Annotated in this window: 208 protein-coding genes, 17 tRNA genes, 1 other RNA gene and 1 pseudogene (2 of these 227 cut by a window edge); 76 read left to right on the top strand and 151 right to left on the bottom strand. The window is 66.6% G+C overall.

Annotation, left to right across the window (positions count from 1 at the left end; genetic code table 11):
* Both K5L94_RS04460 and K5L94_RS04455 read right to left on the bottom strand, forming a co-directional pair.
* Positions 1–7,664: pseudogene (locus K5L94_RS04460) on the bottom strand (autotransporter-associated beta strand repeat-containing protein) (it extends 3,246 nt beyond the left edge of the window).
* A 366-nt stretch (positions 7,665–8,030) separates the two neighbouring features.
* Positions 8,031–8,348 (bottom strand): DMT family transporter, encoded by a 318-nt coding sequence (locus K5L94_RS04455; protein ID WP_049456890.1) that lies wholly within the window; start codon positions 8,346–8,348, stop codon positions 8,031–8,033.
* Positions 8,349–8,648: 300 nt separating this feature from the next.
* Here K5L94_RS04455 and ffs point away from each other — a divergent pair.
* An RNA gene (gene ffs, locus K5L94_RS04450) (signal recognition particle sRNA small type) lies at positions 8,649–8,745 on the top strand.
* Positions 8,746–8,823: 78 nt separating this feature from the next.
* On the opposite strand, the gene K5L94_RS04445 is transcribed toward ffs, so the two are convergent.
* Genes K5L94_RS04445 through K5L94_RS04435 form a run of 3 tightly spaced genes read right to left on the bottom strand, consistent with a single transcriptional unit; the run spans position 8,824 to position 10,726 of the window.
* Positions 8,824–9,213, bottom strand: coding sequence for a nuclear transport factor 2 family protein (locus K5L94_RS04445; protein WP_053448928.1), 390 nt, complete (start codon positions 9,211–9,213; stop codon positions 8,824–8,826).
* Positions 9,210–9,977: an MBL fold metallo-hydrolase gene (locus K5L94_RS04440; protein WP_053448927.1), complete on the bottom strand. Its 768-nt coding sequence runs from the start codon at positions 9,975–9,977 to the stop codon at positions 9,210–9,212. Before K5L94_RS04440 ends, K5L94_RS04445 begins: the two co-directional genes overlap by 4 nt.
* Positions 9,977–10,726, bottom strand: coding sequence for a 3-deoxy-D-manno-octulosonic acid kinase (locus K5L94_RS04435; protein ID WP_053448926.1), 750 nt, complete (start codon positions 10,724–10,726; stop codon positions 9,977–9,979). The genes K5L94_RS04440 and K5L94_RS04435 overlap by 1 nt, the downstream gene beginning before the upstream one ends.
* 20 nt (positions 10,727–10,746) lie before the next feature.
* Here K5L94_RS04435 and K5L94_RS04430 point away from each other — a divergent pair, with 20 nt between their 5' ends.
* Positions 10,747–11,793 (top strand): glycosyltransferase family 9 protein, encoded by a 1,047-nt coding sequence (locus K5L94_RS04430; protein ID WP_053448925.1) that lies wholly within the window; start codon positions 10,747–10,749, stop codon positions 11,791–11,793.
* Between the two features lie 48 nt (positions 11,794–11,841).
* Here K5L94_RS04430 and K5L94_RS04425 read toward each other — a convergent pair whose 3' ends face one another.
* The gene (locus K5L94_RS04425) at positions 11,842–12,246 is read right to left on the bottom strand and encodes a DUF6165 family protein (RefSeq protein ID WP_053448924.1); all 405 of its coding nucleotides are present in this window, start codon (positions 12,244–12,246) and stop codon (positions 11,842–11,844) included.
* A gap of 306 nt (positions 12,247–12,552) precedes the next feature.
* Positions 12,553–12,643, bottom strand: a tRNA-Ser gene (locus tag K5L94_RS04420).
* A gap of 165 nt (positions 12,644–12,808) precedes the next feature.
* Here K5L94_RS04420 and K5L94_RS04415 point away from each other — a divergent pair.
* Positions 12,809–13,513 carry a PP2C family protein-serine/threonine phosphatase gene (locus K5L94_RS04415; RefSeq protein WP_008268107.1) on the top strand — a complete coding sequence of 235 codons (705 nt, stop codon included), beginning with the start codon at positions 12,809–12,811 and terminating at the stop codon, positions 13,511–13,513.
* Positions 13,514–13,623: 110 nt separating this feature from the next.
* On the opposite strand, the gene dnaQ is transcribed toward K5L94_RS04415, so the two are convergent.
* The 3 genes from dnaQ to K5L94_RS04400 are packed head-to-tail and all read right to left on the bottom strand — an operon-like array spanning position 13,624 to position 15,469.
* A complete protein-coding gene (gene dnaQ, locus K5L94_RS04410; RefSeq protein WP_053512062.1) occupies positions 13,624–14,355 on the bottom strand; it encodes a DNA polymerase III subunit epsilon in 732 nt (243 codons plus the stop codon).
* A gap of 4 nt (positions 14,356–14,359) precedes the next feature.
* Positions 14,360–14,812 carry a ribonuclease HI gene (gene rnhA / locus K5L94_RS04405; RefSeq protein ID WP_014036151.1) on the bottom strand — a complete coding sequence of 151 codons (453 nt, stop codon included), beginning with the start codon at positions 14,810–14,812 and terminating at the stop codon, positions 14,360–14,362.
* 12 nt (positions 14,813–14,824) lie between these two features.
* The gene (locus K5L94_RS04400; RefSeq protein WP_053448922.1) at positions 14,825–15,469 is read right to left on the bottom strand and encodes a class I SAM-dependent methyltransferase; all 645 of its coding nucleotides are present in this window, start codon (positions 15,467–15,469) and stop codon (positions 14,825–14,827) included.
* An 11-nt stretch (positions 15,470–15,480) separates the two neighbouring features.
* On the opposite strand from K5L94_RS04400, the gene gloB reads away from it, so the two are divergent.
* Together gloB and K5L94_RS04390 are read left to right on the top strand one after the other, a co-directional pair.
* The gene (gloB, locus tag K5L94_RS04395; protein WP_180880822.1) at positions 15,481–16,245 is read left to right on the top strand and encodes a hydroxyacylglutathione hydrolase; all 765 of its coding nucleotides are present in this window, start codon (positions 15,481–15,483) and stop codon (positions 16,243–16,245) included.
* A complete protein-coding gene (locus tag K5L94_RS04390) occupies positions 16,242–17,441 on the top strand; it encodes a lytic transglycosylase domain-containing protein (RefSeq protein ID WP_164086060.1) in 1,200 nt (399 codons plus the stop codon). The genes gloB and K5L94_RS04390 overlap by 4 nt, the downstream gene beginning before the upstream one ends.
* Positions 17,442–17,685: 244 nt before the next feature.
* Here K5L94_RS04390 and K5L94_RS04385 read toward each other — a convergent pair whose 3' ends face one another.
* The 18 genes from K5L94_RS04385 to K5L94_RS04300 form a co-directional block, all read right to left on the bottom strand.
* Entirely contained in the window at positions 17,686–19,641 is a 1,956-nt protein-coding gene (locus K5L94_RS04385) for a peptidyl-prolyl cis-trans isomerase (protein WP_053448919.1), read from the bottom strand.
* A 147-nt stretch (positions 19,642–19,788) separates the two neighbouring features.
* Positions 19,789–19,865: transfer RNA gene (locus tag K5L94_RS04380), tRNA-Asp, on the bottom strand.
* Positions 19,866–19,971: 106 nt separating this feature from the next.
* Positions 19,972–20,048, bottom strand: a tRNA-Asp gene (locus tag K5L94_RS04375).
* 87 nt (positions 20,049–20,135) lie between these two features.
* A tRNA-Asp gene (locus tag K5L94_RS04370) sits at positions 20,136–20,212 on the bottom strand.
* Between the two features lie 84 nt (positions 20,213–20,296).
* Positions 20,297–20,373: transfer RNA gene (locus K5L94_RS04365), tRNA-Asp, on the bottom strand.
* A gap of 26 nt (positions 20,374–20,399) precedes the next feature.
* A tRNA-Val gene (locus tag K5L94_RS04360) sits at positions 20,400–20,474 on the bottom strand.
* Positions 20,475–20,485: 11 nt separating this feature from the next.
* On the bottom strand, positions 20,486–20,758 hold the full coding sequence (locus K5L94_RS04355; protein WP_004146343.1) for an HU family DNA-binding protein: 273 nt from the start codon (positions 20,756–20,758) through the stop codon (positions 20,486–20,488).
* A 217-nt stretch (positions 20,759–20,975) separates the two neighbouring features.
* The gene (gene lon / locus K5L94_RS04350) at positions 20,976–23,423 is read right to left on the bottom strand and encodes an endopeptidase La (protein ID WP_053512047.1); all 2,448 of its coding nucleotides are present in this window, start codon (positions 23,421–23,423) and stop codon (positions 20,976–20,978) included.
* 142 nt (positions 23,424–23,565) lie between these two features.
* Positions 23,566–24,855, bottom strand: coding sequence for an ATP-dependent Clp protease ATP-binding subunit ClpX (gene clpX / locus K5L94_RS04345; protein WP_004154600.1), 1,290 nt, complete (start codon positions 24,853–24,855; stop codon positions 23,566–23,568).
* 126 nt (positions 24,856–24,981) lie between these two features.
* On the bottom strand, positions 24,982–25,608 hold the full coding sequence (gene clpP / locus K5L94_RS04340) for an ATP-dependent Clp endopeptidase proteolytic subunit ClpP (protein ID WP_004146318.1): 627 nt from the start codon (positions 25,606–25,608) through the stop codon (positions 24,982–24,984).
* Positions 25,609–25,684: 76 nt separating this feature from the next.
* Positions 25,685–26,980 carry a trigger factor gene (gene tig / locus K5L94_RS04335; protein WP_008268226.1) on the bottom strand — a complete coding sequence of 432 codons (1,296 nt, stop codon included), beginning with the start codon at positions 26,978–26,980 and terminating at the stop codon, positions 25,685–25,687.
* Between the two features lie 189 nt (positions 26,981–27,169).
* Positions 27,170–27,254 (bottom strand) — tRNA-Leu (locus K5L94_RS04330).
* A 138-nt stretch (positions 27,255–27,392) separates the two neighbouring features.
* Positions 27,393–27,761 carry a hypothetical protein gene (locus K5L94_RS04325; RefSeq protein ID WP_053448916.1) on the bottom strand — a complete coding sequence of 123 codons (369 nt, stop codon included), beginning with the start codon at positions 27,759–27,761 and terminating at the stop codon, positions 27,393–27,395.
* Positions 27,762–28,009: 248 nt separating this feature from the next.
* Positions 28,010–28,085, bottom strand: a tRNA-Lys gene (locus K5L94_RS04320).
* 196 nt (positions 28,086–28,281) lie between these two features.
* Positions 28,282–28,357 (bottom strand) — tRNA-Lys (locus K5L94_RS04315).
* 79 nt (positions 28,358–28,436) lie between these two features.
* Positions 28,437–28,513 (bottom strand) — tRNA-His (locus K5L94_RS04310).
* A gap of 173 nt (positions 28,514–28,686) precedes the next feature.
* Positions 28,687–28,763 (bottom strand) — tRNA-Arg (locus tag K5L94_RS04305).
* 39 nt (positions 28,764–28,802) lie between these two features.
* Positions 28,803–28,879 (bottom strand) — tRNA-Pro (locus K5L94_RS04300).
* Between the two features lie 180 nt (positions 28,880–29,059).
* Between K5L94_RS04300 and K5L94_RS04295 the strand changes: the two genes are divergently transcribed.
* Positions 29,060–29,818 (top strand): Bax inhibitor-1/YccA family protein, encoded by a 759-nt coding sequence (locus K5L94_RS04295; protein ID WP_164086056.1) that lies wholly within the window; start codon positions 29,060–29,062, stop codon positions 29,816–29,818.
* Between the two features lie 59 nt (positions 29,819–29,877).
* Here the strand turns inward: K5L94_RS04295 and K5L94_RS04290 are convergent, their stop codons facing one another.
* The 6 genes from K5L94_RS04290 to grxC form a co-directional block, all read right to left on the bottom strand.
* Positions 29,878–30,627, bottom strand: coding sequence for a sulfite exporter TauE/SafE family protein (locus K5L94_RS04290; RefSeq protein ID WP_053511813.1), 750 nt, complete (start codon positions 30,625–30,627; stop codon positions 29,878–29,880).
* A 25-nt stretch (positions 30,628–30,652) separates the two neighbouring features.
* On the bottom strand, positions 30,653–31,561 hold the full coding sequence (locus K5L94_RS04285; RefSeq protein WP_274512033.1) for a LysR family transcriptional regulator: 909 nt from the start codon (positions 31,559–31,561) through the stop codon (positions 30,653–30,655).
* Between the two features lie 53 nt (positions 31,562–31,614).
* Positions 31,615–32,358, bottom strand: coding sequence for a cysteine hydrolase family protein (locus tag K5L94_RS04280; protein ID WP_053448910.1), 744 nt, complete (start codon positions 32,356–32,358; stop codon positions 31,615–31,617).
* Between the two features lie 259 nt (positions 32,359–32,617).
* Positions 32,618–33,622, bottom strand: a complete 1,005-nt coding sequence (locus K5L94_RS04275; protein ID WP_014036138.1) for an isocitrate dehydrogenase — start codon at positions 33,620–33,622, stop codon at positions 32,618–32,620.
* A 322-nt stretch (positions 33,623–33,944) separates the two neighbouring features.
* The gene (locus tag K5L94_RS04270; protein ID WP_005408260.1) at positions 33,945–34,337 is read right to left on the bottom strand and encodes a carboxymuconolactone decarboxylase family protein; all 393 of its coding nucleotides are present in this window, start codon (positions 34,335–34,337) and stop codon (positions 33,945–33,947) included.
* Positions 34,334–34,624, bottom strand: coding sequence for a glutaredoxin 3 (gene grxC / locus K5L94_RS04265; protein WP_004154541.1), 291 nt, complete (start codon positions 34,622–34,624; stop codon positions 34,334–34,336). Before grxC ends, K5L94_RS04270 begins: the two co-directional genes overlap by 4 nt.
* Before the next feature lie 142 nt (positions 34,625–34,766).
* Here grxC and K5L94_RS04260 point away from each other — a divergent pair, with 142 nt between their 5' ends.
* From K5L94_RS04260 to lpxH, 9 genes are all read left to right on the top strand, one after another.
* On the top strand, positions 34,767–36,413 hold the full coding sequence (locus tag K5L94_RS04260; RefSeq protein WP_053448908.1) for a M48 family metalloprotease: 1,647 nt from the start codon (positions 34,767–34,769) through the stop codon (positions 36,411–36,413).
* Positions 36,414–36,529: 116 nt separating this feature from the next.
* Positions 36,530–37,219 carry a phosphate regulon transcriptional regulator PhoB gene (gene phoB, locus K5L94_RS04255; protein WP_005408258.1) on the top strand — a complete coding sequence of 230 codons (690 nt, stop codon included), beginning with the start codon at positions 36,530–36,532 and terminating at the stop codon, positions 37,217–37,219.
* A 106-nt stretch (positions 37,220–37,325) separates the two neighbouring features.
* Positions 37,326–38,657 carry a phosphate regulon sensor histidine kinase PhoR gene (gene phoR / locus K5L94_RS04250; RefSeq protein WP_008267063.1) on the top strand — a complete coding sequence of 444 codons (1,332 nt, stop codon included), beginning with the start codon at positions 37,326–37,328 and terminating at the stop codon, positions 38,655–38,657.
* A 4-nt stretch (positions 38,658–38,661) separates the two neighbouring features.
* Positions 38,662–40,749, top strand: coding sequence for a polyphosphate kinase 1 (gene ppk1, locus K5L94_RS04245; RefSeq protein WP_274512032.1), 2,088 nt, complete (start codon positions 38,662–38,664; stop codon positions 40,747–40,749).
* A gap of 316 nt (positions 40,750–41,065) precedes the next feature.
* The gene (gene ppx / locus K5L94_RS04240; RefSeq protein WP_004154536.1) at positions 41,066–42,592 is read left to right on the top strand and encodes an exopolyphosphatase; all 1,527 of its coding nucleotides are present in this window, start codon (positions 41,066–41,068) and stop codon (positions 42,590–42,592) included.
* Between the two features lie 266 nt (positions 42,593–42,858).
* Positions 42,859–45,825, top strand: coding sequence for a TonB-dependent receptor domain-containing protein (locus K5L94_RS04235; protein WP_164086119.1), 2,967 nt, complete (start codon positions 42,859–42,861; stop codon positions 45,823–45,825).
* Positions 45,826–45,982: 157 nt separating this feature from the next.
* Complete coding sequence (locus K5L94_RS04230) at positions 45,983–47,128, top strand: glycosyltransferase family 4 protein (protein WP_053448905.1); 1,146 nt, start codon at positions 45,983–45,985, stop codon at positions 47,126–47,128.
* A complete protein-coding gene (locus K5L94_RS04225) occupies positions 47,109–47,648 on the top strand; it encodes a phosphatase PAP2 family protein (protein WP_004154533.1) in 540 nt (179 codons plus the stop codon). The genes K5L94_RS04230 and K5L94_RS04225 overlap by 20 nt, the downstream gene beginning before the upstream one ends.
* A gap of 56 nt (positions 47,649–47,704) precedes the next feature.
* Entirely contained in the window at positions 47,705–48,451 is a 747-nt protein-coding gene (gene lpxH, locus K5L94_RS04220; protein ID WP_053448904.1) for a UDP-2,3-diacylglucosamine diphosphatase, read from the top strand.
* An 87-nt stretch (positions 48,452–48,538) separates the two neighbouring features.
* On the opposite strand, the gene K5L94_RS04215 is transcribed toward lpxH, so the two are convergent.
* Positions 48,539–49,792 (bottom strand): M12 family metallo-peptidase, encoded by a 1,254-nt coding sequence (locus K5L94_RS04215; RefSeq protein ID WP_274512031.1) that lies wholly within the window; start codon positions 49,790–49,792, stop codon positions 48,539–48,541.
* A 225-nt stretch (positions 49,793–50,017) separates the two neighbouring features.
* Between K5L94_RS04215 and K5L94_RS04210 the strand changes: the two genes are divergently transcribed.
* A complete protein-coding gene (locus K5L94_RS04210; protein ID WP_274512030.1) occupies positions 50,018–51,475 on the top strand; it encodes a phospholipase effector Tle1 domain-containing protein in 1,458 nt (485 codons plus the stop codon).
* 67 nt (positions 51,476–51,542) lie between these two features.
* Here K5L94_RS04210 and K5L94_RS04205 read toward each other — a convergent pair whose 3' ends face one another.
* The 7 genes from K5L94_RS04205 to K5L94_RS04175 form a co-directional block, all read right to left on the bottom strand.
* Positions 51,543–52,364 carry a ferritin-like domain-containing protein gene (locus K5L94_RS04205; RefSeq protein ID WP_204303699.1) on the bottom strand — a complete coding sequence of 274 codons (822 nt, stop codon included), beginning with the start codon at positions 52,362–52,364 and terminating at the stop codon, positions 51,543–51,545.
* A 12-nt stretch (positions 52,365–52,376) separates the two neighbouring features.
* Positions 52,377–53,843, bottom strand: a complete 1,467-nt coding sequence (gene purF, locus K5L94_RS04200) for an amidophosphoribosyltransferase (RefSeq protein ID WP_008265108.1) — start codon at positions 53,841–53,843, stop codon at positions 52,377–52,379.
* A 30-nt stretch (positions 53,844–53,873) separates the two neighbouring features.
* Positions 53,874–54,635 carry a CvpA family protein gene (locus tag K5L94_RS04195; RefSeq protein WP_053448900.1) on the bottom strand — a complete coding sequence of 254 codons (762 nt, stop codon included), beginning with the start codon at positions 54,633–54,635 and terminating at the stop codon, positions 53,874–53,876.
* Between the two features lie 43 nt (positions 54,636–54,678).
* Positions 54,679–55,734: an SPOR domain-containing protein gene (locus K5L94_RS04190; protein ID WP_053448899.1), complete on the bottom strand. Its 1,056-nt coding sequence runs from the start codon at positions 55,732–55,734 to the stop codon at positions 54,679–54,681.
* Positions 55,735–55,815: 81 nt separating this feature from the next.
* Positions 55,816–57,087 carry a bifunctional tetrahydrofolate synthase/dihydrofolate synthase gene (gene folC / locus K5L94_RS04185; protein WP_274512029.1) on the bottom strand — a complete coding sequence of 424 codons (1,272 nt, stop codon included), beginning with the start codon at positions 57,085–57,087 and terminating at the stop codon, positions 55,816–55,818.
* Positions 57,088–57,128: 41 nt separating this feature from the next.
* Positions 57,129–57,773 carry a histidine phosphatase family protein gene (locus K5L94_RS04180; protein ID WP_008268389.1) on the bottom strand — a complete coding sequence of 215 codons (645 nt, stop codon included), beginning with the start codon at positions 57,771–57,773 and terminating at the stop codon, positions 57,129–57,131.
* Positions 57,774–57,952: 179 nt separating this feature from the next.
* The gene (locus K5L94_RS04175) at positions 57,953–60,118 is read right to left on the bottom strand and encodes a S46 family peptidase (RefSeq protein ID WP_053448897.1); all 2,166 of its coding nucleotides are present in this window, start codon (positions 60,116–60,118) and stop codon (positions 57,953–57,955) included.
* Between the two features lie 292 nt (positions 60,119–60,410).
* Here K5L94_RS04175 and tdh point away from each other — a divergent pair, with 292 nt between their 5' ends.
* A complete protein-coding gene (gene tdh, locus K5L94_RS04170; protein ID WP_008267065.1) occupies positions 60,411–61,433 on the top strand; it encodes an L-threonine 3-dehydrogenase in 1,023 nt (340 codons plus the stop codon).
* Positions 61,434–61,631: 198 nt separating this feature from the next.
* Here the strand turns inward: tdh and K5L94_RS04165 are convergent, their stop codons facing one another.
* Positions 61,632–62,324 (bottom strand): TorF family putative porin, encoded by a 693-nt coding sequence (locus tag K5L94_RS04165; RefSeq protein ID WP_053448896.1) that lies wholly within the window; start codon positions 62,322–62,324, stop codon positions 61,632–61,634.
* A gap of 198 nt (positions 62,325–62,522) precedes the next feature.
* On the opposite strand from K5L94_RS04165, the gene kbl reads away from it, so the two are divergent.
* Positions 62,523–63,731, top strand: coding sequence for a glycine C-acetyltransferase (kbl, locus tag K5L94_RS04160; protein ID WP_164088092.1), 1,209 nt, complete (start codon positions 62,523–62,525; stop codon positions 63,729–63,731).
* A gap of 122 nt (positions 63,732–63,853) precedes the next feature.
* Here kbl and K5L94_RS04155 read toward each other — a convergent pair whose 3' ends face one another.
* The 4 genes from K5L94_RS04155 to K5L94_RS04140 form a co-directional block, all read right to left on the bottom strand.
* On the bottom strand, positions 63,854–64,189 hold the full coding sequence (locus tag K5L94_RS04155; protein WP_053448895.1) for a hypothetical protein: 336 nt from the start codon (positions 64,187–64,189) through the stop codon (positions 63,854–63,856).
* A gap of 85 nt (positions 64,190–64,274) precedes the next feature.
* Positions 64,275–65,084: a pseudouridine synthase gene (locus K5L94_RS04150; protein WP_274512028.1), complete on the bottom strand. Its 810-nt coding sequence runs from the start codon at positions 65,082–65,084 to the stop codon at positions 64,275–64,277.
* Between the two features lie 20 nt (positions 65,085–65,104).
* Positions 65,105–65,611 (bottom strand): hypothetical protein, encoded by a 507-nt coding sequence (locus tag K5L94_RS04145; RefSeq protein WP_053448893.1) that lies wholly within the window; start codon positions 65,609–65,611, stop codon positions 65,105–65,107.
* 219 nt (positions 65,612–65,830) lie between these two features.
* Positions 65,831–66,919: an OmpA family protein gene (locus tag K5L94_RS04140; protein ID WP_053448892.1), complete on the bottom strand. Its 1,089-nt coding sequence runs from the start codon at positions 66,917–66,919 to the stop codon at positions 65,831–65,833.
* Between the two features lie 357 nt (positions 66,920–67,276).
* Between K5L94_RS04140 and K5L94_RS04135 the strand changes: the two genes are divergently transcribed.
* From K5L94_RS04135 to K5L94_RS04115, 5 genes are all read left to right on the top strand, one after another.
* Positions 67,277–68,296, top strand: coding sequence for a zinc-binding alcohol dehydrogenase family protein (locus tag K5L94_RS04135; protein ID WP_164088039.1), 1,020 nt, complete (start codon positions 67,277–67,279; stop codon positions 68,294–68,296).
* Between the two features lie 111 nt (positions 68,297–68,407).
* Positions 68,408–69,040, top strand: coding sequence for a membrane protein YczE (gene yczE / locus K5L94_RS04130; protein WP_053448890.1), 633 nt, complete (start codon positions 68,408–68,410; stop codon positions 69,038–69,040).
* A 379-nt stretch (positions 69,041–69,419) separates the two neighbouring features.
* Positions 69,420–71,450: an NADPH-dependent 2,4-dienoyl-CoA reductase gene (locus K5L94_RS04125; protein WP_274512027.1), complete on the top strand. Its 2,031-nt coding sequence runs from the start codon at positions 69,420–69,422 to the stop codon at positions 71,448–71,450.
* 296 nt (positions 71,451–71,746) lie between these two features.
* Positions 71,747–72,205 (top strand): cell wall hydrolase, encoded by a 459-nt coding sequence (locus K5L94_RS04120; protein WP_004154513.1) that lies wholly within the window; start codon positions 71,747–71,749, stop codon positions 72,203–72,205.
* An 84-nt stretch (positions 72,206–72,289) separates the two neighbouring features.
* A complete protein-coding gene (locus K5L94_RS04115; protein WP_004154511.1) occupies positions 72,290–72,901 on the top strand; it encodes a glutathione S-transferase N-terminal domain-containing protein in 612 nt (203 codons plus the stop codon).
* Between the two features lie 66 nt (positions 72,902–72,967).
* On the opposite strand, the gene K5L94_RS04110 is transcribed toward K5L94_RS04115, so the two are convergent.
* From K5L94_RS04110 to K5L94_RS04085, 6 genes are all read right to left on the bottom strand, one after another.
* Positions 72,968–74,023 (bottom strand): suppressor of fused domain protein, encoded by a 1,056-nt coding sequence (locus K5L94_RS04110; protein WP_053512107.1) that lies wholly within the window; start codon positions 74,021–74,023, stop codon positions 72,968–72,970.
* 46 nt (positions 74,024–74,069) lie between these two features.
* Positions 74,070–74,573: a hypothetical protein gene (locus tag K5L94_RS04105; RefSeq protein ID WP_053448887.1), complete on the bottom strand. Its 504-nt coding sequence runs from the start codon at positions 74,571–74,573 to the stop codon at positions 74,070–74,072.
* A gap of 221 nt (positions 74,574–74,794) precedes the next feature.
* On the bottom strand, positions 74,795–76,675 hold the full coding sequence (gene prpE, locus K5L94_RS04100; protein ID WP_053448886.1) for a propionate--CoA ligase: 1,881 nt from the start codon (positions 76,673–76,675) through the stop codon (positions 74,795–74,797).
* A gap of 629 nt (positions 76,676–77,304) precedes the next feature.
* Positions 77,305–77,919 (bottom strand): RluA family pseudouridine synthase, encoded by a 615-nt coding sequence (locus K5L94_RS04095; protein ID WP_274512026.1) that lies wholly within the window; start codon positions 77,917–77,919, stop codon positions 77,305–77,307.
* A gap of 85 nt (positions 77,920–78,004) precedes the next feature.
* Positions 78,005–78,991, bottom strand: a complete 987-nt coding sequence (locus K5L94_RS04090) for a malate dehydrogenase (protein ID WP_004153634.1) — start codon at positions 78,989–78,991, stop codon at positions 78,005–78,007.
* Positions 78,992–79,109: 118 nt separating this feature from the next.
* Complete coding sequence (locus K5L94_RS04085) at positions 79,110–79,601, bottom strand: peptidylprolyl isomerase (protein WP_004153629.1); 492 nt, start codon at positions 79,599–79,601, stop codon at positions 79,110–79,112.
* 272 nt (positions 79,602–79,873) lie between these two features.
* Between K5L94_RS04085 and typA the strand changes: the two genes are divergently transcribed.
* Genes typA through K5L94_RS04070 form a run of 3 tightly spaced genes read left to right on the top strand, consistent with a single transcriptional unit; the run spans position 79,874 to position 83,864 of the window.
* Entirely contained in the window at positions 79,874–81,721 is a 1,848-nt protein-coding gene (typA, locus tag K5L94_RS04080; RefSeq protein ID WP_049456418.1) for a translational GTPase TypA, read from the top strand.
* Between the two features lie 11 nt (positions 81,722–81,732).
* Complete coding sequence (locus K5L94_RS04075) at positions 81,733–82,200, top strand: DUF2127 domain-containing protein (protein ID WP_005415426.1); 468 nt, start codon at positions 81,733–81,735, stop codon at positions 82,198–82,200.
* 41 nt (positions 82,201–82,241) lie between these two features.
* Entirely contained in the window at positions 82,242–83,864 is a 1,623-nt protein-coding gene (locus tag K5L94_RS04070) for an amidase (protein ID WP_053448884.1), read from the top strand.
* Positions 83,865–83,927: 63 nt separating this feature from the next.
* Here K5L94_RS04070 and K5L94_RS04065 read toward each other — a convergent pair whose 3' ends face one another.
* Both K5L94_RS04065 and K5L94_RS04060 read right to left on the bottom strand, forming a co-directional pair.
* Positions 83,928–85,067, bottom strand: a complete 1,140-nt coding sequence (locus tag K5L94_RS04065) for a mechanosensitive ion channel family protein (protein ID WP_053451248.1) — start codon at positions 85,065–85,067, stop codon at positions 83,928–83,930.
* A gap of 576 nt (positions 85,068–85,643) precedes the next feature.
* Positions 85,644–87,035 (bottom strand): class II 3-deoxy-7-phosphoheptulonate synthase, encoded by a 1,392-nt coding sequence (locus K5L94_RS04060; protein ID WP_008265113.1) that lies wholly within the window; start codon positions 87,033–87,035, stop codon positions 85,644–85,646.
* 220 nt (positions 87,036–87,255) lie between these two features.
* On the opposite strand from K5L94_RS04060, the gene K5L94_RS04055 reads away from it, so the two are divergent.
* A complete protein-coding gene (locus tag K5L94_RS04055) occupies positions 87,256–89,382 on the top strand; it encodes a TonB-dependent receptor (RefSeq protein WP_274512025.1) in 2,127 nt (708 codons plus the stop codon).
* Between the two features lie 45 nt (positions 89,383–89,427).
* Here the strand turns inward: K5L94_RS04055 and K5L94_RS04050 are convergent, their stop codons facing one another.
* The 47 genes from K5L94_RS04050 to K5L94_RS03820 form a co-directional block, all read right to left on the bottom strand.
* Positions 89,428–89,934, bottom strand: coding sequence for a disulfide bond formation protein B (locus K5L94_RS04050; RefSeq protein ID WP_004154504.1), 507 nt, complete (start codon positions 89,932–89,934; stop codon positions 89,428–89,430).
* 174 nt (positions 89,935–90,108) lie between these two features.
* On the bottom strand, positions 90,109–90,492 hold the full coding sequence (gene rplQ / locus K5L94_RS04045; RefSeq protein WP_005408217.1) for a 50S ribosomal protein L17: 384 nt from the start codon (positions 90,490–90,492) through the stop codon (positions 90,109–90,111).
* A gap of 191 nt (positions 90,493–90,683) precedes the next feature.
* Complete coding sequence (locus tag K5L94_RS04040) at positions 90,684–91,682, bottom strand: DNA-directed RNA polymerase subunit alpha (protein ID WP_004145453.1); 999 nt, start codon at positions 91,680–91,682, stop codon at positions 90,684–90,686.
* 56 nt (positions 91,683–91,738) lie between these two features.
* Positions 91,739–92,368 carry a 30S ribosomal protein S4 gene (gene rpsD, locus K5L94_RS04035; protein WP_004145446.1) on the bottom strand — a complete coding sequence of 210 codons (630 nt, stop codon included), beginning with the start codon at positions 92,366–92,368 and terminating at the stop codon, positions 91,739–91,741.
* Positions 92,369–92,383: 15 nt separating this feature from the next.
* Positions 92,384–92,773: a 30S ribosomal protein S11 gene (gene rpsK, locus K5L94_RS04030; protein WP_004145443.1), complete on the bottom strand. Its 390-nt coding sequence runs from the start codon at positions 92,771–92,773 to the stop codon at positions 92,384–92,386.
* 11 nt (positions 92,774–92,784) lie between these two features.
* Positions 92,785–93,141 carry a 30S ribosomal protein S13 gene (gene rpsM, locus K5L94_RS04025; protein ID WP_004154500.1) on the bottom strand — a complete coding sequence of 119 codons (357 nt, stop codon included), beginning with the start codon at positions 93,139–93,141 and terminating at the stop codon, positions 92,785–92,787.
* Positions 93,142–93,488: 347 nt separating this feature from the next.
* A complete protein-coding gene (secY, locus tag K5L94_RS04020) occupies positions 93,489–94,856 on the bottom strand; it encodes a preprotein translocase subunit SecY (RefSeq protein ID WP_004154499.1) in 1,368 nt (455 codons plus the stop codon).
* A 7-nt stretch (positions 94,857–94,863) separates the two neighbouring features.
* Positions 94,864–95,307 carry a 50S ribosomal protein L15 gene (rplO, locus tag K5L94_RS04015; RefSeq protein ID WP_004154498.1) on the bottom strand — a complete coding sequence of 148 codons (444 nt, stop codon included), beginning with the start codon at positions 95,305–95,307 and terminating at the stop codon, positions 94,864–94,866.
* A 6-nt stretch (positions 95,308–95,313) separates the two neighbouring features.
* The gene (rpmD, locus tag K5L94_RS04010) at positions 95,314–95,505 is read right to left on the bottom strand and encodes a 50S ribosomal protein L30 (protein WP_004154497.1); all 192 of its coding nucleotides are present in this window, start codon (positions 95,503–95,505) and stop codon (positions 95,314–95,316) included.
* Positions 95,498–96,040, bottom strand: a complete 543-nt coding sequence (gene rpsE, locus K5L94_RS04005) for a 30S ribosomal protein S5 (protein WP_053448882.1) — start codon at positions 96,038–96,040, stop codon at positions 95,498–95,500. Before rpsE ends, rpmD begins: the two co-directional genes overlap by 8 nt.
* 161 nt (positions 96,041–96,201) lie before the next feature.
* Positions 96,202–96,561, bottom strand: coding sequence for a 50S ribosomal protein L18 (rplR, locus tag K5L94_RS04000; RefSeq protein ID WP_024957318.1), 360 nt, complete (start codon positions 96,559–96,561; stop codon positions 96,202–96,204).
* Positions 96,562–96,641: 80 nt separating this feature from the next.
* A complete protein-coding gene (rplF, locus tag K5L94_RS03995; RefSeq protein ID WP_008266090.1) occupies positions 96,642–97,166 on the bottom strand; it encodes a 50S ribosomal protein L6 in 525 nt (174 codons plus the stop codon).
* Between the two features lie 18 nt (positions 97,167–97,184).
* Positions 97,185–97,583 carry a 30S ribosomal protein S8 gene (gene rpsH, locus K5L94_RS03990; protein ID WP_005408210.1) on the bottom strand — a complete coding sequence of 133 codons (399 nt, stop codon included), beginning with the start codon at positions 97,581–97,583 and terminating at the stop codon, positions 97,185–97,187.
* 259 nt (positions 97,584–97,842) lie between these two features.
* Positions 97,843–98,148 (bottom strand): 30S ribosomal protein S14, encoded by a 306-nt coding sequence (rpsN, locus tag K5L94_RS03985; RefSeq protein ID WP_005408209.1) that lies wholly within the window; start codon positions 98,146–98,148, stop codon positions 97,843–97,845.
* Between the two features lie 18 nt (positions 98,149–98,166).
* A complete protein-coding gene (gene rplE, locus K5L94_RS03980; protein ID WP_004154491.1) occupies positions 98,167–98,709 on the bottom strand; it encodes a 50S ribosomal protein L5 in 543 nt (180 codons plus the stop codon).
* Positions 98,710–98,720: 11 nt separating this feature from the next.
* Positions 98,721–99,038 (bottom strand): 50S ribosomal protein L24, encoded by a 318-nt coding sequence (gene rplX, locus K5L94_RS03975; protein ID WP_004154490.1) that lies wholly within the window; start codon positions 99,036–99,038, stop codon positions 98,721–98,723.
* Between the two features lie 16 nt (positions 99,039–99,054).
* The gene (rplN, locus tag K5L94_RS03970) at positions 99,055–99,423 is read right to left on the bottom strand and encodes a 50S ribosomal protein L14 (protein ID WP_004145357.1); all 369 of its coding nucleotides are present in this window, start codon (positions 99,421–99,423) and stop codon (positions 99,055–99,057) included.
* A 12-nt stretch (positions 99,424–99,435) separates the two neighbouring features.
* Complete coding sequence (rpsQ, locus tag K5L94_RS03965) at positions 99,436–99,705, bottom strand: 30S ribosomal protein S17 (protein WP_004154489.1); 270 nt, start codon at positions 99,703–99,705, stop codon at positions 99,436–99,438.
* Between the two features lie 11 nt (positions 99,706–99,716).
* Entirely contained in the window at positions 99,717–99,902 is a 186-nt protein-coding gene (gene rpmC, locus K5L94_RS03960; protein WP_004154487.1) for a 50S ribosomal protein L29, read from the bottom strand.
* Entirely contained in the window at positions 99,902–100,315 is a 414-nt protein-coding gene (gene rplP, locus K5L94_RS03955) for a 50S ribosomal protein L16 (protein ID WP_004154486.1), read from the bottom strand. The genes rpmC and rplP overlap by 1 nt, the downstream gene beginning before the upstream one ends.
* A 5-nt stretch (positions 100,316–100,320) precedes the next feature.
* On the bottom strand, positions 100,321–101,055 hold the full coding sequence (gene rpsC / locus K5L94_RS03950; RefSeq protein ID WP_004145350.1) for a 30S ribosomal protein S3: 735 nt from the start codon (positions 101,053–101,055) through the stop codon (positions 100,321–100,323).
* A gap of 18 nt (positions 101,056–101,073) precedes the next feature.
* Positions 101,074–101,409 (bottom strand): 50S ribosomal protein L22, encoded by a 336-nt coding sequence (gene rplV / locus K5L94_RS03945; protein WP_004145348.1) that lies wholly within the window; start codon positions 101,407–101,409, stop codon positions 101,074–101,076.
* 12 nt (positions 101,410–101,421) lie between these two features.
* Positions 101,422–101,691 carry a 30S ribosomal protein S19 gene (gene rpsS, locus K5L94_RS03940; protein ID WP_004154485.1) on the bottom strand — a complete coding sequence of 90 codons (270 nt, stop codon included), beginning with the start codon at positions 101,689–101,691 and terminating at the stop codon, positions 101,422–101,424.
* Positions 101,692–101,697: 6 nt separating this feature from the next.
* Positions 101,698–102,525 carry a 50S ribosomal protein L2 gene (gene rplB, locus K5L94_RS03935; protein ID WP_004154484.1) on the bottom strand — a complete coding sequence of 276 codons (828 nt, stop codon included), beginning with the start codon at positions 102,523–102,525 and terminating at the stop codon, positions 101,698–101,700.
* 10 nt (positions 102,526–102,535) lie between these two features.
* Entirely contained in the window at positions 102,536–102,835 is a 300-nt protein-coding gene (rplW, locus tag K5L94_RS03930; RefSeq protein ID WP_004145338.1) for a 50S ribosomal protein L23, read from the bottom strand.
* Complete coding sequence (rplD, locus tag K5L94_RS03925; protein ID WP_004145337.1) at positions 102,832–103,437, bottom strand: 50S ribosomal protein L4; 606 nt, start codon at positions 103,435–103,437, stop codon at positions 102,832–102,834. Before rplD ends, rplW begins: the two co-directional genes overlap by 4 nt.
* A gap of 12 nt (positions 103,438–103,449) precedes the next feature.
* A complete protein-coding gene (gene rplC / locus K5L94_RS03920; RefSeq protein ID WP_004145336.1) occupies positions 103,450–104,100 on the bottom strand; it encodes a 50S ribosomal protein L3 in 651 nt (216 codons plus the stop codon).
* 11 nt (positions 104,101–104,111) lie between these two features.
* Positions 104,112–104,423: a 30S ribosomal protein S10 gene (gene rpsJ / locus K5L94_RS03915; protein WP_005408208.1), complete on the bottom strand. Its 312-nt coding sequence runs from the start codon at positions 104,421–104,423 to the stop codon at positions 104,112–104,114.
* Positions 104,424–104,755: 332 nt separating this feature from the next.
* On the bottom strand, positions 104,756–105,946 hold the full coding sequence (tuf, locus tag K5L94_RS03910) for an elongation factor Tu (protein ID WP_004154360.1): 1,191 nt from the start codon (positions 105,944–105,946) through the stop codon (positions 104,756–104,758).
* 51 nt (positions 105,947–105,997) lie between these two features.
* The gene (gene fusA / locus K5L94_RS03905) at positions 105,998–108,139 is read right to left on the bottom strand and encodes an elongation factor G (RefSeq protein ID WP_004154359.1); all 2,142 of its coding nucleotides are present in this window, start codon (positions 108,137–108,139) and stop codon (positions 105,998–106,000) included.
* A 141-nt stretch (positions 108,140–108,280) separates the two neighbouring features.
* On the bottom strand, positions 108,281–108,754 hold the full coding sequence (gene rpsG / locus K5L94_RS03900) for a 30S ribosomal protein S7 (RefSeq protein ID WP_004145321.1): 474 nt from the start codon (positions 108,752–108,754) through the stop codon (positions 108,281–108,283).
* Between the two features lie 12 nt (positions 108,755–108,766).
* Positions 108,767–109,141, bottom strand: coding sequence for a 30S ribosomal protein S12 (gene rpsL / locus K5L94_RS03895; protein WP_004145320.1), 375 nt, complete (start codon positions 109,139–109,141; stop codon positions 108,767–108,769).
* A gap of 284 nt (positions 109,142–109,425) precedes the next feature.
* The gene (gene rpoC, locus K5L94_RS03890; protein ID WP_004154358.1) at positions 109,426–113,649 is read right to left on the bottom strand and encodes a DNA-directed RNA polymerase subunit beta'; all 4,224 of its coding nucleotides are present in this window, start codon (positions 113,647–113,649) and stop codon (positions 109,426–109,428) included.
* Positions 113,650–113,736: 87 nt separating this feature from the next.
* Entirely contained in the window at positions 113,737–117,891 is a 4,155-nt protein-coding gene (rpoB, locus tag K5L94_RS03885; protein ID WP_004154354.1) for a DNA-directed RNA polymerase subunit beta, read from the bottom strand.
* Positions 117,892–118,199: 308 nt separating this feature from the next.
* Positions 118,200–118,568 (bottom strand): 50S ribosomal protein L7/L12, encoded by a 369-nt coding sequence (rplL, locus tag K5L94_RS03880; RefSeq protein ID WP_004154353.1) that lies wholly within the window; start codon positions 118,566–118,568, stop codon positions 118,200–118,202.
* 63 nt (positions 118,569–118,631) lie between these two features.
* The gene (rplJ, locus tag K5L94_RS03875; RefSeq protein WP_005408203.1) at positions 118,632–119,168 is read right to left on the bottom strand and encodes a 50S ribosomal protein L10; all 537 of its coding nucleotides are present in this window, start codon (positions 119,166–119,168) and stop codon (positions 118,632–118,634) included.
* Positions 119,169–119,553: 385 nt separating this feature from the next.
* Positions 119,554–120,252, bottom strand: a complete 699-nt coding sequence (gene rplA / locus K5L94_RS03870; RefSeq protein WP_004154350.1) for a 50S ribosomal protein L1 — start codon at positions 120,250–120,252, stop codon at positions 119,554–119,556.
* A gap of 4 nt (positions 120,253–120,256) precedes the next feature.
* Positions 120,257–120,685, bottom strand: coding sequence for a 50S ribosomal protein L11 (gene rplK, locus K5L94_RS03865; protein ID WP_004145248.1), 429 nt, complete (start codon positions 120,683–120,685; stop codon positions 120,257–120,259).
* Positions 120,686–120,969: 284 nt separating this feature from the next.
* Positions 120,970–121,530: a transcription termination/antitermination protein NusG gene (gene nusG / locus K5L94_RS03860; RefSeq protein ID WP_004154362.1), complete on the bottom strand. Its 561-nt coding sequence runs from the start codon at positions 121,528–121,530 to the stop codon at positions 120,970–120,972.
* Positions 121,531–121,540: 10 nt separating this feature from the next.
* Complete coding sequence (gene secE / locus K5L94_RS03855) at positions 121,541–121,954, bottom strand: preprotein translocase subunit SecE (protein WP_053448881.1); 414 nt, start codon at positions 121,952–121,954, stop codon at positions 121,541–121,543.
* A gap of 49 nt (positions 121,955–122,003) precedes the next feature.
* Positions 122,004–122,079 (bottom strand) — tRNA-Trp (locus K5L94_RS03850).
* Between the two features lie 102 nt (positions 122,080–122,181).
* A complete protein-coding gene (gene tuf, locus K5L94_RS03845; RefSeq protein WP_004154360.1) occupies positions 122,182–123,372 on the bottom strand; it encodes an elongation factor Tu in 1,191 nt (396 codons plus the stop codon).
* A gap of 41 nt (positions 123,373–123,413) precedes the next feature.
* Positions 123,414–123,489: transfer RNA gene (locus K5L94_RS03840), tRNA-Thr, on the bottom strand.
* Between the two features lie 49 nt (positions 123,490–123,538).
* Positions 123,539–123,612 (bottom strand) — tRNA-Gly (locus K5L94_RS03835).
* A 24-nt stretch (positions 123,613–123,636) separates the two neighbouring features.
* A tRNA-Tyr gene (locus tag K5L94_RS03830) sits at positions 123,637–123,722 on the bottom strand.
* A 137-nt stretch (positions 123,723–123,859) separates the two neighbouring features.
* On the bottom strand, positions 123,860–124,876 hold the full coding sequence (locus K5L94_RS03825) for an isoaspartyl peptidase/L-asparaginase family protein (RefSeq protein WP_053448880.1): 1,017 nt from the start codon (positions 124,874–124,876) through the stop codon (positions 123,860–123,862).
* A 79-nt stretch (positions 124,877–124,955) separates the two neighbouring features.
* The gene (locus tag K5L94_RS03820) at positions 124,956–125,975 is read right to left on the bottom strand and encodes a cyanophycinase (RefSeq protein ID WP_274512024.1); all 1,020 of its coding nucleotides are present in this window, start codon (positions 125,973–125,975) and stop codon (positions 124,956–124,958) included.
* Between the two features lie 170 nt (positions 125,976–126,145).
* Here K5L94_RS03820 and K5L94_RS03815 point away from each other — a divergent pair, with 170 nt between their 5' ends.
* Positions 126,146–128,884, top strand: a complete 2,739-nt coding sequence (locus K5L94_RS03815; RefSeq protein ID WP_274512023.1) for a TonB-dependent receptor plug domain-containing protein — start codon at positions 126,146–126,148, stop codon at positions 128,882–128,884.
* Positions 128,885–129,390: 506 nt separating this feature from the next.
* On the opposite strand, the gene ychF is transcribed toward K5L94_RS03815, so the two are convergent.
* From ychF to K5L94_RS03775, 8 genes are all read right to left on the bottom strand, one after another.
* A complete protein-coding gene (gene ychF, locus K5L94_RS03810; RefSeq protein ID WP_274512022.1) occupies positions 129,391–130,482 on the bottom strand; it encodes a redox-regulated ATPase YchF in 1,092 nt (363 codons plus the stop codon).
* A 151-nt stretch (positions 130,483–130,633) separates the two neighbouring features.
* A complete protein-coding gene (gene pth / locus K5L94_RS03805; protein ID WP_008268208.1) occupies positions 130,634–131,212 on the bottom strand; it encodes an aminoacyl-tRNA hydrolase in 579 nt (192 codons plus the stop codon).
* A 48-nt stretch (positions 131,213–131,260) separates the two neighbouring features.
* Positions 131,261–131,878, bottom strand: coding sequence for a 50S ribosomal protein L25/general stress protein Ctc (locus K5L94_RS03800; protein ID WP_008268775.1), 618 nt, complete (start codon positions 131,876–131,878; stop codon positions 131,261–131,263).
* Positions 131,879–131,987: 109 nt separating this feature from the next.
* Positions 131,988–132,947 (bottom strand): ribose-phosphate diphosphokinase, encoded by a 960-nt coding sequence (locus K5L94_RS03795; protein WP_005415400.1) that lies wholly within the window; start codon positions 132,945–132,947, stop codon positions 131,988–131,990.
* Between the two features lie 140 nt (positions 132,948–133,087).
* A tRNA-Gln gene (locus K5L94_RS03790) sits at positions 133,088–133,164 on the bottom strand.
* A gap of 11 nt (positions 133,165–133,175) precedes the next feature.
* Positions 133,176–134,045 (bottom strand): 4-(cytidine 5'-diphospho)-2-C-methyl-D-erythritol kinase, encoded by an 870-nt coding sequence (gene ispE / locus K5L94_RS03785; RefSeq protein ID WP_274512021.1) that lies wholly within the window; start codon positions 134,043–134,045, stop codon positions 133,176–133,178.
* A complete protein-coding gene (lolB, locus tag K5L94_RS03780; RefSeq protein WP_053511510.1) occupies positions 134,042–134,701 on the bottom strand; it encodes a lipoprotein insertase outer membrane protein LolB in 660 nt (219 codons plus the stop codon). Before lolB ends, ispE begins: the two co-directional genes overlap by 4 nt.
* Positions 134,698–136,383: a tetratricopeptide repeat protein gene (locus K5L94_RS03775; RefSeq protein WP_187299798.1), complete on the bottom strand. Its 1,686-nt coding sequence runs from the start codon at positions 136,381–136,383 to the stop codon at positions 134,698–134,700. Before K5L94_RS03775 ends, lolB begins: the two co-directional genes overlap by 4 nt.
* Before the next feature lie 63 nt (positions 136,384–136,446).
* Between K5L94_RS03775 and hemA the strand changes: the two genes are divergently transcribed.
* From hemA to ppk2, 4 genes are read left to right on the top strand one after another with little or no spacing between them, the layout of a single operon-like run.
* Positions 136,447–137,730 carry a glutamyl-tRNA reductase gene (gene hemA, locus K5L94_RS03770; RefSeq protein WP_053448874.1) on the top strand — a complete coding sequence of 428 codons (1,284 nt, stop codon included), beginning with the start codon at positions 136,447–136,449 and terminating at the stop codon, positions 137,728–137,730.
* Positions 137,708–138,790, top strand: a complete 1,083-nt coding sequence (gene prfA / locus K5L94_RS03765; RefSeq protein WP_274512020.1) for a peptide chain release factor 1 — start codon at positions 137,708–137,710, stop codon at positions 138,788–138,790. The genes hemA and prfA overlap by 23 nt, the downstream gene beginning before the upstream one ends.
* A gap of 5 nt (positions 138,791–138,795) precedes the next feature.
* A complete protein-coding gene (locus K5L94_RS03760) occupies positions 138,796–140,502 on the top strand; it encodes an O-linked N-acetylglucosamine transferase, SPINDLY family protein (protein WP_274512019.1) in 1,707 nt (568 codons plus the stop codon).
* A gap of 46 nt (positions 140,503–140,548) precedes the next feature.
* Positions 140,549–141,331 (top strand): polyphosphate kinase 2, encoded by a 783-nt coding sequence (gene ppk2 / locus K5L94_RS03755; RefSeq protein ID WP_049455893.1) that lies wholly within the window; start codon positions 140,549–140,551, stop codon positions 141,329–141,331.
* Between the two features lie 517 nt (positions 141,332–141,848).
* Here the strand turns inward: ppk2 and K5L94_RS03750 are convergent.
* Together K5L94_RS03750 and K5L94_RS03745 are read right to left on the bottom strand one after the other, a co-directional pair.
* Positions 141,849–142,421, bottom strand: a complete 573-nt coding sequence (locus K5L94_RS03750) for a TlpA family protein disulfide reductase (RefSeq protein ID WP_053448871.1) — start codon at positions 142,419–142,421, stop codon at positions 141,849–141,851.
* The gene (locus K5L94_RS03745; protein ID WP_004154462.1) at positions 142,418–143,692 is read right to left on the bottom strand and encodes a YihY family inner membrane protein; all 1,275 of its coding nucleotides are present in this window, start codon (positions 143,690–143,692) and stop codon (positions 142,418–142,420) included. Before K5L94_RS03745 ends, K5L94_RS03750 begins: the two co-directional genes overlap by 4 nt.
* Positions 143,693–143,769: 77 nt before the next feature.
* Here K5L94_RS03745 and wrbA point away from each other — a divergent pair, with 77 nt between their 5' ends.
* The 3 genes from wrbA (at position 143,770) to K5L94_RS03730 (ending at position 145,260) form a co-directional block, all read left to right on the top strand.
* A complete protein-coding gene (gene wrbA, locus K5L94_RS03740; RefSeq protein ID WP_053448870.1) occupies positions 143,770–144,363 on the top strand; it encodes an NAD(P)H:quinone oxidoreductase in 594 nt (197 codons plus the stop codon).
* Entirely contained in the window at positions 144,360–144,695 is a 336-nt protein-coding gene (locus K5L94_RS03735) for a DUF2069 domain-containing protein (RefSeq protein WP_032130425.1), read from the top strand. Before wrbA ends, K5L94_RS03735 begins: the two co-directional genes overlap by 4 nt.
* Positions 144,696–144,774: 79 nt before the next feature.
* Positions 144,775–145,260, top strand: a complete 486-nt coding sequence (locus K5L94_RS03730) for an asparaginase domain-containing protein (RefSeq protein ID WP_274512018.1) — start codon at positions 144,775–144,777, stop codon at positions 145,258–145,260.
* 191 nt (positions 145,261–145,451) lie between these two features.
* Here K5L94_RS03730 and K5L94_RS03725 read toward each other — a convergent pair whose 3' ends face one another.
* The 6 genes from K5L94_RS03725 to sufT all read right to left on the bottom strand — a co-directional run bounded on the left by K5L94_RS03725 (position 145,452) and on the right by sufT (position 151,457).
* Entirely contained in the window at positions 145,452–147,191 is a 1,740-nt protein-coding gene (locus K5L94_RS03725; RefSeq protein ID WP_053448869.1) for a S8 family peptidase, read from the bottom strand.
* A gap of 377 nt (positions 147,192–147,568) precedes the next feature.
* Positions 147,569–148,591, bottom strand: a complete 1,023-nt coding sequence (locus K5L94_RS03720; RefSeq protein WP_053448868.1) for a M23 family metallopeptidase — start codon at positions 148,589–148,591, stop codon at positions 147,569–147,571.
* A gap of 1 nt (position 148,592) precedes the next feature.
* Positions 148,593–148,928, bottom strand: coding sequence for a transcriptional regulator (locus K5L94_RS03715; protein WP_004154344.1), 336 nt, complete (start codon positions 148,926–148,928; stop codon positions 148,593–148,595).
* Complete coding sequence (locus K5L94_RS03710) at positions 148,925–149,581, bottom strand: hypothetical protein (protein WP_053448866.1); 657 nt, start codon at positions 149,579–149,581, stop codon at positions 148,925–148,927. Before K5L94_RS03710 ends, K5L94_RS03715 begins: the two co-directional genes overlap by 4 nt.
* A gap of 170 nt (positions 149,582–149,751) precedes the next feature.
* The gene (locus K5L94_RS03705; RefSeq protein ID WP_004154341.1) at positions 149,752–150,846 is read right to left on the bottom strand and encodes a branched-chain amino acid aminotransferase; all 1,095 of its coding nucleotides are present in this window, start codon (positions 150,844–150,846) and stop codon (positions 149,752–149,754) included.
* A gap of 59 nt (positions 150,847–150,905) precedes the next feature.
* Positions 150,906–151,457 (bottom strand): putative Fe-S cluster assembly protein SufT, encoded by a 552-nt coding sequence (sufT, locus tag K5L94_RS03700; RefSeq protein WP_004144911.1) that lies wholly within the window; start codon positions 151,455–151,457, stop codon positions 150,906–150,908.
* Positions 151,458–151,579: 122 nt separating this feature from the next.
* Between sufT and K5L94_RS03695 the strand changes: the two genes are divergently transcribed.
* Positions 151,580–151,999, top strand: a complete 420-nt coding sequence (locus tag K5L94_RS03695) for a hypothetical protein (RefSeq protein ID WP_049457537.1) — start codon at positions 151,580–151,582, stop codon at positions 151,997–151,999.
* Between the two features lie 191 nt (positions 152,000–152,190).
* Here the strand turns inward: K5L94_RS03695 and K5L94_RS03690 are convergent, their stop codons facing one another.
* Together K5L94_RS03690 and K5L94_RS03685 are read right to left on the bottom strand one after the other, a co-directional pair.
* On the bottom strand, positions 152,191–153,651 hold the full coding sequence (locus K5L94_RS03690) for an NAD(P)(+) transhydrogenase (Re/Si-specific) subunit beta (RefSeq protein WP_049457538.1): 1,461 nt from the start codon (positions 153,649–153,651) through the stop codon (positions 152,191–152,193).
* The gene (locus K5L94_RS03685; RefSeq protein WP_049457539.1) at positions 153,648–153,968 is read right to left on the bottom strand and encodes an NAD(P) transhydrogenase subunit alpha part 2; all 321 of its coding nucleotides are present in this window, start codon (positions 153,966–153,968) and stop codon (positions 153,648–153,650) included. Before K5L94_RS03685 ends, K5L94_RS03690 begins: the two co-directional genes overlap by 4 nt.
* A 98-nt stretch (positions 153,969–154,066) precedes the next feature.
* Between K5L94_RS03685 and K5L94_RS03680 the strand changes: the two genes are divergently transcribed.
* Genes K5L94_RS03680 through K5L94_RS03670 form a run of 3 tightly spaced genes read left to right on the top strand, consistent with a single transcriptional unit; the run spans position 154,067 to position 155,440 of the window.
* Positions 154,067–154,651: an RNA polymerase sigma factor gene (locus K5L94_RS03680; protein WP_080357282.1), complete on the top strand. Its 585-nt coding sequence runs from the start codon at positions 154,067–154,069 to the stop codon at positions 154,649–154,651.
* Positions 154,648–154,974: a hypothetical protein gene (locus tag K5L94_RS03675; RefSeq protein ID WP_049457541.1), complete on the top strand. Its 327-nt coding sequence runs from the start codon at positions 154,648–154,650 to the stop codon at positions 154,972–154,974. Before K5L94_RS03680 ends, K5L94_RS03675 begins: the two co-directional genes overlap by 4 nt.
* A gap of 4 nt (positions 154,975–154,978) precedes the next feature.
* On the top strand, positions 154,979–155,440 hold the full coding sequence (locus tag K5L94_RS03670) for a DUF3106 domain-containing protein (RefSeq protein ID WP_053448864.1): 462 nt from the start codon (positions 154,979–154,981) through the stop codon (positions 155,438–155,440).
* A 63-nt stretch (positions 155,441–155,503) separates the two neighbouring features.
* Here K5L94_RS03670 and K5L94_RS03665 read toward each other — a convergent pair whose 3' ends face one another.
* Both K5L94_RS03665 and K5L94_RS03660 read right to left on the bottom strand, forming a co-directional pair.
* Entirely contained in the window at positions 155,504–156,583 is a 1,080-nt protein-coding gene (locus tag K5L94_RS03665; RefSeq protein ID WP_053448863.1) for an NAD(P) transhydrogenase subunit alpha, read from the bottom strand.
* Between the two features lie 51 nt (positions 156,584–156,634).
* Positions 156,635–158,956, bottom strand: a complete 2,322-nt coding sequence (locus K5L94_RS03660) for a DUF1631 domain-containing protein (protein ID WP_053448862.1) — start codon at positions 158,954–158,956, stop codon at positions 156,635–156,637.
* Positions 158,957–159,287: 331 nt separating this feature from the next.
* Between K5L94_RS03660 and K5L94_RS03655 the strand changes: the two genes are divergently transcribed.
* The 4 genes from K5L94_RS03655 to K5L94_RS03640 are packed head-to-tail and all read left to right on the top strand — an operon-like array spanning position 159,288 to position 162,142.
* Positions 159,288–159,869 (top strand): nitroreductase family protein, encoded by a 582-nt coding sequence (locus K5L94_RS03655; protein ID WP_053451246.1) that lies wholly within the window; start codon positions 159,288–159,290, stop codon positions 159,867–159,869.
* Complete coding sequence (locus tag K5L94_RS03650; protein WP_049457964.1) at positions 159,866–160,801, top strand: 5'-3' exonuclease; 936 nt, start codon at positions 159,866–159,868, stop codon at positions 160,799–160,801. Before K5L94_RS03655 ends, K5L94_RS03650 begins: the two co-directional genes overlap by 4 nt.
* Positions 160,798–161,352 carry an NUDIX hydrolase gene (locus K5L94_RS03645; RefSeq protein WP_049457965.1) on the top strand — a complete coding sequence of 185 codons (555 nt, stop codon included), beginning with the start codon at positions 160,798–160,800 and terminating at the stop codon, positions 161,350–161,352. The genes K5L94_RS03650 and K5L94_RS03645 overlap by 4 nt, the downstream gene beginning before the upstream one ends.
* Entirely contained in the window at positions 161,345–162,142 is a 798-nt protein-coding gene (locus K5L94_RS03640) for an N-formylglutamate amidohydrolase (protein ID WP_053448861.1), read from the top strand. Before K5L94_RS03645 ends, K5L94_RS03640 begins: the two co-directional genes overlap by 8 nt.
* A gap of 77 nt (positions 162,143–162,219) precedes the next feature.
* Here the strand turns inward: K5L94_RS03640 and K5L94_RS03635 are convergent, their stop codons facing one another.
* Entirely contained in the window at positions 162,220–163,635 is a 1,416-nt protein-coding gene (locus K5L94_RS03635) for an MFS transporter (RefSeq protein WP_053448860.1), read from the bottom strand.
* 105 nt (positions 163,636–163,740) lie between these two features.
* Here K5L94_RS03635 and K5L94_RS03630 point away from each other — a divergent pair, with 105 nt between their 5' ends.
* Complete coding sequence (locus K5L94_RS03630; protein ID WP_053451245.1) at positions 163,741–164,625, top strand: LysR family transcriptional regulator; 885 nt, start codon at positions 163,741–163,743, stop codon at positions 164,623–164,625.
* A gap of 72 nt (positions 164,626–164,697) precedes the next feature.
* Here the strand turns inward: K5L94_RS03630 and pip are convergent, their stop codons facing one another.
* Positions 164,698–165,639 carry a prolyl aminopeptidase gene (gene pip, locus K5L94_RS03625; RefSeq protein ID WP_053448859.1) on the bottom strand — a complete coding sequence of 314 codons (942 nt, stop codon included), beginning with the start codon at positions 165,637–165,639 and terminating at the stop codon, positions 164,698–164,700.
* A 48-nt stretch (positions 165,640–165,687) separates the two neighbouring features.
* Positions 165,688–166,545, bottom strand: coding sequence for a peptide chain release factor N(5)-glutamine methyltransferase (prmC, locus tag K5L94_RS03620; RefSeq protein WP_274512017.1), 858 nt, complete (start codon positions 166,543–166,545; stop codon positions 165,688–165,690).
* Positions 166,546–166,867: 322 nt separating this feature from the next.
* Between prmC and ahpC the strand changes: the two genes are divergently transcribed.
* From ahpC to K5L94_RS03595, 5 genes are all read left to right on the top strand, one after another.
* The gene (ahpC, locus tag K5L94_RS03615) at positions 166,868–167,431 is read left to right on the top strand and encodes an alkyl hydroperoxide reductase subunit C (protein ID WP_004144811.1); all 564 of its coding nucleotides are present in this window, start codon (positions 166,868–166,870) and stop codon (positions 167,429–167,431) included.
* Between the two features lie 225 nt (positions 167,432–167,656).
* Positions 167,657–169,249: an alkyl hydroperoxide reductase subunit F gene (gene ahpF, locus K5L94_RS03610; protein WP_053448857.1), complete on the top strand. Its 1,593-nt coding sequence runs from the start codon at positions 167,657–167,659 to the stop codon at positions 169,247–169,249.
* A gap of 85 nt (positions 169,250–169,334) precedes the next feature.
* Positions 169,335–170,300, top strand: coding sequence for a LysR substrate-binding domain-containing protein (locus tag K5L94_RS03605; RefSeq protein WP_008268420.1), 966 nt, complete (start codon positions 169,335–169,337; stop codon positions 170,298–170,300).
* 123 nt (positions 170,301–170,423) lie between these two features.
* Complete coding sequence (gene rnk / locus K5L94_RS03600) at positions 170,424–170,828, top strand: nucleoside diphosphate kinase regulator (protein WP_004154317.1); 405 nt, start codon at positions 170,424–170,426, stop codon at positions 170,826–170,828.
* 50 nt (positions 170,829–170,878) lie between these two features.
* Entirely contained in the window at positions 170,879–171,835 is a 957-nt protein-coding gene (locus K5L94_RS03595) for a transaldolase (protein WP_053448856.1), read from the top strand.
* A 570-nt stretch (positions 171,836–172,405) separates the two neighbouring features.
* Here K5L94_RS03595 and msrA read toward each other — a convergent pair.
* Both msrA and K5L94_RS03585 read right to left on the bottom strand, forming a co-directional pair.
* The gene (gene msrA / locus K5L94_RS03590) at positions 172,406–173,071 is read right to left on the bottom strand and encodes a peptide-methionine (S)-S-oxide reductase MsrA (RefSeq protein ID WP_053451244.1); all 666 of its coding nucleotides are present in this window, start codon (positions 173,069–173,071) and stop codon (positions 172,406–172,408) included.
* Positions 173,072–173,101: 30 nt separating this feature from the next.
* Entirely contained in the window at positions 173,102–173,365 is a 264-nt protein-coding gene (locus K5L94_RS03585) for a putative signal transducing protein (RefSeq protein ID WP_004154314.1), read from the bottom strand.
* Between the two features lie 192 nt (positions 173,366–173,557).
* On the opposite strand from K5L94_RS03585, the gene K5L94_RS03580 reads away from it, so the two are divergent.
* The 6 genes from K5L94_RS03580 (at position 173,558) to K5L94_RS03555 (ending at position 178,930) form a co-directional block, all read left to right on the top strand.
* Entirely contained in the window at positions 173,558–175,306 is a 1,749-nt protein-coding gene (locus K5L94_RS03580) for a glutamine--tRNA ligase/YqeY domain fusion protein (RefSeq protein WP_111112387.1), read from the top strand.
* Positions 175,307–175,341: 35 nt separating this feature from the next.
* On the top strand, positions 175,342–176,004 hold the full coding sequence (locus tag K5L94_RS03575) for a hypothetical protein (RefSeq protein WP_053448854.1): 663 nt from the start codon (positions 175,342–175,344) through the stop codon (positions 176,002–176,004).
* A gap of 49 nt (positions 176,005–176,053) precedes the next feature.
* A complete protein-coding gene (locus K5L94_RS03570) occupies positions 176,054–176,776 on the top strand; it encodes a DUF6348 family protein (protein ID WP_053448853.1) in 723 nt (240 codons plus the stop codon).
* Positions 176,777–176,873: 97 nt separating this feature from the next.
* Entirely contained in the window at positions 176,874–177,434 is a 561-nt protein-coding gene (locus K5L94_RS03565) for a nucleoside deaminase (RefSeq protein WP_004154307.1), read from the top strand.
* A complete protein-coding gene (rlmM, locus tag K5L94_RS03560) occupies positions 177,418–178,485 on the top strand; it encodes a 23S rRNA (cytidine(2498)-2'-O)-methyltransferase RlmM (RefSeq protein ID WP_053448852.1) in 1,068 nt (355 codons plus the stop codon). Before K5L94_RS03565 ends, rlmM begins: the two co-directional genes overlap by 17 nt.
* A 49-nt stretch (positions 178,486–178,534) precedes the next feature.
* Complete coding sequence (locus K5L94_RS03555) at positions 178,535–178,930, top strand: EF-hand domain-containing protein (protein ID WP_180878970.1); 396 nt, start codon at positions 178,535–178,537, stop codon at positions 178,928–178,930.
* 148 nt (positions 178,931–179,078) lie between these two features.
* Here K5L94_RS03555 and K5L94_RS03550 read toward each other — a convergent pair whose 3' ends face one another.
* A complete protein-coding gene (locus K5L94_RS03550; protein WP_274512016.1) occupies positions 179,079–180,260 on the bottom strand; it encodes a UbiH/UbiF family hydroxylase in 1,182 nt (393 codons plus the stop codon).
* Positions 180,257–181,465, bottom strand: coding sequence for a 2-octaprenyl-6-methoxyphenyl hydroxylase (gene ubiH / locus K5L94_RS03545; RefSeq protein WP_053448849.1), 1,209 nt, complete (start codon positions 181,463–181,465; stop codon positions 180,257–180,259). Before ubiH ends, K5L94_RS03550 begins: the two co-directional genes overlap by 4 nt.
* A gap of 107 nt (positions 181,466–181,572) precedes the next feature.
* On the opposite strand from ubiH, the gene K5L94_RS03540 reads away from it, so the two are divergent.
* The 10 genes from K5L94_RS03540 to K5L94_RS03495 all read left to right on the top strand — a co-directional run bounded on the left by K5L94_RS03540 (position 181,573) and on the right by K5L94_RS03495 (position 191,468).
* Positions 181,573–182,157 (top strand): hypothetical protein, encoded by a 585-nt coding sequence (locus K5L94_RS03540; RefSeq protein ID WP_053448848.1) that lies wholly within the window; start codon positions 181,573–181,575, stop codon positions 182,155–182,157.
* An 8-nt stretch (positions 182,158–182,165) separates the two neighbouring features.
* Positions 182,166–182,720 (top strand): cob(I)yrinic acid a,c-diamide adenosyltransferase, encoded by a 555-nt coding sequence (locus K5L94_RS03535; protein WP_049457330.1) that lies wholly within the window; start codon positions 182,166–182,168, stop codon positions 182,718–182,720.
* 9 nt (positions 182,721–182,729) lie between these two features.
* Positions 182,730–183,668, top strand: a complete 939-nt coding sequence (locus K5L94_RS03530; RefSeq protein WP_053448847.1) for a histone deacetylase family protein — start codon at positions 182,730–182,732, stop codon at positions 183,666–183,668.
* Between the two features lie 89 nt (positions 183,669–183,757).
* A complete protein-coding gene (gene lptD / locus K5L94_RS03525; protein ID WP_274512015.1) occupies positions 183,758–186,256 on the top strand; it encodes an LPS-assembly protein LptD in 2,499 nt (832 codons plus the stop codon).
* Positions 186,253–187,596 (top strand): peptidylprolyl isomerase, encoded by a 1,344-nt coding sequence (locus K5L94_RS03520; RefSeq protein WP_053448845.1) that lies wholly within the window; start codon positions 186,253–186,255, stop codon positions 187,594–187,596. The genes lptD and K5L94_RS03520 overlap by 4 nt, the downstream gene beginning before the upstream one ends.
* Before the next feature lie 3 nt (positions 187,597–187,599).
* Entirely contained in the window at positions 187,600–188,580 is a 981-nt protein-coding gene (gene pdxA, locus K5L94_RS03515) for a 4-hydroxythreonine-4-phosphate dehydrogenase PdxA (RefSeq protein ID WP_274512014.1), read from the top strand.
* Positions 188,577–189,380, top strand: coding sequence for a 16S rRNA (adenine(1518)-N(6)/adenine(1519)-N(6))-dimethyltransferase RsmA (gene rsmA / locus K5L94_RS03510; RefSeq protein ID WP_133933859.1), 804 nt, complete (start codon positions 188,577–188,579; stop codon positions 189,378–189,380). The genes pdxA and rsmA overlap by 4 nt, the downstream gene beginning before the upstream one ends.
* A 13-nt stretch (positions 189,381–189,393) precedes the next feature.
* On the top strand, positions 189,394–189,777 hold the full coding sequence (apaG, locus tag K5L94_RS03505; protein ID WP_008268668.1) for a Co2+/Mg2+ efflux protein ApaG: 384 nt from the start codon (positions 189,394–189,396) through the stop codon (positions 189,775–189,777).
* A gap of 15 nt (positions 189,778–189,792) precedes the next feature.
* Positions 189,793–190,818, top strand: a complete 1,026-nt coding sequence (locus K5L94_RS03500) for a symmetrical bis(5'-nucleosyl)-tetraphosphatase (protein WP_053448842.1) — start codon at positions 189,793–189,795, stop codon at positions 190,816–190,818.
* Complete coding sequence (locus tag K5L94_RS03495; RefSeq protein WP_053448841.1) at positions 190,815–191,468, top strand: DUF1287 domain-containing protein; 654 nt, start codon at positions 190,815–190,817, stop codon at positions 191,466–191,468. The genes K5L94_RS03500 and K5L94_RS03495 overlap by 4 nt, the downstream gene beginning before the upstream one ends.
* 77 nt (positions 191,469–191,545) lie before the next feature.
* Here the strand turns inward: K5L94_RS03495 and K5L94_RS03490 are convergent, their stop codons facing one another.
* The 9 genes from K5L94_RS03490 to K5L94_RS03450 all read right to left on the bottom strand — a co-directional run bounded on the left by K5L94_RS03490 (position 191,546) and on the right by K5L94_RS03450 (position 198,870).
* A complete protein-coding gene (locus K5L94_RS03490) occupies positions 191,546–192,037 on the bottom strand; it encodes a dihydrofolate reductase (protein WP_053448840.1) in 492 nt (163 codons plus the stop codon).
* A gap of 5 nt (positions 192,038–192,042) precedes the next feature.
* Positions 192,043–192,837, bottom strand: coding sequence for a thymidylate synthase (locus tag K5L94_RS03485; protein WP_133933855.1), 795 nt, complete (start codon positions 192,835–192,837; stop codon positions 192,043–192,045).
* Positions 192,834–193,721 (bottom strand): prolipoprotein diacylglyceryl transferase, encoded by an 888-nt coding sequence (gene lgt, locus K5L94_RS03480; RefSeq protein ID WP_274512013.1) that lies wholly within the window; start codon positions 193,719–193,721, stop codon positions 192,834–192,836. Before lgt ends, K5L94_RS03485 begins: the two co-directional genes overlap by 4 nt.
* Positions 193,722–193,772: 51 nt before the next feature.
* Positions 193,773–194,267, bottom strand: a complete 495-nt coding sequence (locus tag K5L94_RS03475; RefSeq protein WP_053448837.1) for a TPM domain-containing protein — start codon at positions 194,265–194,267, stop codon at positions 193,773–193,775.
* Positions 194,267–195,151, bottom strand: a complete 885-nt coding sequence (locus K5L94_RS03470) for a TPM domain-containing protein (RefSeq protein ID WP_274512012.1) — start codon at positions 195,149–195,151, stop codon at positions 194,267–194,269. The genes K5L94_RS03475 and K5L94_RS03470 overlap by 1 nt, the downstream gene beginning before the upstream one ends.
* A 3-nt stretch (positions 195,152–195,154) precedes the next feature.
* A complete protein-coding gene (locus tag K5L94_RS03465; protein WP_053448835.1) occupies positions 195,155–195,775 on the bottom strand; it encodes a LemA family protein in 621 nt (206 codons plus the stop codon).
* A gap of 565 nt (positions 195,776–196,340) precedes the next feature.
* Complete coding sequence (locus tag K5L94_RS03460; RefSeq protein ID WP_053448834.1) at positions 196,341–197,501, bottom strand: MFS transporter; 1,161 nt, start codon at positions 197,499–197,501, stop codon at positions 196,341–196,343.
* 190 nt (positions 197,502–197,691) lie between these two features.
* Entirely contained in the window at positions 197,692–198,441 is a 750-nt protein-coding gene (locus K5L94_RS03455; RefSeq protein ID WP_004154280.1) for a TerC family protein, read from the bottom strand.
* 33 nt (positions 198,442–198,474) lie between these two features.
* Positions 198,475–198,870: a diacylglycerol kinase gene (locus tag K5L94_RS03450; RefSeq protein WP_008268574.1), complete on the bottom strand. Its 396-nt coding sequence runs from the start codon at positions 198,868–198,870 to the stop codon at positions 198,475–198,477.
* Positions 198,871–199,083: 213 nt separating this feature from the next.
* On the opposite strand from K5L94_RS03450, the gene K5L94_RS03445 reads away from it, so the two are divergent.
* A complete protein-coding gene (locus K5L94_RS03445; protein WP_274512011.1) occupies positions 199,084–199,785 on the top strand; it encodes an SGNH/GDSL hydrolase family protein in 702 nt (233 codons plus the stop codon).
* 134 nt (positions 199,786–199,919) lie between these two features.
* On the opposite strand, the gene K5L94_RS03440 is transcribed toward K5L94_RS03445, so the two are convergent.
* The 3 genes from K5L94_RS03440 to K5L94_RS03430 all read right to left on the bottom strand — a co-directional run bounded on the left by K5L94_RS03440 (position 199,920) and on the right by K5L94_RS03430 (position 202,808).
* Positions 199,920–201,191: a sensor histidine kinase gene (locus tag K5L94_RS03440; RefSeq protein ID WP_004154275.1), complete on the bottom strand. Its 1,272-nt coding sequence runs from the start codon at positions 201,189–201,191 to the stop codon at positions 199,920–199,922.
* A 156-nt stretch (positions 201,192–201,347) separates the two neighbouring features.
* Positions 201,348–202,061 (bottom strand): response regulator transcription factor, encoded by a 714-nt coding sequence (locus tag K5L94_RS03435; RefSeq protein ID WP_002811889.1) that lies wholly within the window; start codon positions 202,059–202,061, stop codon positions 201,348–201,350.
* Between the two features lie 87 nt (positions 202,062–202,148).
* On the bottom strand, positions 202,149–202,808 hold the full coding sequence (locus K5L94_RS03430) for an arylesterase (protein ID WP_193391336.1): 660 nt from the start codon (positions 202,806–202,808) through the stop codon (positions 202,149–202,151).
* A 61-nt stretch (positions 202,809–202,869) separates the two neighbouring features.
* On the opposite strand from K5L94_RS03430, the gene K5L94_RS03425 reads away from it, so the two are divergent.
* Together K5L94_RS03425 and K5L94_RS03420 are read left to right on the top strand one after the other, a co-directional pair.
* On the top strand, positions 202,870–203,517 hold the full coding sequence (locus tag K5L94_RS03425) for an ABC transporter ATP-binding protein (RefSeq protein WP_337999992.1): 648 nt from the start codon (positions 202,870–202,872) through the stop codon (positions 203,515–203,517).
* On the top strand, positions 203,514–206,030 hold the full coding sequence (locus K5L94_RS03420) for an ABC transporter permease (RefSeq protein ID WP_274512009.1): 2,517 nt from the start codon (positions 203,514–203,516) through the stop codon (positions 206,028–206,030). The genes K5L94_RS03425 and K5L94_RS03420 overlap by 4 nt, the downstream gene beginning before the upstream one ends.
* Before the next feature lie 202 nt (positions 206,031–206,232).
* On the opposite strand, the gene K5L94_RS03415 is transcribed toward K5L94_RS03420, so the two are convergent.
* From K5L94_RS03415 to K5L94_RS03395, 5 genes are all read right to left on the bottom strand, one after another.
* Positions 206,233–207,168 (bottom strand): DUF6607 family protein, encoded by a 936-nt coding sequence (locus K5L94_RS03415; protein WP_274512008.1) that lies wholly within the window; start codon positions 207,166–207,168, stop codon positions 206,233–206,235.
* 68 nt (positions 207,169–207,236) lie between these two features.
* On the bottom strand, positions 207,237–207,836 hold the full coding sequence (locus tag K5L94_RS03410; RefSeq protein WP_053448828.1) for a ChuX/HutX family heme-like substrate-binding protein: 600 nt from the start codon (positions 207,834–207,836) through the stop codon (positions 207,237–207,239).
* A gap of 4 nt (positions 207,837–207,840) precedes the next feature.
* Positions 207,841–210,033, bottom strand: a complete 2,193-nt coding sequence (locus K5L94_RS03405) for a TonB-dependent hemoglobin/transferrin/lactoferrin family receptor (protein WP_414553777.1) — start codon at positions 210,031–210,033, stop codon at positions 207,841–207,843.
* A gap of 153 nt (positions 210,034–210,186) precedes the next feature.
* Positions 210,187–210,381 carry a hemin uptake protein HemP gene (gene hemP, locus K5L94_RS03400; RefSeq protein WP_005412278.1) on the bottom strand — a complete coding sequence of 65 codons (195 nt, stop codon included), beginning with the start codon at positions 210,379–210,381 and terminating at the stop codon, positions 210,187–210,189.
* Positions 210,382–210,598: 217 nt separating this feature from the next.
* Complete coding sequence (locus K5L94_RS03395) at positions 210,599–211,570, bottom strand: aldo/keto reductase (RefSeq protein WP_180878994.1); 972 nt, start codon at positions 211,568–211,570, stop codon at positions 210,599–210,601.
* Positions 211,571–211,763: 193 nt separating this feature from the next.
* Between K5L94_RS03395 and K5L94_RS03390 the strand changes: the two genes are divergently transcribed.
* Entirely contained in the window at positions 211,764–213,062 is a 1,299-nt protein-coding gene (locus K5L94_RS03390; RefSeq protein ID WP_004154263.1) for a NupC/NupG family nucleoside CNT transporter, read from the top strand.
* 25 nt (positions 213,063–213,087) lie between these two features.
* Positions 213,088–214,053, top strand: coding sequence for a ribokinase (locus K5L94_RS03385; protein ID WP_049456910.1), 966 nt, complete (start codon positions 213,088–213,090; stop codon positions 214,051–214,053).
* A gap of 53 nt (positions 214,054–214,106) precedes the next feature.
* Here K5L94_RS03385 and K5L94_RS03380 read toward each other — a convergent pair whose 3' ends face one another.
* Positions 214,107–215,273 (bottom strand): MFS transporter, encoded by a 1,167-nt coding sequence (locus tag K5L94_RS03380; protein ID WP_238581851.1) that lies wholly within the window; start codon positions 215,271–215,273, stop codon positions 214,107–214,109.
* 115 nt (positions 215,274–215,388) lie between these two features.
* Between K5L94_RS03380 and K5L94_RS03375 the strand changes: the two genes are divergently transcribed.
* From K5L94_RS03375 to K5L94_RS03360, 4 genes are all read left to right on the top strand, one after another.
* Positions 215,389–216,306, top strand: a complete 918-nt coding sequence (locus K5L94_RS03375; RefSeq protein ID WP_053448824.1) for a LysR family transcriptional regulator — start codon at positions 215,389–215,391, stop codon at positions 216,304–216,306.
* A gap of 80 nt (positions 216,307–216,386) precedes the next feature.
* Positions 216,387–216,818 carry a hypothetical protein gene (locus K5L94_RS03370; protein ID WP_180879000.1) on the top strand — a complete coding sequence of 144 codons (432 nt, stop codon included), beginning with the start codon at positions 216,387–216,389 and terminating at the stop codon, positions 216,816–216,818.
* A gap of 147 nt (positions 216,819–216,965) precedes the next feature.
* Positions 216,966–217,961, top strand: coding sequence for a tRNA dihydrouridine synthase DusB (dusB, locus tag K5L94_RS03365; RefSeq protein WP_053451243.1), 996 nt, complete (start codon positions 216,966–216,968; stop codon positions 217,959–217,961).
* Positions 217,962–218,070: 109 nt separating this feature from the next.
* Entirely contained in the window at positions 218,071–218,898 is an 828-nt protein-coding gene (locus tag K5L94_RS03360; protein WP_049456913.1) for a methyltransferase domain-containing protein, read from the top strand.
* 96 nt (positions 218,899–218,994) lie between these two features.
* Here K5L94_RS03360 and K5L94_RS03355 read toward each other — a convergent pair whose 3' ends face one another.
* The 3 genes from K5L94_RS03355 to olsF form a co-directional block, all read right to left on the bottom strand.
* Positions 218,995–220,062 (bottom strand): metal-dependent hydrolase, encoded by a 1,068-nt coding sequence (locus K5L94_RS03355; protein ID WP_053448822.1) that lies wholly within the window; start codon positions 220,060–220,062, stop codon positions 218,995–218,997.
* A 228-nt stretch (positions 220,063–220,290) separates the two neighbouring features.
* On the bottom strand, positions 220,291–221,091 hold the full coding sequence (locus tag K5L94_RS03350) for a UDP-2,3-diacylglucosamine diphosphatase (protein WP_053511963.1): 801 nt from the start codon (positions 221,089–221,091) through the stop codon (positions 220,291–220,293).
* Positions 221,088–222,803 (bottom strand): bifunctional ornithine lipid synthase OlsF, encoded by a 1,716-nt coding sequence (olsF, locus tag K5L94_RS03345; RefSeq protein WP_053448820.1) that lies wholly within the window; start codon positions 222,801–222,803, stop codon positions 221,088–221,090. The genes K5L94_RS03350 and olsF overlap by 4 nt, the downstream gene beginning before the upstream one ends.
* Before the next feature lie 325 nt (positions 222,804–223,128).
* On the opposite strand from olsF, the gene metK reads away from it, so the two are divergent.
* Both metK and K5L94_RS03335 read left to right on the top strand, forming a co-directional pair.
* Positions 223,129–224,340 carry a methionine adenosyltransferase gene (gene metK, locus K5L94_RS03340; RefSeq protein WP_004154246.1) on the top strand — a complete coding sequence of 404 codons (1,212 nt, stop codon included), beginning with the start codon at positions 223,129–223,131 and terminating at the stop codon, positions 224,338–224,340.
* A 140-nt stretch (positions 224,341–224,480) separates the two neighbouring features.
* The gene (locus tag K5L94_RS03335) at positions 224,481–224,987 is read left to right on the top strand and encodes an acyl-CoA thioesterase (protein ID WP_053448819.1); all 507 of its coding nucleotides are present in this window, start codon (positions 224,481–224,483) and stop codon (positions 224,985–224,987) included.
* A gap of 30 nt (positions 224,988–225,017) precedes the next feature.
* Here K5L94_RS03335 and K5L94_RS03330 read toward each other — a convergent pair whose 3' ends face one another.
* Positions 225,018–225,341, bottom strand: partial view of a hypothetical protein gene (locus K5L94_RS03330; protein WP_274512007.1) — the 3' portion only. Its footprint extends 144 nt past the window's final position; only the last 324 of its 468 coding nucleotides appear in the window; the start codon falls outside the window, past its right edge; its stop codon occupies positions 225,018–225,020.

Below are 225,341 nucleotides of genomic sequence, written 5' to 3'. Positions count from 1 at the left end.
GTAGGTATTGCTGCCGGTCAGGGTAAGCGTGCCGGTACCGCCCTGCACCAGGCCGCCAGTACCACTGAGCACACCGCCGAACGTGGTGTTGCCGTTGTTGCCGCCGGTGCTCAGGGTTGCGCCACCCAGCAGCACGCTGGACCCGGTCACGCCGGCCAGGCCACCGATGCTCTGGTTGCCGCCGGCGCTGATATCCAATGTCCCGGTACCGGCCAGGTTGACCGTGCTGGCACCGGACAGGCTGCCACCGGCCGCCACCGCCAGCGTTCCGCTGTTGATGGTGGTGGTGCCGGTATAGGTGCTGGCACCGCCCAGGGTGACCGTCGAGGCACCATCCTTGAGCAGGCCGCCGGCACCGCCGATCGCACCATTCAGGGTCAGCGCGTTGCTGCCAGGCAAGGTCAGCGCGTTGCTGCCAGGCAAGGTCAGCGTGCCGCTGGCCAGCTGTATGCCATTGGCCAGGGTCAATGCCGTGGTACCGTCCAGCGTGGTGTTTCCGCCCACCGTCAGCGTGCCGGTTCCCAGCGCGTTGTTGTTGCCCAGGGCAAGGCCACCGGCGTTGAGCGCCACGCCACCGCTGAAGGTATTGCTGCCGCTGAGCGTCTGCACGCCGGCACCGTTCTTGACCAGGCCGCCGGTACCGGTGATGTCACCAGCGAACGTGGTGTTGCCCACGCCACCGAGGGTCAGCGTGCTGCCACCCAGCGACACCGTGCTGCCGGCCACGCCGGCCAGCGAGCCGATGGTCTGCGCGCCCCCTGCACTGATGTCGAAGGCGGTACCGGCATTGGCCAGGGTCACCGCGCCGGTTGCGGCCAGGCTGCCGCCCGCGCCGATCGCCAGCGTGCCGGCATTGATGGTGGTGCCACCGGTGAAGGTGTTGGTGCCGGTCAGGGTCTCGGTGCCGCTGCCTTCCTTGACCAGGCCACCGGTGCCGCCGATCGAACCGCTGAACGTGCCGTTGCTGGCATCACCGATCGTCAGCGTATTGGCACCCAGGTTCACCGTACCGTTGCCGATCAGGGTGCCGAAGGTCTGCGTGCCATTGCCTGCCGACAGATCGAAGGTCGCGCCCGAGGCCAGGTTGACGACGCCACCGGCGTGCAGGCTGGCGCCTGCGCCCAGCGCCAGCGTACCGGCATTGATGAAGGTCCCGCCGGTGTAGCTGTTGGTGCCGTTCAAGGTCAGCGTCGCGGCGCCTTCCTTGGTCAGCGAGCCGGCGCCACTCAGGTTGCCGTTGAAGGTGAGGTTGTTGCTGCCCAGGACGGTCAGCCCGCTGTTGAGGATGACGTTGTTGGCCAGCGTCACTGCGGTGTTCGAATCGAGCGTGGCATTGCCACCCACCGTTACCGCGCCGGTGCCCAGCGCAGCGTCGTTGCCGAGCACCAGACCGCCGGCATTGAGCGTTACGCCACCATTGAAGGTGCTCGCGCCATTGAGCGTCTGCACGCCTGCACCGTTCTTGATCAGGCCACCGTTGCCGCTGATCGCGCCGTTGAAGGTGCTGTCCACCGTGCCGCCCAGGCTCAGCGTGCTGCCACCGAGTGCCACCGTGCTGCCTGCCACGCCGGCCAGCGAACCGATGGTCTGGTTGCCCGCCGATACGTCCAGCGTGCCGGTACCGGCAAGATTCACCGCGCCGGTCGACGCCAGGCTGCCACCAGCACCGATGGCCAGCGTGCCGCTGTTGATGGTGGTGCCTCCGGTGTAGGTATTCGCACCAGTCAGGGTCACGGTCGCCGCACCGTTCTTGATCAGGCCGCCGCTACCGGAAATCACACCGCCCAGCGTCAGCGCGTTGCTGCCCAGCAGATCCAGATTGACACCCGCGGCGAGCCCGATGTTGTTGGCCAGGTTGACGCCTGTCGATGCATCCAGCGTCGCGTTGCCGCCCACGGTCAGCGCGCCGCTGCCGAGCGCAGCGTTGTTGCCGACCACCAGCCCACCGCCATTGAGTGCAATGCCACCACTGAACAGATTGGTGCCGCCCAGGCTCAGGACGCCAGCTCCGTTCTTGACCAGGCCGCCGGTACCTGAAATCGCACCGTCGAACACGCTGTTGGCCACCCCGCCGAGGATCAGCGACTGCGCGCCCAGGCTCACGCTGGAGCCCGCTACCCCGGCCAGCGAACCAATGGTCTGGTCGGCGCCGGATGTCGAGATATCGAAGCCGGTCCCCGGTGCGGCAAGCGTCACTGCACCGGTCGCGGACAGGCTGCCACCCGGGCCGATCGCCAGCGTACCGGCATTGATCAGCGTGCCGCCGGTATAGGTGTTGGTTCCGGTCAGGGTTTCAGTGCCGGCACCGACCTTGGTCAGGCCGCCGGTACCGGTGATCGAACCGCTGAAGGTGCCATTGGCCGCCCCGCCCACCTCGATCGCATTGGCGCCGAGGTTGATCGTGCCGTTGCCGATCAGGGTGCCGAACTGCTGCGTGCCGTTGCCCGCAGACAGATCCAGCGTGGCGCCGGTGGCGAGGTTGACCGTACCGGTTGCCGACAGGCTGGCATTGGCGCCCAGCGCCAGCGTACCGGCGTTGATGTTGGTGCCGCCGGTGTAGGTGTTGGCGCCGTTCAAGGTCAGCGTCGCGCCGCCCTCCTTGGTCAGGCTGCCCGCACCGGACAGAACGCCATTGAGGGTCAACGCGTTGGTACCGAGCACGGTCAGCCCGGCATTGAGCGCGATGTTGTTGGCCAGCGTGGCCAGCCCGGTGGTGTCCAGCGTCGACGCACCGCCGACAGTGAGCGTACCGGTACCCAGCGCGGCGTCGTTGCCCAGCACCAGGCCACCGGCATTGAGTGTCACGCCGCCACCGAAGGTGTTGGCACCGGACAGGGTCTGTACGCCCGCACCCACCTTCACCAGGCCGCCGCTGCCACTGATCACGCCACCGAAGGCGGCGTTGCTGGCGGTGCCGAAGGTCAGCGAATTACCACCCAGCGCCAGCGTGGTTCCACCCACGCCATTGAGCGCGCCGATGGTCTGGCTGCCGCCCGCACCGGAGATATCGAAAGCGGCGCCGGCGCTGCCCAGGGTGACATCCCCCGCCGCGGCAAGGCTGCCACCCAGGCCCAGTGCCAGCGTGCCGTCATTGATGGTGGTACCGCCGGTATAGGTGTTGGCAGCGGACAGCGTCAGCGTGGTGGCACCGTTCTTGATCAGGCTGCCGTTGCCATCGATCACCCCCGACAATGTCAGCGTGTTGCTGCCCGGCAGGGTCAGCGCAACACCCGAGGCCAGGTTGATCGCATTGCCCAGGCTGACGCCGGCACCTGCATCCAGCGTGGTGCTGGCATTCACCGCCAGCGCGCCACCGCCCAGTGCGCCGTTGGCGCCGACCACCAGCCCACCACCGTTCAAGGTCAGGCCACCGCCGAAGGTATTGGTGTTGTTGAGGGTAAGCAGGCCGGCGCCGTTCTTGACCAGGCTGCCGTTGCCCGCCACGACACCGCCCAGGGTGACGTCATTGCTGCCGCCCAGCGTCAGCTGCGTGCCGTTGCCGAAGTTCACTGCATTGGCCAGGTTCACCGCCACCGTGTTGTCCAGCGTGGTGGTGCCTCCAATCGCCAGCGCCCCGGCTCCCAGCGCCCCCGCGTTGCCAAGAACCAGGCCACCGGCATTCAGTGCGACACCGCCGCCGAAGGTATTCGCGCCGGACAGCGTCTGCACGCCGGTGCCGGTCTTGACCAGTCCGCCGCTGCCATCGATGACGCCGGCAAAGCTGCCATTGCTGGCGCCGCCGAAGGTGAGTGACTGCGTACCCAGCGCAACCTGGCTGCCGGCCACGCCGTTCAACGCGCCGATGGTCTGGTTGGCGCCCGCCGCGGAGATATCCAGGGTTGCACCCGCACCGGCAAGATCCACGGCGCCGCCTGCGGCGAGGCTGCCGCCGGCACCGAGTGCGAGCGTACCGGCGTTGACCGTGGCGCCGCCCACGAAGGTGTTGGCTCCGGACAGCGTCAGCGTCGAGGCACCGTTCTTGATCAGGCCACCGGTCCCGCCCACCACACCGGTCAGAGTCAGGTTGTTGCTGCCCGGCAGGGTCAGCGTGTTGGCGCCCAGGTTCACTGCATTGGCCAACGTCACCGCAGCGCCGGCATCCAGCGAAACGTTGCCGCCGATGTTCAACGCTCCCGTGCCGAGCGCGCCGTTGGCGCCGACCGACAGGCCACCGGCATTCAACGCAAGGCCACCGCTGAAGAGATTGCTGTTGTTCAACGAGAGCACGCCGCTACCGGTCTTGATCAGGCCGCCGGTGCCCGTGATCAGGCCGCCCAGGGCCGTGTTCTGGTTGCTGGTCAGGCTCAACTGCGCGCCGGCATCGAGATCGATTGCATTGGCCAGGTTCAAGGCCACCGAGCTGTCCAGCGTGGCATTCGCGCCCACGCCGAGCAGGCCGCTTCCGAGCGCTCCGGCATTGCCCAGCATCAGGCCGCCGCCATTGAGCGTCAGGCCACCGGCGAAGGTGTTGGCACCATTGAGGGTGAGCGTGCTGGCACCGTTCTTGACCAGGCCGCCCGCACCGGACACCACCCCGCCCAGCGTGATCGCCTGCGAACCCGGCAGCGACAACACCGCCCCGCTGCCGAGGGCCACGTTGTTGGCCAGGTTCAGCGCCGCGCTGCTGTCCAGCGACGCGCTGCCTCCCACATTCAACACGCCACTGCCAAGTGCGCCACTGTTGCCGAGCAGCAGGCTGCCGGCGTTGAGCGTCAGGCCACCGCTGAAGGTGTTGGTGCCATTCAAGGTCAGCAGCGAGGCGCCGTTCTTGGTCAGGCTGCCGGTGCCGGTGATGTTGCCGCCCAACGTGAGGTTCTGGCTGCCCGGCAGGGTCAGCGCCGCACCCAGGTTGATGGCGTTGCCGAGGTTCAGTGCGGCCGAGCCATCGAGCGTACCGTTTCCGCTGACGGTCAACGCGCCACTGCCGATTGCACTGTTGTTGCCCAGCAGCAGGCCGCCCGCGGCCAGGTTCAGGCCACCACTGAACGTATTGGCGCCGCTCAGCGTCTGCGTGCCGGTTCCCTGCTTGACCAGTCCGCCGGTGCCACCGATCACCCCGGCGAACGTCTGGTTGGTGGCATCACCGAAGGTGAGCGTGCTGCCGCCCAGGGTCACGGTGCTGCCGGCAATGCCGGACAACGCACCGATGGTCTGGTTGCCTCCGGCCGAGATATCCAGGTCCGCGCCGGCACCGGCCAGGCTGACCGCACCGCCGGCGGCCAGGCTTCCGCCGCTGCCCACCGCCACCTTGCCCGCGTTGATCGCCAGGCCACCGGTGAAGGTATTCGCACCACCCAGCGTCAGCGTGGCCGCCCCGTTCTTGACCAGGCTGCCGGTACCACCGATGGCACCGCCCAGGGTCAGCGCATTGCTGCCCAGCACATTCAGCAGCCCGCCCACGCCAAGGTTGATGCCATTGCCCACGCTCAGCGCAGACCCAGCATCCAGCGTCACCGCACCGCCGACGTTCAGGGCGCCGGTTCCGAGCGCGCCGGCATTGCCGAGCACCAGGCCACCGGCAGCAAGTGACAGCCCCCCACTGAAGGTGTTGGCGTTGTTGAGGGTCAGGGTGGTGGCACCATTCTTGACCAGGCTGCCGGTCCCACCGATCACGCCGTTGAACGTCAGCGCCTGGTTGCCGGTCAGGTTGAGGATGCTGCCCGCCCCCAGATTGACCGTGTTGGCGAGCGCAAGCGCGCCCGTGGTGCCATCCAGCGTCACGTTGCCGCCGACGCTGAGCGCACCGCTGCCCAGCGCAGCCGCGTTGCCCAGCAACAGGCCACCGGCGTTGAGCGCCACGCCGCCACTGAGGTTGTTGACGCCTGACAGGGTCTGCACGCCGGAGCCGAGCTTGACCAGGCCACCCGTGCCTGCGGCGAAGGTGCCGCTGTAGCTGGTATTGCCCAGCCCACCGAGCGTGAGCGTGCGGCTGCCGAGGTTGACCGAGCCGCCGAGCCCAGCCAGCGAACCGATGGTCTGGTTGCCCGCTGCAGACAGGTCAAGGCTGGTGCCGACGCCGACCGTGATCGCGCCGGTGGGCGACAGGGAGCCGCCCGCGCCCAGTGCCAACGCGCCTCCGGCCAGGTTGAAATTGCCGGTCAGCGAATTGGCGCCGTTCAAGGTCAGGGTGCCGGCACCGTTCTTGGTCAGATTGCCGGCACCGGAGATCGAGCCGTTCAATGACAACGCATTGCTGCCCAGCAGGTTCAGCGCGCCGCCACCATTGATCACCAGGTTGTTGGCCAGGTTGAAGCCGGCCGTCGTATCCAGCGAGGCGCTGCCACCGACGGTCAGGCTGCCGCTGCCGAGCGCGCCGGCATTGCCCAGCACCAGGCCGCCGGCATTGAGGTTGACGCCACCGCTGAACAGGTTCGCGGCGCCCAGGGTGACGATGCCGGTGTTGTTGACCGTCAGCCCGCCGGTACCGGACAACAGCCCCCCAGGCCGAAGCCCTGGGCACCGCCCAGGGTCAGCCCGCCATTGAGGGTGAAATTGTTGCCCAGCGACAGCCCCGCACCGCTCGCCGCAATCGAACCACCAGTGACGGTGAACAGGCCGGTACCGAATGAGGTGTTGCTGTTGAAGTTCACCACGCCACCGCCGAGGGTGATCGCGCCCGTGCCCGACCACGGTCCCTGCAGGTTCCAGGTGCCGCTGTTGACGGTCAGCTTCTGGAATCCGATGTAGTTGGTCCAGCCTATGCTCGACGCAGGCCCGTTGTTGCTGGCGTTGTCCTGCAGCACCAGGGTGTTGTTGGCGGCACCGGTGCCGATGCCTGCGTCAACCGTGCCCGCCGCTGCGACCTTGACCCCGGTTACGCCAGCGAGCACGCCGGCAGGGGCGCTGCCGCCACCGGTAACCACGCTGGACCCTGCCACGGCAGTGAAGGTATTGCCGCCGGTGGAATCGCCCAGATGCACACTGCCGGTGATCGTGCCCGCATTGGTGAACGTATTGCCTGTCGAAGCACCGAGGCCGACACGGCCGGTGATGCTGCCACGGTTGGTCACGTTGGCCTGTGCCCCGCCATAGGTCACCACCGACGTCGCATCCGCAAGCTGCCCTACCCCCAGCAGCGACATTCCAATCGCACCATCATTGACCAGCGTGGTGGTCCCACCTGCGGCATTCTGCGCGGTTATCGCCTGGCCGCCGAAGCCCAGCAAAGTACCGATGTTGAAGATGCCCTTGATCTGGCCGCCGGTCTGGTTGTTGACCGTGATCGCGCTGCCACCGGCGGTGTTGTTGCCGACCACCAGGCCGGCCGCGGCCAGGCTGAGCCCACCGGTCAGGAACGGATCGATCGTGCCGGCGTTGTTGACCGTGGTGTTGCTGCCGCTCAACGTCACCGCATTGCCGCCCAACAGCAGAGGCACGCTGAACACCGCGCCGCTGGCGATGTTCAACGTCAGGCCGCTGCTCGGGTTGGCGTAGTTGTTGATGTTGGTGGAGCTGTCGCAGTTGACGATCGTGGTGCCTGTGCACGCTGCGAAGGCCGAACCGCTGGCCAGCGTGGCCACCAGTGCGACCGCCAGCTGATGCGCCCGCAGTCGTGGTGGCCGCTTCGCGGTAACCGCACTTCCGCCGGGATTCTGAGCGACCTCCGATGCAACCTGCATTACGCCAAGGGCGCGATTGAAAACCAGACGGTAAATGCGGTTCATCGGTAAATCTCCATGAAAAGACCAGATGGCACTGCGGGCAGGTTTTTTGAAGACGATGCGGCGCATCCCGGCTCCCGATGGGGGAACAAGGCCTGGCGGCATTAACTTCTGAAAATCTTCACATCTTCACGCGGGCGCGCAGCGAAGACGACGCGTCAGCGTATCCGTCGGAGCGAAAACTCCCCGATTCCGCTCGACGAATGGCGGCACTGTGCGACGGGCGCCGACAGTGCCGCGTGAATCACCCACATTATTTTCATGACGTGCGTCAAATAAAATACGTGAATGAATTTATTTTGCCGAAAATGCACATTCCCTATTCACGGCAAACACCCTGAGCGCGCATATAACCGCCCGGATAAACTCTCAGCTACTGGAGAGTTTCATCAAAACCAGGCCAGAAACGATAAGCACCGCCGCGCCGATCCGCATCGGGCTGACCTGTTCGCCAAGAAACACGATGCCGACCACGAACGCACCGACCGCACCGATGCCGGTCCAGATCGTATAAGCGGTGCCCAGCGGCAGGCTGCGCATGGCGATCGCCAGCAGCCAGAAACTGGCGATCATGCCGACGATCGTGACCACAGTCGGGGTGAGCCGGGTGAAGCCTTCGGATTGCTTCATGGACACGGCCCAGACGATTTCCAGCAGGCCGGCGAACAACAGATAGATCCAGGCCATGACGGCCCTCCTCTTGGTAGGGCCAGGCCGTCCTGGTCATTGGGTCCCGATGTGGGGGAGGTCGTTCCTCCTGGCCGGCATTCTAGCAACGGGGGTGCGCCCCGGCCGCCGTTGCCGGGAACGGGTTACAGCCGATTCAGTGCGTGAAGCTGGCGCCGATGGGCCTGCCTGCGCTAGAATGCGCGTCTGCCATCAGCCAGCTGATGTGCAGTCCGGCTGTGGTCTCCGGCGCATCGCGCGCTGCTTCCCCTGATCCGTGAACTGGCCGCCCACCGGGCGGCCAACGTCTCTATGGTGGCCCCGTCGGCCCCTCGCGACGCTAGGTCGAAAACTCCGCCAGGGCCGGAAGGCAGCAACGGTATCGATCGACGCGGGCGCCGAGGTCAGCCGGCGGGGCCATCGCCTTTTCGGGCGATGCCCCCGCTCTGGTAGCTGCCAACCTTGGTTGGCGCCGTTCGCCGGGCACGACCCGGCACTACCGTGCCTCCGGCGTCCCCTGGTGGAACACCATCCGCCATCCCTGCCCGTGCCGGCGCCACAGTGAACTGCGCAGTACCCAGCGCTGCGCCTGGCCATCCACGTGATAACGGCAGCGGTAGCGCACCTGGGCCAGATCCTTGGCCAACAGCCACACCGCATACTGTTCCGACTCGATCAACACCTGCTCACGCTCCAGCGGGATCTCCTGCAACGCCGCATCACGGCCGTAGCATTGCCCGGAACTGCCGATCTCGCTGAAATCCTCGTCCAGCAGGGCCGCAAGGGACTCGCGATCGCCTCGCACCTGCGGCGCATGCAGCGCGCGCTCCAGCGCCTCCAGTTCGGCAGCCAGCGCCGCATCGGCGGGCTGGCCGGCACCGCTCACGGCGGGTCCTGGGCCAGCACGTGCGGCGCAGTGGGATTGGCCAGCGGCACGCACTGCCCCGGCTGCGCCACGCGGTGCCCGCGCGCGGCCAGCGCCTGGCCATCGGCCACGCTGGCGTAGTGGTAGAGCATCATCCGCGCCTGAAGTTCCGCGCTGTACTCGCGCTCCAGGTCGTCCACGCCGGTATGCGACGGATTGCCGTGCAGGCCGCAGTCGTGGGCGATCAGTTCGTTGTCATTGGCGTAGCGGGCCAGCATCTCCGGAATCGGCCGGGTATCGCCACTCCAGGTCAGCGCGCCCTGCAGGCGCAGGCCATAGGCCGTCTCCGGCCAGTGGTGGCGCACCGGGAACGCCTCTAGGCGCACGCCTTCGTGCCAGAACGCCTCACCCACCACGACCAGCTGGAAGGCATCCCAGAAGTTGGCACCGCCCTCGGCCAGCACGTTCGGGTAGTCGCCGATGCGTTTGTGCAGCAGCGGCACCACCGTGGCGGGCACATACAGGCGCACCTTGCCGCGCCGGTGCGCGTTGAAGAAGGTGTCCACGAACAACCGTTCGAAGCCGGCCACGTGGTCCAGGTGCACATGGGTGACGAACAGTGCCTGCGGCATGTGCCCGTAGTGCGCCTTGAACGCGGTCAGGCCTTCACCGCCGCAATCGATGGTCAGCCACGGACGGCCATCGCGCTCGATCACCGACATCGGCGACCCCAGCTCGACCGCCGACGCATTGCCGACGCCAAGGAAACGCAACGACCAGTCCATCAGGTGCCCCGGTTCCAGGCCATGTCATAGGCGCGGCGCAGCCGCGCGTAATCCTTCTGCACGTCTTCCACGCTGCGCTCGCCGCGCAGCTTGATCAGCGAGCGCAGCAGTCGCTTGAGATTGCGTTCACGCCAGGCAGTGGCCGGGATGCGGATCACCCCGCGGTCGAAGTCGATCAACCAGCCGTGCCCGCTGCCATCGAACAGGATGTTGTGCGCGTTGAGGTCGGCATGGTCCAGGCCGGCACGGTGGAAGCGGGCGATCAGCCGCCCGGTCTCCTCCCACGGTGCGCCCCGGCCGGCGACCAGCGCGCGGTCGGCCAGCGAGCGGACGCCCTCGATCCGCTCCATCAGGATCGCGGCCCGGTAGCGCAGGCCCTCACGCATGTAGAAGGCCGCCAGTGGCCGGGGCACCGGCAGCTTCTTCTCGCGCAGCGCGCGCATCAGCCGGAACTCGGCAAAGCTGCGGGTGCGGTCCGCGCCGCGCCAGAGGTACTGGTCGTGGCTGATCCGGGCCGCCATGCCGCCGCGCAGGTAGTGGCGCAGCACGCTGGCGCCGAACGGCGCATCGATGAACCAGGCGCTGCCACGACCGCCTTCACCCACCGGGCGGGCCCTGCTGCCCCAATGCTGGGGCGAGAACAGGCCGATCTCGGCTTGCCGCAGCCGCTCGCGGTCGAACAGAATGGCCCCGATGCCGCGACCCTCGCGGCATGGCGTCAGCGCTTCATTGGCGTCGAATGCGACCATTTCATTGAGTCTAACAACACATGGCATCAGCGTCCTCCTCCTTGTGCCTCCTGCGCCTGTCCGCACTCGGCGATGTCACCCACGTGGTGCCCTTGGTGCGCACGCTGCAGGCTGCGCGTCCGGACACGCCGATTCACTGGATCATCGACAAGGTCGGCCAGAAGCTGCTTGATGGCCTGCCCGGCGTCACCTTCCATGCCTACGACAAGAAGAGCGGCATGGCCGGCGTCAAGGAACTGCGCAGGCAACTGCCGCCAGGACGCTTCGAAGCGCTGCTGCAGATGCAGGTCGCGTTCCGGGCCAACCTGCTGTCGGCCTTCATTCCCGCCGAACGCCGCATCGGCTACGACCGCAGCCGTTCCAAGGATCTGCATGGGCTCTTCATCAACGAGCGCATCCCCGACCGTCCTGGCATCCACGTGCTCGATGCCATCGGCAGCTTCTGCGAGCCGCTGGGCCTGCGCCAGACCGAGGTCAGCTGGGACCTGGCCGTGCCACCGTCTGCCCATGAGTGGGCCGCTGCGCAGTGGCAGGACGATGGCCGCCCGGTGCTGATGATCTCGCCGTGTTCCAGCCACGTGCGCCGCAACTGGTATGCCGATCGCTACGCTGCGGTAGCCAACCATGCGACGCAGCGCGGCTGGCAGGTGGTGCTGTGCGGAGGCCGCAGCGAGCTGGAGCGCAGCATGGCCGACGCGATCCAGGCGCAGCTGCACACACCGGCACTGGACCTGGTCGGCAAGGACACGCTCAAGCAGTTGCCCGCCCTGCTCGCCCGCGCCAACCTGGTGATGACGCCGGATTCGGGCCCCATGCACATCGCCAACGCGATGGGCGCGAAGGTGCTGGGCCTGCACGCGGCCAGCAACCCGAACCGCAGCGGCCCGTACTCGGACCGCCGCTACTGCGTGGATCGCTACGACGACGCTGCGCGCAAGTACCTCGCCAAGCAGGCCGCCGATCTGAAGTGGGGCACCAAGATCGAGTTCGATGATGTGATGGAACTGATCACCGTCGAAGACGGCATCGCCGCCTTCGAGCGCTACGTCGCCGACCACCTGGGGTGAGTGGCAGGCCCATCCACGCATGGCGTGGATCTGCCCCCTTGGCCGGGATTACGCGCGCTGCGCGTAATCCTGGTAGGACTTCTCTTCCACGTAGGCCGAACCGAGCGCCAGGTTGATCGCCTTCTTGATGCGCGCGCGCTCGTCGTTGCGCAGGTAGACGCTGCGCGCCAGGTCGATGAAGCCCTGGTCGAACGCCTGCGCCTTCTCCTTCAGCCGGATGTCGTCCTCGATGTCCCACAGCTGCTCGTTGACCTCCTTCAGGTCGGCGCGCAGCTTGGCGACGTCCTTCACCGCCGCCGGGTGTGCCATCCAGGTCTTCTCCAGCGCCGACAGCTCCTTGCGCACATTGGCCAGCTTGGCCTCGTCGCCAATGCGCTCGGACTTGATCTGCAGGATCGAGATCTTGTCCAGCAGCTCGCCAAAGGAAACGGGCACGAGGATTTCAGCGGTCATGGGGAAAGCTCCAGCAGTTGATGCAGGCAGTTTAACCCGCAGCTCGCGACGGAATGGGTAGATCCACGCCATGCGTGGATGGTTCAGCTCGGCAGGAACAGCCTCCACGCATGGCGTGGATCTACCGATGCATCTGGAGGAACAAGCCCCTCTGTTGAGGGGCTGCCCCGACAGGGGCGGGGAGAGGCCGGCAAAGGGAGGGGCCCACAGGTTGCGCAGCAACGTGTGGGGCGACGCGCAGAGCGCGGCGCGTCCCACGCCAGATAAAGAAAAAGGGCTGCCTTTCGGCAGCCCTTTTTCTTTATCTGGCGGAGAGGGGGGGATTCGAACCCCCGAGGCGCTATAAACGCCTGCCTGATTTCGAGTCAGGTACATTCAACCACTCTGCCACCTCTCCGGGTGGTCCCCGGCGGACCGGGGACGCGCATCATACGAGGAAGTGAGGCCGACGACAAGTCATTGCGGCCAATGAAGTGAAAATTTCCTGAGCGCACGCCTTGCCGGATGCCTGCAGCCGCCCGATGATGCCCGTCTCCCCAGCATTACCCCGCCCCTGCCCACCATGATCGAATTCGGACACCTCACCCACCCCGGCATGCGCCGCGAGCTCAACGAGGACACCTACTACGGTGACACTGAGCTGGCCCTGTGGCTGGTGGCCGATGGCATGGGCGGGCATGCCTGCGGTGAAGTAGCCAGTGCGCTGGCGCGCGAAACCATCGTGCGCGAAATCCGCCGCGGCGCGCCGCTGGTTCAGGCCATCCGCACCGCCGACGAAGAAATCATCCGCGCCTCGCGGCGGCGCAACGACACCCTGCCGATGGGTACCACCGTCGTTGCCGCGCGCGTGCAGGGCAACCGCTATGAAGTGGCGTGGGTGGGCGACAGCCGTGCCTACCTGTGGCGCGATGGCCAGCTGGCCCAGCTCAGCCAGGATCACAGCGTGGTGCAGGAACTGGTCGCGCAGGGCAACCTGACCGCCGAACAGGCGCGCGCGCATCCGCATCGCAACGTGGTCACCCAGGCCTTGGGCGTGACCGATCCGGCGCATCTGAACGTGGCCACCACCAGCGGTGAGCTTCGCCCGGGCATGCAGCTGCTGCTGTGCAGTGACGGCCTCACCGAGGAAGTGGACGACCGCGGCATCGCCCGCACCCTGGCGTTCGAGGACGCCAGCGCGCAGGAATGCGTGGACACGCTGGTCGCCGCCGCGCTCGATGGCGGCGGCCGCGACAACATCAGCGTGATCCTGGTGCGCTGCCATTAGCCCGTAGATCCACGCCATGCGTGGATGCGGTAGTGCCGGCCGCTGGCCGGCTCACCGGGAAACCGCGTATCACGCAGATGCCAGCCAGCGGCCGGCACTACCGCCGCGCGTTAAGCGCTGGCGGGTTCCTCCACCTTCGGGCCATCCCACAGCGCGTGGCCGGCCTTCTTGCGCAGCCGCTCCAGCCGCGCAGCGTGCGCCTCCAGTTCCGATGGCGTCGCCATCACCCGCGGGCGCGGCAGCAGTTTGCTGGTATCGAACGCCTGCAGCGCTGCACCTGCGCCACCGCCGTCCTCATCGCCCAGGCCGAAGCCGATCTCTTCCTGGCCCGAGGTCAGCGCAATGTAGACATCGCCCAGGATCTGCGCATCGAGCAGGCCGCCGTGCAATGCACGGTGCGAGTTGTCCACGCCCAGCCGCTTGCACAGTGCATCCAGCGAGTTGCGCTGGCCGGGGAAGCGCTCGCGCGCCATCACCAGGGTATCGATCACCGTGCAGCGGTCGGTGATCTTCCCGTACTGCGGCCCCAGCAGCGACAGCTCGTTGTCGAGGAAGCCCAGGTCGAATGCCGCGTTGTGGATGATCAGCTCGGCGCCATCGATGAAGGCCAGGAACTCGTCGGCGATCTGCGCGAAACCGGGCTTGTCGTCGAGGAACTCCAGGGTCAGCCCGGTGACTTCCTGCGCGCCCTGTTCGAACTCGCAGTCCGGCTTGATGTACTGGTGATAGTTGTTGCCGGTCGGACGGCGCTTGAACAGCTCCACGCAGCCGATTTCGACGATGCGGTTGCCCTTCTTCCACTCCAGGCCGGTGGTTTCGGTATCGAGGATGATCTGACGCATGGGCTCAGTTTACCGGGCTGGAGTCGCGGATCTGGATCGCCGCGTTGCGTGCCAGGGTATCCACCCGCTCATTGTCCGGATCGCCGGAGTGGCCTTTCACCCAGCGCCAGTCGATCTGGTGCCGCAGCGTGGCCGCATGCAGTCGCTCCCACAGCTCGCGGTTCTTCACCGGGTCGCCGCCAGCGGTCTTCCAGTTCTTGCGGATCCAGCCCGGCATCCACTGGGTCAGGCCCTGCCGCACGTACTGCGAGTCGGTGTAGAGCACGATGTTGCAGGGCTCGGTCAGCGTCTCCAGCCCGGAAATGGCCGCCATCAGCTCCATCCGGTTGTTGGTGGTATGCGCTTCGCCGCCACTCAGTTCGCGCTCATGGCCCTTGTAGCGCAGCAGCGCGGCCCAGCCGCCAGGACCTGGATTGCCGAGGCAGGATCCGTCGGTGTGGATTTCGATGGTTTTCAATACAACTCCAGATCAGGTAGCAACGGTGCCGTGCCAACGCACCGGCAACGGTTTCGGCCCGGGCAGGGCCAGCGTGCGTTTTTCCGCATGGAACAGGCAGGCCGCGCGCAGCGGCGCCCAACCGCCCGGGCGGCGGCTGCCGGCGCCGCGCCAGAGCGGGCCGAGGTAACGCATATCGTCGCATTCCAGCCCATGCCGGCCGAGCAGCAGGCGGATCCGCTGCGGCGTACGCACCACCAGCCCATGCTGGCGCCAGCGCGTGCGGTACGGGCTGAACGGATTGAGGCTGCTCAGCCACAGGTGGCCGCCCGGCATCAGCACGCGCTCGCACTCGTCGAGCAGCAGGTCGGCATCGGCGGCGGTGACATGCTGCAGCACGATCGCATTGACGCTCTCGTTGGCCAGCGGCAGCGGCAACGCGCAGCGGGTATCGCCGGCATAGCCGTGGCCGTGCCGGTGCAGTCGCAGGCCGCGCCCCCCCAGCTGTGCGTCGTCCAGCCAGGCCGCACTCGGCGCGATCCACAACCAGGGCTGGGACGGCAACACCGACAGCTGCGGCAGCAGCAATTGCCGCTCCAGCACGCGCAACGCCGCCGCCGGTTCACTGTCGAACCACGGGGTCTGGCTCGCTTGACGGGTGCTCTGCAGCGCGGGCATGGTCCAATTCTATGCGACTGACTGCCCTGCCCGCATTTGCGGATAACTACATCTGGACGCTGATCGACGACGATGGCGCCGCCGTGGTCGTCGACCCCGGCGATGCTGCGCCGGTGCTCGCGCTGGCCGATCAGGGCCTGCGCGTGGACACGATCCTGCTCACCCACCACCACGACGACCACATTGGTGGCGTGCCCGCGCTGCAGGCCCGTTTTCCCGGCGTGCGGGTGATCGCCCCCGTCGAGGAGCGCATCCCCACGGCCACCGAACGGGTCGGCGAAGGTGAACGCGTTCAGGCACTGGGCCGGATGTTCCACGTACTATCCGTGCCCGGGCATACCCGCAGCCACATCGCGTTTCACACTGCTGAACATCTTTTCAGCGGAGATTCGTTGTTCAGCCTGGGCTGTGGACGTCTGTTCGAAGGTACGCCGTCCCAGCTTCTGGCATCGATGCGCAAGCTGGGTGCCTTGCCCGCGCAACTGCTGCTTTGTTGCGCTCATGAGTACACCGTGTCAAATGCCGTCTTCGCGCGGCATGTCGACCCCGCCAACGCTGCCCTGTGGCAGCGCCAAGAGGAGGCTTTGGCCATGCGCCGCGATGACCGTTCCACCCTGCCGGTAACCCTGGCCAACGAATTCGACTGCAATCCTTTCCTGCGTGTGCACACGGCGCCGATTCGTGCGTCGGTATCGGCACACCTGGGCCGTGACGTCGTGGACGACGTCGACGTGATGGCCGGTCTCCGGCATTGGAAAGACGGCTTCCGCGCATGATGCGCCGAAGTCTGCCGCTGGCCCTGGGCCTTGCCCTGGGGCTGGCCGGAACCGCGGGCGCGCAGTCGCTGGGCGCCGGCATCAGCCAGAACCTGACCGCTGCCGCTGCGCTGCCGCTGGATCCCTCCACGCTGCCGGCCGCCTCGGTACGCAATGGCCAGGAGATCTTCACCAGCTTCCGCGACGGCCTGGCCGAACCCAGCTGTGACGCCGAGGCCACCAGCCCGCGCTGGCAGAAGCAGTTCGCCCACGCCCCGTCGCGCCTGGCCAACCAGGATGACGATGCGCTGGTGCTGTTCGGCTACGTGGTCGAAGAGCTGCGCAAGGCCAACCTGCCTACCGAATTCGCACTGATTCCGTTCGTGGAAAGCGGCTATCGGCCCAACGCCCGCAACGGCAGCGGCCCGACCGGCCTGTGGCAGTTCATCGCCACCACCGCGCGCAACCATCGCGTGCCGATGGCCAACGGCTATGACGGCCGCCTGTCGGCAGTCGATTCGACCCAGGCCGCGGTGCGCTACCTGAAGACCCTGCACGGCATGTTCGGCGGCGACTGGCGCCTGGCCACCATGGCCTACAACGCCGGCGAGTACCGCGTGCTGCAGTCCATGCGCAAGGCCGGCATGAATGCGCAGAACGCCAAGCCCTCGGCATTGCCGGGCCTGTCCCCGGTCACCCATGCCTACGTCGAGAAGCTGCATGCCCTGGCCTGCGTGCTGGAAGATGTGGAAGACCAGCCCGGCGTGATGGCCTCGCTGGACCGCACCGTGCCGGTGCTGAAGGACCACACCCTGCCGGCCGGCACCAGCGTCCAGCAGTGGGCCGCACAGCGCGCCCTGGACCCGGCGAAGATCGCCCGGCTCAACCCCGCGCTGGCATCGGGCGGCCGCGCTTCCGGCACGACCCGCGTGCTGGCTCCTGTCTCGGCCGCCAATGCGACGGTCACGGAGGCGGCGACCGCGCTGGTCGCCAGCGCGGTCCCGGCGGCCACTGCTGTGCCCACGCCGACGGTCGCCAAGACCGTTGCCGCAATCGCCGACCGCCCGCGCAGCCGTCGCCACACTGTGCGTGATGGCGAGTCGGCCTGGACCATCGCCCGCCGCTACGGCATGCCGGTGAAGGCCCTGCTCTCGCTCAACGGCCTGAGCGGCAGCAGCGTGCTGAAGCCCGGTGCGGTGCTGCGCGTCGAAGACTGACGCGCCAGCCAGGCACTGCCCTTGGAGCCGGGCCCATGCTCGGCTTTTTTCTTGCCCTCGAAACATCGCCCGTAGAGTCGAGCTTGCTCGACTGAGCTCCCCGTAGAGCTTGCTCGACTGTTTTTGTGTATCCAGTCGAGCAAGCTCGACTCTACAAAAGGCGGTCGAGCAAGTTCGGCGCCAACCGGCTCCACAAAAAAGGCCCGGCAATGCCGGGCCTTTTCGTTCCTGCTCGCCGCGGGGCTTACAGGTTGGCTTCGGTGGTCTGGACCACGAACTTCTTGCGCATGGCCTCGACGTAGGCCTTGGCTGCCGCCATGCCATCGATCTGGCTCAGCTGGTCCTTCAGCTGCTTCTGCTGCTCGGCGGTCACTTCCTTGATGTCGCCCGGGTTGATCTTGTTCACCGCGAACAGCAGCGCGTGGCCGTTCACGTCAACCTTGCCGTAGCTCGGCTTGCCATTGACCGGCGCCGGCGCACTGAAGATCGCGCGGTGGATGTCCGGGGTCGGCACCGGCTGGCTGCGCGGCAGGCCCGGCATCGGGCTCAGCTGCAGCTTCTCGCTGGCCGCCAGCGACTGCAGGGTGGCGCCGCCCTTCAGCTTGGCCAGCACGGCGTCAGCAGCCTTGTCGCTGGCCTGGCGCTGGCGATCGGCGCGGATCGCGGCAATCACCTGCTCGCGGGCCTTGTCCAGCGGCATCGCCTGTTCCGGCGTATGCGCGGAGACGCGGATGACCACACTGTGGTTGGTGGCGCCGCCCAGGGCGATCGGGTCGCTGGCGGTGCCGTCCTGTACCAGCACGTCGGAGAACGCAGCGCGCAGCACTGCCGGATCAGCGGCGATGCCGCTGGCGGTAGCGCGGGTGATCGGGCCCAGGGTCTGCAGCGGCAGCTTCACTTCCTTGGCTGCAGCCGCCAGATCGCTCGGGCTCTTGTTGATGGCGTCGACCAGGCGGCCAGCCAGCTCGTTGAAGCCGCGCTCACCATCGGCCTTCAGCTGCTCGGCGGCCAGCGTGTCACGCACTTCCTCGAACGACTTGCCCTGGCCACCGCGCACAGCGGCCACCTTGATGATGTGGTAGCCGAAGTCGGTCTTGACCGGGCCGATCACGTCGCCGGCCTTGGCGGCGAACAGGGCGTCTTCGAACGGCTTGACCATCGCACCACGCTCGACCCAACCCAGGTCACCGCCCTGCGCCTTCGAGCCCGGATCTTCCGAGTTGGCCTTGGCCAGCGCGGCGAAGTCGGCGCCGGCGGCCTTGGCTTCGGCGGCAATCTTGTTGGCCTTGGCTTCGGCACCGTCGCCGGTGATCAGGATGTGGGCGGCCTGGCGCTGCTCCGGCGAGGTGAACTTCGCCTTCTCGTCTTCATAGCGCTTGCGCAGGGTCGCTTCGTCGGCCGCGGCCGGTGCCGGCAGGTTGCCGCCGTTGATCTCGACATACTCCAGCGACACGCTCTCGGCCTGGCGGAAATCCTTGCCGTGGCTGTCATACCACTGCTTGATCTGCGCATCGGTGACCGGCGCGGTATCGGCCGGCACTTCCGGCAGCGCGGCCAGCTCGACGTCACGGGTCTCGCCCAGCAGCTTCAGCAGGCGCTCGGTCTCGGACTGGGTGACGAAACCGGAGTTCTGCAGGCCCGACGGAATCACCGACTGCTGCAGGCTCTCACGCACCAGTTCCTGGAACTGGGTCGGGGTACGCGGCGGATTGCCACCGGCCAGCGCCAAGCGGTAGTTGTTCTCGTTGAACTTGCCGTTCGAATCGAGGAAGGCCGGGATGGTGGCGATGTACTCGCGCACGGCACCATCGCCGATCACGACGCCGGCCTGCTCACCCACCAGGCGCACGACCTGCTCGTCGATCAGCTGGTCGAGCACGGCCAGCTTGTTTTCGGTGCTTTCGAACGCGCGCGGGTCGAAGTTCTCGCCCTGCTGCTGGCGCTCGCGCATGCGTTCCTGTTCGAAACGGGTGCGGAAATCCTGCGCGCTGATCTCGTGGTGCTGCCACAGCATGCGCACCGGCCACCACGACGGCGCCGAACGCCACCAGGTCGGAGGTGCGGAAACCTTGGCCACGTTCTGAGCGCCAACGCCACCAAGGTAGCTGTTGTCGATCACGAACAGGAACGGAATCATCAGCAGCCCCAGGATCACGGTGACGATCCAGCCTGAGGTCTTGTCGCGGAGTTTCTGCAGCATGGTGAGGAATCACAAGGCCTGATTGGCGAGCCCGGCAGTGTAACCCGCTTCGCCGCAGGGACCAAAAGCAGCACCGGCGCGGCCTGCGCGCCTCTTCGCGAGCGCACAAAGAAAAAGCCCCCGGCGTGTGCCGAGGGCTTTTAGAGTTGGCGGAGCGGACGGGACTCGAACCCGCGACCTCCGGCGTGACAGGCCAGCATTCTAACCAGCTGAACTACCGCTCCGCGCTGAAACTTTGCAGGCGCCCAGTATATCCGAAGACTCCCTGGAAACCCAGCCCGATGAACACTTTTTTCAAAGTTTTTTCACAGGGACTTAAGAATTCTGCAATGGCGGAGCGGACGGGACTCGAACCCGCGACCTCCGGCGTGACAGGCCAGCATTCTAACCAGCTGAACTACCGCTCCGTTCTTGCAAAAACCTTTTCGCCTTCTTCCCGAACCTTCCGGGGAGAAGACAAGGCCCCCGGCTTCAGACCGGGGGCCTCGATGTAATGGCGGAGCGGACGGGACTCGAACCCGCGACCTCCGGCGTGACAGGCCAGCATTCTAACCAGCTGAACTACCGCTCCGCGTTGTTACCGTTTTTTGTTTTCCGCCGGCCTGGGCCGGGAAGAAAACAAAGCCTCCAGCTTTTGGCCGGAGGCCTCGTTGAATGGCGGAGCGGACGGGACTCGAACCCGCGACCTCCGGCGTGACAGGCCAGCATTCTAACCAGCTGAACTACCGCTCCACACTCAAACTTTTACCGCGGTGCTGTGGTGGGTGCTGAGGGTTTCGAACCCCCGACCCTCTCCGTGTAAAGGAGACGCTCTACCGCTGAGCTAAGCACCCCAGCGAGCCGCTTAGTTTACAGCATCCTTCAGGGCCTTGCCAGCCTTGAACGACGGATTCTTCGAAGCAGCGATTTTGATGGTGTCGCCGGTCTTCGGGTTGCGGCCGGTGCGGGCAGCACGGTCGCGGACCTGGAAGGTACCGAAGCCAACCAGGGTGACCGCATCGCCGTCCTTCAGCGCCTTGGTGACGGCAGCAACGACGGCATCGACAGCGCGGCTGGACTCGGCCTTGGTCAGGTCCGCAGCTTCAGCAACGGCATCGATCAATTCGGTCTTGTTCATTCTCTACAACTCCTTTGGCGGTGGGTTCCGCGGATTCGACAGGGAAGCAACCGCACGCCTTCTGCATGCGGCCGCCATGTGGAAACGGTTCGCCGATTCAGTGATCGCTGACAGCGATCACTCATTCGCGAGTGCTGCTTTTATACCAGCGGCCCTACCCCCACGCAAGCTGGAAAGCCAGTAACGACGCGGGTTTCGGGCCATTGGACAGCGCGCGTCAATGCTTGACGCGCGCGTTTCCACTCGGTTTGGCCTTGCTCCGCACCGTGACACGTTGCGCACTCTTGCGCGCCTTCTTCGGTGCCAACGGACGCTCCAGTGCCAGGTCCAGCACTTCTTCGATGTACTTCACCGGCACGATCTTCAGATCGCGGGTGACGTTGGCCGGGATGTCAGCCAGGTCCTTGCGGTTCTCTTCCGGAATGATGACCGTGCGGATGCCGCCGCGCAGCGCAGCCAGCAGCTTTTCCTTCAGGCCACCAATGGCGGTGACGCGACCGCGCAGGGTGATCTCGCCGGTCATCGCCACGTCGGCACGCACCGGCACCTTGGTCAGCATCGACACCAGCGAGGTGACCATCGCCGCACCGGCACTGGGGCCGTCCTTCGGCGTGGCACCGTCCGGCACGTGCAGGTGCACGTCGTGCTTCTGCAGGAAGTCGCTGTCGATGCCGAAGCCGACCGCGCGCGAGCGCACCACCGACAACGCCGCCGACGCCGATTCCTTCATCACGTTGCCGAGCTGGCCGGTCAGGATCAGCTGGCCCTTGCCCGGCACCAGCGTCGATTCGATCTGCAGCAGATCGCCACCGACTTCGGTCCAGGCCAGGCCGGTGACCAGGCCGATCTCGTTCTCTTCCTCGGCACGGCCGAAGTCGAAGCGACGCACGCCCAGGTACTTGTCCAGGTTCTTGCTGGACACGCTCACCAGCGCCTTCTTCTTGGCACCCTTCTTTGCCTTCACCGGCTGCGGGCCGGCCAGCGCGATCTCCTTCACCACCTTGCGGCAGATCTTGGCGATCTCGCGTTCCAGGTTGCGCACGCCCGATTCACGCGTGTAGTAGCGCACGATGTCCTGGATGGCATCGCTGCCGATCTCCAGTTCTTCCGGCTGCAGGCCGTTGGCCTTGATCTGCTTGGGCACCAGGTAGCGGGTGGCGATGTTGAGCTTCTCATCCTCGGTATAGCCGGGGATGCGGATCACTTCCATGCGGTCCAGCAGCGGGCCCGGGATGTTCAGCGAGTTCGAGGTGGCCACGAACATCACTTCGGACAGGTCCAGGTCCACTTCCAGGTAGTGGTCGTTGAACGCGTTGTTCTGCTCCGGGTCGAGCACTTCCAGCAGCGCCGACGACGGGTCGCCGCGGAAGTCCATCGACATCTTGTCGATTTCGTCGAGCACGAACAGCGGGTTCTTGCTGCCGACCTTGTTGAGGTTCTGCACGATGCGGCCCGGCATCGAACCCACATAGGTACGGCGATGGCCACGGATCTCGGCTTCATCGCGCACGCCGCCCAGTGACATGCGCACGAACTTGCGGTTGGTGGCCTTGGCGATGGACTGGCCCAGCGAGGTCTTGCCCACGCCCGGCGGCCCGACCAGGCACAGGATCGGGCCCTTCATCTGCTTCACGCGCGACTGCACCGCCAGGTACTCAAGGATGCGTTCCTTGACCTTCTCCAGCCCGTAGTGATCGGCGTCGAGGGTGTCCTGCGCGGCCTTCAGGTCCTTGCGCACCTTGCTGCGCTTCTTCCACGGCACGCCCAGCAGCCACTCCAGGTAGTTGCGCACGACCGCTGCTTCAGCCGACATCGGCGACATCTGCTTGAGCTTGTTCAGTTCGTTGCGCGCCTTGGCTTCAACGGCCTTCGGCATGCCGGCTTCGGCGATCTTGCGGGCCAGCTCTTCCAGCTCGCCCGGCGCGTCGTCCAGGTCACCCAGTTCCTTCTGGATGGCCTTCATCTGTTCGTTGAGGTAATACTCGCGCTGGCTCTTCTCCATCTGCGACTTCACGCGGCCGCGGATGCGCTTCTCCATCTGCTGCACGTCGATCTCGCCGTCGACCAGGCCGACCAGCATCTCCAGGCGGTCACCCACGGCCAGCGTTTCCAGCAGGCGCTGCTTGTCGGCCAGGCGCACGCTGATGTGCGCGGCGATGGTGTCGGCCAGGCGCGCCGGCTCATCGATGCCCGACAGCGTCTGCAGCAGTTCCGGCGGCAGCTTGCGGTTGGTCTTCACGTACTGCTCGAACAGCGACATCAGCGAGCGGGCGATCGCCTCGACCTCGCGGGCTTCGCGCTCGTCGGTGGCATCGATCTCCACGGCCTGGCCGTGCAGCGAGCCGTTGCGCTCGTCGACGTGGGTGACCTGCACGCGCGACAGGCCTTCAACCAGCACCTTGATGGTGCCGTCGGGCAGCTTCAGCAGCTGCAGCACCTGCGCCAGCGTGCCGACCTGGTAGAGGTCGGCCGCGTGCGGGTCATCGGTCTCGGCCGACTTCTGCGCCAGCAGCAGGATGCGCTTGTCCGATTCCATTGCCTGTTCAAGCGCGTGCATGGACTTGTCACGGCCGACGAACAGCGGGATGACCATGTGCGGGAACACCACTACGTCGCGCAGCGGCAGGACCGGCAGGTCGAGGGTTTCACTTGGGGAACGGGCCATGGGGGCTCCAGGGAAGGGGAAAACCGCCTCCGGGAGGGCATCTTCCGGAGACAAAAAAAGCCGATGGCCCCGTTATGGGGCCATCGGCTTTCAGATGCAAGGCATTCCTTGAAAATCCTTTCCAATCAACAACCTGGAAGGATCACTCGGCGCCTGCGGCCTTCTGTTCAGGGGCCGCGGGGGTCTGGTAGATCAGGTACGGCTCGGACTTGTGCTCGATCACCGACTCGTCCACCACCACCTTGCTGACGTTTTCCTGCGACGGCAGGTCGTACATGGTGTCCAGCAGGACCGATTCGACGATGGTGCGCAGGCCGCGGGCGCCGGTCTTGCGCTTGAGCGCCTTCCTGGCGATGGCCGACAGCGCGTCCGGACGGAACTCCAGCTCGACATTCTCCATCTCGAACAGCTTCTTGAACTGCTTGGTGATGGCGTTCTTCGGCTCGGTCAGGATCTTGATCAGGGCCGGCTCGTCCAGCTCTTCCAGGGTCGCCACCACCGGCAGGCGGCCGACGAACTCGGGAATCAGGCCGAACTTGATCAGGTCTTCCGGCTCGACTTCGGCCAGCACCTTGCCCACTTCCTGCTTGCGCTCGCTGCTCTTGACCTTGGCGCCGAAGCCGATGCTGCCGACGTCGGTGGAACGGGCCTGGATCACCTTGTCCAGCCCGGCGAACGCGCCGCCGCAGATGAACAGGATGTTCTTGGTGTCCACCTGCAGGAATTCCTGCTGCGGATGCTTGCGCCCGCCCTGCGGCGGAACGCTGGCCACGGTGCCTTCGATCAGCTTCAGCAGGGCCTGCTGCACGCCTTCGCCGGACACATCGCGGGTGATCGACGGGTTCTCGCTCTTGCGCGAGATCTTGTCGATCTCATCGATGTAGACGATGCCCTGCTGCGCCTTCTCGACGTCGTAGTCGCACTTCTGCAGCAGCTTCTGGATGATGTTCTCCACGTCCTCGCCCACGTAACCGGCTTCGGTCAGCGTGGTGGCGTCGGCCATGGTGAACGGCACGTTGAGCAGGCGGGCCAGGGTCTCGGCCAGCAGCGTCTTGCCCGAACCGGTCGGGCCGACCAGCAGGATGTTCGACTTCGCCAGTTCGACGTCGTCGTTCTTCTGCCGGCTCTCGATGCGCTTGTAGTGGTTGTACACGGCCACGGCCAGGGTGCGCTTGGCACGGTTCTGGCCGATCACGTACTGGTCGAGAACCTCGAGGATCTCGCGCGGCTTGGGCAGCGAACTGCGCGCCGACTGCGCCTTTTCCTCGAGTTCCTCACGGATGATGTCGTTGCACAGCTCCACGCACTCATCGCAGATGAATACGCTCGGACCCGCAATCAGCTTGCGCACTTCATGCTGGCTCTTGCCGCAGAAAGAGCAGTAGAGGATCTTGCCGGTGTCCGTGGAACGACCTTGGCGGTCTTCGCTCATGCTTCGCTTACCCAGTTACCCCACCCGCTGAACGGGGGTTCGATTCGAGAATAGCACAGGGCCGAGGGGACACCAGTCCCGCCCGACCCTGCAGGAACGGGGCCTGCCGGGCCCCGTGAAGGCCGGTCAACCGGCCTGGATCGACTCATCCGGACGACGCTCCAGGACCTGGTCGACCAGACCATAGGCCTGCGCTTCGAAAGCGCTCTTGAAGTTGTCGCGCTCGGTGTCACGGGCGATCGTCTCCAGCGACTGGCCGGTGTGCTTGGCCAGCACCTCGTTCAGGCGCGAACGCAGGGTCAGGATCTCACGCGCGTGGATGTCGATGTCGGTGGCCTGGCCCTGGTAGCCGCCCAGCGGCTGGTGGATCATCACGCGCGAATTCGGCAGCGCGTAGCGCTTGCCGGCTTCACCGGCGGCCAGCAGCAGGGCGCCCATCGAGGCCGCCTGGCCGATGCAGGTGGTGCTCACATTCGGCTTGATGTACTGCATGGTGTCGTAGATCGCCATGCCGGCGGTGACCACGCCACCCGGCGAGTTGATGTAGATGTTGATGTCCTTTTCCGGATTTTCCGATTCCAGGAACAGCAACTGCGCCACCACCACGTTGGCCATGTGATCGTCGATCGGGCCCACGAGGAAGATCAGGCGCTCCTTCAACAGGCGCGAATAGATGTCGTAGGCACGCTCGCCGCGGCTGGTCTGCTCGACCACCATCGGAACCAGGTTCAGGGCTTTGGTTCGGTTGTCCATTACGTGAGGTACCTATCTTGGGGGGAAACAACCCCGCGCCGGCAAAGGCGCGGGGCATTCGATGATCCGCCCGGGCTTACTGGCGGATCGCGTCCTGGAACGACAGCTTTTCTTCGGTGTGCTGGGCACGCTCGGCGATCCAGTCGATCACCTGCTCTTCCATCACGCGGTTCTGCAGGCCAGACATCAGCTGGGGGTCGTTGCGGTACATCTCAATGACCTGCTCCGGCTCTTCGTAGGTCGAAGCGATCAGGCGCATCGTTTCGTTCAGGCGCTTGGCTTCCAGGCGCAGGTCGTTGGTACGGGCCACTTCACCGACCAGCAGGCCGACCAGCACGCGCTTGGCGGCAGCGTCCTTGAAGCCTTCATGGGCATCGGCCGGGATCTCACCGACGTTCTGGCCGTTGCGGCGGATCTGCTCCACCTGCTGGGCCAGCATGGCGCGGGCTTCGTTCTCGACCAGGCGCGGCGGCATTTCCACCGAAGCGTAGGCGGCGATCAGCTGCTCGCCCACTTCACGACGCAGGCGGTTCATCAGGGCGCCCTTCAGCTCGCGCTCCAGGTTGGCACGGATGTCGCTGCGGAACTGCTCGACGTCACCGCCCTTCACGCCGAAGCTCTTGATGAAGGCTTCGTCGACCGCCGGCACGACCGGCTCGGATACTTCGGCAACCTTGACGGTGACCTGCACGGTCTTGCCGGCCAACACCGGCACGCGCCAGTCAGCCGGGAACTCGACGTCCAGGGTCTTCTCTTCACCCTTGGCCAAGCCGACCAGGCCCTTCTCGATGGTGTCGAACATCATGCCCTGGCCGAGCACGATCGAACCCTTCTCGGTGCCTTCGGCCGGCAGGCGCTCTTCGCCAGCCTGCGACCAGGTTTCCACTGCGACCAGGTCGCCGTCCTGCGCGCCACGGCTGACCGGGGCCCAGGTACGACGCTGGTTCTGCAGGTTCTCGATCATCTGGTCGATGTCGGCGTCGGTGATTTCGGCGCTGTGGCGCACGACGGTCAGCTTGCTGACGTCGATGTCGCCGAAGTCCGGCACCACTTCCACGGTGGCCACGAACGAGAACTCACCCTCGTCGCCCTTGTCGATGCGCGGGCTGCCGACGATGCGCAGGTCGTGCTCACGCACGGCGGCATCGAAGGTTTCGCGCAGCAGGCCGTCCAGCGCTTCGCCACGGACCTGCGCGCCGAAGCGCTGCTCGATCACCTTGGCCGGCACCTTGCCCGGACGGAAACCCTTGATGCGGGTGGTACGGGCGATTTCGCCCAGGCGGCCGACGATGTGGCTCTGCAGACGGTCTTCCGGCAGCGAGAAGCTCAGGCGGCGTTCCAGGTTGCCGGTGGATTCGATCGAAGCTTGCATGTTGACTCCTGCCACCGGTGGCCCAGGCCCCCGGCTCGATGATTGGGATGAAACGGTTGTAAGGACACGGCGTCTGGGACGCGCCTGCTTGCCGCAGCCCTTTAGTTTCGCCCAATTCGGCCTGCACTGCCAGCGCGTGCCGGGTCAAGGGGCGCAGAGGGCCCGATCAGGGCGGGGACAGGCCGGCACTGGTGCGAAAGGGGGGACTCGAACCCCCACGCCTTGCGGCACTGGAACCTAAATCCAGGGCGTCTACCAATTCCGCCACTTTCGCGTGGCCGGCACAGGCGTTCATTGTCGCAGGCGATGATGGGAAGCGGAAGGCCTGCACAAAACTGAATATGAAGACTTGCGTACAGCCCGCGCGTCCGGACCGCCCCGGCGAGCGCCAGCTCATCCGGGGCGGCGGGATTCAGGGCTGCGACCCGGCCTTGGCCGGCGCCGAATCGGCACCCTGCTCGGCCGCAGCATCCACCCTGCGGATCTCCACGCCCCCGTCGTCGGTGCGCCGCAGGGCCACCGACTCCGGCGTGGCCTTGCGCACATCCACCGAACCATCCGCATTGCGCTGCACGTCCACCGCGTCGGGCAGGGCCTCCCCTTCCGCAGGCTGAGCCGGCTGCATCTGCATGGCCTCACCGACCGGGTGCGCCGGAGTGCTGTCCGTGCCAGCATCGCGTTCGACGGTCTGCGCGGGATCATTGGCCGGCGCGCAGGCAGCCAGCGCCATCAACGCGAAGGGAACCCACAGCGTGCGGTGCAATCGATTGATATCAGCCATCAACATCTTCCTTCGTGCATGCGCCATCGGCGCGGAAGATGCATTGGGTGCGATACAGGGCGCGATGCGGTGAGAAGCAGCGCACAGCATTGATAACACTGATGACGCGTATGCCCCTGATTTCAGCATCGCTTCAGTGGATCCACGCCATGCCTGGATGACGTGCGGCCGGGCGTGCAGGCATTCGCATGCTCAACCCGGCACACAGGCAAGAAAAAAGCCACTTGGCGAACCAAGTGGCTTTCGTCTGGTGGGCTGTCAAGGATTCGAACCTTGGACCTATTGATTAAGAGTCAACTGCTCTACCAACTGAGCTAACAGCCCGAAATCGGGGCGCGAATTATGACCCGATCCGCTCGGTGGGTGCAAGCGCTTTCTTCAACATCGTTGAAACCAGCACCGCGATCCCGCTTCTGCCGCACGCCCCTGAAAGAAGGGCTCTGCTGCACGTGATCCATCAAAACGAAGGAGTCACACTAATAAGAAAAAAGCCACCTGGCGTACCAGGTGGCTTCCGTCTTGGTGGGCCGTCAAGGATTCGAACCTTGGACCTATTGATTAAGAGTCAACTGCTCTACCAACTGAGCTAACGGCCCGTGAAACTCAGACGCACATTGTAGCGTGCTTTCTGTTTATTGCAATACCGTTTCGGCTGCGCCGATGCGGTTGAATCAGTGGGGTGGCTGAGGGGATTCGAACCCCCGACCACCGGAATCACAATCCGGTACTCTAACCAACTGAGCTACAGCCACCACTGAAACTTTTGCTCCCTCGCCGATACCACTGACGCTGGAACTCAAACCTTTGCCTGGAGACTGTCACCGAAGTTCCGGTCCGCCGAAGCGAGTCCGATATTCTGGTGGAGTCTGTGGGCTTTTGCAAGCACTTCTTCACATCTGCCGATACGACCCCGGTGCCTCGCCAATGGCGCGCCCGACAGGAATCGAACCTGTAACCGCCGGCTTAGAAGGCCGGTGCTCTATCCAGTTGAGCTACGGGCGCCCGAACCGGAACGATGTCCAATCCGACGTGGCGTGGGATTGGTCGGGGTAGAGGGATTCGAACCCCCGACATCCTGCTCCCAAAGCAGGCGCGCTACCAGACTGCGCTATACCCCGGTCTTGCAATCCCCTCGGGCCAGGCCCGGGGAGTCGTTCATTGTCGCCAAGCGCATCGCGAACTGTCAACGCAGGCGCGACCGATCATGAACCCGCCACGGCGCCCTGCATGTCCATCGGCTATGCTCGTGGACATCGGCCGGATGGCCGTCCCGACCCTCATTCGCACGGAGAACACGCATGCGCAGCGGCAACCCGGCTCTTTCCGAGTCGACCTTCCTCGACCTCGCCAGCGGTTCGGTGGTGACCAGCCCCGGCCAGGTGATGACCCTCAACGGCACCGCCAACAAGACCGGCATCCTGCTGCTGTTGACCGTGCTGACCGCGGCCTTCGCCTGGAACCAGTCCGTCAACGAGTACGGCGAGGTCATGGGCGCAGCCAAGCTGTATGCCATGGGCGGCGCGATCGGCGGGCTGGTGCTGGCGCTGATCACCATCTTCAAGAAGGAATGGTCGCCGGTCACCGCACCGATGTATGCGCTGGTCGAGGGCCTGTTCCTGGGCGCCGTGTCGGCGCTGTTCAACATGAAGTACCCGGGCATCGTCTTCCAGGCCGTGCTGCTGACCTTCGGCACGCTGGCCGCGCTGCTGTTCGCGTACCGCAGCGGCGTGATCAAGGCCACCGAGAACTTCAAGATGGGCGTGGTGGCTGCCACCGGCGGCATCGCCCTGCTCTACCTGGCCTCGTTCGTACTGGGCTTCTTCAACATCAACGTCCCGGTGATCCACGACTCCAGCTGGCTGGGCATCGCCTTCAGCCTGTTCGTGGTGGTGGTCGCAGCACTGAACCTGGTGCTGGACTTCGACTTCATCGAGACGGGCGTGGCCCAGCGCGCGCCGAAGTACATGGAGTGGTATGGCGCATTCGGCCTGATGGTGACCCTGGTCTGGCTGTACATCGAATTCCTGCGCCTGCTGTCGAAGATCCAGCAGCGCTGAGCCACGCCATGCCGTAAACGACAAAGGGCGCCCGGGTGGCGCCCTTTTCCTTTGACGCATCAGCGCGCCAGCAGCGCCGGAAGCGACGAGGCCAGCAGCGCGATGCCCGACGCGGTCAGCAGGCTCAGCACGAGCTGGCGGAAGCGCGCCTCGCTGATGCCGATGTAGACCCGCGCGCCGAGCAGGGCCGGCAGCAGCATGGCCGGCGCCACGATGGCGAAATACGGCAGCATCTGCCGGTTCACCAGGCCACTGCCGACATAGGTGGCCATGGTCACCGCCAGCATCGCCAGGTTGAAGTTCTGGATGACCGCGCGCTGCTCATCCTTGCCGAAACCACGCAGCGTGCTCCACAACGTCGGCACGGGCCCGGCGAATCCACCGATGCCGCTGAGCACACCACCGGCCATGCCGGCGATCGCGTCACCCAGGCGACCGCCGACGCGGATCGGCGGCAACGACCGCGCCATCAGCATCACCGGGCACCACAGCGCCAGGAAGCCCCCCAGCAGCGCCTTGAACCACTCCATGTCCAGCTGCGGCAGCACCATCACGCCCAGCGGGATGCCCGCCAGACCGCCCAGCACGAATGGCAGCAGCAGACGCAGGTTGAATCCGCGGCGCACGGTGAACACCGCGACCAGCTGGCCGACCAGCGCGCCGAATACCGACAGCGTTGCCGCCAGTCGCGGCTCCAGGCCCCATGCCCAGAACGACATCGCCACCATGCCGAACGCGAAACCCGACAGGCCCTGCACGAATCCGGCGACGATCGCGCCGAGCGCGACCAGCAGATAGACCGACTCCATCACCACCTCGGTTGCGGTTGCACGGCTACCCAGCCGCGCCACTCTGCGCAGCGTAGTGCTCTGCGAGATGCTCGACCAGCGCACGCACCTTCGGCGCCAGTGCACGCGCATGCGGATACAGCGCGAAGTAGCGGCGCTGTCCGGCGTGCCAGGCCGGCAGCACCCGGATCAAACGACCGGCGCGCAGGTCCTCCTGCACGGTCAGCGCAGTGAACAGACTGATGCCCATGCCGCCCAGCGCGGCGGCGTACAGCGCCGGCGTGGCATCCACGCGCAGGCGCTGCCCGGCCTCGATGCTCGCGGTGGCACCGCGCGGCCCGTGCAGTTGCCAGGGCGGCAACGCCGGTGTGGGACTGAAACCCAGCAACAGGTGCTGCGCGAGATCCGACGCCTGCCGAGGCAGTCCGTGGCGCGCCAGATAGCCAGGCGCGGCCACCAGGATGCGCGGGCAGCTGGCCAACTCGCGTGCAACCAGCTGGCTGTCCGGCAATGACGGTGCGATACGCAGCGCAAGATCGAAACCACCGCCCACCACATCGACCAGCTGATCATCGGCGGAAAGATCCAGCGCCACCTGCGGGTAGCGCTGCAGGAACGACGGCAGCCAATGCGGCAGCTCCTGGCTGGCCACCACCTGCGGCACGCTGATCCGCACGATGCCACTGGGTTGAGCCTGTCCGGCACGTGCCTGGTCATCCGCTTCCTGCAGGCGATCGAGCAATGATGCCGCCTGGCGGTAGTAGCCACGTCCGGCTTCGGTCAGTGACAGCCGGCGGCTGTTGCGGTCCAGCAGGCGTACCTGCAGGTGTTCTTCCAGCTGCCGCAGTTGCCGCGACATGGCCGAATGGGTCGTCCCCAATCGCTCGGCGGCAGCGGTGAAGCTGCCCGCATCGACGATGGCACGCAGCGCGCGCAGGGCGGCGAATTGATCCATCAGCGGGCGGCTCCGGTTGGCAGGACCCGCGATGTGCGGGCCCTGCCAGCTTATCAAGCGCCGCCGCCGGCCTTGCGCACCGGCAGCGCCAGGATCGCGTCAGTGGTCATGACATCGCCGAATGTGTCCTCGATCTGGGCCAGCGCGGCCTCGTGCAGCGCGCGATGGCCGATGTGCTGGCCACCAGCCAGGTCCAGGTCGCGGCTGGCCGTTGCATCGGACGACACGATCACCCGGTAGCCACGCGGTGCCGCGGCGGCATCGCGGGCGGCGCCGGCCACGCAGGCATGGGTCTGCAGGCCGGTGACGATCAGGGTGTCGATGCCCGCCTGCTTCAGCACGGTGTCGATCACTGCCGCAGAGCCGCCAGCGAACACGCTGACGTTGTCCTTCTGCACCACGGTCTCGCCGGCCCGCGGCTGCATGTCGCGATGGAAGGCGGCATTGGCACTGCCCTGCGCGAACAGCGGCGCACCTGCTGGCAGCACATGCTGCACGTGGATGACGCGGATGCCATTGGCATCGGCGAAGTCGATCAGGCGGCGGGTCTGGCGCAGCGCGGCCACGCCATCGGGGATGACCATGCGGCCACCGGCAAAGCCAGGCGCGGCCTTGGCATCGAAGTACTCGTTCTGGAAATCGATCACCAGCACGGCGGTCTTGGCCGCATCCAGCGAAGCGGCGACCGGGGCGCCAGCCATGTGGCGGATGGTGGGATGGGCCGGCTCGGCGGCGACGACCGGGGCGGTGGCGGCCATGCCGATCAGGCTGGCCAGGCCAAAGGCGGTGAGGTTCATCGGACGACTCCTGTGCGGTGGAAAGTGGGCACAGGATGCGGAGCGGATGGCGCACGAACCAGCCGCTCACAAGCACATGATCTGTGCGCCTGGTGCACAGATAACTTTCGTAGAGTCGAGCCATGCTCGACTGCTCTTCGCGTGAGCCCCATAAGAAAGCAAAAGCCGTCGAGCATGGCTCGACGCTACAGAAGCGCAGAAACGCAACGGGGCGCCCGAAGGCGCCCCGCTGTGGGTCCAACCGAGGCTGGCCGACCGCTTACAGGCGGCTGGCGATGGCCTGGGCGAAGCTCATGGTGGTACCGGTGCCACCCAGGTCGCCGGTCAGCGAGTCCTTGGCTTCCATGGTGGCCACGATGGCCTTGCGCAGGCGCTCGGCATTTTCCGGCTGGCCGACGTGGTCCAGCATCTGCGCGGCTGCCAGCAGCAGCGCGCACGGATTGGCCTTGCCCTGGCCGGCGATGTCCGGTGCAGTACCGTGCACGGCTTCGAAGATCGCCGCGTCCTTGCCGATGTTGGCACCCGGGGCCAGGCCCAGGCCGCCGACCAGGCCCGCGCACAGGTCGGAGATGATGTCGCCGAACAGGTTGGTGGTGACGATCACGTCGAACTGTTCCGGACGCATCACCAGCTGCATGCAGCAGTTGTCGACGATCATTTCCTGGAACTCGATCTCCGGGTACTGCGCGGCCACTTCGCGGGCGACGTTCAGGAACAGGCCCGAGGTCGACTTGATGATGTTGGCCTTGTGCACGGCGGTGACCTTCTTGCGGCCGGTGCTCTTGGCCAGCTCGAAGGCGTAGCGCACGATGCGCTCGGAGCCCTTGCGGGTGATGCGGGTGCCGGAGAAGGCGGTCTCGCCATCGGCCGACACTTCCTGGCCTTCGGCCAGGTACGCACCTTCGGTGTTCTCGCGAACGGTGATCAGGTCAACGTTGTCGAAACGCGACTTGGTGTTCGGGAAGGTGTGCGCCGGACGCACGTTGGCGTACAGGTCGAAGTGGCGGCGCAGGCTGACGTTGATCGAGGTGAAGCCACCACCGACCGGGGTGGTCAGCGGGCTCTTCAGCGCCACCTTGTTGCGCGCGATCGATTCCAGGGTCACCGCCGGCATCAGGTCGCCGTGCTTTTCCAGGGCCACCAGGCCGGCGTCGGCGTCTTCGTACTCCAGGCCAGTCTTGAGCTGGTCGAGCACGAACAGGGTGGCATCCATGATTTCCGGGCCAATGCCGTCGCCGCGGATGACCGTAATTTTCTGCGTCATTGATCGATGTTCCGAACAGGGGGAAAAACGCCGTCCGGACGTGCCCGGAAACGCCGGCGCAAAGGAAGTTTCACCGGCAATTATGCCTGAGCCGGGGCCAAGGTCCCAAATAGACCATGGTCCCAATGCACGGCTCAGGCAGAATTGCCCGCGCATCCCACCTTATCCCCGCGCCTGTCGGCGCGCCCCCTTGAACAACAAGGGGGCTCCTGGGCTGTTGGATCGCGGGGAAGGCCCCCCGCGCGCTCGGTAGTGCCGGCCGCTGGCCGGCAACCCCGGCCATGCCGGGTTCAGGCGATGCCGGCCAAGGCCGGCACTTCCTTCAGTGTTCGTGCGCTGCCGGGGCGGCGGCGCCGCCTTCGAGCTGGTCGAGGAAATCGACCGCGCGGCGCAGGTGCGGGATCACGATCGAGCCGCCGACCACCAGGCCGACCGAGAAGGTCTCGAAGAACTCTTCACGGGTCACCCCGGCGTCCTTGCACTGGGCCACGTGGTAGCTGATGCAGTCGTCGCAGCGCAGCACCATCGAGGCCACCAGGCCCAGCAGTTCCTTGGTCTTCACGTCCAGCGCGCCGGCCTGGTAGGTCTGCGTATCCAGCGCGAAGAAGCGGCGCACCACCTGGTTCGGTTCGCCCAGGATGCGCTCGTTCATGCGCTTGCGGAAGTCGGTGAACTCGGCGATGCGGTCCTTGCTGCCGTCGTCGGCCGCGCTCATGCCTGGCCCTGCCCGGCCAGCAGCGGCTCGAGCTTGCCTTCACGGTGCAGGGCCATCATGTCGTCGTAACCGCCGACATGGACGTCGCCGACAAAAATCTGCGGCACGCTGGTGCGGCGGGTCAGCGCCATCATCTTCTCGCGCTCGGCCGGGTCCAGGTCGATGCGGACCTCGGTCCACTGCTGGCCCTTGCTCTTCAGGAAGTTCTTGGCGGCCACGCAGTACGGGCAGACGGCGGTGGAATAGATGGTGATGGCGGGGGCACCGCCGGCGGTCTGGGCTGTCACGGGAAACTCCACGATGGATCGACGGTCCATATATGGTACCGGTGCGCTGGAATTTCCACGCCACGGCCGCAACACTGTGGATTAACGAATGGTTGCCCCCTGCCCTGCCACGCTGGGCGCGCCCTGCCCGAGGACCTCCTGCTTGCGAGCCCTGCTGCTGACTACCGCCATCACCCTGGCCCTGGCCATGCCGCTGGCCCAGGCCCAGGAGAAGCTGCCCGACATCGGCTCCTCGGCCGGCGAACTGCTGACCCCGGCGCGCCAGGCCGAGTATGGCGCGATGATGCTGCGCGAGCTGCGCAACTACGGTTATCTGCTCGACGATCCGCTGGTCAACGACTGGCTGCAGACCATGGGTACCCGGCTTGGCTCCAACAGCGACCAGCCGCGGCAGCCGTACACGTTCTTCGTGATGAAGGATCGCCAGATCAACGCCTTCGCCACGCTGGGCGGCTACATCGGGGTCAACGCCGGCCTGGTATTGACCGCCGAGCGCGAGGACGAGGTAGCGGCAGTGCTGTCGCATGAAATCGCCCACGTCACCCAGCAGCACGTACTGCGTGGGGTCGAGCGCGCCCAGCGCGACCAGATCCCGATCCTGCTGGGCATGCTGGCCGCGGTGGTGGCCGCGCAGGCCAGCAACAGCACCTCCTCCGGCAACGCGACCATGGCCGCGATCAGCTCGGGCATGGGCCTGATGCAGCAGCGGCAGATCAACTACACCCGGTCCAACGAATCCGAGGCCGACCGCCTTGGCATCCGCACCCTGGCCCGCAGCGGCTACGACGTGGACGCCATGGCCGGCTTCTTCGAGCGGATGGCGGCGGCGATGCGCGGCAACGAAGGCGGCTACAGCGTGCCGGAGTTCCTGCGCACCCACCCGGTCAACATCACCCGCATCAGCGAAGCCAAGGCCCGTGCCGAGCAGATGAAGAAGGACACGGTGCTGCTGACCACCAGCACCCCCAGCGGCGAACGCAGGGAGCGGGTGGACCCGGCCGACCCCAGCCTGGCCGAACCGCTGCTGCGCGGCAACAATCCGCTGCTGCCCAGCAGCGTGCTGCGCATCCCGATCGGCCAGCTCAGCCGCGGTGCCAGCGGCGACTTCGACTGGGCACGCGAGCGCCTGCGGGTGCTCAGCGCCGACTCCACCGCCGAACTGGAGCGCGAATACGCCGACATGGCCAAGCGCCAGAAGGATGGCCTGAACGACGCCCAGCGCTATGGCCAGGCCCTGGCCGTCATGCGCGGCGGCCGCGCCGGTGCCGGGCAGGCCCGGCAGACCCTGGCCACCCTGCTGCAGACCCGCCCGGACAACCTGTGGCTGGCGCTGGGGCTGGGCGAGGCCGAATCGCGCGCCGGCCAGGCCGCCCAGGCCAACAGCCGCTTCGAACAGCTGCTGCGCGAGCACCCCAACAGCCGCCCGGTGGCCCTGACCTATGCCGAGATCCTGAACGAACAGGGCAGCCGCGAGGCCGGCCAGCGCGCGCAGGCCATGCTGCGGCCGCTGTTGTCGCAAAGCGGTAACGATCCGGTCTTCCAGCAGCGATACGCCCGCGCCAGCGAACTGGCCGGTGACAGCGTGCGCGCCAGCGAGGCCTATGCCGAGGCCGCCTTCCTCAGCGGTCGTCCGGAGCAGTCGCTGATCCAGTTGCAGGCGCTCAAGCGCAACCCGGCGCTGGATTATGTCGGGCGGGCACGGGTGGACGCGCGCATCGAAGCGATCACCCCCACCGTGCTGGAACTGCGCCGCCAGGGCGTGCAGGACCCCGACCTCGACCGCCGCTGAGCGCCGCATGACCGACCGATGGCAATCCAGGCCGGTTCCGGCCAGGTAGTCACAAACATGTCATCAAACCGTAGTCTACTGGCACCACTCCAGTAACCGAGCCCTACGGTGTCCTCGTGCAGAAACGCATCCTGATCGTCGATGACGAGCCCGCGATCCGTGAAATGGTCGCCTTCGCCCTGCGCAAGGGCGACTACGAACCTGTCCACGCCGGCGATGCCCGCGAGGCGCAGACCGCGATCGCCGACCGCGTGCCCGACCTGATCCTGCTGGACTGGATGCTGCCCGGTACCAGTGGCCTGGACCTGGCCCGCCGCTGGCGCAAGGAAACGCTGACCCGCGAAGTGCCGATCATCATGCTGACCGCCCGCGGCGAAGAGAACGATCGCGTCGGCGGGCTTGAAGCCGGCGTCGACGACTACGTGGTCAAGCCGTTCTCGGCGCGCGAACTGCTGGCCCGCATCCGTGCGGTGATGCGCCGCGCGCGCGAGGACGACGAGGACGGCAGCGTGGCGGTCGGCCCGATCCGCATCGATGGCGCCGCCCATCGCGTGTTCGCCAACGACCAGCCGGTGCCGATCGGCCCGACCGAATACCGCCTGCTGCACTTCTTCATGACCCACCCCGAGCGCGTCTACACCCGCGCCCAGCTGCTGGACCATGTCTGGGGTGGCAGCGTGTACGTGGAGGAGCGCACCATCGACGTGCATATCCGCCGCCTGCGCAAGACGCTGGAACCGTTCAACGCCGAGAACATGGTGCAGACCGTGCGCGGCGCCGGCTACCGCTTCTCTACTGCAACCTGAGCCTCGTCGTGCCGGCACCGCGCACCCGCGGGTGCCGGTGCCGGCAACTCTGCTATAACCCTCGGTTCACCCCAGTGAACCGCCGCACCTCAACGACGAGATCGCAATGCCCCGCCACATCCGCTCTGCCTGGTTGAAGACCCTGGCCACCGTCGCCGCGGTACTGCTGTTCGCCGGACTGGTGGGGTGGTTCTCGGGCCATCTGTGGCTGTGCATCGCACTGGGCGCGCTGGCTACCCTGGCCTGGCATTACTGGCGCCTGCGCAGCGTGCTGCGCCGCCTGACCGCGCGCCAGCGCTGGGACACCGCCGACGAAGGCACCGGCGTCTGGAACGAACTGGACCGCCTGCTGTACCGGAACCAGGTGGAAATGCGCGTGCGCAAGCGCCGCCTGCTGGACATGCTGCGCAGCTACCGCGCGGCAGCCGCCGCACTGCCCGATGCGGTGGTGGTGCTGGACCGCAACAGCCAGCGCGTGCAGTGGTTCAACGAAGCGGCCACCGCCCTGCTCGGCCTGCACCATCCGGGTGACCTCGGCGAGGCGCTGGTCGAACGCCTGCAGCCGATGCCGCTTGCCCACTGGCTGGCCGGTGGCCGCAATGCCGAACCGATCCTGGACGTGCCCTCGCCGGTTGATCCGGCGATCCGCCTCAACCTGCGCCTGATTCCCTATTCGTCGGACTACTGGCTGCTGATCGCCCGCGACGTCAGCAAGCTGCTGCGCCTGGAACAGGTCCGCCGTGACTTCGTGGCCAACGTTTCGCACGAACTGCGCACACCGCTCACCGTGGTCCACGGCTACCTGGACATGATGGACCCGGACGATTTCCCCGGCACCGGGCCGATGCTGGAGGAAATGCGCAAGCAGAGCCAGCGCATGGCCCAGCTGGTGGAAGACCTGCTGACCCTGTCGCGGCTGGAATCGCAGGAGCACAGCGAGGACGAGACCGTGGCCATGCAGCCGATGCTGGCCACCCTGCGCCGCGAAGCCGAAGCACACAGCCAGGGCCGCCACCAGATCAGCATCGACGACCTGGCTGGCGTGGACCTGCAGGGCTCGACCAAGGAACTGCACAGCGCGTTTTCCAACCTGGTCACCAATGCGGTGCGCTATACCCCGGCCGGCGGCCGCATCGCCGTCGAGTTCCGCCGCGAAGGCGATGGCGCGGTGTTGGCCGTGCGTGATTCCGGCTACGGCATCCCGGCCACGCATCTGCCGCGCCTGACCGAACGTTTCTACCGCGTCTCCAGCAGCCGTTCCCGCGAAAGCGGCGGAACCGGCCTGGGCCTGTCCATCGTCAAGCACATCCTCGGCCTGCACCACGCGCGGCTGGAGATTGAAAGCGAGGTCGGCAAGGGCTCGGTGTTCTCCTGCCATTTCGATGCCGACCACGTGCGCCCGCGCGAGTCCGCCCCCCTGACTTCCATCGAAGAATGACGCCATGAGCAGCCTCGGATCCCTCCCCCTCCCCGTGAGCCCGGACAATGATCCGCTGCGTGATCCGGCGCTCTACATCAACCGCGAACTGTCGCAGCTGGATTTCAACTTCCGCGTGCTGGCGCAGGCCATGGACCCGCAGGTACCGCTGCTGGAGCGCCTGCGCTTCATGTGCATCTCCTGCACCAACCTTGATGAATTCTTCGAGATCCGCGCCGCCGCCGTGCGCCACGCGCAGGAGTTCGGCCTGCCACCGGCGCCGGACGGCATGAGCCCGCAGACCATCCTCACCGCCATCCATGACCGCGCCGCCGAGCTGGTGGACCAGCAGTACCGCTGCTGGAACGAGACCCTGCGCCCGGCGCTGGCGGAGGCCGGCATCGGCGTGCTCGGCCGCCAGTCCTGGAACCACCGCCAGAAGCGCTGGCTGCGCGCGTACTTCCGCAACGAGATCATGCCGGTGCTGTCGCCGCTGGGCCTGGACCCGGTGCATCCGTTCCCGAAGATCCTCAACAAATCGCTGAACATCGTGGTGGTGCTGAAGGGCACCGATGCGTTCGGCCGCGCCGGCCACCTGGCCATCGTGCGCGCGCCACGCTCGCTGCCGCGCATCATCCAGCTGCCCGAAAAGCTTGGCGGCCCGCAGAACTTCGTGTTCCTGTCTTCGGTGCTGTCGACCTTCGTCGATGAACTGTTCCCGGGCATGGAAGTCCTGGGCGCCTACCAGTTCCGCGTCACCCGCAATTCCGAGCTGGTGGTGGACGAGGAAGAAGTGGAGAACCTGGCGCTGGCACTGCGTGACGAGCTGGTCGATCGCGGCTACCGGCCGGCGGTGCGCCTGGAGATCGCCCATGACATGCCGCGCGACATCGTGCGCACCCTGCTGCAGAATTTCGGCCTGACCGAGAACGCGGTGTACCGCATCGACGGCCCGGTCAATCTCAACCGCATCATCCAGCTGTACGACCTGATCGCACAGCCGGACCTGAAGTACCCGCCGATGACCCCGCGCACGCTGCGCGACAGCGATGGCATCTTCGAGACCGTTGCGCGACATGACCTGCTGCTGCATCACCCCTTCGATGCCTTCACCGCAGTGCTGGACCTGATCCGGCAGGCGGCGGTTGATCCGAACGTGCTGGCGATCAAGCAGACCCTGTACCGCACCGGCAAGGATTCGCTGATCGTCGACGCATTGATCCAGGCCGCGCGCAACGGCAAGGATGTGACCGTGGTGGTCGAGCTGCGTGCGCGCTTCGACGAAGAGGCCAACCTGGGCCTGGCCGATCGCCTGCAGGAAGCCGGCGTGCAGGTGGTGTACGGCGTGGTCGGCTACAAGACCCACGCCAAGATGCTGCTGATCGTTCGCCGCGAGGGCCGCAAGCTGCGCCGCTATGTGCACCTGGGCACCGGCAACTACCACAGCGGCACCGCCCGTGCTTACACCGACATCAGCCTGATCACCGCCGATGCGGACATCGGCAACGATGTGCACCTGCTGTTCCAGCAGCTGTCCGGCCTGGCGTCGAATATGAAGCTCAAGCGCCTGCTGCAGTCGCCCTTCACCCTGCACACCGGCATCCTCGGCCGCATCGAGCGCGAAACCCGCATCGCCGCCACGGGCCGTCCGGCGCGGATCATCGCCAAGATGAACGCACTGAACGAACCGCAGGTGGTGCGCGCGCTGTATGCCGCCTCGCAGGCCGGCGTGCAGATCGACCTGATCATCCGTGGCGCCTGCACCCTGCGCCCGGGCGTGCCGGGTATCTCGGACAACATCCGGGTGCGCTCGATCGTCGGTCGATTCCTCGAGCACAGCCGCGTCTACTGGTTCGGCAACGATGGTGCGCCGGAAATGTACTGCGCCAGCGCCGACTGGCTTGAGCGCAACCTGCTGCGCCGGGTCGAGACCTGCTTCCCGATCCTCGATCCGGAACTGGCCAAGCGGGTGTACCGCGAGGTCCTGCAGAACTACCTGGATGACAACCTCAATGCCTGGGAACTGGACGCCGAGGGCATCTACCACAAACGTGCCCCGGCCCACGACGAAGCCCCGCATTCTGCGCAGATGGCATTGATGCAGGGGCTGTAACCCGGTGTGTCGACCCAGGTCGACACCCACCAACAGCCGCACGGAACGCCGTCCCGGCAGATCGCAGAAATCTGTCGAAGGCGGGGTGGGTCCGGTTGCGGGGGCGTGAGCGCCATGGATGGCGCGACCGAGGCTACATGGACGTACTTGCGCCGTCCCCCGCAGCCGGACCCACCCCGCCATCCCACGGATAGCCCGCTTTTGCCGTTGCCGTTGATTCGGCAGGTGCAGGGCGCAGCCCTGCCGCACTCTCCTCTTCCAAAATGTGAAGGCCGCGCGGTGACGAGCACACCGCTCCTTCGGCTAACATTCGTCCATGCCGCATACCACCACGACTCCGCCCGCATTGCAGGATGGCGACCTGCTGGCCGCCATCGACCTTGGCTCCAATAGTTTCCACATGGTCATCGCGCGCTACACGCTCGGCCAGCTGCGGGTGATCGACCGCCTGCGCGAGACGGTGCGGATGGCCGACGGGCTGGATGGCAAGGGCGGACTCTCCGCGGCGGCCCGCCAACGCGCGCTGGAGTGCCTGGCCCGCTTCGGCCAGCGCATCCGCAACGTGCCACCGCACCGGGTGCGCGCACTGGCCACCAACACCGTGCGCCAGCTGCGCTCGCCGCAGTCGTTCCTGGTCCCGGCCGAGACCGCTTTGGGGCACGCCATCGAAGTGGTCAGCGGTCGCGAAGAAGCGCGCCTGATCTACCTCGGTGTCGCCCATGCACAACCGCCCAAGCCCGGCCAGCGCCGGCTGGTGATCGACATCGGCGGCGGCTCCACCGAATTCATCATCGGCATGGGCATGCAGACCCTCGAGCGCGAAAGCCTGCAGGCCGGCTGCATCGCCAGCACCCGCCGATTCTTCCCGGGCGGCAAGCTGAGCAAGAAGCGCTGGAAGGACGCGCTGGCCGAGATCGGCCGCGAGTTCCAGCCCTTCGCCAGCAAGTACCGTGCGCTGGGCTGGCAGGAAGCACTGGGTTCTTCGGGCACGCACAAGGCGATCAGCGAGATCTGCGCGACGATGAAGCTGAGCAAGGGCGCGATCACCGCCGAAGCCCTGCCACAGCTGCGCGACGAACTGCTGAAAGCCAAGAAGATCGACGACATCCAGTTGCCGGGCCTGTCCAGCGACCGACGTCCGATCATCGCCGGCGGCATCCTGGTGCTGGAAGCGGCCTTCCAGGCTCTGGGCCTGCAGAAGCTGCTGGTCAGCAAGGCGGCGATGCGCGAAGGCATCCTGTATGACATCGTCGGCCGTGCCGGCGAGAACGACCTGCGTGACGAATCGGTGGCCGCGCTCAGCCAGCGCTATGGCATCGACATGACGCAGGCCGACCGCGTGCAGGAGACCGCACTGTCACTGCTGGAGCAGGTGCAGGAACACTGGAAACTGGATGCCGACGATGCCCGCATGCTGGGTTGGGCTGCACGCCTGCACGAGCTGGGCCTGATGATCGCGCACAGCGGCTACCACGTGCACGGCAGCTACGTGCTGGAACACTCGGACATCGCTGGTTTCTCGCGGCAGGAACAGCAGATGCTGGCCGCGCTCGTGCGCAGCCACCGCCGCAGCATCACCAAGACCGCCTTCGATGCCCTGCCCGAGCGCCTGCTGCTGACCGCACGTCGGCTGGCCGCCCTGTTGCGCCTGGCGGTGCTGCTCAACCGCGCGCACGAGGACGCCCCGCTGCCAGCGCTGGAACTGACCGCCGACGACAACCGGCTGTCGCTGATCGTGCCGCAGGCATTCATCGATGCCCGCCCGTTGCTGCGCGCCGACCTGATCGGCGAGACCGACGGCATCGCCGGGCTGGGCATCCAGTTCCGTCCGTTCGTGGCCTGATCCTGCCGGGACGACGCCCGTCCCACGCGCCAATTTGCGCTGCGCCGCAACATCACCTTCCCAGGTGCGACGGGCAGTTCCGTCGCAAGTTCCCGTTTTTCCTCACATATCCATCACGTCGATGACATGGGAGGAAATATTTCGACATAAGCTCTTTACAACCTCTTAACTACCGAGACTAGTATCGGAGCACCGGCGCAGTTCGGCTGGGCCATTGGATGCCTTCCTTGGGCATCTCCGTACGTCTTTGAGAGAGAGAGAACGTAATGACTTCACGTACCGTGTTGGGCAAGGCGATTGCCCACGCCCTGGTGACGACCACCGCCCTGGCCGTCGTGCCGGCGTTCGCCCAGGATGCTGGCGGCGCCTCGCCGACCAATCTGGATCGCATCGAGATCACCGGTTCGCGCATCCGCCAGGTCGATGTGGAAACCTCCCAGCCGGTGCTGGCGCTGACCCGCGTCGAGATCGAGCGCCAGGGCTTCAGCTCGGTGGCCGACATCCTGCAGAACGTCACCGCGATGGGCAGCCCGGCCATCAGCCGCGCCAACGCGCTGAGCGCGGGCGAGAACACCGGCGGCACCTACATCGACATGCGCAACCTGGGCGCACAGCGCACCCTGGTGCTGGTCAACGGCAAGCGCCTGGGCATCAGCACCTCCGGCTACCAGGACGTGTCGTCGCTGCCGGTGTCGGCAGTGGAGCGCATCGAAGTGCTGAAGGATGGCGCTTCGGCCATCTACGGTTCCGACGCGATGGCCGGCGTGATCAACATCATCACCCGTTCCAACGTCAACGGCGTGACCGCCAACGTCTACCACGGCCAGTACAGCGAAGGCGATGGCGCCCGTGACCGCTTCGACGTGGTCGGCGGCTGGAGCAATGACCGCGTGTCGCTGACCCTGGCACTGGAACACTCCGAGGAAAAGAGCGTCTGGGCCAAGGACCGCTGGTTCAGCAAGTACGGCGTGAGCGACCGCCACCCGAACGATCCCTCCAACTGGACCACGCTGAGCCAGTGGGGCCAGTTCACCGGCCTGAAGGGTGGCCCGGGCTGCACCAACACCAGCCAGGGTTGCGGCTACTCGCTCAACCGCGGCGCTGACCCGACCAACCCGGCCAATTACCATCTGACCGACGCGACGCCGTTCACTGGCGACGTCAGCAACGCCAACGAGCAGATGCACGTGATGTATCCGCTCAAGCGTGATTCGGTGTACTTCGACGGCCGCTTCAAGATCACCGACCAGGTCAACCTGCGCACCGAATTCGGCTACAACAAGCGTTCGGCCGAGCGCCAGATCGCAGGCTACCCCCTGCAGTCCAGCTCGGTGTCGATCTCGGGTGACCCGACCGCCACCGGCCTGATGTCCAAGGACAGCTACTTCAACCCGTTCGGCAACCAGCACGGCTATGCCCGGCCGACCGACATCGCGTGGAACCGCCGTACCTGGGAAATTCCGCGTGTAAGCACCAGCGAACTGAAGACCTACCGTGCGGTCGTGTCGCTGGATGGCACCTTCGAGATCGGCCAGCGCTACTTCGACTGGGATGTGGGCTACCAGTACAACCGCAACGAGCTGACCGCCACCGCTACCGGCAACCTGCACAAGAAGCGCGTGCGTGACGCCGTGGGTCCGTCGTTCCTGGATCCGGCCACCGGCAAGGTGATGTGCGGCCGCCCGGGTGCGGTGATCGACGGCTGCAAGCCGTGGAATCCGCTGGTGCCCTACGGCAGGAACGATCCGAACGGGCTGACCGGCAATGAAGAACTGATGGCGTGGCTGTTCCCGGCCGAGCGGACCACCGGCCGGACCACCACCAAGAACGCGTTCGCCAACCTGTCCGGCAGCATCATGACCCTGCCGGCCGGCGACCTGGGCTTCGCCTTCGGCGTGGAAAGCCGCAAGGAAGACGGGCGCTACACCCCCGATGCCCTGGCCCAGACCGGCGCCACCACCAACCTGGCCGCCGGCCCGACCGGTGGCAGCTACAACGTGAAGGAAGCCTACCTGGAGCTCAACGTACCGGTGCTGGCCGACCTGCCCGGCGCGCGCGAACTGAGCTTCAATGCCGCCACCCGCTTCTCCAAGTACAACACCTTCGGCAATACCCTCAACAGCAAGTTCGGCTTCAAGTGGAAGCCGATCGACCAGCTGCTGGTCCGCGGTACCTGGGCCGAAGGCTTCCGCGCCCCGACCATCAACGACCTGTACGGTGGCGGTTCGGAAACCTTCGCGCAGTTCAGCGATCCGTGCGACACGCAGTTCGGCTCGTCCAAGAGCAGTGCCGAAGTCCGCGCCCGCTGTGCACGTGACATCGCTGATGCCGCCAACTTCCGCCAGCTGAAGCAGGGCAATGTCCCGGTGACCACGGCGCAGGATGCAACCCCGACGCCGTTCGTGTCCGGTTCCAATCCGCTGCTGGTTCCGGAAACCTCCACCAGCAAGACGCTGGGCGTGGTGTGGAGCCCGACCTTCATCAGCAACTTCAACGTCGCGCTGGACTGGTGGAAGATCCGCATCGACAACACCATCGTCGGTGACAGCCCGAACCAGATCCTGAAGGATTGCTACGAGCAGGGCATCGAAGCACGCTGCAGCCGCTTCAGCCGCGACCCGTCCACCGGCATCGTCACCGGCCTGAAGTTCGGCAACCGCAACGCCGGCTTCGCCGAGACCGAAGGTTACGACCTGGATGTCAGCTACCGCGTCGACACCAGCTACGGCAAGCTGAGCGCAGGCTGGACCAGTACCTATGTGAGCAAGAACGTCTATCGCTCCACCAACGATGTCCGCGATGCGATCACGCCAATCAACGGCGTTGCCAACACCATCGGCACCGCCACCAGCCTCGCGTTCCGCGTGCGCTCGAACCTGGTGCTGGGCTGGGATGTGGGCGACTTCGGCGTCAGCTGGACAGCGCGCTACTACTCCGGCGTGAAGGAGCGTTGCGCCAATGCCAGCCTGTATCCGGACGAGTGCTCCGATCCGACCTTCCTGGCGCCGTGGCTGAAGGCGCCGACCGCCTACAACGAGCGCGGTGCAGTGACCTTCCACGACGTGCAGTTCCGCTACAACCTGCCGTGGGACGCCACCGTGTCGGTGGGCGCCAACAATGTGTTCGGCAAGGAAGCCCCGGTGATGTACAGCAAGCCGAACTCGTCGTTCTCCTACTACGGTGGCTACGACATCGGACGCTTCATGTACATGAAGTACCAGCAGCGCTTCTGATCCATCGCGCTGTCATCTGCAACAGGAACCACGGCCCCTCGGGGCCGTGGTTTTTTCTTGCCCACGGTGGCCGGCACCTGCGTCATCTGGCGGTCGCAAAGCCGTCATGTCCACTACATCGCCATAGCCGAGCATGCCGGAAACCCGGAGGCCCGCCATGCGCTATGCCATCGTCACCGAGACCTATCCGCCGGAAGTGAACGGCGTTGCCCTCACCGTGCAGGGCCTGGAGCAGGGACTGCGTGATTCCGGCCATGAAGTCGACCTGGTCCGACCGCGCCAGGCCAGCGAAGCACTGGACTCGGCACCGGGCACGCTGCTGGTTCCCGGCGCCGCGCTGCCCCGCTACCCCGGCCTGCGCTTCGGCCTGCCGGCGCCGATCCGGCTGGGCCGCCATTGGCAGCAACAGCGCCCAGACGCCGTCTACGTCGCCACCGAAGGCCCCCTGGGCTGGTCTGCACTGCGTACCGCACGCCGTCTCGGCATCCCGGTTGCCAGTGGCTTCCACACCCGCTTCGACGAGTACCTGCCCGACTACGGCGTGGCCTGGCTGCAGGCTGCCGCGATGCGCTGGATGCGCCGCTTCCACAACCAGGCCGATGCCACCCTGGTGCCCACCCGCGAGCTGCAGCAGTTCCTTGGCGAACAGGGTTTCGAGCGTGTGCGCCTGCTGGCACGCGCGGTCGACAGCCAGCAGTTCGATCCGGGCAGGCGCGACCCGGCGCTGCGCGAGGAATGGGGCGTGGACGGCAACGGCCTGGTGGCGATCTACGTTGGCCGCATCGCCGCGGAAAAGAACCTTGGCCTGGCTGTAAAAGCGTTCCGCAAGCTGCAGCAGATCCGCCCCAAGGCGCGCTTCGTGTGGGTGGGCGATGGTCCTGCACGCGAAAAGCTGGCGCACGAGAATCCTGACTTCATCTTCTGCGGCATCCAGCGCGGCGAAGCGCTTGCACGGCATTTCGCCAGCGGTGACCTGTTCCTGTTCCCCAGCCGCAGCGAGACCTTCGGCAACGTGACTCTGGAAAGCATGGCCAGCGGTGTAGCCACCGTCGCCTTCGATTATGGCGCCGCGCGCGAGTACCTGCGCAACGGCGAGAATGGCGCAGCAGTGGACAATGATGAGCAGTTCGTCGAGGCCGCCGTGCGGCTGGCTGCCGATGATGCGCAACGCCACCTGCTGGGCAGCAACGCCGCGCGCGCGATGAAGCGCCTGCATCCACAGCAGGTGGTCGCCGAATTCGATGCCCTGCTGGCCGAGCTGGCCCACTCGCGGAGGAGCGGCCATGCGCACCACGCGGCTTGAATTGCTGGCCGACCGCGAAGCGCGCCTGTGCAGGCGCGCCAACCACTACTGCCGGCGTCGCCGCGTGCGTCGCCTGTTCTCGGTCATCAGCCGGCTCGGCGATGGCGTGTTCTGGTACGTGCTGATGGGCGCGCTGGTGCTGCTGGATGGCTTCGACGGCCTGCGCGCCTCGGTGCACATGGCAGCCACCGGCCTGGCCGCACTGCTGCTGTACAAGGGCCTCAAGCGCTGGACCCGGCGCCCGCGCCCGTACGCGGCCGACCTGCGCATCCGCGCCTGGGTGGCACCGCTGGACGAGTTCAGCTTCCCCTCCGGCCACACCCTGCACGCGGTGTCGTTCACCATTGTCGCGCTGGCTTACTACCCGTGGCTGGCGCCGCTGCTGGTGCCGTTCACCGCTGGCGTTGCGCTGTCGCGGGTGGTGCTCGGCCTGCATTACCCCAGCGACGTGCTGGCCGCGACCGGCATCGCGGTGCTGCTGGCCTCGGCCAGCCTGGCCTGGTTGCCGCTGCCGGTGTGACGGCCGCCGGGCATGGCCCGGCGCTACCGTCATCGTGGATGGCCTAGAATGCAGGCATGACCACGCTGTTCATTTCCGACCTGCATCTGGACCCCAGCCGTCCGGAAATCACCGACCTGTTCCTGCGCTTCCTGCGCGAGCAGGCGCCCGGCGCTGATGCCCTGTACATCCTCGGCGACCTGTTCGAAGCCTGGATCGGCGACGACACGCCCTCGCCTGCCGCCGACGCGGTGGCCAATGCGCTGAAGGTGCTGTCCGACAGCGGCGTGCCGGTGTACTTCATCCGCGGCAACCGCGACTTCCTGCTCGGCGAGGACTACGCACGCCGTGCCGGCCTGCGCATCCTGCCCGACCCGTGCATGATCGAGCTGTACGGCCGCCCGGTGCTGCTGCAGCACGGTGACCTGCTGTGCACCGATGACATCCCCTACCAGCAGTTCCGTGCGCAGACGCGCGACCCGGCGTTCCAGGCGCAGTTCCTGTCACAGCCGCTGGCGGCACGCATCGCTTTCGCACAGAAGGCCCGCGACGCCAGCCAGGCGCGCCAGTCCGAGATGAAGCAGGAAGACCGTGCGCAGTTCGAGTCGGTGACCGACGTGGCCCCTGCCGAAGTCGAGGCCACCTTCGTCCGCCACGGGGTGGACACCATGATCCATGGCCATACCCACCGCCCGGCAATCCACTCGCTGCAGGCCGGTGGACGCGGCTGTACCCGCATCGTTCTGGGTGACTGGTACGAACAGGGTTCGGTGCTGCGCGTGGATGCCAGCGGCTGGTCGCTGGATACGCTGGCCCGCGAATGATCGATCGCAGGTTGCCAACCAAGGTTGGCATCTACCGGAGCAGGTAAACGCGCCCGGGTAGACGCCGACCTTGGTCGGCGCCTGGACTCAGCGGAAGGCCGCGATGGTGGCCTTGGTGTTGACTAGCACGCGCTGGTTGTCGGCGGTGCTGGCATTGCCCATCGGGATACCGTTGTAACTGATGTTGGGGTTGGACCAGTAGTTCAGGCGCGGGCAGCTGCGGGTGCAGTTGTAGGCCATGATCGTGCGCCAGCCAGTGCCCGTCGACGGCTCATAGCGATAGCCATGGCCATAGGCATAGGGCGAGGTGCTCGAATCGGTGGCGATGTCATGCCGCGCGCTCTGCAGGTGACCGATCTCGTGTGCGAACGAGTAGTAGCCGGTCGCGCAATCCCAGTACACCGCCGCGAACGCGGTCGATGCCGTCGAGCCGATACCCGAGGCCAGGCCGCAGTAGGCGGTGTTGTTGATCAGCAGCACGCCCACATCGGCGGCGGTGGTGTTGCGACTGGTATGGATGCTGTCCATGTGGCCATCGCTGGTGCCACGGAAGCGCGCCAGGTCGGTATCGAAGCTGCCCGACTCGGTGTAGCTGGTGGTCTCGTAACCGGCCAGCTGCATGGTGATGCCGACGTTGCTGTTGACGTAGCCCTGGTTGGACTCGGCCACCGCCAGCTGCACCAGCGACTGCATGTTGCCGCCGTAGGCCGCCACCGCGGCATTGGTCGCCACCACCAGCACACGGATGGTCGCGGGGGTGCCGGACGAGGCCTGTGCGATGCCGATGCGATCGTTGTCGCCCATCGGGATCTTCGGCAGCTGGTTGTAATCGGCCGGATGGTCGGCCGGCATCCGCGACTCATCCACCTCCACCAGCACATGGCGGTTGCCCAGCGGGCGCAGCCGGTACAGCTTGCCGTCCTTGCGGATGGAACCGGTGATGGTGTTGCCCGAGCGCACCAGGATCAGCGAGTTGCCGGGATCGTCCTGTCCGTTGGAGGTTGCCGCGGTCAGCTTGTCCGAAGGCGAGCGGAACTGGCCGTACCAGATGCTGCCACCCTCGGGCAGCGCCTCGAGTTTGCTGCGCACTGCCTGCACGCGCTGGCCAAGCAGCTCGAACTCCAGTTGTGGCTGCGCAGTGGCCGCTGCGTCGACCCGGACTTCCTGCACCGTCGCAGTAGACGGGGTGGCCAGCAGCTTGCCCAGCGCGGGCTCACTGTTTGCCGATGCCCGGCTGATGACCGTCACCGGCTCGAACAACGGTGCCGCATGCGCGGCCGCTGCCACCGACAAACCCAACACCAGGCCACCTGCCGCTTTGCCAATCGATCTGGACAACATTGCGTCGCTCCTTGAATGATGTGAACAGCGTTGATGCAGCACGCCCGGGTTTGCCGGGTTTGGCCATATGGCCTGCGCGGGTCGTGTGAATTCAATAGTTGATGCGAATGAAAATCAGGAATTGTGATCAACCGCATCTGCGTTCAGTCAGGTCAAAAGCGTCACTACACATCGCAAATACACATTTTTCGCGCTACTTTGACGCGGCCACGACGAGGAATGCACATGGCACGATCGCAGGACACGGACGAAGATGTCGGCTTGCTGCGGATCGGCCTGTTCTTCGATGGCACCCGCAACAACGCCCACAACCTGGCCCGCGGTCGCCCGCAGCAGCCGCATCCACGCCCGGTGCAGCTGCGCGCGGATGATGACTCGACCTACCAGAGCCGGCTGACCAGCAGCTACGACAACGGTGAGACCAACATCGCCCGGCTGCAGCAGCTGTATCCGGACAGCCGCCGCGATGCCGTGGCCACGCCCTCGCTGTCGATCTATGTGGAAGGGGTCGGCACCCGCGATGATGCCGACGACGATCTGATCGGACTGGCCTTCGGTATCGGTGCCAGCGGCGTGCGTGCGAAGGTGCAGCGCGCGCTGCAGGTGCTGCTGCCGGCTGCGCTTGCCGGGCTGGCCGCGCGCTGGCGACAGCCGCTGCGCCGCGTGCAGCTGGATCTGTTCGGCTTTTCGCGGGGCGCTGCCGCGGCGCGTGATATCGCCAACCAGCTGCAGGGCTGGGACGGTTCACGCTGGCGCCAGCTGCTGCAGGGGGCGGGCCTGGCCTGTGCCGCCGACTTCGCCCCCGCGGTGCCGGTCGTGCGCTTCATCGGCCTGTTCGACACCGTGGTTGCGGTCAGTGGCGGCCGCGCCGATGAACAGCCACACCTCGCTCTGCGCAGTGACATCGCCGCGCACGTCGTGCAGCTCACCGCGCGCGACGAACATCGCCAGCACTACCCGCTGACCAGCGTGGCACCGCCGTTCACCGAGATCGCCCTGCCCGGGGTGCATGCCAACATCGGGGGCGGTTACAACCAGCTCGAGGAAGGCCCCAAGCTGCTCAGCCGACCACGGCGGCAGCAGCTGCGTCGCCCCGCCGTTGCTGACTACCAGATACCGCCGCTGGCGATGCTGCAGGCCACCACCGCCTACGCTGAAACGCAGGCCGATGCGGAGCGCTGGCGGCAGCAGCTGGGCGTCGGCGACAAGGAAATCTGGGTGGATGTCTGGCACCAATGGCAGCAGCAGCGCCGGGCCGGCAGCCGCAGCGTGCTGTTGTCACCCGTGTTGTACGTCACCGCCGCGGTCGTGCTGCGCAGGCGCATCGACTGGCGCTACCAGCTGATCGCCCTGCAGGTGATGCAGCAGCATGCGATCGATGCTGGCGTGCAATGGCGTGCGCAGGCCGCCGGGGTCCAGGGCTGGGAACTTCCATCCGCCCTACAGCCGATCGCCCGTCGCCTGGTCGCCGGGCAGGCACTGACCCAGACCCAGGAAGCGCTGCTGCGCCGTCGCTACCTGATGCAGTCGGCACACTGGAATTTCGATGCCCTGGGCGATACCGCACTGACCTACGCCGCCGACGCAGGCGTCAGCGAGCTGCCGTATCGACCGGGGCCCGGCCTGTTCTACATCAACCGGCCGACCGTGGATGGCAAGCGCGTGGTGCTGCCGAACGCATGAAAAAGGGGACGGAGGGAATTAAGTCGTTTGTGCCATAAGCGACTTAATTACCTCCGTCCCCTTTTTCTCAGCCGGCCTGCTCGACCAGGTTGGCGAGCTCGTCGGCATCGAAGCCGGCCAGCAGGCGCGCTTCGATGTTGAACGGCCCATGCAGGTAGCCGCCGGCGTACTCCAGCAGCAGCTCCTTGAAACGCGCGCGCGGCTCGACACCGTCGCGGTCGCAGTACCAGCGGTACCAGCGCGATCCGGCCGCGACATGCGCGACTTCCTCGCGCAGGATCACTTCCAGCACATCGGCGGTATCGCCATCGCCGACATTACGCAGCTTCTCGATCATGCCCGGGGTCACGTCCAGGCCACGCGCTTCCAGCACGCGCGGCACCAGCGCCATGCGTGCCAGGCCGTCATGCGCGGTCTTCTCGCACATTTCCCACAGGCCGTTGTGCGCAGGGAAATCAGCGTAATCGTGACCGTGCACCTGCAGGCGCTCGCGCAGCAGCATGAAGTGCCGCGATTCGTCGTCGGCACAGCTGACCCAGTCGGCGTGGAACGCCGGCGGCAGGCCGCGGAAGCGGTACACCGCATCCCAGGCCAGGTCGATCGCGTTGAGTTCGATGTGGGCAATGGCGTGGATGAAGGCGGCACGCCCCTCCACGCCGCCCAGTCCGCGCCGCGGCACTTCACGCGGATGCACCAGCCGCAGCTGCGCTGGCCGGCCCGGCATGCGGATCGGCTCCGGCGGCGGTGCATCAGCGGCCACCTTCAGGCGGCCGGCACGGAACGCGGCGGCGCAGGCCTGGGTCAGCGCGACCTTGCGCAGCGGATCGGCTTCGGCCAGGCACCGCTGCGCGGCGCGCAGCAGGTCGCCTCCAACCTCGGGCACGTCCATCACGCCTGGGCCTCAGGCGCGGCGCTTGTGCTTGGCGTCGTCCGAACGCAGCTGCTGGATGCGCTCGAAATAGCCCGGTTCGATGCCGGTCGGGTAATGGCCGTTGAAGCAGGACGAATCGAAGTTGCGCAGTGCCGGGTTGCCTTCGCTCACCGCCGCTTCCATGTCTTCCAGATCCTGGTAGATCAGCCAGTCGCAGCCCAGGTGGGCTTCGATTTCTTCCACCGTGCGGTTGTGCGCCACCAGTTCTTCGGCGGCCGGCATGTCGATGCCGTAGATGTTCGGGAAGCGCACCGGCGGCGCCGCGCTGGCCAGGTAGACCTTGCGTGCACCCGCATCGCGGGCCATCTGCACGATCTGCTGGCTGGTGGTGCCGCGCACGATCGAGTCGTCCACCAGCAGCACTACGCGGTTGCGGAACTCCAGGTGGATCGGGTTGAGTTTGCGACGCACCGACTTCACCCGCTCGCCCTGCCCCGGCATGATGAAGGTACGGCCGATGTAGCGGTTCTTGATGAAGCCTTCGCGGTACTTCACCCCGAGCACGTTGGAGATCTCCAGCGCCGCATCGCGCGAGGTATCCGGGATCGGGATGATGGTGTCGATGTCGTGGTCCGGGCGCAGGCGCAGGATCTTCTCGCCCAGCTTGATGCCCATGCGCATGCGCGCCTTGTGCACCGAGACGTTGTCGATCATCGAATCCGGACGCGCGAAATACACGTATTCGAAGATGCACGGGGTGTGCTCGGCCGGCTCGGCACAGATCTCCGAGAACAGCTCGCCGCGCGCGGTGATCACCAGCGCTTCGCCCGGCTGCACGTCACGCACGCGCTGGAAGCCCAGCACGTCCAGCGCCGCCGACTCGGAGGCGACGATGTACTCATCGCCCTCGGCGTGGCTGCGCTTGCCCAGCACCAGCGGGCGGATGCCATGCGGGTCACGGAAGGCGACCAGGCCCAGGCCGAGCACCACGCTGACCACCGCGTAGCCGCCCTTGCAGCGGCGGTGCACGCCGGCGACCGCGCGGATCGCGGCTTCCGGGCTGAGCTGGCGCTGTGCGTCCAATTCGAACGCAAACACGTTCAGCAGCACTTCGCTGTCCGAATCGGTGTTGACGTTGCGGCGGTCCTGCTCGAACACCTGCTGGCGCAGCGCCTCGGTATTGATCAGGTTGCCGTTGTGGGCCAGCGCAATGCCGTAGGGCGAATTGACGTAGAACGGCTGTGCCTCGTCCATGCCTTCCGAACCAGCGGTGGGATAACGCACATGGGCGATGCCGACACTGCCTTCCAGGGTCGACATGGTGCGCGCATCGAATACATCGCGGACCAGGCCGGTGGCCTTCTGCACGCGCAGGCGGCTGCCGCTGGCGGTGGCGATACCCGCCGCGTCCTGGCCACGGTGCTGGAGGACGGTCAAGCCGTCATACAACTGCCCGGCGACGTTCTGGTTGCCGACGATTCCGACGATGCCACACATGGTGCGAGGTCTCCGCTGGGCTGTGCCCAGTTACAGGGAAGGTGGCCGTACCTGGCCTGGGGGGGCGCCCGCAGCAGGCGCGGGCCGCGCCGGACGCGCAGGCGCCGGCTCGATGTTGCTGGGCAGTGTGGGGGCCGGCCGGGGCTCCCGCTCCACGTCCACGGGCTGCGGCCATCCGCCACCCGCCACTACCGCGTTGAGGACACCATTATCGCCTGTCGCCGTCGGCTTGCCCAACACCTGCGGTGTAGATGGGGCATTCTCGGCCAGGGGCAAGGGCAGCTGCACAGGCAACAGGCCGTCCAGTGGCAGGGCCTGCGGCAACAGTTCGTCCAGTTGCGGCAGCTGGGCCTGCATCCAGGCCACGGCCGGCTGCAGCACGGGCCGCAGCTGCGACTGCTGCCAGGCCGGTTCGCCCGGCAGCGCCGTGAAACCGGCCAACAGCAACAGGACACTGGACAGGAACAGCCCGCGGACCAGGCCCAGGGTACCGCCGAGCAGGCGGTCGACGCCGCCGAGCAGGGTCAGCTTGATGGCGGCCTTCAGCAGCAGGCCGATCAGCCCCACCACCACCACGGTCACAACGAACACGCCCAGGTATCCGGCCAGATAGTGGCCGGTACCCGGTGCCTGGGGGGCCGCCCACCAGTGCGAGGCTTGATTGCCGAAGGTGAAGGCCATCCAGCCGGCCAGCAACCATGACACCAGCGCGACCACCGTGCCGACAAAGCCGCGGATGAAACCGAACAGTACGGAGGCGCCGATCAGCACGCCCAGCACGATATCGATCACGCCGCCCGCTCCTGCCGGTGGCTGCAGCGGGCGACGCGCGCGGTCACGGGTGCGGTCGGACCATGCCGGCCACGCCGACCTTGGCGGCGACCTGGGCCTTGAGCTGCTCCGCATCGGCGCGGTTGGCCACCGGCCCGACGCGGACGCGGTGCAGGGTGCCCTTTTCGGTGCGCACCTGCTCGACGAAGGCACTGAAGCCGGCGGCGCGGACCTTGTCACGCAGCGCGTTGGCATCGTTGGCCTGGCCGAACGCGCCCAGCTGCACGGCAAAGCCGACGCCGCTGGCGGCCGGTGCCGCCGGCGTCGCCGGGGCCGTCGCCGGCTTGCTGGCCGTCGCATCGGGCTTCGGCTCGGGTTTGGCTTCCGGCTTCGCCGCCTCGGGCTTCGGCGCCGGCTTCGGCGGTTCCGGCCTGGTTGCCGGAGTGGTGGTGGCCGTCGGCGTGCTCGGCGGCAGGCTTTCGCTGCGCACCGGATTGCTACTGGCCGACGGTGCAGTGGCTGCAGCCGGTGTGCTGGCGCTGGATGCAGCCGGGGCCGTAGTCGCGGCAACGGCGGCACTGTTGGCCGCAGGCGCATCCAGGGCAATGACTTCGGCCTTCACGTCGGCGCGGATCTTCACCGCCTGCAGGCGCGCGGCCTCGGCCTGGGCACGGTCCGCATACGGCCCGACGCGCACGCGCCACGCCTGGCGGCCGTTGATGGTGGCCGTCTCGGCGAAGCCCGGCAGCTGCGAGCGCTTCAGGTAGGCAATCACCGCATCGGCGTCGGCCTTGCTGCCGTAAGCGCCGAAGGTGACCGCATAGTTGCCGGCGGCAACCGCCGGCGAGGTGTCCACGGTCGGCGGTGAGGCAGGCGTTGCAGCCTCCTGCACCGGCCTGGCCTGGCCGGTCTGCAGCCCGGTGGCGCCGCCTGCCGGCGCGACCAGCGGCAGCTCGCGGGTTTCGAACTGGCCATCGGCCGGCGCATTGGGTGCGGCGATCGGCACATTGGCGACACCACTGTCAGGTGCCGGCCCCTTGACCAGCATCGGCAGGAAAATCACGGCCAGCGCCACCAGCACGATGGCACCAATCAGACGCTGTTTCAGGGGCGTATCCACGTGAGGCAGGCAACTGTCCGGAGGTTGCCATCGATTATACGGGTGCCGGACCGGACGGCGTCGGCGTTGGCTGAACGCAGATCAGGCTTCGCCGCTCAACCAGTGCAGGGCGGCCGCAGCGGTATGGAACGAGCCGAACACCAGCACGCGGTCGCCGCGCCCGGCCTGCGCCAGCACCTGTGCCAGCGCCTGCTCGACGCTGCCGGCCAGTGCTGCCGAGGCGGCCACGGTACCGGCCAGGCGTGCCTGCAGCTGGGTAGCATCCTGCCCACGCGGGCCATCGAGCCCGGCCAGGGTCCACTCGCCCACCACGTCCTGCAGGGCCTGCACCACGCCCACTGCGTCCTTGTCCTGCAGCGCGGCGTATACCGCCAGGGTGCGCCCGGGCACCACTTCGGCCTTCAATGCGCGCGCCAGCTGGCCCGCGGCCTGCGGGTTGTGGCCGACATCGACCCGGATCTGCACGCCATCACGCTCGAACGCCTGCATCCGGCCCGCGATGCGCGCCGCGGCGATACCGGCGGCCCAGGCGGCACGTGGCACCGGCTTGTCCAGCGCGCGCAGCGCGGCGATGGCGGCACCGGCATTGGCAAGCTGGATCGGGCCGGCCAGGGCCGGGGTCGGCAGTTCCATGCGCATGCCGACATCACGCCAGCGCCAGCGCTGGGCATCGATCGGCTCGTAGAAGTAGTCGCTGCCGCCGCGGATTGCATTGGCACCGACCAGATAGGCACGTGCGAGCACGCTCGACGGCGGGTCGGTCTCGCCCAGGATCACCGGCTTCCAACCGCGGATGATGCCGGCCTTCTCGGTGCCGATCGCTTCGCGATCCTCGCCCAGCCACTCGGCATGGTCGATGTCGACGGTGGTGATCACCGCGACATCGGCATCGACGATGTTGACCGCATCGAGACGGCCACCCAGGCCCACTTCCAGCACCGCCAGATCCAGTCCGGCATCGGCGAACAGCCGCAGTGCGGCCAGCGTGCCGTACTCGAAATAGGTCAGCGTGATGTCGCCGCGCGCCGCTTCAATGGCGTTGAACGCGGCGACCAGCGCCGCATCGTCCACGTCCTGGCCGTCGATGCGCACGCGCTCGTTGTAGCGCAGCAGGTGCGGCGAGGTGTACGCGCCGACCTTCCAGCCGGCGGCACGCGCGATGGCTTCGATGAAGGCCACGGTGGAACCCTTGCCATTGGTGCCACCGACCACGATGGTGCGCTTGGCCGGCGCATCCAGTCCCATCGCCGTGGCCACGGCGCGCACGCGCTCCAGGCCCATGTCGATGGTCGCCGGGTGCTGGCGTTCAATGTAGTCCAGCCAGTCGGCCAGGGTGGTCGGGGTGTTCGTCACGGCAGCAGTTCCAGCAGAAGCAGTTGATGCGAAAGGGCGGATCAGAGGGCGCGGTGCTTGGCTTCGCCGAAGAACGGCGTGTGATGGGCGCAGTCGTTCAGGCGCACCACTTCCAGGCTGTCCAGATCGGCGCCTTCGAGCAGGTTGAGCGTGGTCGGGGCCTGGCGGAAGGTCCACAGGCGGGAGATCGGCAGGCCCAGCACCTTGCACAGGATCACCCGGTTGACTGCGTCATGGGCGACCACCAGCAGGGTGTCGTGCTCACCGAGACCTTCGGTGGCACGGGCCAGGCCACGCCAGCTGCGTTCCAGCACCAGCCGCAGCGATTCGCCGCCGGGCATCAGCACGGTGTCCGGCTCCTCGCGCCAGGCCTGCAGGCGCGACGGGTCCTTCTCGTGGATCTCGCTGGCCAGCAGCCCTTCCCATTCGCCGTGGGCGATTTCCTGCAGCTCCGGCTCGGTCAGCAGCATGTCGGCGCGGGCAGCGCCAAGCGCCAGCTGCGCGGTGCGCTGCGCGCGCGACAGCGGCGAGGCGACGGCACGGGTAATGTCCACCGAGGCCAGGCGGGCACCCAGTGCCTGGGCCTGGGCTTCACCGATCGGCGAAAGCGGGATGTCGATCTGGCCCTGGTAGCGGCCTTCGGCGTTCCACGGCGTTTCGCCGTGGCGGGCAAGCAGGATGCGCATGCGTGCAAGGGGTCCTGGGGGGAGGAGGTTCCGCGTTTCGTTCACATCCTGTGAAGTACGCGGAACACGGATGATACCCGTTCGGCGCACCGGGCCGGGCCGGGCATGAAAAAACCCCGCGACGTGGGTCGCGGGGCTTTGGGATTTGCCGGCCAGCGGCCGGCACTACCGCAACCGGCTTACTTCGCCAGGTTCAGTTCCTTCAGCAGCTCCGGTGCCGGCGCCACTTCCTGCATGATCCACTGCATGTAGCGGCTGTCGACCGCGATCATGCGGGTCATCACCGGATCGAACACCCAGTTGGAGCTGACCGATTCCCAGTTGCCGTCGAAGGCCAGGCCGACCAGCTTGCCATTCGCATCCAGCACCGGCGAGCCGGAGTTGCCGCCGGTGATGTCCAGGTTGGACAGGAAGTTCACCGGCACCGAGCCGACGCGCTTGTCTTCCAGGCCGCCGTAGCGCTTGGCCTTGACCGCGTCGAGCAGGGCCTTGGGCGCATCAAACGGATCCACGCCGGTGTCCTTGGCGACGATGCCCTCCAGCGTGGTGAACGGGGTGTAGGCCACGCCGTCCTTGGGCTCATAGCCCATCACGTTGCCGAAGGTGATGCGCAGCGACAGGTTGGCATCCGGGTACACGAACTCGCCCTGGCTCTTCTTGTAGTCGGCCAGTGCCTGCAGGTACAGCGGGCGCGCGGTCAACGACTCGCCTTCGCGGATCTTCTTCTGCTCTTCCTGCTTCAGCAGCGACGGCATGATCGCCACCGCGTACTGGATGGCCGGATCGGTGCTGGCTTCAAACGCGGCGCGGTCGGCCTTGAACCACTTCAGGCGCGCGTCCAGGCTGCCCAGCTCGGTGCCCGACAGCTTGCCCACCAGCGCCTTGACTGCGTTGGCATCGCTGCCGCCCAGCCAGGTGTTCAGCACATCGTTGTTGCGCTGCGCGGCCGGCAGGGCGACGTACTGGTCCAGCCAGTAGGTCTGCAGCTGCTGGTCCATCTTCGCCACATAGCGGCGATCCATCTGCTTCAGGCCACCTTCCAGGGTCGGCAGGTCGCGCTGCTGGTAGCCGACTTCACGCTCGGCATCCGGCTTGGTGCGCTCGATCGACAGGCGGTACAGGCCGATGGCGGCGCTGACCGCCGAGGTGTTGTTGAACTGGCCGACGAACAGGTCACGCTCGCGGGTCGCCTTGCTGGCGTCCAGGTGCTTGATCAGCTGCGCGTGTGCGGCCAGGGCCGGCTTGCCGGCGGCGCCCTGCTTCTTCAGCCAGGCCAGCACAGCGGCTTCTTCAGCCTGCTTCTGGCCAGCGGCGTCGATGCGCTTGAAGCCTTCCAGCTGGCCGGCATAGTTCTTGGCCACGTTGTTCATGCTGGCCGCGGTGGCGGCGTACTTCACCTTGACGTCGGCGTCGGCCTTGCCGGCCTCGTCGATCATCTTCAGCACCGCGTTGTAGTGCCTGGCGATGGTCGGGTAGGTCCAGCTGGCGGTTTCGTTGAACTCACCGGCCAGCGCGTAGCGATTGGTGCGGCCCGGATAGCCGGCCACCATCACGAAGTCGCCGGCGCCCAGCGGCTGGTCGGTGAACTTCAGGAAGTGCTTGGGCTGGTACGGCACGTTGTCGGCCGAGAACGCCGCCGGCTTGCCGTCCTTGCCGACGTAGGCGCGGTAGAACGAGAAGTCGCCGGTGTGGCGCGGCCACATCCAGTTGTCGACGTCGCCGCCGTACTTGCCGACGCTGCCCGGGGGTGCGTAGACCAGGCGCACGTCCTTGATTTCCATGTTGCGGAACAGGCGGTAGGTGTTGCCGCCGGAGAAGGTGTACAGGCGGCAGCGGAAGCCTTCCTCGGCTTCACAGGCGGCGACCTGGGCCTTGTCGAAGGCGTCCAGCGCGCGGCTGCGGGCCAGCGGATCGTTGCCGGCAGCGGCAATGGCGGCCTTCGCCTGGGCGGTGACGTCGGTGATCTGGTCGAGCACGTAGACACGGGCGTTCGGGCCGGCACTCAGCTCATCGCTGTGCTTCGGGGCGTTGAAGCCGTCCTTGATCAGGTTCTTCTCGGCGGTCGAATTCAGCTGGATCGCGCCGTAGGCACAGTGGTGGTTGGTGACCACCAGGCCCTGCGGCGAAACGAAGCTGGCGGTGCAGCCGCCAAGCGCGACCACGGCGCCCATCGGGTCGCCGGTGAGGTTGGACAGCTGCTCCGGGGACAGCTTCAGGCCGGCCTTCTGCAGCGGGCCGGCGATTTCCGGCAGCTGCTGCGGTACCCACATGCCTTCAGCGGCATGGGCGACCTGGACCAGCCCAAGGCTGGCGACGATGGAGAATGCAAGCAGGTTCGAGCGCATGGAGCGACCCCTGGTAGTGGAACCCTTGATTGTAGCCCGCCACCCTGCCCCGCCCCGAACCCCGGAAGTCATGGCCCGGGCGCACCGACGCCCCGGTAGCAGCCAACCTTGGTCGGCACTCACGCATCCGCCGGGCCATGCCCGCCGAGCACAGCGTCCATGTTCGAAATGCCCCCCGGCGCACGCCTTTCGTTCCGCCACTGCACCCGCAGCGCAACATGGGAAATCCGCGCGGCGCCCTATAATCCGCGCTTTCCCCCTGACGAGTTCCACCCCGATGGCGCAGCAAACGATGAAGGCCCTGGTCAAGCGCGAAGCGGCCAAGGGCATCTGGCTGGAAGAGGTTCCGGTGCCGACCCCGGGCCCGAACGAGGTCCTGATCAAGCTGGAGAAGACCGCGATCTGCGGTACCGACCTGCACATCTACCTGTGGGACGAGTGGAGCCAGCGCACCATCAAGCCGGGCCTGACCATCGGCCACGAGTTCGTCGGCCGCATCGCCGCGCTCGGCTCGGCGGTGACCGGCTATGAGATCGGCCAGCGCGTCTCGGCCGAAGGCCACATCGTCTGCGGCCACTGCCGCAACTGCCGTGGCGGCCGTCCGCACCTGTGCCCGAACACCGTCGGCATCGGCGTCAACGTCAACGGCGCCTTCGCCGAATACATGGTGATGCCGGCCAGCAACCTGTGGCCGATCCCCGACCAGATCCCGTCGGAACTGGCCGCGTTCTTCGACCCTTACGGCAACGCCGCGCACTGCGCACTGGAATTCAACGTGATCGGCGAGGACGTGCTGATCACCGGCGCAGGCCCGATCGGCATCATCGCCGCCGGCATCTGCAAGCACATCGGTGCACGCAACGTGGTGGTGACCGACGTCAATGACTTCCGCCTGAAGCTGGCCGCCGACATGGGCGCGACGCGCGTGGTCAACGTCGCCAACCAGTCGCTGAAGGACGTGATGAAGGAGCTGCACATGGAGGGCTTCGACGTGGGCCTGGAAATGAGCGGCAATCCGCGTGCGTTCAACGACATGCTCGACTGCATGTACCACGGCGGCAAGATCGCCATGCTCGGCATCATGCCCAAGGGCGCCGGCTGCGACTGGGACAAGATCATCTTCAAGGGCCTGACCGTGCAGGGCATCTACGGCCGCAAGATGTACGAGACCTGGTACAAGATGACCCAGCTGGTGCTGTCCGGCTTCCCGCTCGGCAAGGTGATGACCCACCAGCTGCCGATCGATGACTTCCAGAAGGGCTTCGACCTGATGGAACAAGGCAAGGCCGGCAAGGTCGTGCTCAGCTGGAACTGATCCATCGTGCCTTCGGCACGTTGAATCAGTCCGCGCATGTTTCCTTATCCCCGCGCCGTTGGCGCGCCCCCTTGAACAACAAGGGGGCTCCCCCCAGCCGGGATCAGGAACACTGCGGAATTGAAAAAGGCGCCCGATGGGCGCCTTTTTCGCAAAGCGTGCCAGGCAAGCCTGGCACCTGCCGTAACGCCTGCGGCGTTACTTGCCGATGGCCACGGTCAGCAGCACGCGGCTGTGTGCGAGCTTGCCGGAGTTGTCGCGTCCATTGCCGTCGGTGCCGTAGTAGCCCAGGCCGACATCGAACAGGCCGAACTTGCGGCTGACGCCGACGTTCCAGTCGGTGTAGTCCTTGGCCAGGCCCTTCTCGAAGCTGCTGCGGCCGACATTGGCGTTCAGCGTGAAGTCCTGCGGCAGGCCCCACTGGCCGCCGACGCCGTAGTACCAGCCGTCGGTACCGCTGTTCCACTGGTCGTTGGTGTAGGCCACGATCAGCTTGTAGGTCTCGTCCAGCGTGGTGGTGGTGACCAGCTCGTTGTAGTTCTGGCTGCTGGCGCCGAGGTAGGTGTAGCGGTTCAGCAGCACGTCGAAGTTGACGCGCGGGGTGACGTCCACGCCGTAGCCGATCTGGTAGTCGATCTCGGTGTTCGGGTCGCCCGGTCCGAAGTCCACGCCCGAGCCCCAGACACCGGCGTACAGGCCGACCGGCGAGGTGTAGGTGAAGCCCGCCTGCAGGGTCGGCTTTTCGTCGGTCTGCGACACGCCGCGGAACAGGTAGTCCGACACCGCAGTGACATTCCAGCTGTAAGGCGATTCGTTGTCCTGGGCGCTGGCGGCGAACGGCGCGAGGGTCAGGGCGGCGGCAATGGCGAGGCAGGCACGGGCGTGCTTCATGGGCGTCTCCGAGGGTGGCGGGGGCGGGAAGGGGGAGCGGGCAACCGGCGCCAGACAGGCGTGGTTCACGAATTTTTAACCCGTTTGCTATTGCGATGCAACATGTGCCGGCCATGGCGGTGCCCCGCCCGGCCCGGTCGATGGCCATCGTTGCCCGGTAGAATCAGCGGTTTCCCCGTGCTGAGCCGTGCCCACGCCATGACCGACGCCTCCTCCGCCCTGACCCGCCACTACGCCGAGGAACTGGACGCCATCCGCGCCCAGGGCCTGTTCAAGTCCGAGCGGATCATCACCAGCCCGCAGTCGGCCGAGATCACCCTCGACGACGGCCGCAAGGTGCTGAACTTCTGTGCCAACAACTACCTGGGCCTGGCCGACCATCCGGACCTGATCCAGGCCGCCAAAGACGCATTGGATACCCACGGCTTCGGCATGGCCTCGGTGCGCTTCATCTGTGGCACCCAGGATCTGCACAAGCAGCTGGAGAATCAGATCGCCGACTTCTTCGGCAAGCAGGACACGATCCTCTATGCCGCCTGCTTCGACGCCAACGGTGGCCTGTTCGAACCGCTGCTGGGCGAGAACGACGCGATCATCTCCGACGCGCTGAACCATGCTTCGATCATCGACGGCGTGCGCCTGTGCAAGGCCAAGCGCTTCCGTTACGCCAACTGTGACATGGCCGACCTGGAAGCCCAGCTGCAGGCCGCCGATGCCGCCGGCTGCAAGACCAAGCTGATCACCACCGATGGCGTGTTCTCGATGGACGGCTTCATCGCGCCGCTGGACGAGATCACCGCGCTGGCGAAGAAGTACAACGCGCTGGTACACATCGACGAATGCCACGCCACCGGCTTCCTCGGCGCCACCGGCCGCGGCTCGGCCGAAGTAAAGGGCGTGCTGGAGAAGATCGACATCATCACCGGCACCCTGGGCAAGGCCATGGGCGGCGCACTGGGCGGCTTCACCTGCGCCAGCGCCGAGGTGATCGAACTGCTGCGCCAGCGCTCGCGCCCCTACCTGTTCTCCAATTCGCTGCCACCGCACGTGGTCGCCGCCGGCATCAAGGCGTTCGAGATGCTGGCCGCCGCTGACGACCTGCGCGGCACGCTGGCCGAGAACACCGCCTACTTCCGCGAGAAGATGACCGCCGCCGGTTTCGACGTGAAGCCGGGCGTGCATCCGATCAGCCCGGTGATGCTGTACGACGCGCCGCTGGCGCAGAAGTTCGCCGAGCGCCTGCTCGAAGAAGGCATCTATGCGATCGGCTTCTTCTTCCCGGTGGTGCCCAAGGGCCAGGCCCGCATCCGCACCCAGATCAGTGCGGCACACAGCCGCGAGCACCTGGACCGCGCGATCGATGCCTTCACCCGCATCGGCGTCGAGCTGGGCGTGATCAAGGGCTGATCATGGCCGGGGGCGGATCCCTTTCCTGCGGAAAGGGTTCCGCCCCAATCAGAGCGTGCCGACCAGGGTCGGCACCCACCGGGGCTTGAGGGCGTGCCGACCGTGGCCGGCAGCCATAGGCGTCACTTCTTTTTCTTCTTGTCCTTGGGCTGATCCTTGCTGGCCACCACCACCGGCTTGGCGGCGGCGTCCTGGCCATTGCCCTTGGCAACGCGGATGCCGTTGGCCTTCATCCAGGCATCGAACTCGTCGGCGGTCATCTTCCTGTCGCCGTCGCTCATCAGGAAGCGGTAGCTGCCGCGGCCATCCAGCTCCGGGGTCTTCACTTCCACCACCGGGGTCTCGGCCGGCGTTTCCGCCTTGGCCACCTTCTTGTGGCCACCACAGGCGGTCAGCAGCACCATCGGCAGCAGCAGGCCTGCGCAGCGCAGGGTTTGGTTGAGGGTCGGGTGGTACATGGGCAGGCTCCGTTCGGGAAATTCAACAACCAGGCGCCCCCTACGCCTGGAACGGTGGCCGGCAACCGCCGGCCGCGGGCGATGGTCAGCCCGGTGCAGCGGCCCCCAGCCGCTGCTGGTCGCTGACCTCCAGAACCCGCCACTGGCCCTTGCCGAGATCGCCGAGCAGCAGCCCACCGATCGCGACCCGGACCAGGCGCAGCACCTGCAGGTCGAAGGCCGCCAACAGGCGGCGGATATGACGGTTGCGGCCCTCGTCGAGGACCACCTCCAGCCATGCGGTCTTGTCGCCACTGCGCAGCACGCGCACGGCCTGGGCAACGAGGAACTCGCCCTCGTCCTCCACGCCGGCCTGCAGTGCCGCCAGGGTGGCGTCATCGGGCAGGCCATCCACCTGCACGTGGTAGGTCTTGATCGGCCCGGTCTGCGGATCGGTCAGGCGCGCGGCCCACTGCGGATCATTGCTGAACAGCAGCAGCCCTTCGCTGGCCTTGTCCAACCGCCCGACCGGTGCGATCCACGGCAGGCCGGCACCATCAAAGCAGCGATACACGGTGTCGCGACCGCGCTCATCCTGCACGGTGGTCACCACTCCGCGCGGCTTGTTGAGCATCAGGTACAGGCGTTGTGGCGCTGCCAGCGGCTGGCCGTCGACCTCGATCGGCGGCGCCGGCTGGCCAATCGGAAACTCCGGATCGCGGACGATGCGCCCGGACACCCGAACGCGGCCTTCGGCGATCCAGCGCGCGGCCTCGCTGCGCGAGCACACGCCGGCCTTGGACAGCACGCGCGCCAGGCCATGACGGACACCGGTGGCGGTGGCAGCGGGCGTCGCACGCCCACGCGGTGCGCGGGAGCGGGCGGCGGGGGCGGCAGGTGGGCGGCGCGTGCGCAAGCCTCTGCTCCCCGCGGCGTTTACTTCTTGTCGACCGGCTTGGTCTCAGCCGGTGCTTCGGCCGCAGCCGGGGTGGCAGCCGGAGCCGGACGCGCCTTGACCACGCGCACGCCGCGCGCCTTCATCCAGGCGTCGAATTCTTCGGCGGTCATGCGCTTGCCGTTCTGGCTCATGTCGAAGCGCCACGGCGTGTTGTCGAACTCGGTCTGCGGCTTGTAGGCGGCCGGATCGTTCGGCTTCACCGCCGGCGCGCTCGGAATGGCCTTGGCGATGTTCTGGCAGCCATCGATGCGCAGTCGCTGCAGCACCTGGTCCAGCGACTGCGACGGATCGTAGTTGCCGCTCAGCACGCCGGCGGGCATGCCCAGCTGGTTGCCGCGGATGTACAGCTCATCGGCCACCGGCGCGATGGTCGTGGCCGGCAACGGCAGCGGCGCGGCGCTGGTGTTGACCGAGCAATCGACCGCAGCGTGGGCGGCGGGAACCAGGGCCAGTGCCAGGACGGCGGCCGATGCAGAGCGCAGCATGAGGACATCCACGGAAGGAAGTGACGCGGCGAGTTTAGCAATGCCACGTCATCTTTCAAGCGCCACTTTCAATGAATACGGCAACTCATTGGTTTTACGAACAAAATACCGACGAACGGTCGCGTCATACCGTTGGAAACGCCGAATTCCGGGCCGCAGAAACAACAAGACCCGGCCGAAGCCGGGTCCTGCTGTGTCCTACTGGCAGAGCGTCAGAACTTAGTTCTGGACGTTCAGCTCGGTACGACGGTTCTTGGCGCGACCTTCCGGGTTGTCCGAACCATCCGGGTTGGTGTTCGGAGCAATCGGACGGCTCTCGCCGTAGCCGATCGGGCCGACCAGGCGACCGGCGTCAACGCCGTTCTTGGTCAGGTAGTTGTACACGGCGGTGGCGCGACGCTCCGACAGCTTCTGGTTGTAAGCGTCGGTACCCTTCGAGTCGGTGTGACCGGCAACTTCAACGCGCAGATCCGGGTAACGCTTCAGGATCTCGGTGGCTTCGCTCAGGATCGCCACGGCGTCCGGACGCAGGTTCGACTTGTCGAAGTCGAAGTTGACGCCCTTCAGGTCGATGGAGACCGGCACCGGGCAACCGTCCGGACCGATGGTCTGACCCGGCTGCGAGTTCGGGCACTTGTCGTCGCAGTTGTTGACGCCGTCACCGTCGTCGTCCAGGTCGGCGCAGCTCGGGGCAACCGGAGCCGGAGCCGGAGCAGCCGCGACCGGAGCCGGGCCCAGCGGGATCACGACGCCGACCGAAGCCAGCACGTCGCCGAACCAGCTTTCGTCGCGTGCAGCGATGCTCTGGTCGTCGAAGTCAGCGCGGTAGGCCACTTCGGCGCGCACGGCAACGCGCTTCTCGAAGGTGGTCTGCAGGCCGACGCCGACCTTGGCGGCGAGGTTGCCGTCCTTGCGCTTGCCCGGGCCAGCGGCGCTCAGCGGGTAGGTCTCTTCCGACTTCTGGTAGCCCAGGCCACCCAGGATGTACGGGTTCCAGCCACGGCCTTCCTTGATGAAGTGGCGACGCATGTCCAGCGAGACGCCGTACTGCGACCAGTTCTGGTCCTTGTTCGAATCGAAGTTCGGGTTCTGATAGTTCAGCTCACCGTCCAGCGACCAGTTCGGGCTGATGAACTTACCCAGGCCCAGGGTCACGAACGGAGCGTCATTGGTCAGACGGTCGTTGTCCTGGAAGTTGAAGCCGGCCGAACCGGTCAGGTACCAGCGGTCATCGAACTCCTGCGCCGACGCAGCCTGGGCGAAAGCCAGACCACCCAGCAGCGCGGCAGTAAGGATCTTCTTGTTCATTGAGTACAGCTCCTATTTCGGGGGTATGAAACCGGTAGAGGCATGGGCCAGCACTAGTGCGTCGATGTTCGACAGCCGATTCAGCACGCCACCGCCGCGAACATTATGCTCAGGCGGGTGAAGGTCATGTTAACAGTCCCGTAACATGTGAAATATCGCGCCCGACCCTCCACCGGTCCGACGTTGAAACCCTATACAGGATGATGAAAATCCGCAAGACCCGCGCGCTGCAAGGGTTTGACGGGGTTTAAGTGGCGAAAACGACATGCTGCGCAACCCGATGCTCCACAGCCTTCAGCGCACTTGCGGAAAGGTGAGGAACCTTATGATGGGATCACGAACCCAGCCGGAGCCGAGATGAAAGCCGTCGCCCTGAGTCGTGAATCCGCCCCTTCCCTGTGCGATGTCCGCCTGCCACCACCGCTGCCTCCGAGTGGCCGCGATCTGCTGGTCCGGGTCGAAGCGGTCTCGGTCAACCCTGTCGACGGCAAGCAGCGTGCCGCCACCGATCCGGCCACGCTCGCAACGCCCCGTGTACTGGGCTGGGATGCCGCTGGCGTGGTCGAGGCGATCGGTGACGAGGCCAGCCTGTTCGCCTCCGGTGACGAGGTCTACTACGCAGGCGATGTCACTCGCCCGGGCTGCAACGCCCAGTACCAGTGGGTGGATGAACGCCTGGTCGCACGCAAACCGACCACGCTGGATTTCGCCGAAGCCGCGGCCCTGCCACTGACCACGCTCACCGCCTGGGAGTTGCTGTTCCAGCGCATGCCATTGCAGTTGGATGACCGCCGTCATGCCGGCCAGCACCTGCTGGTAATCGGCGGCGCAGGCGGCGTCGGCTCGATGGCGATCCAGCTGGCCCGCCACGCAGGCTTCGAGGTGATCGCCACAGCGTCCCGCGAAACCTCGGTTGACTGGTGCCGGCAGATGGGAGCCCAGCATGTGATCGACCATCGGCATGCGCTGCTCCCGCAGTTGCAGGCGCTGGGCATCGATGCGGTACAGGTCGCGCTCAACCTGGCCGACACCGACCACTACTGGGATGAGCTGGGCCAGCTGCTGGCACCGCAGGGCCATGTCGGCCTGATCGTCGAACCGCGCGGTGCGCTGCGCATCGGCGATCCCTACAAGGCCAAGTGCATCGGCATCCACTGGGAATTCATGTTCGCGCGCTCGCGCTTCGGCACTGCCGACCGCATCGAACAGCACCGGATTCTCAGCCGCGCGGCCAGCATGATCGACGCCGGCCAGCTGCGCGGCACCCTCAGCGAAACGCTGGGCAGGATAAATGCAGCCAACCTGGACAGCGCGCATCAACGCCTGGCCAGCGGCCGCACGGTGGGCAAGCTGGCGCTGGCAGGCTGGGACGACTGACGCCGGCGCGGCGCATCCACCTGTGCGGTCGGATTGGCCGCCATCTGTATCTATGGAAGCGACTAAATCGAGCTTACGGTGGGAACAGATCCTCCCTCCCCGAGCCCCGTCATGCCCACCGCCCTGCCCCTGCGCCTGCTGCAACTGATTGTCGGCCTGTTCCTGTACGGCTTCGGCGCCTCATTGATGATCCGTGCCGCGATCGGAGTCGCGCCATGGGACGTGCTGTCACAGGGTATCGCCGCACAGACCCCACTTTCGTTTGGCCTCGCCACCAACGTGATCGGTGCTCTGGTGCTGCTGCTGTGGTGGCCACTGCGGCAGAAGCCGGGCGTCGGCACCGTGCTCAACGTGCTGCTGATCGGCCCGTCCGCGCAGTTCGGGCTGTGGCTGCTGCCGCCTGCCGTCGGCCTCGGCTGGCAGCTGGCGATGTTCTGCGCCGGCATGCTGCTGGTCGCCCTGGCCACCGGCCTGTACATCGGCGCCAAGCTCGGCCCGGGCCCGCGCGATGGCCTGATGACCGGCCTGCACGCCCGCACCGGCTGGCCGATCTGGAAGGTGCGCAGCCTGATCGAGGGCAGCGTGCTGCTGCTGGGCTGGTGGCTGGGCGGCAACGTCGGCCTCGGCACCCTGGCCTTCGCCCTGCTGATCGGTCCGCTGTGCGGAGTAACGCTGGGCTGGTTCGGCATCGGCCGGCCCGCCCCGGTCGTGCCGACCGCTGGCCGGCAACCGCAATCGCCCTGAGCTGATCGGGATGCCGGCCAGCGGCCGGCACTACCGCCCCCGGAGTTCGGGGGCAGCGCCGCAGGCGCGGGGGCGTGGAGGCCGATAAGTGGGGCCCGCGGTTCGCGCAGCGAATTGCGGGAGCGACAGCACGCATGTGCCGAGCGTACCCGGCCAGCGGCCGGCACTACCGCCCCCGGAGTTCGGGGGCAGCGCCGCAGGCGCGGGGGCGTGGAGGCCGGTAAGTGGGGCCCGCGGTTCGCGCAGCGAATTGCGGGAGCGACAGCACGCATGTGCCGAGCGTTCCCGGCCAGCGGCCGGCACGACCCAGCGAAGCAACCCTTGCCCCGGCCGCCGTTTCGCGGCACGCTGCGCGCTTCCGTACGCAAGCGTATCGACAATGTCGCCAGCCAACGAAAGCGCCTATCCCCACCTGTTCACCCCGCTGGACCTGGGCTTCACCCAGCTGCGCAACCGCGTACTGATGGGTTCGATGCACACCGGCCTGGAGGATCGCGCGCGCGACTTCCCGCGGCTGGCGGCCTACTTCGCCGAGCGCGCCGAGGGCGGCGTCGGCCTGATCGTCACCGGCGGCTTCGCACCGAACGTGGTCGGCTGGCTGAAGCCGTTCGGCGGCAAGCTGTCCTGGCCCTGGGAAGTGCGCCCGCATCGGCAGCTCACCGCCGCCGCGCACCAGCACGGCGCGAAGATCTGCCTGCAGCTGCTGCACGCCGGCCGTTATGCCTACCACCCGTTGTCAGTGGCACCGTCGAAGCTGAAGGCACCGATCAACCCGTTCACGCCGCGCGCACTGTCGGCCAGCGGCGTCGAACGGCATATCAGCGACTACGCGCGCAGCGCGAAGCTGGCCCGCGAGGCCGGCTACGACGGCGTGGAAGTGATGGGCTCGGAGGGCTACCTCATCAACGAGTTCATCGCGCCGCGCACCAACAAGCGCAGCGACCGCTGGGGCGGCGACGCCAGCCAGCGCATGCGCTTCGCGGTGGAGATCGTGCGCCGCATCCGTGAAGCCTGCGGTCCGGACTTCATCATCATCTACCGCCTGTCGCTGGTGGACCTGGTCGAGGACGGCAGCAACTGGCAGGAGATCGTGCAGCAGGCACAGGCCGTCGAGGCCGCAGGCGCGACGATCATCAATTCCGGCATCGGCTGGCATGAAGCGCGCATTCCAACCATTGCCACTTCGGTGCCGCGTGCGGCCTTTGCCGGCGTCACCGCCAAGCTCAAGCCGCACGTGACGCTGCCGCTGGTGGCCACCAACCGCATCAACATGCCCGAAGTGGCCGAACGCATCCTGGCCGATGGCGGTGCGGACATGGTGTCGCTGGCGCGCCCACTGCTGGCCGACCCGCACTGGGCCAACAAGGCCCGCGCCGGCCGCGCCGAGGCGATCAACACCTGCATCGCCTGCAACCAGGCCTGCCTGGACCACGTGTTCGAGAACAAGCTGGCCAGCTGCCTGGTCAACCCGCGTGCGGCCCACGAGACCGAGCTGGTCTACCGCCCGACCACCACGCCGAAGAAGGTGGCCGTGGTCGGTGCTGGCCCGGCCGGGCTGGCCTGTGCCACCGTCGCCGCCGAACGCGGCCATCAGGTCACCCTGTTCGATGCCCACGAGGAGATCGGCGGCCAGTTCAACGTGGCCAAGCGTATTCCGGGCAAGGAAGAGTTCTACGAGACCCTGCGCTACTTCCGGCACAAACTGACCGAAACCGGGGTGCAGCTGCGCCTGGGCACCCGTGCCGACGCTGCGCAGCTGGCCGGCTTCGACGAGGTGGTGCTGGCCACCGGCATCACCCCGCGCAAGGTCGATTTCCCCGGTGCCGACCACGCCAAGGTGGTCAGCTACCTGGACGTGCTGCTGGGCCGGGTCGAGGTAGGTGCCAACGCGGCGATCATCGGCGCCGGCGGCATCGGCTTCGATGTCGGCGAGTTCCTCAGCCACGCCGGTGAATCGCCGTCGCTGGACCCGCAGCGCTGGATGGCCGAGTGGGGCGTGGATGCCACCTTCGAGGCCCGCGGCGCGTTGGCCCGGCCGCAGCCCGAGGCCTCGCCACGCCGCCTCTGGCTGCTGCAGCGGAGCGCCGGCAAACCGGGGGCGCGGCTGGGCAAGACCACCGGCTGGATCCACCGCGCCACGTTGAAAGCCAAGGGCGTACGCATGCTGGGTGGCGTCGAGTACCTCGGCGTGGACGACGAGGGCCTGCGCATCCGCGTCGAAGGCAGCGAGCAGCTGCTGCCGGTCGACCATGTGGTGATCTGCGCCGGGCAGGAGCCGAACCGCGCACTGCAGGCCGAACTGCAGGCCGCCGGCATCAGCGCACAGCTGATTGGCGGCGCCGACGTGGCCGCCGAATTGGATGCGAAACGGGCCATCGACCAGGGCAGCCGGGTTGCCGCCGCGCTCTGATGCGTGCCTGAATGGGGGGCGGAATGTGATTTTCGTCACCCCTACCGAACCTGAATGTCAAGCCGGATGATTCATGATGCGTTCGGCTATACCCCCCTACCTTGCGCCATCTTTCCGCTCACCAGCCAGTTTCCGGTGAGCCGGCGCGGCCCCCTCGATCGGTATTGATCGTTTCTTTTGGGGCCGCCCACGGGGCGGCCCCGATGGCCGCCTCCCCATGACGCCAAGTCGTACCCCGGCCCGCAGCCCCCGCTGCGGGAACCGAGAGGTGCGGCCCATACGGAGCAAGGAGTTATATGAAACTGGCCTGGATTCTCTGGCTGTCGCAGTTGTTGCCGCAGCCGGCCGCTGATTCATTGTGTTTGAGCACCACCGTGTACCTGGAAGCCCGCGACCAGACCCTGCGCGGCCAGCAGGCCGTCGCCGAGGTCGCCCTGCGCCGCCTCGACAGTGGCCTGTGGGGCGACTCGATGTGCCAGGTAGTCACCGCACGCAAGCAGTTCGCGCCGACCATCGTCTCCCCCGGCACCCAGCTGGGCAATGACGCCGCATGGAGCGAGGCGATGAACGTCGCCTTCGACGCCGAGCGCAACTGGGCGCTGCCGGCCGGCGAGCGCCGCGAGATCGTGCCGGGTGCCAGCCACTTCGCCGCGCTGTCGATCGCCAGCCCGAACTGGCGCAACGCCTACCAGGTGGCCACCATCGGCGATCACACCTTCTATAAGGTGCAGAACCTCAAGCCACGGCAGTCGTAACGATCCGTGCTGGCGGCAGCGTTGCCGCCCGCCGGCAGGCTCTGGGATAGTGGGCGCTTCCCGCCCGCATCACCTGGAGTTCCCATGAAGCTGTACAGCAAGCCCGGTGCCTGTTCCACCGCCGACCACATCGCCCTGCAGTGGACCGGCCAGCCGTTCGAGGTTGAACTGCTGAACAAGGACACCCTGAAGGGTCCGGAATTCCTCAAGATCAATCCGGCCGGTGCGGTACCCGCGCTGGTCGACGGCGACTTCGTGCTGCTGCAGAACGCCGCCATCATGGGCTATATCGCCGACAGCTACCCGCAGGCCGGCCTCGGCGGTGACGGCAGCCCGCGCCAGCGCGCCGAAGCCACCCGCTGGCTGGCCTTCGTCAATTCGGACGTGCATCCGGCCTTCTCGCCGCTGTTCGCACCGGGCAAGTTCATCGCCGACGAAAGCCAGTTCGACGCCATCCGCGCCGCTGCGCACAAGCGCCTGCGTGGCCTGTTCGAAACCGCTGACAAGCAGCTGGCAGACAAGCCGTGGCTGGCCGGTTTCCGCAGTTACGCCGATCCGTACTTCTACATCACCCTGCGCTGGGCCGCTGGCACCAAGGTCGACCTGTCCGGCCTGGACAACCTGGCCGCCTACAAGGCGCGCATGGACGCCGACGCCGGCGTGCAGGCCGCACTGAAGGCAGAGGGCCTGGCCTGACCCTGTATGAGGGTGGAGCCGCTCGCGATGCGAGCGGCTCCGAACTGACTCGAGGGGAACGGGATCTCAGCCGATCTGGCGGATCACCTCGCCCTTGGCATCGCGCAGGTAGGTCGGCACCACTTCAATGCGCAGCGCGCCTGCCAGCGGATAGATCCCGCGTTCGGCACGCACGCTCGCCAACGCCTGCAATCCGGCCGCATCCAGCGCCCAGCGCGCGCTGTCGGCAGACACCTCGCTGGCTTCACCGCCCCCGGCCGCAATGAACTCCCACTGCCGTTCGCGGCTGACCAGTTCCAGCGATTTGCCATGGCGCAGGCGCAGCGGCAGCAGTTCGCACACGCTGGCGACCTGGCCGGCGCCCAGCACCAGGGTGGTGATGCCGGCCTCCTGTCGCCAATCAAGCGTTTCGATGAACAGCATGCCGGTGCTGGAGCCCTCGCGCTCGCTGCCGGCCTGCACCTGCGCGGCCAGCGCCGGATCGTCCAGCAGATTGCCGCGCTGCAGGTCACTGATCCACAGCGGCATCGCCGGCTGCAGCGCCTGCAGCACGCCGCGCGTGGACCAGCGCTTGACCGCCTCCATCTCTTCATCGGTCAAGCCGACCAGCTGCAGGAACTGCAGGTGGCCGTTGGTGGTATCACGTGCCGGCAACTGCGGATCGGCAATGAAGGCCAGGTGGCACAGCCGGGTGCCGGTCTCCAGCGCGATCGGACCGTTGGCGTTGAGGTGGTGGCCATCCTCGAACACGTTGCCGCTGCCGAACACATAGCGCGCCAGGTTCTGCAGCAGGTTCATCGGCCACGCCGGCGGCGTGCTGCCTGCGCTCTCACCGTCTACGGCCGCCAGGCGGAAGGTGAGCTCGAACCCGTAGCCACTGGCGTCGGCATCACTGCTCTCTTTGGCGTACAGCTCGGAGAAACCGTAGGTGATGTAGTGCCAGTGCGGCACCGGCGCATCCGCCCAGTACACACTGATGCCATCCAGCGGATCCTGCCCGCCCAGCGTATACGGCAGCGCAGTGCCGTAATGACGCGGTTCCTGGCCTGCATACAACGGCGCCAGCGCGGCGTTGATCGCGTCCCAGCCCGGGGTATCGGTGTCGTCGTGGTCGTCCTGCACGCGGGACTCCTTGTGGGGAAGTGAACCGGTCACTTTACGCGGTGGTTCAGGCCTGTACGACCTCATTGCCACCATTCACCAAGGCCGCCTGCGTTTCCTGCCACCAGCGCTGCGCCAACGCCGGGCTGCGCGCCTTGCCCACTGCGGCCAGCAGTTCCGGGCACAGGCGTTCCAGCGCCAGCGCATCGGTGCAACGCTCGATCTTCAACTGGATGAAGTAGCCCTTCAGGCCGAGATGGCGACGCACCGCTTCGCTCATCGCGTCGTACAGCTGCTGGTACAACGCCGGGTCCTGTTCGCGGCCTGTGCTGATCGCACGCGTCGGCACAGCGTCGGCACTGCCACCGATGGCTTCGATCAGGCCCTGCGCGACCAGTTGTTCCAGTGCATCCGGTGGTGCGCGCAGCCCTTCGAACAAGCCACGCAGTTCGTTGTCATCGCGATGGCCATCGACCATCAACAGGATCGAACGCAGTGCCGCCGGCAGGCGCCGGCCGCGGTCTTCGATTTCCTGACGGCCAGCGGCCGTCTTGGCGTGCAGCAATGCCATGCATCCCCCCAATCCTCGATGCGCAAAGCCAGCGCGCCCGTGCCGGGCACACCCCCTGGTTGCCACCGTCGGAGCCTGCGCAGCTTCCCCGAAGCGCAGGCTCTGTTGCAGACCGATGACAGGGCGAGCTTAGCGCAAGTCCTGGCAGGCTTGGGTAGTGCCGGCCGCTGGCCGGCAATCCTGCATGCCGAGGTTGCCGGCCAGCGGCCGGCACTACCGGGTCAGCGCCCCAGCGCCCGGCGGATCTCCTCCAGCGCGCCGGGGTCGTCCAGCGTCGACAGGTCGCCGGGATCGCGCTGCTCGGCGAGCGCCTGCAATGAGCGCCGCAGCAGCTTGCCGGAGCGGGTCTTGGGCAATGCGTTGACCACATGCACGTGCGCCGGACGCGCCACCGCGCCCAGCGAAGTGGTCACCGTCGCCATCATCTCGGCCACCACCGGCGCCGGATCCTCGCCGCCAAGGCCCTGTTTCAGGGTGACGAACACCAGCGGCACCTGCCCCTTCAGTTCATCCTTGACCCCGATCACGGCCGCCTCGGCCACGCGCGGATGACTGGAGATGGCCTCCTCGATCTCGCGCGTGCCCAAGCGATGCCCGGCCACGTTGATCACATCGTCGGTGCGACCAAGGATGAAGGTGTAGCCATCGTCATCACGGATGGCCCAGTCCAGCGAGCTGTACAGCAGTTCCTTGAAGTGGCTGAAGTAGCTCTGCAGGAAACGGCCGTCGTCGTTCCATACCGTGCTCATGCAGCCCGGCGGCAACGGCGGGGTGACCACCAGCACGCCCTTCTGCCCCGCAGCGACTTCCTCGCCGGTGTTCTCGTCGATCACCTTCATGCGGTAGCCGAGGTTGGGGAAGCCCGGCGAACCGAAGCGCACCGGCTTCATGTCCAGCCCCGGCAACAGCGTCAGCGCCGGCCAACCGGTTTCGGTCTGCCAGTAGTTGTCGATGATCGGCTTGCCCAGTGCATCGCTGATCCAGTGCGCGGTCGGTTCGTCCAGCGGCTCACCGGCCAGGAACAGGTACTTCAGCGCACGCAGATCGTGGCGATGGATGAAGTCTGCATCGTGCTTCTTCAGCACGCGGATGGCGGTGGGCGAGGAGAACATCGTGCGCACGTTGTACTGCTCACACAGCGCCCACCAGATGCCCGGGTCCGGGTTGGTCGGCAATCCTTCGTACAACAGCGAGGTGCAGCCGCCGATCAGAGGGCCGTACACGTTGTAGGAATGGCCTACCGCCCAACCGACATCGGAGGTGGAGAACATCACCTGGCCCGGCTTGCAGTCGAACACCGTCTCCATCGACTGCGCCATCGCCACCGCGTAGCCGCCGACATCGCGCTGTACGCCTTTCGGCTTGCCGGTGGTACCGGAGGTATACAGCAGGTAGCTCGGCTCACTGGACTCCAGCCACTGCACCGGCACATCGACCTCACCGATCTGCGCGCGCAGCGTGGCGTACTCCACATCGCGGCCCGGCACCCTAGGTTCGGCGGCGTCCAGCCCGCGCGAGACGATCAGCACGTGCGGTGGCGGTGCACTGGCCTCGGCGCAGGCCGCATCGACCATCGCCTTGTACGGAATCAGCTTGCCACCGCGCATGCCGGCATCGGCGGCAATCAGCAGTTTCGGTTTCGCATCGTCGATGCGCAGCGCCAGGTTATGCGCTGCAAAGCCGCCGAACACCACCGAGTGCACCGCACCGATGCGTGCGCAGGCGAGCATCGCGAACACGGCTTCGGCCATGTTCGGCATGTAGATCACCACGCGGTCACCATGACCGACGCCGAGGTGCCTGAGTACGGCAGCGAAGTCATTCACCTCGCGATACAGCTGGCGATAGGTGATCTCGCGGGTGCTGTTGGTTTCGGTGGAAATGGCCACCAGCGCGAGCTGGTCGGCGCGCTCGGCCAGGTGCCGATCGACGGCGTTGTAGCAGAGATTGGTTTCGCCGCCGACGAACCAGCGCCGGAACGGCGGGTTGCTGTAATCGAGCACCTGCTGCGGCGGTTTGTGCCAATGGATGCGCTTGGCTTCTTCGCCCCAGAAGGCCTCCGGCTCGTCGATCGAGCGACGGTAGGTTTCCTCGTAGTTCATGACGCAGCCCTCCCAGACAAAGTCATGGCTTCGAGGATAGTCCGGCGCTGCCGCGCGGGCCGCCCTACCTTGGTAGGGGGTGGGTTTTGTCCTGCAGGGCTTGCAGCCCTGCACCTGCAGAATCAACGTCAACGTCAAAAGCTGGGTTACTGGGGGATGGCGGGGTGGGCCCGGTTGAGGGGGACGCTGCAAGTACGTCCATGTAAGCTCGGTCGCCGCATCCATGCGGCTCACGCCCCCTCAACCGGGCCCACCCCGCCTTCGACAGTTTTCCGCGAACTGTCGGAACGGCACTCTGCTCTGGTGGGTGTCGACCTTGGTCGACACGGTAGATCCACGCCATGCGTGGATGAATCATTCGATATCTGACAGATGTGTCGACCAAGGTCGACACCTACCAACAGCCGCGCGGAACCACGGCCGCAAATACCAACAGCCGCGGAAAACTGTCAGAGGTGGGGCGGTGTCGGAGTGCGGGGTGTCAGCCGCATGGATGCGGCTGCCAAGCCCCCAGGGATGGGTTCACGGCGTCCCCGCACTCCGACACCGCCCCGCCAACCCGCGGATAGCCCGCTTTTGACGTTGACATTGATTCTGCAGGTGCAGGGCTGCAAGCCCTGCCGCCCCACCTAGAACGGCGTCGCGGACTCGAACGCGAGTGCTTCGCCTGTCACCGGATGGGTGAACCGCAGGCTGCTCGCATGCAGATGCACCCGCTGCGCAGGCGCGGCGTCATACAGCACGTCACCCACGATGGGATGGCCAATGCTGGCCATGTGCAGCCGCAACTGGTGGCTGCGACCGGTGACCGGTTCCAACTCCATGCGGGTGCGCTGCGCTTCAACATCACGTGCCAGCACGCGCCAGCGCGTCAGCGCCGGCTTGCCGCGTTCATGATCGATCATCTGCTTCGGCCGATTCGGCCAATCCACGATCAGCGGCAGGTCCACTTCACCGGCATCGCCTTCAAGCAGCCCCTCCACGATCGCTTCGTAACGCTTGCCAACCTGGCGCTGCTCGAACTGCATCGACAACGCCGCCTGCATCTCCTTGCCACGCGCATGCAGAAGCAGGCCGGAAGTCACCTGGTCCAACCGGTGCACGGTCAATGCATCCGGGTACAGCGCCTGCAGGCGCGCGACCACGCAGTCCTGGTTCTCGGCGCTGCGGCCGGGCACGGACAGCAGGCCGGCCGGCTTCTCGGCCACCAGCAGCGCGTCATCGAAGTAGTGCAGGTGGATCATGGGGTTCCGTATCCTTCCAAACAAAAACGGGGAAGCCGAAGCTTCCCCGTCTTCTGCGTACCGACCGGAGCCGGTACCGCCTGCATCAGCCCAGCAGGTGGGCGACGCCGGCGCGCTCTTCTTCCAGCTCGGCCAGGGTCTTGTCGATGTACTTCTGGCTGAAGTCGTCGATCGGCAGATCCTTCACCAGGGTGTACTTGCCGTTCTCGGTGGTCACCGCGAAGCCGAAGATCACGCCTTCCGGAATGCCGTAGGAGCCATCGGACGGCACGCCCATGGTGACCCACTTGCCGTTGCTGCCCAGCACCCAGTCACGCACGTGGTCGATGGCAGCGTTGGCGGCCGAAGCAGCCGAGGACGAGCCGCGGGCTTCGATGATCGCCGCGCCGCGCTTGCCGACGGTCGGGATGAAGGTGTTGGCGTTCCACTCCTGGTCGTTGATCGCATCGGCGATCGACGCACCATCGGCGGTGGCGAAACGGTAGTCCGGGTACATGGTCGGGCTGTGGTTGCCCCACACCACCAGCTTCTCCATGCCACCGACCGGCTTGCCGAGCTTGGTCGACAGCTGGCTCAGCGCGCGGTTGTGGTCCAGGCGCAGCATGGCGGTGAAGTTTTCCGGCTTCAGGTCCGGGGCCGACTTCATGGCGATGTAGGCATTGGTGTTGGCCGGGTTGCCGACCACCAGCACCTTCACGTCACGGCTGGCCACCTTGTTCAGCGCCGCGCCCTGGGCGGTGAAGATCTTGGCGTTTTCCAGCAGCAGGTCCTTGCGCTCCATGCCCGGGCCGCGCGGACGCGCGCCGACCAGCAGGGCGATGTCGGCGTCCTTGAACGCGACTTCGGCGTCGTCGGTGCCGACCATGCCGGCCAGCAGCGGGAAAGCGCAGTCTTCCAGTTCCATCATCACGCCCTTCAGGGCGGCCTGGGCCTTGTCGACCGGCAGTTCCAGCAGCTGCAGGATGACCGGCTGGTCCTTGCCCAGCATTTCGCCGGAGGCGATGCGGAACAGCAGGGCATAACCGATCTGGCCGGCGGCGCCGGTCACGGCAACACGAACGGGTGCTTTCATGGGGGTTTCCTCTTGCTTGCAAGCGTTTGATGGGACGCCGCGGGCGTGGCCACGCAGGCCTGGCGGGCGGCGGGGAACAGGGAAACGGCCACCCATGGGTGGCCGTTTCGAAGGGGGATCAGGCGGCGAGGTGCTTGTTCCACTCCGCCACGCGCTCGGCCTGGGCGGCCAGCACGGCGTCGACGTCGCCTTCCAGGGTGATCGAATGGATCACGTCGCCCTGCTTGACCGAATCGACGATGGCCTGGCCTTCCAGGACCTTGCCGAACACGGTGTGGCGGCCGTCCAGCCAATCGGTCTTGATATGGGTGATGAAGAACTGGCTGCCGTTGGTGTTCGGGCCGGCGTTGGCCATCGACAGCGAGCCGACCTCGTGCTTCACGCCGTTCTTCTCGTCTTCGAACTTGTAGCCCGGGCCACCGGTGCCACGACCCTGCGGGCAGCCGCCCTGGATCATGAAGTCGGCGATCACGCGGTGGAAGATCAGGCCGTCATAGAAACCGTGCTTGACCAGGTTCACGAAGTTGGCCACGGTCAGCGGCGCCTTGTCGGCGAACAGCTCGACCTTGATCGGGCCCTGGGTGGTGTCGAAAGTGGCGATGAGGGACATGAAGATCCTTGATGCAGAGGGGAACGCGTCTAGCCACCTAGTTTACACCTGCCTCGTGGCGGCGGCGGCTTCGACCATGGGCGCAGATCCCGGCTTCAGCCGCCGGATGGGCAGCCCAGCCACCGGCGCCAGGCAGCCTCGACCGCAGCGGCGGGACCCAGCTGAATGGGCCCCATGACCGGCGTGAAATCCACCTTTTCGCGAATCGTCAAGTTCGACGTATAATGTTGGACTTCTTTTTCCAAATCCGGCGCCGACTGGCCCCCTTTCGTATGTCCATCGAAAATCTTCGCAACATCGCCATCGTCGCCCACGTCGACCATGGCAAGACCACCCTGGTCGACCAGCTGCTGAAGCAGTCCGGCACCCTGTCCGAGCGCACCGTCCTCGCCGAGCGCGTGATGGACAGCAACGACCAGGAAAAGGAACGCGGCATCACCATCCTGGCCAAGAACACCGCCATCACCTGGGAAGACAAGAAGACCGGCATCAAGAACCGGATCAACATCGTCGACACCCCCGGCCACGCCGACTTCGGTGGTGAGGTCGAGCGCGTGCTGTCGATGGTCGACACCGTGCTGATCCTGGTCGACGCGATGGACGGCCCGATGCCGCAGACCCGCTTCGTGACCCAGAAGGCCTTCGCGATGGGCTTCAAGCCGATCGTCGTGGTCAACAAGGTCGACCGCCCGGGCTCGCGTCCGGAGTGGGTGATCGATCAGGTCTTCGACCTGTTCGACAAGCTCGGCGCCACCAATGAGCAGCTGGACTTCCCGATCGTCTACGCGTCGGCCCTGAACGGCTATGCCGGCCTGGAAGACACCGTGCGCGACGGCGACATGACCCCGCTGTACGAAGCCATCATGCAGCACGCGCCGAAGCCGGAAGTCGATCCGGAAGGCGCCTTCCAGATGCGCATCAGCCAGCTGGACTACAACAACTTCGTGGGCGTGATCGGCATCGGCCGCATCCAGCGCGGCACCCTGAAGAAGAACATGCAGGTCGCGGTGATCGACCGCGAAGGCAAGAAGCGCAACGGCAAGGTCGCGCAGGTGCTGGGCTTCCTGGGCCTGGAGCGCATCGAGCAGGACACCGCCGAAGCCGGCGACATCGTCGCCATCTCCGGTATTCCGGAGCTGACCATCTCCGACACCCTGTGCCACCCGGACACCCCGGAAGCGCTGCCGGCACTGACCGTCGACGAGCCGACCATCTCGATGACCTTCCAGGTCAACAACTCGCCGTTCGCCGGCAACAAGGACCTGTCCGGTGGCAAGTTCCTGACCAGCCGCCAGATCAAGGACCGCCTGGACCGTGAAAAGGTCCACAACGTGGCCCTGAAGGTCGAACAGCTGGAAGACGCCGACAAGTTCCTGGTCTCCGGCCGTGGCGAACTGCACCTGTCGGTGCTGATCGAGAACATGCGTCGCGAAGGCTACGAGCTGGCCGTGTCGCGCCCGGAAGTGATCATCAAGGAAATCGACGGCCAGATGATGGAGCCGATCGAGCAGCTGGTGGTGGACATCGAAGAAATCCACCAGGGCGGCGTGATGGAAAAGCTGGGCACCCGCAAGGGCCAGCTGAAGAACATGGAGCCGGACGGCAAGGGCCGCGTGCGCCTGGAATACTCGATCCCGGCCCGTGGCCTGATCGGTTTCCAGAACGAGTTCAAGACCCTGACCCAGGGTTCGGGCCTGCTGTTCCACGTGTTCGACCATTACGGTCCGAAGGAACAGGGCGCGATTGCCAAGCGCATCAACGGCGTGATGATCGCCAATGCGCCGGGCACCACGCCGGCCTACTCGCTGGGCCCGCTGCAGGAACGCGGCAAGCTGTTCGCTGCTGAAGGCGACAACGTGTATGAAGGTCAGCTGGTCGGCATCCACTCCAAGGACAACGACCTGACCGTCAACGCGATCAAGACCAAGCCGCTGACCAACATGCGCGCTTCGGGCAAGGACGATGCGATCCAGCTGACCCCGGCGATCAAGTACTCGCTGGAACAGGCCCTGGACTTCATCGAAGACGACGAGCTGGTCGAGATCACCCCGAAGGAGATCCGCCTGCGCAAGAAGTTCCTGACCGAAAGCGACCGCAAGAAGGCTTCGCGCGGCGGCTGAGCCAGCACCCCGTGAACCAGAGCGGCTACAACCCGGATCCGCACCGGCATCCGGGTCTCCACGTCATCGCCCTGCTCGAAGCGAGCAAGGCGATGCTGGCGCTGTTGGCCGCCACCGGGCTGGAAGTGCTCGGACCGCAGCCGCTGCGGCACGGCATCATGGTCCTGATCCGGCGTTTCAGCCTGGATCCGGACCATGGCACCCTGCCCTCGCTGCTGCACATGATCAGCCCCGACGCGGTGCACCTGGCCGCGGCGGGGATGATCGGCTACGGCCTGCTGCACCTGGTCGAAGCCTGGGGACTGTGGCGGGCAAAGGCCTGGGCCTCCTGGCTGGGCTGCCTGACCGCCTCCCTGTACCTGCCCTTCGACATCTTCGCGATCATCCGGCACCCGGGTTGGCCGTCGTGGACGATCCTGGCGATCAACCTGATCGTGGTCTACGTCCTCGCCCGCGACCTGCGCAAGCGCCATCGCTGAGCAGCGGCTACACTGGGGATTGGAGCCGACCAAGCCGCCCCATGCGCCCGTCCTTGCCGCCTCTGCTGACCTGCCTGCTCGCCGCGCTGCCTGCGCTGCTTTCGGCTGGCTGCAGCCCGGCCACGTCCAGCGCGCATGCGGCCGAACCTGCGAGCCGCAACGTGCCGTTCCCGTACGCCGAAACCGATGTCGCCGATCTGCAGGCGCGGATGACCGCCGGTGAGCTGGACAGCACCACCCTGACCCAGGCCTACCTGCAGCGCATTGCGGCCCTGGACCGCACCGGGCCGCGCCTGCGCGCGGTGATCGAGCTCAACCCGGATGCACTGAAGGAAGCCGCAGCGCGCGACCGCGAGCGCCGCGATGGCCGCCTGCGCGGGCCCCTGCATGGCATTCCGCTGCTGCTGAAGGACAACATCAACGCCGCGCCGATGGCCACCAGTGCCGGCTCGCTGGCCCTGCAGGGTTTCCGCCCGGACGACGCCTACCTGGTGCGTCGGCTGCGCGACGCCGGCGCGGTGGTGCTGGGCAAGACCAATCTCAGCGAGTGGGCCAACTTCCGCGGCAACGACTCGATCTCGGGCTGGAGCGCGCGCGGTGGCCAGACCCGCAATCCCTATCGACTCAGCCACTCGCCCTGCGGCTCCAGTAGCGGCAGTGCGGTGGCCGTGGCCGCCAACCTGGCCAGCGTGGCGATCGGCACCGAGACCGACGGCAGCATCGTCTGCCCGGCGGCGATCAACGGTGTGGTCGGCCTGAAGCCGACGGTTGGACTGGTCAGCCGCGACGGCATCATCCCGATCTCGTTCAGCCAGGACACCGCCGGGCCGATGGCACGCAGCGTCGCCGATGCGGCGGCCGTGCTGACCGCGATCGCCGGCCGCGACGACGCCGACCCGGCGACTGCGACCATGCCCGGCCGCGCGGTCTATGACTACACCGCGCGGCTGGACCCGCAGGGCCTGCGCGGCAAGCGCATCGGCCTGCTGCAGACGCCCCTGCTGAAATACCGCGGAATGCCGCCGCTGATCGACCAGGCCGCCGCCGAGCTACGCCGTGCCGGTGCCGTTGTGGTGCCGGTGGAGCTGCCCAACCAGGGCGCCTGGGCCGAGGCCGAACGCCTCGTGCTGCTGTACGAATTCAAGGCAGGGCTGGAGCGCTACTTCAGCACCCACCACGCGCCGCTGCGCAGCCTTGCCGACCTGATCGCCTTCAACCAGGCACACGCCAGGCAGGAGCTGGGCCTGTTCGGCCAGGAGCTGCTGGTCGAGGCCGACGCCACCGCCGGGCTGGCCGACCCCGCCTATATCCGCGCACGCAGTGATGCGCGCCGGCTGGCCGGCCCGGAAGGCATCGATGCCGCCCTCGCCGCACAGCAGCTCGATGCCCTGGTGGCACCGACCACCGGTGTGGCATGGCCGATCCGCAGCGAAGGCGACGACTTCCCGGGCGAGAGCTACAGCGCCGCGGCTGTGGCGGGCTATCCCAGCCTCAGCGTGCCGATGGGCCAGATCGACGGCCTGCCGGTCGGCCTGCTGTTCATGGGCACCGCCTGGAGCGAGCCCAAGCTGATCGAGATGGCCTACGCCTATGAACAGCGCACCCGCGCGCGGCGGCCACCGCACTTCGATACAGACGCCCTGATCGACGCCGGCGAGCCGTGATCCGGTCGTGCCGGCCGCTGGCCGGCAACCCATCATCCCGCAGATGCCGGCCAGCGCCCGGCACTACCGGTCCGGGGATTCCACCGGCACGATCGCCGCCTCGCCATCCTCCGCGCCCGGCGAACGCACATCTGCAGTACGCGTACGCGGTACTCGTGGCATGTCCAGCTCATCATCGTGCTGTACACGTGCGCGCACCTGCGGCAACGACTGCGGGTGTTCGCGGGCGAGGAAATCGAGCATGCGTTCGCGCACCAGGCAGCGCAGGTCGAAAGCATCGCCAGAGCTGCGCGCGCTGACCAGCAGCCGCACCTGGATCGCACGCTCGCTGGTCTCGGTCACCTGGGTCACGCAGACCCGGCCATCCCACAGCGCTTCACCCCGGCAGATCCGCTCCAGCTCGGTGCGGATCGCTGCGATCGGCGCCCGGTAGTCCAGCCACAGGAAGGCCGTGCCAAGCAGGTCGGCACTGCGCCGCGTCCAGTTCTGGAACGGGTTCTCGATGAACCAGGTCAGCGGCACCACCATCCGCCGCTCATCCCAGATGCGTACCACCACATAGCTGCTGCCGATCTCCTCGATGCGGCCCCATTCGCCTTCAACGATCACCACGTCGTCCAGCCGGATCGGCTGCGTCACCGCGATCTGCAGGCCGGCGATCAGGTTGCCGAACACCGGCTTGGCGGCGATACCGGCAACCAGACCGATCAGGCCGGCCGATGCCAGCAAAGCAGTGCCGATCTTCTGCACCATCGGGAACGTGAGCAGCACCAGCGATGCCCCCAGCACGATGATGCCGCCCATCAGCACGCGGCTGAGCACCCGGGTCTGGGTCTGGATGCGGCGGGCTTCAAGGTTGTCGGAAACATCGATGGGGTGACTGCGCAGGATAGCGCGCTCGCCGGCGGCCACCGCCCGCACCAGCAACCAGATGAAGCACGCGGTCAGTGCGATATGCAGCATGTGCTGCAGGTTGCCGAGCATTGGGTCCTGCAGCGGCGTCGCCTGCAGCGCGGGAATCAACAGCAGCAGCGGCCAGGCGGTGGCCAGCGGCAGCCCGAGCACGCGACCGATGCGCGCACGCCGCCGATCGCGTCCTTTCAACCGGTGGTAGATCCACAGGATCAACCACGCGCCGATGCCCCCCACCAGCACCGCCGCCCCCAACGGCCACACATAGGCCTGTGCGCTTTCCCAGTGCACGGTCGCCACCTCCACTCGAACCGCAAGCGGACAGCCTCGCGCATGGCGCATGAGCGTCACGTCAGTCGTTCGTAAGGAGGGTGTTGATCGGCAGGGCTTGCAGCCCTGCACCCGGCTGCGCTGGAGCAACAGCAACAGCCGAAGCACAAGCAACACCAGAGGCTGGCATTCCGTGGGATGGCGGGGTGGGTCCGGTTGCGGGAGACGCCGTAAACCCATCCCTGGGGGCTTGGCCGCGGCATCCATGCCGCGGACACTCCCGCAACCGGACCCACCCCGCCTTCGACAGTTTTCTGCGATCTGCTGGAACAGATCTGACCCCATTTGTGTGTATCGCTATCTGACAGATGTGCCGACCAACGGTCGGCACCCACCGACAGATCGCAGGGATCTGTCAGGGTGGGGCGGTGTCGGAGTGCGGGGTGTCAGCCGCATGGATGCGGCTGCCAAGCCTACATGGACGTACTTGCGGCGTCCCCGCACTCCGACACCGCCCCAGCATCCCCCGGAATGCCCGACTTTGACGTTGATCTGGCTTGTAGCAGGTGCAGGGCTGCAAGCCCTGCCGAAAAACCCTTACCGCACTTGTTCCTGCTTGCGCACGATCGCCATCGCGATCTCCAGCGACTGCTCGTAGTTCAACCGCGGGTCCACCGTCGAACGATATGCACGTTCCAGATCACGCTCGGTCAACTCGCGCGCGCCACCGGTGCACTCGGTGACATCCTCGCCGGTCAGCTCCAGATGCACGCCGCCCAGGCGCGTGCCCGCGGCCGCATGCAGGTCGAACGACATCTCAACCTCGCCGCGCACATTGTCGAAACGACGGGTCTTGAAACCATTGGCAGTGCTCTCGGTATTGCCATGCATCGCATCGCATACCCACAGCACACGGCGACCATCACGCTTGACCGCATCCAGCAGCGGCGGCAGCTTCTCGGCAATCTGCGCCGCACCCATGCGATGGATGAAGCTCAGGCGGCCGGGTTCATCATGCGGGTTGAGCACATCGATCAGGCGCAGCAACTGGTCCGGCGTCACCGACGGGCCGACCTTGATCGCGATCGGGTTGCGCACGCCGCGCAGGTACTCCACGTGCGCGCCATCGAGCGCAGCGGTGCGCATGCCGATCCACGGGTAATGCGTGCTCAGGTTCAACCAGCCCTGCTGACGCGGCACCTGCCGCGTCAGCGCCTGTTCGTAGGGCAGCAGCAGCGCTTCGTGCGAGGTGTAGAAATCGATGCGATTGAGGTTGTGCACGCGGGCCCCGGCCAGGGTCTCCATGAAGTGCACCGCATCGCCGATCGAGGCCACCATCTTCTGGTACTCGGCGGCCAGCGGCGAGTGGCTTACCCACTCCAGGTTCCAGTACTCCGGATGGTGCAGGTCGGCGAAGCCGCCATCGATCAGCGCACGCACGAAGTTCATCGTCATCGCCGAATGCGCGTGGGCCTGCAGCATCCGCTTCGGGTCCGGCAGGCGCGCCGCTTCGGTGAACGCCGGCGCATTGATCACGTCACCACGGTAGCTGGGCAGGGTCACGCCATCGCGGGTTTCGGTATCGGCCGAACGCGGCTTGGCGTACTGGCCGGCAAAGCGCCCAACGCGGATCACCGGTTGGCGCAGGCCGTGCACCAGCACCAGGCTCATCTGCAGCAGCACCTTCAACCGGTTGGAAATGGTGCCCGATTCGCAGTCGCTGAAATTCTCCGCGCAGTCACCGCCCTGCAGCAGGAAGCGCTTGCCCTCCTGCGCCTCGGCCAACTGCTGCTTCAACGCCAGGATCTCCCACGAGGTAACCAGCGGCGGCAGCCGCTTCAGCTCGTGCAGGGCCGCATCCAGCGCGACCGGGTCCGGGTAGGTCGGCATCTGCAGCGCGGTCTTGCCACGCCAGCTCTCCGGCGACCAGGCAGCGCCAGCGGCGGTCGCGGCAGGATCGGGGACAGGCGAAACGGCGGACAGGCTCATTGCAGACTTCCGGAGGTGGGGGACGTTCATGGTCGCAGAGCCGACCGCTGTCGCAAAGGGCCGGGCGTGGTCTGCACATGGCTGAACGCCGGGGAAAGGGCATCGCGATCGGCCACAAACCGCATGGCCATGGCCGTCCCGGCAGGCGCATGATTCGCCACGCACTGTTACGAAGTAACACTCCACATTCCCCGACCGGCCCCTTCCACAGCCCATCGCCATGAAGCCCTCCCTGCTCGCTACCGGCATCACCCTCGCCCTGGCTCTGGCCAGCCTGCCCGCCTTCGCCGCAGCTGCCGACGACACCTCCGCGCCGGTCAAGGACCTGGACGCTGTGACCGTCCACGCCCAGCTCGACCAGGCCCGCAACATGCTGTCGCCGGATATCGGCAGCAGCCAGTACCAGATCACGGCCGAGGACATCCAGAAGCAGCCGCTGGGTGCGTCTGCGCCACTCAGCCAGGTGCTGTTGCAGGCGCCGGGCGTGGTCCAGGATTCGTACGGCGGCGTGCATGTGCGCGGCGACCACGCCAACCTGCAGTACCGCATCAACGGCGTGCTGCTGCCCGAATCGATCTCCGGCTTTGGCCAGACCCTGGATGCACGCACCATCAAGAGCATCCGCCTGATGGATGGCGCTCTGCCGGCGCAGTTCGGCGAGCGCACCGCTGCGGTGGTCGACATCATTACGCGCAATGGCGCCGAACTTGGCAATGGTGGCAGCGCGGGCCTCGCTGCCGGCTCGTTCGGCAAGCTCAATCCGAATGCCTCATGGTGGGGCAACCAGGGCCGTTGGAGCTGGTTCCTGACCGGCAACTACGACCAGAACGAGGTCGGCCTGGAAAATCCGACCCCCTCGCGCAAGCCGCTGCACGACGACACCCACCAGGGCAAGGCCTTCGCCGACCTGACCTATCTGGTCAACGACAACACCCGCCTGAGCGTATTCGCCGGCTTCGCCAACAACCGCTTCCAGATCCCGGTCAATCCGGGCCAGACACCGCAGTTCGGCTATCTCGACACCACCACCTTCGACTCCAGCCAGCTGGATGAGACCCAGCGCGAGACCACCCGCTTCGGCATGCTGGTGCTGCAGGGCACGCTGGGCAGCACCGCCTACCAGCTCTCGGCCGGGCAGCGTTACAGCGATGTGGGATTCAACCCGGACGTGGTGGGCGACCTGGTGTTCAGCGGCGTCGCCTCACAGGTCCAGCGCAGCAACCGCGCCAATACCCTGCAGGCCGACTTCTCCACGCCGCTGGGCAACGACCACACGCTGCGCTATGGCCTGTATGGCAACTACGAGAACGCGCGGGCCAGCAACAACAGCTGGGTGTTCCCGGTCGACGACGCCGGCCAGCAGTCCAGCACCACGCCGCTGCTGATTCCCGATCGCAGCGCCTTCCACGCCAGCACGCTGGCGCTGTACGTGCAGGACGAATGGAAGATCGGCGACGACTGGACCGTCAACTACGGCCTGCGCGGTGACCGTTACAAGGCCTTTGGGCGCACCGAAGGCCAGCTCAGCCCGCGCGTGGGCGTGGTCTGGAATGCCAGCGACAGCACCACCGTGCACGCCGGCTACTCGCGCTACTTCACGCCACCGGCCAGCGAGCTGATCGCCAGCAGCGACATCGCCCTCTACGACGGCACCACCAACCAGCAGCCCAGCGGCGGCAACAACATTCCGCTGGCCGAACGCAGCGATTACTACGACATCGGCGTCTCGCAGCAGCTGGGTGAACACCTCACACTGGGCCTGGATGCGTATGACCGCCGCGTCGCGCGGCTGCAGGATGAAGGCCAGTTCGGCGCCGCCTACATCTATTCGACGTTCAACTATCGCCGCGGCCACATCCGCGGCCTGGAATTCAGTGCCGACTACAGCAACGGCCCGTTCAGCGCCTACCTCAACGCCGCCCTGAACAAGGCCATCGGTACCGACGTCATCACCGGGCAGTACAACCTGGACCCGGAAGCCCTGGCCTACGTGGCCAACCACTGGATCCACCTGGATCACGACCAGAAGCTGACGTCGTCGGGCGGCTTCAGCTACGCCTTCGCGGGCCACAACCGGATCGGTGCCAACTACGTGTTCGGCAGCGGCCTGCGTTCGGACATCGAGGGCGTGCCCAATGGCGGCGAGCTGCCGTCGTACCTGCAGGTCAATCTCAGTGCAGGCCACGACTTCAACGCCGACAGCGGCCATCCGCTGCATGTGCAGCTGGCGCTGATCAACGCACTGGATCGCAGCTACCAGCTGCGTGATGGCGGCGGTGTCGGCGTGTTCGCCCCGCAATGGGGCCCGCGCCGCGGCGCCTACCTGAGCCTGCAGCAGGACTTCTGAGGACGGACCGTGGTAGTGCCGGCCGCTGGCCGGCATTACCTTGCTTCAGCGCTTGACCTTGCGCAGCGACACCAGCAGCGCCCACAGCGCCAGCAGCACGAACCACACCCCCGACCACATTGGCATGGTCAGGCCCAGGAACGTCCAGTCGATGTTGCCGCAGTTGCCGGTACCGGTCAGCACCGTGCGGAACACTTCCAGTGGCCCCATGGTCTCGCGCAGGAAGCTCAGCGGTGGGCCGCAGGTCGCGCCCATCTCCGGCGGCAGCATCTGCACGTAGACGTGGCGCGCGGCGATGCCGACACCCACCGCGGCGGCGATGAAGGCCAGCACGCCATAGGTCGCGCGGCCAGGTCGGTTGGACGGCCCGTGCAGCGCGCCGATCAGGAACAGCAGGCCGAGCGCGGCGAATGCCAGGCGCTGGAAGATGCACAGCGGGCACGGCTCCAGGCCCATCTTCAACTGCAGGAAGATCGCGTAGCCCAGCAGGCCCGCACAGATCAGGAAGCCCAGGAAGAACTGGGCGCGGAAGGGCCAGCGCAGTGGATTCATCGTCAACGCTCGAATGGATCAGGCGCCAAGCGTAACCGAGAGTGCGCGCCATTCGAACCGCCGCAGGTGACGCCTGTCGGAACGGTGTGGGTTGCAGGCAGCGCCCAGCAACCCCGGAAACGCAAAAGCCCGGCAGAGGCCGGGCTTTCGCTGTGTCGCGTTGGAGCGGTCCGATTACTCGGCCACTTCTTCGGCCACGACCGGACGGTCAACCAGCTCGACGTAGGCCATCGGTGCGTTGTCGCCGGCGCGGAAGCCGCACTTCAGCAGGCGCAGGTAGCCGCCCGGACGGTTCGCGTAGCGCGGGCCCAGGATGGTGAACAGGTTGCCCACGGCTTCGTTGTCGCGCAGGCGGGCGAAGGCCAGACGGCGGTTGGCGACGGAGTCGACCTTGGCCAGGGTGATCAGCGGCTCGGCAACGCGGCGCAGTTCCTTGGCCTTCGGCAGGGTGGTCTTGATCAGCTCGTGCTTGAACAGCGAGGCGGCCATGTTCTTGAACATCGCTTCGCGGTGGGCGCTGGTACGGCTGAACTTACGGCCAGACTTCTGGTGACGCATGGTGATATTCCTTGGTTAATGATGAGGCTGTGTGGATCGTTGTCGCCATCCTGGCGTTGCTGCGCGGACTGCGGATGGTCCTGGCCGCCCGTCCTGGACGACCTGCCGCGCGAACCTGGGGTTCGTCGTGGCATGTTGTGTTGCGTTGAAGGCTCCACCGTTGCCGGTGGAGCCTCCAGGCATTACCGATATCAGCCCAGCATGCCGTGGCTGGCGACGCCGGCCGGCGGCCAGTTCTCCAGCTTCATGCCGAGCGACAGGCCGCGCTGAGCCAGCACTTCCTTGATCTCGGTGAGCGACTTCTTGCCCAGGTTCGGGGTCTTCAGCAGCTCCACTTCGGTCTTCTGGATCAGATCGCCGATGTAGTAGATGCTTTCGGCCTTCAGGCAGTTGGCCGAACGCACGGTCAGCTCCAGATCGTCGATCGGGCGCAGCAGCACCGGATCCACGCCGTTGTTGGCCGGCTTGGCCGCACCGCGGTCGCGGTGGGTGAAGTCACCGAACACCGACAGCTGGTCGCTGAGGATATCGGCGGCGGTGCGCACGGCTTCCTCGGCGTCGATGGTGCCGTTGGTCTCGATATCGATGACCAGCTTGTCCAGGTCGGTACGCTGTTCGACGCGGGCCGCTTCCACGGCATAGGCGACGCGGCGGACCGGCGAGAACGAGGCATCCAGGACCAGGCGGCCGATGGCACGGGTTTCTTCGTCCGGACGACGACGCGCGGCAGCCGGCTGGTAGCCGAAACCACGTTCGATCTTCAGACGCATGTTCACTGCCGTGTCCTTGGTCAGGTGGCAGATCACATGGTCGCCGTTCAGGATCTCCACATTGTGGTCGACCTTGATGTCGGCAGCGGTGACAACGCCCGGGCCCTGCTTGGACAGGGACAGGGTGGCGCTGTCGCCGGAGTGCATACGGATGGCCACGTCCTTCAGGTTCAGCAGGACTTCGAGCACGTCCTCCTGCAGACCTTCGACCGTGGTGTACTCATGCAACACGCCGTCGATTTCGACTTCCGTGATGGCGAAGCCCGGGATGGACGACAGCAGCACGCGACGCAGGGCATTGCCCAGCGTATGCCCGTAACCCCGCTCCAAAGGTTCGATAACGACCTTTGCACGGGTGTCGGTAAGGCGTTCGATCTGCGGACCGCGAGGACGCAGAACCTGGTTGGCGGTAACCGTCATGTTGCGGGTTCTCCTAGTGAACCCCCGGCCGTCGCCGGGGGCTCTCCAATGATGAATTACTTCGAATACAGCTCGACGATCAGCGCTTCGTTGATGTCCGCAGGCAGATCCGAACGATCCGGAACAGCCTTGAAGATGCCGGTGAACTTGCCGGAATCCACTTCAACCCACGACGGGCTCAGGTCATGCTGGGCGGCGACGGTCAGGGCTTCCTGGACGCGCAGCTGCTTGGCAGCCTTTTCAGACAGAGCGATGGCGTCGCCAGCCTTGACCTGGTACGAAGCCAGGTTGACCGACTTGCCATTCACGGTGACGCCGCGGTGCGACACCAGCTGACGGGCAGCCGGACGGGTCACGGCGAAGCCCATGCGGTAGACGACGTTGTCCAGGCGGGTTTCCAGCAGCTGCAGCAGGTTCTCGCCGGTGTTGCCCTTCTTGGTCGAGGCCTTCTTGTAGTAGTTGCGGAACTGACGCTCCAGCAGGCCGTAGATACGCTTGACCTTCTGCTTTTCACGCAGCTGGGTGGCGTAGTCGGACAGCTTGCCCTTGCGGGCAGTGGCGCCGTGCTGGCCGGGCTTCTGCTCCAGCTTGCACTTCGAGTCCAGCGCACGCGCCGGGCTCTTCAGGGACAGGTCGGCGCCTTCGCGACGGGCGAGCTTACAGGTAGGACCGATATAACGAGCCATTTCTTATCGCTCCCTTTAGACGCGACGCTTCTTCGGCGGACGGCACCCGTTGTGCGGGATAGGCGTCACGTCGATGATGTTGGTGATCTTGTAGCCGACGTTGTTCAACGAACGCACGGCCGACTCACGGCCCGGACCCGGGCCCTTGATGCGGACTTCCAGCGACTTCACGCCGTAGTCCAGCGCAGCACGACCGGCCTTTTCAGCAGCCACCTGGGCAGCGAACGGGGTCGACTTGCGCGAACCGCGGAAGCCAGCGCCACCGGAGGTCGCCCACGACAGAGCGTTGCCCTGACGGTCGGTGATGGTGACGATGGTGTTGTTGAACGAAGCGTGGACGTGGGCAACGCCGTCGGTGACGACGCGCTTGATCTTCTTCTTGGTCTTAGCAGCGGGCTTAGCCATTTCTCAGTCCCTTACTTCTTGATCGCCTTGCGCGGACCCTTGCGGGTGCGGGCGTTGGTACGGGTGCGCTGGCCACGCAGCGGGAGGCCACGACGGTGACGCAGGCCGCGGTAGCAGCCCAGGTCCATCAGGCGCTTGATCGCGATACCGATTTCACGGCGCAGATCGCCTTCCACGATGTACTTGCCGACTTCGGCGCGCAGGCGCTCGATTTCCGGCTCCGACAGATCGCGGATCTTGGTGGTCGAAGCAACGCCTGCGACTTCGCAGACCTTCTTCGAACGGGTACGGCCGATGCCGTAAATGCTTTGCAACCCGACCCAGACGTGCTTCTGGGCTGGCAGGTTGACGCCTGCAATACGCGCCATGACGCGGTTCTCCAGCTGAGTGATGGCCGACAGCGCGCCTCGGGCACGCCAATCCGGCAGGATGGATCAAAAAAGTGAACTAGCGATACTAACAAGGTTCCGGTTTACATGGAAGCCCGTGAAACCATTGGTTTCATGAACCCGGCCTGGGGAGTGTGCCCAGGCTCCGGCGCCGGATGGGGTTGGACCTGGGGTTTCCCCCGGGGCCGCCCGCGCTACTCCAGCGCGGGACCACCTCATCACACCCCCACCCGGAACCGCTGCGGGGGCCGCCCTTCGTTTGTGTGGCCGGAGTCCGCGAAGCGGAGGGACCATCACGTCAGGAAGACGAAAGTATAACAGGCCTATCAGCCGCGGGCAAAACCGCCGCGGTTGCCGCCCTTCAGGTTGGCCTTCTTCAGCAGGCTCTCGTACTGGTGCGACATCAGGTGCGCCTGCACCTGGGCGATGAAGTCCATCACCACCACCACCACGATCAGCAGCGAAGTACCGCCGAAGTAGAACGAGGCGTTCAGCTGCGTGCGCATCAGTTCCGGCAGCAGGCAGACGATCACCAGGTACGCCGAGCCGGCTGCGGTCAGGCGGGTCAGCACGCCGTCGATGTAGTCGGCGGTGGCCTTGCCCGGACGGATGCCCGGGATCAGCGCGCCCGACTTCTTCAGGTTGTCGGCGGTTTCCTGCGAGTTGAACACCAGCGCGGTATAGAAGAACGCGAAACCGGTGATCAGCGCAGCGAACACGATCATGTGCAGCGGCTCGCCCGGGCCGAGCGCGTTGGCGACCTTCTGCAGGATCTGGCCGAAGCTGCTCTGGTTGGCGGCCTGGCCGGACCACATGGCCAGGGTGGCCGGGAAGGCCAGCAGGCTCGAGGCGAAGATCGCCGGGATGACGCCGGCCATGTTGAGCTTCAGCGGCAGGAACGAGGTCTGGTTCATGTACGCGTTGCGACCGCCCTGGCGGCGCGCGTAGTTGACCGTGATCCGGCGCTGGCCACGCTCGACGAACACCACGAAGAAGGTGAAGGCGAGCACGACGATGGCGATCAGCAGCAGCTGGATGAACTGGATGTTGCCGTCGCGGTAGGCGTCGAAGGTGTGGATGACCGCACCCGGCAGGCCGGCCACGATACCGGCGAAGATGATCAGCGACACGCCGTTGCCGATGCCGCGCTCGGTGACCTGCTCACCGACCCACATCAGGAACATGGTGCCGGCGGTCAGCGCGACCACGGCGGTGAGCACGAAGCCCATGCCCGGCGCGTACACGACCGGAGCGCCCGACGGCGAGACCTGGCCCTGCAGGGCAAGTGCGATCGAGCCGCCCTGCACCACTGCCAGCAGCACGGCGCCGATGCGCGAATACTGGGTGATCTTGCGGCGGCCGGACTCACCTTCCTTCTGCATCGCCTTCAGGGCGGGGAAGATGTGCACGGCCAGCTGCATCACGATCGATGCCGAGATGTACGGCATCACGTTCAGCGCGAAGATGCTGAAACGGTGCAGGGCGCCGCCCGAGAACATGTTGAACATGTCCACGATGCCGCCGCCCTGCTGTTGCATCATGGCAAGCATGGCATCGGGATTGACGCCCGGCACCGGCACGTAGCAGCCGATGCGATAGACGATCAAAGCCCCGACGACGAACAGCAAACGTTGGCGAAGTTCAGTGAACTTGCCCATTCCGCCCGCGAGGTTACCGATGCCAGCTTGCGCCATGATTTTCTTACTCCGTCACGCTGCCGCCGGCAGCTTCGATCGCGGCCTTGGCACCAGCCGTGGCAGCAATACCCTTCAGGGTGAACGCCTTGGTCACTTCGCCCTTGACGACGACCTTGGCCTTCTTTGCAGTGCTCGGGACCAGCTTGGCAGCACGCAGGGCGGCGAAGTCGATCTCGCCGGCCGGCAGCTTGTCCAGCGCGTACAGCAGCACTTCAGCGGTGTCCTTGGCGATCGGCGAACGGAAGCCGATCTTCGGCAGACGACGCTGCATGGGGGTCTGGCCGCCTTCGAAGCCAGCCTTGATCTTGCCGCCACCCTTACGGGCGAACGAACCCTTGTGGCCGCGGCCGGCAGTCTTGCCCAGGCCCGAGCCGATACCGCGACCGACGCGGGTGCGCTCGGTGCGGGCGCCCGGTGCCGGGCTCAGTTCATTGAGACGCAGAGTCATGATCGATTACTCCTCAACCTTGACGAGGTAGTGAACGGTGTTGATCAGACCGCGAACCTGCGGGCTGTCCTTCAGTTCACGCACATCGTTGAGCTTGTTCAGGCCCAGCGCACGCACCGACAGGCGGTGACGCGACTGGGTACCACGCAGGCCGCGCACCAGGCGCACCTTCACAGTCTTGTTGGACTCATTAGCCATGGTTGAGTTCCTCCACCTTCTTGCCGCGCTTGGCCGCGATGCGAGCCGGCGACTGCGCTGCAGTCAGGCCCTTCACGGTGGCACGCACCAGGTTGATCGGGTTGCGCGAACCGGTGGCCTTGGCCAGCACGTTCTTCACGCCAACCGCTTCCAGCACGGCGCGCATGGCACCGCCGGCGATGACGCCGGTACCTTCAGAAGCCGGCTGCATGAACACGCGGGCTGCGCCGTGACCATCCTTGATGGTGTGCCACAGGGTGCCGTTGTTCAGGTCAACGCTGACCAGGTTCTTGCGGGCCTGTTCCATCGACTTCTGGATGGCGACCGGCACTTCGCGGGCCTTGCCATAGCCGAAACCGACCTTGCCTTCGCCGTCGCCGACCACGGTCAGGGCGGTGAAGGTGAACTGGCGGCCACCCTTGACGGTCTTGCTGACGCGGTTGACCGCGACCAGCTTTTCGATCATGCCGTCGTCGACTTTCTCTTCGCGGTTACGGTCGCGATCGCGACCCCGCTGCTGACGCTCTTCTGCCATTTTGATTCCTTGGTAGTTTGGGTATGTACGGCTCGGGGCCGCTTATGGTTGTGGAGTGCTGCGTTGTTGCGGTGAGCCGCTGCAGAAGAGCGGCGTCGCCCAGCCTCACTCAGGCTGGCGAGCAGGCGGGCAGAGGACCCTAGGCCCCCTGCCCTTATCCCTTAGAACTGCAGGCCGGCTTCGCGGGCGGCTTCTGCCAGGGCCTTGATGCGGCCGTGGTAGCGGTAGCCCGAACGATCGAAGGCAACCTTCTCGACGCCGGCGGCCTTGGCACGCTCGGCGACGATGCGGCCAACCTTGGCGGCAGCATCGGCGTTCTTGCCGTTCTTCAGGCCTTCCATGACGTCGGTCTGGGTGGTGTTGGCGGCAGCCAGCACCTTGGAACCGTCGGCGGTGAAGACCTGGGCGTACAGGTGCTGGCCGGTGCGCAGCACCGACAGGCGGGCGACGCCGAGCTCACGGATGTGGGCGCGGGTCGACTTGGCGCGACGCAGGCGGGCGATGTTCTTGTTCATTTTGATTATTCCTTGAAAGCTGAAGGTTGGGCTTTTCCCTGAGGAGTCCGCACAAGGATGTGCGGGCTCTTGCGAGGGACTCGCGCTTACGCCTTCTTGGCTTCCTTACGGATGATGACTTCGTCGGAGTACTTCACGCCCTTGCCCTTGTACGGTTCCGGCTTGCGGAACGCACGGATCTTGGCGGCGACTTCACCGACGACCTGCTTGTCAGCGCCCTGGACCAGGATCTCGGTCTGGGTCGGGGTGGTGATGGTGATGCCTTCCGGCGCCACGAACACGACCGGGTGCGAGAAACCGAGCGACAGGCTCAGATCCTTGCCCTGCATGGCAGCACGGTAACCCACGCCGACCAGCTCCAGCTTGCGCTCGAAGCCTTCGGACACGCCCTTGACCATGTTGGCCAGGATCGCGCGGACGGTACCGGTCAGCGCGACCAGGTCAACGTTCTCGGTGCTCAGGGTGGCAACGCCGTTGTCGACGTTGATGGCAATGCCAGCCGGCTTCGGCAGCGACAGGGTGCCCTTCGGGCCCTTGACGGTGACCGATTCGGCCTGGACGTTCAGTTCAACCTTACCCAGGGTGACGGGCTTCTTGGCTACGCGGGACATAGTTCTACTCCTTTCGCCTTAGGCCACGAAGCACAGGACTTCGCCGCCGACGCCCAGCTGGCGCGCCTGCGCATCAGTCATGATGCCCTTGGAGGTGGAAATGATGGAGATACCCAGGCCGTTCATGACCTTCGGCAGCTCGCTCTTGCCGCGGTACTGGCGCAGGCCCGAACGCGAGAAGCGCTTCAGGGTCGCGATGACCGGCTTGCCTTCGAAATACTTCAGCACGATTTCCAGCTCGGACTTGTTGTTTTCCAGCTGGGTCACGCGCAGGTCGGTGATGTAACCCTCGTCCTTCAGGACCTGGGCGATCGCAACCTTGATCTTGGACGACGGGGCTTTCACCGTCTGCTTGCCAACCGCAGCCGCATTCTTGATGCGGACCAGCAGGTCGGCGATGGGATCAGTCATGCTCATATGAGTACCTTTGAGTGCACCGATATCCGCTTTCGCGAAAATCTGTTGTCTCCTGGAAACGGGCCAGGTCCCTTGATGCAGCGGGCCAGAGACCCGCTCCTGCAACCCCGTTTGCACAGGGCAAGACGCGGGAGTATACGCCAAAAGAGCCCGGCTTGCGCCGGGCTCTTCGGTTTTTTTGCTCAGGGAAGGCTGAACGCCTCCCCTGCCCCGGTTCAGGAACCCCCGAGGGGGCTCCTGATCGCAGGGCCGGCTGGGATTACCAGCTGGCCTTGCGCAGACCCGGGACGTCGCCGCGCATGGTGGCTTCGCGCAGCTTGTTGCGGCCGAGGCCGAACTTGCTGTACACGCCACGCGGACGACCCGACAGCTCGCAACGGTTGCGCTGGCGGCTCGGCGACGAATCGCGCGGCAGCTTGGCCAGCTTGGTTGCGGCGTCGATCTTCTCTTCGTAGGTCGCATCCACGGAGGACACGATCTTCTTCAGAGCCGCACGCTTTTCAGCGTACTTCTTTGCCAGCTTTTCCCGCTTGATGTCGCGGTTGACCATGGAGGTCTTTGCCATTTCGGTTTCCTCGACGGATCAGTTACGGAACGGGAACTTGAACGCTGCCAGCAGCGCCTTCGCTTCCGCGTCGGTCTTCGCAGTGGTGGTGATGGCGATATCCATACCGCGGATCGCGTCGACGGCGTCGAAGTCGATTTCCGGGAAGATGATCTGCTCCTTCACACCCATGTTGAAGTTGCCGCGGCCGTCGAAGGAACGACCGGAAACACCACGGAAGTCGCGCACGCGCGGCAGCGAGATGTTGATCAGGCGATCCAGGAACTCGTACATCTTGTGGCGACGCAGCGTGGTCTTGCAGCCGATCGGCCAACCATCGCGGATCTTGAACGACGCAACCGACACACGCGACTTGGTGACAACCGGCTTCTGGCCGGAAATCTTGGTCATGTCGCCGACGGCGTTTTCCAGGATCTTCTTGTTGGTGGCCGCTTCGCCGACACCCATGTTCAGGGTGACCTTGACCAGCTTCGGCACTTCCATCGGATTGGTGTAGCCGAACTGCTTCATCAGCGCCGGCACCACTTCATCCTTGTAGAACTTTTCGAGACGGGAACTCATCTTCTCATTCCTCAGGCGTCGAGCGCCTCACCGCTGGAGCGGAACACACGCAGTTTGCGTCCATCCTCCAGCACCTTGAAGCCAACGCGTTCGCCCTTGCCCGAAGCCGGGTTCAGAACATTCACGTTGGAGATATGGATCGAAGCTTCGCGCTCGACCACGCCGCCGGCAACACCTGCCTGCGGGTTCGGCTTGGTGTGGCGCTTGACGATGTTCACGTTGGCGACGACCACACGGTCGCCGTCGACGCGGACGACTTCGCCCTGCTTGCCCTTGTCCTTGCCAGCGTTGACGACAACCTGGTCGCCCTTCTTGATACGGTTAGCCATGATTATCTCCTGTCGCTCACAGCACTTCGGGAGCGAGCGAGACGATCTTCATGAACTTCTCCGAACGAAGTTCACGGGTCACCGGCCCGAAGATACGGGTACCGATCGGCTCCTGCTTGCTGTTCAGCAGAACGGCAGCGTTGCCGTCGAAGCGGATCAGCGAGCCATCGGCGCGACGCACACCCTTGCGGGTACGCACCACGACGGCGTCATACACTTCACCCTTCTTGACCTTGCCGCGCGGAATCGCATCCTTCACGGTGACCTTGATGATGTCGCCGATGCCGGCGTAACGGCGCTTGGAACCACCCAGCACCTTGAAGCACATCACCTGCTTGGCACCCGAATTGTCCGCGACGTCAAGGTAGCTCTGCATCTGGATCATGATTCAGACTCCTTATTCAGCCGCACGCGTGATGACTTCCACCACGCGCCAGTTCTTGGTCTTGGACATCGGAGCAATCTCGGTCACGCGGACGACATCGCCTTCCTTGCAGGCGTTGTCGGCATCGTGGGCGTGCAGCTTGGTCGAGCGCTTGATGTACTTGCCGTACAGCGCGTGCTTGACCTGACGCTCAACCAGGACGGTAACCGTCTTGTCCATCTTGTTGCTGACGACACGGCCTTCGACCGTGCGCAGCGTCTTCTTTTCAGTATTGTCGCTCATAGCGGCCATCCTTACTTCGTGCTGCCGAGCAGGGTCTTGACGCGAGCAATCTCGCGACGGACCCGGCGAATGTCGTGGGTCTTCGGCAGCTGGCCGGTGACCTGCTGCATACGGACAGAGAACTGTTCCTTACGCAGGTCGATCAGGTGGGCCTTGAGTTCGTCAGCCGACTTTTCACGGAGAGTTTTGATATCCATCAGCGCACCGTACGGGTCACGAAAGTGGTGGTGACCGAGAGCTTGGCGGCGGCCAGGCGGAACGCCTCGCGAGCCACTTCCTCGGAAACACCCTCGATTTCATAGATCATGCGGCCGGGCTGGATCTGGGCCACCCAGTATTCCACGTTACCCTTACCAGAACCCATTCGGACTTCGATGGGCTTCTTGGTGATGGGCTTGTCGGGGAACACGCGGATCCACATCTTGCCGCCGCGCTTGACGTAGCGGCTGATCGAGCGGCGGGCCGCTTCGATCTGACGCGCGGTCAGCTGACCGTGTGCGGTTGCCTTCAGGCCGTATTCGCCGAAGCTGACAGCGTTGGCGCTCCAGCTCAGGCCATCGTTACGGCCCTTGTGTACCTTGCGGTACTTGGTTCGCTTGGGTTGCAACATTGTCGTTACCTCGCTTCACGGGCCGGGCGCTGACGGTCACCACGGTCGCCGCGATCGTGACGATCGTTGCGCGACGGGGTGTCGTCCTGCTTTTCCTGGCCAACCTGGGAGAAATCGAAGACCTCGCCCTTGTAGATCCAGACCTTGATGCCGATGATGCCGTAGGTCGTCTTGGCTTCAGCGAAGCCATAGTCGATGTCGGCACGCAGGGTGTGCAGCGGCACGCGGCCTTCGCGGTACCACTCCGAACGGGCGATTTCTGCACCGTTGAGGCGGCCACCGACGTTGACCTTGATGCCCAGGGCACCCAGGCGCATCGCGTTGCCGACCGAGCGCTTCATCGCGCGGCGGAACATGATGCGACGCTCCAGCTGCTGGGCGATCGACTCGGCAACGAGCTGCGCGTCCAGTTCCGGCTTGCGCACTTCGGTGACGTTGATGTGCGCCGGGACGCCCATCATCTCGCTCACTTCCTTGCGCAGCTTCTCGATGTCCTCACCGCGCTTGCCGATCACCACGCCCGGACGGGCGGTGTGGATCGTCACGCGAGCGGTCTTGGCCGGACGCTCGATCAGGATCTTGCTGATGCCGGCCTGAGCCAGCTTCTTGCGCAGCATTTCGCGCACTTTCAGGTCGGCTGCCAGGTAACCAGCGAACTCGGCCTTGTTGGCGTACCACTTGGAGTTCCAGTCCTTGGAAATGCCGAGGCGGATACCAATCGGATGAACTTTATGACCCATGGTCTTTTCCTTATCCGCTTACTTGGCGGCGCCCACAACCACAGTGATGTGGCTGGTGCGCTTGAGGATGCGGGTACCGCGGCCTTTCGCCCGCGCCATGAAACGCTTCAGGGTCGGACCTTCATCAACCATGATGGTCTGAACCTTCAGCTCGTCGACGTCGGCGCCCTGGTTGTTCTCGGCGTTGGCAATTGCCGACTCCACCACCTTCTTGATCAGGTGGGCAGCCTTCTTGTCCGAGAACTTCAGCAGGTTGACCGCACGCTCGGCCGGCAGACCGCGCACCTGGTCAGCGACCAGACGAGCCTTCTGCGGGGAGATGCGCGCAGTGCGCAGGATGGCTTTCGCTTCCATTGTCATCTCTCCTTACTTGCCCGACTTCTTGTCACCACCGTGACCCTTGAAGGTCCGGGTGATGGCAAATTCGCCGAGCTTGTGGCCGACCATGTTCTCGTTGACGAGAACCGGGATGTGGTTCTTGCCGTTATGCACGGCAATGGTGACGCCTACCATGTCAGGCAGGATCATCGAACGGCGCGACCAGGTCTTGATCGGCTTCTTGCTGCCCGCAGCGGCCTCCACCTTCTTGACGAGGTGGTGATCGACGAACGGGCCCTTCTTGAGTGAACGTGCCATGGTCGATTAGCCCCTACGATCGCGGACGATGAACTGCTGAGTGCGCTTGTTATGGCGCGTCTTGTAACCCTTGGTCGGGACACCCCACGGGGTGACCGGATGCGGGTTACCCTGGCCGGCCTTGGCCTCACCACCACCGTGCGGATGGTCAACCGGGTTCATGGCAGCACCACGAACGGTCGGGCGGACGCCGCGCCAACGCTTGGCACCGGCCTTGCCCAGCTTTTCCAGGCTGTGCTCGTCGTTGCCGACTTCACCGATGGTGGCGCAGCACTCGACCGGAACCTTGCGCATTTCACCCGAGCGCAGGCGCAGGGTGGCGTAGATGCCTTCGCGAGCCACCAGCTGCACGGCCGCACCGGCGGCGCGAGCGATCTGAGCGCCCTTGCCCGGCTTCAGTTCGATGCAGTGGATGGTGGTACCGACCGGGATGTTGCGCAGCGGCAGGGTGTTGCCCGACTTGATCGGGGCATCCGAACCGGCGATCACCTGATCACCCGCCTTCAGGCCCTTCGGGGCGATGATGTAGCGACGCTCACCGTCGACGTAGCACAGCAGGGCGATGTGGGCGGTGCGGTTCGGATCGTATTCGATGCGTTCCACGCGCGCCGGGATGCCCAGCTTGTTGCGCTTGAAGTCGATGATGCGGTAGTGCTGCTTGGCACCACCACCGACGTGACGCACGGTGATGCGGCCATGGTGGTTACGACCACCCGAGCGGCTCTGCGACTCGACCAGTGCGGCGTGCGGAGCACCCTTGTGCAGGTCGGGGGTGACCACGCGCACGGCCGAACGGCGGCCGGGGGAGGTGGGCTTGAATTTCATCAATGGCATGGGATGTACCTCAGGCCTTGGCCGTTACATCGATCGACTGGCCATCGGCCAGGCGAACGTACGCCTTGCGCCAATCGCCGCGGCGGCCAGCACGGTTACGGAAGGACTTGTTCTTGCCCTTGACGTTGACCACGTTGACGGCTTCGACCTTGACGTCGAACAGCTGCTCAACCGCGGCCTTTACATCGGCCTTGGTGGCTTCGTTCGAAACTTCGAAGACATACTGGTTGGAGAGTTCCTGCAGGCGCGCGGTCTTTTCGGAGACACGCGGGGCACGCAGCACGCTGAAGATTTTTTCGTTGCTGTTCATGCCAGCCACTCCTCGACCTTCTTGACCGCGTCAGCGGTGATGACGACCGTGTCGGCACCGACCAGCGACACCGGGTCCAGACCCTGCACGTCACGCACCTGCACGTACGGCAGATTGCGGGCGGACAGGTACAGGTGCTCGGAGGCTTCTTCAGTGACGATCAGCGGGCGCTTGCCCACTTCCAGGCCGGCCAGCTTGGCGATCAGACCCTTCGTGTTGGTCACTTCGACATCGAAGGACTCCACGATGGTCAGACGGCCCTGACGGTTCAGCTCGGACAGGATCGCGCACATGGCGGCACGGTACTGCTTACGATTGACCTTCTGCTCGAAGCTGCGCGGCTTGGCCGCGAAGGTGACACCGCCGCCGACGAAGATCGGAGCCGTCAGTGCGCCATGACGCGCGCCGCCGCCCTTCTGCTTCTTCGACTTCTTGGTGGTACCAGCCACTTCAGAGCGAGTCTTCTGTGCCTTGGTGCCGGCGCGGCCGGCGTTGCGGTAGGCAACGACGACCTGGTGGACCAGATCTTCGCTGAAATCGCGACCGAACACGGCGTCGGAGACCGAGACCTTGTTGTTGCTACCCGTGATAACGAGTTCCATCGTCATCTCTCCTTATGCCTTGCTCGCCGGACGGACGATCACGTCGCCACCCGCCGCGCCCGGAACGGCGCCGCGAACCGCGATCAGACCGCGCTCGACGTCGACCTTGACCACTTCCAGGTTCTGGGTGCTCTGCTGCACCGCGCCCATGTGGCCCGACATCTTCTTGCCCGGGAAAACACGACCCGGGGTCTGGCGCTGACCCAGCGAACCCGGCGCGCGATGCGACAGCGAGTTACCGTGGGTTGCATCGCCCATACGGAAGTTGTGGCGCTTGATGGTGCCCTGGAAGCCCTTACCCTTGGTGACACCCTGGACGTCGACGATCTGGCCGACTTCGAAGATGTCCGCCTTGACTTCGCCGCCAACGGCGAAATCGCCGAGCTGCGCGTCTTCAACGCGGAATTCCCACAGGCCACGACCCGCTTCCACCTTCGCCTTGGCGAAGTGGCCGGCTTCCGGCTTGTTGACCAGGGCAGCGCGACGCGCGCCGACGGTCACCTGCACGGCGCTGTAGCCGTCGGTTTCGACGGTCTTGATCTGCGCGATGCGGTTCGGGGTTGCTTCGATCAGGGTCACCGGGATGGAGCGGCCATCTTCAGTGAACACGCGGCTCATGCCAGCCTTGCGGCCCACGAAGCCCAACGAATACTTCTTCGTCATGGTCGTAGTCCTCAGGTCAGCTTGATCTGAACGTCGACGCCGGCAGCCAGTTCGAGCTTCATCAGCGCGTCCACGGTCTTGTCATTCGGGTCAACGATATCGAGCACGCGCTTGTGCGTGCGGGTCTCGTACTGGTCACGCGCGTCCTTGTCGACGTGCGGGGAGACGAGAACGGTGTAACGCTCGATCTTGGTCGGCAGCGGGATCGGGCCACGCACTTGCGCGCCGGTCCGCTTTGCCGTTTCAACGATCTCGCTGGCCGAACGGTCGATCAGACGATGATCGAACGCTTTCAGCCGGATCCGGATCTTTTGGTCCGCCATGGCGGTAGGTTCCTTCGTTAAAAGAGCGACAGACAAAGCCTCTGGGTTGCTTTGCCCCATGAAATTCCTGAATACGGACGGCCCGCACTCCTGCAGGCCGCCAAGGTCACTCCATAGACCTCAAAAACGTAGGCAGACCAGTTTCCCGGCCTGCCCAGACGTAGAAGCATAATGGCACGCAAGGCAGCTGTCAACAGTCGCCTGTTGACGCCGCCTGAATGGCATTGACCCTTCCTGGTCCGGGGAACACAAGGCACATCCTGTGCCTGCTTTCCCATTTGATACGCCCCGATGCCCTACCCAGGCAACATCGGGGCGCAGATACTACCAGATTACTCGATGATCTTCGAGACCACGCCGGCGCCGACGGTACGGCCGCCTTCGCGGATGGCGAAGCGCAGGCCTTCGTCCATTGCCACCGGGTTGATCAGGGTGACGACCATCTTGACGTTGTCACCCGGCATCACCATTTCGACGCCTTCCGGCAGTGCAGCTGCGCCGGTGATGTCGGTGGTACGGAAGTAGAACTGCGGACGGTAGCCGTTGAAGAACGGGGTGTGGCGGCCGCCTTCATCCTTCGACAGGACGTACACTTCGCCTTCGAACTTGGTGTGCGGCTTGATCGAACCCGGCTTGGCCAGGACCTGGCCACGCTCGACGTCGTCACGCTTGGTGCCGCGCAGCAGCAGGCCAGCGTTGTCGCCTGCCTGACCCTGGTCCAGCAGCTTGCGGAACATTTCAACGCCGGTCACGGTGGTCTTCTGCACCGGACGGATGCCGACGATTTCGATTTCGTCGCCAACCTTGATCACGCCGCGCTCGATACGACCGGTCACCACGGTGCCGCGGCCCGAGATCGAGAACACGTCTTCCACCGGCATCAGGAACGGCTTGTCGATTGCGCGCTCCGGCTCCGGGATCCAGCTGTCCAGGGCGTCGACCAGCTTCAGGATGGCCGGCACGCCGATGTCGCTCTGGTCGCCTTCCAGCGCCAGACGGGCCGAACCAGCGATGATCGGGGTGTCGTCGCCCGGGAAGTCGTACTTGCTCAGCAGCTCGCGCACTTCCATCTCGACCAGCTCGAGCAGCTCGGCGTCGTCAACCATGTCGGCCTTGTTCAGGAACACGACGATGTACGGCACGCCGACCTGACGCGACAGCAGGATGTGCTCGCGGGTCTGCGGCATCGGGCCGTCAGCGGCCGAGCACACCAGGATCGCGCCGTCCATCTGGGCGGCACCGGTGATCATGTTCTTGACGTAGTCAGCGTGGCCCGGGCAATCGACGTGGGCGTAGTGACGGACCGGGGATTCGTATTCGACGTGCGCGGTCGAGATCGTGATGCCACGCGCCTTTTCTTCCGGCGCGGCGTCGATCGAGGAGTAGTCCTTGAACTCGCCACCGAAGCGCTCGGCACCGATCTTGGTCAGTGCGGCGGTCAGCGTGGTCTTGCCGTGGTCGACGTGACCGATGGTGCCGACGTTGACGTGCGGCTTGGTGCGCTCGAACTTACCCTTTGCCATTGTTCTATACCTTGATTTTGTAAGTGGTTTTCAGGAGAGGCTGAGCGAGGCTCAGCCCTTCTTCATGACGGCTTCGGCGATGTTGTTCGGCGCCGGCTCGTAGTGGTCGAATTCCATGGTGAAGGTGGCGCGGCCCTGGGTCTGCGAACGCAGCGCAGTGGCGTAGCCGAACATTTCACCCAGCGGGATCATCGCGTTGATGATCGAAGCGGAGCCGTCACCGGTGGTGTCGGAACCCTGCAGCACGCCGCGACGACGGCTGACGTCGCCCATCACGTCACCCTGGTAATCCTCCGGGGTCACGATCTCGACCTTCATGATCGGCTCCAGCAGCACCGGCTTGGCCTTGGCGAAGCCCTGCTTGAAGGCCATCGACGAAGCCAGCTTGAACGCCATTTCCGAGGAGTCGACGTCGTGGTACGAACCGAACACCAGCTTCACCTTGACGTCCACGACCGGGAAGCCAGCCAGCGGGCCGCTGGTGATGGTTTCGCGCAGGCCCTTTTCGACCGACGGAATGAATTCCTTCGGGATCACGCCGCCGGTGATGTCGTTGATGAACAGGAAGTCGTCCTTGATCAGCGGAGCGATCTTGGCATCGGCACGATCTTCAGCGGTGATCGGCGACAGCTCGATCACGACGTGACCGTACTGACCCTTACCACCGGACTGCTTGGCGTGCTTGTAGTCCGACTTGACGTCAGCCAGGGTGATGGTTTCGCGGTACGCAACCTGCGGCGCGCCGACGTTGGCTTCAACGTTGAACTCGCGCTTCAGGCGGTCGACGATGATGTCCAGGTGCAGCTCGCCCATGCCCGAGATGATGGTCTGGCCGGATTCTTCGTCGGTCTTGACGCGGAACGACGGATCTTCCTGCGCCAGGCGGCCCAGGGCCAGGCCCATCTTTTCCTGGTCCGACTTGGTCTTCGGTTCGACGGCCATCGAGATCACCGGCTCCGGGAACGTCATGCGCTCCAGGATGATCGGCTGGTCGATCGAGCACAGGGTGTCACCGGTGGTGGTGTCCTTCAGGCCCACGGCAGCGGCGATGTCACCGGCCAGAACTTCCTTGATTTCTTCGCGGTTGTTCGAGTGCATCTGCAGGATGCGGCCGATGCGCTCCTTCTTGCCCTTCACCGAGTTCAGGACGGTGTCACCACCGTTCAGGGTGCCCGAGTAGACACGGAAGAAGGTCAGCGCGCCGACGAACGGATCGGTGATGATCTTGAAGGCCAGCGACGAGAACGGAGCCTTGTCGTCGGACTTGCGGGTCATGGCGACGTTTTCGTCGTCCACGTCGGTACCGGTCACGTCCGGCACATCGACCGGCGACGGCAGCAGCTGGATCACGCCGTCCAGCATGGCCTGCACGCCCTTGTTCTTGAACGCCGAACCGCAGTACATCGGAACGATTTCGGTGGCCAGGGTGCGGGTACGCAGCGCGTTGATGATTTCAGCCTCGGCCAGCTCTTCGCCGCCCAGGTACTTTTCCATCAGCTCTTCGCTGGCTTCAGCCGCGGTTTCGATCATGTAGGTACGGGCTTCTTCAGCCTTTTCCTGCAGGTCGGCCGGGATTTCGCCGTACTCGAACTTCATGCCCTGCGAGGCTTCATCCCAATGGATGGCCTTCATCTTCAGCAGGTCGACGACGCCCTTGAAGCCGTCTTCGGCACCGATCGGCAGCTGCATCGGCACGGCGACGGCGCCGAGCTTGGCCTTCAGCTGGTCACGGACCTTGTAGAAGTTGGCACCGGTGCGGTCCATCTTGTTGACGAACGCGATGCGCGGCACCTTGTAGCGGTTGGCCTGGCGCCACACGGTTTCCGACTGCGGCTGCACGCCACCGACGGCACACAGGACAAAGACGGCACCGTCGAGCACGCGCAGCGAGCGCTCCACTTCGATGGTGAAGTCGACGTGCCCGGGGGTGTCGATGATGTTGAAGCGGTGCTCCGGCAGGGACTTGTCCATGCCCTTCCAGAACGCGGTGGTGGCAGCGGACTGGATCGTGATGCCACGCTCCTGCTCCTGCTCCATCCAGTCCATGGTGGCGGCGCCGTCGTGCACTTCACCGATCTTGTGGCTCTTGCCGGTGTAGAACAGGATGCGCTCGGACGTGGTGGTCTTGCCGGCATCGATGTGAGCCATGATGCCGAAGTTACGGTAACGCTCGATGGGAGTGGAACGGGCCACGGGAGCCTCTCAGATTTCTTGGATTTCGGATGGCCGAACGCCGCCTTTCGGCGGCCTTCGGATTGGCGCAGTCCTTCCGGGACCGCGAGGCAGCACGCACCAAAGTGGTGCTGCCCTGCCTGTTTTACAAGGCCGTCAAACTCACCAGCGGTAGTGGGCGAATGCCTTGTTGGCTTCGGCCATGCGGTGGGTTTCTTCGCGCTTCTTGATGGCGCCGCCACGGTTTTCCGAGGCGTCGATCAGTTCAGCAGCCAGCTTCTTCGGCATGGTGTTCTCACCACGCTTGCGCGCGGAGTCGATCAGCCAGCGCATGGCCAGGGCCATCTTGCGCGACGAACGCACTTCGACCGGCACCTGGTAGGTGGCACCACCGACGCGGCGCGACTTGACTTCGACCGCCGGAGCGACGTTGTCCAGAGCCTTCTGCACCAGTTCAATGGCGTTGGCGCTGCTGTTCTTCTCGGTGATCACGTCCATGGCGCCGTACACGATCTTTTCGGCGACGGACTTCTTGCCGCTCTGCATGACCATGTTGATGAAGCGGGCGATGGTTTCGCTTCCGTGCTTCGGATCGGGCAGGACGGAACGCTGCGGAGTATTACCCTTACGCGACATAGTGCTCTCTCCTTATGCCTTCGGACGCTTGGCGCCGTACTTGGAACGGGCCTGGCGACGCTTGGCAACGCCGGCGGCGTCGAGCGAGCCACGAACGGTGTGGTAACGCACACCCGGCAGGTCCTTGACGCGACCGCCGCGGATCAGGACCACGGAGTGCTCCTGCAGGTTGTGGCCTTCACCACCGATGTAGGAAATCACTTCTTCCTGGTTGGTCAGGCGGACCTTGGCAACCTTGCGCAGAGCCGAGTTCGGCTTCTTCGGAGTGGTGGTGTAGACACGGGTGCAGACGCCACGGCGCTGCGGGCACTTGTCGAGCGCCGGCGAGGCACTCTTGTAGGTGGTCGCTTGCCGCGGCTTGCGGACCAGCTGGTTGATCGTCGCCATCAGTAGGTTCTTCTGATTGGTGGCCGGAAAATCCGACCAGAGATGCGGAAATGTTAAAGCAGGCCGAAATTTTGGCCTGCTGAGACAGACGATTGTAGCAACCTGCCAGGAAAGCAGTCAAACGCCTCCTGTCAAGCCCGTTCCTGATCCCGGAACGTTACTGGGGGGCCTCCATGTACCCCGTTCAGGTTGACAGGGTCGACCGCGGACGATCTCCCCTGCCCTTTCCCAATCCCATCGATGGACCGATGGGGTGGTCCGGCCTTGTGGCCGGACCGGATACCTCATTCTTCGCCCGATGCCTGTTCAGCTTCGGCTTCAACCACCGGCGCCTCGACCGCGGCCGGGGTACCGGCCAGGGTCTGCATTTCCGACTCGGTGAGACCGGAAGCGCCGCGGCGGCGGTTGCTGTGGTACGCCAGGCCGGTACCGGCCGGAATCAGGCGACCGACGATGACGTTTTCCTTCAGGCCACGCAGGTTGTCCGAGGTACCGCGGACGGCCGCTTCGGTCAGCACGCGGGTGGTTTCCTGGAACGACGCGGCCGAGATGAACGACTCGGTCGCCAGCGATGCCTTGGTGATACCCAGCAGGACCGGATCGAAGTGCGCCGGCAGCTCGTTGCGGGTCGACAGGCGCGCATTCTCCTCGATAACGCGCTGGCGCTCCACCTGCTCGCCGTTCAGGAACTTGCTGCTGCCCTGGTCGGTGATCTCGACCTTGCGCAGCATCTGGCGGGTGATCACCTCGATGTGCTTGTCGTTGATCTTCACGCCCTGCAGGCGGTACACGTCCTGGATTTCCTTCACCAGGTAGGCCGCCAGCGGTTCGACACCCAGCAGACGCAGGATGTCCTGCGGGCTCGGCTCGCCGTCCACGATGGTTTCACCCTTGGTGACATGCTCGCCTTCGAACACGATGACCTGGCGGTACTTCGGGATCAGCTCTTCGTGCTCCGAACCATCGGTGTCCTTGATGATCAGGCGCTGCTTGCCCTTGGTGTCCTTGCCGAAGCTGATGATGCCCGAACGCTCGGCCAGCACCGCCGGATCCTTCGGCTTGCGCGCTTCGAACAGGTCGGCCACGCGCGGCAGACCACCGGTGATGTCGCGGGTCTTCGACGCTTCCTGCGGGATCTTGGCGACGACGTCGCCCACGCCCACCGGGGCGCCATCCTGCAGGTTGACGATCGAACGCGGCGGCAGCAGGTACTGCGCCGGCAGGTCGGTGCCCGGGATCGACAGGTCGTTGCCCTTGGCGTCGACGATGCGCACGATCGGGCGCAGGTCCTTGGCCTGGGTACCACGACGCTTCGGATCGGTGATTTCGCGCGAAGCGAGGCCGGTCAGCTCGTCGGTCTTCTCGATGACGGTGATGCCGTCGACGAAGTCGATGAAGCGGATGAAGCCGGCCACTTCCGACACGATCGGGTGGTTATGCGGATCCCAGTTGGCCACGGTCTGGCCAGCCTTGATCGCATCACCGTCCTTGGACGTGATGGTCGCACCGTACGGCAGCTTGTAGCGCTCACGCTCACGGCCGTGGGCATCGAGCACCGAGATTTCACCCGAGCGCGACACCGCCACCAGCGAGCCGTTGGCGTGCTCGACCGACTTGAGGTTGCTGAACTTGACCGAGCCGGTGGTCTTGACGGTGATGTTGTCGACCGCAGCAGCTCGCGACGCCGCACCACCGATGTGGAACGTACGCATGGTCAGCTGGGTACCCGGCTCACCGATCGACTGCGCGGCGATGACGCCGACCGCTTCACCGATGTTGACCAGGTGGCCGCGGGCCAGATCGCGGCCGTAGCAGCGACCGCAGACACCGAAGGCCGATTCGCACGAGATCGTCGAACGCACCTTGATGCTCTGCACGCCGGCGTCTTCCAGCTTGGCGACCCAGGCTTCGTCCAGCAGGGTGTTGCGGGTGACGATCGGATCTTCGTCGTTGCCCGGCAGGAACACGTCCTCGGCCACCACGCGACCCAGCACGCGATCCTTCAGCGGCTCGACCACGTCGCCGCCTTCCACGATCGGGGTCATGATCAGGCCTTCGGTGGTACCGCAATCCACCTCGGTGATCACCACGTCCTGCGCGACGTCGACCAGACGACGGGTCAGGTAACCCGAGTTCGCGGTCTTCAGCGCGGTATCGGCCAGACCCTTACGGGCACCGTGGGTGGAGTTGAAGTACTCCTGCACGTTCAGGCCTTCGCGGAAGTTCGCCTTGATGGGCGTCTCGATGATCGAGCCGTCCGGGCGGGCCATCAGGCCACGCATGCCGGCCAGCTGACGGATCTGCGCCTGCGAACCACGCGCACCGGAGTCGGCCATGATGTACAGCGAGTTCATCGACTTCTGGTCGATGGTCTCGCCCTTGGCATTGACCACCTTCTCGGTACCGATGGTGTCCATCATCGCCTTGGCGATGCGCTCGTTGGTGCGCGACCAGATGTCGACCACCTTGTTGTAGCGCTCGCCGGCGGTGACCAGGCCCGACTGGTACTGCTCCTGGATTTCCAGCACTTCGGCTTCGGCCTCGGTGAGGATGCCCTTCTTCTCGTCCGGGATCAGCATGTCGTCGATGCCGATCGACACGCCGGCGCGGGTCGCGTAGGCGAAGCCGGTGTACATCAGCTTGTCGGCGAACACGACCGTGTCCTTCAGACCCAGCTGGCGGTAGCTGGAGTTGATCAGGCGGCTGATGTTCTTCTTGGTCAGCTCGGTGTTGGCCAGCGCGAACGGCAGGCCTTCCGGCAGGATTTCAGCCAGCAGGGCGCGACCGATCGTGGTGTCCACGATCGAGGTCTTGTTCTGCTTCACGCCGTCTTCGTCGGTCACCACCTCGGTGATGCGGACCTTGACGCGCGCGTGCAGTTCCACCACGCGGTTGTCGTAGGCACGCTTGACTTCGGCGATGTTGGCGAAGGCCATGCCCTCGCCCTTCTTGTTTTCCAGCGAGCGGGTCATGTAGTACAGACCCAGCACGACGTCCTGCGACGGCACGATGATCGGCTCGCCGTTGGCCGGCGACAGGATGTTGTTGGTCGACATCATCAGCGCACGCGCTTCCAGCTGGGCTTCCAGCGAGAGCGGCACGTGGACGGCCATCTGGTCACCGTCGAAGTCGGCGTTGAACGCGGTGCAGACCAGCGGGTGCAGCTGGATGGCCTTGCCTTCGATCAGCACCGGCTCGAACGCCTGGATGCCAAGGCGGTGCAGGGTCGGCGCACGGTTCAGCATCACCGGATGCTCGCGGATGACCTCTTCCAGGATGTCCCAGACTTCGGCTTCTTCGCGCTCGACCAGCTTCTTGGCGGCCTTGATGGTGGTGGCCAGGCCACGACGCTGCAGCTTGGCGAACACGAACGGCTTGAACAGCTCCAGCGCCATCTTCTTCGGCAGGCCGCACTGGTGCAGGCGCAGGTACGGACCGACCACGATGACCGAACGGCCCGAGTAGTCGACGCGCTTGCCGAGCAGGTTCTGGCGGAAGCGGCCCTGCTTGCCCTTGATCATGTCGGCCAGCGACTTCAGCGGGCGCTTGTTGGTGCCGGTGATGGCACGGCCGCGACGGCCGTTGTCCAGCAGCGCATCGACCGATTCCTGCAGCATGCGCTTTTCATTGCGCACGATGATGTCCGGCGCGCTCAGTTCGAGCAGGCGGCGCAGGCGGTTGTTACGGTTGATGACGCGGCGGTACAGGTCGTTCAGGTCGGAGGTCGCGAAGCGGCCGCCGTCCAGCGGAACCAGCGGACGCAGGTCCGGCGGCAGCACCGGCAGCACGGTCATGACCATCCATTCCGGACGGTTGCCCGATTCCAGGAAGGCTTCGATCAGCTTGATGCGCTTGGTCAGTCGCTTGAGCTTGGTTTCCGAACCGGTGGCGGCGATTTCTTCGCGCAGGCGGGTCATTTCCGACTGCAGGTCGATCGTGCGCAGCAGTTCGTACACGGCCTCGGCGCCCATCGCGGCGTCGAAGTCGTCACCGTGCTCCTGGCGGGCCTGCAGGTACTGCTCTTCGGTCAGCAGCTGGCGGCGCTCCAGGGCGGTCAGGCCCGGCTCGGTCACCACGTACGCTTCGAAGTACAGCACGCGCTCGATGTCGCGCAGGGTCATGTCCAGCATCAGGCCGATGCGCGACGGCAGCGACTTCAGGAACCAGATGTGCGCGACCGGCGAGGCCAGGTCGATGTGGCCCATGCGCTCGCGGCGCACCTTGGCCAGGGTCACTTCGGTGCCGCACTTCTCGCAGACCACGCCGCGGTGCTTCATGCGCTTGTACTTGCCGCACAGGCACTCGTAGTCCTTCACCGGGCCGAAGATGGCGGCGCAGAACAGGCCGTCACGTTCCGGCTTGAAGGTACGGTAGTTGATGGTTTCCGGCTTCTTCACTTCGCCGAAGGACCACGAACGGATCAGGTCCGGCGAGGCCAGCGCGATCTTGATCGCGTCGAAGTCCAGCGTCTGGCGCTGCTGGTTGAAGAGGTTGAGCAGGTCTTTCATGGTGTTCTCCAGAAGGAGGAATGCTGTGTCGATGGGCTTTCAGTTGACTGCCAGCGGCGCGGCGGCTGACCGCCGCGCCGGCATGGATCAGTTGTCTTCCAGTTCCATGTTGATGGCCAGCGAGCGGATTTCCTTCACGAGCACGTTGAAGGATTCCGGCATGCCCGCGACCATCTCGTGCTCACCGTCGACGATGTTCTTGTACATCTGGTTGCGGCCCTGCACGTCATCGGACTTCACCGTCAGCATTTCCTGCAGGGTGTAGGCCGCGCCGTAGGCTTCCAGCGCCCAGACTTCCATTTCACCGAAGCGCTGGCCGCCGAACTGCGCCTTGCCGCCCAGCGGCTGCTGGGTGACGAGCGAGTACGGACCGGTCGAACGGGCGTGCATCTTGTCGTCGACCAGGTGGTTCAGCTTCAGGTAGTGCATGTAACCGACGGTGGTGTGGCGATCGAAGGCTTCACCGGTGCGGCCGTCGTACAGCTGGGTCTGGCCACTGCTCGGCAGGTCGGCCAGTTCCAGCATGCGCTTGATTTCCGCTTCGGTGGCGCCGTCGAAGACCGGGGTGGCCATCGGCACGCCGTCGGTCAGGTTGCGGGCCAGGCGCAGCAGTTCCTCGTCGCTGAACTGCGACAGGTCGACACGGTTGGCCACGTTGGTGTCGTCGTGGTTGTAGATGTCGTCCAGGAACTTGCGCAGGTCGGCAACGGCCGCCTGGGCTTCCATCATCGCCTGGATCTTGCGGCCCAGCCCCTTGGCGGCCCAGCCCAGGTGCACTTCCAGGATCTGGCCGATGTTCATACGCGACGGCACGCCCAGCGGGTTCAGCACGATGTCCACGGTTTCGCCCGAGGCCATGTACGGCATGTCCTCGACCGGCACCACGTTGGAGACCACACCCTTGTTGCCGTGGCGGCCTGCCATCTTGTCGCCCGGCTGGATGCGGCGCTTCACGGCCAGGAACACCTTGACCATCTTCAGCACGCCCGGAGCGAGGTCGTCACCGGCAGTGATCTTGCCGCGCTTGTCGGCGAAGCGACGCTCGAATTCCTTCTCGTGCGCCTGGATCTGCTTCTGCGCGCGTTCGATGGCTTCCGAGGCGTCCTCGTCCTTCATGCGCAGCGCGAACCAGTCAGCCTTCTTCAGGCCGTCCAGGAACGCGTCGCTGATGACGTCGCCCTTCTTCAGGCCAGCACCGCCGTTGACCACCTTGCCCACGATCTGCGAACGCAGACGCATGTAGATGGCGGCTTCCAGGATGCGGAACTGGTCGTCGAAGTCCTTCTTGACGCGCTTGATTTCAGACTCTTCGATCTGGCGGGCGCGCTTGTCCTTCTCGATGCCGTCGCGGGTGAAGACCTGCACGTCGATGACGGTGCCGTCCATGCCCGGCGGAACGCGCAGCGAGCTGTCCTTAACGTCCGAAGCCTTCTCGCCGAAGATCGCGCGCAGCAGCTTCTCTTCCGGGGTCAGCTGGCTTTCGCCCTTCGGGGTGACCTTGCCGACCATGATGTCGCCGGCGCGGACTTCGGCACCGATGTACACCACGCCGCTCTCGTCCAGGCGGTTCAGCGCCTGCTCGGAGACGTTCGGGATGTCGGCGGAGATTTCCTCCGGCCCCAGCTTGGTATCACGCGCAACACAGGTCAGCTCTTCGATGTGGATCGTGGTGTAGCGATCCTCTTCCACCACGCGCTCGGAGAGCAGGATGGAGTCTTCGAAGTTGTAGCCGTTCCACGGCATGAACGCGATCAGCATGTTCTGGCCCAGGGCCAGTTCGCCGATGTCGGTGGACGGACCGTCGGCCAGCACGTCGCCGCGGGCGATGACGTCGCCCACCTGGACCAGCGGACGCTGGTTGATGCAGGTGTTCTGGTTCGAACGGGTGTACTTCACCAGGTTGTAGATGTCCACGCCTGCATCGGTGGCGCCAACGATCTCTTCCTCGTTGACCTTGACCACGATGCGGGCTGCGTCGATCTGCACGATCTCGCCACCACGGCGGGCGTTCACGGTCACACCGGAGTCACGCGCCACGGCGCGCTCGATGCCGGTACCGACCAGCGGCTTCTGCGCACGCAGGGTCGGCACGGCCTGACGCTGCATGTTGGCGCCCATCAGTGCACGGTTCGCGTCATCGTGCTCCAGGAACGGAACCAGCGCGGCCGCGATCGACACGGTCTGCATCGGCGAGACGTCCATGAAGTGGACTTCCGCCGGCGGCTTCAGCAGCGATTCGCCCTGGAAGCGGCACGGAACGAACTGCTCGGTCAGCACGCTGTCGGCATTGGTCAGCGCGTTGGCCTGCGCAATGACGTACTCGTTTTCTTCGATGGCCGACAGGAACTCGACTTCGTCGTAGACCTTGCCGTCCACGACCTTGCGGTACGGGGTCTCGAGGAAACCGTACTGGTTGGTGCGGGCGTACACGGCCAGCGAGTTGATCAGGCCGATGTTCGGGCCTTCCGGCGTTTCGATGGTGCAGACGCGGCCGTAATGGGTCGGGTGCACGTCGCGCACTTCGAAGCCGGCGCGCTCACGGGTCAGGCCGCCCGGGCCCAGGGCCGAGACGCGACGCTTGTGCGTGACTTCCGACAGCGGGTTGTTCTGGTCCATGAACTGCGACAGCTGCGAGGAGCCGAAGAACTCCTTGATGGCAGCGGCGACCGGCTTGGCGTTGATCAGTTCCTGCGGGGTCAGGCCTTCGGACTCGGCCATCGACAGGCGCTCCTTGACCGCGCGCTCGACGCGGACCAGGCCCACGCGGAACACGTTCTCGGCCATTTCGCCGACCGAACGCACGCGACGGTTGCCCAGGTGGTCGATGTCATCGACCACGCCGCGACCGTTGCGGATCTCGGTCAGGACCTTGATCACGTCCAGGATGTCGGAGCTGTCGCCGTGGGCGGCGACCAGGCGCTTGGACTCTTCGTCGTTGCGCTCGCCGTAGTACTTGCGGTCGTACAGCACGGCTTCGCCGGTGGTTTCCTTGCGGCCCACGCGACGGTTGAACTTCATGCGGCCGACCGCGGACAGGTCGTAGCGCTCGAAGGTGAAGAACAGGTTGTGGAACAGGTTCTGCGCGGCATCCTTGGTCGGCGGCTCGCCCGGACGCATCATGCGGTAGATCTCGACCAGGGCTTCCAGCTGGGTCTTGGTCGGGTCGATGCGCAGGGTGTTGGACAGGTACGGGCCACGATCCAGGTCGTTCACCCACAGGGTGCCCACGGCATCGACACCGGCCTTGCGGAAGCTCTGCAGCTGCTCGTCGGTGATTTCGTCGTTGGCCTGGGCCAGCAGTTCGCCGGTCGAGGCATCGACCACGTCGTGCGACAGGATGCGGCCGACGATGTAGTCGTCCGGCACGGCCAGGGCAGCGATGCCCGAGGCTTCCAGCTGCTTGATGTGGCGCGCGGTGATGCGCTTGCCGGCTTCCACGATGACCTTGTCGCCGTCGGCGAGGTCGAAGCCCAGGGTTTCGCCACGCAGGCGCTCGGGCACCAGCTCCAGCTGGACGCCTTCATCCGGGTTGATGTGGAAGGTGTTGATCTCGAAGAACTCGGCCAGCATCTCTTCGTTGCTGTAGCCAAGCGCGCGCAGCAGGATCGACACCGGCAACTTGCGGCGGCGGTCGATACGGGTGAACAGCGCGTCCTTCGGGTCGAACTCGAAGTCCAGCCAGGAACCGCGGTAAGGAATGATGCGGGCGCTGTACAGCAGCTTGCCCGAGCTGTGGGTCTTGCCACGGTCGTGGTCGAAGAACACGCCCGGCGAGCGGTGCAGCTGCGAGACGATGACGCGCTCGGTGCCGTTGACGATGAAGGTGCCGTTCTCGGTCATCAGCGGGATTTCGCCCAGATAGACCTCCTGCTCCTTCACGTACTTGATGGCCTTGGTCGACGACTCACGGTCGTAGATCACCAGGCGCACGGTCACGCGCAGCGGGGCGCCGTAGCTCATGCCACGCTGGCGGCACTCGCGCTCGTCGAACACCGGTTCGCCCAGCTTGTAGCCGACGTATTCCAGGGCGGCATTGCCGCTGTAGCTGGCGATCGGGAAGACCGACTTCAGCGCAGCGTGCAGGCCGTGGTCCGTGCGCTTGGCCGGATCGACGTTTTCCTGCAGGAATTCACGATAGGAATCCACCTGGATGGCGAGCAGGAACGGCACTTCGAGGATCGAGCGCTGCTTGCCGAAATCCTTGCGGATACGCTTTTTTTCGGTGAACGAATAGGACGTCATGAGGTCTTCCACCTTGTTGTGCGGGCCGTGCGTCCACGACCCTGAAGGGAACTTGAAATTGTCAGTTGGAAGTCGCTGGTATTGCCGGCACCAGCACGCCTTCTCCCGCTACTTCCAACTGCCAACTCGTCTGCATCCACTCCCCTGCCGCCGCGCCGTGCGCTGGCCTGCCGGGGTCTGACCGCAGCCCGTGTTGGGCTTTTTGCCGCAGTTACAACCGGTATTGCATGAAACGACCAAAGGCCGGGGGCTTACGCCCCCAGCCTTGGCTGCATCGCCGTGAATCGATGACGATGCAAAGGAAGTGCTTACTTGACTTCGACAGTCGCGCCAGCAGCTTCCAGGTCCTTCTTCATCTTCTCGGCTTCGTCCTTCGAAGCGTTGTCCTTCAGGACGCCGCCGGCTTCGGCCAGGTCCTTCGCTTCCTTCAGGCCCAGGCCGGTGATGGCGCGGACGGCCTTGATGACTTCGACCTTCTTGTCGCCGGCCGACTTCAGGGTGACGACGAACTCGGTCTGCTCTTCAACAGCAGCGGCCGGGCCAGCGGCAGCAGCCACGGCAACCGGAGCGGCGGCGGAGACGCCGAACTTTTCTTCGATGGCCTTGACCAGCTCCATCACTTCCATCAGGGACTTCTCGGCGATGGCGTCGACGATCTGTTCGTTGGTAAGGGACATGATTAATACCTTTGGATGATTTTCTGGGTTGAGGTTCCGTCAGGAACCACGGTAAGTCGAAACTCAGGCGGTCTCGGCGGCCGGCTCGGCAGCGTCGGCGGCGACATCGCCACCACCCTGCTTCTCGCCAACGGCCTTGATGGCGCGGGCAAACATCGTGACCGGCTCGGTCAGGACGCGGGCCAGCATGGCCAGGGCCTGATCGCGGGTCGGCAGCGAGGCCAGCACGTCGACGTGGCTTGCCGGGAACACTTCGCCACCGATGGCGACGACCTTAGCCTTCAGCTTGTCGTTGCCCTTGGCGGCTTCCTTGATCAGGCGACCGGCAGCGCCGGGCTCCTCGAGCGAGAACGCGTACAGCAGCGGACCAACCATCTGGTCCTGGGCGACTGCGAACTCGGTGCCTTCAACGGCGCGCGAAGCCAGGGTGTTCTTGACAACCTTCAAGAAAACACCGGTTTCACGAGCCTGCTTGCGCATCGCGGTCATCTGGGCGACCGTGGTGCCAGCGTATTCGGCTGCGATCAAGGAGTGGGCCTTGGCGGCGACGTCTGCCAGCTCGGCGACTACTTCTTGCTTCTGGGACAGATTGAGAGCCATTGCACTCCTCCTATTGAACTCCGCTTACGGCTCCTGCCGTGTGCGGTCCTGTGCGGCATCCGTCCTGGACGCCGGGAACATCGGGATGATGTTCCGGGGGGGTGGGCCGTTCCAGACCTGGAGGCAATCAGGGAAATCCCAGACATGCGTGAACCAGAAAAACTCCAGAAGGGCACCATCTACGCAGGGTGATTCCGGGGAATCGATTAAGCGCTCATGACTGCTCCGGCGGCGACTCCTTGCCAGATCGAGCTTCCGTGCCCGTCGCCGGTATTGCCACGACCGCGCCTGCGGTCTTTGACGGCTACCGCGGGCGATGCACTGCCAGCGATGCCTTCAAATGTCACGGTCACGGCACCCTGGGCACCGTGACCGCTTCAAACAATTACTTCAGGGTCAGCGACGACTGGTCGACGGTGACGCCCGGGCCCATCGTCGAGCTGACCGAAACCTTCTGCAGGTAGGTGCCCTTCGAGGTAGCCGGCTTGGCCTTGATCAGGTCCAGCAGCAGCGCGGTCAGGTTCGACTTCAGCGCGTCTTCGGCGAAGTCGGCCTTGCCGATGGTGCAGTGGATGATGCCGGCCTTGTCGGTGCGGTAACGGACCTGACCCGACTTGGCGTTCTTCACGGCTTCACCCGGGTTCGGGGAAACGGTGCCGACCTTCGGGTTCGGCATCAGGCCGCGCGGGCCCAGCACGGTGCCCAGCTTACCGACGACGCGCATGGCGTCCGGGGTCGCGATGACGACGTCGTAGTTCAGATCGCCGGCCTGCATCTTCTCGGCCAGGTCATCCATGCCGACGGCTTCGGCGCCAGCGGCCAGGGCTTCGTCAGCCTTGGCACCGGCCGGAGCGAACACGGCGACGCGGACCGACTTGCCGGTACCGGCCGGCAGCACGGTGGAGCCACGGACCTGCTGGTCGGACTTCTTCGCATCGACGCCCAGGCGCACGGCAACGTCGATCGACTCGACGAACTTGGCCTTGGTGGCGCTCTTCAGGATGTTGATCGCGTCCTCGAAGGCGTATGCCTTGCCCGGAACGACGGCGGCCTTGATGGCCTTCTCACGCTTGGTCTGTGCCATCTTATTAACCCTCCACCACGAGGCCCATGGAACGGGCAGAGCCAGCGATGGTACGCACGGCGGCGTCCAGGTCGGCGGCAGTCAGATCCGGTTCCTTCGCCTTGGCGATCTCTTCCAGCTGCTTACGGGTGACCTTGCCGACCTTCTCGGTGTTCGGGCGCTTGGAGCCCGACGAGATGCCAGCGGCCTTCTTCAGCAGGGTGGTAGCCGGGGTGCTCTTGGTGATGAAGGTGAACGTACGGTCCGAGTAGGCCGTGATGATCACCGGAACCGGCAGACCCGGCTCGAGCTTCTGCGTGGCAGCGTTGAACGCCTTGCAGAATTCCATGATGTTCAGACCACGCTGACCCAGCGCAGGACCGACCGGCGGCGAGGGGTTGGCCTGACCGGCCTTCACCTGCAGCTTGATGTAACCGACAACTTTCTTTGCCATGTGAGTGCTCTCCGGGTGCTAGCGCCTTTCGACAACAGGCTCCCCATCGGACCGGGAATCACGCGTCCCGGCATCGCGTTTTGAAATCATGCCGAAGGCCACCTTGCGGTGGCCTCGTCCTGCTGGCTTCCCAGCGGGGAGCCGCGCACTATATCAGGTTTTTTCTTCACATGCCTGAAGCGGCACGTAAACGGAAGAAACCGGGCCAAGCCCGGTTTCCAGCTGTAGAGTCGAGCTTGCTCGACTGAACGGAAAGTCGAGCAAGCTCGACTCTACACGCCAGGTCAGACGGCCTTCTCGACCTGGCCGAACTCGAGCTCGACCGGGGTGGCACGACCGAAGATCAGCACCGAGACGCGCAGACGGCTCTTCTCGTAGTTGACCTCTTCGACGACGCCATTGAAATCGTTGAACGGGCCATCGGTAACGCGGACCATCTGGCCCGGCTCGAACAGCACCTTCGGACGCGGCTTCTCGACACCTTCCTGAACGCGATTCAGGATGGCTTCGGCCTCGGAATCGGCGATCGGCAGCGGACGATCGGCGGTACCGCCGATGAAGCCCATCACGCGCGGGGTCTCCTTGACCAGGTGCCAGCTTTCGTTGTCGATGCGCGGAATACCGGCTTCTTCGTGGGTCTCGATCTGGACCAGCACGTAACCCGGGAAGAACTTGCGCTCGGAACGGCGCTTCTGGCCAGCGCGCATCTCGACCACTTCTTCGGTCGGGACCAGGACGTCGCCGAAGCGCTCTTCCATGCCGTCACGGACGATGCGATCGCGCAGAGCCTGCGCCACCGACTTCTCGAAGCCCGAATAGGCGTGAACGACGTACCAACGCTTCATGCAATTCTCCTTAGCGGCTCAGGAACCACTGAGTCAGTTTCTGGATCAGGAAGTCGAAGCCACCCAGCAGCAGGCTGAGGATGAGCACCACGACGATCACGACCCACGTCATGCGGATGGCTTCCTGGCGCGTCGGCCAGACCACCTTGCGCAGTTCGAAGCGCGACTCGGAGAGGAATTCGCGGGTGTCGCGCCCCTTGCCGGTCAGCATGAACACGCCGATACCGCCAATCAGACCGACCACGACCGCCAACGCACGCAGCTGACCCGCCCACGCACCCAGCTGGGCGGCGCGACCGGAGTCGGCGGAGAACCAGAACCAGACGAACAGACCGGCCAGCACCAGCAGCGATGCGGCGACATACTTGACGATATCTCCACCGTGGGCGGAGTTGTCCTTGGAGTGTTCGATCTTGCTATTCATCCGGCTGTGTCTGCTTTAGCGGCCCAGGCCGCTGGATAAGGTGGGCAGATGGCACGCCAGGAGGGACTCGAACCCCCAACCTGCGGTTTTGGAGACCGCTGCTCTGCCAATTGAGCTACTGGCGTACGTTTAAAACTTGCCTTCCCTTAGACGGCGAAGGCGGACCGAGGTTCCCGGCCCGCCATTCGCGTAACCGGCGGCGCTATGCAACCACCGGTACTGCAGGCTTACTCGATGATCTTCGAGACCACGCCGGCGCCGACGGTACGACCGCCTTCGCGAATGGCGAAGCGCAGGCCTTCGTCCATTGCCACCGGGTTGATCAGGGTGACGACCATCTTGACGTTGTCACCCGGCATCACCATTTCGACGCCTTCCGGCAGTGCAGCTGCGCCGGTGATGTCGGTGGTACGGAAGTAGAACTGCGGACGGTAGCCGTTGAAGAACGGGGTGTGGCGGCCGCCTTCATCCTTCGACAGGACGTACACTTCGCCTTCGAACTTGGTGTGCGGCTTGATCGAACCCGGCTTGGCCAGGACCTGGCCACGCTCGACGTCGTCACGCTTGGTGCCGCGCAGCAGCAGGCCAGCGTTGTCGCCTGCCTGACCCTGGTCCAGCAGCTTGCGGAACATTTCAACGCCGGTCACGGTGGTCTTCTGCACCGGACGGATGCCGACGATTTCGATTTCGTCGCCAACCTTGATCACGCCGCGCTCGATACGACCGGTCACCACGGTGCCGCGGCCCGAGATCGAGAACACGTCTTCCACCGGCATCAGGAACGGCTTGTCGATTGCGCGCTCCGGCTCCGGGATCCAGCTGTCCAGGGCGTCGACCAGCTTCAGGATGGCCGGCACGCCGATGTCGCTCTGGTCGCCTTCCAGCGCCAGACGGGCCGAACCAGCGATGATCGGGGTGTCGTCGCCCGGGAAGTCGTACTTGCTCAGCAGCTCGCGCACTTCCATCTCGACCAGCTCGAGCAGCTCGGCGTCGTCAACCATGTCGGCCTTGTTCAGGAACACGACGATGTACGGCACGCCGACCTGACGCGACAGCAGGATGTGCTCGCGGGTCTGCGGCATCGGGCCGTCAGCGGCCGAGCACACCAGGATCGCGCCGTCCATCTGGGCGGCACCGGTGATCATGTTCTTGACGTAGTCAGCGTGGCCCGGGCAATCGACGTGGGCGTAGTGACGGACCGGGGATTCGTATTCGACGTGCGCGGTCGAGATCGTGATGCCACGCGCCTTTTCTTCCGGCGCGGCGTCGATCGAGGAGTAGTCCTTGAACTCGCCACCGAAGCGCTCGGCACCAATCTTGGTCAGTGCGGCGGTCAGCGTGGTCTTGCCGTGGTCGACGTGACCGATGGTGCCGACATTGACGTGCGGCTTGGTGCGCTCGAACTTACCCTTGGCCATGGCTGCTTATCTCGAATTCGTCTGAGAGGTGATGCTTAAGATGGTGCTCACGAAAGGAATCGAACCTTCGACCTCTTCCTTACCAAGGAAGTGCTCTACCGACTGAGCTACGTGAGCCGAGTTTTGCATTATGACATGAACTCGATAATATTCAAAGTTCATTCAATGGAGCGGGAGACGGGAATCGAACCCGCACCATCAGCTTGGAAGGCTGAGGTTCTACCATTGAACTACTCCCGCGCCGGGAATGTCACAACGTGAAACTGGTGGAGGGAGGTGGATTCGAACCACCGAAGGCGTAAGCCAGCAGATTTACAGTCTGCCCCCGTTGGCCGCTTGGGTATCCCTCCTTACCACCCCATTCCGTTGCCGCCGAAGCGTTGCGGTGTGTGGTGGTGAGCCGCTTATTCTGCTGATGGGATGGGGGCCTGTCAACGCTTTTTTCCATCTTTTTCACACGTTGTCGCAAACCCATTGATACGCAAGGTTATTGCCCCGGGACCGGCAGGGTCTCGCTGGCGAAAATTGCGACATGGGGTACACCATCGGCGCCGATCCAGCCCCGATACATGCCCTGGGTGTTGAACGGCGTGGCCATTTTTCCGTCTGCGGCCAGCACGATCGCACCACCGTCGCCGCCCATCTGCGGAATCGCCTCGTTGATCACGCCCTTGCCGGCCTGCTCCGGTGTCTGCCCCTGGTAGCGCATGCGTGCGCAGATCTCATGCGCGGCGGCGGTGCGGATGTAGTACTCGCCCCAGCCGGTGCCCGACACCGCGCAACGGGCATCGGCCCAGGTGCCGGCGCCGATGATCGGCGAGTCGCCCACGCGTCCGTAGCGCTTGTTGGTCATGCCGCCCGTGGAGGTGCCGGCGGCCAGGTGCCCCTGCGCGTCGAGCGCGACCGCGCCCACGGTTCCAAAGTGCTTCGCGGTCTCCAGGTCGGCATGTGCCTGGCCGCTGGCCTCTTCCTTCAACGCCCGCTGCAGCTGCTGCCAGCGCTTGTCGGTGCGGAAGTACGACGGGTCCACCAGCGGGATGCCCTGCTCGACTGCGAAGGCTTCGGCACCCTGCCCGACCATCATCACGTGCCTGGACTTCTGCATCACGGTCTGCGCCAGCTGGATCGGGTTGCGCACCCGCTGCACACCGGCCACAGCCCCTGCCGCCTGGCTTGCGCCATCCATTACCGCTGCGTCCAGCTCGTTGTGGCCGTCATGGGTGAACACCGCGCCCTTGCCGGCATTGAAGGTCGGGTCATCCTCCAGCACGGTGATCGCCGCGGTGACCGCGGCCAATGCCGGGCGTCCGGCCGCCAGCTCGGCGTGCCCCTTCAGCAGCGCGGCGCGCAGCGCTTCGCGTGCGGCCTTCTCTTCGGCCGGCGACAGATCCTTGCGCTCGACACCGGCGCCGCCATGGATGACCAGCAGCGGCGAAGTGGCCGGTGCAGCCTGGGCAAGCAGGGGCAGGGACAGCAGCGCGGACAGCGCCAAACGCAGTTTCATCGGGTACGTCTCCAGCAGGACAAAAGAAGCGATTACAGGGGTCGTGCCGGCCCGCGGCCAGCACGAGCGGAAAGGAGCATCATTGGCGCACGACGTCGATCTCTCCATCGCTGACGTCGGCCACGGCCTGGTAGTCGGCCTCGGCCTCGAAGTCATCCAGCCGCATGCGGCTGCCACTGCCGACCACCGTCACCGGCACGGCATGGAACCGCAGCGGCTCGCCTTCGACCAGGCGGTCGGCATCACGCCCGGGGCTGACCACCCACACCTTGCCCTCGCCGTCGGCGCTATAGACCTGGGCCTGGCCATCCGGCTCCACGCACAGCGCCGTGTCCTCGTCGACGCCGATACCGACGATGTCGGGGTCGCCACTGTCCTGCGCGGCACGGGCCACGAACACGATGAGGCGGCCAAGGCGATCGCGCTTGTCGAAGTGGGTGTCGGTGACCACCCGCTGCAGGTAGGGCATCTGCAGGAAGCCACTGTCCATGGTGACCGCGCTGCCCATCGGGTCGGCCAACGCACCGGCGGAGCTGATGCTGCCTCCGTCCAACGCGCCATAGGCATAGCCGCCAAGGATGGCCAGGCCTGCGCTGGTACCGGCGATCGGCTTGCCCGCGCGTACGTGGGCGTTGAGCGCGCGGTTGAGCGCGGTGCCCTTCCAGAAACGGATGTAGCGCGACTGGTCACCGCCGGCGATGAAGATGGCATCGGCCGCTGCAACCACCCGCAGCACGGCCGGATCGTCGGCGCCGCGGCGGCTGTCGAAGACCAGGGTCTGCACCGCGGTGGTACCGCCGATCTCCCGGTACAGGCGGTCCTGCAGTTCGTCGCGGCCGGAGGCACGCAGAATCAACACGCGGCCGTTGCCGGCCTGCCTGAGCCACCACTGGAATGCCTCCGGCACCCATTCGCCGCCGCCCATCAGCATCATCGCCGGCGCGCGCGGTCCGGGCCTCGGCGCCTCCAGGTCCCCCACTTCGTAGTAGGCGAAGCCGGGGCTCTGCAGATCCTGCGCCGGGGTGGCGAGCGGCCAGGCCAGAACCAGGCAGGCCAGCCAGACGAGGGGCCCTCGCAGGGCGCGGAGGAGGCGTCGCATCTTGATCTCCCTGAACAAAATCGACTTGCAAGCGTTTTCACTCTTTGCCAGATAGAAAGCCAGTAGTCAAGGACATAAAAAAGGCGTTAAATGCGCGCGCCCATTCCGGAAATCTGAATGGGGGACAGGGCCCCTCCTCTGCGGGCCGGCTTCATTTTCGAGAATTCCTCATGCGTAGAAAGGCGATGGCGTGGTCGATCCAGCTGGCGTTGATGGGCGTGGCTGCTTCCGCGGCGGCCCAGGCACCGGCCTCCTCTTCGGTTCAACAACTGGATGCGGTGCAGGTCACCGGTTCGCGCATTCCGCGCGCCCAGGTGGAAGGTCCCGCCCCGATCACGGTGATCAGCGCCGAGCAGATCCGTTCCAGCGGCTTCACCACCGTGCCGGACGTGCTGCGGTCGATGACCCAGAACGGCGGTGAGACCCAGAGCCAGCAATCGTCCAGCGGCGCCGACTTCTCGCCGGGCGCCCAGCAGGTGGACCTGCGCGGCCTTGGCCCGAACCACACGCTGGTGCTGGTCAATGGCCGTCGCATCGCCGACTTCCCGATGCCGTTCAAGGGCCGCAGCAACTTCACCGACGTCTCCAACATTCCGCTTGGCATGATCGAGCGCATCGAAGTGCTGACCGGCAGCGCTTCGGCCATCTACGGCTCCGACGCGATCGCCGGCGTGGTCAACTTCATCCTGAAGAAGAAGGCCGACGGCACCACGATCGACATGCGCATGGGCACTACCAGCGAGGGCGGTGGCGAGTCGTTCGACATGAGCTTGGCCAGCGGCTTCAGCCGCGGCAACTTCAACGCCGTGTACAGCGTTGAGCTGCAATCGCAGACCCCGTTGTGGGCCTATGAGCGCGACATCCAGGATTCAACCCAGGACGGCCCCACCGAGGGCTCGCGCATCGCGCGCCGCGCCTACCTGCGCACCGACTACAACGACGACTACCTGGACCCGGGCGCCGCTACCTGCGAGGCGTTGGCCGGGCAGAACCAGGGCAGCACCTACCGCGCCTTCCGCCCGAAGTACGGCTACTACTGTGGCAGCGACGCGTCGATCGGCTACGGCACCATCCTCAGCAAGCGCCGCGGCGCCAATGGCTATGCGTCGCTGAGCTACGACTTCGACAACGGCCAGCAGTGGTTCGCCGACGTGCAGCTGGGTTACCACACGATGTCGCTGATGCGCGACGTCACCAAGTGGGGCCGGATGGATGCCAACGGTGACGAGTCGGGCTACTTCAACAACCAGGCCACCGGCGAAATCGAATTCTGGCAGCGCCAGTTCTCGCCCGAGGAAATGGGCGGCCTGCGCAACGCGATGGTGCGCAGCACGCAGAAGACCTTCAGCGTGACCACCGGCTTCAAGGGCAACCTGGCCGGCAACTGGGACTACGAGGCGGCGCTGAGCCACTCCCAGTACCAGTCGCGGATCAGCTGGGCGCAGATCATCGCCGCCAAGGCCAATGACCTGTTCCTCGGCCCGCAGCTGGGGGTGGACGATGACGGCTTCCCGATCTACAACGCCGACCCGTCGCGCCTGTACCGGCCGCTGACCCGCGCCGAGTACGACTCGATCGCCGCACGCACCACGTATTCGCCGAAGTCGCGCACCGAGACGGCCGCGTTCACCGTGACCAACTCGGCCCTGTTCGGCCTGCCGGGCGGCGATGCCGGCTTTGCCGCGACCGTGGAAGTGGGCCAGCAGGCCTACGCGCTGAATCCCGATCCGCTGGCCACCCAGTACTACTACTACAGCTGGAAAGATTCGGACGGCCAGGGTTCGCGCAACCGCTGGGCCACCGCGGCCGAGCTGCGCATGCCGCTGCACGAGACGGTCAACCTGAGCGTGGCTGGTCGCTACGACCAGTACCGCTATTCGGGCCATACCATCGGCAAGGCCACCTGGAGCGGCGGCCTGGAATGGCGCCCGATCGATACCCTGCTGGTGCGTGGTTCGTATGGCACCGCGTTCCGTGCACCGGACCTGCACTACGTGTTCGCCGGCCCGGGCAACGACGAGACCAGCGCCGAAGACCTGTACAGCTGCCGCCTCGAGGGCGCCAGCGACTGTTCGGATTACGAGCGCAACCTGATCCGCAGCCGCACCGGCAACCGCCAGCTGGATCCGGAAACCAGCACCTCGTGGAGCGCCGGCTTCGTCTGGTCGCCGGCAATCGGCCTGGACCTGTCGGTGGACTGGTTCGACATCGACATGCGCAAGCAGGTGCAGGACATGGACGTGCGCACGATCCTGGCCAGCGAGGCGAACTGCCGCCTGGGCAGCGCCGACATCAACTCGCCGACCTGCGTGGACGCGCTCGACCGCATCACCCGTACCAGCGACGGCCGCCTGTATGGCGTGCGCGTGGCGCCAATCAACGTCGCCCGCGAGTCCACCTCCGGCATCGACATGGGCCTGCGCTACCGCCTGCAGACCGGGGTCGGCGACTTCATCCTCAACGGCACCCACACCTGGGTGAAGAAGCATGATTTCCAGCGCTACCCGGGCGACCCGACCCTGGACCAGTTCGCGGTCAACAGCGGCTTCGACATCCCGCGCACCAAGACCAGCCTGAGCGTGACCTGGGAGAAGGACGCCTGGTCGGCCACGGTCTACGGCTCTCGCCTGGGCAAGCTGCCGACCTCGGACAACTACGACCAGGTGTTCAAGTGGGACAGCGGTGACAGCCCGTACGTGAAGGCGACCTACCGCTACAACGCGTCGCTGCAGTACCGCTTCGACGACCATTCGCGCCTGTCGCTGTCGGTGGTCAACGTGTTCAACAAGATGCCGCCGAAGGACGCCACGTACACCGCGTACCCGTACTACGACGTGTCCTGGTTCGACAGCGTGGGCCGCACGATCAACCTGCAGTACACCCACAAGTTTGGTGGCAGCGCGCTGTAAGGCACGGCGCATTGCAGGACGTGGACGACAAGGCCCGCCATTGGCGGGCCTTGTTTCTTATGCACACCGCGCGTGGAAAGCGATGGGAACTTGGTGTGGACAAGTGGCCGCGAGGCTTGCAGTGCAGGCGTTTCCACGCGTGGTGATTTTTTATCCATCACCGTGATTGTTTTCCACACGGGACGTGGAGAGCGATGGGAACTTGATGTGGACAAGTGGGTGCGAGCATTGCGCCGCAGGTGTTTTGAGGCGCGGTGAATTTTTGTCCACGATTCGACCGCACTGATCGGGGTCGGAGCTCTTTCCTGCGGAAAGGGATCCGACCCCACGGTTTTCCACATTGGGCGTGGAAAGCGGTGGGGGTTTGGTGTGGACAAGTGCGTGCGAGCCTTGCACCGCAGCCGTTCCGGAGCATGGTCAATTTTTGTCCACGCCCGAAACCGATACCGGAAACGCAAACGCCCCGCACAAGGCGGGGCGTCCGGCGTCGATCCGATGCCGCTGGATCAGACGTTGAAGCGGAAGTGCAGCACGTCGCCTTCCTGCACGCGGTATTCCTTGCCTTCCAGGCGCAGGCGACCGGCTTCCTTGGCGCCAGCTTCGCCCTTGTACTTGATGAAGTCGTCATACGCGATGGTTTCAGCGCGGATGAAGCCCTTCTCGAAGTCGGTATGGATCACCGCGGCGGCCTGCGGGGCGGTGGCGCCCTTGCGCACGGTCCACGCGCGGACTTCCTTCGCGCCGGCAGTGAAGTAGGTCTGCAGGCCGAGCAGGCTGTAGGCCGCGTTGATCACGCGGTTCAGGCCCGGCTCGCTCAGGCCGAGGTCGGCCAGGAAGGTGTCGCGGTCTTCGTCGTCGAGCTGGGACAACTCCTCTTCGATCGCCGCCGACACCGGCACCACCTGCGCGCCTTCGGCGGCAGCGTGGGCGCGCACGGCGTCCAGGTGCGGATTGTTCTCGAAACCATCTTCCAGCACGTTGGCGATGTACATCACCGGCTTCAGGGTCAGCAGGAACAGGTCACGGACCAGCGCCTTCTCTTCCTCGTCCAGGCCGACCGAACGGCCGGACTTGCCGTCGGACAGCGCGGCCTGCAGCTTGGCCAGCACCGGCTTGCGTGCCGCCGCTTCCTTGTCGCCACCCTTGGCGGCGCGCTCGGCGCGGTTCAGCGCCTTCTCGACGCTGTCCAGGTCGGCCAGGGCCAGTTCGGTATCGATGGTTTCGATGTCCGAGATCGGGTCGACCTTGTTGTTGACGTGGATGACGTCGGCGTTCTCGAAGCAGCGCACCACGTGGGTGATCGCATCGACTTCGCGGATATGGGCGAGGAACTTGTTGCCCAGGCCTTCACCGCTGGCGGCACCGGCCACCAGGCCGGCGATGTCGACGAACTCGACCGCGGTCGGAATGACCTTCTGCGGGTTGATGATCGCCGCCAGTTCGTTCAGGCGCGGGTCCGGCACCGGCACGATGCCGACGTTCGGTTCGATGGTGCAGAACGGGAAGTTCGCCGCGGCGATGCCCGCCTTGGTCAGCGCGTTGAACAGGGTCGACTTGCCGACGTTGGGCAGGCCGACGATGCCGCATTTGATACCCATGGGTGACAGCTCTCTGGGGTGAAAGTGATTGGTGAAACAGCGCGCGCGCTGCTTGGCCAATCCATCTCGGTCTGGAACATCCGCCAACCAAGGTTGGCGACTAAGGGGGTGAAACGCGTGCCAACCAAGGTTGGCACCTACCCAAAGCGGGTTATTTCGGGGTGTGCAGCCGCTTCATCGCTTCGCTGAAATCACCCTGTACCGCCAGCGGCATCACGTCGATGGCATCGTCGATGGCGCGTGCGATCAGCACGTCATCGTCCTTGGACGGGCGTCCCAGCACCCAACCCACCACGCGGTCCTTGTGCCCGGGATGGCCGATGCCCACGCGCAGGCGATGGAACTTGCCGTGGCCGAGCAACCGGATGGTGTCGCGCAGGCCGTTCTGGCCACCATGGCCACCGTCGAACTTCAGCCGCGCCACGCCGGGCGCCAGGTCCAGTTCGTCATGGGCCAGCAGGGTTTCCTCCGGCTCGATCTTCCAGAACCGCTGGGCGGCGGTGACCGACTTGCCACTGAGGTTCATGAAGGTGGCGGGCTTGAGCAGCCACACCGTCTGCCCGGCGATCTCGACCTTAGCGGTCTCACCGAACAGCTTGCTGTCCACATTCCATCGCGCACCGGCCTTTTCAGCCAGGGCCTCAACGAAATGAAACCCGGCATTGTGCCGGGTCCGGGCGTGTTCCGATCCGGGGTTGCCCAGACCGACGATCAGTCGCAGTCCTGCCATGGTTCCTTCCAGAACGGTGCCTGCCCGAAGGCAGGCACCGTCACTGCATTACTCGGCAGCCGGAGCTTCAGCGTCGGCAGCGTCTTCCTTGCCGTGCTTGGCGGTGACGATCGCGTCGTCGTGGTCCTTGCCCAGCGCCAGGGCCGGGATTTCCACGCCCTTCGGCAGCTTGATGTTGGACAGGTACACCACGTCGCCAGCAGCCAGGTCGGCCAGGTCGACTTCGATCGACTCCGGCAGGTCCTTCGGCAGGCAGCTGATGGTCACTTCCTTCAGTTCGTGGGTGACCACGACGTCGGCAGCCTTGCCGGCCGGCGAGGTGTCTTCGTTGATGAAGTGCAGCGGGACCGAAGCGGTCAGGGCTTCGTTCTCGTTCACGCGCTGGAAGTCCAGGTGCATGATCAGCTGCTTGTACGGGTGGCGCTGCATGTCACGCAGCAGGACCTTCTGCACCTGGCCGTCCAGGTTCAGGTCCAGGATCGAGGCATAGAACCACTCGTTCTGCTGGGCCAGCCAGATTTCGTTGTGGTCCAGGCTGATGGCGACCGGCTCGGCGTTGCCGCCGTACACGATGGCCGGGATCACACCGGCGTGACGCAGGCGGCGGCTCGCACCCTTACGCTGCAGTTCACGCTTGGTGACCTTGATTTCATGGGTCTTCGACATTTTCGACTACTCAGGTTGTTGCCGCGCCTTGCGGCGTGGCGGTTGAAGATGCTTCCGCGACCAGAAGCATCCGGGGCATGCCCCCACCGTTGCCGGCGGGGACGAAAACTCAATCGACGTACAGCGAGCTGACCGACTCGCCGAAGGCGATGCGGCGCATCGTTTCGGCCAGCATTTCCGCCACGCTCAGCTGGCGGATCTTGCTGCACACCCGCGCGGCGTCCTTCAGCGGGATGGTGTCGGTCACCACCAGCTCGTCGAGCTGGGAATTGGTGATGTTGTCCACCGCCGGGCCGGACAGCACCGCGTGGGTGCAGTAGGCGGCGACCTTGAGCGCACCGCGCGCCTTGAGGGCAGCGGCAGCGGCGCACAGGGTGCCGGCGGTATCGACGATGTCATCGACCATCACGCAGGTCTTGCCTTCGACGTCACCGATGATGTTCATCACGGTGGAGACGTTGGCGCGCGGGCGGCGCTTGTCGATGATCGCCAGGTCGGCGTCATCCAGGCGCTTGGCCACCGCACGGGCGCGGACCACGCCACCCACGTCCGGCGAGACGACGATCAGGTTCTCGGTGCCGTAGGCGCGCCAGATGTCGGCCAGCAGCAGCGGAGAGGCGTACACGTTGTCGACCGGAATATCGAAGAAACCCTGGATCTGGTCGGCGTGCAGGTCGACGGTCAGCACGCGATCAGCGCCAGCGGTGCTGAACATCTTGGCCGCCAGCTTGGCGGTGATCGGCACGCGCGAGGAACGCATGCGGCGATCCTGGCGCGAGTAGCCGAAGTACGGCACCACGGCGGTCACGCTGGCCACCGATGCGCGCTTGAGCGCGTCGATCAGCACCAGCAGTTCCATCAGGTTTTCCGCGCTCGGCGCGCAGGTCGGCTGGATCACGAACACGTCCTGCTTGCGGACGTTCTCTTCGATCTCCACCTGCACTTCACCATCGGAGAAGTGCGAGACCAGCGCCTTGCCCGGGCGAACCCCCAGTTCCTTGCAGATGTTCTGCGCCAGACGTTTGTTGGCGTTGCCGGAAAAGACCAGCAGGTTCGGGGACTCTTGCATCATGATTGTCTCGGGCGGGGACGAGTGGCGGGGATCCGGAGTCGGCAAGGACCCTCATGGACCCTTGCTGCTGACAACACCGCGGTTGTTTCCACGTCCCGCGCAGGCGATGCGCTGGAAGGCGCGGACACAGCCGCTATTGGCAGGGGCGGTAGGATTCGAACCTACGAATGCCAGGATCAAAACCTGGTGCCTTGGGCCTCTTGGCGACGCCCCTGCATTGATAAATCAGTGTTGCTCGAGTGCATCCAGCAGTGGCGAACGCGCAACGCCCGCTGCCACCCTTGCCCGCAACTCCTTCGGCAACTTCGACCGTCCCTGCTCTGCGGCAGCCTGCGATGCGAACTCGACGAAACAACCACTTCCCGAACCGGTCAGCCGCGCGGAGCCGATGCTGCTCAACGCTGCGAGCGCGGCCTCGACGGCAGGCTCACGGCGGCGCAGCACCGGTTCGAACGCGTTCCCGACCAGGGTCCCGGAAGCGAAGTCCTCTATTTTCGCCACTGGGCTGTCGCGCGTCAAATCCGGGTCTGCGAAAAGGGCCGGCGTGGGAACATGAACGCCCGGCTCGACCACCACATACCAGGCCGGAGCCAGCGTGATCGGCTGCAGCCGCTCCCCCACCCCTTCGGCCCAGGCATTGCGGCCACGCACGAATACCGGCACGTCAGCCCCCAGGCGCAGGCCCAGCGCGGCCAGCGCGTCTTCGTCCAGGCCGGCCTGCCAGAGCCGGTTCAACACGACCAGTACGGTGGCCGCATCCGACGAGCCACCGCCGAAACCGCCACCGGCGGAAACATGCTTTTCGACGATGATGTCCGCGCCTTGCGCGACATTCGCCGCCTCTTTCAGCAACCTGGCGGCACGCACCGCCAGGTCATCGGCCTCGGCCACGCCCGCCAGGCCGCCGCCCTGCCGACGCACCTGGTCGTCTTCACGCAGGCGCAGGCCAATGCGGTCCCCCCAGTCCAGCAGGCGGAACACGGTCTGCAGCTCGTGGTAGCCATCAGCCCGGCGGCCGGTGATGTGCAGGAACAGGTTCAGCTTGGCCGGGGCTGGCCACCAGGACCAGCCCGCGTCGTCGGCTGCACCATTCATGGTGCGCCCTGTCCCCACTGGTCCACCAGCAGGCGCACCTTGGCGTCGCCATTGCCGGCCTCGATCCGGCGCGGCAGCGCCGGGCGTCCGCCCTCGGCCGGGTACCAGTCCAGATACTGCACCTGCCAGCCCATCTGCTGCATGCGGCGCGGCCGGCCTTCACCGTCACGCTCGACCTTTTCCGGGCCGGCGGCATCGCCGGCCACCAGGCCACGGATCCAGTCCGGCAACTGGTTGACCGGGATGTCCCAGCCGGTCGCTTCCAGCAGCAGCTGCTGGGCGTCCTCGCCATCACGCGGCCCCCCGGCCAGTCCTTCCAGGCGACCGGCCTCGGAATGGGTATCGCCGGTCAGCTTCCAGCTCTGCCGGGTCACCGGTGCGCTCAGCTCGACCACGTAGCGGCGCCCGTCCTGCTTCCAGTCGATGCGACCGCTGCCACCGTCCTTGCCCTTGCTGACCGCGACCCGGCCCTGGAAAGCCCAGTCCGGCTGCGCCTGCAGCGCCGCCACGCGCGCGGCCTCGGCCTGCGCCGCTTCGGCCGACACCGTCTCGACCACGGCCGGGGCCGGCGTCTTCTGCGTGCCCACCGTCGTGCACGCGCTGACCGCCAGGGTCACGGCCGCCAACAGCAGCGGCCGGATAAAGGGAACACTCATGGATTGAATTTCTCGCGGGCGCGCAACAGCGCGCGGTTTTCAGGGTCGAGCTTGGCCGCTTCCTCGAAGAAGTGGCGGGCCTCGTCATGCTTGCCCAGCACCCACAGCACCTCACCGACATGGGCGGCGATCTCCGGGTCCTTGGCCAGGGTCCAGGCACGGCGCAGCTGCACCAGGGCCTCTTCCTTGCGGCCCAGGCGATACAGCACCCAGCCGTAGCTGTCGACGATGGCCGCGTTGTCCGGCTCGGCCACGCGGGCGCGGTCGATAAGTTCCAGCGCCTCCTGCAGACGACCGGTACGGTCGGCCAGGGTGTAGCCCAGCGCGTTCAGTGCCGGCACGTTCTCCGGGTCGGTCACCAGGATCTTGCGCAGGTCAGCCTCGGCACGCGGAATGTCGTCACGACGCTCCCAGGTGAGCGCACGGGCGTACAGCAGCCCGTTGTCATCCGGGTAGGCGGCCAGGCCGCGGGCCAGCGCGTCCAGTTCACCGGCACTGTCGTCGGCGCGCTGGCGCAGCTCGGCCTCCAGCAGGTAGGCATCGCGGCGCACATCGTCGTCGACCACGGCGTCGGACTGGATCGCGTGCACTTCATCCAGCGCCAGCGGCAGGCGCCCGGCCAACGCCTGCGCATTGGCCGCACGCAGGCGCGCTTCGCTCAGCTCATCGCCACCGGGCACGCTGTGGTACCACTGCACCGCCTCGGGATAGCGCTTCAGGTACTCGGCGATCTTGCCCAGCAGCAGGCGCTGCGCCGGGTCCGGCTTCGCCGCCTGCCGCGACAGTTCGTTGTACAGGTTGGACAGCGCGGCCTTGTCACCCTGCTTGGCCAGCAGCGAGGCGCGCATGCCCCAGGTCTGCACGTCCTGCGGGCCGAACGCCAGCACGCGCTCGGCCGCGGACGGCTGGCCGAGGCTGTCGTAGGCGATGGCCACCGCGTTGCGCAGTTCCGGGTCCTGGCGGGTCTTCGGCTCGACGTCGTGCAGCAGCGACAACGCCTTGTCGGTCTCGCCGGCCTGCTGCAGCTGGCTGGCGCGCAGCAGCGCCACGCGCGGCTCCTCGGGGAACCGCTTGACCACTTCGTCGATCATGCGCCGCGCCAGCTCGGGCTTGTCCATGCGCAGGGCCAGGCGGCCAAATTCCTGCCAGGCCTCGATCTTCGGCGGAATGGCGTTGGCATCGACCAGCTCCCCCAGCACCTGCGCCGGCACCGCCGGATCGCGGCCACCGCCGATCAGCGCGGCCAGGGCGAACTTCCAGCCACGTTCATCAGGGTCGGCCAGCAGGGCCTGCAACTCGGCGCGGGCGGCCTTCACATCGCCCTGGCGCATGGCCAGCGCACCAGCGGCACTGCGCATGGTCAGCGAGCTGGGCGCGCGCTGCTGCCACAGGGCCAGGCCCTTGGCGGCGCTGGCATCGTCGTTGGCGAGCATGGAAATGCGGGTGGCACGCTCGGCCAGGCCGGCATCGCCGTCGGTCTGCTGGGCCGCCTGCAGGTACCCGCGTGCGGCCTCGGCCAGCTTGCCGGCCTGCAGCGCGAACTCACCGGCCATCACCGGTTCCAGCGCCAGTTCCTCAGTGGCCGCGGCCCGTACGGGGGCCTTGGCCGGCACCGCCGCCAGGGCCTGGCCGCAGGCCAGGGACAGCAGCAGAACACTGGGGATGCGAATCAATGCGGGCATCGTCGGCATCGGGGCCTTAAAATGTCGTCCAATGGCCAGCAGCTTATCGCAAGCAACTGAACAATGACCCTGTGGGTGCTCGGACTGAATCACCAGACCGCACCGGTAGAGCTGCGCGAGCGCGCGGCCTTCGCCGGTGAGGCGTTGCCGCGCGCGCTCGGTTCGCTGCGCGATACCCCGCAGATCGCCGAGGCAGTGCTGCTGTCCACCTGCAACCGCACCGAGCTGTACGCCGTGGCCGATTCGGCGCAGGCGCTGGACCAGTGGCTGCATGCCCAGGCCGGCGACCTGCAGGGTTACCTGTACCAGCATGCCGACGCCGATGCGGTGCGCCACCTGTTCCGGGTTGCCACCGGGCTGGATTCGATGGTGCTGGGCGAACCACAGATCCTGGGCCAGGTGAAGGATGCCTGGTCGACCGCGCGTGATCACGGCCTGCTCGGCCAGCGCCTGGACCGCCTGTTCCAGCAGACCTTCTCGGTGGCCAAGCGCGCCCGCACCGATACCCAGGTCGGCGCCAATCCCGTCTCGGTGGCGTCGGCTGCGGTGCGCCTGGCACAGAACGCGTTCGCGCGCCTGGACGATTCCACCGTGCTGCTGGTCGGTGCCGGCGAGACCATCGAACTGGCCGCGCGGCACCTGAGTGAAGGCAAGGTACGGCGGCTGCTGATCGCCAACCGCACCCTCGCCCACGCGCAGGAACTGGCCACCCGCCATGGCGGGGTGGCCCTGCCGCTGACCGAACTGGACCGCCATCTGGGCGAGGCCGATGTGGTGTTCTCGGCCACCGCCGCACGCGAACCGGTGATCCATCGCGAGATGGTGGCCAAGGCCCTGCGCGCGCGCCGGCACAAGCCGATGCTGCTGTTCGACCTAGCCGTGCCGCGCGACATCGAGGCCGAGGTCGGCACGCTCAATGACGCCTTCCTCTACACCGTCGACGACCTCGAACGCGCGGTGGAAGACAACCGCCGTGGCCGCCGCGAGGCGGCCGCCGAGGCCGAAGCCATCATCGACCTGCAGGTATCGCGCTTCATCGAGACCCAGCAGGCCAGCGCCCACCAGGCACCGCTGCGGCAGCTGCGCGCATTCGGCGAGGCCACCCGCACCGAGCTGCTGGAGCGCGCCCGCCAGCAGCTGGCCAACGGCAAGCCGGCCGACGAAGTACTGGAACTGCTGGCCCACGGCCTGACCAACCGCTTGCTGCATCCACCGACCGCTGCCCTGCGCGCCGCCGCGCTGAGCGGCGATGCCGACCTGACCCGCGCCGCCGAGCGCCTGTTCCCGGCCACGCCGGGTTACCGCCACCCACCCGTGAGACCCGATGACGCCGACCCTGCGCCGTAAGCTGGAAGCGCTGGCCGAGCGCCGCGAAGAACTGGAACGCCTGCTCGCCGAACCCGATGTGGTCGCCGACAACACCCGTTTCCGCGACCTTTCGCGCGAATTCGCCCAACTTGAACCGGTCGCTTGCGCACTCGCCGATGAGGCCCGCGCCAAGGCCGACCTGGCCGCCGCCGAAGGCATGCGCGCCGACCCCGACCTGCGCGAGCTGGCCGACGAGGAAATCGCCGCCGCGCAGACGCGCCTGCAGCAACTGGAACAGGAGCTGGCGCTGCTGCTGGTACCGCGCGACCCGCGCGACGAAGGCAACCTGTTCCTGGAAGTGCGCGCTGGCACCGGCGGCGACGAAGCGGCGATCTTTGCCGGCGACCTGTTCCGCATGTACGCCCGCTACGCCGAGCGCCAGGGCTGGAAGGTCGAGATTGAATCGGACAACCCAGGTGAACACGGCGGCTACAAGGAAGTGGTGGCGCGCGTGGTCGGCCGTGGTGCGTTCTCGCGCCTGAAATTCGAATCGGGCACGCACCGCGTGCAGCGCGTACCGGCCACCGAATCGCAGGGCCGCATCCACACCTCGGCCGCCACCGTGGCGATCATTCCCGAGGCCGACGAAGTCGATGACATCGTCATCAACCCGGCCGACCTGAAGGTGGACACCTTCCGCTCCTCCGGTGCCGGTGGCCAGCACGTCAACAAGACCGAATCGGCCATCCGCATCACCCACGTGCCGACCGGCGTGGTGGTGGAATGCCAGACCGAACGCAGCCAGCACGCCAACCGCGACAAGGCGATGAAGCGCCTGAAGGCGCAGCTGCTCGACGCCGAACGCCAGCGCCAGGACGCGGCGCAGGCCGAGTCGCGGCGCCTGCAGGTCGGCAGTGGTGACCGCAGCCAGCGGATCCGTACCTACAACTTCCCGCAGGGGCGGATCACCGACCACCGCGTGGAAGGCCTGACCCTGTACGACCTTCCCAACATCCTGGCCGGCGATCTCGACACGCTGCTGCAGCGGCTCAGCCACGAACACCAGGTCGACGCCCTGGCCCAGCTGTCGGCGGGCTGAGTCGCATGTCCGCCTGGCAGCAGCGGCAGCACCTGCAACAGGCGATCGCGCGCCAGCCCAGCGATTTCGTCGCCTGGGTGATGCTGGCCGACCTGGAACTGGAAGCCGGCGACATCGCCGCCGGCGAGCAGGCCGCACGACGCGCGCTGCAGCTGCGCCCGAACCATCCCGAAGCGCTGGCGCGCCTGGGTCGCGTGGCATGGATGGCCGGCGCGCATGCCGACGCCGCGACGCTGCTTGGCCAGGCTGCCGCCCTGGCACCGCAGCACCCGGGCATCGCGCTGTGGCTGGGCCACGCGCTGGAAGATGCCGATGATGCCGAAGGCGCGGCGGCGGCGTATCGACGCGCGCACGCACTGATGCCGTCCGAGCCGTACATCGCCGCACAACGCCTGGCCTGGCAGCGTCGCCTGTGTGACTGGCAGGACGTGGACGCAATGGCCGCGCAGGTGCGCAGTGCACTTGCCTCCGGACAAGGCGTGGTCGAACCGTTCGCCTTCCTCAGCGAAGACGCTTCCGCCGCCGAGCAGCTGGCCTGTGCGCGCGCGCGTGCATCCGCGGTAGCCGCTTCGGTGCGACCGCTGCCACCGGTAACGGTGCGTACCCAGGGCCCGCTGCGGGTTGGTTTCCTCTCCAACGGATTCGGCGCCCATCCCACCGGGCTGCTGACCGTGGCCCTGTTCGAGCAGCTGCGCGATGACCCTGCGCTGCAACTGCATCTGTTCGCGCTGAGCCGCGACGATGGCAGCCGCATCCGCCGGCGACTGCAGGCGGCGACGCATCTGCACGATGTCGCCGGCCTGCGTCATGCCGACATTGCCACCTGCATCCGCGGGCAAGGCATCGACCTGTTGTTCGATCTGCGCGGCTGGGGTGGCGGCGGCACGCCGGAAGTTCTGGCCATGCGCCCCGCCCCGCTGCAGCTGAACTGGCTGGCCTACCCGGGCACGTCCGGAGCGCCGTGGATGGATGCAGTGATCGGTGATGACTTCACCCTTCCCCCATCACTGGAACCACACTACAGCGAACGCGTGCTGCGCCTGCCGCGCGCCTTCCAGCCTTCGGACAACACCCGTGTGCTGGAGTCCGCACCGACGCGTGCCGAGTGCGGCCTGCCCGAACGCGGCGTGGTGTTCTGCTGCTTCAACAACAGCTACAAGCTCAACCCGCGCAGCATGGGCCGCGCCTTCGCCGTACTGCAGGCGGTGCCTGGCAGCGTGCTGTGGCTGCTGTCCGGCCCGGGCCAGGCCGATGCACGGCTGCGGGCGGCTGCGCAGAACGCGGGCCTGGACCCGGCACGCCTGGTGTTCATGGCCAAGTTGCCGCATCCGCAGTACCTGGCCCGCTATCAGCTGGCCGATCTGTTCCTCGACACGCATCCGTACAACGCCCACACCACCGCCTCCGATGCGCTCTGGGCCGGCTGCCCGGTGCTGACCTGCCCCGGCGACACCTTCGCCGCGCGGGTGGCCGGCAGCCTCAACCATCACCTCGGCCTGGCCCGGATGAACGTCGCCGATGATGCAGCGTTCATCGCCACCGCCAGTGCGTTGGGCAACGACCCGGCGGCGCTGGCCGCGCTGCGCGCCGAGCTGGCGCAGGCACGCGAACACAGCGGCCTGTTCGACATGGCCGGCTTCGCCCGCGACCTGTCAGCGCTGCTGCAGAGGCTGGCCGGTGAGCACGGCTGGCGCGGCGTCGACAGAACCTGAGCACCACCTGCGCTACGCTCGGGCTTCCTTCCCGCGTGGTGTGACGATGGCAAAGCTCAAGCGCAAGGAGTACGACGAACTGCTGCTGCCGCTGCAGCTGGAACTGACCGCGATGGCGCGCTGGGTGCAGCACAGTGGCCAACGCCTGCTGGTGCTGTTCGAAGGCAGGGATACGGCGGGCAAGGGTGGCGCGATCCAGGCCATCAGCCAGCATCTCAACCCTCGCCAGTGCCGGGTGGTGGCCTTGCCCAAGCCCACCGACCGTGAGGCCACGCAGTGGTATTTCCAACGTTATGCATCGCACCTTCCCGCCGCCGGCGAGATCGTGCTGATGGACCGCAGCTGGTACAACCGCGCCGGCGTCGAGCGGGTGATGGGGTACTGCAGCGAGACCGAGTACCAGCAGTTCCTGCGCCAGGCGCCGGTGTTTGAACAGCTGCTGGTGGACGACGGCATCCTGTTGTTCAAGTACTGGCTGTGCGTGGACCAGGAGCAGCAGGAAAAGCGCTTTGCCGAGCGCCACATCGATCCACTGAAGGGCTGGAAGCTGTCGCCGGTCGACCTGAAGTCACGCAGCAAGTACAGCGCCTACACCGAAGCGCGCGAGGCGATGCTGCGCGCCACCCATCGCGAAGGCGCGCCGTGGACGCTGGTGGATTTCAACGACCAGCGGCTGGGCCGGCTGACCCTGGTGCGCAACCTGCTGGACCGGTTGCCGGACACGCGGGTGGATGCGCCGTTGCCGGAACTGCCGAAGCTGAAGGGCAAGCTGCATCGCGAGCACTACGATGTGCTGAAGCCGATCGAGGATTTCCCGGTCGAGGAATAGGGTTTGTTCGGCAGGGCTGCGCCCTGCACCTGCAGAAGCCTTCAAGCAACGGCCGAAGCAACAGCAGAAGCAGGCATTACGTGGGATGGCGGGGCGGTGCCGGAGTGCGGGGACGCCGTGAACCCATCCCTGGGGGCTTGGCCGCGGCATCCATGCCGCGGACACCCCGCACTCCGACACCGCCCCACCTCTGACAGATTTCTGCGATCTGATGGATCCACTCTGTGTGTGGATGAATCCCAATCAAAATCGAATATTTCGATATCTGTGAGATCTGAGCCGAGCATGGCTCGGCTCTACAGAAGAGCGGGCAGATCGCCGAGATCTGTCGAAGGCGGGGTGGGTCCGGTGGCGGGAGTGTCCGCGGCATGGATGCCGCGGCCAAGCCCCCATGGATGGGTTTACGGCGTCTCCCGCAACCGGACCCACCCCGCCATCCCACGGAATGCGCGCTTTTGACGTTGACGTTGACGTTGATCCAGCGGGTGCAGGGCTGCGGGCCCTGCCGGCCCACCCGCTACTTGGAAGCGGCGATCTGCTTTTCGATGTCGGCGGCGGTCACCGGGCCAAGGAAGCTGTGCGCCAGCTTGCCCTGCGGATCCAGCAGATGCGTCAGCGGCAGCCCACGCGGGGTGGCGAAATCGGCCGGCGGATCGAACGGATCCACGATCACGATCGGGTAGGTCACCGGATGCTTGGTCAGGAACGCCTGCATCTCGGGCGCCTCGATGTCCTCATAGGCCAGACCGACCACCTCGATGTTGCTGCGCATCGCATGCAGCGCCGACAGCTCCGGCATCTCCTTGCGGCACGGCGCGCACCAGGTCGCCCAGAAATTCACCACCACCCACTTGCCACGATGCGCGGCCAGGTCGTACTCGCTGCCATCCACCGCCTTCATCTTCAGCGCCGGGAACTCGGCGGTGGTGCGTTCGGCCGGGGTCTCCTCGACCGGTGCAGGCGTGCTCGGTGTCGGTGCCTGCGCCGGCGGCTGGCTGCTGGCCGGGGCCGGTTCCTGCGCCGGCTTGCAGGCGGCAAGGGCCAGCGCCAGGGCCAGTGGGAGCAGCAGCAACGGGGTCTTGCGGGTCATGGCGTGTCTCCAGAATCAGTATAGATATCGCTGACCTTGCGCTTGAGGCGTTCGCGCAGGGGCAGTCGCAGGTCGTCCAGTGCCGCCAGGGCGGCCCGGCCCAGGCTGTCGTCGCGGTACGGCAGGTGCTGCTCGGCTACCGGGATGCGCAGCTGGGTGCATTCGTACAGATCGGCCAGGCTGACCTGGTCCAGGTCGCGCGACAGCAGCCACTCGCCTTGCTCGTCGCGGCGCAGCAGGCCGATCTCCTGCAGGTTGCAGGCCAGGTCATGCAGCAGGGAGTCCGTCAGCATCGGCTCCAGCCGCAGGATTTCATCATCGGCCAGGCCCCTGCCCTTCAAGCGTGCATGGTGGAAGCGGCCGAGCAGGCGCAGCAGGCCGTAGAACTCGTAACCCTGCGGCAGCCGCAGCTCCACCGGCTGGTAGCGGAAGGCGGCCATCGACGAGGACAACGACGCGCCCAGCAGCACGGCCACCCAGCACAGGTAGATCCACAGCAGCAGGATCGGCACGAAGGCGACCGTGCCATACAGCTTCTGGTAGGACTGGAAGCTGCCCAGGTAGGCGCCGATGCCCCACTTCACCAGTTCCAGGATCACCGCGGCCAGGATCGCGCCGGGCACCGCGTGCCGCCATTTCACGGTGTGGTGCGGCACCACCCGGAACATCAGCGTGATGCACACGAACTCGATCAGGATCGGCGCCAGCCGCAGTGCCAGTTCGGCCAGCCAGCGGCCCTCCTGGGTACCGAACAGCGGCATCGCGAACACCCGCGCCGATACCGCCAGCGAAGCGGCGGCGAGCATCGCGCCCAGGGTCAGCACGGTCCAGTAGACCAGGAAGCGGGTCAGCTTGGGCCGGGTCGAGCCGACCCGCCAGATCTGGTTGAAGGTTTCTTCAACGCTGTTGAGGGTGATCAGCAGCGACACCACCAGCGCGATGAAACCGGCCGCGGTCAGCTGGCCGGCACTGGCCGAGAACTGGCGCAGGTAGCCCTCGGCCGCACGCGCGGCATTGGGTACGAAGTTGGAGAAGACGTAATCGCTGAGCTGATCGCTCCAGCGGTCGAAGACAGGGAAGGCCGAGAGCACGCCGAACACCACGATCGCCAGCGGCACCAGCGCGAACACCGTGGTGTACGCCAGCGCCGCCGCTGCCTGGAACAGGCGGTCGTCGAGGAAGCGATGCCACAGGAAGCGGCCGAAACTGATGGCCCGTGCGCGATCCCGCGCGCGCTCCATCCACAGGTTGAGCGTATCCAAAGGTTCCATCGGCGAAAGGGTACCCGATGCGGAATGCTCGCAGGATAGCCATACTGGTGGCCAGACGACGAGGAGAAGCGGGCACGATGGGCGAGATTCTGGTGCTGTACTACAGCCGGGGCGGTTCGGTGGCACGGCTGGCGCGCCAGATCGCGCGGGGCATCGGCGAGGTGCCGGGGATGACCGCGCGCCTGCGCACGGTACCGCCGGTGGCCGCGGTAACCCAGACCGCGCAGCCGCCGGTACCCGACGATGGCGCCCCCTACGTGAGCGTGCAGGATCTGGTCGAGTGCCAGGGCCTGCTGCTCGGCAGCCCGACCCGATTCGGCAACATGGCCGCGCCGGTGAAGCACTTCCTCGATGGCCTGGGCGCCGAATGGGTCAATGGCACGCTGTCGGGCAAGCCGGCCGGCGTGTTCACTTCCACCGCCTCGATGCATGGCGGCCAGGAGTCGACCCTGCTGTCGATGCAGGTCCCGCTGCTGCACCACGGCTGCCTGATCGTCGGCATCCCGTTCACCGAGCCGGCGCTGAGCCATACCACCAGTGGCGGCACGCCGTATGGTGCAAGCCATGTGGCCGGTGCTGCCGACGACCCGCAACCGACCGACGACGAGGCCGTGCTGGCCCGCGCGCTGGGCCGCCGGGTGGCCGACATCGCGCAGCGGTTGGGCCGATGAGCGCCGCGCCGCGCACGGTCCTGCTGCTGGCCCTGATGGGGCTGGCCGCGCTGTTCGCAGGCTGGTTCATCAATGACAAGCACTGGCTGGCCACCCAGCTGGTGTTCACCGCGCCGCCGCTGGCGCTGGCCGTCGCCCTGCGGCTGGGCTGGCGCAAGGCCGGCTTCTGGGCCTCGGTTCTGGCCCTGGGCTGGTTCAGCCACGGCGTGATGAGTGCCTGGAGCCACCCGGAAACACGCTGGCTGGCGCTGATCGAGATCGCACTGGCCCTGCTGGTGATCTTCAGCGCCAGCCTGCCGGGGCTGCGCGCCCGCTTCGGCAAGCGACGCTGACGCTGCGGCCGCCGGGCCGTATCATCTGTGTTCCTGGCCCCGCGCCGCTGTACCTGTCCTGGTTTCGCGCATGCACATGATGGAAGAGCTCCTGGTCGTCACCACCGGCGGCACGATCGACAAGATCTACTTCGACGACAAGTCGGACTACCAGATCGGAGATCCGCAGATCGGCATGATCCTGCGTGAGCTGGGCGTGACCTTCCGCTTCAACGTGATTCCGATCCTGCGCAAGGACTCGCTGCACATCAATCATGAGGACCGCGAGCTGATCCGCGCCACCATCGCCGCGCAGCCAACCCGCCACGTGCTGGTGACCCACGGTACCGATTCGATGGTGCAGACCGGCAAGGTGCTGGCGACGATCCCGGACAAGACCATCGTGATGACCGGCGCGCTGAGCCCGGCCCGTTTCCGCGGCTCGGATGCGGAGTTCAACATCGGGTGCGCGATCGGTGCGGTGCAGTCGCTGCCGACCGGCGTGTACATCGCGATGAACGGTCGGATCTTTGATCCGCAGCACGTGCGCAAGAACGTGGCGGCGAACCGCTTCGAGTCGGTCTGAGGAACGGCGTGCCGACCAAGGTCGGCACCCACCAAAGCGCTGCCCTTGTAGTGCCGAGCCATGCTCGGCAACCGCGCGCCAGCGCGGCACAGGCATCCCAAGCCGAAGGCCGTGCCGACCAAGGTCGGCACCCACCCGGACAAGAACGCCCCGGCCGGAGCCGGGGCGTGCCCATGGAGAGGGACTTGGGCTTAGTACTGGGCGTTGAGGGTCAGGCCCGAGAAGGTGCTGTACGCCTTGACCCGCACATACCAGGTGCCGGCAGCGGGGCTGTTGATGGTGCAGGTTTCGCTGTTGCCACTCAGGTACGGGCGACAGGTGTAGGTGGTATCGGTCGGGGCACTGCCCTGGCGCACGTAGAGGTCAGCATCACCGCTGCCACCACTGATCGCCACGCGCAGCTGGGTGCTGCCGGCCGGAACCGCGACGGTGTAGTTCAGCTCGGCACCGGTCGCGGCGCCCAGGCCGGTCACCGGCACGTTGTTCTGCAGCACGTTGCCACCCGGGTTCGGCCCACCACCGTTGATGGCCGCAGCAACGGCGGCATCGGCGTCGACGATGCCGGCACCGCAACCACCCGAGCATGCACCCGGCAACGGACGTGCGGTGCTCTTGATGATGCTCTCGACCTGTGCCGGACTCAGCGCGCTCGGCGCCACCGACTGCATCAGTGCAACTACGCCGGCCACGTGCGGCGCCGCCATCGAGGTGCCGTTGTAGGACGCGTAGGTGGCGCTGCCCGGCGTGGTGGTGCCGGTGTTGAGGGTGGACAGGATGCTCTGGCCCGGGCCGGAGATGTCGATGCCGGCACCATAGTTGGAGAAGCTGGCACGCGCACCGGCCGAGGTGGTCGCGGCCACCGCGATCACGTTCGCACAGTTGGCCGGCACCGACGAGGACACGTTGGTGTTGCTGTTGCCAGCGGCGACCACCACCGTGGTGCCACGGCCGACCGCACCGTTGATCGCGTTCTGGTAGGTGGACGAGCAGCTGCCGCCGCCGCCCAGCGAGAGGTTGATGACCTCGGCCGGATTGGCGTTGGCCGGCACGCCGCTGACGGTGCCACCGGAGGCCCAGACGATCGCATCGGCGATATCCGAGGTGTAGCCACCGCACTTGCCGAGCACGCGGACCGGCACGACCTTGGCGTTGAACGCGGTGCCGGCCACGCCGGTGCTGTTGTTGGTCACCGCCGCCACCGTGCCGGCGACGTGGGTGCCGTGCCAGCTGGAGTTGGAGGCTGGAATGCCCGGGCCGCACTCGTTGGCACCGTACCAGTCGCCTTCGTCGTTCGGATTGCTGTCGCGGCCACCGCCATCACGCGCCATCGCCGCATCGCTGATGAAATCGTAGCCCGGCAGGATGTTGGCATTGAGGTCCGGATGGTTGGTGATGCCGGTGTCGATGACCGCCACCACCACGCCGGTGCCGGTCGACTTGTCCCAGGCCGGGCGCACGTTGATCGACGCATTGGAGGTGCCAAAGCCCCACTGCTCGCTGAAACGGGTGTCATTGGGCGTCAGCGTGGCACGCATGATCTGGTCGACTTCGACGTATTCCACGTTCGGATCGGCGGCCAGCTTGCGCATCAGCAGCTCGGATTCGGCCTGGTCGAGCGGACGATCGGTCCTGACCAGGGTCGGGCCGACGGCCAGCTTGCGGACTTCCTGCAGGCCCAGCGCGCGGCCCTGGCTGCTGGCCAGGCCGGCGGCGGCCGTCTTCAGCGAGGAAGCCAGTGCGGTGGTATTGGCCACCGGCGCACTGCCGTCACGGTACTTCACGATGAAGCGCTGGTGCGTCGGCGCGGACTGCAGCCCGCTGAGCTGGACATCACCGGCCAGCGCAGGCGTGGCCAGCAGCAGCGATGACAGAACGGACGCACCAAGGACCACCCACACTCGACGCACACGCGGTTGCGTTACCTGGGACATCGTATTTCCCTTTCTAGTGGTGTGAATGCCGGAATCGGCAGAAGCACCGGCCCGAACCATGGGCTGGCTTGCGTTGGCGAGGTTCGAAGTCCGGCGAGTCAGCGGATCCCCCTTTTGATCCGCCGTGCAGATGACGCTAATGACCAAAACCGGACACCACAAGATTTTCAGCGTCTTTTCAGCAAGATGAAATGTCTGATCTGAGACTTTCCGGGTCGAGGGTTTGTGAAGGTGAAGGAACTTTCGCGCGCCCTGCACAGCCCTGACTGGGGGATGTCATGTCCACGCATGACTTTGCCGACATCGGCGTCCGCTCACCAACGACGACGGCCGCCCGGCATCGGAACGGCCATCACGCATGTGCTTCAGGAACAGCGCTACTGTGCCTGCGCAACACCGGCGGGACGGATCTGCTGCCCCTTGACCGGCTCACCGCGCGCGACGGGCTGGCCATCGGCCAGGTAATCGGAGAACTGCGCCGGCAGCGCCGCGCCGACGCCGAATGCAGGCCCTGCCTGCAGCTGGTAGTGCAGGTGCGGCTCGGAGGAATTGCCGCTGTTGCCACAGTCAGCCAGATGCGCACCGCTGCGGACCACCTGCCCCTGTGCGACGCGCACGCTGCCCTGCCGCAGGTGCGCCAGCACCGAGTACTCGTCATTGCCGTGGTCGAGGATGACCCGGTTGCCGGTGAGCTGCGCCGCATTCATCTGGCCGGGCACGTTGTCGGCAACACTGTCGACCACCTCTACCACGGTGCCATCGGCAGGCGCGAGGATCGGGCGACCGAAGCAGAAGTAGTCTTCATTGCGCAGCCCGTCGCCCCGGTGCGATCGGCCCTCGCGGACCATCAGCAGGTCCAGCGCGAAGCGCTGGCCGGCGTGGGCCGCATGGTAGTTCTGCTCGATGCTGCGCCCACCCCAGAACACGAAGAACTCGTCGTCGAACGGCAGTTGCAGGCGCGTGCGGGTGGTGTAGTCAAGGAACCGGCTGGCCGCGGCCTGTGGGGGCGAGGACTGTTCGGGGCGGATGTAGAAGCCGCTGATCCGCCCCTCGGCGTCGAGTGCCCACAGCACCTGGACGATGCCCGGGCGCTTCTCGAAACGAACCTGGCGCAGATAGGTGTCGTTTCCATCTGCACTGCCGACCTTCTCGCTGACCACTTCCGTTTCCGCCCCCCAGCCGGAGATCACCTGCTCGCGCAGTGCCACCAGGTTCTGCCTGGACTGCAGCGCCGCCTGCATCTGCGGCGTCATCCGCTCCCACAGGGCGTCGATGTGTCCCTCGTAGAACTGCGTGGTCAACGCCGCCCCCTGCTGGCGCGGATCGCTCGTCGCGGCCCTGCCACCGAGGGCTGGAAGGGCGAGAACCAGAACTGCAATCAGGCGTGGAAGCAATGTCATGTCAGGGCTCCTTGCGATCTGGAACGGGAATACCGGCGACGATCGCCGCCAGCTGCGTGCGGTATTCGGTAAGGGCCTGTCGCCCAACCGGAGTCAGCTGCAGGGTGGTCAGGGGACGCTTGCCCCGGAACGTCTTGTCGATGGCAACCAGCCCGGCCGCCTCCAACTTGCTCAGATGGCTGGACAGGTTGCCTTTGCTCAGGCCACTGAGATGTTCGACGAAACCGAACTCGGCCGATTCGGCGCCGGCCAGGATCGACAGGATCAGCAGGCGTGCCGGTTCGTGGATCAGGCGATCAAGCTGCAGCAGCGTGCGGGCATCAGGCAATCTGCTCATTCGGGGTGTGCCCGCCCCGCCATGAACATGCGCATCTCGGCCTGCAGGCGGAGGAAGCGCTGGTGATCACGCCAGCCGACGACGATCAGCGCGATGGACGCCAGCGGGAACACGGCGGTGCTCGGCCCGAACCCATAGGTCTGCCCGGTGAAGGCCAGCGCGGCCTGGCACATCAGGAACACGCCCACGATGAACTCCAGGGGAGTACGCAGCCAACGCCACACGACCCAGGGCAGCATCGCCACCACCCCGAGGTAACCGAGTGCGCGCAGGTCCCAGGGCCGCTCCCCCATCGGGGCCAGCCGGGTCAGCACGCTGCCGACCACCAGCACGCTTACCAGCGCGGTGAAGGCGATGAAGAATCGCTGGAAATTGCGCTCGACCGGCGTGACCTGCTCCTCGACCTGGCCCAGCCGCTGATAGTAGCGGCGCGCAAGCCACTGCTTGCCGACGATCCAAAGCATGGGCATGGCGATCAGCACGATGCGCAGCGCCAGGGTGGTCGGCAACAGGGCGCCGGCCAGGAAAGAGGCCAGGCAGGCAACGCCACCGGCCATCGCCGACAGGCCGCCGGCGCTTCGCGAGTACCGCGAGTATTCACGGGTCAGCGCCTGCAGGCGCGAGGAAGGGTCGATGACGGACGGCTGCTGCATGACATGCTCCAGCGGGGGCGTTTGAATTAAGTTTGCATTGCAAACCTATTTGCGTCAATCACTCCCGGGCAGCGATCCGGCGGCCCCATAACGCAGAAAGCCCGTCACGGGGACGGGCTTTCCGGGAACGCGGTCGAGCCTGGCTCGACGCTATCGTTCGGTGCGAGCGATCAACCCAGCTTGACCAGCCAGTTGTGGCGGTCCGGCAGACGGCCGTACTGGATATCGGTCAGCTCCTTGCGCAGCGACATGGTCACTTCGCCGGCCGGGGCGTTGATGTCGCCCACCGAGAAGCCCTCGCCCTTCAGCTGGCCGATCGGGGTAACCACCGCCGCCGTGCCGCAGGCGAACACTTCGCTGATCGCACCGGAGGCCACGCCGTCCTTCCACTCGTCAATGCTGACCTTGCGCTCTTCGACCTTCATGCCGCGGTCGCGCGCCAGCTGCAGGATGCTCTCGCGGGTGATGCCCTCGAGGATGCTGCCGGACAGTTCCGGGGTAACCAGCGTGCCGTCCTTGTAGACCAGGAACACGTTCATGCCGCCCAGTTCTTCCAGGTACTTGCCCTCGACCGGGTCGAGGAACAGCACCTGCGAGCAGCCCTGGGCCTGTGCCTTCTGCTGCGGCAGCAGCGAGGCGGCGTAGTTGCCACCGCACTTGGCGGCACCGGTGCCACCCTTGGCCGCACGGGCATACTCGGTCGACAGCCAGATCGACACCGGGGCGACGCCCTTGGCGAAGTACGGGCCGGCCGGGCTGGCGATGACGTAGTAGCCGGCCTTGTGCGCGCCGCGCACGCCGAGGAAGGCTTCGTCGCCGATCATGAACGGACGGAAGTACAGGCTGGACTCGTCGGCCGACGGCACCCAGGCGCTGTCCACCGCGATCAGCTGCTTCAGCGATTCAACGAAGATCTCCACCGGCAGTTCCGGCAGCGCCAGGCGCTGCGCCGAACGCTGCAGGCGACGGCCGTTGGCATCCGGGCGGAAGGTCCAGATCGAACCGTCGGCGTGGCGGTAGGCCTTGATGCCTTCGAAGATTTCCTGGCCGTAGTGCAGCACGGCCGCAGCCGGATCCAGCTGCAGCGGGCCGTAGGCGCGCACGTTGGCGTTGTGCCAGCCGGCATCCTTGTCCCAGCGCACTTCCACCATGTGATCGGTGAAGTGCAGGCCGAAGCCCGGCTTCTCCAGGATCTGGGCGCGCTCTTCAGCGCTGCGCGGGTGGTCCGAACGGGTGACGGCGAAGCTGGGAATGGACTGGGACACCGGAGATTTCCTGTTCTGGTTGCGGGTAGTGCCGGGCCCGCGTCGCTGCGGGCCGTGGGTCAAAGCATGCCGGTCTCGAGCCGCGCCGCTTCGGACATCATGTGCTGGTTCCACGGCGGGTCGAATACCAGCTCGACGTCGGCCTCGGCCACCGTCGGGATCATTTCAAGCTTGCTGCGCACATCATCGACCAGGATGTCACCCATGCCGCAGGCCGGTGCGGTCAGGGTCATCTTCACGTCGATCTCGCGCTGGCCTTCGTCCAGATGCTTGATCTCGACCTCGTAGACCAGGCCCAGTTCGACGATGTTCACCGGAATTTCCGGGTCGAAGCAGGTGCGAAGCTGCTGCCACACCAGCTGTTCCACCTGTTCATCGGTGGCATCGGCGGGCAGCTCCAGCGGTGCCGGGGCCTCCTTGCCGATGGCGTCGCCGTCCTTGCCGGCGATGCGGAACAGGTTGCCCTCGACGAACACCGAGTAACTGCCGCCCAACGCCTGGGTGATGTACCCATAGCTGCCGGCGGGCAGGGTCACGGTATCGCCCTGCGGGACCATCACGGCCTCGCAATCGCGTTCGAAGTGGACAGGTTCGCTGCTACGGGAATACATGGGGACCGATATGGGGCCGCGGCCGAGGCCACGCAAGACGGCATTCTAGCCCAGCCGCCCTGCCACCGCCGGTGCACTGCGGCAAACCACAGTATCCTGTGGGCGACCTTCTGGGAGCTTCGATGTCCTCCAATGCCGCGCGTGCCAGGACCGTGACCTGGCTCTGGCCCTTCATGCTGTTGCTGGGTCTGGTTGTTGCTCCCCTTGCCTGGATGGTGCTGGCGCTGATGACCGGTCGGCAGGTCGGCTGGATGGCGGTACTGACCGCACTGGAACTGGTGTTCATGCTGCGCATGGGCACGCTGGGGCCGGGCCGCCTGCGCATCGCGCTGGTCGTGCTGGGCACGCTGCTGGTCGCCGCCGTGGCCAACTGGACCATCGCCAGTGCGTGGATGGGCGGCTCGATCGGGCTGGGTTTGTGGGACGCCAGCCTGCGCATGGGCCCGCACCTGGCCTGGACCCTGATCACCCTGGCCAATGGCGCGATGGAATGGCTATGGCTGGCCGTGGCCGTGATCGTCGGCGCCTGGCTGGCGCGCTGAGTGCGCAGATCCACGCCCCCTGTGGGATGCGGTAGTGCCGGCCGCTGGCCGGCAGAGGCGTGCGGACCAAGGTCCGCACCTTCCAAGTGCAGCCACCATGCGTGGATGGGGGTAGTGCCGGCCGCTGGCCGGCAGAAACGTGCGGACCAAGGTCCGCACCTACCGGCCCTCGGCGGATCCGACCCCGGCCTTCAATGCCCGCCGTCGAGCGCCTTCAGTTCACTTACCAGTGAGGCCGCCGCTTCAGCACCATCGCCGTACAGCATGCGGGTGTTGTCGGCGTAGAACAGCGCATTCTCGATGCCGGCAAAGCCGGTGCCCTTGCCGCGCTTGATCACCACCACGTTGCGCGCGTTGACCACGTCCAGCACCGGCATGCCGTAGATCGGGCTGGCCGGGTCGGTACGCGCGACCGGATTGACCACGTCGTTGGCACCGATCACCAGCACCACGTCGGTGTTGGCGAATTCGGGATTGATGTCGTCCATGTCAGCGATCAGGTCGTAGGGCACGCCCGCTTCGGCCAGCAGCACGTTCATGTGCCCGGGCATGCGCCCGGCCACCGGGTGGATGGCGAACTTCACCTTCACCCCGCGCTGGCCCAGCCGCTGCGCCAGTTCCCAGATCTTGTGCTGGGCCTGCGCGACCGCCATGCCATAACCGGGCACGATCACCACGCGCTCGGCGAAGGCCATCATCGCCGCCACGTCGGCCGCTTCAATCGGCTTCTGCGAACCGGAGATCGCCTGTGCTTCACCGCCGGCACCACCGCCGAAGTTGGAGAACAGCACATTGCGGATCGGCCGGTTCATTGCCTTGGCCATCAGCCGGGTCAGCAGGATGCCCGCCGCACCGACCATCATGCCGGCGATGATCAGCGCCTCGTTGCCCAGCACATAGCCTTCGAACGACACCGCCAGGCCAGTGAACGCGTTGTACAGAGAGATCACCACCGGCATGTCAGCGCCACCGATCGGCAGCGTCATCAACACGCCCAACGCCAGCGCCAGCACGAAGAAGGCGACGATCGCCCAGGTGCTGAGCGTGCTGGCGGCGATGATCGCCAGGACCACCACCGCCAGCGCCACCACCAGGTTCATCACCTGCTGGCCCGGCCAGGTCACCCGCTTGTCGAGGCGGCCATCCAGCTTGGCCCAGGCGATCACCGAGCCGGACAGCGACACCGCGCCGATCGCCGCGCCGACCACCGCCAGCAGCAACACCGTGCCCGACGGTTGGCGCGCGGCCAGATCGGCCAGTGCCTGCTCGCTCCAGTGCGTGGTGTCACGGTGGGCCAGGAAGGCATAGCGCAGCAGTTCCACTGCGCCGATCGCCGCCGCCGAACCGCCACCCATGCCGTTGTACAGCGCCACCATCTGCGGCATGTCGGTGATGGCGACCTTGCCGGCCGACCACCAGGCCAGCCCCGCGCCGAGCAGCAGCGCCACCAGGATCAACGGCACGTTGTGCAGTTCGGGCAGGAAGAAGGTCGCCGCCGTGGCCAGCAGCATGCCCAGCCCGGCCCAGCGGATGCCGCTGCGCGCGGTCAGCGGCGAGGCCATGCGCTGCAGGCCCAGCAGGAACAGCGTAGCGGCGACGAGGTAGCTGGCCTTGACCAGCCAGTCGAGCAGTTCGACGGTGCTGATGTTCAAGCCTGCGGCTCCTTCGGCTGATCCTTGCCGCCCTTGGGCGCGCTCGGCTTGAACATTTCCAGCATGCGCGCGGTGACCACGTAGCCGCCGGCGGCGTTGCCGGCGCCAAGCACCACGGCGAGGAAGCCCAGCGCTTTTTCCAGCGGCGTCTGCGCATGCCCCAGCACCACCATCGCACCGATCAGCACGATGCCGTGGATGAAGTTGGAACCCGACATCAGCGGGGTGTGCAGGATCACCGGCACCCGCGAAATGATCACGTGGCCGGCAATGGCGGCCAGCATGAAGATGTACAGCGCTACGAACCCGTCACTCACTGGCAACGCTCCCGCTCTGTCTTCGTCGGCCCATCATAACCACGGGCTGAACCCGGCGCGTACCCCGCGTCAACCGAAGCCACGCTCACGCGTTGTCGATGGTGACCCCGAGCGAGGAACCGTACCCTGTGCTGGTGAGCAGCCCCGTCCCCCCGAGCGCCGAGACCGATGCCGTGCCGGCGTCGCTGGAAGCGTTCCTGGCCAGCGTCGGCCCGCGTGCGTTCCGCTTCGCCGAGGCCGGCCTGCGCCAGCGCGAAGACGCCATGGACGCGGTGCAGGACGCGCTGATGCGCATGCTGGACTATGCCGACAAACCGGCCACCGAATGGGCGCCGCTGTTCTGGAGCATCCTGCGCCGGCGCGTGATCGACCTGCAGCGCCGGCGCCGCTTCCGCCTGCCGTTCTGGCGCGACAACCAGGACGCCGACGGGGGCGACATCGACTGGGCCGACCCCGGCCCGGACCCGGCGCAGGCGCATGAGCAGCGCCAGCAGTACCAGCAGCTGGTGCAGGCACTGCGCACGCTGCCTGCGCGCCAGCGCGAGGCCTTCACGCTGCGCGTGCTGCAGGACCTGGACGGGGCCACCACCGCCCGCGCCATGGGCTGCAGCGAAGGCGCGGTAAAAACCCATCTGGCACGCGCCCGGCAGGCGCTGCAGGACTACCTGGAGACCCACCCGTGAACCGCTCCCTGCCCTCCGATGACACCCTGCGCAGCCTGCACGCGCAGTCGCTGCAGGCGCTGTCGCCGGCCACGCTGGCCCGGTTGCGCCTGGCCCGCCACGGCGCCACGGCGGCCCATCGCGGGCGCTGGCGCTGGTGGCTGGCCAGTGCCTGTTCGCTGGTGGTGGCACTGGGTATCGGCCTGCAGTTCAGCGGCCACGGCCCCGTGACGGGCCCCGCGCCGGCTCCGGTGCTGGCCTCGGTGGAAGACAACAGCGCGCTGTACGACGAAAATCCCGATCTGTACCTGTGGCTGGGCGACACCGACCTGGCGATGGAGTGAAACCATGCCCCGATTGAACATCCTGCCGCTGTTGCTGACCCTGTCGCTGCTGCCGGCCGTCCCGGCGCTGGCGCAGAGCGCCGCGCACACGCCTGCCGCGCGCCCCCTGCCGGCCACGCCCCTGCCAGCGTGGGAACAGCTGAGTGAAGCCCAGCGCGAATCCCTGCTGGCACCGCTGCGCGACCGCTGGAACGGCGCCGATGCCGGCCAGCGCCAGCGCATGCTCTCTCACGGCCAGCGCTGGCAGTCGATGAGCCCGGAGGAGCGCGACAAGGCCCGTCGCGGCCTGCGCCGCTTCGAGCACATGAGCCCGGAACAGCGCGAGCAGGCGCGTGCCCTGTTCGGGCAGATGCGCGACATGCCACCTGCGCAGCGCGAAGCCCTGCGTGAGCGCTGGTCGCAGATGACGCCGGAGCAGCGCAAGGACTGGGTGCGCGACAATCCGCCGCCGGCGAAGCCGCGGTAAACCTTCGGGATAGCGGGGGCCAGATCCCTTTGCCAGCGGCAAAGGGATCTGACCCCACGTCATTCACGACTGCCAGCGCGTCTTCGCCAGCAGTTCGTCTTCCCAATCGAAGCCGAGCTGGCCCTCGCGCACGAACAGCGCGACGAAGTTGAGCAAGTTGCGCGCATACATTTCGCTGGCCTGGGTCGCACCACGACTGGCCAGGCCCAGCGGGCCATCGATGGTCACCCCTTGATGCTCGATGCACTGGCCCGGCTGGGTCAGCGCGCAGTTGCCGCCGCTCTCCGCCGCCAGGTCCACGATCACGCTGCCGGTGGCCATGCCATCCACCATCGCGGCGGTCACGATCGTCGGTGCCGGGCGCCCCGGCACTGCCGCCGTGCAGATCACCACATCGACGCCGCGCAGATGGTCGGCCAGGCGGCGCTGCTGTTCGGCGCGCTCCTCATCGGTGAGCGCGCGCGCATAGCCGCCCTCACCCGCCGCGCTCACGCCCAGGTCGAGGAAGCGCGCACCCAGCGACTGGATCTGCTCGCGGGTTTCCGGGCGCACGTCGAAGCCCTCCACCTGCGCGCCGAGCCGGCGCGCGGTGGCAATCGCCTGCAACCCGGCCACGCCGGCACCGATCACCAGCACCTTGGCCGGCCGCACGGTACCGGCGGCGGTGGTCAGCATCGGGAAGAAGCGCGGCGCGCGCTCGGCGGCGATCAGCGCGGCCTTGTAACCGGCCATGCCGGCCTGTGAACTGAGCACGTCCATCGCCTGCGCACGGGTGGTGCGCGGCAGCTGCTGCAGCGGGAACAGGTGCAGACGATCCTCGGCAGCGAGTGCAGCCAGGGCTGGATCGCTGGCCGGGGTCAGCAATCCGACCACGCTGGCACCCGGCTTGAGCTTTTCCAGCACCCCCGCAGGCGGTGCCTGCACGCACAGCAGGATGTCGATCTCGCCCCAGCGCTGCGCATCGAACGCACGGGCACCGGCATCGTCATAGGCCGCATCGGTGAAACCCGCCGCGAGGCCGGCACCGCTTTCGTACCAGACGGTGATGCCCAGGGCACCGAGCTTGCGCGCGGTCTCCGGCGTCAGCGCCACGCGCCGTTCGCCCGGCACGGTCTCCTTGATCCCCAGCAACGCCACGGCCATGCAGGTCCCCGCTGATCGGTGAGTTTTCCCGATCCTAGCAGGCGGCCCTGCTCAATGCAGGGTGGCGCTGCCCGGGTCCAATCGATCGATCACACCCTGCATCGCGCTGTCGAAGGCGCCATCATCAACGTGGGCACGCAGGCGGCCCAGCCGCACCATCACCGCCAGCTCTTCCGGCGAGGCCACGCAGAAGCGCACACCTCGGCGGTTCACGAACAGCAGGCGCGAAGAGATCGGACTGACCCAGGACAGCTTGCCGGCCTGGACCTTGCCATCCTTGTCGACGAAGTCCAGCCAGTTGCCGATTTCCATGCGACGGAAGCGATCGGCGTCGGCATTGTCGAAGTCATCGGCATCGATCTGCCCCCCCAGTTCCACTGCCGGCGACTCGGCCACCGGCGGTGCCGGCAGTGCGACCTGCGGCAGCTCCGGCAGCGCGCGCTGCAGCTCCGGACGGGACTCGGCAATGCCCTGCAGGGTGTCATGCAGGGCGTCGATGGCGCCGGTGGCCGCGTCACCATGTACGCCGACACTGGCGAACACCTTGGCCAGCGCCGGCTGCCAGGCCTGCAGCCACGGCTTGCCGACGATCTGGCGGCGGGCCTCGGCCACTTCCTCCAGCAGGCCGTCGCCCAGGCCCAGGGCCTCGGCCACCGACGCGCCCTCCTCGCCTTCGCGCAGCAGCGCCAGGGTCAGGTGGTGCTGCCACGGCTGGCGCAGGAACTCGGCGATGGCCGGCGGCAAAGTGGCGTCACCGATACGGCGATCCAGCTCGGCGCCGGCACGGGTACGGGCCATTTCCAGCTTTTCCTGGCCGCGCTGGGTCTCGGCAGCACGGCGCTCGGCGATTTCCACACGGCGGCGATGCTGCACCAGGAACTCGCGGAATTCTTCTTCCAGGGTCAGGAAGATCGCCAGGTTCTCGTTGAACTCGGCCACCAGGCGCTCAATGATTTCCTCGACCTTTGCCATCAGCATGCGCTCGGCCTGGCTCTCGCCGGTGTTGCCTTCGCAGGCCTCGGCCAGCGAATTGAGCAGCTTGCGGGCCGGGTGGGTCTTCTGCACGAACATGCGGCGGTCGAGCATCGCGACCTTGACGAACGGCACCACCAGGCGGCCGATCAGCTCGCGCGAGCGGCCTTCCAGTTCGCGCTCGTCCAGCATCACGTCGAACAGCATGCCGACCAGGTCGATCGCATCTTCGTCCTGCGGGTCCAGCCGGGTCTGGCCGGGGTCGACGCCGAGGCGGGTGGCGCTGGACAGCACTTCACTCTTCAACCGCTGCGCCAGCGATTCACCATCCTCGCCGATCGCTGCACGCAGCGTCGCACTGGGGGTGGCCTGCAGGAGCGACAACACCGACATCATCTCGCGCTGGCTGAGCGGGCGCTGCTGGCCGATCGCCACCTGCGCGGCCGACGTTGCATCCTCGCGCACATGGCGGGTCTGCTGCAGCAGTTCGTGCAGCGCTTCCAGCAGCATGCCCTGCTGGCCGGCGTAGGCCTCGCCAGTACCGCTGTCTTCGCCCGGCAGGTGCTGCTGCATGTGGCCACGCCGCTCGGACCAGCGCGCGGCAAAGCGCTGTGCCCAGGCCGGCGCGGCCTGCTCATCTTCACTGAAGTCGGCATCGAAGCCCGCGCCCTGGCGCTGTTCCACCAGGTCGTCCAGGGCCGAGGCCATGCGCGGGTCGGGCGCGGCCGACGGCGGACGCCGTGGCGCCCCCATCTGCGACATCACGCCGGCCGCAGCCAGTTGTTCGTCAAGCTTCTCGTAGATGCGGCCGACCGGTGCGCGCAGGTCGCGCTCGCACAGCTTGATCAGCACCAGGTGCACTTCCGGGGCCAGTTCACAGCCGGCAAAAGCTTCGTGGATGGCGACACCCAGATGCTCGGGACTGATCGGGTTGTGATCGGCATCCAGTTCACTGCCACCGATCAGCCGGCCCAGGCGGCGGTCGAGCCGCGCCAGCACCGGTTTGAAGTCACGCAGCAGCACGGTGGCGAAGTTGCGCACTGCCAGCCGCGATTCCAGCACATGTTCCGCCAACAGACTCAGGCCGTCCTCGGCCGGGCCGGACAGGGTCGTTTCGGCCGACAGCGGTTCACCGCTGGCCAGCGCCTCCCAGGCCCGCTGCAGATGGCCGGCAAAGGCGGCCGCGATATCCTCGCGGCGGCGGCGCAGTTCACGCATCGCATCCAGGAACAGCAGCTGCGACGAACCGGCATTGCCGGCCCGGTCGAACAGGGCATCGTCGAACCGTGCCAGTGCGGCCCCGAAGGCCTGGCACAGCGCCGGCAGGACCATGTCCCGGGCACGCTGGAGCTGGGCCGGGTCACGCCCCGGCGATCCCATCGGTGTGGGCACGCTCATCATTCGGGAAGGCTCCCCACCTTCTCTGGTACGACAGACAGCATGGACATCGCGACGGCCGGCACACCCCATGCACCGGTACGTCGATGGTAGGCCGGCCAGCCCGTCACGGACAGTGAAACAGTCCTCACTTCAAACCTCATGACCGGCGGCCCGGCAAGATAGATATCGTAAGCCGTGCAAGGCCTGCGAGGCGAGGGGAAGCGGCCGTCCGTTTCCCGCCAGTGGCATGACGTTCATCACAGTTTGATATTCAAAGGCCGGACGCGACACAAACGGCGTCGTTGACCACCCCGACTATAATCAAACACCCGTGATGACCGGTTCAGACTCCATGCCCGACCCCGCCGCCCTGCTTGCCCTGGATGCCCGCCGCTCAGTGCCCTCGCGGCAGCTCGGCGAGCCCGGACCGGACCCGGCCACCCTGCAGCGGATGCTGGCTTCGGCGGTGCGCGTGCCCGACCACGGCAAGCGCGTGCCGTTCCGCTTCCTGAAGATCGCCGGCGATGCACGTCACACTCTGGGCGACTTCCTGGTCGAACTCAGCCGCCAGCGCGACCCGCATGCCGGCGAGGCGGTATTCGAGAAGGACCGCCAGCGCTTCAGCCACGCGCCGCTGGTGATCGTGGTGGTGGCCAGCCCGCGCCCGGACCCGAAGGTGCCCGAGCAGGAGCAGCTGATGACCGCCGGCTGCGTCTGCTTCGCCCTGCTGCAGGCGGCACAGGCGCTGGGCTTCGGCGCCCAGTGGCTGACCGCTTGGATGGCATTCGACCCCGTCGTGCAGGCCCACCTGGGCCTGGCCGCGGGCGAAAGCATCGCAGGTTTCATCCACATCGGTACGCCGAAGGCCGAGGTTCCCGAGCGCGAGCGCCCCGACCCTGCGGCGCTGCTGCGCGACTGGACGCCGCCGGCATGACCCTGCCGGCACCGGCGCCCTCGCTGTACCTGGTTGATGCCAGCATCTATGTGTTCCGCGCCTGGCATTCGTTGCCGGACCAGTTCCAGGATGCACAGGGCTGGCCGACCAACGCCGTGCACGGCTTCGCCCGCTTCCTGCTGGACCTGCTTGAGCGCGAGCGCCCGCGGCACATCGCCATCGCCTTCGACGAAGCGCTCGACAGCGGCTTCCGCCACCGCCTGTACGCGGCCTACAAGGCCAACCGCGACCCGGCGCCGGAAGCACTCAAGCGCCAGTTCGTGCACTGCAAGGCACTGTGCGCCGCGCTGGGCCTGGTGGTGCTGGCCCATCATGACTACGAGGCCGATGACCTGATCGGCAGTGCCCTGCACCAGCACCGGCACAGCCATCGTGGCGTGATCATTTCCGCCGACAAGGACCTGTCGCAGCTGCTGCTCGATCACGACGAGCAGTGGGACTACGCGCGCAACCAGCGCTGGGACGTGGCCGGCGTCAAGGCGCGGCATGGCGTGCATGCGCACCAGATCGCCGATTACCTGGCGCTGTGCGGCGATGCGGTGGACAACATTCCCGGCGTCAGTGGTGTCGGCAGCAAGTCCGCCGCCGTGCTGCTGGCCCACTTCGGCAGCATGGATGCGCTGTACGAACGCCTGGACGAAGTGCCGTTCCTGCGCCTGCGCGGCGCCGCGCAGATGGCGGTGCGCCTGCGCGAGCAGCGCGAGCACGCCCTGCTGTGGCGCCAGCTGACCACCATCGCGCTGGATGCGCCGCTGGAAGGCAGCCAGCCCGGACTGCTGCGCCAGGCGGCCGACCCGGAGCTGCTCGGTGGCCTGTGCCAGACCCTGCGCTTCGGCCCGATGACCCGCCGCCGGCTGTTCGATGCCGCCGGCGTGGCCGACCCTCTTCCCATCCACAGCGAGCCCGCATGAGCCAGCGCAATACCGAAGCCCCGCGTGTCGTCTATGAAGGCAAGTACCAGCGCATGCTGGTGCGCGGCACCTGGGAATACAGCGAACGTACCCATGCCGGTGGCCTGGCGGCGATCATCATCGCCGTCACCCCCGAGGACAAGGTGCTGTTCGTCGAACAGTTCCGCGTGCCACTGCAGGCACCCACCATCGAGATGCCAGCCGGCCTGGTCGGCGACATCCATGCCGGCGAGTCGATCGAAGTCTCGGCCGTGCGTGAGCTGGAAGAAGAAACCGGCTGGACCGCCGATCACGCCGAAGTGCTGATGATCGGCCCGACCTCCTCCGGTGCCAGCAGCGAGAAGATCGCCTTCGTGCGCGCCACCGGCCTGCGCCGGATCGGCGAAGGCGGCGGCGATGACAGCGAGGACATCACCGTGCACGAGATTCCGCGCGCGCAGGCCGCGGCGTGGCTGGTGCAGAAGATGGGCGAAGGCTACGAGCTGGATGCCAAGCTGTGGGCCGGCCTGTGGATGATCGAGCACCACCTCGACGGGCGCGCGCGTGGCTGACGCCGATCTGCACGCGCTGCCGGCGTTGCTGGGCGCCGATGACCCGGCGCTCTACACGATCCACCAGCCGCAGGGCGCCTCGCCGTTCCTGCTGCTGGCCGACCACGCTGGCCAGCAGGTGCCGCGCGCCCTCGCCGGCCTGGGCTTGCCGCAGGCCGAACTGGACCGCCACATCGGCTGGGACATCGGCATTGCCGGCACCACCCGCGCATTGGCCGAACGGCTCGATGCCTGGGCGATCGAACAGACCTATTCGCGGCTGCTGATCGACTGCAACCGTCCGCTGGCCTCGCCCACGCTGATTCCGGAAGTGAGCGACCACACCGTGGTGCCAGCCAATGTCGGGCTGTCGACAGCGCAGCGGCAGCAGCGCATCGATGCGATCCACGCGCCGTACCACGCGCGCATCGACGCCGAACTGGACGCGCGCCGAGATGCCGGCCGCCCCACCCTGCTGGTGATGATGCACAGCTTCACCCCGGTGATGAACGGCATGCAGCGGCCGTGGCAGGCCGGCGTGCTGTACCACCAGGACACGCGATTTGCGCATGCACTGCTGCAGGCGCTGCGCGACGAAGGCGACCTGGTGGTGGGCGACAACGAGCCGTACTCGGTGAGCAGCACCAGCGACTACGCAGTGCCGGTGCATGGCGAAGGCCGCGGCCTGGTGCACGTGGAGCTGGAAATCCGCCAGGACCTGATTGCCGATGCCGCCGGACAGCAGGCATGGGCGGAGCGGCTGGCGCGGATCTTCAGCGCGTTGCAGCCGCAGTTGCTGGCGGCCGGTTGAGGATCGTCCACGCATGGCGTGGATCTACCCCGAATCGGTAGTGCCGGCCGCTGGCCGGCAACCTCAGGACAGTTGGATCATTGCGTTTGCCGGCCAGCGGCCGGCACTACCGCTACCGCTGCCGGGCGCAGGCCCAGCGCGATCACCACGCCGAGCGCGGCGAACAGCGCGGCGCCGTACTGTGCATTGACCATGCCCTGCAGGGCATCGGGACTGGTTGCTGCCTGCGTGCCGCGTGCGGCGTTGGCGACCATCACCAGTACCGCCAATCCCAGGGCGCCGCCGATCTGCTGGGCGGTGGCCGCCATGCCGGACGCGACACCTTGCTGCGGACCCGGCACTCCCTGCCCGGCCACGATCCACATCGCCGTCCAGCTCATGCCCTGGCCGATGCTGAGCACCACGATGCCCGGCAGCAGCGGCCAGTAGCCGGCGCCATGCGGCATCGCCAGCGCCACCGCGGCGATGCCGATGGCACCGGCGGCGAATCCCCAGGCCAGCACCTGCCGTGGCGAACGGCACCGCAGCATGCGTTCGGCAATACGGATGCCGAAGGTGCACACCAGTGTCGGCAGCAGGAAGGCCATCCCGGCCTGCAGCGGGCTCCAGCCATAGCCGTCCTGGAAATACAGCGCCAGGAAGTAGTACTGCACGCCATAGCTGCTCATGAAGGCGAAGGTCAGGCCGAGTGCCGCGCGCAGGCCAGGCAGGCGCAACAGCGAAAACTGCATCAGCGGGTCTCGGCTGCGCCTTTCGATCTGTACGAACACCGTCAACAGTACGGCTGAAAGCAGCAGGCAGATGAGCGTGGCCGGCGCCGTCCAGCCCCACTCCGGGCCCTGAACCAGGGTGGTAACCAGCAGGCTGCCGCCGGCGGTGACGGTGAGGCAACCGGCCAGGTCGAATGAACGGCCCTGCACCCGTGGGCCATCGGCCGGCAGCCACGCGCCGGCCGCGACCGCACACGCAGTTGCCAACGGCACGATCACCGCCAGCACCGCCGGCCAGCCGAACGCCTGGGTCAGCACCCCGCCCAGCAACGTGCCCAACGCCAACCCGACCGCGCTGGCCATGCTCCAGATCGCCAGCGCGCGGTTGCGCACCGGGCCCTCCGCGTACAGCGTGTTGATCAGCGCCAACGTGGCCGGGAACAACAATGCAGCACCGATGCCCTGTGCCGCGCGCGCGATGATCAACAGCGTGGCATTGGGCGCCAGTGCACCCAGCAGCGAGGCCAGCGCGAACAGCAGCATGCCCAGCCGGTAGAAGCGGCGACGGCCGATCAGATCGGCGGCACGCCCGCCCAGCAGCAGGCTGCCGCCGAAGGCCACGGTGTAGGCACTGACCACCCATTGCAGCTGCTGCGCGTTGATCTGCAACGCGCGCCCCATGTCATGCAGGGCGACGAAGATGATGGTGGCGTCCAGGGCGATGATCAGCTGGGCGGTGGCCAGCAGGGTCAGCGCCCAGCGCGGGTATTTGAGGGGAGGCATCGGTGGTCTGGCGCGGTGGGGGAGCGCAGTCTCATTGATGCAGCCGAATCAATAAACCCCCAATCCACCATATCTGTCATGATTTTCGGCATGAATGAAGCCCCGATGGACCTCAATGCCGTGCGCATGCTGGTACAGGTGGCCGAGGCACGCAGCTTCACTGTCGCTGCCGGCCAGCTCGGCCTGAGCCAGTCCGGGCTGTCGCGCGCGATCAGCCGGCTGGAAGCCACGCTGGGGGTGAAGCTGCTGCAGCGGAACACCCGCAACGTGGCACTGACCCCGGATGGCCGCCAGTTCGTCGATCAGGTCTCGCCCCTGCTGGCCGGCCTCGACGACGCCGAGCGGCAACTGGCCGACCGCCCGTGCACACCCTCGGGCACGCTGAAGATCAGCGCGCCGTCGATGTTCGGGCGCAAGGTGCTGGTGCCGCTGCTGGCGCCGCTGCTGCAGCAGCATCCGCAGCTGCAGGTGGAAGCCGTGCTCAGCGATCGTCTGGTCGACCTGGTTGAAGAAGGGTTCGATGCCGCGCTGCGCACCGGGGTCATCGCCGACCAGCGCATCGTCGCGCGTCCCCTGCGTCCGCTGCGCTGGGTAACCGTGGCCAGCCCGCGGTACCTGGAGCGCTGTGGCTCGCCGGCCGATGTGGCCGCGTTGCAGGAACATGCCTGCCTGGCGGTGCGCAACCTGCGCAGCGGCCGCCAGGTGGATTGGCAGTTCCTGCAGGACGGGCAGCTGCGTGAGTTCACCCCGCCGACGCGGATGGTGTTCGACAGCGGTGATCCGCTGGTGGAAGCGGCGATCGCCGGCATCGGCATCGTGCAGGTGATGGATTTCGCGGTGGCCGATGCGCTGGCCGATGGCCGCCTGCAACGCGTGCTGCAGCCGTTCGAAGGCCGCAGCCGTGCGCTGTCGTTGATCTACCCGCCGTCGCGCCAGCACTCACCAAAGCTGCAGGTACTGGCCGACGCGCTGCTGGCCGGAGAGTGGTAGCGCCGGCCGCTGGCCGGCGTCCACGTCGCTCCAATCGTTTCGGGGTTGCCGGCCAGCGGCCGGCACTACCGATCAGGCAAAACCATCGGTGGCGCGCACCAGCGCGTCCACATTCTCCGCTTCGAACGCCGAGTGGCCCGAGGCCGGGGTGATTTCCAGCTTCGCCTTCGGCCAGACCTTGGTCAGGTCCCAGGCATTGGCCAGCGGGCAGACCACGTCGTAGCGGCCGTGCACGATCACGCCCGGGATATCGGCGATGCGGTGCGCGTCGCGCAGCAGCTGGTCTTCCACCTCGAAGAAGCCGCCGTTGACGAAGTAGTGGTTCTCGATGCGGGCGAAGGCCAGCGCGAAATGCGGGTCTTCGTGGCTGTTGATGAAGTCATCATCGACATGCAGGAAGCTGGTCGCGCCTTCCCACACCGCCCACGCCTTGGCGGCTTCCAGGCGGGTGGTTTCGTCTTCGCTGGTCAGGCGGCGGTGGAAGGCCGAGATCAGGTCGTGGCGCTCGACGGCCGGAATCGGCTTCAGGTAGTGCTCCCACGCATCCGGGAACAGGCGGTTGGCGCCTTCCTGGTAGAACCATTCCAGCTCCCAGCGGCGCAGCATGAAGATGCCGCGCAGCACCAGTTCGGTCACGCGCTGCGGGTGGGTTTCGGCGTAGGCCAGGGCCAGGGTCGAGCCCCAGCTGCCACCGAACACCTGCCAGCGATCGACCTTCAGGTGCTCGCGCAGTTTTTCGATATCGGCAACCAGGTCCCAGGTGGTGTTGTCCACCAGATCGGCGTGTGGGGTGGAACGGCCGGCGCCGCGCTGGTCGAACAGGATGATGCGGTACTTGGACGGGTCGTGGAACTGGCGCATCTTGTCGCTGCAGCCGCCGCCCGGACCACCGTGCAGCATCACCACCGGCTTGCCGTCCGGGTTGCCGCACTGTTCGAAGTACAGCGTGTGGCGGTCGTCGACCTTCAGGGTGCCGACGTCGTAAGGGGTGATGGCGGGGTACAGCGTACGCATGCTTGCAGCTCCAGGGTGATGCCCTGCCGGGGCAGGAGAACCCCCATTCTAGGCCGGTCGCCGGCCGAGGGTGATGCGGTCGCGCTGCTCCAGGTCCTGCACGGTCTGCACGTCGGCGAAACGCGCCGCCTCGAACAGCGCGCGGATCGCTTCGCCCTGGTCCCACCCGTGTTCGATCAGCAGCCAGCCCCCGGGCAGCAGGTGCGCCTGGCCACCGTCGACGATGCGGCGGATGTCATCCAGGCCATCCACGCCGGAGGCCAGCGCGGTAGCCGGTTCGAAGCGCAGGTCGCCCTGCTGCAGATGCGGATCATCGCTGACGATGTACGGCGGGTTGCTGGCGATCAGGTCGAAGCGCGCGGCCTGCAGCGGCGCGTACCAGTCATGCCCACCCTCGGCGAAGCGCACGTTGCGCAGTTCATGGCGTGCGGCGTTGCGCGCGGCTACGGCCAGCGCACCCGCGCTGGCATCGGTGGCCAGTACCTGCGCTTGCGGCCGTTCGCTGGCCAGCGCCAGCGCGATCGCGCCGCTGCCGGTACCGAGGTCGGCCAGCTGCAGCGGGCGGCCCAGTGGAAGGCGATCCAGTGCCAGTTCCACCAGCAGTTCGGTTTCCGGGCGCGGAATCAGCGTGGCCGGGTCGACCTCCAGGTCCAGCGTCCAGAAACCGCGGCGACCGGTCAGGTAGGCCACAGGCTCGCCGGCCACGCGACGCGCCAGCAGCGTTTCGAAGGTGGCGAGTTCAGCGGCGGGCAGCGGGTCGGTAGCGTGTGCGAACAGCCAGCTGCGCGGGCGCTCCAGCACGTGCAGCAGCAGCAGTTCGGCCTCGTGGCGGGCCTCGATGCCGCCCAGGCGGGCACTGGCCTCGGCCACGACCTGGCGCAGGGAGGGTTCGGTTTTGACGGACATGCCGCAATTGTAGAGTCGAGCTTGCTCGACTGCTCCCTGCCCATGGTCGAGCAGGCTCGACGCTACAAAAGGCGGGAATCCGTTCAGGTTCTGGCGGACGGGATAAGGAAGGGCTATCGGCCGTCTTCACCCTCCAGGGAAGATTTTCCTTGTCACACAGGCAGTTGCAGGACGGAGGCAGCCGGATTCAGTGCCTGCTCAGTGCATTTTGATAGACCACATCTATCAAATAGATGCAATCAATGGATTGTTCTTATCGCCAGCGAGTCGGTAACCTAGCTCCTGTCGATTCACCCACTCCCCTTCACCCAGAGGAATAACGATGTCCCTGATCAACACCCAGATCCAGCCGTTCGAAGCCAATGCTTACCTGAATGGCGAGTTCATCAAGGTTTCCGACAGCACCCTGAAGGGCCAGTGGTCGGTCCTGATCTTCATGCCGGCCGCCTTCACCTTCAACTGCCCGACCGAGATCGAAGACGCCGCTGACCATTACGCCGAGTTCAAGAAGGCCGGCGCCGAGGTCTACATCGTCACCACCGACACCCACTTCTCGCACAAGGTGTGGCACGAAACCTCGCCGGCCGTCGGCAAGGCCCAGTTCCCGCTGGTCGGCGACCCGACCCACCAGCTGACCAACGCCTTTGGCGTGCACATTCCGGAAGAAGGCCTGGCCCTGCGCGGCACCTTCATCATCAACCCGGAAGGCGTGATCAAGACCCTGGAGATCCACTCCAACGAGATCGCCCGTGACGTCTCCGAGACCCTGCGCAAGCTGAAGGCTGCCCAGTTCACCGCCGCCAACCCGAACCAGGTGTGCCCGGCGAAGTGGAAGGAAGGCGAGAAGACCCTGACCCCGTCGCTGGACCTGGTCGGCAAGATCTAAGGCAGTACCGGCCTGCCGTGGCCCCACGCCACGGCGCGCCCCTCATCCCCGTGCCGGTCCCCCCGCCGGCGTGGGGGTGAACCCAAGACAGCCAACGCTCGCCCGCCTTGGCCAGCCAGCCCCTTCCACGGTCGCTGTCTTGGGTTCACCCCTACCCCCTGCTGGTCCGCTACCTTCTACAGCGGTGCCACGCCCCCTGTTTGCCTGAAGCCAGGAGATGACCCGATGTTGGACGCCAACCTGCAGTCGCAGCTGAAGACCTATCTGGAGCGCGTGACCCGCCCGATCCAGATCACCGCGCACGCCGACGACGGCGCCAAGTCGCAGGAGATGCTGGAACTGCTGCAGACCCTGGAAAGCCTGTCGGACAAGATCTCGCTGCAGGTGCTGCGCGACGGCCAGGGCCGCGTGCCGTCCTTCGACCTCGGCACCCCGGGCCAGGACATCCACCTGACCTTCGCCGGCCTGCCGATGGGCCACGAGTTCACCTCGCTGGTGCTGGCGCTGCTGCAGGTCGGCGGCCACCCGTCCAAGGCCACCGCCGAGCTGATCGAGCAGGTGCAGAACCTGGAGGGCGACTTCAAGTTCGAAACCTACTTCTCGCTGTCCTGCCAGAACTGCCCGGACGTGGTGCAGGCGCTGAACCTGGCCGCCGTGCTCAACCCGCGCATCCAGCACGTGGCCATCGATGGCGCCCTGTTCCAGGACGAAGTCGAGAAGCGCGAGATCATGTCGGTGCCGACGGTGTACCTCAACGGTGAAGTGTTCGACCAAGGCCGCATGACCCTGGAGCAGATCGTCGCCAAGCTGGACACCAATGCCAGCAAGCGCGATGCCGAGAAAATCGCCGCCAAGGATGCCTTCGACGTGCTGGTGGTCGGTGGTGGCCCGGCCGGCGCCGCTGCGGCGATCTACGCCGCGCGCAAGGGCATCCGCACCGGTATCGCCGCCGAGCGTTTCGGTGGCCAGGTGCTGGACACCATGGCGATCGAGAACTTCATCTCGGTGAAGGAGACCGAAGGCCCGAAGCTGGCCACGGCGCTGGAACAGCACGTGCGCGAGTACGACGTGGACATCATGAACCTGCAGCGTGCCAGCGCTCTGGTGCCGGCCGGCGAAGACGGCCTGGTGCAGGTGCAGCTGGAGAACGGCGCGGTGCTGAAGTCGCGTTCGGTGATCCTGTCCACCGGCGCGCGCTGGCGGCAGATGAACGTGCCGGGCGAAGACCAGTACCGCAACAAGGGCGTGGCCTACTGCCCGCATTGCGATGGCCCGTTGTTCAAGGGCAAGCGCGTGGCGGTGATCGGCGGCGGCAACTCCGGCGTCGAGGCGGCCATCGATCTGGCCGGCATCGTGTCGCATGTAACCCTGCTGGAATTCGATTCCAGCCTGCGCGCCGATGAAGTGCTGCAGAAGAAGCTGCGCAGCCTGGGCAACGTGACCGTGCTGACCAGCGCGCAGACCACCGAAGTGCTGGGCGACGGCAGCCGGGTCACCGGCCTGGTCTACAAGGACCGCGTCGGCGGCGATGCCCACCGCGTCGAGCTGGAAGGCATCTTCGTGCAGATCGGCCTGCTGCCCAACACCGAATGGCTGAAGGACACCGTGGCACTTTCGCCGCGCGGCGAGATCGTCATCGATGACCGTGGCCAAACCAACCTGCCGGGCGTGTTCGCCGCAGGCGATTGCACCACGGTACCCTACAAGCAGATCATCATCGCCATGGGCGCTGGCTCGACCGCCGCACTGAGCGCGTTCGATCACCTGATCCGCTCGTCGGTGAGCAACAGCAGCGGTGCCGTTGCTGAAGCGGCCTGATCCACCGTTCCCAGATCACCGGGAACATTGTCTGCCTGTCGGGTAACCATGCCGTCAGCCGGTCCGTTACCCCTGGGGTGTAAGGATGAACCTACGTGATCTGAAGTACCTGGTAGCCCTGGCCGACCACAAGCATTTCGGCCGGGCTGCCGCCTCCTGCTTCGTCAGCCAGCCCACGCTGTCGACGCAGATCCGCAAGCTGGAAGAAGAGCTGGGCCTGCCGCTGGTGGAACGCGCGCCGCGCAAGGTGATGCTGACCCCGGCCGGGCAGGAAGCCGCCGCGCGGGCACGGGTGATCGTGTCCGAAGTGGAGCAACTGAAGGAAGCGGCGCGACGCAGCCGCGATCCGGAAGCCGGTACGGTGCGCCTGGGGATCTTCCCGACCCTGGGCCCGTACCTGCTGCCGCATGTAATCCCCCGCATCCGCGAACGCTTCCCGGAGCTGGAGTTGCTGCTCGTCGAGGAAAAGAGCGACGTGCTGCTGGACCGCCTGCGCGAAGGCAAGCTCGATGCCGCGCTGCTGGCGCTGCCGGTGATCGACGACCAGCTGCATGCCGAGTTCCTGTTCGAGGAGCCGTTCCTGCTGGCCGTGTCCGGGCGCCATCCGCTGGCTCGCCGCGAACACCTGGACGTGCAGGAGCTGGCCACGCAGAAGCTGCTGCTGCTGGAAGACGGCCATTGCCTGCGCGACCAGGCGCTGGAAGTGTGCCGCCTGTTCGGCGCCAACGAGAAGTCCGAGTTCCGCGCCACCAGCCTGGAAACCCTGCGGCAGATGGTCGCCGCCGACGTCGGCATTACCCTGCTTCCCAGCCTGTCGGTGCAGCCGCCGGTGCCGCGCTCGAACAACATCCGCCTGCTCGACTTCACCGGCGAAGGTCGTCCGAGCCGCCGCATCGCCATGATCTGGCGCCGCAGCTCGGCGATGAATGGCTTCCTGATGGAGCTGGCCGACCAGTTCAAGCGGCTGCCGCATGCACTGTTCACGCTCGACGCGGTGAATGCCGTCGGCGACGACGCCAATGCCCTGCCCGGCCCCGCGCTGAACGGCTGAGCCCCCACAGCCTCGGCCCGGAATCGGCAGGAGTCGATTCCGGTCGCATTTGTCCCCACAATACAGACAGGCGGCGCCAGCGGGTGCCGCCTTTTGCATGGTTTTCAACCAAGGAGCGCCACCATGAACACCGCCAGCGGCCTGCCGCCGTCGATCACTGTTTCCACCTTCGACATGGACCGCCTGGAGGCCATGCTCGACTCCCCTGCGCTGAGCCAGACGCCTGCCGCGCTCGCGCTTGCTGAAGAACTCAACCGGGCCACCGTGCTGGCGCCGGACCAGATTCCCGAAGGCATCGTCATGATGCATTCGCGCGTGGAGTGCGAAGATGAAGTGTCGGGCGAAAAACACGTCCTGACCCTGGTCTTCCCCCGCGAAGCCAACGTCGATGAAGGCAAGGTTTCCGTGCTGGCCCCGGTCGGCAGTGCCCTGCTCGGCCTGGCCATCGGCCAGAGCATCGACTGGAATGCGCCCGGCGGCCGCAAGCTGCGCCTGCGCGTGACCGCGGTCCACAACGACCGCCCCTGATTACCGCTGCGCACCGCGCGCGATTCGATCCCCCTGCACCAGGAGCCGTAATGAGTACCCCGTCCAAACTGTCCCAGCTGCGCGAACTGTCCGTGGTCGTTGCCGATACCGGTGACTACGACGCGATCAAGCGCCTGCAGCCGGTGGATTGCACCACCAACCCGACCCTGGTGAAGAAGGCGCTGGACCTGCCGGTCTACGCCGAACTGATCGAACGCGAACTGGCCTGGGGCCGCCAGCAGAGCGGTGACCGCGAAGCCGTGGTGCACGCCGTGGCCGACCGCCTGACCATCGGCGTCGGCGCGCTGCTGAGCACGCTGGTGCCGGGCCGCGTGTCCACCGAAGTGGACGCCGACCAGGCCCACGACACCACCGCGACCGTGGCCAAGGCCCGCCAGTTCATCCAGATGTACGCCGATGCCGGCGTGCCGCGCGAGAAGATCCTGATCAAGATCGCTGCGACCTGGGAAGGCGTGGAAGCCGCGCGCATCCTGCAGGCCGAGGGCATCGACTGCAACCTGACCCTGATCTTCAACCCGACCCAGGCGCTGGCCTGCAGCGAAGCCGGCGCGTTCCTGATCTCGCCGTTCGTCGGTCGCATCCTGGACTGGTACGTGGCCAATGGCCAGACCCCGGCCAGCATCGACGAAGACCCGGGCGTGAAGTTCGTGCGCGGCGTGTATGCCGAGTTCAAGCGCCGCGGTTCGCCGACGGTGGTGATGGGCGCCTCGTTCCGTTCGACCGCGCAGATCGAAGCGCTGGCCGGCTGCGACCGCCTGACCATTTCGCCGGACCTGCTGGAGAAGCTGGACGCCGACCATGGCGAGCTGCCGCGCAAGCTGGTGGCCGGTGCCGCCGACGGCGCAGCGGTGACCCCGATCGACGCAGCGAAGTTCGCCGCCGACCTGGCCGCCGATCCGATGGCGACCGAGAAGCTGGCGACCGGTATCGATGCGTTTGCCAAGGATCTGCAGGCGCTGCGCGAGCGGATTCGTTCGGAACTGTGAGGATTTCGGCCAACGGCTGAGCCCCTCGTGGCGGGTCGGTTGGTCGCGAAAGGCATGAAGCAACAGCCGTGCTGGGTCGGGCGGGTTGGGTTCGCGGGGGACGCCGTGAACCCGTCCATGGGGGCTTGGCCGCGGCATCCATGCCGCGGACACCCCCGCGAACCCAACCCGCCCGCCCTCTGACAGTTTCCTGTGGCCGCCCGCCACGGAAGAAAGAAAGAAAAGCAACAGCGGGTCGCGCGCTGCGCTTGCTCGCAGTCGAGCAAGCTCGACTCTACGAAGCACTGCATACAAACAAAAAGGACGCGGCGAAGGCCGCGTCCTTTTTGTTTTCTTTCAGTTCGTCAGTAACCCATGCTCTTGCCCACCGTCACCGGGAAACTGTCGAAGGTGGGACGGGGGCGGCTGGCAGGACCGTTGGCGCCATGGATGGCGCCATCGAGCCCCCATGGACGGGTTTACGGCGTGTCCTGCCAGCCGCCCCCGTCCCGCCAAACCATCAGCAACCCAGAGCCGCTTTGGATGTTGATGTTGATGTTGATGTTGCCCGCCGCAGGCGGACCACCGCCGTCAGCGCGGCCCCTCCACATCCAGCCCGATCGGGCAGCTCACGCCCGTGCCACCAATGCCGCAGTAACCATTCGGATTCTTCGCCAGATACTGCTGGTGATAATCCTCGGCGTAGTAGTACGTCGGTGCCGGGTACACGATCTCGGTGGTGATCGGGCCGTAACCGGCCACATCCAGCTGCGCCTGGTAGGCCTCGCGGCTGGCCAGCGCGGCGGCGTACTGGGCCTCGTCGGTGGCGTGGATCGCCGAGCGGTACTGGGTGCCGGTGTCGTTGCCCTGGCGCATGCCCTGGGTCGGGTCGTGGCTTTCCCAGAACAGCTGCAGCAGCCGCTCCAGGCTCACCACCGCCGGGTCGAACACCACCTGCACCACTTCGGTGTGGCCGGTCAGGCCCGAACACACCTCTTCATAGGTCGGGTTCGGGGTGATGCCACCGGCATAGCCGACCGAGGTGCTGTACACGCCCGGCTCGTTCCAGAACTTGCGTTCGGCGCCCCAGAAGCAGCCCAGCGCAAAGCGGATCTGCTGCAGGCCAGCGAAACGGTCCTTCAGCGGATGACTGTTCACGAAGTGCTGGTTGCTGTGCAGCGGCAGCGGCTGCTCGCGCCCCGGCAGTGCTTCTTCCGGGCGCGGCAGGCGCTGCTTGAAGGCCCCGATGCCGAGGATGCCCTGGCCAATTCCCAACATGATGCGCTCCTACGCCGGAAGGCCGGCAATGTCGTCTGCATCTGAAATGGGGTCGTCCGGCGCGTGGCCCAAGTCCAGCGAGGCCACGATGTCCTCGGCCTGCGGCCGCGCCGCATCCGGGATGCCGACCCGCAGTACGCCGAACAATGGCAGCTCGCCCATGCCACCCAGCAGCTGCTCGCCAAACACGAAGGCGGGGATGCCGGCGTCTTCCAGTGCGTGCTTGACCAGGTGGGCGTCGAACAGATTGTCGGCCTTGTACACGATGTGCATGCGACGGCTCCATGGGACATGGGGTCCAGCATACGCCCGGACGCTGAATGGTGGCGGTGGCGGCGCATGACCATTCCGCCGGAAGGTGGATGGAGGGTGCCGGCCGCTGGCCGGCAACCCAGGCGCCGCCGGGCAGCTCTGCGCCGTACGCGCTAGACTGTTGGTCTTTCTGCCCTTTTTCGCCCCAGACTCATGTCCGAGCACACCCCCGCCAGCCCCGAGACCCCCGCCGACAGCCACGAAAAGCGCGATTTCATCCGCCAGATCGTGCGCGAGGACCTGGCCAGCGGAAAGCACCAGGCGATCAAGACCCGCTTCCCGCCCGAGCCGAACGGCTACCTGCACATCGGCCATGCCAAGTCGATCTGCCTGAACTTCGGCATCGCCGGTGAGTTCAGCGGTGTCTGCAACCTGCGCTTCGACGACACCAACCCGGCCAAGGAAGATCCGGAATACGTGGCCGCGATCCAGGACGACGTGCGCTGGCTGGGCTTCGAGTGGAACGAGCTGCGCCACGCCTCGGACTACTTCCAGACCTACTACCTGGCCGCCGAGAAGCTGATCGAGCAGGGCAAGGCCTATGTCTGCGACCTGTCGGCCGAGGAAGTGCGCGCCTACCGTGGCACCCTGACCGAGCCGGGCCGCCCGTCGCCGTGGCGCGACCGCAGCGTCGAGGAGAACCTCGACCTGTTCCGCCGCATGCGCGCCGGTGAATTCCCGGATGGTGCGCGCACCCTGCGCGCCAAGATCGACATGGCCAGCGGCAACATCAACCTGCGCGATCCGGCCCTGTACCGCATCAAGCACGTCGAACACCAGAACACCGGCAATGCGTGGCCGATCTACCCGATGTACGACTTCGCGCACGCGCTGGGCGATTCGATCGAGGGCATCACCCACTCGTTGTGCACGCTGGAATTCGAAGACCACCGCCCGCTGTACGACTGGTGCGTGGACAACGTGGATTTCGCCCATGACGACGCGCTGACCCAGCCGCTGGTCGACGCCGGCCTGCCGCGCGAAGCGGCCAAGCCGCGCCAGATCGAGTTCTCGCGCCTGAACATCAACTACACGGTGATGAGCAAGCGCAAGCTGATGGCGCTGGTCACCGAACAGCTGGTGGACGGCTGGGAAGACCCGCGCATGCCGACCCTGCAGGGCCTGCGCCGCCGTGGCTACACCCCGGCGGCGATGCGCCTGTTCGCCGAGCGCGTGGGCATCAGCAAGCAGAATTCGCTGATCGACTTCAGCGTGCTGGAAGGCGCGCTGCGCGAAGACCTGGACAGCGCCGCGCCGCGCCGCATGGCCGTGGTCGACCCGGTCAAGCTGGTGCTGAGCAACCTGCCCGAAGGCCACGAAGAGCAGCTGACCTTCAGCAACCATCCGAAGGACGAAAGCTTCGGCAGCCGCCAGGTGCCGTTCGCACGCGAAGTGTGGATCGATCGCGAGGACTTCGCCGAAGTGCCGCCGAAGGGCTGGAAGCGCCTGGTTCCGGGTGGCGAAGTACGCCTGCGCGGCGCCGGCATCATCCGCTGCGATGAGGTGATCAAGGATGCCGACGGCACCATCACCGAGCTGCGCGGCTGGCTGGATCCGGAATCGCGCCCGGGCATGGAAGGCGCCAACCGCAAGGTCAAGGGCACCATCCACTGGGTCAGCGCCGTGCATGGCGTGCCGGCCGAGATCCGCCTGTACGACCGCCTGTTCTCGGTGCCGAACCCGGACGACGAATCGGAAGGCAAGACCTATCGCGATTACCTCAACCCGGAATCGCGCCGCACCGTCACCGGCTATGTCGAGCCGGCCGCGGCCAGCGCCGCCCCGGAGCAGTCGTTCCAGTTCGAACGTACCGGCTACTTCGTTGCCGACCGCCGCGACCACACCGAGGCCAAGCCGGTGTTCAACCGCAGCGTGACCCTGCGCGACACCTGGTCGGCCTGAGGACCTGCGCGGGCGCCAGCACGGCGCCCGCGACGATGATCACCGCCCTGTCCGCCCTGCTCTGGTTCATCTCGCAGCATCCGCTGCTGACGTTCTTTGCAGCGATGGTGCTGGCCGGGCTGGTCTCGTGGTGGCGGCGCTTTCCGGGCTACGCCATCGTGGTGTTCCCGCTGGCGATGCTCAACATCTTCCTCGGCCACTTCCTCAACGCCACCTTCCTCAATGCGGTCGGCGAGCGTGGTGAAGCGGTGATCGTCAAGGCCGAGGAAACCAACTCCACCCTCAACGAACAGTACATCTGGCGCTACGAAGCGGTGCTGCGTACCGCCGAGGGCCGTGACGTGGAGGTGGTGTTCCATACCAACACCGCCTCGTTGTGGCCACTGGAGAACGCGATCCGCATTCCGGCGCAGGACCAGCCCTTCGTGGTGAAGTACACCCCGGGCTTCCCGCGCAACTTCGTCATCCTCACCAACGAATCACCGCACGGCATTGCCCAGGCCCGGGCCAGCGCGCGCGAACGGGTGGAAGTGGCCGCACGCAAGCTGCATTTCAGCCCGGGCAATACGGACTTCCGCGCAGACTATCGCCGCGAGCTGGAGACCTGGTTGCGCGAGCATGGCAATGATCCGCAGCAGCAGCCCGACGCACGGCGTTATCGCGCCGAACTCGACGCACTCGACGCGCTCGATCGCTAGAGCCCAGGCACGGCCTGGATGTTCCACCCCATCCATCCACAGGCCTGACATGACCACAACTTCCACCGCCCTCCTCCCGCTGCTGCAGCAGGTGCTGCAGGGCGCCGGCATCGCAAGCCGCGTCGACGATGGCGCACTGCTGCTGGACAGCGGCCTGCGCCTGACCCCACATGCAGTGGCCGCGAATGAACGCGACAACGGTGGCTGGCAGACCTCCACCGTCATCGAGACCCAGCACCCCGTGCTGTTCGCCGACGGCCTGTTCGAGTACCAGCACGCCAACGGTGCCGACGAACAGGCCTCGCTGCTGTCCGGCTTCCAGACCTGGATCCGGGTGGACCTGGCGACCCTGCAGACCGCCGTCGGCGCTGCAGACGCACAGGGCCTGCCGATGCTGGGCCTGAGCTATCCGGGCGCCGAGGAAAGCGAAGAACTGCAGCGCACCGTGGTGCTGGGCCCGCTGGCGCACTACCGCGCACAGGAGGTGGATGCCTCCACCTGCAGCGAGGACGACCACGGTTCCTGCCCGTGCTGCCTGTTCACCCGCAGCATGGACGCCTTCGACGAGCTGCTGAGGGCGCGCCCGTTCCTGGCCATCCGCCTGTTCGCCTCGCGCGACGCCGAGGGCCTGTGCGAAGCCGATTGCCGGGTCAACGGCCACGACTTCGCCGCTGCCCTGCCCCTGCTGCGCGCCTATGCCGCCAGCTGGCCACAGGCCGGGCTGGAGTTCCGCAAGCAGTACGTGGTGATCCGCACCGGCTCGCCGGGCTGACCCACCGCCACACCCGGTACAGGCCGCTGCGGCTACACTGCGCGCCGGTTTCCCAAGCAACCGCACCTTCTTCCATCCCACACGAGGCACCCCCGCGATGCTGTACGCGCAAGTCCACCTGACCCTTCCCGCCTGGATCCACGACCAGATCGACCTGGATCGTCGATATCCCGGCGATGAGGCCAAGGTCGCGCTGGCGATCGAGCTGTCGCGGTTGAACGTCGAGCACGCCAGTGGCGGCCCGTTCGGTGCGGTGGTGTTCGGCCCGGATGACAAGGTGATCGCCGCCGGCGTGAACCGGGTGATGCCGCACGCGACCTCGCTGGCGCACGCCGAGAACATGGCCTACATGCTGGCCCAGCAGCGCCTGCAGACCCCGCGCCTGAACGCGGTGCTGTCGCCGGTCACCCTGGCCACCAGCTCGCAGCCGTGCTGCCAGTGCTACGGCGCCACGGTGTGGGCCGGCATCGACCGCCTGCTGATCGGCGCCAACTCGGCCGACGTCGAGGAGCTGACCCCGTTCGATGAAGGCCCGCTGCCGGCCGACTGGGTCGGTGAGCTCAACAAGCGCGGCATCGAAGTGGTGCAGGGCCTGAACCGCGATGCTGCACGCAGCGTGCTGCGCGCCTATGGGGAAAGCGATGGCGCCCGTTACTGAAACCGGCATCGGCCTGCTGTGCCTGTGCCGGCAGGGCTTCGAGCCCGAGCTGGCCGGCGAGCTGCAGTTCCGCGCGGGCGAAGCCGGTTTCGCCGGCTATGCCCGCACCCAGCGCAATGACGGCTACGTGCTTTTCATGTGCGACGACGCCGCTGCATTGGCACCGCGCCTGCGCTGGCGCGAGCTGATCTTCGCGCGGCAGAAACTGCTGGTACTGGCCGAGCTGCCGCAGCTGGATCCGGCCGACCGCATCACGCCGATGCTGGAGGTGCTGGCCGATGCGCCGCGCTTCGGCGACCTGTGGGTGGAGCACCCCGACTCGGATGCGGGCAAGCCGCTGTCCGGTCTGGCGCGCGCCTTCGGCAACGCGCTGCGCCCGGCGCTGCGCAAGGCCGGCAAGCTGACCGACAAGCCGAACAACCGCCTGCCACGCCTGCACGTGGTGTTTGTCGATGGCACCCACGCCTTCGTCTGCATCGCCGACCCGGCCGACAGCGCGCCATGGGCGCTGGGCATTCCGCGCCTGAAGCTGCTGCCCGAAGCCCCCTCGCGTTCGGCACTGAAGCTGGATGAAGCACTGTTGACCCTGCTGACGCCGGAAGAACGCGAGGCACTGGCCAGGCCGGGCATGCGCGCGGCCGACCTTGGCGCCGCACCCGGCGGCTGGACCTGGGTGCTGACCCGCCAGCACATGCACGTGCTGAGCATCGACAACGGCCCGCTACGCCAGCATGTACTGGATACCGGACTGGTCGAGCACCTGCGCGCAGATGGCTTCCACTGGCACCCGGAGCAGCCGCTGGACTGGATGGTCTGCGACATGGTCGAGCAGCCGCGCCGCGTGGCCGAGCGCATGGCCACCTGGTTCCGCGAAGGCTGGTGCCGGCACGCGATCTTCAACCTGAAACTGCCGATGAAGAAGCGCTGGGACGAGACCCGGCTGTGCCTGGACCTGTTCCAGGACCAGGCCGGCAAGCCGCTGGTGGTGCGCGCCAAGCAGCTGTACCACGACCGCGAAGAGATCACCGTACTGGCTTCGCCGCTGCGCTGAGGCCATCGTGCCCGCCGGGCATGGCCCGGCGCTACCGAGGGATGCAACCATGCGATACCGCTCGACTCCGATACTGATCGCCCTGCTGGCGGCGGCGCCTGCCCTTGCCCAGCAGTTGCCGCATACGCCCGCGCAGAGCCAACCGCTCGGCCCGACCGGTGGCGCGATCCGCCAGCAAGCGCTGGGCGCCGGCCGGGTCACCGGCAGCGTGGAGATTGCACAGCCGGCCGGCGAAGCGCAGGTGACGGTACGTTCGCTGGAGCCGAGCAGCGTGGTCGGCCAGTACCGCATCCGCTTCAGCGAGCTGGACGTGAACGGCGATGGCTTCATCAGCCGCGAGGAAGCACAGGCCAACCCGGCATTGGCCGACGAGTTCAACGCGCTGGACCGCAAGCACCGCGGCAAGCTCGACCGCGCCGACCTGGCCGGTTGGCTGGTGGATTGATCCGCCGTCGCGATCTTCATCCACGCATGGCGTGGCTCTACTGACGGCGGGCACACGACCCGCTCCCGGTGGGTGCCAACCTTGGTTGGCACACTGTCGGAGGCGTGCCAACCAGGGTTGGCACCTACCAGGACGGCCTGTACTCCGATCAGACGCCGGCGGCGCGCTTCCAGAATGCCTGCACCAGCGGCGGCCATTTGCCGACGCAGCCCAGCGCGCGGCCACGGGCCAGGGTCAGGTGCATCTCGTCATTGGAGAACAGGCGGTTGATCGCATCGAAGCTGTAGGCGGCGATGTGATTGTCGCTGCGACGTTCGCGGGCCCAGCGCTGCAGCCGCTGCGGTGAAAGGCGCGGCTGGCCGCGGCGCTCCGTGGAAGGTGCCAGCCACTGCTGCAGGGCGGCGACATCGCGCAGGCCCAGGTTCACGCCCTGCCCGGCCAGCGGATGCACGACATGCGCGGCATCGCCCAGTGCCAGCACGCGACCGGCGACATAGTGGCGAGCGAGCTGACGACGCAGCGGGAACGCCGCACGTGCCGAGGCCAGCCGCAGCTCGCCCAGGCGGGCGGCAAAGGCGCGGGTCAGTTCGCGATTGAACGCGGCTTCGTCCAGTGCCAGCACGCGCGCGGCTTCCTCCTCCGGAAGGGTCCAGACGATCGAACTGCGGCGCTCGGCCACCGGCAGCAGCGCCAGCGGCCCGGTCGGCAGGAAGCGCTGCCAGGCCGTGGCCTGGTTCGGCAGTTCACTGTCCACGTAGGCCACCACGCCACGCTGGTGGTAGTCATGCCGCTCGACCTCGATCCCGGCCAGCCGGCGCAGGGTCGATTCGGCGCCGTCAGCGGCCACCGCCAGCGCCGCTTCCAGGCGACGGCCGTCGTCGAGGCGCAGGCGCACGCCGGCCTCGTCCTGCTCCAGCGTCTCCACCCGCGCCGGGCAATGCAGCTGCACGCCCGCGGCCGGCAGCGCCGCCCACAGGCGATCCTGCAGCAGGCCGTTCTCGACGATGTAACCCAACTCGCGCCGACCGAAGCGGTCCGCGTCGAACAACAGATCCTCACCACCTGCCGCATCCCACACCTGCATGCGCCGATAGGGCCACGCGCGGGCCTGCGCGATGGCAGGCCACACGCCCAGCCGGTTCAACAGCTGCACATTGTCAGCGGCGAAGGCAAACACCCGCAGGTCCGGCTGCGCAGCCTGCCAGGGCGCCGGTTCACGGCCTTCCACCAGTGCGACCGAGAGCCCGGCTTCGGCCAGTGCCAGCGCGCAGGCCGCACCCACCACGCCGCCACCGACGATGGTCACATCCAGACGCGCGTGCCGGCTCATGCGGCTTCTCCGCGGCACAGCCGAGGCACTTCGCCGCGGAAGCCCATCGCGCCACCGACCAGCATCGACTGCACCGAGGCGCGTTGCGCGGCCACCAGGCCGAGGCTGCGCAGCGGTCGCATCAGCGGTGCCGGGTTGCTGGTCAGCCGCGCCAGGCCACCGGAGAACGCCACCGTCTGCCGGCGGTCCTCCTCACGGCGCGCGACATAGGCCTGCAGCAATGCGTCACTGCCGGCGTCCTCATGCGCATCCTCCAGCAGCTCGGCCAGGGTCAGCGCATCGCGCAGGCCCAGGTTGAAGCCCTGTGCGCCCAACGGGTGGATGGTCTGTGCGGCATTGCCGAGCAGCACCGCGCGCTCACCGGCCAGCGCGCGCGCCAGCACCTGGATCAATGGATAGGCACTGCGCGGGCCGGAGTCGAGCAGGCGGCCAGCGCGCCAGCCGATCGCGTGCTGCAGTCGCTGCAGCCAGGCGGCATCATCCAGCGCCATCACCGCGTCGGCCTGGTCGCGCGCAACACCATGCACGGTGCCGAAGTGGCGGTCGCCGCGCGGCAGCAGCGCGGTCGGGCCGGTATCGGTGAAGCGCTCCCACGCCGTGCCATCCGGCGCGCGCTGGCTGCGCACGCGGGCGACAAACAGCGTCTGCTGGAAATCATGGCGGTCGACCTCGATCCCCAGCGCACCGCGCACGGCACTGGCGGTGCCATCGGCACCGACCACCAGCCGGGCCAGCAGCACGTGTTCGCCGTTCTCATCGGCCACCCGCACCTGGCGATAGCCATCGACCACCTCGCCCAGCCCCAGGAAACGCATCGGCCGGTAACGGCGCAGCCGCGGCAGCTCCTGCAGCCGAGCCTCCAGCGCCTGGCCGAAATCGCGCGCGACCACCACCTGGCCGAACCAGGGCCGGTCATAGTCACTGGCGTCAAGCTGCACGCGGCCGAAATCACCGGCGCGGCTGACATGGATGCGGCGGATCGGTCCCGGCGCCATCGCCAGCTTCTGCATCACGCCCAGCGCAGTCAGCGCGTTGACGGTGGCCGCGGCGAAACTGAGGTTGCGCTGGTCGAACACCGCCGGCAGTTCACCGGCGGGACTGGCCTCGAGCAGGCCTACGTCGCGGCCCAGGCGCTCCAGGGCAATGGCCAGGCTGGCGCCGACCAGGCCGCCTCCGACGATCAGCACGTCATGTCGTTCACTCATGCGTTCATGATACGCGCTCGTCCCGACTGTACGCCGAACGGGACGACGCCTGCGCCATCCCGTGCGGCGGGCTAGAATGAAACCTGAATCCGCCCCGGGCCCCCACCATGTCCGACACTGCCAACCGCGCCTTCGTCCTGTCCGTACTTGTACTGCTGCTGGCGGCGACCCGGGTCAATCACTTCGCGGCCATTCCCGATGCCTCCTGGGCCGTGTTCTTCATCGGCGGCTTCTATCTGGCGCGCTGGACGCGCTGGGCGTTCCCGCTGCTGATGGTGTTCGCGGTGCTGGTCGACTGGATCGTGATCCGCAGCAGCGGCCTGGATTTCTGGCAGCACTACTGCGTGTCGCCGGGCTACTGGCTGCTGCTGCCCGCGTATTTCTCGCTGTGGGCCGGCGGCATGCTGCTTGGCCGCAACTACCAGGGCGCGCGCTGGCCGGTGCTGGCCAAGGGCGCGCTGCTGCTGGTCGCCTCGGTGGCGGTCTGCCATCTGCTGGCGCAGGGCGGCTTCTACTGGACCAGCCGCAACGTGGCCGAACCGACCCTGACCGGCTGGGCGCAGAACTACGCGCAGTGGTTCGGGCCGTACCTGCGCACCACCGCGATCTACGTGGCGCTGGCCGCCGCCCTGCAGCTGGCCGTGGAGCAGTTCCTCAAGCTCCAGCAGGCCCGCCGCGACATCCGCCACTGAGCCGCGCCATGGGCCATCGCCTCTCGCGCATCTACACCCGCACCGGCGACGACGGCAGCACCGGCCTCGGCGACGGCCAGCGCGTGGCCAAGGATGACGCGCGCGTTGCCTCCTTCGGCACGGTCGACGAGGCCAATGCGGCGCTCGGCCTGCTGCTGGCGGCATCGCTGCCCGAGGACGTGCGGGCGCTGGTCGTGCACCTGCAGCACCAGTTGTTCGACCTGGGTGCCGAGCTGTGCATCCCCGGCCACGCCGCGATCCATGCCGCCGATGTCTCGGCGCTGGAACAGCAGCTGGACCACTACAACGCCGGCCTGCCGATGCTGAAGGAATTCATCCTGCCGGCCGGGGGCGAAGCTGCCGCGCGCTGCCACCTGGCGCGCACCATCGTCCGTCGCGCCGAGCGCGAGACCGTCGCCCTGGCCCGCCGCGAGGCGGTGCGCAGCGAGGCACTGCAGTACCTCAACCGGCTGTCGGACCTGCTGTTCGTGCTGGCCCGGGTGCTGGCCCGTGCCGATGGCCACGGCGAGGCGCTGTGGCAGCCACAGCAGCGCCAGCGCTGAGTCGGCACGATGCTGGTCTATACCCATCCGTCCTGCCTGCTGCATGACCCCGGCCCCGGGCACCCGGAGTGCCCGCAACGCCTGCAGCATGTGCTCGATGCCCTGCATGCGGCCTTTCCCGGCCAGCTGCAGTGGCGCCAAGCCCCTCCGGCCAAGTTCGGCGAACTGACCCGGGTGCATGACAGTTCCCTGCTCGACTTCGTGCTGCAGCCACAGACTGCCCCGCTGCGCCAGCTGGACATGGACACCTGGACCTCGCCGGGATCGGCCAGCGCCGCCGTGCATGCCGCTGGTGCCGGCGTGGCCGCAGTCGATGCGGTGATGCTCGGCGAGGATACGCTGGCCTTCTGCGCCGTGCGGCCGCCCGGTCACCACGCCACCAGCAGCACGGCGATGGGCTTCTGCCTGCTCAACAACATCGCCATCGCCGCTGCCTATGCCCGCGACCGCCACGGCCTGGAACGCATTGCCGTGGTCGACTTCGACGTGCACCACGGCAACGGCACCCAGGACATCTTCCAGCACGATGCCCGGGTCTCGTACTACAGCACCCACCAAGCCGGGCTGTTCCCCAATTCGGGCCTGCGCCGCGACCGTGGCGCCGGCAACCTGATGAACATCCTGCTGCCGCCCGGAAGTGGCGGATTCCGCTTCCGCAATGTCTGGGCCGACGAGATGCTGCCGGCCATCGATGACTTCCGCCCGCAGCTGCTGCTGATCTCGGCCGGCTTCGATGCGCACCTGCGGGACCCGCAGGCCGATCTGATGCTGGAAACCGACGATTTCGCCTGGATCACCGGCGAGCTGCATGCGCTGGCACGCCGCCACGCGGCCGGCCGGGTGGTTTCGATGCTGGAGGGGGGCTACGACCTGCAGGCACTGGCCGAATGCAGCGTGGCGCATGTCCGGACCCTGATTTCAGGCGCCGGTGGTACCGTTGCCGGATGAACCCGAACCGGCAGTCTCCACCGCCCTTCATTGCCCCTATGCAAGGGATGGGGCAAGCTACCGTCCGTTTTCGCCCGAATCCGAACCGCGTGCGCCGAGCCCTCCGACTGCTTCCCCTGCCTCTGAGCATCGCCATCAGCCTGCCGGCGATGGCCGACGACAAGCCGCTCAACTGGGGCCTGTGCCCGGCCACCGACGTGATTCCCGCGTTCACTGACGCCCCCACCCCTGTCCCCGGCCAGGACAAGGCCGCGGCCGCGGCCGCCCGCGAGCAGCAGTCGACCGACATCGAGGGCGACCAGCTGCTGGGCACCACCACCGTGCCGCAGTACGAGGGCAACGTGGCCCTGCGCCGTGGCGATCAGTTCGTCGGCACCGACAAGCTCAGCTTCGATACCGAGACCGGCAACTACATCGCCGACGGCAATGTCCGCTACCAGGACGGGTCGATCCGGATGATCGCCAAGCGTGCCGAGGGCAACCAGGAAAGCGACACCCACAAGATCTCCGACATCAAGTACCAGCTGGTGTCGCGCCGTGGCAACGGTGACGCCGAATCGGTCGACCTGCAGGGTGCGGTCGGCCAGATGCACCGCTCCACCTACACCACCTGCGACCCCTCGCAGCCGGTATGGAAGCTGTCCGCGCCGCAGATCGAGGTGGACAACGACGAAGGCTTCGGCACCGCCCGCAACGCCGTGCTGCGTATCGGCAATGTGCCGGTGCTGTGGGCGCCTTACTTCAAGTTCCCGATCGATGACCGCCGCAAGACCGGCCTGCTGTTCCCGCAGCTGGGCATGTCCGGCCGCAACGGTGTCGACTATGCGCAGCCGATCTACTTCAATCTGGCGCCGAACTACGACGATACCCTGACCCCGCGCTACATGAGCCAGCGCGGGCTGCTGCTCGACAACGAATTCCGCTACCTCTACAAAGGTGGCCGCGGTGACGTGCTGACCTCGTTCATTCCCAACGACAAGCTGCGCGACCGCGACCGCGGCCGGGTGATGTTCACCGGCTACCACAACGTGAACAACAACTGGCAAACCCGCGCCAACCTGGCCTGGGTCAGCGACGAGCGCTATGTCGAGGACTTCGCCAATCGCCTGGTCGGTGTGACCGCCTCCAGCCTGCAGAGCAGCATCGGATTGTATGGCACCGGCCAGACCTGGACGGCCGGGATCATGGCCGACCGCTGGCAGCTGACCGATTACACCCTCGACGAAAGCTCCCTGCCCTACAACCGCCAGCCCCGCCTGTACTTCAACTGGGACAAGCCGGTGCTGCCGTGGCTGGAAGCCGGCATCTACTCCGAAGCCGTGCGGTTCACCCACGACGATATCAACTACAAGTACGGTCCCGAGGTCGGCCCGGACCTGCAGTACACCCGCAATGGCCGGCAGCGGACATCCGGCATCGGCGTCGGTGGTGGCTCACGCCTGGACGTGAAACCGTACGTGTCGTTCCCGATCAGCGGCGCGGCCTGGTACGTCACGCCCACCCTGGCCTACCGCTACACCGCTTACCAGCTGGACCGCAGCCTGGTGGACGGCGCCAACGGCATCCGTGGGCAGATCCTGCGCTCGCAGGGCATCGATCCGGCCACCGCCACGCCGGAGCAGCTGCGTGGCAACACCTCGCCGAGCCGAAGCCTGCCGATCGCCAGCCTCGATGCCGGCCTGTTCTTCGATCGCGAAACCCGTATCGGCGGCAAGTCGTTCCTGCAGACCCTGGAACCGCGCCTGTTCTACCTGCGCACGCCGTACCGCAACCAGGAAGAATTGCCAATCTTCGATACCCGTGACTTCACCTTCAGCTGGGGCCAGCTGTTCCGCGATTCGCGCTACACCGGCGCCGATCGCCAGAACGATGCCAACCAGCTGACCCTGGCGCTGGGCACCCGGTTCATCGACCAGACCACCGGCAAGGAACGGTTCTCGGCCGCCATCGGCCAGATCCAGTACTTCGACGAGTCGCGGGTGACGCTCCCGGGCGGTGCGCCGGTTGAAAAGGGCAAGTCGGCCTGGATCGCCGACGGCAACTACATGATCAACGATCGCTGGACCCTGGGCGCCACCTACCAGTGGGACCCGAAGTACAAGCGCGAGGACCTGGCCAGCGTCCGTGCCCGCTACCTGATGCCCAACGACGGCGTGGTCAACCTCAGCTATCGCTACCGCATCAATGCCGGTGCCGCGGCCAACGCCAACAAGCATGACCGGACCCCGCTGGAGCAGGCCGACCTGTCGTTCCTGTACCCGCTGAATGCGCGCTGGAGCGTGGTTGGCCGTTACTACTACTCCCTGCAGGACAAGGAACCGCTGGAAATCATCGCCGGCGTGCAGTGGGACAGCTGCTGCCTGGCCGTGCGCGCTGTTGCCCGCCGCTACGTGCGCAACCGCGAAGGCGACATGAACAACTCCATCCAGCTGGAGTTCGTGCTCAAGGGCCTGAGCTCCATCGGCCAGGACACGGACCGTACCCTGCGCCGTGCTATCCTCGGCTACAACCGCGACGACCTCTATCTGGTGCCGCCCAGCAACACCGGGGCGACCCGCGATGACTACGATCCGAATCAGATCCCATGACCAAGCGCTTCCCCGTTCTTCTCGCCTCGCTGCTGGCGGTGTCCAGCGTGTCCGCCCCCCTGCAGGTGCTTGCCCAGGAGGCGCAGCCGCTTGACCGCATCGCCGCCGTCGTCGATGAGGACGTGATCCTGCAGAGCGAGCTCCAGCGTGCGATCGCCAACATCAAGGCGCAGTACACCGGCCGTGAAAACCAGCTGCCGCCGGAAGACGTGCTCAGCCGCCAGGTGCTCGAGCGGCTGGTGCTGGTCAAGCTGCAGGTGGCCCGCGCCCAGAGCAGCGGTATCCGCATCGGCGACCAGGAGCTGAACCAGGCGATGAATGCCATCGCCCAGCAGAATGGCTCGACCCTGGACGCCCTGCGCCAGCGCCTGGCCCATGACGGTATCGACTTCAACGACTTCCGGGCTTCGGTGCGCGATGAAATCACCGTGCAGCGCCTGCGCCAGAGCTTCGCGCAGAGCCGTATCAGCGTCAGCGAGGGCGAGGTCGATGCCGCGCTGAAGCAGCAGGCCACGGTGGGCAACCAGTACCACCTGGCGCACATCCTGATCGCCCTGCCCGACGGCGCCAATGCCGACCAGATCGCCACCGGCCAGAAGAAGGCCGACGGCGTGAAGACCCTGCTGGACAAGGGCGAGCTGGACTTCAACGCCGCTGCTGTCCGCTATTCGGACAGCCCCAACGCGCTGGAAGGCGGCGATCTGGGCTGGCGCAGCCTGGATGAAATCCCGCAGGCCTTCGCGCAGATGATGGAAAAGATGAAGCCCGGCGAAGTGGTGGGCCCGATCCGCGGCCCCAGCGGCTTCCAGCTGTTGAAGCTGGTGGACGTGCGTGATGCCAGTGCCACGGCCGGCGCGAGCACGGTCACCGAGTACCACGGCCGCCACATCCTGGTGCGCGTGGACGATCACCAGACCGACGCGGCCGCCAAGGCCAAGATCGATACCCTGCGCGCCCGCATTGCCGGTGGCGCGGACTTCGAGACGGTGGCCAAGGAGTCCTCCGAGGACAACAACAGCAAGGGTCAGGGTGGCGATCTGGGCTGGTTCCCGGCCGACGCCTTCGGTCCGGCGTTCGGCCAGCAGGTCTCCGGCATCCAGGACGGCGGCATCAGCCAGCCGTTCCGTACCGATGCCGGCTGGCACATCGTGCAGCGCGTAGCCACCCGCCAGACCGACGTGACCAACGACAACCAGCGTGCCCAGGTCCGCGAGACCATCGGCCGCCGCAAGCTGGAAGACGAGTACAACCGCTTCCTGCAGGAACTGCGTGGCGAAGCCTACGTGAGCTTCCGCAGCGGCGACCGCGCGGAAAACACCGCCACGCCGCCGCAGTCCTGACCGATGCGCCCCGAGCTCGCTCTGGTACCGGGCGAGCCCGCCGGGATCGGCCCGGAGCTGTGTGTCCGACTTGCCCAGCAGCCGCGTGAAGACAGCCGGCTGCTGGCCTTCGGCGATCCGGACACCCTGCGCGCGGCGGCAGCCGCGCTGAACCTGCCCCTGCAGCTCTTGCCCGAGGATGCCGAAGCCCGCGTCCCCGGTGATCTGCGCCTGCGCGTGGTCGCCAATGCCGTGCCCAGCCGGTTTGGCCACACCGACCCGGCCAACGCCAGCGCGGTCATTCACGCACTTCTCGGCGCGGGCCGAGCCTGCCTCAGCGGCGAACTGCACGGCGTGGTCACCGGCCCGGTGCACAAGGCGGTGATCAACGAAGGCGGCATCGCCTACAGCGGCACCACCGAACTGCTGGCCGACCAGGCCGGGGTAAAGGTGGTGATGATGCTGGCCAACCACATCGTGCGCGTAGCCCTGGCCACCACCCACCTGCCGCTGCGCGAGGTGGCCGATGCGATCACCGCACCCGGCCTGGAACACACCCTGCGCACCGTGCATGCCGCACTGCGGCGCGAGTTCGCCGTGCCTGCACCGCGCATTGCCGTGCTCGGCCTGAACCCGCACGCCGGTGAAGACGGCCACCTGGGCCGCGAGGAACTGGACCTGGTGATTCCGCTGCTGCAGCGCCTGCGCGCTGAAGGCATGGACCTGGTCGGGCCGCTGCCGGCCGACACCGCCTTCCTGCCGGCCAAGCTGGCCGGCTTCGACACCGTGCTGGCGATGTACCACGACCAGGGCCTGCCGGTGCTGAAGTACTCGGGCTTCGAACAGGCAGTGAACCTGACCCTGGGCCTGCCCTATCCGCGCGTGGCGGTGGACCATGGCACCGCGCTGGATCTGGCCGGCCGCGGCATCGCCGATCCCTCCAGCCTGCAGGCGGCAACGACGCTGTGTGCGCAGCTGGCGCGGCAACGTACACTGAGCGCATGAATTCCCCGCATTCCCCCTCCGGCCCGGTGTTCACCGCCCCGGCCAAGAAGCAGCTTGGCCAGCATTTCCTGGCCGATCGCCACTACATCGACAAGATCGTGATGGCGGTCAATCCGAAAGACGGCGACCGCCTGGTCGAGATCGGTCCCGGCCAGGGCGCGATCACGCTGCCGCTGCTGCGCGTGCATCCGAAGCTGACGGTGATCGAGTTCGACCGCGACCTGATCGCGCCGCTGACCGCCGCCGCCGAGCCGCTGGGCGAGCTGACCATCGTCCATCGCGACGTGCTGCGCGTGGACTTCACCGAGCTGGCCGCCGGCCAGCCGATCCGCCTGGTCGGCAACCTGCCCTACAACATCTCCTCGCCGATCCTGTTCCATGCGCTGGAACATGCCGCAGTGGTCCGCGACATGCACTTCATGCTGCAGAAGGAAGTGGTCGACCGCATGGCCGCCGGCCCCGGCAGCAAGGTCTATGGCCGCCTCAGCGTGATGCTGCAGGCGTACTGCCAGGTGACTTCGCTGTTCGTGGTGCCGCCGGGTGCCTTCCGGCCACCGCCGAAGGTCGATTCGGCCGTGGTACGGCTGGTGCCGCGCGATCCGGCCAGCATCGGCATCAACGATCACAGGCGCTTTGCCGAGGTGGTCAAGGCCGCCTTCGGGCAGCGCCGCAAGACCCTGCGCAATGCGCTCAACAACGTGGTGTCCGCCGAGCAGTTCATCGCCGCCGGCGTGCGTCCCGATGCCCGCGCCGAACAGCTGGACGTGGCCGAATTCGTCGCTCTGGCCAATGCCTCCTGATTACACTGCCGGTATGGAAGACGCTGACGTTTATGCCATCTCCGTCGAAGTCGCGCCGCGCTTCCTCGACGATCAATCCGCACCGGAAGACGGTCGCTTTGCGTTCGCCTATACGATCCGCATCCACAACCAGGGACGGGTGGCCGCACGCCTGGTCGCACGCCATTGGCGCATCACCGATGCCAATGGCCGCGTCGAGCATGTCGATGGCGACGGGGTGATCGGCGAGCAGCCGCGGCTGCGCCCCGGTGAAGACTTCCGTTACACCTCCGGTGTCATGCTGGGGACCGATCACGGCACCATGCAGGGACACTACGACATGGTCGCCGACGATGGCACCGAATTCGCCGCGCCGGTCGCACCGTTCGTGCTGGCCGTCCCGCGTACCCTGCACTGACAAGGAGGCCGAACGATGAGTGTGTGGGCGATCGGCGACCTGCAGGGCTGCTATGACGTCACCCAGCGACTGCTGGAGAAGATCCGCTTCGACCCGGCGCAGGACACCCTGTGGTTCTGCGGCGATCTGGTCAACCGCGGTGGCCAGTCGCTGGAAACGCTGCGGCTGGTGCATTCGCTGCGCGAGCACAGCGTGGTGGTGCTGGGCAACCATGATCTTTCGCTGCTGGCCGTCGGTGCGCGCACCGAAGAGGAGCAGCGCAAGGTCAACCCGGACCTGCTGCGCATCGTGCAGGCCGAGGACCGCGATGAACTGCTGGACTGGCTGCGCCTGCAGAAGCTGGTGCACGTGGACCGCGAACTGGGCTGGATGATGGTGCACGCCGGGCTGGCGCCGAAGTGGACCACGCAGATGGCCGAAAAACATGCGGCCGAAGTCGAGGCGCAGTTGCACGGCGCCGGCTACCGCAAGCTGTTCCGCAACATGTACGGCGACAAGCCGAGCTGGGCACCCAACCTGTCCGGCTATGACCGCTCACGCGCGATCATCAATGTGCTCACCCGCATGCGCTACTGCACCCCGCGTGGGCGCATCGGCATTGAGGACAAGGGCACGCCGGGCACCCAGGAACAGGGGTTGTACCCCTGGTTCGAAGTGCCGGGCCGGGTCGAGCGCGACCTGAAGGTCGTCTGCGGCCACTGGTCCGCGCTGGGCCTGACCATCACCCAGGGCGTGCACGCCATCGACACCGGTGCGGTGTGGGGCGGGAAGTTGACCGCGCTGCAGCTTGATACCGATGAGCTGCGCGTGGTGCAGGTGCCGGGCCGTGATGTGCCGGCCCCCGTTGCCAACGCCCGTCCGCCGGCGCGACCGGCACACGAGCGTCCTGCCGCCTCGGCACAGGGCAAGGAACAGGGCGGTGGCACACCTTCTGGTAACCCGGGCACCCGCGGCCCGCGCCGTCGTCGCCGTCGTGGCGGCGGTGGTGGTGGCGGTGGCTCTGCAGGCCCCGGCAACAACGGCGCCCCGCCGCAGGCATGATGCGACCGGGCCGGGCACCAGGGACGGTGCTGCTGCTGACGCTGGCGCTGGCCAGCGGCTGCCAGCCCGGTTCGCCTCCAACTCCCACGGCCGCGCAGGACGCCGCAGCCACGCCGGCACCACCGCAGGCGCCTTCGCCACCACTGGTGGCCGCCGCACGCGCACAGATCGGCGTCACCGTCCGCTACGACCCGGCTTATCAGGTACTCGCCTATCCCGGTGGTGACGTCGCGCGCGATCGCGGCGTGTGCACCGACGTGGTGGTGCGCGCCCTGCGCAGCCAGGGCCTGGATCTGCAGGCACGCGTGCATGAGGACATGCGCGGGAATTTCAGTGCCTATCCGACGATCTGGGGCCTGTCACGGCCGGACCGCAACATCGATCATCGTCGCGTCCCCAACCTGATGCGCTGGTTCGAGCGCCAGGGCTGGCAGCAACCGGTCACCGCCCTCGCCACCGACTACGCGGCCGGCGACATCGTCGCCTGGAAGCTCAACGGCAACGGACTGCTGCACGTCGGCATCGTCTCCGACCGGCGGCTGGCCGATGGCACGCCGCTGGTGCTACACAACATCGCGCGCGGCACGCGCGAAGAGAACCTGCTGTTCCAGCATGCGATCATCGGGCATTACCGGATGCCGACTCCGTAGAGTCGAGCTTGCTCGACTATGCCCTGTGTATCCACCAAGAGCAGTCGAGCAAGCTCAACTCTACAGGTGCGTTGCGATCAGCGGCGCACGTAGTGAACGAAGCGGAACGCGTAGGCGTGGCGTTCGTCAGCCGGGTGCTGCTCGCTGCTCACTTGCTGCCAGCCCTGTGCATCCACCTCGGGGAAATGGGTGTCGGCCGGCACTTCGGCATCGACCCAGGTCAGGTACAGGTCGCTGGCCTGGTCGAGCAGCTGCCGGAAGATCTCGCCCCCCCCGATGATGCACAGCTCGCTCGCGCCCTCGCCTTCGGCAATCGCCTTGGCCTCGTCCAGCGACGCCACCGCGCGCATGCCTTCAAATGGCACTTGGCCGCTGCGGGTCAGCACCAGGTTGGTCCGCCCCGGCAGCACGCGGCCGATCGATTCGGCGGTCTTGCGCCCCATCAGGATCGGCTTGCCGAGGGTCAGCGCCTTGAAGTGCTTGAAGTCATCCGGCAGGTGCCAGGGCATGGCATTGCCCTGGCCGATGCCGCGGTTGCGGTCCAGCGCGACGATCATCGACAGCTTCATCGCACTCACACCGCCACCGGTGCCTTGATCGCCGGATGCGGGTCGTAGCCGTCGATGCGGATGTCGTCGAACTGGAAACCGAACAGGTCGGTCACGTCCGGGTTCAACCACAGCGTCGGCAGCGCGCGCGGTTCACGCGACAGCTGCTCGCGGGCCTGCTCGAAATGGTTCGAGTACAGGTGCGCGTCACCCAGCGTATGCACGAAATCGCCCACCCCCAGGCCGGTGGCCTGCGCCACCATGTGGGTCAGCAGTGCATAGCTGGCAATGTTGAACGGCACGCCGAGGAAGATGTCGCCGCTGCGCTGGTACAGCTGGCAGCTGAGCTTGCCGTCCACCACGTAGAACTGGAACAGGTTGTGGCACGGCATCAGCGCCATCTGCGAGAGCTCGCCCACGTTCCAGGCGCTGACCACCAGCCGGCGCGAATCGGGGTTGCGCTTGATCTCGTCCACCAGCCACTGCATCTGGTCGATCGCACCGCCATCGGCGGTGGCCCAGCTGCGCCACTGCTTGCCGTAGACCGGGCCGAGATCGCCGTTCTCGTCGGCCCACTCGTCCCAGATGCGCACCTGGTTGTCCTTCAGGTAGCCGATGTTGGTATCGCCCTTCAGGAACCACAGCAGCTCGTGGATGATCGAGCGCAGGTGCAGCTTCTTGGTGGTAACCAGCGGGAAACCTTCGTTGAGGTTGAAGCGCATCTGCCAGCCGAACACGCTGCGGGTGCCGGTACCGGTGCGATCGCTCTTTTCGGCGCCGTGCTCAAGCACATGCGAGAGCAGGTCCAGGTAGGGCTTCATGCCTTGCCCTCGGCGGTCACCATCGGCTGCGGCTGCAGCACCGGCGCGCGGCGCGACATCGCCAGCAGCACCAGGCCGAAGGCGATCAGCGGCAGGCTGAGGATCTGGCCACGAGTCAGCCAGTCGAAGGCCACGTAGACGCCGTTGTCGGGCATGCGCACGAACTCGACGGCGAAGCGGAACAGGCCGTACATCAGTGCGAACAGGCCACCGACCAGATAGCGATGACGCGGCTTGGCCGACACCGTCCACAGCACCACGAACATCACCAGCCCTTCCAGGAACGCTTCATACAGCTGCGAGGGATGGCGGGCGAACTGGTTCAGCGCGCCGCTGGCGAACTGCGCCTGCAGGGTCGCGTGGTCCAGCTGGTTCAGCGGCGCCGGCAGGCCGGACGGGAACACCACGCCCCAGCTGCCGTCGGTGTACTTGCCCCACAGCTCGGCACCGATGAAGTTGCCGATGCGGCCGAAGCCCAGGCCCAGCGGCACCAGCGGCGCCATGAAGTCCATGGTGTCGAAGAAGTGCAGCGTGTGCTTGCGCGACCACCACCAGCAGGCGCCGAGCACGCCCAGCAGGCCGCCGTGGAAGCTCATGCCGCCATCCCAGACCTTGAACAGCAGCAGCGGGTTGTGCAGGAAATCGCCCAGCGCGTAGAACAGCATGTAGCCGATGCGCCCGCCCAGCACCACACCGAGCATGGCGTAGAACAGCAGGTCGGAGAAGCCGTTGGCATCAACGCCCGGCAGGCGCCCGTCGGCGATGCGCTTGCGGCCCAGCAGCCAGGCCGCAGTGAAGCCGAGCAGGTACATGATGCCGTACCAATGCACCTTGATCGGCCCCAGCGAGAGGGCGATGGGGTCGATGTCGTGGAAATAGATCATGGAAGGTGCCTTGCGGTTGAACGCCTATTCTCGGGCCAGTGCCGCCCCGGCTCAACCAAGGAGCTGCGGGGTGTTGGGCAGGCCGTCATCGTCTGACCGCGTCGCGGCCGGAAAGTGCCCTTCCACCAGGGTCGAAACCTCTTCGATGGCGCCGCGCAGCGCCTCGACCGGGTTCGGGCCGCGCAGGCCCTCGCGCAGATGGGTACAGACCCGCTGCCACTGCGCCGGGCTGATCCTGCCGTGCAGGCCACGGTCAGCGACGATCTCGATCGCGTGGTCGGCCAGCAGCAGGTAGATCAGCACGCCGTTGTTGTGGGCGGTATCCCAGGTGCGCAGGCGGGCGAAGGCATGTTCGGCGGCCTGGCGCGGGGTGACCTTGCGCCACAGCGCGTCCAGCGGCAGGTCGGCCTCCACCGCGAACATCACCTGCCCGCCGTGGCGCTGCTCACCGGCGGCGATGGCCTCGGTGATCGCCTGCAGCGTAGCCGGCGGGAACGCGCGCCGTACCGACGGCGAGAACAGATGGCGGCACAGACGTTGGATCATCACCAGCCTCCCGATGCGCCGCCGCCGCCGGAACGGCCACCGCCGCCGCCCCAACCGCCGCCGCCAAAGCCACCGCCTCCACCGAAGCCGCCTCCGCCACCCCAGCTGCCACCGCCCCAGCCACCGCCGCCGGCAAAGCGGCCCGGGTGCCCGGAGAGCATGGCGACAATCAGGCCAACGATGCCGGCCAGGCCGCTGGCCAACAGCGTGGAGGTGAACAGGAACGCCGCCAGTGCCGCCCCGCCGCCGCCGAGCAGCCCACGCAGCGGGCGTGGCACGCGCGAGAACACGCCGCGCAGGATGCTGCCGGCGAACACACCGATGAACAGGGCCAGGAACCAGGTATCGCCACCGCCGTCGGGCTCACCGCCCCGCTGGCCACTGACGGGTGCCGGCAGGTCTTCGCCATCGATCAGCTTGACCAGCACGCCGGTGGCGTCAGTGATACCACCGGCATAGTCACCGCTGCGGAAGCGCGGCACCAGGTATTCCTGGATGACCCGGTTGGCGATGGCATCGGGAATCGCGCCCTCCAGGCCGTAACCGGGCTCGATGCGTACCCGTCGGTCATCCTTGGCGACCACCAGCAGCACGCCGTCATCCACGCCCTTGCGGCCGATCTGCCACTGGTCGAAGACCCGCGTGGTGTACTGCGCGATGTCTTCCGGCTGGGTGGTGGGCACCACCAGCACCTGCAGCTGGCTGCCCTTGCGCTGCTGCAGGTCAGTCGCCTGCTGCACCAGCGCCTGCTTCTGCGCGGCGTCGAGCGTGCCGGTGGTATCGACCACCGGCGAATCCAGCGCCGGAATCGGCGCCAACTGCTGCGCCTGCGACGCCAACGGCAGCCACAGCAGCAGGGCCAGCAGCGCAGTGGCCAGGCGCATCGGTCAGTGGCCCGGCTGCGGCGCCGGCTGCTGCTGCGGCGCGTTGCCGAAATCGACCACCGGCGCGCTGGAGATCTGCGCTTCGTTGTCCACGGTGAAGTTCGGCTTGGTCTTGTAGCCGAAGATCTTGGCGGTGATCACCTGCGGGAACGAGCGGATGTAGGTGTTGTAGTCCTGCACCTGCTGGATGTAACGGCCACGGGCGACGGTGACCCGGTTCTCGGTACCTTCCAGCTGCGCCTGCAGGTCGCGGAAGTTCTGGTCGGACTTCAGCTGCGGATAGTTTTCGGTGACCACCAGCAGCCGCGACAGCGCGCTGCCCAGTTCGCCCTGGGCCTGCTGGAACTGCTTGAGCGAGGCTTCGTCGTCGGCGTTGACGTTGATCTGGCCGACCCGCGAACGGGCGTTGGTGACTTCGGTCAGCACGCGCTCTTCCTGGCTGGCGAAGCCCTTCACGGTCTGCACCAGGTTGGGCACCAGATCGGCGCGGCGCTTGTACTGGTTGATGACCTCCGACCAGCTGGCCTTGACCGCTTCATCCTTCTGCTGGATGGCGTTGTAGCCGCAGCCGGAGAGCAGGGAGGCCAGCAGCATCAGGGGCAGGATACGAGTGAACAGGCGCATGGCGGAGGTTCCGGGTGGACGTGGCGCCGAGCATGCCATGGTTCGGGTGAAGGTCGGCCATCGGGCGCCGCCCCCTCCGCGGTGGTTGTGCTCATGGATCGCCTGAGTAGTCCGGGCGGGTGGGCATGGCGGGGGACGCCGTGAATCCGTCCCTGGAGGCTTAGCCGCGCCATCCATGGCGCGGATACCCCCGCCACGCCCACCCGCCCGGCCTCATACGGTTTCCTGCACACCGCGGGAAGATCAAAAAAGAAGCAAAAGCAAAAGCAAAAGCAAAAGCCCATGCTCCAGGCATTCGTGCCGACCAACGCTCGGCACCCACCATCAGCAGCAGGTTCCAACAGATCACAGGAAACTGTCGAAGGCGGGGTGGGTCCGGTTGAGGGGGTGTGAGCGGCATGGATGCCGCGACCAAGCCCCCATGGATGGGTTTACGGCGTCCCCCTCAACCGGACCCACCCCGCCATCCCACGGAATGCCAGCTGTTGCTGTTGCTGTTGCTGTTGCCGTTGCTGTTGATTGCAGCGGGTGCAGGGCTGCAAGCCCTGCCGGAACCCCATACCCCTCAGCACGCCTCGGCCACCGCAGCGCGCGGACGCCCCAGCCACGCCAGCAGCAACCCCGATGCCGCCAGCAACCCACCGGCCACCGGCACCGCCGCATAGCCCAGCCCCGAGCTGATCACCGCGCCACCCAACGCGGCACCCACCGCATTGCCCAGGTTGAACGCACCGACATTGATCGACGACGCCAGCCCCGGCGCCTCGCTGGCAGCCTGCATCACCCGGATCTGCAGCGGCGGCACGATCGCGAAGGTCGCCGCGCCGAACAGCAGTACACCCAGCGCCGCCGTGGCGTGGCTCATGAAGGCCAGCGGCAGCACGAACATCAGCACGGCAAGGACCGCCAGCAGGATCCGGGTGGCGCCATCCAGCGACCAGTCGGCCATGCGCCCGCCGATGCCGTTGCCGAAGGTGAAGCCGATGCCGATCAGCGCCAGCGACATCGCTATGAAGGCGTTGGAAGCACCCGTCAACTCGGTCAGCACCGGCGCCACGTAGGTGTACAGCGTGAACATCGCACCGGCACCGAGCACCGTGGTGCCCATCGCCAGCAGCACCTGCGGCTGCAGGATCGCCTTCAGTTCCCGGCGCACGTCCGGACGGGGCCCGGGTGCCGACGCCGGCAGCGCGAAGCCCAGCGCGGTGATCGCGGCCAGGCCCAGCACGGCGGTGCCAGCGAAGGACAGGCGCCAGCCCAGCTGCTGGCCGACCCAGGTCGCCAGCGGCACGCCGCCGATGTTGGCGATGGTCAGGCCCATGAACATGGTGGCCACGGCGGCAGCCTGCTTTTCTTTCGGCACCAGGCTGGCGGCAACCACCGCGCCGATGCCGAAGAAGGCGCCGTGGTTGAGGCTGGTGACCAGCCGCGACAGCAACAGCAGGCCGTAGTTCGGGGCCAGCGCCGACAGCAGGTTGCCGACCACGAAGATCGACATCAGCAGCATCAGCGCGGTGCGCCTGCCGAACCGGCCCATCAGCAGGGTCATCACCGGCGCGCCCAGCATCACGCCCACGGCATAGGCCGTGATCAGCATGCCGGCAGTGGGGATGTTCACGCCGACGCCGTCGGCAATGACCGGGAGCAGGCCCATCGGGGCGAACTCGGTGGTACCGATGGCGAAGGCGCCGACGGCAAGGGCCAGCAGAGCGGCTCGGGAATTCATGGCGGGTTCCTGCGTGGGGCAGGCCTTGGGAAGAGAGCGCGTAGCCTGCGCGCATCGTCCTGCCGGATTAAGCCCCGCAGCGGGGAAACACTGTTGCCCCCACTTCACAAGTTGTGCGTTCGCCGCTTCTGTAGAGCCCGGCCCTGCAACGCAGAACCCCCGGCAGTGCCGGGGGTTCTGGATCACGCGCTTACCAGTTGCCGGCGCCCGGCACGTTGTGTTCGCGTGCGCGGCGGCGCATCAGCAGGTTCAGCCACTCCACCAGCACCGAGAAGCCCATCGCGGCGTAGATGTAGGGCTTGGGCACGTGCACGTCCAGGCCGTCCAGGATCAGTACCGCACCAATCAGCAGGATGAAGGCCAGCGCCAGCATCTTCACCGTCGGGTTGGCATCGATGAAGCGGCCCAGCGGGTTGGCGGCCAGCAGCATCACCAGCACCGACAGCAGGATGGCGGCGACCATCACCGGGATGTGGTCGGCGATGCCGACGGCGGTGATCACCGAGTCCAGCGAGAACACGATGTCGATCACCGCGATCTGCGCGATGACGTAGCCGAACACGGCCGAGGCCTTGGTCGTGCTGGGATCTTCATCCTCGCCGCCGCTGATCAGTTCCTTGATCTCCATGAAGCCCTTGATGATCAGGAACAGGCCACCGACGATCAGCACCAGGTCGCGGATGGAGATGCCCATGCCGGCCACGGTGAACAGGTTGGCGGCCATGTGCGCCAGATAGGCCAGCGACACCAGCAGCGCGATACGCGTGATGCACGCCACGGCGATGCCGAGCTTGCGTGCGAACGGGCGACGCTCTTCCGGCAGCTTGCTGACCGCGATGGAAATGAACACCAGGTTGTCGATGCCGAGCACGATTTCCAGCGCACTCAGGGTGAACAGGGTCACCCAGGCATTGGGGTCGGCGAGGAACTCAAAGGACATGGAAACTCTTCAAGGCAGTGGGGGAATGGGGTTTCAGCCGTAGCTGCCGGCCAGCGCGTGCGGAACCACGACCAGCGCCCAGCACAGCAGGACGTTCATCATCAGCACGAACACCGCCGCCGAACCCATGTCCTTGGCGCGGCCGGCCAGTTCGTGGATTTCGCTGCCGTAGCGTTCGATCACCGCCTCGATGGCCGAGTTGGCCAACTCCATCGCCAGCACCAGCAGCATCGAGCCGATCATCAGCGCGCGTTCGACCGGGGTCTGGCCCAGCCAGATCGCGACCGGGGTCAGCACGATCAGCAGGTAGACCTCCAGCCGGAACGAGGACTCGTGCAGCCAGGCGGCGCGAAGGCCCTGCCAGGACCAGCGGGCGGCCTGGAAGATGCGGCGCGGGCCGCGGGGCAGGTGGCCGAACTGATCAGCCACGGCAGGAAGATCCAGCAACAGGAGCGCGGCGCAGCGACCGCTCAGACGCACGGCAGGGAATCATGGGTGCACAGGAATAGGCAGATGGCGGCCATTTTGCCACAAGGCCGCCAGCCATACCCCCGGCGGCCCGGCCGAATGGCCTGCCAACGGCAAGCACCCGGCCAGCCCCTGCTCCTATGATGGAGGCTTCCTTCCCCGCTGGAGCGCCTGATGTCCCGTCGCCGTACCTGCCTGCTGATGCTGGGCCTGCTGACCGCCGCACCGCTGGCCCAGGCCCTGAGCCCGGCCAGGCCGCCCCAGGTGCCCGAACAGGTCTCGAACGTGGCCTGGGCGGGTGACATGGCCCGCTTCGCCAGCGCCGACCAGGCCAATCCGCCGCCGCGCGGCGGCATCGAGTTCATCGGCAGCTCCTCGATCCGCTTCTGGGAGAGCCTGGCCACCGACTTCCCCGGCCAGCCGGTGTTCAACCGCGGCTTCGGCGGCTCGGAAGTGCGCGACAGCACCTGGTACGCCGACCGCATCGTGGTGCCGTATGCGCCATGCAAGCTGTTCTTCTACGCCGGCGACAACGACCTCAACAGCGGCCGCACCGCCGTGCAGGTGCGGGACGATGTGGTCGCCTTCGTGCAGCGCGTGCATCGCGACCTGCCGAAAACGAAGGTGGAATACCTGTCGATCAAGCCGAGCCCGTCGCGCGCGCACCTGCTGCCGGCGATCAACGAGGCCAACGCGCTGATCAAGGCTGCCCTGGCAAAGCTGCCCAACACCGGCTTCACCGACATCTATACGCCGATGCTCGGCGCCGATGGCCAGCCGGATGCGACGCTGTTCCGCGAAGACATGCTGCACATGACCCCGGCCGGCTACGCGATCTGGACCAAGGCGGTGGCGCCGAAGGTCAACTGCAACTGAGGGAGGCATGTGCCGGAGGGCGCCACGCGCACGCGCTCCGGTAGATGCCAACCTTGGTTGGCATGAATGCGTCCACCTGCATCCTGTGAAAGCGCCGACCAAGGTCGGCGACTACCGAGGTAGCAAGCGGCGGCTCAGCGGAAAATGACCGTCGCCTCGGTGCCCTGCCCCGGCTCGCTGGCCAGGCTGACCTTCCAGCCGAAGCGGTCGCACAGCCGGCGCACGATCGACAGGCCCAGGCCGGTGCCCTGCGGACGGCTGGGCTCGGCGCGGTAGAACGGCTCGAACGCCCGCGACAGTGCCTCGGCGGACATGCCGATGCCGGTGTCGCGCACCACCACCCGGTCGTTGAGCACATGCACGTCGATGCGCCCTTCGTCGGTGTAGCTGCAGGCGTTGCGCACCAGGTTGCTGACCACCACCTGCAGCACCCGAGGCGGCGCGTGCAGCTGCACCGGGCCATCGCTGTGCAGGTGCACCGCCACCGGGCGTGTTCCCAACAGCTCGTTGGCGTTGTCCACTTCATAGCGGACGATGTCGTTGACATCGAACAGCTCGATCTGCGGCTCGACATCGGCCTCGCGGGCCAGGATCAGGAACGCATCGATCACCGCTTCCATGTCACGGCCGGCGCGCTGGATGCGCTGCAGGCTGCGACGCAGGCGCGGCTGCAGCGTTTCATCGCCCAGTGCCATGTCACTGGCCACGCGGATCACGGTCAGCGGCGTGCGCAGTTCGTGGCTGGCATCGCGGGTGAAGTTGCGCTCGCGCGCCACATGCGCGCTGACCCGGTTGGCCAGCGAATGCAGGGCGGCCGCCAGCTGCCGGGTCTCGCCCTGCATGTCGGCCGGCAGTTTGTTCGGCTCCAGATCGGCCGCCTCGGGGTGGCCAGGGTCCCAGCGCGACACGCGCCGCGCCAGCCAGTTCACCGGCGACACCAGGCGCTTGGAGGCGCGGTAGGTCACCCAGCTGGCGCCATACACTGCCAGCAGGGTCAGCAGCACCGGCACGATGCCGAACCAGAACGCCAGCATTTCCGCACGCGAGCGCAGGAACACCAGGTACAGGCGGCCGGCTGGGCGCACATCGACCAGCACCAGCTGGTCGTCCTTGGGCAGTTCGTGGAAACCGGGTTCCAGGTTGCGCAGGTTGGCCGGCAGCGACAACGCCGACTGCCCGCTTTCCAGCAGGTAGCCACGGATGTTCTGGGTGTTGGGTGGCGGCTGTACCGGCGAGGCCTCGTGCAGCGTCCAGTAGTACGCCGCTTCCTCGCGCAGGGCGGCGCCGACCAGGCTGTGCTTGATCACCAGCGAGACCAGCCAGGCACCGAGCAGGATGCCCAGGCTGGCCAGCACTGCCTGCAGGATGAAGGCGATACGGATCTTGCGCGGCAGGCCGTGCGGCATTGCGGGGTCCCGGTCAGAGCGCTGCGATTATAGGCAGCGCGCCGCGCCGTGCGGGTGCACGGGCGATAACCGGCGGCAACGCCAGCCGGTCATCCCCTGCCCTCGTTCATGGCCATGCCCCGGCCGGGCCTGCTGCTGCACCGGCGCGGGCCCCGATCAGGCCATCGGCTGGGCGATATCGGCAATGCGGTAGCCGGCACTCTGCACGGTGTGCAGCAGCGGACGGTCGAACGGCTTGTCGATGATCTTGCGCAGGTTGTACAGGTGGCTGCGCAGGGTGTCCGAATCCGGCAGGCCATTGCCCCAGATCTCGCGTTCGATCTCCTGGCGGGTGACCACGCGCGGCGATTCGCGCATCAGGATGGTCAGCAGGCGCAGGCCGATCGGCGACAGCTGCAGCTCGGTGCCGGCACGGGTGGCACGCATGCTGACCGGATCGAGCACCAGGTCGGCGACCTTGAGCACTTCCGAACCGACCTGGCGACGCTCGCGGCGGATCAGCGCGCGCAGGCGGGCCTCCAGTTCCTGGATCGCGAACGGCTTGGTCAGGTAGTCATCGGCGCCGAACCCGAGGCCGGTGAGCTTGTCGTCCAGCGTGTCGCGTGCCGTGAGCATCAGCACCGGGGTGGACTTGCGCGCATCGTTGCGCAGGCGACGGCACACTTCGATGCCATCCAGGCGCGGCAACATCAAGTCGAGCACCACGACGTCATAGCTGTTTTCCGCCGCGAGGCGGTAGCCATCCAGGCCGTCCTGTGCATAGTCGACTTCGAAGCCGCGACCTTCCAGGTATTCCCCGATCATCTCGGAGATGTTGCGGTTGTCTTCGACCACCAGCACCAAGCCGGAGGTCTCCTTCGTCTGACGCATGTGATTCCCTCTAACTTCAGCTTTGTGAAACATGCCGGATCGACGGTGGACGCGATGTGAAGTTCCGTCAAGAGGTCATCAATCGGTTCAGAGCAGCGGCCTGAGCAGTGGCCAGACGTTGTCCAGCACCTTCGGTTGCGCCTGTGCCGTGGGGTGCAGGCCATCGGCCTGCATCATGCCCGGCTGCAGCGCCACGCCCTCCAGCAGGAACGGCAGCAGCGGCACCTTGTACTGCGTAGCCAGCGCCTTGTAGGCCGCCGCCAGGCGCTGACGATAGGCCGGCCCGTAGTTGGGCGGCACGTCGATGCCCAGCAGCAGCACCCTGGCGCCCGCCTTCTGGCTGGCCTGCACCATTTTCTCCAGGTTGCCCTGTACCTGCGCCGGGGTCAGCCCACGCAGCGCGTCGTTGCCGCCCAGCGCAATCACCACCACGGTCGGCTTCTCCTTCGCCAACAGGCCCGGCAGGCGGGTCAGCGCGCCGGCGGTGGTCTCCCCGCTCATGCTGGCGTTGACGATGCGTGCCGGGGTTTTCGACTGCTGCCTGACCCGCTGCTGCAGCAGGCTGACCCAGCCGGCATCGGCGGGGATATTGTGGGCAGCACTGAGGCTGTCGCCGAGTACCAGCACGGTGCCCGCCGGACCTTTGGCACAGGCCAGCCCCGGCAACAGCAGGAACCCTAGCAGCAGCACCATCATCACGCCGGCTCGCCGGCTCCATTCCGTCTTGCGCATCTGGAGTCTCCTCATCGACAGCCTGTCCCCCCGCAGCGCGCCCGTCGCCATCGCCGTCGACCAGGTCGGCAAGTCCGTGCAGGGCCCGGAGGGTGAAGTCCACATACTGGACAACATCACCCTGACCGTCCATGAAGGCACCAGCGTGGCCATCGTCGGCGCCTCCGGTTCCGGTAAGACCACCCTGCTCGGCCTGCTGGCCGGGCTGGACCTGCCCAGCCGCGGCAGCATTGCGCTGGCGGGCCAGGATCTGGGCGGTCTCGACGAGGAAGCCCGCGCCCAGCTGCGCGCACGCGAGGTCGGCTTCGTGTTCCAGAGCTTCCACCTGCTGCCGGCGCTGACCGCCGCCGAGAACGTCGCGCTGCCGCTGGAGCTGGCCGGCCGCGAAGACCGGGTGCGGGTGGACGAAGTGCTGGCGCAGGTCGGCCTGGGCCATCGCGCCCGTCACTACCCGCGCCAGTTGTCGGGCGGCGAGCAGCAACGCGTAGCCCTGGCACGTGCCTTCGTCACCCACCCGCGCATCCTGTTCGCCGACGAACCGACCGGCTCGCTGGACCACGCCACCGGCCAGCACATCAGCGACCTGCTGTTCGAACTCAACGCCGGCAGCGGCACCACGCTGGTGCTGGTCACCCACGACCTGCGCCTGGCCCAGCGCTGCCAGTACATCCATCGCATCGACGACGGCCGCCTGCTGCCGGTCGAGCGCGGAGCCGCAGCATGAACCTGCTGCGCCATGCGTGGCGCGCGCTGCGCCGCGAGGCGCTGGCCGGCGACCTGCTGACCGTGTTCGCGGCCTTGGTGCTGGGCGTGGCGGTGATGACCGCGGTCGGCACCCTGGTGAACCGGGTCAACCTGGCCCTGACCGGCAGTGCGGCGGAAATGCTCGGCGGTGACCTCGGCATCGCCGGGCGCGACGACCCGCCGCAGGCCTTCGCCGAAGAAGCGCAGCGGCGCGGACTGGCCTACACCCGCATCGCCAGCTTCGGCAGCGTGCTGTTCCACGGCGAGGCCAGCCAGATGGCCAGCATCAAGGCGGTGCAGGCCGGTTATCCGCTGCGTGGCACGCTGCGGGTGCGGGCCACGCCCGGCGGTGCGCTGATCGCCGACGCCGGCATGCCCGCCAGGGGCCAGGCCTACGCCGATCCGCGCCTGCTACAGGGGCTGGGGCTGAAGGCCGGCGATGACCTCGAGTTCGGCGCCGGCACGCTGCGCATTGCCGGCATCATCGAGGCCGAGCCGGATGCCGGCGGTGACCTGCTCACCCTCTCGCCCACCCTGCTGGTCAACCGCGCCGATGTGGAGGGCACTGGCCTGCTCGGCCCGGGCAGCCGCATCAACTACCGGCTGATGTTCGCCGGAGCGGCCGATCAGGTGGCCGGGCTGCGCCAATGGCTGCTGCCGCAGGTCAAGGGCCTGCGCCTGCTGAGCGTGGACGACACCCAGCGTGGCGTGCGCCAGGCGTTCGACCTGGCCGGGCGCTTCCTCGGCCTGAGCGCGCTGCTGGCGGTGCTGCTGGCCGGCGTGGCAACCGCGCTGGCGGCCAACCGCTTCGCCCTGCGCCGCATCGACCAGGTAGCGATCCTGCGCTGCCTGGGCGCGCGCCAGCGCGACATCCTGTTCGGCCTGGCACTGCAGCTGCTGATGCTGGCGGTGCCGGCCTGTGCGCTCGGCATCGGCCTGGGCATGGCCGCGCAGGAAGGCCTGGTGCAGGTGCTGGGCAGCCTGGTGCCGCAGCGCCTGCCGCTGCCGGAAGCGATGCCGGCGCTGACCGGTGCCGGCATCGGCCTGTTGCTGCTGTTCGGCTTCGGCCTGCCCCCGCTGCTGCGCCTGCGCGGGGTGCCGCCGATGCGCGTGCTCAACCGCTCCTTCGCCGCGCTGCCACCGGCATCGCTGCTGGCCTATGTCGCGGCGCTGGCGGCCAGCCTGCTGCTGGCGGTGCAGGTCACCGGCGACCTGAAGCTGGCCCTGTGGGTGCTGGGTGGACTGGCCGCACTGGCAGTGGCCGCCGGTGTGGTCGGCTTCGTGCTGCTGCAGCTGCTGCGCGGCCTGCAGCACCGCCTGCATGGCAACTGGCGACTGGGCCTGGCCGCGCTGACCCGGCGCCGCATGCTGGCGGTGATGCAGCTGGTCGGGCTGTCGCTGTCGCTGTGCGCGCTGTTGCTGCTGGCGGTGACCGGTCCTGGCCTGCTGCAGCAGTGGCGCGAGCGGCTGCCTGCAGATACGCCGAACTACTTCCTGATCAACATCCAGCCCGAACAGCGCGACAGCGTGCTGGCCGCGCTGCGCGGATTGGGCGCCAACGATGCAAGCATCGAACCGATGGCCACCGGCCGCCTGATCGCGATCAACGGCAAGCCGCCGCTGCGCGTGGACCGCACGCCGGAACAGAACGGGCAGCCGGCATCCGGCGAAGCCCAGCGCGACGACGATGACGAGAACCGGCCGTTGAACTTCAGCTGGCGCAACAGCTTCCCGCCGGCCAACACGCTGGTCGACGGCACGTTCTGGAAGGCCGACAGCACGGCGCCGGAAGCGTCGGTGGAGATCGGCTGGGCCAAGCGTTACGGGGTGGCCAGCGGCGACCGCATCAGCATTGCCGTCGGTGAACAGGAGCGCGAATTCACCGTCACCAGCGTGCGCAAGGCGGACTGGAACACGTTCCGACCGAACTTCTTCGTGCTGCTGAACCCCAACGCGGTGGGCGACACCCCGCACAACCTGCTGTCGGCGTTCCATCTGCCGGCCGGCAAGGCGGCCGGGCTGGGTGAACTGGTGCGCGCGCAGCCGAACCTGTCACTGCTGGACGTGGATGCGGTGATCTCGCAGGTGCGCGATGTGATGGAGCGGGTGGCGCAGGCGGTGCAGCTGGTGATGGTGTTCAGCCTGCTGGCCGGCGTGCTGGTGCTGCTGGCTGCACTGCAGGCCACGGCCGGCGAGCGCCGCTATGACAGCGCGGTGCTGCGCACGCTGGGCGCTACCCGGCGCCAGCTGCGCGGCGCGGTGCTGGTGGAATTCGGCGCACTGGGCACATTGGCGGCGCTGCTGGCGGTGGGCGCGGCGGCGGCCATCGGCGTGGCGGTCTCGCAGAAGGTGTTCGAGCTGCCGTTGCTGCCGCCGTGGCCGGGCCTGCTGCTGGGCGGCGTGGTCGGCATCGGGCTGAGCCTGCTGGCCGGCTGGTGGGGCACGCGGCGCATCCTGCATGCGCCGCCGGCCCTTGCCTTGCGCGAAGCTTGACGCGGCGTCGGACCGGAGAGCGTGCCGAGCAAGCTCGGCACCTACTAATACGAAGGACCGGTAGATCCACGCCATGCGTGGATGCGGCAAAGAGCGTGCCGAGCACGCTCGGCACCTACCAAAGCGCAGGACCGGTAGATCCACGCCATGCGTGGATGCGGTGCCGGGCGCGCCCGGCACCTCACCGGAACCGCCGCGGCGATCAACCTTCCTTCGGTGCCTTTTCCACGTACTTGGCGAACACTTCGTCGATCTGCTTGTCCTTCACCTTCTTGCCGGCCTGGATCTCTTCGGCCTGGGTGAACAGCGGGATGATCATCGCCATGCCGTCGATCTTGGTCCTCAGGTGCACGCCCGGGGCCTGGCCGAGGAAGCCGTCCCAGCGCTGGCGCACCTTCGCCCAGTAACCGGCAGTGGCCTTCCAGTAGTTGCGGGCCGGGGTGAAGTCGATCTCGGTGGTCTTCACGTAGTCGTTGAAGCCGAACTCGCGCGCGATCTCCACCTGGCTGCCATCGGCATTGCGCTGCACCTTGGTGTTGAACTGCTCGTGGGTCCAGCCGTTCGGGGTCAGCGTGTGGCGGTTGATCACGGCCAGCGCGTTGTAGTCGCTGCGCTTGGTGTACTCGCGACGCGGCAGCGGACGCCAGCTCAGGTCGCTGGTCCAGCTCGGCACGTTGTTGGTGTAGGTCCACTTGCCGGTGCCGCAGTAGCGCGGTGCGTCGCTCACTTCATACACGCACTGGGTCCACGCCCCCTGGTTGGTCGCCGCCGGAATGGTGCGCACCTGCCAGGTCTGGTCGGCACTGAACTCGAAGCGGTTCGGCGCTTCGTACACCCAGTCCTGGCGCCAGTGCTTGGTGATGTGGCCGCTCTTTTCGTCCAGCAGCAGGTGCTGCAGCACGATGCGCTTCGGCGTGTCTTCCACCACGATGACCACTTCGTTGCCGCCGCTGCGCATCGCCGGCGCGCGCTCGTAACCGGGCTTCAGCAGCACGGTCTCGTCGAAAGCGAAATCCACGGTGTACTCGCCCTGCATGGCGAGGATGCTGTCATGGTCGCGGGCGATGTCGGAGGGCTGCGCGCTGGCCACGCCGCTGGCGGCGAGCAACAGCAGGGCGCTGGCTGTCTGGAACTTCATCGGGGTCTTCCTTCAGGGTTGCTGGTTTGTTGAGAGGCCATCCGTGGCCGACAGGCGTTCCATCAGGTTCAAAGACGGATCAGCGGCAGGTCGCCGGGTATCCGCGGGGCCGGTCGCCGCGCGGCGTCGGCGCAGCAGCAGTCGTCGATCGCCAGCTCGCCTTCGGCGCCTTCCAGGCGAGCGATGCGGCGCGCGGTGGCGGCGCCCAGCGAGGACAGGGTCGACAGGCTGGCGGCCAGGGTACGGCCATCGTCGGCCGCATGCAGGCGCAGCGCGCACAACCGCCAGCGCTGGCCACCGAGGTGGCCGGCCAGGCGTCGCCACAGCCGCTCGCCGACACTGCCGTCGCTGTCGTGCTGCGGGCCGGGCGGCAGCGCGGCCACCAGCCGGTCCCAGGCCAGGAAATCGCTGTCCGGCAGCAGGTACAACCGCCACACGCAGCGGCCGCGGCCATCGAGGAAGCACAGGCTTTCGCGCAGGCCCTCGCTGTCAACGCCCTGGCAGGCATGCACGCGCACCGCCTGGCGCCAGCCGCCCAGTTCGTTGCCGTCGGCGTGGTACAGGCACAACACGGTGCCGAGCGTGGCCAGCTGTGCCGGGGTCGGCCAGGCCGCACCGTTCGGTGCGGCGATGGAGTCGTTCCTGCGTGCGGACAATGCTCGGCTCATGAGGTCACCAGGAAACGGCAAGGCTGGCGGAGAAGGTGCGGCCCGGGCTGGTATAGCGGTCCAGCACACGGCTGGTCGGCAGCAGCGTCGAACCGACGTTGGACCAATCGATGTAGCGCTTGTCGGCCAGGTTGAACACGCCGACATTGAAGGTCGCGCCCGGCGCGAAGTTCCAGTGCGCCATCAGGTCGGTCACGCCGTAGCCCGCCGGGCGATAGGCCGTGGTGCTGGCCAGCCGGTCCTTGCGCTTGACGAAGGTGCCAGCCAGCTCGACACCCCAGGTCTCGGTGTCGTACATCAGGCCGACGGTGCCGCGCAGCGGGTCGACCGAATCCAGCGGCGTGTCTTCGGTCTTGTTGTCGCCACGCGACCAGGCCACCGCACTGCGCAGCGCCCAGCCCTGCAGGGCCGGGCTGATCTGCCCGAAGTCGACACCGGCCTTCAGTTCGGCGCCGTAGATGCGCGCGTCGGCGATGTTGCGCGACTGGAACACCATCAGGCCCTGTGCGTTGGTGCCGACCAGCGACTGCGACTCGATGAAGTCCTTGTATTCGTTGTAGTAGCCACTGACGCTGACGTAGGCGGCCGGCGACAGGAAGCGCAGGCCCAGCTCCATGCCATCACTGGTTTCCGGCTTCAGGTCCGGATTGGGAATGGCGGTGTAGCCGAAGGCGAAGTTGGTGAAGCCGAGGTTGACGTCGTTGTACGGCGGCGAACGGAAGCCATGCGAGTAGCCGGCGAACAGCGACCATTCGTCGGTGAAGCGATAGACCATGCCCAGCTTCGGCGAGACACTGGTCTTGGTCAGCTTGGCCACCGGCACGCCGGGATTGTCCTCGGCAAAGATGTTGTCCACCTCCGGCTTCAGCTCGTAGCGGTCAACGCGCACGCCCGGCACCAGCGACAGCTTGCCGCCGGCCATGCGCATCTCATCCTGCGCGTAAAGGCCCAGCTCGGTGGTCTTGCTGATCGGGAAATCGCGCACCGGGAATGCATCCGGCAGGATGGTGGTGCTGGTCTGGCCGTTGGCCAGCACCTGGAAACCATCGCGCTTCTGGCGGATTTCGGTACGTGCGCCCTCGAAGCCGTAGGTCAACGCGTGTTCGACGCTGCCGGTGCTGAAGGCCTTGTTGAACTGCGCCTGCAGGCCGTACACGCGCTGGTCGAAAGTGAACTCGCGGTGGCGACGGCTGCGGTTGGCGCGGTCCTCGTCGGTGACCTGGGTGGTCTCGCTGTTCTGGCTGTACACCTGCCAGTGCAGGCTGTCGGCAAAGCCCTTGTCCAGCGCATCCATTTCATGGGCGAACGACACGCGGGTGCGGTTCTGCTTGTCGCGCGCCTTCATGCCGGTGGTGGTGGTGCGGTCGATCGACGACAGCACGTTGGTCTCGGTCTTGTCTTCGTTGCCTTCCACGGTCAGGCGGAAACGCTGGTCCTCGCTCGGCGCGTAGACCAGCTTGGCCAGGCCGCTGCGACCATCGCGGTCCTGCGGGTTGGGCGCAGTGCGGGTGTTGTCGAGGCTTCGCACGTCACCCTTGTTGACGGTTTCCTGGCCCTGGCGATGGTTGATGTTGACCATGCCGCTCCAGTGCTCGCCACCGAAGGCGGTGGTGACGCCGCCAAGCAGGCCCTTCCACTCGCCGTCATAGCCGAACTTCAGGCCGACGTAGCTGTCCTTGCCGTCCTTCAGGTAGTCGGCCGGATCCTTGGTGACGAACGCGACCACGCCGCCGAGCGCGTCCGAGCCATACAACGAGCTGGCCGGACCGCGCACGATCTCCACGCGCTTGAGCGTGTCCAGGTCGGTGAAGTTGCGGTTGGCATTGGAGAACGAACCAATGTTGAAGCTGGTCGGCATCGCGATGCCATCGGTCTGCACGCGCACGCGGTTGCCGTCCAGGCCACGGATGCGGATGCTGCCGAGGCCGAAGCGGGCCGCGCTGCGGTTGACCGACAGGCCCGGCTCGTAACGCAGCAGGTCCTTGATGTCCTGCACCAGGTGCCGGTCCATCTGCTCGCGGTCGATCACATCGACCGTGGCGGCCACATCACTCACCGCACGCTCGGTGCGGGTGGCGGTGACCTGCACGCGATCAAATTCGCGCGCGTCGGGCGCGGCGGTGGCAGCGGCGGCAGCATGGGCGGACAGCGGCAGGGCCATCCAGACAGCAAGGCAAAGGGCGGTATGGCGGGTCATCGGTTTCGTTCGGTCAGGCAAGGGAACCCCCGGTTACCGGCACACCCGGAGGATGCGCGCGATAGACCGAGGGGGAGAGAGCGGGCGCGGACGGGTCGCCCACCCTGTCGGCGTTGCCGGCAGGAGGGAGGGAGGCGGGCGACCAGGCCGCGGTTACTTGGTCAGGATCAGCTTGTCGTTGCTGGTGTGCCGCAGGCGATAGAAGCGGTCGCCGTGCTGGATCAGGATTTCACGACGGCCCTTGAGCAGGGCTTCGCTGTCGATGACCTCTTCCGGCGGAACGACGCGGACCGGACGATCGCGGAGGGTCAGCGTTTCGGGGCGCAGCAGTACAGGTTGAGCATTCATGAGCATCTGGACTCGTGCGAGGGACGAGTTAAATGATAATGATTCTCAGTTGACAATCAACAACCATTCTCAATTTGATTGATGAGATTAATGATCGAATCCGGAAATTCGATAGCTTCTATCAATCAAAATGGCGTGGCGCTTTTGTAGAGTCGAGCCCTGCTCGACTGCTCTCCCAGGGCCGGAGTCGAGCATGGCTCGACTCTACAAAGGGCAGTCAGGCGAAGACGGCTTCGACCTGGGCCCAGCCGGCGGCATCGACCTGCTCCAGCACCTCCAGCGCCTGCAGGTTCTGCAGCAGCTGGCTGACCCGGCTGGCGCCGAGGATCACGCTGGAGACGTTCGGGTTGCGCAGGCACCAGGCAATGGCCAGGGTGGCCGGGGACTGGCCCAGCGCACGCGCCACCTCGCTGAAGCGGCGCACCTGGCCCAGCCGGGCCTCGGCGTCCGCCCCCAGCACCATGTCCTGCAACCACTCCATGCCCGGGCGGCCCAGCCGCGCATCGGCCGGGATGCCCTGGTCGTACTTGCCGGTCAACAGGCCCGAGGCCAGCGGCGAGAAGATGGTGGTCCCCAGGCCGGCACGCGCATACAGCGGTGCGTACTCCAGCTCTACCCGCTCGCGGTGCAGCAGGTTGTACTGCGGCTGCTCCATCGACGGTCCCTGCAGGTTGTGCGCCTCGGCGATGTCCAGCGCCTGCTGGATCTGCGCGGCCGACCACTCCGAGGTGCCCCAGTAGAGGATCTTGCCCTGCCGCACCAGCGTGTCCATGGCGTGCACGGTCTCGGCGATCGGGGCGTCCGGATCCGGGCGGTGGCAGTAATAAAGGTCCAGGTACTCCACCCGCAGGCGCTTGAGCGCGGCATGGCAGGCATCGGTCACATGCTTGCGCGACAGGCCGCGCTGGGTCGGCCGCGGGTCCTTGGCGCTGCCGAAGAACACCTTGCTGGACACGCAGAAACCGTCGCGCGGCAGGCGCAGGTCGCTGATCACGTCACCCATCACCTGTTCGGCGCGGCCGTTGGCGTAGCCCTCGGCGTTGTCGAAGAAGTTGACACCGTGGTCCCAGGCGGCCGCCACCAGGTTGCGCGCCTCGTCGCGCGGAATCTGGTCCCCGAAGGTCACCCAGGCACCGAAGGACAGGGCGGAAATCGGCAGGCCGGTGGAGCCCAGGCGACGGTATTGCATGCGAATCTCCTGCTGCGGGCCCGCATCCGGGCCGGGATCGAGCCTCATTCTACCTGCCGCTGCCGGCCGCAACCCCTTGCCGTTGCTGGCCTGATCGGTACCGATGGACGCCTGCACGTTGCTTTTCCTTGCCCCGGCCCCAGCCCTGCACTAGGCTTCCCGTTTTTCGCGACGCCCCAGGGGAGTCACTCACATGGTCGAAGGTTTGGGCAGGATCGGCTTCGGCCTGTTCGGGTTGGCGGTGCTGATCGGCATCACCTGGTTGTTTTCCAACAACAAGCGCGCGGTTGACTGGAAGCTGGTTGCCACCGGTATCACCCTGCAGATCGCCTTCGCGGCGCTGGTGATCCTGGTGCCGGGCGGGCGCGACGTGTTCGATGCGCTGGGCCACGGCTTCGTCAAGGTGCTGAGCTTCGTCAACGAAGGCTCGGGTTTCATCTTCGGCTCGTTGATGGACACCAAGAACTACGGCTTCATCTTCGCCTTCCAGGTGCTGCCGACCATCATCTTCTTCTCGGCGCTGATGGGCGTGATGTACCACCTGAACATCATGCAGGCGATCGTGCGCGTGATGGCATGGGCAATCACCAAGGTGATGCGCGTGTCCGGTGCGGAAACCACCAGCGTCTGCGCCAGCGTCTTCATCGGCCAGACCGAGGCGCCGCTGACCGTGCGCCCGTACATCGCCAAGATGACCCAGTCCGAGCTGCTGACCATGATGATCGGCGGCATGGCCCACATCGCCGGCGGCGTGCTGGCGGCCTACGTGGGCATGCTCGGCGGCGGCGACCCGGTGCAGCAGGCGTTCTACGCCAAGCACCTGCTGGCGGCCAGCATCATGGCCGCGCCGGCCACCCTGGTCGTGGCCAAGCTGCTGATTCCGGAAACCGGCACCCCGCTGACCCGCGGCACGGTGAAGATGGAAGTGGAGAAGACCTCCAGCAACATCATCGATGCGGCCGCGGCCGGCGCCGGTGACGGCCTGAAGCTGGCGCTGAACATCGGCGCGATGCTGCTGGCCTTCATCGCCCTGATCGCACTGCTGAACGCCCCGCTGACCTGGCTCGGCGATGTGACCGGCCTGGCGGCCGCGATCGGCAAGCCGACCAACCTGTCGACCATCTTCGGTTACGTGCTGGCCCCGATCGCCTGGGTGATCGGCACGCCGTGGGCCGATGCCACCACCGTCGGTTCGCTGATCGGCCAGAAGGTCGTGATCAACGAATTCGTCGCCTACACCGAGCTGTCGCAGATCGTGAACGGCCAGGTGGCCGGCGTGAGCCTGTCCGACGAGGGCCGCCTGATCGCCACCTACGCGCTGTGCGGCTTCGCCAACTTCAGCTCGATCGCGATCCAGATCGGCGGCATCGGTGGCCTGGCCCCGGAACGTCGCCACGACCTGGCCAAGTTCGGCCTGCGCGCGGTGCTGGGCGGTACCATTGCCACCTTCATGACGGCGACCATCGCCGGCGTGCTGACGCACTTCAGTTGAACCCTTGGTTGAGAAAAGATTCCCTATGAGCAGCAGTGTCGTTGTCGTCGGTTCCTTCAATGTCGATCACGTGTGGCGGTGCGAGTCGCTGCCGGCACCGGGTGCGACCATTGCCGGCCGCTACAGCACCGGCCCCGGTGGCAAGGGCTTCAACCAGGCCGTGGCGGCCTGCCGCGCCGGCGCCGACACGCACTTCGTGTGCGCGCTGGGCGATGACGCCGGTGGCGCCACGGCACGCGAACTGGCCGCGCACGATGGCTTCGGGCTGATCGCCGAAGCCAGCAGCGAGCCGACCGGCACCGCGGGCATCTACGTCGACGCCCGCGGCCGCAACACCATCGTGATCGGCCCGGGCGCCAATGCCGCGCTCAGCACCGACTTCCTGCACCAGCAGCAGGCGCTGCTGACCGGCGCCAAGGTGGTGCTGGTGCAGCTGGAATCGCCGGTGCCGACCATCGAAGCGGCGCTGGCCACCGCGCGCGAGGCCGGTGTCACCACCGTGCTCAACACCGCGCCGGCCGATGCCCCCTCGACCATCGGCCTGCTCAAGCTGGCCGATGTGATCACCCCGAACGAGACCGAGTTCGCCGCCCTGCTCGGCCGCCACGTCGGTGAGCGCGTGGACGCCAACGACGTTGCCGCGCTGGACGGTGCCAGCCTGCACGCGCTGTGCCGCAAGCTGGTCGGCAACGGTACGGTGGTGGTGACCCTGGGCTCGGTGGGCGTATTCGTCTCGCATGCCGAAGAAAACCTGCGCGGCGATACCCAGCCGTACTACCGCGTGGGTGCCGAACAGGTGCAGGCGATCGACACCACCGGTGCCGGCGATGCCTTCAACGGTGCGCTGGCCGCGTCGCTGGCGCAGGTGGCCGATGCCCCGTTCGCGCGCCATGTGCGCTTCGCCAACCAGTTCGCTGGCCGTTCGACCGAGAAGGAAGGCGCCGCTGCGGCGATGCCACGCTTCACCCCGGCCGACGCAGAAGTGAAGTAGATCCACGCCCTGTGTGGATGAACGAGCCCGGGCATGCGGATGCCCGGGCTTTTTCATGGTTCCTCCGCACGCCGCAACAGCCGCCCCGCTGCTATCGCCAGCAGCGCCACGCCGGCAGCCACCATGCCCAGCGAGCCCAGGCCCCAGCGCTCGATGGCACCGCTACCGAGCAGCGCGCCCAGCCCGATACCGGCATTGGCCGCCGACACGTTCAAGGTGCCGGCCAGCGCCTGGGCCTGCGGCGCCGCACGCATCACCCGTACCTGGCACAGCGGGAACAGCGCGGTATGCGCCACGCCCCACAGCGCCAGTGCGATCAACGCCCACGCGCCGTGTAAGGTCAGTCCAATGCTGCCCAGCACGCCCAGCGCCAGCACTGCGCAGAACACCAGCGTCGCGCCCAGTGGTGCACGATCCACCCAACGCCCGCCCAGTGCATTGCCGAGCAAGCCGACCGCGCCGAAGCCCATCAGCCACCAGCCCACCTGCGCGGCGGGAACCTGCAACAGGCGTTCGAGTACATCGGCCAGATAGGTATAGGCGGCGAACATCGCGGTGAACACCAGCACCGACAGCAGCACGTTGCCGAGCAGCCAGGGCTGGCGCAGCACGCGTGCCTGCTCGCGCAGCGCGCGACGCGGTCCGGCCTCGGTGTCCGGCATCCACAGCGCCAATGCCACCGACATCAACAGCGACAAAGCGGCCAGCAACCAGAAGCTGCCGCGCCAGCCGATGGCGTCGGCGGCCAGCGTCCCCAGCGGGATACCGAACAGCATTGCGGCGGTGATGCCCAGATACACCCGCGCCACTGCGCGCCCGCCCTGCCCCGCAGGTGCCAGTTGCGCGGCGGTTTCACTGGCGGTGCCCCAGAACACCGGCAGCGCCAGTGCCGGCAGCACCCGTGCCAGCGCCAGCAGCCACGGCTGCGTGGCCATCGCGGCCAGCGCATTGGAGCCGGCGAACAGCAGCAGGATGGCCACGAACAAGCGGCGCCGGTCGACGTGTGAGAGCAGCGCGGTCAGGGGTGGCCCGGCCAGCATCACGGTGAACGCAAACAGGGTGACCAGGTAACCGGCTCGGGCGATGCCCAGGCCGAGGTCGCGCGCCAGGGCCGGCAGCAGGCCGACGATCAGGAACTCGGTGGTGACGATGACGAAGGCGGACACCGCCAGCAGAACGACCGACAGGCCTGCGCGGACGTTGCCGTGTGCAGCGGGCATGGGGGAATCGAGGGAGGCCATGTAAGTGGGTGCAGGAACAGGGGCCGCCAGCCTATTTCCTCCCCGGGTTCCTATTACTGCTATGTTTTCCACCCATTCCGGACAGAATTTCCCAATGCTTCCCACCGAGCGCCTGCGCGGCATCGAGGCCTTCGTCGCCACCGCCGAGGCCGGCAGTTTCACCGCTGCCGCCGAGCGCCTGCACCTGACCAGCTCGGCGGTGGGCAAGACCATCGCGCGGCTGGAGGCGCGACTGGGCGCGCGGTTGTTTGAACGCAGCACCCGACGCTTGCGCCTGACCGAGGCCGGCGAAGGTTTCCATCGCACCTGCGTGCGGGTGCTGGGTGAGCTGGCCGATGCCGAATCGGTGCTGGCCGCGCACGCCGATGCGCCGGTGGGCCGCCTGCGCGTGGATGCACCGGCCACCTTCGGCCGCCTGAAGGTCTGGCCGCTGCTGCTGCAGTTGGCCGACGAATTTCCGCACCTGCGGCCGCAGGTGACCTTCAGTGACCGCTTCATCGACCTGGCCGAGGATGGTATCGATCTGGCGGTACGCATCGGTGGACCGGAGCCACTGCCGGCCACGCTGGGCAGCCGCCTGCTCGGCCATGAACGACTGCGCTTCTGTGCGTCCCCGGCCTACCTGCAGCGACAGGGGCTGCCGGCATCCGCTGCCGAGCTGGCCGACCATGATGGCGTGCTGTTCGGCCGAGCCGACGGCAGCGTCGGCCCGTGGCAGGTCGCCGATGCCGGCAAGCGCAGCGCTCCGCTGCAGGCCCGCGCACGGTTGGTGGTCGGCAGCGCCGAGGCGCAGCTGGCAGCGGTCGAGGCCGGCTTCGGTATCGCCCAGTTGGCCTCCTGGCTGGTCGACGACGCATTGGCACGCGGCAGCCTGGTGTCGATCCTGCCGGCGCTGGACTGCCCCGGCCTGCCGTTGCGCCTGCTGTGGCCGCAGGGCCGGCAGCGGCTGCCGCGCGTGGACGTGGCACTGGACCGGCTCGGCGCCGGCCTGCGGATCGATCCCGCACGGTGACCCGGCTGCGGCCACCTGTCGCATTGCCCATGCAGCGCCCCTCGCCCACCATCCGCGCAGCTTCCTTGCTCGGGCAGGACATGGACGGATTCCCCTGGTTGCTGGCTGCCGCCGCCGGTAGTGCCATTGCGGCCCTGTTGCATATCGGCTGCATCGCCTTCGGCGCTCCCTGGTACAGATGCTTCGGTGCTGGCCCACGCATGGTCCGGCTGGCGCAGGCCGGGCATTGGTGGCCGCCGCTGATGACTGCCGGCATCACCGCCGTGCTGGTGGGCTGGACCCTGTATGCCCTGGCCGGCGCCGGCTGGCACTCGCCACTGCCGGCCAGCCGCTGGGTGCTGCCCGCCATCGCTGCAGTGTTGCTGCTGCGCGCGGCGATGGGCTTCGGCCTGGCGCTGTTCCGCCCCGGCTACAACGGCGCGCGCTTCTGGGCGATCAGCTCGCTGGTCTGCCTGGGTCTGGGGCTGGCCTTCGCCGTGGGTACCCGGCAGGCCTGGCAGAGCCTGGGTTAGCCGGCCACGATCACCCGCCCCTGGGGGCGGCGGAAGCAACCGTCAAGCATCTGCTGATGCCGGTACGGCATGAGGTCGGTGCCGATCGGCCTGAACCGGACCGCGCCCGACACGGCCGTACCGCCGCCCGCGCCCTACAATGGGCGCATGCAGATCGGCCCGTACACCATTGCCCCCAACGTCGTGCTGGCGCCCATGGCCGGCGTCACCGACAAGCCCTTCCGCCTGCTGTGCAAACGGCTGGGCGCGGGCCTGGCCGCCTCGGAAATGACCATCAGCGACCCGCGCTTCTGGAACACGCGCAAGTCGATCCACCGCATGGACCATGACGGCGAACCGGCACCGATCAGCGTGCAGATCGCCGGCACCGAGCCGCAGCAGCTGGCCGAGGCTGCGCGCTACAACGTGGACCACGGCGCGCAGATCATCGACATCAACATGGGTTGCCCGGCCAAGAAGGTGTGCAATGCCTGGGCCGGCTCGGCGCTGATGCGCGACGAGCAGCTGGTGGCGCGCATCCTCGAAGCGGTGGTCAACGCGGTGGACGTGCCGGTCACGCTGAAGATCCGCACCGGCTGGGACTGCGACCACCGCAATGGCCCGCTGATCGCGCGCATTGCCGAGGACAGCGGCATCGCCGCGCTGGCCGTGCATGGCCGCACCCGCGACCAGCATTACACCGGCCAGGCCGAGTACGGCACCATCGGCGAGATCAAGGCCGCGCTGCGCATCCCGGTGATCGCCAACGGCGATATCGATTCGCCGCAGAAGGCCGCCTTGGTGCTGAAGCAGACCGGCGTGGATGCGGTGATGATCGGCCGCTCCGCGCAGGGCCGGCCGTGGATCTTCCGCGAGGTGGCGCATTACCTGGCCACCGGCGAGGAACTGCCGCCGCCGTCGCTGGCCGAGGTGCGCGACATCCTGCTCGGCCACCTGCATGCGCTGCATGCGTTCTATGGCGAACCGCAGGGCGTGCGCATCGCGCGCAAGCACCTGGGCTGGTATGCCAAGGACCGGCCAGAGAATGCTGCCTTCCGCGCGGTGGTCAACCGCGCCGAAGACCCGCAGAGCCAGATCGCGCTGACCACCGAGTACTTCGATCGCCTGATCGCCGGGGAACCGGCGATGCCTTCCGCCGCCTGACTGCGCCAGCCGCCTCGTAACCTGCCCGCCTGCCTTGATCCGTAGAGTCGAGCTTGCTCGACTGGCTTTCCCGAACAGTCGAGCAAGCTCGACTCTACAAGAGCACACCATGACGCCGCCGATCTCTTCCCCGACCTACCTGCACGGATTCTCCGGCACCGAACAGCAGCGCCTGATGACCCAGGCGCGCCTGCTGGAATCGAGCATCTTCGGCCAGATCGACTACGGCGGTGCGCGTCGCCTGCTGGAAGTGGGCAGCGGCGTCGGTGCGCAGACCGAGATCCTGCTGCGCCGCTTCCCCGAGCTGCACGTGACCGGCGTGGACCTGAGCGAAACGCAGCTGGCCACCGCACGCGAGAATCTGGCGCGCACGCCGTGGTGCAGCGACCGCTACACCCTGCAGCAGGCCGATGCCGGCGAACTGCCGTTCGACGCCCGCACCTTCGATTCGGCGTTCCTGTGCTGGGTACTGGAACACGTGCCGTCACCGGCGCGCGTGCTGAGCGAAGTGCGCCGTGTGCTGGCACCGGGCTCCCCGGTGTACATCACCGAGGTGATGAATGCCTCGTTCCTGCTCGATCCGTATTCGCCCCACATCTGGCGCTACTGGATGGCCTTCAATGACTTCCAGTACGACCACGGCGGCGACCCGTTCGTCGGTGCCAAGCTGGGCAACCTGCTGCTGGCCGGCGGTTTCCGCGACGTGCATACCGAGATCAAGACCATCCACCTGGACAACCGTGAGCCGGCCCGACGCAAGACGATGATCGCGTTCTGGGAGCAGCTGCTGCTGTCGGCGGCCGACCAGCTGCTGCAGGCCGGGCTGGTGGACGAGGAGACCGTGGAGGGCATGCGCCGCGAGTTCCGTCTGGTGCAGAACGACCCGAACGCGGTGTTCTTCTATTCGTTCGTGCAGGGCCGCGCGACGGTGTATTGAGCCGACGTTCTACTGCCAATTGAGGCAGTAGAGCCACGCCATGCGTGGCTGCCGCCGCCGATGCACCGCCATCCACGCATGGCGTGGATCTACGGATCAATGCACGGCGGCGTGGTCGACCGCACCCGGCGATGTCGCCGGCTCCTGCCAGATCCGCTGCCACATCGCGGCCAACCGGCGACCGACGTCAGCGCGCGCGGCAGGACTGCTGTAATCCATGCGCAACTGCTCGGGCCTGATCGCCCGCCATTGCCCATCGACCTGCTCGGCCACCGCGAAGTTGAAGGTGTAGTCGGGCTCCAGGCCCATGCGCAGATCGCTCAGCACCAACCGGCCCTCCACCACCTGCGCACGCATGAAACCGCGGTTGAACCACTGCAGCCGCTGCACGGCTGGAATCGCAGATGCTTCGCGCAAGGCCTGCACGTTGGACGGATGGCCCTCGAACCGCATCGGGCCCTGGTCGGCCACCAGCGAGCGGTCCCCGACCACGTAGCCATTCGGCGTCATTGCCACCACCCGCCACAGCAGGGTGTTGAACGGCATCGGCACCGAGAAGCGCGGCGCATCGCCCAGGCCCATCGCGGCCAGGCTCTGTTGGGCGGCACGATCGACCTGCGCCTTGGCCATCAGGCCCCAGCCCAGGTAGCCGCTGCTGACCAGCAGGGCCACGCCCAGCGCCTTGCCCGCCCACGGCCGCGCGCGGCCGAACCAGGCCAGCACGCAGCCCAGCAGCAGCCACACGGTATAGGCCGGGTCGATGATGAAGACGCTGGAGCCCATCGTCGGGTGCGGCCGCAACGGCCACCACAGCTGGGTGCCGTAGACGGTGAACGCATCCAGCAGCGGATGGGTGACCAGCGCCAGCTGGATCGCCCAGAACCAGCGTACCGGTGACTGCGCGACCCGGCCGTTGCCGAAGCGCTTGAACAGCCACCAGATCAGCGCCGCCACCCACGGCAGCACCAGCAGCGAATGGCTGAAGCTGCGGTGGTCGACCATGTTGGCGACCGGGTCGGCCGCAGTGAAGCCCAGCCACAGGGCGTCGAGGTCGGGCAGGGTGCCGAGCGCGGCACCGGCCAGCAGGGCCGCGCGGCGATGGCCGGGCGGTGCGATGGCAGCGGCGACGGCGCCACCGAGCACGATCTGGGTCAGGGAGTCCATTGGCCGATGCTAGCGCGATGGCCGCGCGTTTGTAGAGTCGAGCTTGCTCGACTGTTCCGCCCCTGTAGAGTCGAGCTTGCTCGACTGTTCCGCCCCTGTAGAGTCGAGCTTGCTCGACTGTTCCGCCCCTGTAGAGTCGAGCTTGCTCGACTGTTCCGCCCCTGTAGAGTCGAGCTTGCTCGACTGCGGATAGAGCAGTCGAGCAAGCTCGACTCTACAAGAGCAGGTTCAGGCCGCCTGCGACAGGCGCGCGCCCGGCAGCTCCACCAGGGTCTGGCCGTTGTGGTCGAGCAGGCGCAGCGCGCCGTCATGGTCTTCGGCCAGCGCGGTCAGGCTCTCCACCCAGTCGCCATCATTGGCGTAGACCAGGCCATCGCGTTCAATCAGCGCGGCACGATGGATATGCCCGCAGACGATGCCATCCAGGCCACGCCGCCGCACGTCATCCAGCCCGGCCTGCACGAAGCGCTCGATATAGCGCTCGGCCGCACCACTGCGCTTCTTCAGGAACTCCGACAGCGACCAGTAGCGCATGCCCAGCCGGCGGCGCACGGCGTTCAGCGCCTGGTTGCCGGTCAGGATGCGGTAGTACAGCCAGTCGCCGAACTTTTCCTGCAGCCCGCCGAAATGGGTCACGCCGTCGTAGTCGTCGCCATGCGCCACCAGCAGCCGGCGGCCGTCGGCGGTCACGTGGATCGCGCGTCGGCGCACCTGCATCGCCGGCAGCATCAGCCCGCACACCTGGCGCAGCGATGCATCGTGGTTGCCTGGGATGTAGATGATCTCGGTGCCGGCCCGGCGCAGCGCATGCAGGGCCTGGATGACTTCGCTGTGCGACTGCCGCCAGTTGGCGCGGCGATGGGCCATCCACCACAGATCGATGATGTCGCCGACCAGGTACAGGCGTTCGCAGCGCAGCTGCGAGAGGAACCGCGCCAGCTCGCTGGCGTGGCAATGACGTGAACCCAGGTGCACGTCGGAGACGAACACTGCGCGCCGGTGCGGCGACAGGTTCGCCGGCGCGCTCATGCCGCCGCCCCCGCGTCGCGCAGGTAGCGTTTGCGCTTGTTGGGCCGGATCGCACACAGGTCCACTTCGATCAGGCCGTCGATCGAGTCACTGAAATCCGGGTCGACACCGAAGGCAAGGAAGCGCGCACCGCCGGGTTCGCACAGATCGGTGTACTGCCGGTACAGCGTCGGCACGCCGGTGCCGAGTGCGGCCAGGTTGGCCTTCAGCACATCGAATGCAGCGCCTGCATCCAGTTCACCGAAGCTCGGCGGCGCGGCGAAGTACTGGAACGGCCGGTTGGACTCGGCCAGGCCGGCGGTACCGCTGTAATAGCGCTGGTAGTACGCCACCAGCTGCTCGCGCGCATCACGCGGCAGCGCGGCGCTGATCGACACGGCGCCGAACAGGTAGCGGATGCCCGGCCGGCACTGCAGGTAGGCACCGATGCCCTGCCACAGGTAGTCCAGGCTGCGGCTGCCCCAGTAGTCGGGCACCACGAAGCTGCGCCCCAGTTCCAGGCCCTCGGCGATGTGGGTGATGGCGTCGTCGGAGTAGCGGAACAGCGACGCGCTGTAGAGGCCGGACAGGCCGTGCCGGGCCAGTGCCTGCGCACCGCGCATGATCCGGTAGGCGCCGGCAATGCGCTGCGCGGTGGCGTCCCAGATCACGATGTGCTCGTACTGCGGATCGTAGTCGTCCAGGTCGCGGCTGCGCCCGGTGCCCTCGCCCACCTGGCGGAAGGTCAGTTCACGCAGACGGCCCAGCTCCAGCAGCAACGGCGAATCGGCGGTGCAGGTCGCCAGCAGGATCTGCTTGCCATCGGCGGTCTGGCCCAGCTGGGTCGCCGCGGCGATGCCGGCGGCCACCTGCGAAGGCGGCACCGGCGATGCCAGCGGCTCGGGTCCGGCGCAGGCAACCGCCCCGCCGGTCTCGCCATTGCGGCCCAGCGCATACAGCGCGCGACGCACCGCCAACAGCTGCGCCCCGGGATCGCCCGCCTTGCCTAGCTGCATCGGCTCGCCGATGCTCAGCCGCAGCGGACGGCCACGGCGGGTGAACATCTCGCGTGCCAGCAGCGCGGTGCCAGCCGGCTTGAACAGGGTCGAAGCGCCGTAGAACAGCGCCGAGTTGCGCGCCTCCACCCGCACCGGCAGCACTGGCGCGCCCGCAGCGCGGGCGAAGCGCACGAAACCGCGCTGCCAGCGACCATCGCGGATGCCGCGCAGCGACAGCCGCGAGACTTCGCCGGCCGGGAACACGATCACGCACTGCTCGGCGGCCAGCGCCTCTTCAACCGCATGCAGGCTGCCACGCTGCGCCTTGCCACCGAGGATGCGCACCGGCAGCAGCAGATCCTGCAGCGGCGCGATCGCGCCCAGCAGGTCGTTGGCCACGATCCGCACGTCGCGGCGGATGCGGCCGACCGCGTCCAGCAGGGCCAGCGCGTCCAGGGCACCGGAGGGATGGTTGGCGACGATAAGCAGGCGGCCGGTGGCCGGGATCTTCGCCAGTGCGGCCGGGTCCACCTGGTACTGGCCGTCGATGAATTCCAGGCCGGCGGCGACGAAGCCGAATCCGCGCAGGCCTGCGCTGCGCTGCAGGAAGGCTTCGATCTGGTCCAGCCGCGACCAGCGGCCGACGCTGCGCAGCAACGGCCGCGCCAGCTGGCCACGGCGGCCATGGAACCAATCGGGGAAGCGTTGCTGAAGGCGCTGTTCGAGTTCCTGCATGGCGGTTCCATTCATGCCCGGCGGCCGGTTTGGCCGACAGCCTGCGCCCGGCAGGCGGCAGCCATGTGGCGGTTTCGGGGCAGAACGATGACCGCAGACCGGGCGTCGCAGGCGGCGCGGCCGGGGCCGTCAGGCCACCGGCCCGTTGTCACGCTGGTGGAACACTGGGCACCGAGGCTGGGGCCCAATCCTGCGGGGACGGCCCCTGGCGGGCCTACACGGCCTTAACCACCGCCAACCGGTACAGGTTCACAATGCACAGGCGGCGCACCCCGTGTATCATGCGCGCCCATCTTTCCATCCGAATCAAGGGATATACCGCCTGATGTCCAGCTATCTCTTCACCTCCGAGTCGGTCTCTGAAGGCCATCCGGACAAGGTTGCCGACCAGATCTCCGATGCGGTGCTGGACGCGATCCTGACCCAGGACCAGCGCGCCCGCGTGGCCTGCGAGACCATGGTCAAGACCGGTGTTGCCATTGTCGCCGGTGAGATCACCACCAGCGCCTGGATCGACCTGGAAGCGCTGACCCGCAAGGTCATCACGGACATCGGCTACGACAGCTCCGAGGTCGGCTTCGACGGCGCCACCTGCGGCGTGCTGAACCTGATCGGCAAGCAGTCGCCGCACATCGCCCAGGGCGTGGACCGCAAGAAGCCGGAAGAAATGGGCGCGGGCGACCAGGGCCTGATGTTCGGCTACGCCACCAACGAGACCGACAGCTACATGCCGGCCGCGATCCACCTGTCGCACCGCCTGGTCGAGCAGCAGGCCAAGATCCGCAAGAAGCGCAACTCGCCGCTGTCGTGGCTGCGCCCGGACGCCAAGAGCCAGGTCACCCTGCGCTATGAAAACGGCGTGGTCTCGGCCATCGACGCCGTGGTGCTGTCGACCCAGCACGCCCCGGGCATCAAGCAGAAGGACCTCATCGAGGCCGTCCGCGAAGAGATCATCAAGCCGGTGCTGCCGGCCAAGTGGCTGCACAAGGGCACCAAGTTCCACATCAACCCGACCGGCAAGTTCGAGATCGGCGGCCCGGTGGGCGACTGCGGCCTGACCGGCCGCAAGATCATCGTCGACACCTACGGCGGCTGGGCCCGTCACGGTGGTGGCGCGTTCTCCGGCAAGGACCCGTCCAAGGTCGACCGTTCGGCAGCCTACGCGGCCCGCTACGTCGCCAAGAACGTGGTTGCCGCCGGCCTGGCCGACCGTTGCGAAGTGCAGGTTTCCTACGCCATCGGCGTGGCTGAGCCGACCTCGATTTCGGTCACCACCTTCGGCACCGGCAAGATCAGCGACGACAAGATCGAGAAGCTGATCCGCAAGCACTTCGACCTGCGCCCGTACGGCATCATCAAGATGCTGGACCTGGTGCACCCGATGTACCAGCAGACCGCCGCCTACGGCCACTTCGGCCGCAAGCCGAAGGAGTTCAGCTACCTCAACGGCGAAGGCGAGACCGTCAACGCCACGGCCTTCTCCTGGGAGAAGACCGACCGCGCCGCCGCCCTGCGCGCCGATGCGAAGCTGAAGTAAGAAACACGAAGGGCCGCTCACGCGGCCCTTCTGCTTTCTGTAGAGCCGGCCGCTGGCCGGCTTTTTCATGGCTTCTGGAAACCATCGCGTGGTTGCCGGCCAGCGGCCGGCACTACCCGGTAACCGATACAATCCGGCGCATGTCGACCGAACTGAAAACCCACCAGCTGTCCATGACCGTGCTGATGTCGCCGGAGATGGCCAATTTCTCCGGCAAGGTCCACGGCGGTGCGATCCTGCGCCTGCTCGACCAGGTCGCCTACGCCTGCGCCAGCCGCTACGCCGGCAGCTACGTGGTCACCCTGTCGGTGGACCAGGTGATGTTCCGCCAGCCCATCGCGGTGGGCGAGCTGGTCACCTTCCTGGCCTCGGTGAACCATACCGGCACCTCGTCGATGGAGATCGGCATCAAGGTGGTGGCCGAAGACATCCTCAAGCGCAGCGTCCGCCACGCCAACAGCTGCTTCTTCACCATGGTGGCGGTGGATGAAGAGGGCCGGCCTACACCGGTGCCAACCTTGCAGCCATCCACATCGGACGAGAAGCGCCGCCAGGCCGCCGCGCAGATCCGCCGCCAGCTGCGCCAGGAAATGGAACAGCGCCATCTGGAACTGCTGGCGTCGAACCCGCCTTCGCCTGAAGAGTGATCGAGTGGCAGCGGTGGTCACTGCACGCCGCTACTCCTCTTCCTCCCGCAGATAGGGCGAACGGTAGCGCTGGATGTTCAACAGCGGATCGGCCTCCAACAGCGCAGACTCAGCATCCACCGACGACACCAGGTACATGTAGTAGTCGTAACCGAAGTGAACTTCGGCGGTCTCGCTCACCAGTTTGCACCAGATGACGTTGCGCAGCGCATCGCGCGCCACCCGCTCGATGCCGTCCAGATCCAGCGGCTGGCCCTCGTGGTAGTCGCGTGACTCACGCCGTTCAAGTGAATGGATACGCAGCGAATCCACGCCAGCTGCCACGCAGAATCGCCGGATGGCATCGAGATAGGC

Origin of the sequence: Stenotrophomonas forensis, from assembly GCF_028752115.1 — a bacterium.
GTDB lineage: Bacteria > Pseudomonadota > Gammaproteobacteria > Xanthomonadales > Xanthomonadaceae > Stenotrophomonas > Stenotrophomonas forensis.
The sequence above is the reverse complement of the archived record's forward strand: the minus strand, read 5'-3'. Positions and strand labels throughout refer to the sequence as shown.

Excerpts from the sequence above, each read along its gene's own strand:
- K5L94_RS04455 (WP_049456890.1), bottom strand. The coding sequence starts at position 8,348 with ATGGCCTGGATCTATCTGTTGTTCGCCGGCCTGCTGGAAATCGTCTGG.
- K5L94_RS04440 (WP_053448927.1), bottom strand. The coding sequence starts at position 9,977 with ATGGACTGGTCGTTGCGTTTCCTTGGCGTCGGCAATGCGTCGGCGGTC.
- K5L94_RS04435 (WP_053448926.1), bottom strand. The coding sequence starts at position 10,726 with ATGGTCGCATTCGACGCCAATGAAGCGCTGACGCCATGCCGCGAGGGT.
- K5L94_RS04430 (WP_053448925.1), top strand. The coding sequence starts at position 10,747 with ATGGCATCAGCGTCCTCCTCCTTGTGCCTCCTGCGCCTGTCCGCACTC.
- K5L94_RS04425 (WP_053448924.1), bottom strand. The coding sequence starts at position 12,246 with ATGACCGCTGAAATCCTCGTGCCCGTTTCCTTTGGCGAGCTGCTGGAC.
- K5L94_RS04415 (WP_008268107.1), top strand. The coding sequence starts at position 12,809 with ATGATCGAATTCGGACACCTCACCCACCCCGGCATGCGCCGCGAGCTC.
- dnaQ (WP_053512062.1), bottom strand. The coding sequence starts at position 14,355 with ATGCGTCAGATCATCCTCGATACCGAAACCACCGGCCTGGAGTGGAAG.
- K5L94_RS04400 (WP_053448922.1), bottom strand. The coding sequence starts at position 15,469 with ATGCCCGCGCTGCAGAGCACCCGTCAAGCGAGCCAGACCCCGTGGTTC.
- gloB (WP_180880822.1), top strand. The coding sequence starts at position 15,481 with ATGCGACTGACTGCCCTGCCCGCATTTGCGGATAACTACATCTGGACG.
- K5L94_RS04390 (WP_164086060.1), top strand. The coding sequence starts at position 16,242 with ATGATGCGCCGAAGTCTGCCGCTGGCCCTGGGCCTTGCCCTGGGGCTG.
- K5L94_RS04385 (WP_053448919.1), bottom strand. The coding sequence starts at position 19,641 with ATGCTGCAGAAACTCCGCGACAAGACCTCAGGCTGGATCGTCACCGTG.
- K5L94_RS04355 (WP_004146343.1), bottom strand. The coding sequence starts at position 20,758 with ATGAACAAGACCGAATTGATCGATGCCGTTGCTGAAGCTGCGGACCTG.
- lon (WP_053512047.1), bottom strand. The coding sequence starts at position 23,423 with ATGGCCCGTTCCCCAAGTGAAACCCTCGACCTGCCGGTCCTGCCGCTG.
- clpX (WP_004154600.1), bottom strand. The coding sequence starts at position 24,855 with ATGAGCGAAGACCGCCAAGGTCGTTCCACGGACACCGGCAAGATCCTC.
- clpP (WP_004146318.1), bottom strand. The coding sequence starts at position 25,608 with ATGGACAACCGAACCAAAGCCCTGAACCTGGTTCCGATGGTGGTCGAG.
- tig (WP_008268226.1), bottom strand. The coding sequence starts at position 26,980 with ATGCAAGCTTCGATCGAATCCACCGGCAACCTGGAACGCCGCCTGAGC.
- K5L94_RS04325 (WP_053448916.1), bottom strand. The coding sequence starts at position 27,761 with ATGGCTGATATCAATCGATTGCACCGCACGCTGTGGGTTCCCTTCGCG.
- K5L94_RS04295 (WP_164086056.1), top strand. The coding sequence starts at position 29,060 with ATGCGCAGCGGCAACCCGGCTCTTTCCGAGTCGACCTTCCTCGACCTC.
- K5L94_RS04290 (WP_053511813.1), bottom strand. The coding sequence starts at position 30,627 with ATGGAGTCGGTCTATCTGCTGGTCGCGCTCGGCGCGATCGTCGCCGGA.
- K5L94_RS04285 (WP_274512033.1), bottom strand. The coding sequence starts at position 31,561 with ATGGATCAATTCGCCGCCCTGCGCGCGCTGCGTGCCATCGTCGATGCG.
- K5L94_RS04280 (WP_053448910.1), bottom strand. The coding sequence starts at position 32,358 with ATGAACCTCACCGCCTTTGGCCTGGCCAGCCTGATCGGCATGGCCGCC.
- K5L94_RS04275 (WP_014036138.1), bottom strand. The coding sequence starts at position 33,622 with ATGACGCAGAAAATTACGGTCATCCGCGGCGACGGCATTGGCCCGGAA.
- K5L94_RS04270 (WP_005408260.1), bottom strand. The coding sequence starts at position 34,337 with ATGAGCGCGGCCGACGACGGCAGCAAGGACCGCATCGCCGAGTTCACC.
- phoR (WP_008267063.1), top strand. The coding sequence starts at position 37,326 with ATGCCCCGCCACATCCGCTCTGCCTGGTTGAAGACCCTGGCCACCGTC.
- ppk1 (WP_274512032.1), top strand. The coding sequence starts at position 38,662 with ATGAGCAGCCTCGGATCCCTCCCCCTCCCCGTGAGCCCGGACAATGAT.
- ppx (WP_004154536.1), top strand. The coding sequence starts at position 41,066 with ATGCCGCATACCACCACGACTCCGCCCGCATTGCAGGATGGCGACCTG.
- K5L94_RS04235 (WP_164086119.1), top strand. The coding sequence starts at position 42,859 with ATGACTTCACGTACCGTGTTGGGCAAGGCGATTGCCCACGCCCTGGTG.
- K5L94_RS04230 (WP_053448905.1), top strand. The coding sequence starts at position 45,983 with ATGCGCTATGCCATCGTCACCGAGACCTATCCGCCGGAAGTGAACGGC.
- K5L94_RS04225 (WP_004154533.1), top strand. The coding sequence starts at position 47,109 with ATGCGCACCACGCGGCTTGAATTGCTGGCCGACCGCGAAGCGCGCCTG.
- lpxH (WP_053448904.1), top strand. The coding sequence starts at position 47,705 with ATGACCACGCTGTTCATTTCCGACCTGCATCTGGACCCCAGCCGTCCG.
- K5L94_RS04215 (WP_274512031.1), bottom strand. The coding sequence starts at position 49,792 with ATGTTGTCCAGATCGATTGGCAAAGCGGCAGGTGGCCTGGTGTTGGGT.
- K5L94_RS04210 (WP_274512030.1), top strand. The coding sequence starts at position 50,018 with ATGGCACGATCGCAGGACACGGACGAAGATGTCGGCTTGCTGCGGATC.
- K5L94_RS04205 (WP_204303699.1), bottom strand. The coding sequence starts at position 52,364 with ATGGACGTGCCCGAGGTTGGAGGCGACCTGCTGCGCGCCGCGCAGCGG.
- purF (WP_008265108.1), bottom strand. The coding sequence starts at position 53,843 with ATGTGTGGCATCGTCGGAATCGTCGGCAACCAGAACGTCGCCGGGCAG.
- K5L94_RS04180 (WP_008268389.1), bottom strand. The coding sequence starts at position 57,773 with ATGCGCATCCTGCTTGCCCGCCACGGCGAAACGCCGTGGAACGCCGAA.
- K5L94_RS04175 (WP_053448897.1), bottom strand. The coding sequence starts at position 60,118 with ATGCGCTCGAACCTGCTTGCATTCTCCATCGTCGCCAGCCTTGGGCTG.
- tdh (WP_008267065.1), top strand. The coding sequence starts at position 60,411 with ATGAAGGCCCTGGTCAAGCGCGAAGCGGCCAAGGGCATCTGGCTGGAA.
- K5L94_RS04165 (WP_053448896.1), bottom strand. The coding sequence starts at position 62,324 with ATGAAGCACGCCCGTGCCTGCCTCGCCATTGCCGCCGCCCTGACCCTC.
- kbl (WP_164088092.1), top strand. The coding sequence starts at position 62,523 with ATGACCGACGCCTCCTCCGCCCTGACCCGCCACTACGCCGAGGAACTG.
- K5L94_RS04155 (WP_053448895.1), bottom strand. The coding sequence starts at position 64,189 with ATGTACCACCCGACCCTCAACCAAACCCTGCGCTGCGCAGGCCTGCTG.
- K5L94_RS04145 (WP_053448893.1), bottom strand. The coding sequence starts at position 65,611 with ATGCTGCGCTCTGCATCGGCCGCCGTCCTGGCACTGGCCCTGGTTCCC.
- K5L94_RS04140 (WP_053448892.1), bottom strand. The coding sequence starts at position 66,919 with ATGAACAAGAAGATCCTTACTGCCGCGCTGCTGGGTGGTCTGGCTTTC.
- K5L94_RS04135 (WP_164088039.1), top strand. The coding sequence starts at position 67,277 with ATGAAAGCCGTCGCCCTGAGTCGTGAATCCGCCCCTTCCCTGTGCGAT.
- yczE (WP_053448890.1), top strand. The coding sequence starts at position 68,408 with ATGCCCACCGCCCTGCCCCTGCGCCTGCTGCAACTGATTGTCGGCCTG.
- K5L94_RS04125 (WP_274512027.1), top strand. The coding sequence starts at position 69,420 with ATGTCGCCAGCCAACGAAAGCGCCTATCCCCACCTGTTCACCCCGCTG.
- K5L94_RS04120 (WP_004154513.1), top strand. The coding sequence starts at position 71,747 with ATGAAACTGGCCTGGATTCTCTGGCTGTCGCAGTTGTTGCCGCAGCCG.
- K5L94_RS04115 (WP_004154511.1), top strand. The coding sequence starts at position 72,290 with ATGAAGCTGTACAGCAAGCCCGGTGCCTGTTCCACCGCCGACCACATC.
- K5L94_RS04105 (WP_053448887.1), bottom strand. The coding sequence starts at position 74,573 with ATGGCATTGCTGCACGCCAAGACGGCCGCTGGCCGTCAGGAAATCGAA.
- prpE (WP_053448886.1), bottom strand. The coding sequence starts at position 76,675 with ATGAACTACGAGGAAACCTACCGTCGCTCGATCGACGAGCCGGAGGCC.
- K5L94_RS04095 (WP_274512026.1), bottom strand. The coding sequence starts at position 77,919 with ATGATCCACCTGCACTACTTCGATGACGCGCTGCTGGTGGCCGAGAAG.
- K5L94_RS04090 (WP_004153634.1), bottom strand. The coding sequence starts at position 78,991 with ATGAAAGCACCCGTTCGTGTTGCCGTGACCGGCGCCGCCGGCCAGATC.
- K5L94_RS04085 (WP_004153629.1), bottom strand. The coding sequence starts at position 79,601 with ATGTCCCTCATCGCCACTTTCGACACCACCCAGGGCCCGATCAAGGTC.
- typA (WP_049456418.1), top strand. The coding sequence starts at position 79,874 with ATGTCCATCGAAAATCTTCGCAACATCGCCATCGTCGCCCACGTCGAC.
- K5L94_RS04070 (WP_053448884.1), top strand. The coding sequence starts at position 82,242 with ATGCGCCCGTCCTTGCCGCCTCTGCTGACCTGCCTGCTCGCCGCGCTG.
- K5L94_RS04060 (WP_008265113.1), bottom strand. The coding sequence starts at position 87,035 with ATGAGCCTGTCCGCCGTTTCGCCTGTCCCCGATCCTGCCGCGACCGCC.
- K5L94_RS04055 (WP_274512025.1), top strand. The coding sequence starts at position 87,256 with ATGAAGCCCTCCCTGCTCGCTACCGGCATCACCCTCGCCCTGGCTCTG.
- K5L94_RS04050 (WP_004154504.1), bottom strand. The coding sequence starts at position 89,934 with ATGAATCCACTGCGCTGGCCCTTCCGCGCCCAGTTCTTCCTGGGCTTC.
- rplQ (WP_005408217.1), bottom strand. The coding sequence starts at position 90,492 with ATGCGTCACCAGAAGTCTGGCCGTAAGTTCAGCCGTACCAGCGCCCAC.
- K5L94_RS04040 (WP_004145453.1), bottom strand. The coding sequence starts at position 91,682 with ATGACGGTTACCGCCAACCAGGTTCTGCGTCCTCGCGGTCCGCAGATC.
- rpsD (WP_004145446.1), bottom strand. The coding sequence starts at position 92,368 with ATGGCTCGTTATATCGGTCCTACCTGTAAGCTCGCCCGTCGCGAAGGC.
- rpsK (WP_004145443.1), bottom strand. The coding sequence starts at position 92,773 with ATGGCTAAGCCCGCTGCTAAGACCAAGAAGAAGATCAAGCGCGTCGTC.
- rpsM (WP_004154500.1), bottom strand. The coding sequence starts at position 93,141 with ATGGCGCGTATTGCAGGCGTCAACCTGCCAGCCCAGAAGCACGTCTGG.
- secY (WP_004154499.1), bottom strand. The coding sequence starts at position 94,856 with ATGGCGCAAGCTGGCATCGGTAACCTCGCGGGCGGAATGGGCAAGTTC.
- rplO (WP_004154498.1), bottom strand. The coding sequence starts at position 95,307 with ATGACTCTGCGTCTCAATGAACTGAGCCCGGCACCGGGCGCCCGCACC.
- rpmD (WP_004154497.1), bottom strand. The coding sequence starts at position 95,505 with ATGGCTAATGAGTCCAACAAGACTGTGAAGGTGCGCCTGGTGCGCGGC.
- rpsE (WP_053448882.1), bottom strand. The coding sequence starts at position 96,040 with ATGGCAGAAGAGCGTCAGCAGCGGGGTCGCGATCGCGACCGTAACCGC.
- rplF (WP_008266090.1), bottom strand. The coding sequence starts at position 97,166 with ATGTCCCGCGTAGCCAAGAAGCCCGTCACCCTGGGTAAGGTTGAACTG.
- rpsH (WP_005408210.1), bottom strand. The coding sequence starts at position 97,583 with ATGAGCATGACTGATCCCATCGCCGACCTGCTGGTCCGCATCAAGAAT.
- rpsN (WP_005408209.1), bottom strand. The coding sequence starts at position 98,148 with ATGGCAAAGACCTCCATGGTCAACCGCGACATCAAGCGGGAAAAGCTG.
- rplE (WP_004154491.1), bottom strand. The coding sequence starts at position 98,709 with ATGAGTTCCCGTCTCGAAAAGTTCTACAAGGATGAAGTGGTGCCGGCG.
- rplX (WP_004154490.1), bottom strand. The coding sequence starts at position 99,038 with ATGGCTAACCGTATCAAGAAGGGCGACCAGGTTGTCGTCAACGCTGGC.
- rplN (WP_004145357.1), bottom strand. The coding sequence starts at position 99,423 with ATGATCCAGATGCAGAGCTACCTTGACGTCGCGGACAATTCGGGTGCC.
- rpsQ (WP_004154489.1), bottom strand. The coding sequence starts at position 99,705 with ATGAGCGACAATACTGAAAAGAAGACGCTGCGCACGGTCGAAGGCCGT.
- rpmC (WP_004154487.1), bottom strand. The coding sequence starts at position 99,902 with ATGGATATCAAAACTCTCCGTGAAAAGTCGGCTGACGAACTCAAGGCC.
- rplP (WP_004154486.1), bottom strand. The coding sequence starts at position 100,315 with ATGTTGCAACCCAAGCGAACCAAGTACCGCAAGGTACACAAGGGCCGT.
- rpsC (WP_004145350.1), bottom strand. The coding sequence starts at position 101,055 with ATGGGTCATAAAGTTCATCCGATTGGTATCCGCCTCGGCATTTCCAAG.
- rplV (WP_004145348.1), bottom strand. The coding sequence starts at position 101,409 with ATGGAAGCGAAAGCCATCCTGCGCACTGCGCGCATCTCCCCGCAGAAG.
- rpsS (WP_004154485.1), bottom strand. The coding sequence starts at position 101,691 with ATGGCACGTTCACTCAAGAAGGGCCCGTTCGTCGATCACCACCTCGTC.
- rplB (WP_004154484.1), bottom strand. The coding sequence starts at position 102,525 with ATGCCATTGATGAAATTCAAGCCCACCTCCCCCGGCCGCCGTTCGGCC.
- rplW (WP_004145338.1), bottom strand. The coding sequence starts at position 102,835 with ATGAACAGCAACGAAAAAATCTTCAGCGTGCTGCGTGCCCCGCGTGTC.
- rplD (WP_004145337.1), bottom strand. The coding sequence starts at position 103,437 with ATGGAACTCGTTATCACGGGTAGCAACAACAAGGTCTCGGTCTCCGAC.
- rplC (WP_004145336.1), bottom strand. The coding sequence starts at position 104,100 with ATGACGAAGAAGTATTCGTTGGGCTTCGTGGGCCGCAAGGCTGGCATG.
- rpsJ (WP_005408208.1), bottom strand. The coding sequence starts at position 104,423 with ATGGCGGACCAAAAGATCCGGATCCGGCTGAAAGCGTTCGATCATCGT.
- tuf (WP_004154360.1), bottom strand. The coding sequence starts at position 105,946 with ATGGCAAAGGGTAAGTTCGAGCGCACCAAGCCGCACGTCAACGTCGGC.
- rpsG (WP_004145321.1), bottom strand. The coding sequence starts at position 108,754 with ATGTCGCGTAAGGGTAATACTCCGCAGCGTTCCGTCCTGCCCGATCCG.
- rpsL (WP_004145320.1), bottom strand. The coding sequence starts at position 109,141 with ATGGCGACGATCAACCAGCTGGTCCGCAAGCCGCGGCAAGCGACCACC.
- rpoC (WP_004154358.1), bottom strand. The coding sequence starts at position 113,649 with ATGAAAGACCTGCTCAACCTCTTCAACCAGCAGCGCCAGACGCTGGAC.
- rpoB (WP_004154354.1), bottom strand. The coding sequence starts at position 117,891 with ATGACGTCCTATTCGTTCACCGAAAAAAAGCGTATCCGCAAGGATTTC.
- rplL (WP_004154353.1), bottom strand. The coding sequence starts at position 118,568 with ATGTCCCTTACCAACGAACAGATCGTCGACGCCATCGCCGAGAAGTCC.
- rplJ (WP_005408203.1), bottom strand. The coding sequence starts at position 119,168 with ATGGCTCTCAATCTGTCCCAGAAGCAAGAAGTAGTCGCCGAGCTGGCA.
- rplA (WP_004154350.1), bottom strand. The coding sequence starts at position 120,252 with ATGGCACAGACCAAGCGTGAGAAGGCCATCAAGGCCGCCGTCGTTCCG.
- rplK (WP_004145248.1), bottom strand. The coding sequence starts at position 120,685 with ATGGCAAAGAAAGTTGTCGGTTACATCAAGCTGCAGGTGAAGGCCGGT.
- nusG (WP_004154362.1), bottom strand. The coding sequence starts at position 121,530 with ATGAAGCGTTGGTACGTCGTTCACGCCTATTCGGGCTTCGAGAAGTCG.
- secE (WP_053448881.1), bottom strand. The coding sequence starts at position 121,954 with ATGAATAGCAAGATCGAACACTCCAAGGACAACTCCGCCCACGGTGGA.
- tuf (WP_004154360.1), bottom strand. The coding sequence starts at position 123,372 with ATGGCCAAGGGTAAGTTCGAGCGCACCAAGCCGCACGTCAATGTCGGC.
- K5L94_RS03825 (WP_053448880.1), bottom strand. The coding sequence starts at position 124,876 with ATGAAACTGCGTTTGGCGCTGTCCGCGCTGCTGTCCCTGCCCCTGCTT.
- K5L94_RS03820 (WP_274512024.1), bottom strand. The coding sequence starts at position 125,975 with ATGCGACGCCTCCTCCGCGCCCTGCGAGGGCCCCTCGTCTGGCTGGCC.
- K5L94_RS03815 (WP_274512023.1), top strand. The coding sequence starts at position 126,146 with ATGCGTAGAAAGGCGATGGCGTGGTCGATCCAGCTGGCGTTGATGGGC.
- ychF (WP_274512022.1), bottom strand. The coding sequence starts at position 130,482 with ATGGGTATCAAATGCGGCATCGTCGGCCTGCCCAACGTCGGCAAGTCG.
- pth (WP_008268208.1), bottom strand. The coding sequence starts at position 131,212 with ATGGCAGGACTGCGACTGATCGTCGGTCTGGGCAACCCCGGATCGGAA.
- K5L94_RS03800 (WP_008268775.1), bottom strand. The coding sequence starts at position 131,878 with ATGTCGAAGACCCATGAAATCAAGGTCACCAAGCGTGAACTGCAGCGT.
- K5L94_RS03795 (WP_005415400.1), bottom strand. The coding sequence starts at position 132,947 with ATGCAAGAGTCCCCGAACCTGCTGGTCTTTTCCGGCAACGCCAACAAA.
- ispE (WP_274512021.1), bottom strand. The coding sequence starts at position 134,045 with ATGAATGGTGCAGCCGACGACGCGGGCTGGTCCTGGTGGCCAGCCCCG.
- lolB (WP_053511510.1), bottom strand. The coding sequence starts at position 134,701 with ATGAGTGTTCCCTTTATCCGGCCGCTGCTGTTGGCGGCCGTGACCCTG.
- K5L94_RS03775 (WP_187299798.1), bottom strand. The coding sequence starts at position 136,383 with ATGCCCGCATTGATTCGCATCCCCAGTGTTCTGCTGCTGTCCCTGGCC.
- hemA (WP_053448874.1), top strand. The coding sequence starts at position 136,447 with ATGACCCTGTGGGTGCTCGGACTGAATCACCAGACCGCACCGGTAGAG.
- prfA (WP_274512020.1), top strand. The coding sequence starts at position 137,708 with ATGACGCCGACCCTGCGCCGTAAGCTGGAAGCGCTGGCCGAGCGCCGC.
- K5L94_RS03760 (WP_274512019.1), top strand. The coding sequence starts at position 138,796 with ATGTCCGCCTGGCAGCAGCGGCAGCACCTGCAACAGGCGATCGCGCGC.
- ppk2 (WP_049455893.1), top strand. The coding sequence starts at position 140,549 with ATGGCAAAGCTCAAGCGCAAGGAGTACGACGAACTGCTGCTGCCGCTG.
- K5L94_RS03750 (WP_053448871.1), bottom strand. The coding sequence starts at position 142,421 with ATGACCCGCAAGACCCCGTTGCTGCTGCTCCCACTGGCCCTGGCGCTG.
- K5L94_RS03745 (WP_004154462.1), bottom strand. The coding sequence starts at position 143,692 with ATGGAACCTTTGGATACGCTCAACCTGTGGATGGAGCGCGCGCGGGAT.
- wrbA (WP_053448870.1), top strand. The coding sequence starts at position 143,770 with ATGGGCGAGATTCTGGTGCTGTACTACAGCCGGGGCGGTTCGGTGGCA.
- K5L94_RS03735 (WP_032130425.1), top strand. The coding sequence starts at position 144,360 with ATGAGCGCCGCGCCGCGCACGGTCCTGCTGCTGGCCCTGATGGGGCTG.
- K5L94_RS03730 (WP_274512018.1), top strand. The coding sequence starts at position 144,775 with ATGGAAGAGCTCCTGGTCGTCACCACCGGCGGCACGATCGACAAGATC.
- K5L94_RS03725 (WP_053448869.1), bottom strand. The coding sequence starts at position 147,191 with ATGTCCCAGGTAACGCAACCGCGTGTGCGTCGAGTGTGGGTGGTCCTT.
- K5L94_RS03720 (WP_053448868.1), bottom strand. The coding sequence starts at position 148,591 with ATGACATTGCTTCCACGCCTGATTGCAGTTCTGGTTCTCGCCCTTCCA.
- K5L94_RS03715 (WP_004154344.1), bottom strand. The coding sequence starts at position 148,928 with ATGAGCAGATTGCCTGATGCCCGCACGCTGCTGCAGCTTGATCGCCTG.
- K5L94_RS03710 (WP_053448866.1), bottom strand. The coding sequence starts at position 149,581 with ATGCAGCAGCCGTCCGTCATCGACCCTTCCTCGCGCCTGCAGGCGCTG.
- sufT (WP_004144911.1), bottom strand. The coding sequence starts at position 151,457 with ATGTATTCCCGTAGCAGCGAACCTGTCCACTTCGAACGCGATTGCGAG.
- K5L94_RS03695 (WP_049457537.1), top strand. The coding sequence starts at position 151,580 with ATGTCCTCCAATGCCGCGCGTGCCAGGACCGTGACCTGGCTCTGGCCC.
- K5L94_RS03680 (WP_080357282.1), top strand. The coding sequence starts at position 154,067 with ATGGTGACCCCGAGCGAGGAACCGTACCCTGTGCTGGTGAGCAGCCCC.
- K5L94_RS03670 (WP_053448864.1), top strand. The coding sequence starts at position 154,979 with ATGCCCCGATTGAACATCCTGCCGCTGTTGCTGACCCTGTCGCTGCTG.
- K5L94_RS03665 (WP_053448863.1), bottom strand. The coding sequence starts at position 156,583 with ATGGCCGTGGCGTTGCTGGGGATCAAGGAGACCGTGCCGGGCGAACGG.
- K5L94_RS03660 (WP_053448862.1), bottom strand. The coding sequence starts at position 158,956 with ATGATGAGCGTGCCCACACCGATGGGATCGCCGGGGCGTGACCCGGCC.
- K5L94_RS03655 (WP_053451246.1), top strand. The coding sequence starts at position 159,288 with ATGCCCGACCCCGCCGCCCTGCTTGCCCTGGATGCCCGCCGCTCAGTG.
- K5L94_RS03650 (WP_049457964.1), top strand. The coding sequence starts at position 159,866 with ATGACCCTGCCGGCACCGGCGCCCTCGCTGTACCTGGTTGATGCCAGC.
- K5L94_RS03645 (WP_049457965.1), top strand. The coding sequence starts at position 160,798 with ATGAGCCAGCGCAATACCGAAGCCCCGCGTGTCGTCTATGAAGGCAAG.
- K5L94_RS03635 (WP_053448860.1), bottom strand. The coding sequence starts at position 163,635 with ATGCCTCCCCTCAAATACCCGCGCTGGGCGCTGACCCTGCTGGCCACC.
- K5L94_RS03630 (WP_053451245.1), top strand. The coding sequence starts at position 163,741 with ATGGACCTCAATGCCGTGCGCATGCTGGTACAGGTGGCCGAGGCACGC.
- pip (WP_053448859.1), bottom strand. The coding sequence starts at position 165,639 with ATGCGTACGCTGTACCCCGCCATCACCCCTTACGACGTCGGCACCCTG.
- prmC (WP_274512017.1), bottom strand. The coding sequence starts at position 166,545 with ATGTCCGTCAAAACCGAACCCTCCCTGCGCCAGGTCGTGGCCGAGGCC.
- ahpC (WP_004144811.1), top strand. The coding sequence starts at position 166,868 with ATGTCCCTGATCAACACCCAGATCCAGCCGTTCGAAGCCAATGCTTAC.
- ahpF (WP_053448857.1), top strand. The coding sequence starts at position 167,657 with ATGTTGGACGCCAACCTGCAGTCGCAGCTGAAGACCTATCTGGAGCGC.
- K5L94_RS03605 (WP_008268420.1), top strand. The coding sequence starts at position 169,335 with ATGAACCTACGTGATCTGAAGTACCTGGTAGCCCTGGCCGACCACAAG.
- rnk (WP_004154317.1), top strand. The coding sequence starts at position 170,424 with ATGAACACCGCCAGCGGCCTGCCGCCGTCGATCACTGTTTCCACCTTC.
- K5L94_RS03595 (WP_053448856.1), top strand. The coding sequence starts at position 170,879 with ATGAGTACCCCGTCCAAACTGTCCCAGCTGCGCGAACTGTCCGTGGTC.
- K5L94_RS03585 (WP_004154314.1), bottom strand. The coding sequence starts at position 173,365 with ATGCACATCGTGTACAAGGCCGACAATCTGTTCGACGCCCACCTGGTC.
- K5L94_RS03580 (WP_111112387.1), top strand. The coding sequence starts at position 173,558 with ATGTCCGAGCACACCCCCGCCAGCCCCGAGACCCCCGCCGACAGCCAC.
- K5L94_RS03575 (WP_053448854.1), top strand. The coding sequence starts at position 175,342 with ATGATCACCGCCCTGTCCGCCCTGCTCTGGTTCATCTCGCAGCATCCG.
- K5L94_RS03570 (WP_053448853.1), top strand. The coding sequence starts at position 176,054 with ATGACCACAACTTCCACCGCCCTCCTCCCGCTGCTGCAGCAGGTGCTG.
- K5L94_RS03565 (WP_004154307.1), top strand. The coding sequence starts at position 176,874 with ATGCTGTACGCGCAAGTCCACCTGACCCTTCCCGCCTGGATCCACGAC.
- rlmM (WP_053448852.1), top strand. The coding sequence starts at position 177,418 with ATGGCGCCCGTTACTGAAACCGGCATCGGCCTGCTGTGCCTGTGCCGG.
- K5L94_RS03555 (WP_180878970.1), top strand. The coding sequence starts at position 178,535 with ATGCGATACCGCTCGACTCCGATACTGATCGCCCTGCTGGCGGCGGCG.
- K5L94_RS03550 (WP_274512016.1), bottom strand. The coding sequence starts at position 180,260 with ATGAGCCGGCACGCGCGTCTGGATGTGACCATCGTCGGTGGCGGCGTG.
- ubiH (WP_053448849.1), bottom strand. The coding sequence starts at position 181,465 with ATGAGTGAACGACATGACGTGCTGATCGTCGGAGGCGGCCTGGTCGGC.
- K5L94_RS03540 (WP_053448848.1), top strand. The coding sequence starts at position 181,573 with ATGTCCGACACTGCCAACCGCGCCTTCGTCCTGTCCGTACTTGTACTG.
- K5L94_RS03535 (WP_049457330.1), top strand. The coding sequence starts at position 182,166 with ATGGGCCATCGCCTCTCGCGCATCTACACCCGCACCGGCGACGACGGC.
- K5L94_RS03530 (WP_053448847.1), top strand. The coding sequence starts at position 182,730 with ATGCTGGTCTATACCCATCCGTCCTGCCTGCTGCATGACCCCGGCCCC.
- K5L94_RS03520 (WP_053448845.1), top strand. The coding sequence starts at position 186,253 with ATGACCAAGCGCTTCCCCGTTCTTCTCGCCTCGCTGCTGGCGGTGTCC.
- pdxA (WP_274512014.1), top strand. The coding sequence starts at position 187,600 with ATGCGCCCCGAGCTCGCTCTGGTACCGGGCGAGCCCGCCGGGATCGGC.
- rsmA (WP_133933859.1), top strand. The coding sequence starts at position 188,577 with ATGAATTCCCCGCATTCCCCCTCCGGCCCGGTGTTCACCGCCCCGGCC.
- apaG (WP_008268668.1), top strand. The coding sequence starts at position 189,394 with ATGGAAGACGCTGACGTTTATGCCATCTCCGTCGAAGTCGCGCCGCGC.
- K5L94_RS03500 (WP_053448842.1), top strand. The coding sequence starts at position 189,793 with ATGAGTGTGTGGGCGATCGGCGACCTGCAGGGCTGCTATGACGTCACC.
- K5L94_RS03495 (WP_053448841.1), top strand. The coding sequence starts at position 190,815 with ATGATGCGACCGGGCCGGGCACCAGGGACGGTGCTGCTGCTGACGCTG.
- K5L94_RS03490 (WP_053448840.1), bottom strand. The coding sequence starts at position 192,037 with ATGAAGCTGTCGATGATCGTCGCGCTGGACCGCAACCGCGGCATCGGC.
- K5L94_RS03485 (WP_133933855.1), bottom strand. The coding sequence starts at position 192,837 with ATGAAGCCCTACCTGGACCTGCTCTCGCATGTGCTTGAGCACGGCGCC.
- lgt (WP_274512013.1), bottom strand. The coding sequence starts at position 193,721 with ATGATCTATTTCCACGACATCGACCCCATCGCCCTCTCGCTGGGGCCG.
- K5L94_RS03475 (WP_053448837.1), bottom strand. The coding sequence starts at position 194,267 with ATGATCCAACGTCTGTGCCGCCATCTGTTCTCGCCGTCGGTACGGCGC.
- K5L94_RS03470 (WP_274512012.1), bottom strand. The coding sequence starts at position 195,151 with ATGCGCCTGGCCACTGCGCTGCTGGCCCTGCTGCTGTGGCTGCCGTTG.
- K5L94_RS03465 (WP_053448835.1), bottom strand. The coding sequence starts at position 195,775 with ATGCGCCTGTTCACTCGTATCCTGCCCCTGATGCTGCTGGCCTCCCTG.
- K5L94_RS03460 (WP_053448834.1), bottom strand. The coding sequence starts at position 197,501 with ATGAATTCCCGAGCCGCTCTGCTGGCCCTTGCCGTCGGCGCCTTCGCC.
- K5L94_RS03455 (WP_004154280.1), bottom strand. The coding sequence starts at position 198,441 with ATGTCCTTTGAGTTCCTCGCCGACCCCAATGCCTGGGTGACCCTGTTC.
- K5L94_RS03445 (WP_274512011.1), top strand. The coding sequence starts at position 199,084 with ATGTCCCGTCGCCGTACCTGCCTGCTGATGCTGGGCCTGCTGACCGCC.
- K5L94_RS03440 (WP_004154275.1), bottom strand. The coding sequence starts at position 201,191 with ATGCCGCACGGCCTGCCGCGCAAGATCCGTATCGCCTTCATCCTGCAG.
- K5L94_RS03435 (WP_002811889.1), bottom strand. The coding sequence starts at position 202,061 with ATGCGTCAGACGAAGGAGACCTCCGGCTTGGTGCTGGTGGTCGAAGAC.
- K5L94_RS03430 (WP_193391336.1), bottom strand. The coding sequence starts at position 202,808 with ATGAGGAGACTCCAGATGCGCAAGACGGAATGGAGCCGGCGAGCCGGC.
- K5L94_RS03420 (WP_274512009.1), top strand. The coding sequence starts at position 203,514 with ATGAACCTGCTGCGCCATGCGTGGCGCGCGCTGCGCCGCGAGGCGCTG.
- K5L94_RS03415 (WP_274512008.1), bottom strand. The coding sequence starts at position 207,168 with ATGAAGTTCCAGACAGCCAGCGCCCTGCTGTTGCTCGCCGCCAGCGGC.
- K5L94_RS03410 (WP_053448828.1), bottom strand. The coding sequence starts at position 207,836 with ATGAGCCGAGCATTGTCCGCACGCAGGAACGACTCCATCGCCGCACCG.
- K5L94_RS03405 (WP_414553777.1), bottom strand. The coding sequence starts at position 210,033 with ATGACCCGCCATACCGCCCTTTGCCTTGCTGTCTGGATGGCCCTGCCG.
- hemP (WP_005412278.1), bottom strand. The coding sequence starts at position 210,381 with ATGAATGCTCAACCTGTACTGCTGCGCCCCGAAACGCTGACCCTCCGC.
- K5L94_RS03395 (WP_180878994.1), bottom strand. The coding sequence starts at position 211,570 with ATGCAATACCGTCGCCTGGGCTCCACCGGCCTGCCGATTTCCGCCCTG.
- K5L94_RS03390 (WP_004154263.1), top strand. The coding sequence starts at position 211,764 with ATGGTCGAAGGTTTGGGCAGGATCGGCTTCGGCCTGTTCGGGTTGGCG.
- K5L94_RS03385 (WP_049456910.1), top strand. The coding sequence starts at position 213,088 with ATGAGCAGCAGTGTCGTTGTCGTCGGTTCCTTCAATGTCGATCACGTG.
- K5L94_RS03380 (WP_238581851.1), bottom strand. The coding sequence starts at position 215,273 with ATGCCCGCTGCACACGGCAACGTCCGCGCAGGCCTGTCGGTCGTTCTG.
- K5L94_RS03375 (WP_053448824.1), top strand. The coding sequence starts at position 215,389 with ATGCTTCCCACCGAGCGCCTGCGCGGCATCGAGGCCTTCGTCGCCACC.
- K5L94_RS03370 (WP_180879000.1), top strand. The coding sequence starts at position 216,387 with ATGGACGGATTCCCCTGGTTGCTGGCTGCCGCCGCCGGTAGTGCCATT.
- dusB (WP_053451243.1), top strand. The coding sequence starts at position 216,966 with ATGCAGATCGGCCCGTACACCATTGCCCCCAACGTCGTGCTGGCGCCC.
- K5L94_RS03360 (WP_049456913.1), top strand. The coding sequence starts at position 218,071 with ATGACGCCGCCGATCTCTTCCCCGACCTACCTGCACGGATTCTCCGGC.
- K5L94_RS03355 (WP_053448822.1), bottom strand. The coding sequence starts at position 220,062 with ATGGACTCCCTGACCCAGATCGTGCTCGGTGGCGCCGTCGCCGCTGCC.
- K5L94_RS03350 (WP_053511963.1), bottom strand. The coding sequence starts at position 221,091 with ATGAGCGCGCCGGCGAACCTGTCGCCGCACCGGCGCGCAGTGTTCGTC.
- olsF (WP_053448820.1), bottom strand. The coding sequence starts at position 222,803 with ATGCAGGAACTCGAACAGCGCCTTCAGCAACGCTTCCCCGATTGGTTC.
- metK (WP_004154246.1), top strand. The coding sequence starts at position 223,129 with ATGTCCAGCTATCTCTTCACCTCCGAGTCGGTCTCTGAAGGCCATCCG.
- K5L94_RS03335 (WP_053448819.1), top strand. The coding sequence starts at position 224,481 with ATGTCGACCGAACTGAAAACCCACCAGCTGTCCATGACCGTGCTGATG.